Source organism: Neisseriaceae bacterium CLB008, from assembly GCA_041228285.1.
Classification (GTDB): domain Bacteria; phylum Pseudomonadota; class Gammaproteobacteria; order Burkholderiales; family Neisseriaceae; genus JAGNPU01.
This window is the reverse complement of sequence record CP166133.1, coordinates 57,672-288,357: the sequence shown is the minus strand read 5'-3', so window position 1 is coordinate 288,357 and position 230,686 is coordinate 57,672. Positions and strand designations below refer to the sequence as shown.

Genomic DNA, 230,686 nt, shown 5'->3' with positions numbered 1-230,686 from the left:
GAAGTGGCGCATTGCGCTCTGCCTGGCCACGTACACATCCCGATGAACGTCATCCCCCTACGCCACAATGAATTGCCTGATGATGCACCCATCGTGGTGTATTGCCACCACGGCATGCGCAGCCTGCAAGTAGCCATGTTCTTGAAGCACACAGGCTTTGAAGCCGACGTCTACAACCTCACTGGCGGTATTGATGCTTGGTCGCGCAGCATCGACCCCAGCGTGCCGACCTATTGAGATGAACCACGCCCAACTGGCCGCCCAGCTGCCGCTATGGCAGGCAGCCCTCAGCCACATTGACGCCAGCTGGTTGCCCTGCCTCAGCACCCCGATTGTCTTGGCCGCGCTGCAAGACTGTCACGCGCGCTATCAAGCCGAGGTGGCGGCGCAAAAAACCCTCTATCCGCCGGTAGACCAGCTATTTGCGGCCTTAGCCATGCCCGTCGCTCAGGTCAGCTGCGTGATCGTGGGGCAAGACCCCTACCACGGGCCGAATCAAGCCAACGGCTTAGCCTTTTCTGTGGCCTTAGGCGAACGGGTGCCACCATCTCTGCGCAATATGTATAAAGAGCTGGCCCAATCAACATCGTTCACCGCTCCCTCCCACGGCGACTTAAGCGCTTGGGTGGCGCAAGGCGTGCTCCTGTTGAACACGGCCTTTAGCGTCGAGGCTCACCAAGCCGCTAGCCATAAGGCTTGGCCTTGGGCCACCGTCAGCGATGCCTTGCTGGGCTTCGTCAACGCACACACCCAGCACACGGCCTTTTTACTGTGGGGCAAGCACGCTGCCGCCAAGGCCAGCCTCATCGACGCCAAACGTCATTTAATCCTCTCATCTGCCCATCCGTCGCCGCTGTCGGCCAGCCGCGGCTTTCTCGGTAATCGGCACTTCGTGCTGGCAAACGACTATCTCAGCCAGCATGGCCGCCCCGCGATTCAATGGCAGCTGCCGCCGGCAACCACACCGCAAACCGACCTATTCGGCTAGGACAACCCCATCAAAAAAGCGAGCCTCTAAGCTCGCTTTTTTGATGGTTACGCTGATTACTGGCTGGGTAAATCAAACGACGACGCACCCTCTACCTCATGCCAGCGCGTGGTGACGTTTTTGGTGCGGGTATAAAAACGAATGCCGTCTTGGCCATACACCGCTAAATCCCCAAACAAAGAGTTCTTCCAGCCACCAAAGCTGTGAAACGCCATCGGCATCGGCACGGGGACGTTCACCCCGACCATGCCCACCTCGACCTTGGCCACAAACTCACGGGCCACGCGGCCAGACTGAGTGAAGATGCTGCCGCCGTTAGCGTAGGCGCACTGATTGATTAAATCCAAAGCCGCCTCTAAATGTGGCACCCGCACCACGCACAGAATGGGCCCAAACAGCTCTTGCTGATAAATACGCATATTCGGGGTCACGCCATCAAATAGACAGGGCCCTAAAAAATAGCCGCCTTCATGCCCTTCTACCCGGCAGCCACGTCCATCGATCAATAGCTCGGCGCCCTCGGCCACACCCATGTCGACACAGGCTTTGAGCCGATCCAAATGCGCTTGGCTGATCAAAGGGCCGTAATGCACGCCAGCCTCATGCTTAACGCCGGTGCGCACGCTGGCCACTTTGGCTTCTAACCTAGCCATGAGTTCTGGCGCCGCGTCACCCACCACCACCGCCACTGCCGCCGACATACAGCGCTCGCCGGCGGCACCAAAGGCTGCGCCAACCAAGGCATCAATCGCTTGATCCAAAGGCGCGTCTGGCATCACCACAATGTGATTTTTGGCGCTGCCCAAGGCCTGTACCCGCTTATGATGCTTGGCCGCTGCCTCATACACTTTTTCGGCTACCTGGGTGGAACCAACAAAGCTCACGGCCGCCACGTCAGGATGGGCAATCAAAGCATCAACCGCCACCTGATCACCCTGTAACACGTTGAAGACGCCCTCAGGCAGACCGGCCTGCTGGAATAAATCCGCCAACAGCAGCGCTGCCGAAGGCGTCTGTTCGGATGGCTTCAAGACAAACGTATTGCCACACACGATGGCCAAGGGCGCCATCCACAGCGGAATCATGGCCGGAAAGTTAAACGGCGTGATGCCCACCACCACGCCCACTGGGCTACGAAAATTGTAGCTGTCGACTTCATGGCTAACCTCATGGGCGTAATCGCCGCTGAGTAAATACGGCGCCCCACAGGCAAAGGCCACCACTTCGATGCCGCGATCGACCTCACCTAAGGCATCTGACAACAGCTTGCCTTGCTCAGCCGCCACAGCGCCCGCTAACTCCTGCCGATTGCCCTCCAAGAGCTCCTTATACTTAAACAACACCCGCGCTCGGTGCGCCGGCGTGGTTTTGGCCCAGTGGCTCAGCGCCGACTTAGCGGCCTGAACCGCCAGCTGCACTTCATCGCTGTTGGCCAAGCCAACCTCTTTTTCAGCCACACCTGTGGCAGGATTAAACACCTCAGCCACTCGGCCCGAGCCTGAAGCCAGACGGCGGTGGTTAATGTAATGAGGCACTGACTGAAACACCTCTTGCACCACCGCGGCCTCTTGGCCTTTTTTGTGCTGCCACTGATGCCACAACTTGCTTAATAAGCCCATTGCCTATCCTTTATGCCTTTCGCTCCAGAGTGAGCCATGCCTAATGCCTTTAGTATACCCGCCAACGCAGCAGCATCAAATGCTCTGCGGCACATGTTTGGCCAAAATAGCGGCAAACTGCGCCCCTACTTCTGGGTGTTTCAAACCATAGGCCACCGTTGCTTCTAAATAGCCAAGCTTGCTGCCGCAGTCATAACGTACGCCGTCAAAAGCATGCGCTAAAACGGGCTCATAGGCCAGCATGGCGGCAATCGCATCGGTCAGCTGTATTTCGCCGCCGGCGCCTTTAGGGGTGTTTTGCAGTAATTCAAAAATACGCGGCGTCAAAATATAGCGCCCCACCACGGCCAAATTAGAAGGCGCCACATCGGGATGCGGTTTTTCCACAATACTGCTGATGCGCTGATAGCCGCCCTCGGCCACTACTTCCACAATGCCGTAGGCGCCCGTGTCTTCTTTGGCCACGGTTTCCACGCCCAACACATTAGCGCCGCCGCTGGCCTCATGCACCGCCAGCATTTGGCTTAGGGCGCCCTGAGGCGCGTCGATTAAATCATCGGCCAGAATCACCGCAAAAGCTTCGTGACGCACCGCGGGCTTGGCGCACAAAACAGCATGACCCAAACCCAAAGCTTCAGTTTGGCGGGTGTAGAGGCAGCTCACGTTTTTGGGCAAGATGTCCTGCACATGGGCCAGCAGCTTGTCTTTATTACGGTAGGCCAGCTCGGTTTCTAATTCGTAAGCCTTGTCAAAATGGTCTTCGATGCTGCGCTTATTGCGCCCGGTGACGAACACGATTTCGGTACAGCCCGCGGCCACCGCTTCTTCAACCGCATACTGAATTAAAGGTTTATCCACAATCGGCAGCATCTCTTTGGGGCTGGCTTTAGTGGCGGGTAAAAAACGGGTGCCCATGCCCGCTACGGGGAACACGGCTTTTTTAATCGGCTTCATGATGTACTTTCCTGATTCAATAAGGCCAATAGCTGACCCTCATCTAAAACGGTCACGCCCAAGGCCTGCGCTTTCTCCAGCTTACTACCGGCGGCTTCGCCCGCCACCACATAGTCGGTTTTTTTAGACACGCTGCCCGCCACCTTACCGCCGGCTGCCTCCACCATGTCTTTGGCTTCATCACGCTTAAGCGTCGGTAAGGTACCGGTCAAGACCACGGTCTTGCCCAAAAGAATTTGCGCCGGCGCGGCCGTTTCGGAGACGGGCTCGGCGGCCACCGCCTGTCTGAGTGCGGCTTTAAAATCAGCGATTTGCTGCAACAACAAGCCATGCTCTGGCTGTTGGCGCCAAGCCTGCCAATGATTGGGCAAGGCATTGTCGGTGGCCAGCGCCGCCCAACTACCCGCCAATGCCAGCAGTTCCTTGGCCCGTACCGGCGTCAGCTTAATGCCGGGTAAACGACTCAACAACGCCTCATCCGCCCACAGTGCTTCAATAGCCAGATTAGGCGCCTGCTCGATCGGCGCCACGCCAGCCGCCAATAAATCATCAAGCTGCTGTTGATGAGCCTCTTGAGCGAAATAGTCGGCAATGGCCTGAGCCACGATGGCGCCCACGTCAGGCAGGCAGGCCAAAATCGGCGCAGGCGCTCGGCGCACTAAATCCAAACGACCGAGATATTGGGCCAGCGTCTTGGCCGTGCTTTCGCCCACGTGGCGTATCCCTAAGGCAAACACAAAACGGGCCAACAGCGGCTGCTTACTGGCATGAATGCCTTGTAAAATATTCTCGGCCCACAAAGTTGGCTCGCCTTTCATCGGCGCGCTGATGGCCAGCTCAATCGATTCGCCCGCCTCGGCCGCATCCGCCATGCGCTTCATTTTTTGTAGCGTGGCTAAATCCAAACGATAAATGTCGGCAAAGGTTTTAACCAAGCCAAACGCAACCAGATTTTCAATGTGCTTTTGGCCAAGGCCATCAATGTCCATCATGCGGCGTGAGGCAAAGTGAATCATGGCTTGCGCGCGCTGCGCCTCACAGTCTAAGCCGCCGCTACAGCGGGCAATCGCTTCGCCTTCCTCACGCACGATGGGGCTTTGGCACACAGGGCAGGCCGTGGGCATTTCAAACGGCGCATACACTGGCACAGCCTTCACCTCAGTTTCCGGCTCTGAAAATAAATCCAGCGGTTCGGTCGACACGTTAACCGTCTGCATCGGGCGTTTATCCAACAGCACCCGCACCACTTCAGGAATCACGTCACCGGCGCGGCGAATGTACACCGTGTCGCCCACGCGCACGTCTTTTCGGCGAATTTCGTCTTCATTGTGTAAGGTGGCATTGGTCACCGTCACCCCACCCACGTATACCGGCGCCAGACGCGCTACCGGCGTAATCGCACCGGTTCGGCCCACTTGAACGGTGATGTCGTTCACCGTGGTCAGCGCCTCCTCGGCCGGAAATTTATGCGCAATCGCAAACCGTGGCGCGCGCGACACAAACCCTAAGGCCTGCTGCTGGGCCAAATCGTTGACCTTATACACCATGCCGTCAATTTCAAACGGCAAGTCGGGACGCTTAGCACTCATGCCTTCATAAAACGCCAATAGATCGCTCAGCTGCTCAAATACACCCCACGTCTCAGCGGGCGGCGTAGGAATACCCAGCGTGGCTAAATAGGCCAGTTCGTCGGCGTGGGTGGCTAAGCGCAGCTCATCGTCTAGCTGAGCGATGCCGTAGGCAAAAAAGCTCAGCGGCCGCTTAGCGGCAATCTTGGAGCTGAGCTGGCGCAAGCTGCCGGCTGCGGCGTTTCTTGGATTGACAAAGGCCTTCTCGCCTTTGGCTTCTTGCTGGGCGTTCATGCGTTCAAAATCAGCCTTAAACATCAGCACTTCGCCACGCACTTCAAGTACGCTCGGCACCACCACGCCGGGGCGGTTAATGTTTAAAGGAATGCTTTTAATGGTGCGCACATTGGCGCTCACGTCTTCACCGGTGACGCCATCACCGCGCGTCGCGGCCTGAACCAGTACACCGTCTCGATAGGTTAGGCTGATCGCCAGGCCATCAAACTTAGGCTCAGCCACATAGGCATAGGCGCTGGGCAGCAGGCCTTTAATGCGTTCATCAAAAGCGATTAGCTCAGCATGTCGCTGCCTGGGGTCGGCCTCATCCCAATCAGAAAAGGCATTGTTTAACGACAGCATCGGCACGATGTGCTGGATCTGGGCAAAAGCCTTCAGCGTGGTGCCGCCCACACGCTGGGTCGGCGAGTCGGGCTGAATGAGTGCTGGATGATCGGCCTCTAAGGCCACCAATTCCCGATACAGGCGATCGTATTCGCTGTCGGGCACGCTGGGCGCGTCTTGATCGTAATACTCACGACCGTACTGTTGCAATAAAGCCTTAAGCTCAGCGTATTTTTGCGCCACTGTGTGCATGTGGGTCTCTCTTTTTTCCAATAAAAAAGGCATCATTTACGCGAAATGATGCCTCAGCTGCTTGCGGTAAAGTTAAGCGAATAGGCGCTCAGCCAATTCGTCGCCTGGCTCGATGCCGGCAGACACCATGTCCCCCTGTAGCTGGGCCACGTGTTGGCGAATTTGCTTGAGCGAGCTAGTCGATAACTCTTTTAACTGATCGTCCACCAAATCAAGGCGTAAGGCGCTGGCCAATTTCACGGTTAAATCCATGAATTGGGCAAACGATTTTTCGCCCGTTGGCACGTGGGTCACATCATACAGCATACTGAAGCCACGGTACGTTTGATTGGCCAACAAAGGCCCGGTAAACGGCGTATTGTCTAAGGTCACCAGGGTGAATAAATCTTCGGTGGCGCTGCCGTGATAGTGGAAGGCACCATCGTGCTCCAGCTCAAAGCCCAGGCGCTCGACTTCGGTGCGTAGCTCCATGCCCGACACGTTGCCGCGGGCCAACAAGTGAATCGCAATGGTTTGGTCCACGCGGGCGCACAGCTCGTCCAAAGGCCGCGCTTTTTGCATAAACTCATCCACATCGGTCAGCAATAGGCCGCCGTTCATTTCTTCAGCAAAGGCATTGGCGTTTTGCGCAAACTGATCTAAATCTTCAACCGGTGCAAGGCCTGCGCGGCTGATGGCCTGAAGGCCCAGCACAAAGCCTTGGTACTGCACGCCAGGAATCGGCTCGGCACGCTGGTAGCGACCGTCCATGGTGCAGCCAATGATGCGAAAGCGATGACGGTTGCTCAAGCGCGGCGCCACGGTCAGTTCGCGTGGTTCGGCCAAAGACACATAAGCCGTGTAATCACAGCGACGGTCAAACCAAGGCAAATCCAGCTTGGCCATGTCTTTTAAGCGCAGCAACAGTTTGCGGTTCACCACTTCGGGGGCCGTTTGCGGCGCAGGCGTCACTTCAACTTCTTCAAAAATCACCTGCTGCATCGGCGCAACAGGCTCTTGCACCAATAAGGGGGCGCTGTCGTCTTCGGCTTCGTATTCGGTTTCTAAGGCCATATTCGCCGCAGCTTCATTGGCTGCGCGTTCGGCCAATGAAGCTGCAAAGTCATCATCCGTTTCGCGCGCCATATTGGCCGGCTCAGGCACTACGTCGAAGAGGCCTGAAGTAGTCGGCTCTGGCGCGACCTCTTTTTGCTCTGGCGTCACCACTTGAGGCGTTGATTGAGGGTTGACCAAGCTTGGGGCCAGCATGCCTTCTTGGCCGTCCCGAACCTGATTTTTTTGGGTTTGCAGCAACACATCGTCCTGCGAACCGCCAAAGCGTTTACGCATTTGCTCTCGGAATTTTCGTTCCTGATAAATGTTGTAGCCGAATACCGCCGCCACAATCGCCACACAAATCACCACCAGCGCTAAGGTCAATTCGTTCATCATTCAATCATCACTTTATATTCAAGTTGTCACATGTTGCCATCATTTTAGATGATTATATCTAAGTCGGCCATCAGCGTATATTGATTCCTCTTTATAGCTGATCGGCCTGTCCCCTAATAATCGGCAACCCTGCTTGTTGAAGCTTAAACCAATCAAAGAAATGGCCTGGATCTGTCTTGCGATCAGGGGCAATGTCTTCATGCCCGGTGATCGCTTCAATCTGATAATGCTGGCACAGCGCCGCTAACAGCGGCACCAATGCCTGATACTGAGCTTCAGTGAAAGGCTCAAAATCACAGCCTTCTAACTCAATCCCAATTGAAAACCCGTTACAGCGTTCGCGCCCTTGAAACGAGGACACGCCAGCATGGTAGGCCTGGTCTTGAAACGACACCAGCTGAGTCACCGCCCCGCTGCGCTCAATCAATAAATGACTGGACACCCGCAGCGCCTGTATCACCGTATAAAATGGATGGACGCTGGGGTCAAGCGCATTTTGAAACAGCTGCTGCGGCCCTTGCTGTTGGTACTCGAAAGGCGGCAACGAAATATTGTGCAGCACGATTAAGTCGATCGCGTCTACCCGGCCCTCATGGTTTGGAGAGGGTAGATGAATGGCCTGATGCAGCCAACCATCGTCATCAATGGTCCAAGCATGTGAAGAAAGACTGTTCATACGCACAAAAGGTTCCTAAATCAACGCCCACGCGGTGTTGCCGTAGCTGGCACACCCATGAGCATTTACATTAACACAAAATACACCAAGTCAATAAAGCGTCAAAGAAAAATACACAAAAAGCTGCCTTAAAAGGCAGCTTTTTCCATGAATCCGTTGCTTATGCAGCCGACTTGGGTTTTTTCAAAGCGCTCCACACATAGTGAACATAGCCAGACAGGCTATACAATACAAAGAAGCTGAACAACACCAGGGCAGGCTCTAACACCAGCAGCAATAAAATCACGATCGAGATCAACAGCGTGAAAAATGGCATTTTACGGCGCACGTGCAGCTCTTTAAAGCTCCAAAATTTCACCGGCACCACCATCGACAAGCCAGCAAAGGCCGTCAACACCACCGCAATCCAACCTACATAAGGCATGGTTTCGTATTCATGGCTAATCCACACCAGACCGCACACCAAGGCCGCTGCTGTCGGGCTAGGGATGCCGACAAACCAGCGTTTGTCGGTTTTACCGACCATGGTATTAAATAAAGCCAACCGCATGGCGGCGCAGGCGCAGTAAATAAACGCCACGGCCCAGCCTAAGCGACCAAAAGCCTGCAGCTGCCACTCATAGGCAATCAACGCCGGCGCCACGCCAAAGCTCACCATGTCGGCCAAACTGTCAAATTCAGCGCCAAAATCACTTTGGCTATGCGTCATGCGCGCCACACGGCCATCCATGCCGTCTAGAATCATGGAAATAAAGACCGCGATGGCTGCCAGCTCAAAACGACCGTTCATGGCCTGAACAATGCCATAAAAACCTGAGAACAATGCGGCCAAGGTAAATGAGTTAGGCAAAAGATAAATGCCCGATTTAATGAAACTTTTTTGAGACGATGGGGTGTCGTCTTTTTTTGGCTCTGTCATGCTGCCAAATCCCTTTCTGTTTGATTGGGTTATGCGCCACACCTACGCAACTGAAGCCTCATTTGCCTGATGATTTCAGGCAAAGCAGTCCAATGCGGGGGTTAAGGCCAGTGTCGACGCCTGGGCCAGAGTGCTGATCACCATGATGCCACGGCAGTGATGAGCCAATGCGCCCACTTAAAGTCTTCGATTATAGCCCGAACCAAATCATTTGCGGCGGTTTTTTCCATGTAAAGCCTGCAAATCAGAATGACCTAGCCGTACAGCGCCCACCTAATAGCAATTATTTTTTAATAAAGCAAGCGGTGGCATCTTTACTTTTTTGGTTGATGGGGTTACAACTGAAGGTTCATCTTTTGAGTGTATGAGCTTTTATTTATTTGGCTTTATATTATTTAGTTTATCTAGAGTTAAGAGGAGTAATACTGTGAAAGTAGGATTTGTTGGTTGGCGTGGAATGGTGGGTTCGGTGTTGATGCAGCGCATGCAACAGGAGTTAGATTTTAACCACATTACAGAGCCAGTCTTTTTTACGACCTCTAATGTTGGCGGCCAAGCCCCAAACATCGGTAAAGACGTGCCGCCATTAAAGGATGCGAACGACATTCAGGCATTGGCACAAATGGACATCATCGTCACCTGCCAAGGCGGCGATTACACCACCAGCGTATTCCAACCCCTGCGCGACAGCGGCTGGAACGGCTACTGGATTGATGCTGCGTCTAGCCTACGCATGGCAGACGATGCCTTAATCATTTTAGACCCTGTGAACCGCGACGTCATCGACCAAGGCTTGGCCAATGGTGTGAAAAACTTTGTCGGCGGCAACTGCACCGTGTCGTTGATGCTGATGGCCTTAGGCGGCCTGTTCCAAAACAATTTGGTGGAGTGGGCCAGCTCAATGACTTATCAAGCAGCTTCAGGCGCCGGCGCCAAGAATATGCGCGAACTGATTCAGGGCATGGGCGCCATCGAAGCCGAAGTGGCCACCGAATTAGCCGACCCAGCCAGCGCCATTTTGGACATCGACCGCAAAGTGTCTGATTTCTTGCGCAGCGACCGCTTCCCTGACGCCAACTTCGGCGTGCCTTTAGCCGGTAGCCTAATCCCTTGGATTGACGCCGACCTAGGCAATGGCCAATCAAAAGAAGAATGGAAAGGCGATGTCGAGACCAATAAGATCTTAGGCACCGATCGCAAAACCGTGATTGACGGCTTGTGTGTACGCGTTGGCGCCATGCGCTGCCACAGCCAAGCGATCACGCTGAAGCTGAAAAAAGATCTGCCTTTGGCCGAAATCGAAGCCCTATTGGCCGGTGCCAATGACTGGGTTAAAGTGATTCCAAACACCAAAGAAGCGTCTATGGCAGAACTGTCTCCAACCGCCGTAACCGGCACCCTATCGGTACCGGTTGGCCGCATCCGCAAATTGGCCATGGGCGGCGAATACATCAGCGCCTTCACCGTGGGCGACCAATTGCTATGGGGCGCCGCCGAGCCGCTACGTCGTATGTTGCGCATTATTTTGGCTAAATAAGCGCCCCACGCAGAATGACGATACCAAACGCCACCTTTAACTAAGGTGGCGTTTTTTGTGCCTGGCTTAGGGTGATATTGGCTCTGGCTGCCATGGCTCATACCTCACGTAAGGTGGGTAAAGCGTAGCCTACCCACCACTCCTAACGTGCTCAGGTGCCCATATTTAAAACCCGCGTGGGTCACGACCCACCCTACGCTTAAGGGCCTACACTGTAGACGTAAAAAAGGTTTGTTGATTCACTGACATCAATTTCATCTCACCACCTCAGCCACTCAGTGAAGTACCCGTCCCCTTTTAGTCGCCGAGACGGGTTCTATTGGCCCAGATGAAGCGGGCAAGACGCTTGTGGTGGCCGACCACGCTTTTATAGGAGGGCGCCACTTTTGCACGCGCTGGGCCAATAGGTTCCGCCGAGGGAACCCCCTTCAGAGAAGGGGGCGAATAAGCAGGGGTGGCCTTTTCTTTGCATACTTTCTTTTGGCCACCCAAAAGAAAGTATGTCGCCTACAGGCGAAAGGCAACCTTTAATCAATAGCGAAATAACCGAAGCATTGTGAAACAAACGATTTCCAACGGTGGGCACGCTACGCTTTGCACCACCCTACACTAACTGCGAGGGCACCCCCACCCTCGCCATTGACCGCCCCATACCATTAATCCCCACTTACCGCTTTATTCAGGCTAAAATACGGACAGCATCCGCCGGCGAAGTAACCATGCCGGCCTCAGCCGTTTGATTGTTCCCGTATAAACCGAGGTATCCGTGTTAGAAAAATTTAAAATCTCACTCCAGTATTTCATTCCCCAACAGGGTCTCACCCGCTTTGCTGGCTGGGTTGCCAACCAAGAGCGTGGCGCCATTACGCGCTGGATCATCAACACCTTTATCAAGGTTTATAAAGTCGACATGAGCGAAGCCGTCCACGAAAACGTGGCCGACTACGCCCACTTTAACGCGTTTTTCACCCGCGCCTTAAAGCCAGACGCTCGCCCCATCGCCGCTGGCGATCACGTTCTGGTTCAGCCTGCCGACGGCACCGTGAGCCAGCTAGGCGCCATCGACGCGGGCCGCATCATGCAGGCCAAAGGCCATGATTACACCTTAGAAGCGCTGGTGGCGGCCGACAAAGACATGACGGCACAGTTCCAAAGCGGCCAGTTCATCACTACTTATTTGTCTCCTAAGGACTATCATCGCGTGCACATGCCCTGTGATGGCGTGTTAAAGGAAATGATTTACGTGCCGGGCGACCTCTTTTCGGTGAACCCCTTAACCGCGCAAAACGTGCCGAATTTATTCGCCCGCAACGAGCGCGTGATCTGCTTATTTGACACGCCGTTTGGCCCCATGGTGCAAATTTTGGTGGGCGCCACCATCGTGGGCAGCATCGAAACCGTGTGGGCAGGCGTCATCAATCCGCCGCGCATAGGCGTCTTGCAGCGTTGGACCTACCCTAGCGAAGGACCAGAAGCCGTGCATTTGGCCAAAGGCGAAGAAATGGGCCGCTTCCAATTAGGTTCTACGGTAATTAATTTATTTACCGCAGGCAGCGTCATCCTCAGCCCAACGCTGTTCCCACAAGGCCTAACCCGCATGGGCGAAGTTTTGGCCACCGCCGAACGCCACTAAACACAGACCGTGGCGCAATCTGTCGCCACGGCGCAACATTGTCTTTGTATTTGGCGCTTATAAATCCTATAATTGCCCCATACACCTCAAACAAGAAGGAAACTGTGTGCATTCTTTAGCGCAAACACAAGCCATTTTAGATGAAGCAGAACTGCTTTTTGATGAACCCACCTGTGAAGCAGCCTTAGCCAAAATGGCTCAAGACATCACCGCCACCTTGGGCGACAAATACCCCTTGGTGCTACCCGTTATGGGCGGCGCCGTGGTGTTTACTGGCCAATTATTACCCAAGCTAACGTTCCCGCTAGACTTTGACTACGTGCACGTGTCTCGCTACGGTGACAAGCTCTCCGGCGGCAACTTTAACTGGACCCGCTTTCCCAAAGAAGGCTTCGAAGGCCGCCATGTTTTAATCTTAGACGACATTTTGGATGAAGGTCACACCATGGTGGCCATCAAGGAAAAAGTCTTGTCTATGGGCGCCCTATCCTGCCACTGTGCCGTTTTTGCCAACAAGCTGTTGCCGCAAACCAAACCCATGCAGGCCGACTTTGTGGGCCTAGACGTACCCAATCGCTACGTATTTGGCTACGGCATGGACGTCAGCGGTTCATGGCGTAACCTCCCCGCCATTTACGCCCTAAAAGAGCCTCAAGCCTAACCATGCTTGACAGTTTTCGCGATAAGGTAAATGCTTACACTCAGGCATTTACCTTTTTTGTTCTTTGTCACCCTATAAAGCTTTTTAAAAGACCCTTATTATGATTGGCTTGCTCATTGTCACCCACGAATCGTTGGGTTCGGCATTTAACCACTTGGCCACGCATTTTTTTCCTGCGCTGCCGGGCAACGTGCGTATTTTAAACGTTGAAAAAAACGACGAACCCGAAGTGGTTCACGCGAAGATCTCCAAGCTCTTAGGCGAGCTGAATTTTGGCTATGGCGTGTTGATTTTGACCGACATTTTTGGGGCCACGCCCTGCAATGTCGCCAATAAATTCATCCTCAACCAAGACACGGCCATGCTCACGGGACTGAACGCGCCCATGATCGTGAAAGCGATTCAATATGCATCTTTAAGTACAAACTTAGCTGCACTCTTACAAGACGTTAAAAAAGCCGCCATTGCCGGCATCATCGACATCACCCACAAAGACACTTGGTAACCCACAATGATCAGTCAAGAATTTGAAATCATCAATAAACTGGGGCTACACGCCCGCGCTTCCAGCAAGTTTACCCAATTGGCCAGCGGCTTTAAAAGCGAGATTTGGGTGAGTCGCCAGGACCGCCGCGTCAACGGTAAAAGCATCATGGGCCTCATGATGTTGGCCGCCGCCAAAGGCTGCTTCATCACCATCGACGCCGATGGCCAAGATGAAACCGAAGCCATTGCTGCTCTTGGGCAGCTGATCAACAACCGATTCGACGAAAGCGAATAAACATGAGCCTCGTTTTACATGGTGTTCCCATCGGCCACGGCATCGCCATTGGCCGCGCCCACTTAGTGCGTCAAAGCATGGAAGACGTGATTTATTCGCCCATAGAGGCGCATCAAATCGACGCCGAAATCCAACGCTTTGAGCTCGCCATTAAAGCGACTCGCAAGCAAATGGAACAGTTGCGCAACAACATTCCAGAAAACGCCCCCACCGAATTGGGCGCCTTTATTTCCTTGCACCTCATGCTGCTGACCGACATCACCATTGCCCATGAACCTACCGACATCATCAAAAGCCGCATGGTCAACGCCGAATGGGCGCTAAAGCAACAGGTCGACATTCTCAGCCAACAGTTTGACGCCATCGACGACACCTACTTGCGTGAACGCAAGCAGGACATGCTGCAAGTGGTGGAACGGGTGTTTAAAAATCTGGCGGGTCAAAGCACCGATTTGGGCATTTCCGACGATCTATTCGACGACACCATTTTAGTGGCCCATGATCTGTCTCCCGCCGACACCATCTTTTTCAAAGACCAGCGCATCGCCGCCTTCGTCACCGACATGGGCGGGCCCACTAGCCACACCGCCATTTTGGGACGCAACCTAGAGCTGCCCTCGGTTTTGGCCCTACACAACAGCCGCGAACTGATCCATGAAGACGATTGGGTCATCGTCGACGGCATCGACGGCGTGGTCATTGTCCAGCCGGAAGAACAGATTCTGGTGGAATACCGCCGCCGCGCGCGCGAACACAAGGCCCAGCGTAAAGAATTAGACAAAATCAAACGCGCCAGCGCCACCACTCAAGACGGCACCCGCGTCAAACTACTGACCAATATTGAATCCGCCGACGACATTAAAAATGTGACCAAGTCGACCGCCGACGGCGTCGGCCTGTTTCGAACCGAGTTTTTATACCTCAACCGCGACACTTTGCCGACCGAGGAAGAGCAGTACGAAACCTATAGCCACATCGTTAAAAAACTCAAGGGCAAGCCCGTCACCATGCGCACCATCGATCTGGGCGTCGATAAAAACCCGCGCTGGTTCGGCCAAAGCGACGCTCTTAATCCAGCCTTAGGCGTGACCGGCATTCGCCTGTGTTTGGCAGAGCCCTTAATGTTTAAAACCCAGCTACGGGCGCTCCTACGCGCCAGCGCCCACGGTGATGTACAGATCATGCTGCCGATGATTTCTTCGGTAACCGAAGTCAATCAGGCGCTGGCCCACATCAACACCGTGAAGCAACAGCTGCGCGAAGAAGGCATAGACTTTAACGAAGCGCTGCCCATCGGCGCCATGATTGAAATTCCGTCGGCGGCCTTAACCGTGTCCAGCATTTTGAAAAAAATCGACTTTATTTCCATTGGCACCAACGACTTGATTCAATACACTTTGGCCGTTGACCGCGGCGATGAGGCCGTGAGCTATTTGTATCAGCCGGCCCACCCGGCCGTGCTGCGCCTATTGAGCCACGTCATTCGCACCGCCAACCGCATGAATAAACCGGTTTCGGTGTGCGGCGAGATGGCCGGCGACGCCAAGCTCACCCGCCTCTTACTGGGCATGGGCCTACGCCGCTTCTCCATGCACCCCACCCATGTGTTGCCGATTAAGCAAATCATTCGCGACGCCGAGCTGGACGTGATTGAGCCCAGCGTATTGCGCATCATGCGTAATGAAGATCCTGATCGAGTCGACGAGCTGTTGAAAAAGCTGAATGAATTAAGCATGACCAAAGACGCCAATGCCGACAAATAACCCCGCCAGCCCACAAGGACGCCCTATGCCATCAGCCACCTTACATTATATTTTCGATCCCTTTTGTGGCTGGTGCTACGCCGTCGCCCCTTTGATCGAAGCCGCAGCGAGCCTGCCCGAGCTGACCGTGACGCTACACGGCGGCGGCATGCTGGCCGGCGCCAATCGGCGCCAAATTGATGCTGGCTGGCGCGACTACGTCATGCCACACGATGAACGCATTGCACAAATGTCGGGCCAGCCGTTTGGCAGCGCCTATTTTGACGGCCTATTGCGCGACATCGGCGCCGAAATGGATTCGGCTCAGCCCATTGCGGCCATTTTAGCGGCCACAGCGCTCAACGGCCAAGGTCTGGCCATGCTGCACCAACTGCAAAGCGCCCACTACGTGGCAGGCCAACGCATCAGCGAGACGCCCGTATTAATCCAGCTGGCCACTGCATTAGGCCACGATGCAAACGCCTTCACCCAAGCGCTACACGATCAGCAAGGCGCCGCTACCGAAGCCCACATAGCAGCCAGCCGCAGCCTGTTAGGCCAGCTTGGTGGTCAAGGCTTTCCCACGGTGGCGCTGGCCCACGCCGACGGCCGCTGGCAGGTACTGCCGGTGAGCCAATACCTAGGTCAGGCTGACGCTTGGCGCAACTGGCTCAGCGCGCAGCTGGCCTAAGCATCTCAAGCGGCTCGCTAACGCGGGCCGCGTCCTTTAAATTCAGACATTGAGCCGTAAATTTTAAACACTTTCTCGGCCAAAACGTCCCACCACGCCAAGGGTAAGAGCCCCTTAATCACCTTGCTTAAGCCCACCGTCCACGGCAGCAACAGCTGCGGACGCCCCAGCTTCATGGCCTGCCATATCTGCGCCACCACGGCCTCAGGCTGCAGCATGGGCGTCAGCAACAAGGGCTTGGCGCCCGCGAACATCCCGGTGTCAATATAGGTGGGACACACCGTGGTCACCTTCACGTGGTCATGCCCCGCCTGCACCAGCTCTAAACGCAAAGAATCACTCCAGCCAAACAGCGCCCATTTCGAGGCCGCATACACGCTCATATTGGGATTGGACACCAAGGCCGCCGCCGAGGCGATGTTCACAATTCGGCACGGGCGCTGGCCGGCCAACATGGCGGGTAATAAAGCCCGCGTCAGCTGCATCGGCGCTAAGGCGTTTACCGCCATGGTGCGCTGAATGTCCTCTATTGGGCGATGGCCCCAAAAGTAATCGCCACAGACGACGCCGGCATTATTGATCACAATATTCGGCAGACCAAAACCCGTTTCCAGCTGCGCCACGGCCGCGGTAATGGCGTCCAAATCCGCCAGATCCACCACTTGAGTCACCAGCTGTATCCGCTCATCTGTCGCCATCTCTTGCTGTAGCTGGGCCAAGCCGGCCGCATCAATGTCCCAGGCCACCAGGTGGCGGCAGCCTTCTTTTTTAGCCCGCTCCAGCAACAAGCGCCCCATGCCCTGGGCCGCACCCGTCACCAAAATCACTGACTCGCTTAGACACACCCCTTTTCGCCTCATCGTCACTCCTTTTGTTTAAATGTCAAAAGCATGGCTTTATATTGACCTAAGCCAGCGCAATCGTCAAAAAAAAGACGCAGCGTTATGTACGCTGCGTCTTTTAAACCCTAATTTTAGGCTTATTTACCCAAATGCTTCGCCACTTCATCGGCCTGTAGCGAAATGCTTTGCAAGCCACCGCCTGATAGATACCAAAGCTTAGGCGTCAACACCACCACTTTTTGGTTTTTCACGGCTTTGACTTTTTTCATGTCTTTGTCGGCGAACAGCTTCATGTCCAAAGGCGCTTGACCAATGGCGCTGCTACGGTCAATCACGTAGATCACGTCTGGGTTTACCTTGTTCAAATAGGCTGCGTCCACCACCACGCGCTCATCACCAACGTTTGCATCAGCTTTTTTCACGTGCAGTGCATCATGAATAAAGGCTGCGTAACCGCTGTTTGACACCATCAGCTTGCCGCCGTTGTGCAACATCACGGTGGCTTTCACAGGAGAAGCGTCGGCTTGAGCCTGAATGCCTTTAATCTTGGTTTCCAAAGCCGCCCATTTTTGTTCGGCTTCGGCTTTTTTACCCACTAACTCACCCAACATCAAGGCGTTGTCTTTGGCTGACGCAAGGTATTTCTTGCTGTCAGTCGCGTAGCGAATAGTCGGGGCAATTTTCACCAACTCATCGTGGGCGGCATTTTGGCGGCCGGCCATGATGATCACGTCTGGTTTGGCGGCTTTAATCACGGCCAAATCGGGGGTTTTCATGCCGCCGGTGTTTTGGTAGGCATCCGTGGCGTATACGCTCATGTATTCTGGGCCATTTTCTTTAGGCAAGGCCACCACGCGATTCGCGGCACCGAGTTCGGCTAAGGTATCTAAAGCACCAAAATCCATGGCCACGATGCGCTTGGCGTCTTTAACCGGTAATTCTTGCGCCCCTACGGCCGCCACGGACAAACCCAATACGCAACCTAGGGCGTAAACTGACTTTCTCATATTAACCTCCTTAAATAAACGATAATGATTATCGTTTATTAGTTTTGATCTGTCTAGCCTTTTGGCGACATTTCCGCCCAAATGCCGAATAAACACCGAACAAACGCCCGCGCATTAAAAAACCCGATGCCAAAGCATCGGGTGGATCACCTCAACGATGGGCTTAAGCCAATAGTTGATGCATTTCTTGTACCGAAATCACCGCCGCCATCGGATTGGCATCAAACGCACGGGTGGTGGCAAAAGCGCCGTTCAAGGTGGTGTCGTAGTGAACGCGATAGCGCAAAGCGCTGCGACGAATCAATTTAGAATCTTCAATCGCCTGACGGCCTTCAGTGGTGTTCACCACATAGGTGTACTCGCCATTTTTGATCCGGTCTTGAATGTGCGGGCGACCTTCATGTACCTTATTCACCAATCGTGGGTTAATCCCCGCTTCGCCCAGCACAATCGCGGTGCCGTGGGTGGCGTCTAGGTCAAAGCCTTTGGCAATCAGCTGCTTGGCCAATTCAACCACGCGTTTTTTATCGCTTTCGCGCACCGACAATAAGGCGCGGCCGCTTTGCTGAACGTAGGTTTGAGCACCTAGCTGCGCCTTGGCAAACGCTTCTGGGAAGGTGTTGCCCACGCCCATCACTTCACCGGTCGAGCGCATTTCAGGCCCTAAGATCGGATCCACGCCTGGGAATTTATTAAACGGCAACACCACTTCTTTCACCGAGTAATAAGGCGGAATCACTTCTTGCGTCACGCCTTGCTCAGCCAGGCTTTGGCCAGCCATCACGCGGGCGGCTACTTTGGCCAAAGGCACGCCAGTAGCCTTAGACACAAACGGCACGGTACGGGCTGCACGAGGATTCACCTCGATCAAATACACCTCGTTGGCTTTCACCGCAAACTGCACGTTCATCAAACCACGCACGTTCAGCTCAAACGCCAGCTGACGCACTTGCTCACGCATCACGTCTTGGATCTCGGCGCTCAAGGTATAGGCAGGCAAGGAGCAAGCCGAGTCGCCAGAATGCACGCCCGCCTGTTCAATGTGCTCCATGATGCCGCCGATCAACACCTGTTCACCGTCACAGATGGCGTCTACGTCGACTTCAATTGCGTCGTCTAGGAAATGATCCAGCAACACCGGCGCATCGTTAGACACGCTGTAGGCCGTTTGGAAATAACGACGTAAGTCTTGCTCATCGTACACAATTTCCATCGCGCGGCCGCCCAAAACGTAAGAAGGACGAACCACCAAGGGGTAGCCAATGTTTTTGCCTTCGGCTACGGCTTGCTCAATCGCGGTCACGGTTGCGTTCGCTGGCTGTTTCAAGCCTAGGCGCTGCACCGCTTTTTGGAAGCGTTCGCGGTCTTCAGAGCGGTCGATCGCGTCAGGTGAGGTGCCGATTACAGGCACGCCAGCGGCTTCTAGCGCACGCGCTAGTTTCAGCGGCGTTTGGCCGCCGTATTGCACGATCACGCCCTTAGGCTGCTCGATGCGCACGATTTCCAACACGTCTTCTAGGGTAACGGGCTCAAAGTAGAGGCGATCAGACGTGTCATAGTCGGTCGATACCGTTTCTGGATTACAGTTGACCATGATGGTTTCGTAACCGTCTTCGCGCAGCGCCAAAGAGGCGTGCACACAGCAGTAGTCAAACTCAATGCCTTGACCAATGCGGTTTGGGCCACCGCCCAATACCATGATTTTGGGGCGATCTTGATTCGGACGTGATTCACACTCTTCTTCATAGGTTGAGTATAAATAGGCCGTATCGGTCGAGAACTCGGCCGCACAGGTGTCGACGCGTTTGTATACGGGGAACAGCTCATGCTGATGGCGCAGCTTACGCACTTCGGCTTCAGACACGCCAATCAAGGTCGCCAAACGTGAATCGGCAAAGCCTTTACGTTTCAGCTGACGCAAGAAGTCACGATTCAAACCAGCAAAACCGCCTTGAGCCACTTTTTGCTCGAGCTGAATCAATTCTTCGATCTGCACCAAGAACCAGTAGTCAATAAAGGTCAGCTGATGAATCTCGGCCACGCTCATGCCGGCACGCAAGGCATCGCCAACGTACCAAATGCGCTCTGCACCCGCTTCAGTGAGTTCACGGCGGATTTTGGTTACGGCGTCTTTATCGGCCAAATTCACCTTAGGATCAAAGCCGCTGGCGCCGACTTCTAGGCCGCGCAAGGCTTTTTGCATCGATTCTTGGAAGGTGCGGCCAATGGCCATCACTTCACCGACTGACTTCATTTGGGTGGTCAAACGGTCGTTGGCACCGTCAAATTTTTCAAAGTTAAAGCGCGGGATTTTGGTCACAACGTAGTCGATGCTCGGCTCAAACGACGCAGGCGTCAAACCGCCGGTGATGTCGTTGGTCAGTTCGTCTAGGGTGTAACCCACGGCCAGCTTGGCCGCAATTTTGGCGATCGGGAAGCCCGTGGCTTTAGACGCTAAGGCAGACGAACGCGACACGCGTGGATTCATCTCAATCACGATCAGACGGCCGTTTTCGGGATTCACCGAGAACTGGACGTTAGAGCCGCCGGTTTCGACACCGATTTCACGCAGCACCGCCATCGAGGCGTCACGCATGATTTGGTATTCTTTATCGGTCAGGGTTTGCGCCGGCGCCACGGTGATGGAGTCGCCGGTGTGAATGCCCATGGGGTCAAAGTTTTCAATCGAGCACACGATGATGCAGTTGTCGTTGCGGTCGCGTACTACTTCCATCTCGTACTCTTTCCAACCAATCAATGATTCATCGATCAATAATTCTTTGGTTGGGGAAAGGTCTAAGCCGCGCACGCAGATTTCTTCAAACTCTTCTTTATTGTAGGCAATGCCGCCGCCGGTGCCGCCCATGGTGAATGAAGGGCGAATAATGCAGGGGAACCCCACTTCTTCGGCCACTGCAAAGGCTTCTTCCATATTATGTGCAATGCCTGAGCGGGCGGTGTCTAGGCCAATTTTTTTCATGGCCACGTCGAAGCGACGACGGTCTTCAGCTTTGTCGATGGCGTCGGCGGTGGCGCCGATCATTTTCACCCCAAATTCCGCCAACACGCCTTGACGCTCTAGCTCTAAGGCACAGTTCAAGGCCGTTTGACCACCCATGGTGGGCAGCACGGCATCTGGGCGTTCTTTTTCAATAATCTTGCGCACGACTTCCCAGTGAATCGGCTCGATGTAGGTGGCATCAGCCATTTCTGGGTCGGTCATGATCGTGGCTGGGTTTGAGTTCACCAACACCACGCGATAGCCTTCTTCACGTAAGGCTTTACAGGCTTGCGCGCCTGAGTAGTCAAATTCACAAGCTTGGCCGATTACAATCGGACCCGCACCCAAGATCAGGATGCTTTTTATTTCAGTATTTTTAGGCATGGTCGTTGTCCTGATGAGGTTAAGCGATTAAGCGCGGTAGGCTTTAATCAAATCAATAAAGTGGTCAAACAAAGGCGCGGCATCGTGTGGGCCTGAGCTGGCTTCAGGATGGCCCTGGAAGCTAAAAGCAGGCTTATCGGTGCGGTGAATGCCTTGTAAAGAACCGTCGAACAATGATTTATGGGTCACGCTCAAATTGGCCGGCAGGCTGGTTTCGTCTACCGCAAAGCCGTGGTTTTGCGCCGTAATCATCACTTTTTTCGTTGCCAATTCTTGCACCGGATGGTTGGCACCGTGGTGGCCAAACTTCATCTTGATGGTTTGGGCGCCAGAAGCCAAAGCCAACAGCTGGTGGCCCAAGCAAATGCCAAATACAGGGATGTCTGTTTCTAAAAAGGCCTTAATCGCCTCAATCGCGTAGTCGCAAGGTGCTGGATCGCCAGGGCCGTTCGACAAGAACACGCCGTCTGGGTTTAAGGCCAAGACCTCAGCCGCTGGCGTGGTCGCTGGTACTACGGTTAGGCGACAGCCGCGGTCCACCAGCATGCGCAAAATATTGCGCTTGGCACCAAAGTCGTAGGCCACCACATGGTAAGGCAGCTCAGCGGCGGTTTTTTGTACGTGATCGTTGGTGTCTAAAGCCCAGCTGCCTTCTGTCCATTCATAGGCCTTATCGGTGGTCACTTCTTTGGCTAAATCCAAGCCATTCAAGCCACCAAACGCTTGAGCCGCGGCGAGGGCACGGGCAGCATCGAGGCTTTCGCCGGCAATAATGCAGCCTTTTTGGGCACCTTTTTCGCGCAGGATACGGGTGAGCTTACGCGTGTCGATGTCGGCAATGGCCACCACGTTTTGGCGTTTTAAATAATCAGATAGGGATTCGGTGCTGCGAAAATTGCTAGAAATGAGGGGTAGATCACGAATAACCAAGCCTTGCGCTTGAATAATTGAAGATTCTTCATCAGAAGAATTGGTGCCGGTATTGCCAATATGAGGATAAGTGAGGGTGATGATTTGACGGGAATAGGAGGGATCAGTGAGGATTTCTTGATAGCCGGTCAGCGAGGTGTTAAAAACAACTTCTCCGACAACCATACCTACTTCACCTATGGATACGCCGACAAATTCGGTCCCGTCTTCCAGAACCAGTAGTGCTTGATTGCTCAAAATGTTCTCCGTTAGATTGATGTGTTTTAAATATGTTGCTCTTATAAACCAATCCACTCAAAACCAGCTGCTAAAACAGCAAATCTCGGGCAAATTTTTTCAATTCTAAAGATTTACTTTTTTACTGTCTACTATTTTTTTCACCCAAATCCCTAGTTTATGGCCAAATCCTTATTTTTTTAGAGAAAATAACCAATATTGACAGATTACCAACATAAAATGCCATTACTCCCTGTGTGGTTATATCCCCTAATCACAGCAGGCGCCCATAAAAAAGCGCCGACAAACCGTCGGCGCTGATTCGATCATGCAACATTTAATCCCAAATATCGTCTTGAAGACGAGCCTTAATGTCGGGATGATCGCCGGCTTTAAAGGTCGGTAATTGCCCTGCTTGACGCTGCTGGTTGTAATCCTTGGCCAGACGAATGGCTAAGGGGGACAAGCATAAAATCGCCACTAAGTTCGTCACCGCCATCAGCGTCATCGACACATTGGCCATCGACCACACCAGCGGCACCGATGCCACCGCACCAAAGAACACCATTGCCGCCACGCAGCAGCGAAAAAACAGCAGGCGGCTGTGTTTTTTCTTACGCAGAAACACCATGCAGCTTTCGGCATAGTAATAATTGGTCACAATGGTGGTGAAGGCAAAAAACAGGATGATGATGGCCAAAAGGTATTTAGCCCAGCCACCGAACTCGGTTTCCAAGGCCATTTGCACCAGACGAATGCCGGTGGCATCGCTGTCTAAAGGCACACCCGACAGCAAGACAATCGCCGCAGAAGCAGTACAAATAATCACCGTATCGACAAACACGCCAAACATTTGCACATAGCCTTGCGAGGCTGGATGTGGCGGATAGGGCGTGGCTGAAGCCGCCACATTGGGCGCCGAGCCCATACCGGCTTCATTCGAAAACAGACCCCGCTTGACGCCCTGCATGATGGCTGCGGCAAAGCCGCCCACGGCAAACTCTTGCAGGCCAAACGCACTGCGATAAATCAGCCCAAATACAGCCGGCAAACGCTCATAGTTGGCCACTACAATAATCAAGGCCGCCAGTAAATACACCCCGGCCATCAACGGCACCGCCGCTTCGGAAAAGCGCGCAATTTTACGCAAGCCACCAAAAATAATCAGCGCCGTCAGCACCATGATTACCAAGCCAGTCACCCACGTGGGCAGATGAAAGGCAGCGCCCAAAGATTCACCAATGGTGTTCGCCTGTACGGCGTTAAACACAAAGCCATAGGCCAAGATCAAGAATAAAGAAAACATCACCCCCATCCAGCGGGCGTTCAGGCCTTTTTCCATGTAATAGGCTGGGCCACCGCGGTATTGGCCTTCGCCATCCTTAACCTTAAACAGCTGGGCCAAAGTCGACTCCACAAAGGCTGTCGACATACCCAAAACGGCAATCACCCACATCCAAAACACCGCCCCAGGACCGCCCAGCGTCACCGCTACGGCGATGCCGGCAATATTACCGGTGCCCACGCGCGACGCCATCGAGGTACAAAACGCCTGATAGGAGGAAATGCCTGACTGATCTGCCTGACGGCTGCCTTTCAAAACGGTCACGGTGTGGCCAAAATGGCGAAACTGCATAAAGCCCAAGCGAAGGGTAAAAAAGACGCCCACAAACAGCAACAGCGCAATCAATACATAGCTTAATCGACCATCCAACCAATCTACCCCGACCTGCATCAGATCAAAAGACATTATGTCCCCTTTTGTGTGCCGCCTCGCTTACTGTGGCTCATTTATGGTTTTACTTAAGGCTTTCTGTCAAAAAAACCCACGGTAAATGAGGCTGAAATAAAGATAAGGCGGCACTATAGCATAAAATAATTGGCCCACACACGACAAATTCAGCCCCCAACTAAAATTTGTCGACAATTCTGATGGCGTTCTCAAACCCCATTTCCGCCCATCCCAGTCACACCCTATATTTAAATAATAATCACAACACTATTAAAAACATACGTCATATACCCGCCAGGAGTGTCTGATTTTTTACACAAAAAACCATTATGCCAATGTACTCGTTTCACCATCCATTCAATTATGCTATTTGTATTTAATGGTTATTCATTCTTAACTAGTTACGCCATCTGTATTTCATAGCCCGCCAAGAGGCTCCCCCCAAAACCACTGAGGAGAACCCATCCCATGAATGCTTTACGATCTCGCCCCAAAATGAGCACGCTTCTATTGTGCGCCAGCCTTTTGTCTTTACCCATGAGCGCCAGTGCCTTTAACCAAATCTACGTTTTTGGCGACAGCCTCAGCGATGGCGGCAATAACGGTCGCTATACGTTCGACGGTAGCCAAAACCCACTCTACAACGAAAGCATCGCTAAATATTACGGCTTAACGCTCACGCCTTCTGACGATGGCGGCCATAACTTCGCTGCCGGTGGCGCTGTGGCGGTCCCAGAAATCAACCCGACGGACAATACCCAAGATCAGGTGGCTCAATACCTTCAACAAAATAACGGCCAAGCCAACAACCAAGGGCTATACATTCACTGGATTGGCGGCAATGACTTAGCCGCAGGCGTCGTCACCGCCACGCTAGAAGGGGCAGAAGCAGCACAACAGCTGATTTTACAAAGCGCCCAAGCCGCCACGGGCCAGGTGAATGATTTAGTCCAAGCCGGTGCCAAAACGATTGTGGTGCCCACGGTACCGAACATCACCCTAACGCCAGCTTTTCTAGACACCATCGTCACCACCGTAGGTGGGTTTTTGAGCATTCCTGAACAGCAGGCCTTAGAAGAAGTGTATAAAGTATTAAATGCAGGCCCCATTCTCAATGAGGCAGAACGTCAAGAACGCATTCAGACCGCCATCGAAGCCGCGGCCGCACTGGGCGGTAGCTTCATTGGCGCCCTAGCCGAAGCCCTGATGAAGCAAGCCTATGGCGAGCTAGGCGAGGAGGGTTCACGCTTAACCGACCTCTTCAACACCACCCAAGATCAACTTTTGGCCCAAACCGGCGGCAACATCGTAAGGGTTGACGTCAACGCCCTATTTCAAGAAGTCATGGCCAACCCTGAGCAATATGGCCTCAACAATACCGGCGGTACGCCCTGCCCCCCTGGGCTCGCCGCGAATGAATGCCTATCGACCAGCCCTGGCTTTAATGATGATTTATCGTTCCTATTTGCCGATGGTTTTCACCCCAGCCCTGCCACCCACGCCATGCTCAGCGAATACATGATTTCGGTACTCGAAGCGCCGCTGACGGTCGCTTCACTCAGTAAAGCCATGAACGCCCCCATCGCGGGCGTGCGCCAAACCCTAGACAGCCGCAACCAGCAACTGCACCAGCGCCTAGAGGGCAGCCAAAAGCTGGGCGTGTTTGGCGGCTATTCTGGCCTCAGCGGTGACCAGCACCAGCCCAAGGGCTTAAAAGACGGCACCCAACGCTCAAACAATTTAACCTTAGGCATAGACTATGCCCTCACCCCCAATCTCACCCTAGGTGCCCTCATCTCAGCTCATCGCGATACTGAACGCCCCAGCGATGACTATCGCTATAAAAACCGCGGCAACGTGGTGGCTGCCTTTGCCCACGCGCGTTTTGCCGACTCTGGCTGGGCCAGCGCCGACGTACATCGCAGCCGCAGCAACTTTGAAAACATTGAACGGCGCGTTAACCTTGGCCCCGCCACTCGGCTTGAAACCGGCAGCACCAAAGGCCGAGAATGGGGCGTGCGGCTAAGTACTGGCTGGGACTTTGAAATCAACCCCTCGCTCAGCACCGGGCCCATGCTGCAATACATTTGGGACAAGAGCCGTGTCGATGGCTATGAAGAAGCCAATAGCCTCAGCACCTCTATGCGCTTTGGCGACCAGCGGCGCACCAGTAAAATCGGGGCCGTCGGCTGGCGCATAGACAGTCACTTAGGCGTAATCAATCCCTACGCCAATATTCGCTATCTGCGCCAAATGGGCGATCGTGAACACGCTGTGCGCGGTGCGCTGAAATCAACCCTCACCTCATTCTCGCGTGAAACCGAGGCTGATGCCCGCAGCTGGGCAGACCTCACCATTGGTGCCAATCTCAATCTCAATAAAAATCTACAGGTTTTTGGCGCCCTCTCTCGCACCAGCGGCTTAGATCAGGGCGAACAAACCCGTTACAACATTGGCCTCAGCGCCGCTTTCTAAACCCAAAAACGGCCCTGTCATCATCGACAGGGCCGTTTCTTGATTGATCCGCGCCAAGAGCGCAATCCGCTTACTGAGCCGCGTCGCCCAAATGCCACATAATCGGCAGTGCCAAGGGCGACCACAGCGGCACGTTCACTTGGGCCTGATTTAACTGCTGCCGTATCCATTCATTACAGGTAAACCAAGGCGTGTAGCGCCCATTGGCCTCATAGAACACATCCGTTGCGCCATAATGTACGTCTGGGATGACCTTAGGCTGGCCATCCAAGGCCTTAAAAAGAGGCACATCGGCCAGCACAGACTGCACCAGCTGGCGATATTGGGCCATGCTCAGCTGCAATACGCGCACCGACTCGCCCGCCGTTGGCTGCGGCAGATAGGTGACATTAAACGCCGCCTCATCAAAGGCCAAAGCCTGAGCGGCCAGCGGCAAGGTCAACTCGGACCAGCTCGGCACCTGAGTATAAAACGTCTTACTCCCCCAGCCGATCAAGACGTAGTCTTGCGCCTTAGCCAAATCCGGCCGACGGCTGTTGCCTGGATCAAACAGCGTGGTCCAATCATACACGTCGTTTCGGGCCGGCATTGCCAAGCTAATGTGCACGCCATTACTGAGTGCATACACGGTGACCGTGTCTTTTGATTCAGCCACTGGGTGGCGCGTGCCCAACCAGCCCAAGAGCACAATGGCCAGCAGCAGCAACACCACAAAACCCAGCAAAAGCCTCAATAATATTCGCCACATAAGCACCTCATGACTGGCGTTAAAAACGTCAGTATAACCGAAAGATTTGGGCCAGCCGCATAAAAAAACGAGCGCCTCTGCGCTCGTTTTTCATCACTCAACGGGTTTTATTTCAAAGCACGACGGCCAAAGCGCAGCAATACCAGCACAAAAGCAATCAAACCTAAGGTTTGTGACCAGCCTGCGAGGCTATCGGGCATGATGGCCAACGGTGCATCGCTGCCGCCAGACGTCACCGACACCACAATAATCATCGCCAACACCACGCCAATAATGCTCTCGCCCACGATCAAGCCCGCGGCAAACAGCGTTGCGCGTCCATCAGAGGCTTTCAACAAAGGCTCTGCCGGCACATTGTCCCGAGCGGCTTTGGCTTTAATGCGGCGCGCCACGAGCCAAGACAATACGGCACCGACGATCAGCGGCATATTCACCGAAGCCGGTAGGTAAATACCCATGCCCACGGCCAATACGGGGATGGTGAAACGACCACGGGTGGATTTTTTCAATACCGTGTCGATCACGATCAAGACCACGGCAATGATCATACCGGTCACAATATAAGACCATTCTAGATTATGGCTGAAAATACCGGTAGAAATTTGCGTCATCAGCGTGGCTTGAGGTGCCGCTAAGGCCTGCGACGCATCCATGCCTGGACGAGGCATGGCGCCGGTAAAGCCATAGGCGTGATACAAAAGTTCCAACACGGGTGAAATCACCAAGGCACCAACGATACAGCCAATAATCAAGGCCACTTGTTGGCGCCATGGCGTGGCCTGCAAGAGGAAGCCTGTTTTTAAATCTTGTAGGTTATCATTTGAAATGGTTGCAATGGCCAACACCACCGATGTGGTGAAAATCGCCAGTGCCGTCAGGAACTGAGTACCTTCCGGCGTGGCCAATAAGCCGCTGGATTCACCAATGAGCAGCAGCACAATGGAAATCAAAATAATCGAAATAATGCCAATACCTGAGATGGGGCTAGATGAAGAACCAATAAGGCCAGCCATATAGCCACAGGCAGAGGCCACCAAGAAGCCAATCAGCACCGACATTAAGGTGGTCACGATCACCAAAGTCCAGGCCAAGCCGGCTGAAATCGGCGCCGCCATCACAAAGCTGTAGAAGGTGGCCAATAAGATCACCACGATGGTGGCGGTAATCAACACCAACCATTTAGGCGACAGATCTTGCTCGGTACGGTCCACCAAGGCAGCGCCATCGCTGCCTTTTTTGATGGCGCGCATGGAAATCATCACGCCTTCAATAATCGGCTTAGCCAAAGTCATCAACGTCCACACAGCCGCTACGGCCATGGTGCCAGCACCAATAAAGCGCACCTTCGTGGCCCAAATGGTTTGCGCATAAGCGGCCAACGTAGTGCCTTCTGGCATAGGATACACAGTGGTCAGATACGGAACGGCCACACCCCAAGAGATGAGAATCCCCACCAGCATGGCCATACCGCCTACGATGCCGACTAAGTAGCCGGCACCCACCAACGCCACCGAAAAGCCCATCGGCACCTGGAAAATGGCTTTACCCGTGGTAAACCAATAGCTCGCGCTATCGGACAAAATACGAAAACCAGCGGTACACAGGCTCACGAACGCCGCAATCAAACCACCTTCGACGATGTCGCGCATGCCGCCTTCGCTTTTGCTTGGCGTGACTTTTTCAGCATCGGTTTTGTGATCGTTAATGTGGCCGGCCTTTAAAATCTCGGCGGCGGCAACCCCTTCTGGGTAAGGCAGGGTGGATTTAACCACCATCACCTGACGCAAAGGCACGGTAAACACCACGCCCAAAATACCACCGGCGGCGCAAATGATGGCGGTTTGCCAAAAGGGAAAGTCTTGCCAGTAGCCCAACATCAATAGGCCAGGCAACACGAAAATAATAGACGACAACGTCCCGGCGGCCGAAGCCTGGGTTTGCACCATATTGTTTTCAAGAATATTCGAATGCGCAAACATTCTTAAAACCGCAATGGAAATCACCGCAGCAGGAATAGAAGAGGCAAACGTCAAACCAACCTTTAAGCCTAAATAGACGTTTGAGGCGGTAAAAATAACGGTAATCAAGGCACCGAGAATCATCCCGCGTAGGGTTAATTCCTTCAGTTGATCAGCTGCGGGGTGGGCAGTTGATGGCTTCATAATGTTCTCCAACATACGTTTAAGCGAGCATTATTTCTCTTAAGACAATATTTTGTCAAAGAAATAAACAGTTTATTTGCAATAGCACAAAAGCTTATTTGCATTAAAGATGTAGAAACACAAAACCGCCTATTACTTTAGGCGGTTTTGTGTTGGGGTGCGATTTAGACTAATGGCTTTTTAAAAGCCATCATGTAGTTCACCGACAGATCGTCAACCAGCTTATAACGCTTGGTCAATGGGCTGTAGGTCAAACCACTTTGATCGACCAACGCCAAACCAACAGAACGGCACATGCGCACCATTTCTGACGGTTTGATGAATTTTTTATAATCGTGGGTGCCGCGCGGCATCAGGCCTAAAACGTATTCCGCCCCAATCACGGCCTGAACGTAGGCCTTAGCGTTACGGTTCAGCGTCGACAAGAACACCCAGCCACCAGGCTTCACTAAATCGGTGCACGCACGGATCACGCTAGCAGGGTCGGGCACGTGTTCAATCATTTCCATACAGGTCACCACGTCAAAAGCGGCCGGTTTGGCACGCGCCAAATCTTCCACGCTGATGCACTGATAATCGATTGTTAAGCCACCTTCTAAGGCGTGTAGCTGAGCGATTTGTAACGATTTCTTAGCCATGTCGGCACCGGTCACGGTCGCACCTGCCTTGGCCATGGCCTCAGACAAAATGCCGCCGCCGCAGCCCACGTCTAACACGCTCTGCCCCGCTAATGCAGCGTGCTGGCTGATGAAGCCCAAGCGTAAGGGATTAATCTCATGCAGCGGCTTAAAGTCACCGTTTAAATCCCACCAGTTGTGCGCCAGCTGGCTGAATTTATCGATCTCACCTGGATCAATGTTTTGTTTTACTGCTGATTCTTGACTCATATGGGTCTCCAAGACACTCTTTTAGGGTGGCATCCATGCCCCCTACGTGAAGTGGTCACGATGATGGTCGTATTTTGCCATAATTAGACCACTGCGTCAGTAAACAAAGCCGTAAACTCTGGCTTATCATGCTCCGCCTCAACCGCCCACTTTTGACGCCCAAGGATGGGTCAAAACCCAGGCGGGCTTCCAGTTACAGCTAGGCCTAGCTTTACCCACCCGAGCGGATGGCGATAAACCAAGGCCTTAGCGGCTAAACACCGAGGGCGGCGCTGCCTCAAAACGGTCTAAAGGCGGTACCCACAGTTCAGCCGAACCACCCTCTGGCACCGGTTTTCGGGCGGCTCGTTTAGGCTGCTGTTTTTGGTACAGCACAAACCATTCATTATTTTCGCGGGGTCGATGCCCCAGCCACACAGGCGCCCAGCCGGCAGGATCTGCCTGGCCCATAACCAGCTGCGGCTCACGCTTAGCCGTATTGAGCCAATAGCCACAATCATTGAGTTGATATTCAAAGGTATTAATCGGCAGATCACTGTACTCACGCCAGGCCGTCAGCAAAACCAGCTGGCGCGACTGCGCCTGAATACACACCTCACCGGCCTCAATGGCCGCCACCGTCTGGGCATCCAGACTATTGACCATTTGGTCGACCACGGGGCGGTAGCTTTTGATTTTATCCAGCCACGGCAAAAACAGGCTCAACATCAACAGCCACACTAAGGTCATGCCCGCCGCCCAATTGGTCACGGCTTGACGGCCGCGTAAATGGCGACGCGTCACCGCCCACAGCCACACCGGCGTCATCATCAGGCCAAACACAATGGCAAAAGCATACAGCTTAGGCACGTAATAAGGGCTAAAGTACAAAGCTCGTTCGGCCAGCTTAGCCGGCCAACCGAAGTTCATGGCTAAGAAGCCTAGCCAGATAAAGATGGCCAAGGCACCAAACGTCATGGCGCCGAACCAGTTCAAGAAGGCCGCTGGACCACGGCGTAAATTGTCTAATTGAGCGCCGCCCAAGACCGCCAGCGGCAGCAACAGCGGCAAAGCATTTTCGGTGACTTGATGATTACCCAAGCTCAGGATAAACAAGATGGTCAAAAACCAAAAGCCGCAAAACTTAAGCATAAAGGCCGACACGTATTGGCGCCGATAAATCGTCCACAAGGCCAAAGGCCAGGCCGGAAAGGCAGACCAGCTCATCACCGTCAAATAATAACCAAGATTGCTGAAGAACTGCTTAAAGCTTAAATGGTTCAGCTGTCCCAGAGCATATTGCTGCCACCAAAAAGCAAAGGCATCAGGATTGGTTTTGGCCAAGGCATTAGGCCACAGAAAGCCTAAAGGCAGCGCCACCAGCACCGCAAAAGACAGCGTAATGGCGTAGGCCTTAACCCGCCAGCGGGCGTAAAACAGCAAAAAGAACGCCACCATCAGCATTAAGAACACGCTGAGTAAATTAGACGATAAGAACACGATGACCCAGGACAAGCCCAGCAAGAAGCCTGACAACGCAGGACGGGTTTGCACTGTACTGAAGGCATAAAAACCCATGGCGTAGCCCATAAAGGTGGCCGCCATACTGTCCATCGAGTGGCCGGTCATCATCATGCCGGCGCAGCCGATCAATATCAGCACCACGCTGCGGCCATGGCGCCGACCCAGGAGTGCCCTACCCGCCATGCCCGCAAAGGTCAGCGCCAGCACCATAAAAAAGGGCGTGGCCAAGCGTGTGGCGTCATAGCTATGTAACAACCACGGCGAGAACAGCCGTTGAAACAATGCCCCCACCCATAAGTATAAAGGCGGCGTTTCTAAATACCAAAACCCATGGACATTGGGCGCAACCACCGAGCCATTGGCCAGCATGTCTTTTATCGCCTCGTAGATGTAAGGCTCGTGCGGCTTCCACAGGTCATGGGAAAAAATACCCGGCCAAAGCCAAACAAAACACAGCAACAGCAGTACCCAAGGCTTTTCCGTAGGCCTTGCCTGATCTGCGTCCAGAGGAGATTTATAAGTAAACATACGCCAATAAGTGTGCCGTTAATGCCTCAGTGTACCAAAATACACCCCTATTTAGGCAAAAACAGCAATAAAAAAAGACAGCCTAAGCTGTCTTTTCTGTGTTCTGGGCTGATTAGCGTTTGAACATATTGCCAAATTTTTGTTGGAATTTATCAACGCGACCGGCACTGTCAACGATTTTTTGTTTGCCAGTGTAGAATGGGTGACATTCTGAACAAACCTCAATGCTAAAGGTTTCTTTAGCCATGGTTGATTTGGTTTCAAAAGCGTTACCGCAAGAGCAAGTCACTTGCACTGCGTGGTATTCTGGGTGAACATCTTGTTTCATGTGATTTCCTTAGATAAGCGGACACAGGGAATTTGCCTGTGCTTCAAAAAATTTCAAGTGGAACATTATCTAACGCCTACGGTGCAAAAGCAAGCATTAAGCATCATTTATCAATCAAGCGCGACGCCATGTGGTGCCTGCACCACCATCTTCCAAGACCACGCCTTGTTCAGCCAATTCATCGCGGATGCGGTCAGACTCAGCCCAATCCTTATTCGCGCGCGCGTCTTTACGCTGCTGAATCATCGCCTCAATGGCCTCGGCGCTTAAACCATTGCCTTGGGCACCAATTTCTTGATGCAGATAGGCTTCTGGCTCACGCTCCAGTAGGCCAAGCAGGCCGCCCAATGCTTTCAAACAGCCAGCTAGGGCAGCGTCTTTGGTTTTATTTACTTCATTAGCCAATTCAAACAGCACCGCTACGGCTTCCACCGTATTGAAGTCGTCGTTCATGGCGGCAAAAAAGCGTTGGCTGTAGTCATTGCTGTCGGCTTTGACGTCAAATGCCGCGGCAGGCACCTGATTCAGAGCCGTATACAAACGTTTTAGTGAGCTACGGGCGTCGGCCAAATGCACGTCGGAATAGTTCAGTGGGCTACGATAGTGGGCGCGTAAAACAAAAAAGCGCACCACTTCTGGATCAAACTTTTCCAACACTTCACGAATGGTAAAGAAATTGCCTAACGATTTAGACATCTTCTCATTGTCCACACGAATAAAGCCGTTGTGCATCCAGTAGTTCACAAAACCATGATTGTGGTCGTGGTCGTTGCACTGATGAGCGCCGCAGCTTTGCGCGATTTCGTTCTCATGATGAGGGAACTGTAGGTCAGCGCCACCGCCGTGAATGTCAAAATGAGCGCCCAATAACTGCTCACTCATGGCGGAACACTCGATGTGCCAACCGGGGCGACCTTCGCCCCAAGGGCTAGTCCAGCTCGGCTCGCCAGGCTTGACGGCCTTCCACAGCACAAAATCCAAAGGATCTTTTTTAAAGCCATCGACTTCCACACGCTCACCGGCGCGCAGATCGTCTAGGCTTTTGCCAGACAAACGGCCATAGTCGGCAAACGTGCGCACAGCATAATACACGTCGCCATTGTCAGCCGCATAGGCTTTGCCATTGGCAATCAGGCGTTCAATCAGCGCAATCATGTCGTCGACGTGATCGGTCGCGCGCGGCTCATGGTCAGGACGCAACACGCCTAGGGCGGCTGAATCCTCATCCATGGCATCAATAAAACGCTGGGTGAGGCTTTGAATGGTTTCGCCGTTTTCTAGCGCACGCTGAATGATTTTGTCGTCAATATCGGTGATGTTGCGCACATAGGTTAAGGGGTAGCCCAATACACGCAACCAGCGAGTCACCATGTCAAACACCACCATCACGCGGGCATGGCCCAAATGACAATAATCATAAACCGTCATGCCACACACATACATGCGTACATTCTGCTCATCGATGGGTTTAAACACTTCTTTCTTGCGACTCAAGGTATTGTATATATGTAACATGTGCACGCTTTCCCACCTCACGGTGGCATAATTAATCGACCTTTAAGCTGAGTAAAGCTTAGGCTTCTTCAGGTTTTAAAACGCTTAAATCAGTTTGATTATGGCTGATCGGGTCGGCATCCACAGCGGCGGCCGCTGCGGCCAAGGCCTTTTTCTCAGCCAAATAGCGATGAATCGCAAACACCAATTCGCCCGTACCTTCATGACTTAAGGCACTGATGTTGAACACGCGCGGCGTGGTCAAGTCGAACTCAAAGCGATCGTCTGGCTGCGGGTGATCCCAACCGATGGCGTCCAAGAAGGCTTGAATGCGCTCTTCGCGCTCGTCCTCTGGAATCATGTCGAATTTATTCAACACCAACCAACGCGGCTTGTCATACAGCTCTTCATCGTATTTACGCAACTCGTCCACCAAAGCCAAGGCTTCGTCCGCAGGGCTCACGCCTTCATCAAATGGGGCTAAGTCCACCACATGCAAGAGTAAACCTGTACGTGACAGATGGCGCAAGAAGCGGTGGCCTAGGCCTGCGCCTTCGGCGGCGCCTTCAATCAAACCGGGAATATCGGCCATTACGAAACTATTGTTTTCATCCATACGCACCACGCCCAGATTAGGGTGTAAGGTGGTAAACGGATAGTCGGCGACTTTAGGACGGGCAGCCGACACGGCACGAATCAGCGTTGATTTACCCGCATTAGGCATGCCCAAGAGGCCCACGTCGGCCAAAATTTTCAATTCCAGCTGCAACACGCGCATTTCACCCTCTTCACCAGGGGTGCACTGACGCGGCGCGCGGTTCACCGATGACTTAAAGTGGATGTTGCCCAAGCCACCCTTACCGCCCTTAGCCAACACCACGCGTTGGTCATGATGAGTCAAGTCGGCAATGACTTCTTCGGTGTCCACGTCCACGATTAAGGTGCCCACCGGCATCCGTAGCTCAATGTCGTCGGCGCCTTTACCATAACGGTCGGCACCATGACCTTTTTCGCCATGTTTGGCCTGGTAGCGTTTCACGAAACGGTACTCAACCAAGGTGTTCACGTTTTCGTCGGCAATGGCGATGACGCTGCCGCCCTTACCACCGTCGCCACCGTCAGGGCCGCCGCGCGGGACGAATTTTTCACGTCGGAAGCTAGAGGCGCCGTTACCGCCCTTACCTGCGACTACTTCAATTTTTGCTTCATCAATAAATTTCATGTTCTTTACCTTGTTGATGCGTAGCTTCTCAGGCGATGAAACGCATGCGACGCCCCATCGCCTGAAAAGCCAAACAACCTAAACTACTTAATCATACTTAAAAATCACAGACGCATAAATAAAAATAGCCCCATCTGATTAGATAGGGCTATTCTTCTGAAACCGAATTACTCGTCTGCGCCGGTGTAAGGCTTAACGTTTACAGTTTTGCGGTTGAAACGACTTTTGGTCGTGAATTCAACGTAACCGTCAACTTTTGCAAACAAAGTGTGGTCTTTGCCCATGCCTACGTTGGTACCAGCATGGAAACGAGTACCACGTTGGCGCACAATGATTGAACCTGCTGGAATCAATTCACTGCCGTAAACTTTAACGCCTAAGCGTTTAGCTTCTGAGTCGCGGCCGTTTCTAGAGCTACCGCCTGCTTTTTTAGTTGCCATTTATCTTAACTCCTGTTACTTAGAAATCGCATCGATGCGAATTTCAGTATAATTCTGACGATGACCCTGGTGTTTTTGTGAGTGCTTACGACGACGCATTTTGAAAATGCGTACTTTTTCGCCGCGACCGTGGGCAACAACCGTTGCTTGCACAGAAGCACCAGCCACCATTGGGCTACCTACTGCTAGATCTTCACCGTCAGCAATCATCAATACTTCTTCAAGTACGATTTGGCTGTCGAGTTCTGCAGGTATCTGTTCTACTTTTAATTTTTGGCCAACGGTAACTTTATATTGTTTACCGCCAGTTTTTATGACCGCGTACATACTCAACTCCGAACAATTAAATTGATGTCTTGCTTTTAAACAAGCCATCTTCACGAAAGAACCCAAGATAATAGCGAAAGTCGATATAAGTGTCAATTTTTATTGCGTTTGGCTGTCGTATTTACGCCCATAAAACTATTACAAAGAAAGCGAACACAAAAAAATGCATTCTGCTATAATTTCAAGCTGTTTAACCCTGTGCGAAATGAATTAGACTCCCTATGTTACAGAATTTGCCTTATTTCAAAGAGCATTTAGACTCTGACCTTTCTAAAGTGAACGTGGTGATTAACCAAGCCGTCCAGTCTGAGGTTGCCTTGATTTCACAAATCGGCCACTACATCATCAGCGCAGGGGGCAAGCGTCTTCGCCCGATCATCACCATCTTGGCCGGTAAAATCCTCGGCTACGATCAAGCACCGCTTTATTCTTTAGCCGCGATGGTGGAATTCATTCACACCTCCACACTGCTACACGATGACGTGGTCGATGAAAGTGATTTACGCCGTGGCCGCGCCACAGCCAATAATCTGTTTGGCAACGCCGCCTCGGTACTCGTAGGTGACTTTTTATACACCCGCGCCTTCCAGCTGATGGTCAACACCCACGACATGCGTATTTTAGAAGTCATGGCCAGTGCCACCAACATCATCGCCGAAGGCGAAGTGATGCAGCTGATGAACATAGGCAACACCGACATCACCGAAGCCGAATACCTTCAAGTGATTCAATACAAAACCGCCAAGCTGTTTGAAGCCGCTGCCCAGGTCGGTGCGCTGTTGGCCAAGGCTAACCCTGAACAAGAGCTGGCCTTGAAAAACTACGGCATGCATTTAGGCACCGCCTTCCAAATCATCGACGACATTTTAGACTACTCAGGCGACGCCGAGCAGATCGGTAAAAACGTGGGTGACGACTTAGCCGAAGGCAAGCCAACCCTACCGCTGATCTACATCATGCAGCAAGGCAATGAAGCCGCAGCAGCCGACGTGCGCTACGCTCTAGAACACGCTGATCGCGATTACTTTGATAAGATTCACGCCCACGTCATGGCTTCTGGTGCCCTCGCCTACGCCAAGACCGAAGCCGAAAAAGCCTGCGCCCAAGCCGTCGCTAGCCTAGCTGGCCTACCTGACAACGACGTCAAACAGGCCATGATCCAGCTAGCTGAATCATCGGCCGCCCGCCTGTCTTAAAGAACCCCTACTCGCCGTAGTTCAATGGATAGAACGTATGCCTCCTAAGCGTAAAATGTGGGTTCGATTCCCCCCGGCGAGGCCAAACACCCACCCCATCCTCAGTGATGGGGTTATTTTTTAACCATTATCATCCACGCGACCATGAACCTCATCAACCGCCTTTCTTTTGCCTGCTTACTGGCCATCAGCCTCAGCCTCACCGCCTGCGCCCAGCCGCCACAAGTCATCTCTGGCGCCCTGATCAACGCCTCACAAAGCACCATTTCCTACCCGGCTGCCGCACGCGTTGCCAAACATGAGGGCGACGTTCATCTACTCTTAGACGTCGACGCCCAAGGCCGGATCACCCAGACCAGCATCGCCCAAAGCAGCGGCGATCGCGACCTAGATCGGGCCGCCCTCAAGGCTGCCAAGCGCTGGCGCTTTACCCCTGCTAAACGCGGCAATCAGGCCATCCCACACCAATACCTACAAATCATCTCGTTTCGGCTCTAGTCTTTAGCAGCAAACGTCGAGGGCAGCTGCCCCAGCACCCGTTTAAACATGGTGGTGAAGGCGGCGCTGCTGCCATAGCCTAAATCCAAGGCCACCGTGGTCACGGCAACACCTTCGCTTAAACGCGCCAAAGCCACCACCACACAAACACGCTCGCGCCAATGCGCAAACGATAGGCCAACCTGTTCTTGAAACATGCGCCCTAAAGTGCGCACGCTGACACAAAGCTCGGCCGCTGCGTCTTCAGGACGACTCCTCAAGCTAGGCGCTTTCATAAATGCCTGACACCAGCGCAGTAAAGGGCCATCAAGCGGCGGCAGGGGCACATGAAACGGCAGCGTCGCCATCTGCGCCAACTCCAATAATAAAAGCTGCATCAGCACGCCATCGCGCCCCTCGCGCTCATACCGCAGCGGCACGTCCACGGCCGCCACCAGCAGCTGCCGCAACAGCGGCGACACCGCCAACACTCGACAGGTTTGAAACGCTTCAGCGGCGACGGCCGCCGGCTCAATATACAGGCTACGGGTACTGACGCCGCTCATGCGCACTTCATGCGCCACGCCCGCCGGCAGCCAGACCGCCCGCTGCGGCGGCACCACCCATTGCCCCATCGGCGTCCTTACCTGCATCACGCCGGTCACCCCATACAGCAATTGGGCACGGCGATGGTGGTGCATGGGCAAGACATGCTGAGGTGGATAGTCGGTGCCGATGGCCACCACCTCACGGTCAGTCTGATCATGGTCGGCAATCAAGGCGTTGCGCATGTGGGCTACTCCCTTAGGTTTAGATGTAGGTCGTGGCGGATTCTCAATGATTCTTGTCTGAATCCATAAAGCACGCCTCATCTTAACCGCCTACACTCTTTTTTTAAAGATCATTTGGAAATAGAGAATTAAGATGTTTGAACTTGCTTTGATTCTAGCCGTAGGCTTTGGCGCAGGCATCACCACCATTTTATTTGGCTTTGGCGGCGGCTTTGTGGTGGTACCGTTTGTGTATTACCTCTTAAGTCAACAGCCACAGCTGGGGCATGAAGCCATGCACGTGGCCGTGGCCACCTCAACGGCGGTGATGATTCTAACCGCCAGCTACGCCAGCTACAGCAATTGGCGCAGCGGCAACATATTAAAAGAAACCATCACCCCCTTGATTTACTTCATCGCCATCGGTGCCGCGCTGGGCGCCGCCTTTTCGGTGGCTTTGGCCGACCAGACGGTGCGGCTCTTATTCATCATCTATATGGTGATCACCATCGCCGACTGCCTGTTTCGCCGTGGTTTTTTACAGCAGCCTGACGCCAAAGCGATGCGGCCCACCACGCTGTTTCTCGGTGGCCCTGTTATCGGCATCGTGGCCACAGCCTTAGGCGTGGGCGGCAGCGTGATGACGGTGCCCTTATTACGCCGCCACGGCTACGCCATGAAGCACTGCGTCAGCGCGGCCAACCCGCTGTCGATTCCCGTGGCCTTGATTGGTGCCGGTGCCTACGCCTTCCTTGGCCAGGGCAAGATTGATGCGCCGTTTTACCTTGGCTACATTAATGTACACATTTTAGGCCTGCTGTTTGTCGCCGGCCTGGTCGGCATCGTCTTCGCCAAAACCTGTCTACCCAAAATCAACGATGCCCTCCACGCCAAAATTTATGTCGCGCTGCTCTTCCTAGTCTTGATCGCCATTTGCCTCTAGCGGCGCATGCGCCAACCTGACCCAAAAAAACGATTAGCGGCATTATTGCCCAAAACAACGCCAAAAAAGAAGGAATGGCCGCGACAAACGCTTTTTCTGAGCAATACCTACGCTTAACCACGACGCTTGCACACATCTCTTCTCGCCTAGATACCCTCTAGGCGATTTTTTTTAGCCATAATCATGCGTTTCGCCCCAAGGCCCCGCACCCAAACTTGACCAAACCCAATCGCCCTCCTTAAGATGCTTTTTTGTCGTCGCTACAGCTAGCGACCCCACTCGTTTTTTGAAATGGAACCCCGTGTCTGTCGCTCACCCTTCCCCCAATTCGGCCGCTAGCGATGCGTTACGCTTAGCCACTGAACAAGAACAACGCGCCAAACGCGCCGCCCTGAGTAGCTTTGTGGGTGCCGTTGTCGACTGGTATGATTTTTTACTTTACGGCATCGTCGCCGCCCTAGTGTTTAATCAGCAATTCTTTCCCAGCATCAGCCCCAGCATGGGCACGCTGGCGGCCTTTGCCACCTTTGGCGTGGGCTTTTTATTTCGCCCCTTAGGCGGCATTGTGTTTGGCCACTTTGGCGATCGACTAGGCCGGAAAAAAATGCTGGTGCTCACCGTGGTCTTAATGGGCGGCGCAACGGTCTTGATTGGCTTACTGCCTAACTTTGCCCAAATCGGCTGGCTGGCACCTATTTTATTGGTGCTGCTGCGCGCCATCCAAGGCTTTGCCGTAGGCGGCGAATGGGGCGGTGCAGCCCTGTTGGCGGTCGAGAATGCGCCGGCGGGCAAGAAGGCCTTTTACAGCAGCGGCGTGCAAATCGGCTATGGCGTCGGCCTCATGCTGGCCACCGGCAGTGTGTCCCTCATCATCATGACTCTAGGCGACGAAGCCTTCCAAGCCTGGGCTTGGCGCATTCCATTTATTGCCAGCGTGGTACTTTTGGCCGTTGCCCTGTGGATTCGTCGTGGCCAAGATGAGTCGATAGAGTTCATTCAAAAAGTAGTCAACAACGCGCAGCGGCCGAAGAAGCTGCCCATATTCGAAGCCGTCAGCCGCCACCCTAAGGCGTTTTTCTACATCATTGCGCTGCGCTTGGCCGAGCTACTCACCATGTATTTAGTCACCGCCTTTGCCTTATACTATGCCACCAAGCAATATGGCCTCTCTAGCCAGCTGTTTCTCAATATTGGCTTGATGGTCGGGGCGATTAGCTGCCTAACCATTCCCCTCTTCGCCCGCATTGCCGACTCATTTGGCTATCGTCGTATGTGTGCGTTGGGCGGCCTCATCGGCGCGCTGGCGGCCTTCCCGTTTTTCTGGGCCTTAGAATCAGGCGTCACGCTGTGGATTGTGGTGTGCGCCATCCTCTTGGCCAACCTCGCCCACGACATGGTGGTCAGCGTGCACCAACCTGTTTTTACTGAGCTATTCGGCACAGAATATCGCTACAGCGGTGCCGGCGTGGGCTATCAAGTCGCCAGCATCGTGGGCGGCGGCTTCACGCCATTTATCGCCACCGCCTTGGTGAACATGAATCAGGGTGCTTGGCATTGGGTGGCCGTCTACCTCAGCATAGGCTGCTTGCTGACGGCGCTGGTGGCGGGCTTGGTGAAAATCAAATAAGCCCAACCTGACGCACTTTACCTAAACCTTGCCTGCCTGGCTTAGCCAGGGGCAAGGTTTTTTTATGGTGCTAAGCCAAGCCGAGGCAACCGTTTGTGCACCACCACAAAGCTGTTAACCGGCCTAGATCACCCGCGCTTATGCCTCAACACGCCTCCTAAACCATGTGGGTTTTCGCCACCCAATGCGCCTCGCTCAACCACATTAAAGCCGATTTTTTCTATTTCCGTAAAAAACACTGGACAAGCCCCCTCTAAATTTACTAACATAGTAACAAATAATTACTAAGATATTAGCTATTAAGCTAAACAATCACGACTTGACAACGTGTCTACTCAAATAGAGAGCCAAAGGAGAAGTAATGAACGCAAAAAACGCCTCGGCGTCGGCCAGCGAACGCAAAGTCGCGCTCGCCACCATCATCGGCACCACGGTTGAATGGTACGACTTTTTCATTTACGCCAGCGCAGCTGGGCTGGTATTCAAACAATTATTTTTTGCCCCTGCGGGCAATGAGCTGGCCACCTTAATCGCCTTTGCTTCCGTGGGCGTCAGCTTCTTGTTTCGCCCCTTAGGTGCGTTTTTGGCCGGTCACTTTGGTGACCGCATTGGCCGTCGCGCCATGCTGGTGGTGACCCTCATTCTGATGGGTGCCTCCACGTCGTTAATCGGCCTACTGCCCACCTACGAATCCATTGGCATCATGGCGCCGATTCTGCTGGTGTTCTTGCGCATTTTGCAAGGCATTTCCGCTGGCGGTGAATGGGGTGGCGCGGTGTTGATGGCGGTGGAACATGCGCCCGAAGGCAAGCGCGGCCGCTTTGGTGCCTTCCCACAAATTGGCGTGCCCTTAGGCCTATTGTTGGCTTCTGCCGTTTTGGCCTTGATGAGCGGCGTGATCTCTCCTGGTGAGCAGTTTGTCGAGTGGGGCTGGCGCGTGCCGTTCTTACTTAGCATTGGCCTGTTATTCTTAGGCCACTGGATTCGCCGTTCGGTAGATGAAAGCCCGGTGTTCGAAGAAATTAAAGAACGCAAGGCCAGCTCACGCACCCCCATCATCGACTTATTTAAAAACCACGCCCTCTTGGTTTTGTTGGCGGCCCTAGTGTTTGCCGGCAACAGCGCCCTAGGCTATATGACCACCGGCGGCTTTATTCAAAACTACACCACCGACCCAGCCGGCCCGCTACAAATGGACCGCACCCCGATTTTACTGGTGGTGACGGTGGCCTCTGCCGTGTGGCTATTGTTCACCTGGCTGTCGGGCTGCTGGTCCGATAAAATTGGCCGCCGTAATATGTACATCATTGGTTGGGGCGTACAGCTCATCGGTGTGTTTGCCCTATTCCCGCTGGTGAACATGGGCACGTGGCAAAGCGTGTTGGCGGCTCTGTGCATTTTGTCGGTCGGCATTGGTTTGACCTATGGGGCGCAATCAGCCTTCTATTCAGAGCTCTTCCCAGCCTCCATCCGCTTCTCTGGCGTGTCGATTTCTTATGCACTGGGCGCCATTTTAGGCGGAGCCTTTTCGCCCATGATTGCGGCGGCGTTGATTGGCCGCACCGGCAGCACCGAATCAGTGGTGTATTATTTGGCCACCATGACGCTGGTAGGCTTGATCTCCACCTTATTGCTCAAGGACCGCAGCAACATTCCTCTGGGCCCACAACACGAGGCTGAACAATCGGTATCGCCGATTTATGGCCGCGACAAAGCCTAATGAAGACCGGATGATCATGGCCAGCACCTTATCGATTTAAGGTGCTGGCTTTTTTTGAATGCACCAAGCGCAGGCAAAGCCCTTTGCCTCGCGCCGCCAAACAGGCTAAGCTTTCAAGATCTCCGCGACGCCCATCCCTGCGAAAGACTCGGCATGAAGCAAAAACACATCCCCAACTTAAATCTGGTGCAAACCTACGACAAATTTTACAAAGACGCCCAGATTCATTATGAGTCCTTGGACAATTTGGCGTCTTTTTTTGGCCGCGCCATGCACGTCCATCGCCACGATCGCTACTATCAATTGCACTACATCCACAGCGGCAAGGTACATTTAATGTTGGGCGAAGCAGAATACAATGAACAGGCGCCCCTGCTGTTCCTCACGCCACCGCCCACGCCACACGGCTTTGTGACCGAGCCACAGGCCACCGGGCAGGTGCTCACCGTTCATCAAAGCGTGGTGCAGGCACTGATGTACAGCCTAGACAAAAGCGGCCCCAACATCGACGCCCAGCCTTTTTGCTTGACCTTACGTGATCTGCCAGAGGCGGCCAAACGACATGAAGCCCAGCTGATCAAGGCCTTTAACGGCCTAGATCAAGAAGTACAAAACCACGACGCCCTCGGCCAAAGCGCCGCCATCAACCATTGGGCGCAGCTGGTCTTGGTTAACCTGTTTCGGCTGATTGCTGGTTCTACTCAGATGCGGCCCTCTCATCACAGCCAATCGGCTATTTTTCGCCGTTTTTTAGAGTTAATCGAAGAATATTATAAAGAGCATCTGGCCATCACCGATTACGCTCAGCTGCTGAACGTCACCGATGGCCGCCTAAACCACATCTGCCGCACCATCGCCAATGCCTCTTCCAAACAGCTCATTTTTGAACGTTTGGTGCAAGAGGCTAAATATTTACTCTCCTACACCAGCCTGTCGATCAAAGAAATTGCCTTTGATTTAGGCTTTCAAGACCCAGCCTACTTCACCCGTTTCTTCCTTAAATACACGGCCCAAACGCCTAAAGCTTATCGCAGTCATCGCGTTTAAACCACAAAAAATGAATTTAAATTCATTTTTTTAATCTTATTCATATTGACGCGGCAAATCAGCCAAATCTAAAAATAAAAGCATAAATCGCCCTCACGACCAACCATTTCGCTCAATCATTGCCAACAAACTGCCATTCACGCCCATTCCCACCCTCAGAAAAATCATGCCTTTCGCTTAGAGACATCTATAAGTCCATCATTTTTATTGACTTAGCCCACCCCCTGTCCGACTATAAATGCACGAGGAGCAACACTTCAACGGCCCAGCGTCGTTGCTAAAAACACAATAAAAAAATCATTTGTCTACACACGAGGAGCAGGCCCCAGAAGCACATTCCCCCGATCCATCCCTTGCCGACTTCACCGACTGGGATCACCCAGCCGATGCCGATGAGTCGTGATTGAACACGACCACCCTATCGTTCCGAACCGATCAGAAGGACTAATCACCATGAGCACACTTGCCATTATTGTCTCGTTACTGCTGTTGATGTTTTTTGCCTATCGAGGCATCACCGTTCTCATTCTGGCCCCGATAATGGCCAGCGTAGCCGTATTATTGAGCGGCAGCGCCTTTGACATCATGCCCACCTATACCCAAACCTTCATGCAAGAGCTGGGGGGCTACATCATCAAATTCTTCCCCCTCTTCATGCTGGGCGCCCTATTTGGCAAGCTGGTGGCCGACTCAGGCTCGGCCCACACCATTGCCCACAGCATCATGCGTAAGCTAGGGACCAAACACGTGATTTTAACCGTGGTCTTAGCCTGTGCGCTGTTGACCTACGGTGGCGTGTCCTTATTCGTGGTGGCCTTCGCGGTTTACCCCATCAGCGCCGTACTGTTTCGCGAAACCAATACGCCTAAACGCTACATTCCAGCAGCCATTGCCCTAGGCTCGTTCACTTTTACCATGACGGCGCTGCCAGGCGCGCCCTCCATTCCAAACGCCATTCCCACACCGTATTTGGGCACCACTACCTTTGCCGCACCGGGCTTAGGCATCATTGCTGCCTTAGTGATGCTGGTGTTGGGCGTGTGGTTTTTGCGTAGCCGCGCCAATAAAGCCATGCTGGCTGGTGAAGGCTATGGCCAACACGGCAATGAACACCTACCCAGCGATGATTTGCCCCGCCCTAAGCTGTGGGTTGCGCTCTTGCCCATCATCTTGGTTATTGGCCTAAACGCTTTATTTTCTTATGTGATTTTTCCGTATGTTGATTTAAGCTTTTTAAATCAAGAACGCTTTGGCAACATTGCCCCCGCCAGCGTCATTGGCATGTGGTCGGTGCTGTTGGCCTTAATCATCGCCATTGTGGTGGCGATCATCCTCAACTGGGGCCACTGGCAAAACCTTAAAAACACCATCAATAAAGGCAGCGTGGGCGCCCTTTTGCCCATCTTCAACACCGCCTCAGAAGTCGCCTACGGTGCGGTGATTGCCTCTTTAGCAGGCTTCGCCATCATCCGTGACTTAATTTTGAACATCTCACCCGAAAACCCATTAATTTCAGTGGTGATCAGCATGAACGTTTTGGCCGGCATTACCGGCTCATCCTCTGGTGGCCTGAGCATTGCCTACCGTACTTTGGGCGCAGATTATCTAGAGATGATCAACGCCGCTGGCATCAGCCCTGAGCTGCTGCACCGTATTTCCGCCATTGCCGCCGGTGGTTTAGACACCTTGCCGCATTCTGGTGCCGTGATTACGCTGTTGGCCATTTGTGGCCTCACCCACCGCCAGTCCTACCCCCAGATTTTCATGATGACCACCGTTGTCCCCATGACCGCCCTTTTGGTGGTTCTGGTATTGGGCACCCTATTTGGCAGTTTCTAGGAGGTTTACGCCATGCATCAGCACCATCCCCAACCCCATCGGCCCATCAGCCGCTGGGCTGACCTACCCGATTATTTCAACATCGCCGAAGCCTGCTGTGATCGCTGGGCTAATGAGCCAGAACGCATTGCCATCATTCAAAAAAATGCCGATGGTTCGGTGCGTGAATACCGCTTCCAAGAGCTACAGCAACAGGCTAACCAGCTGGCCAACAGCCTACGCCAACAAGGCATTCGCGCTGGTGACCGCGTGGGCATCATGCTGCCGCAACGCTTTGAAACCGCCGTGGCACACATCGCCATTTACAAACTTGGCGCCATTGCGGTGCCCTTATTTAAACTCTTTGGCGTCGATGCCATTCAGCACCGCGCCAGCAACAGCGGCATGAGCGTGCTGATCACCGACCCAGAGGGCTTAAGCAAGATTGAGCCGATCTGGCCGCAGCTGCCAGCCTTAGGCCTGTGCTATGTAGTGGGCCACGAGCAAGACGCTGGGCGCGTTTTGGCTTATGAGGCGGCACTGGCACAGCAAAGTACGGCGTTCGCTAACCACCCCACCCGCGCCGAAGATCCAGCCTTAATCATTTACACCTCAGGCACCACGGGCCATCCCAAAGGCGCCCTGCACGCCCAGCGCATTTTACTCGGCCATTTGCCGGGCGTACGCGCTTCCCACGACGGCTTTCCCCAGCCGGGCGACCTGATGTGGACGCCAGCCGACTGGGCCTGGATTGGCGGCCTATTAGACGTTTTGCTGCCGTCTTTGTATCACGGCGTACCGGTGGTGGCTTATCGAGCCGAGAAATTTGCCGCAGAAGACATCTTTCAACTCATGCAAGACTTAGGCATCCGCAACGTGTTTTTCCCCCCCACCGCGCTGAAAATGCTGCGCACGGTGGCCCATCCTGAAACGCGCTGGCGCCTACAGCTGCGTTCCGTCGCCAGCGGCGGCGAATCCTTGGGCACCGAGCTACTTGCTTGGGGCGATCAGGCCTTAGGCCTACGCATGAATGAATTTTATGGCCAAACCGAATGTAATTTAGTCGTATCGTCTTGGGCCAGCCAAGGCGTGTATCGTGAAGGTGCCATCGGCAAAGCCGTGCAAGGCTTTGAGTTGGCCGTACTGGATGATGCGGGCCATGAGCTTGGGCCCAACGAGCCTGGCCATTTAGCCGTAGCCTGCCCCAACATCAGCCAAATGCTGCACTACTGGGACAACCCTCAGGCCACGCAAGACAAATACAGCGGCCGCTGGCTCATCACGGGCGATACGGCCAAAATTGACGAAGATGGCTATGTGTACTTTGTTGGCCGAGAAGATGACGTCATCACCAGCGCCGGCTACCGTATTGGGCCAACGCCGATTGAAGATTGTCTATTGAAACACGCCGCCGTCAATATGGTGGCCGTCATCGGTAAAAAAGACGCACTGCGCACCGAGGTGGTTAAGGCCTTTGTGGTGTTAAATAAGGGCTTTCAAGGCGATGAGGCCATGGTGAGCGACTTGCAAAACCATGTACGCACCCAGCTGGCCAACCATGAGTATCCGCGAGAAATTGAATTCATTGACGCCCTACCCATGACCACCACCGGCAAAATCATCCGCGGCGCCTTACGCGCCCGAGACAACCAAACCAATAAGGAAACAGCATGAACTTTATCGGCAAAGCCTTTGACGAATTGAATCAGGGCGACACTTTTGGGCAGCGGCTCACCATCACCGCGGCGCACATCAGCCAAGCTTGCGGCATGTTTGGCGACTTCAACCCCCTACACAGCGACGCTGAATTTTGCGCCAATAGCCGCTTTGGCGAGCCGATTTTACATGGCCCGATGACCAGCGCCTTTATGTCGGCCTCCATCGGCATGTATTTTTACGGCACCGCCATCGCCTATCTAGAGCACAACTGCCAGTTTGTGGCGCCGGTGTTTGCTGGCGACACCTTAAGCGCCAACTGGACCATCAGCGAATGCTTGGCCAAACCAAAAGTACAGGGCGGTATTGCCGTCCTGGTTGGCGAATGCCACAACCATAAGGGCGAACTAGTGGCCACGGCCACGGGCAAAATCATGTTGCGTAACCGCGGCTAGCGCCCCTGCTTAGCTCACGCCGTCGGCCTCTGGCCGGCGCGTGAGCCGCATGGCACCAAAACACAGCACGCTCGCCACCGCAATCATGCCCACCATGGGCTGAGGATCCACGGCCACAAACTGGCTGACCATCAAGCTAAATAAAGCGCCTAGGCCAAACTGAGTGGCCACGGCTAGGCCAGCAGCTGCCCCCGCCTGCTGTGGAAACAAGCCCATCAGCTGGGCAATGCAGTTGGCGCTGAGGGTGCCCGTCATGGCCACCAATAGCCATAATCCCACCACGATGCCCCATAGTCCGCCCCAGCCACTGTAGCCCATCAGTCCTAAGGCCAGCCCCGCAAGTAACACCATGCTGGCGCCAAACTGAATCATTTTCTGAGCGCCCACTCGTCCGACCACGGCCGCGTTCACAAACGTCATCGCCATGATGCCAAAAATATTCAGGCCAAACAGCAAAGCATATTGCTGCGGCGTCATCCCAAAATAGTCGATGTACACAAACGGTGACGCCGTGATGTAGACAAACATGGCGGCAAACGACATGCCCATACACACAATATAACTGAGGCCGCGCCGATCGGTCGCGATGTGGTAATAGGCCATGAACACCTGCTTAAGCGAGGTCAGCCGCCGTTCAGGCGCCAAGGTTTCCGGGACTTTAAACCACACCAGTAGCCAGCACAGCAGTGCGTAGGCGAATAAAAAGCCAAAAATGGCGCGCCAGCCCAACCACAGCACCAATAAGCTGCCCAGCACCGGCGCCGCAATCGTCGCCACCATGGTGATGATGTGCATCAGCGACAGAATTTTAGCCGCCTCACTCATGGGATAGACGTCGCGCACAACCGCGCGGGCTAACACCGAAGCGCTGGCGCCGCCTAAGGCCTGCAACAGCCGCCAGCCCAACAGCTGATCGGCGCTAAAAGCCCACATACAGCCCGCCGTCGCGGCCAAATACGCGGCGATGCCGCCCAACAGCAGCTGCCGCCGCCCGAAACGGTCGGACAACGGCCCGTACAGCAGCATGCCCACACTAAAACCAATCAAAAAAACGGTGATGGTGCGCTTAATGTGCTCTGCCGCTGCCCCTAAATCCTGAGCGATGTCGGGTAAGCTGGGTAAATACATGTCGATGGATAAAGGGCCAAACGCCACCAGGCTGGCCAAAATAATGATGAGCCCAGAGCGGGCTCGAAGAGAATGAGTCATGCAACACACCTTGTCGGCACAAAAAAAGGGCCATTCACGGATGAATAACCCTGGTCTAACCCTAAACCTTAACCAATCATGTCTTTTAACATGGTTTTGAATAAGGCCACCTGTTCTGGCTGATAACGCGCAAACACCTGATCTTGATGCTCTTCTGCGATGGCATACAGCTGCCCCGCTTGCTCGTGGCCCAGATCGGTCAGCTGTAAGGATTCGCTATCTTCTTGAATCAAGCCCTTACGCTTCAGAATCTCCACCGCCTGCTCGATTTCGCGCATCGGCATCGCCACTTCTTTCAGCATGCCCACCTTGCAGTTGGCGTGGCCGCCATCCAACACCAGCAGCATCCGCGCCTCGCTGGTGCGTAAGCCTGACGCTAACTGCTTAGGATAGTAATCGTTTTGGTAGGCGCGCACGGCCTGAGTCAACAAGTAATGCATATTGTGAAACAGCTTGCCCGACGTGGTTTGATCGGCTGGCTGCGCGTCACGCTTACGCTGTAGGCTGGGGTGCGGTAAAACGGCCGAGTAGGCGCCTTGATGGTACAGTAACGGCGCGCGGCCAAAGTCGCTAAAGGCCACCACTTTACCGATGAGGATCACATGGTCGCCGGCATCGATTTGCTGATACAGCTCACACTCAAAGTGGGCGGCGCAATCGTCTAGCAACAAACAGCCACCCGCCCCTTCTTGATGGCTGATGTCGGCAAACTTATCGTCCTTAGGTCGGGCAAAATTATTCGACAAGGCGATTTGATCCCCCGCCAAGATATTCACCGCAAAATGGCTGGCGCGGTCAAACACGGCCTGGCTGCTAGAGCGTTTGTCGATACACCACAGCACCAAGGCTGGCTCTAGCGATACTGAATTAAAACTGTTGGCGGTTACGCCCACTTTATTGCCGTCGCTGTCTTGGGCCGTCACCACCGTCACACCGGTGGCGAAATTACCCAAGGCGCGACGAAATGATTTACTGTCAAACGTCGTCATCCTGCTCTCCTCTATCCTACGCTTGGCCTATCGTTGGCCTATATTGGCTGATTTTTTAGAATGGATTTAAACCATACTTGGATCGGGCTCTAGACCCATCAGCTCTCGGCCCAAAATTTGGGCACACACATCGTAATCGGTATAGGCATGCGCACCGGTGATGTGCACGTCGCGGAAGAGACGCTGAATCTCATTGCCTTCCATCCACACGCTGGCACCCGAGGCGCTAAACAAGCGATCAACGGCTTCCACGCACATTTTTACCGCATAAGCCTGATTGGTACGCCAATGGGCCAAAGTTGCGCGGCTAGGATATTCTTTACGTTCGGCGTGTTCTTTATGGTCGAGCAAGGTTTTTTCCAAATAAGCACGCGCCGCCCCTACTTGATGGGTTGATTCGGCTAAACGCATCAAAGCCGGCGTGGCCGTACCCACGTTCACGCCGGTATAGGCGCGCACACGGTTTTTGGTTTTCTCTTGAAACGCCACCAGCATGCGCTCAGCAACGCCTAAGGCGATGGCGGCAAAACCGCTGGCAAAGTAAGGACGATAAGGGGTGTAGAACACCTTACTGTCTGGGTATAGGCCAAAGCCTGCCGACTTACCTTCCATCATGTCTTTGGCGGCCTGAATACGGTGTTCTGGCACGAAAACGTCTTTGATGCTCAATTGCTTAGAGCCACTACCCTTCATCGCCATGGCATACCAGTTGTCGACGATTTCGTAGTCTGAGCGTGGTAAAACGGCAAACGAATACACTTTTTCGCCTGCGGCGTTAAAGCGGTTACAGCCCACAATGGCCCAGTCGGCGTGGTCGCAGCCGCTGCTCCAACCCATTTCGCCGCTGATGCGGATGCCGCCTTCAACTTCTTCAATTTGGCTAAACGGTGCGATCGAGCTGCTGGCGGTGGCGTCGGGATTCTCGCCCCAAATTTCGTCCTGCAATTGCTTGGAGAACATGGCCAATTGATGGTTGTGGGTACACAGTAGGCTAAACGCCCAAGCGGTGCCGCCACACGCGCCGGCTAAGGCACTGATGCAGTCAGAAAATTCAGGTAGGGAAATTTCGTAGCCGCCATAAGGCTTAGGCAAGAAGGCCTTGTGTAAACCAATGCCTTTTAAAAGGGCAATGTTTTCATCCGGCACGCGGCGCAGCTGTTCGGTTTTGTCTGCGTTAGCGGCAATTTGCGGCAAGATCTCTTGCAATCGTTCTAATAGAAAGTTTGTATTTTTCATGTTTCTTCGCCTTGTTGATTATTTTTTATAAGGGCGACCGATGCCGTGCGTATCGGCCTCTAAATCTCTGTTCCTAAACATTCGCTAGGAGATGTAGATCAGTATGACCAGCTTCGGCGTTTTGATAAATGTAACTTTCCCGACTAACATTGTACTTTTCATTGAATTTGTTAATTTATTAGTAATTTCTGTCATCGCCGAACACAGCGCCCAAATAATCACGCGACAGACACAAAAACAGCCTTAGCGATGACGAACTCGCTAAGGCTGTTGTTCACACCGTCCAACTACAGGCCGGCCAGCAGCACGTATTTGATTTCTAGGTAATCGTCCATGCCATATTTCGAGCCTTCGCGGCCCAGGCCCGACTGTTTCACCCCACCAAACGGCGCCGCCTCATTCGACAGCACACCGCTATTCACCGCCACCATACCGTATTCCAAAGCTTCAGAGACGCGCACCACGGTGCCCATGTCGCGGGTATAGAAATATGAGGCCAGCCCAAACTCAGTGTCGTTGGCATAGCCAATGACTTCGTCTTCGGTGTCAAATTTAAACACCGGCGCTAAAGGCCCGAAGGTTTCTTCCTTGGCCACCTTCATGTCCTGCGTCACGTTCTTGACGATGGTGGGCTGGAAGAACAGCTGCCCCAGCGCATCCACTTGGCCGCCGCTCACCAGCTCAGCACCCTTACTCACGGCATCATCGATGTGTTCTTGCACTTTTGCCACCGCATTGGCGTCAATGACGGGACCAAAAACCACGCCCGCATCCAGGCCGTTGCCCATTTTCAATTCGGCCACGGCCGCCGCCAGCTTGGTCACAAAGGCATCATAAATGCCGGACTGAACGTAGAGGCGGTTCGCGCACACGCAGGTTTGGCCAGCGTTGCGAAACTTACAGTTAATCGCGCCCACCACGGCCTCATCCACATCAGCATCATTAAACACAATAAACGGCGCATTACCGCCTAGCTCCATCGACACTTTCTTGACCGTATCGGCGCATTGGGCAATCAGCTTGCGGCCTACTTCGGTCGAGCCGGTAAAGCTGAATTTTTTCACCCTATCGTCTTTGGTCAACACTTGGCCAATCTGGGTGGCGCTACCGGTCAACACGTTAAACACGCCGGCCGGAATGCCCGCTCGGTGGGCCAATTCAGCAATCGCCAAGGCCGACAGCGGCGTTTGAGAGGCTGGACGCACCACGATGCTACAACCTGCGGCCAGCGCTGGCGCCGCTTTACGGGTAATCATGGCATTGGGGAAATTCCACGGCGTGATGGCGGCGCACACGCCGATGGCTTCTTTAGTCACCAAGATGCGTTTATCGGCGCTCGGCCCCGGAATGATGTCGCCGTAAATACGCTTGGCTTCTTCGGCATACCATTCGATATACGATGCCCCGTAGGCAATCTCGCCCTTGGCCTCAGCCAATGGCTTACCTTGCTCCAAGGTCAAAATCCGGGCTAGGTCATCCTGATGCTGCATCATTAAATCAAACCAGCGGCGCAGCGCTTGGCTACGCGCCTTAGCCGGCATTTTGGCCCAGGTTTTTTGCGCCAGATGCGCAGCCGCCACGGCGGCTTCGGCTTCGGCCTGACCCAAATTGGGCACTTGGGCAATCACCTCACCCGTTGCCGGGTTAATGACGTCAATTTGGTCGGCTGCACCGCCCACCCATTCACCATTGATGTAGGCCTGAGTTTGCCACAGGCCTTGGTCGCTTAATCCATTCATGCTGTTCATCCTCAATACACCGAGGGCGCTGCTGGCTCAGCCGCGGCGCCATCTGCTTTAAACTGCCCCAATAACTGACGACAAGACTTGGCCAATAGCGTGGTGTCCACGCCCACGGCCACAAAATTAAAGCCCATTTCAATAAAGGCTTTGGCCTGTTTTTCGTCGGCATACAAAATACCAGCGGCCTTACCCGCAGCGCGAATCGTCGCCACGGCGGCCTTAATCGCCGCCTGTACTTCAGGATGCATTGGGTTACCGCGATGGCCCATGGCCGCACACAGATCGGCAGGGCCAATAAAGACCCCGTCCACGCCATCGACCGCCACAATCTCAGCTAAATGATTCAGCCCAGCCACGTTTTCCACCTGCACCAAAAGGCACATTTGGTCGTTGGCCTGATTCAAATAGTCGTCGACGCTGTTCCATAATGAGGCGCGCGCCAAAGCACTGCCCACGCCGCGAATGCCTTCAGGCGGGTAACGCATGGCGTCGACGAGACCGCGCGCCTGTTCGGCGCTTTCGACCATCGGCACCAATAGGGTTTGCACGCCCACGTCTAATAGCTGCTTGATCAACACCGCATCGCCCACGGGCGGGCGCACCACCGGCAACGACTGGCCCTGCGCCTGATAGGGCGCAATCGCCTGTAGCTGCTGCAACACAGTGGTGACGTTATTCGGTGCGTGCTCGGCGTCGATGAGCAGCCAGTCAAAGCCCACGGTCGCGATCAGCTCAGCGCTGTAGCTGTTGGCAAGGCCTAGCCACATACCGATCTGAGCCGCATCACCGCGCAGCGCTTGCTTGAATTGATTGGGCATGATTTTTGCCATGATTCTGTCCTTATCGGTTAGCCAAAGTAGCAGGCGATGGCGCCTAGATCACCATAGTCTACGTGGAAGGTATCGCCTTGGCGCGCCGCCACTGGGCGCGTAAACGAACCGCCTAAAATCACTTGGCCAGGCTGTAGGGTCACGCCATGAGGGTGTAGCTTATTGGCTAGCCACGCCACGCCTTTGGCGGGATGGTTCAATACCGCCGCCGACACGCCCGACTCTTCAATCACGCCATTGCGGTACAGCACGGCGCTGACCTTACGCAAGTCCAAATCAGTAGGGCGAATGGGTCGACCACCCATCACCACACCGGCATTGGCGGCGTTGTCGGAAATGGTGTCGAATACTTTGCGGGTGATTTTGGTTTCTGGGTCAACGTTGTGCAAGCGCGCATCAATGATTTCTAAAGCAGGCACTACCCATTCGGTGGCGTCTAAAACGTCAAAGATGGTGCAGTTCGGGCCGCTCAAAGGCTTGCCTAAAATAAACGCCAGCTCCACTTCAACGCGCGGCACGATGAATCGCTCAAAGGGAATCTCAGTGCCCTCGTCAAAGAACATATCGTCTAGCAAGGCACCATAGTCTGGTTCAGTGATGTTAGACGACACTTGCATGGCGCGCGAGGTCAGGCCAATCTTATGGCCAACCAGCTTACGCCCTTCTGCTATTTTTAAAGCCACCCAGGCTTTTTGAATCGCGTAAGCGTCGTCGATGGTGATGTCTGGCTGAGTCAGTGAAAACTGTTTCAGTTGGGTACGGGTTTGTTCGGCGTGGTTTAGCTGTTGTGCTAACGCTTGAATCGTATCGGGTGCAAGCATGCTGGCTTCTTTCTCTTGTTCTTAAGTGGGCGCATCAATCGGCACAGGGCCAGGTTGCTTTCATCATCACGCGGCCTTAGCCGCCGTTGGCCTTTAAAAAGGCGTGAATATTGTTTTTTTTGTAGGTTAAAACTGGATGAACTTCTTGCATTTCAAACGAAATCGCCAATAGGCGCTTTGCCTGTAACGGCGCAAAATAGGCTTCAATCAGGGCAAACAGCTCATCGCACACGGCCTTACGGGTCTCTAAATCACGCCCGCTACCCACCTTTAAGGTGATGTGGATAAAGGCATAGTCATGCTGATTGTCGGCAATGCGATAATCGTCCATACGGATGGCGCGGCTGCGAATCCCGCCTAAGGGGAACACGCCGCTGTTGCCTAAGCATTCATGTACTTGGGCAAAAAATTCATCAAATACAATGTCGGCGGCCAGATTGGCCGAATATTCAACGGTAAAATGGGGCATCACGGCTCCTAAACCGCTGGGCCAGCCACGCCAGCCCAGCAGAATCATCAGTCGTTAAAGGGGAAATAAAGCGTTGATTTGACCGGTGCCCGAGCTGGCAAAAAGGTCGGTGAGGATTTCGACCTTACCGCGGTATTGATCCCAACCCACTAGGCCCAACAGCATGGCCGTATCGTGCATCATCCCTTCGCCAAAACAGTGCACGGCGTAATCCGGCAACATGGCACAAAATTCTGGCCACAGACCTTCTTTCCACATGTCCACCACGCGTAAGTCAACCTGACGGTCAAACTCACGGGTGTAGCTGTTCATGCCGGTTGACGCAATGCGGTCCCAAATGAAGCGGTGCGACAGCGAACCACTGGCCAGTACGGCTACTTTGCCGTCGTATTCTTGAATGGCTTCCAGCACGGCTTCACCCAGCTTGCGGCTGTCTTCTAACTCGTGTGAGGTACAAAAAGCCGAAATCGAAATCACTTTAAAGTGTTGGTCTTCGTTCATGTAGCGCATCGGTACTAGGGTGCCGTACTCCATTGCTAAGCTGTCAATTTCGTGTGACATGGCGCGGACGTCTTTGGCGCGCGCTTTTTCAGCGATTAAGTGGCCCAACTCTGGGTTACCCTGATATTGATAAGTCATGTCTTTAATAAAGTGTGGCAGCTCATTACTGGTGTACACGCCTTCAAAGCGGTCATTACAGTTAATGTGGTAGCCGCTGTTCACCAGCCAGTGGGTGTCAAACACGATGATGGTGTCCACGCCCAGTTCGCGGCAGCGACGGCTGATTTCTTTATGGCCATCAATGGCCGACTGACGACAGCCGTGGTGCTCACCCGGTAATTCAGACAAGTACATAGACGGTACGTGCGTGATTTTTGCTGCTAGTGCAAGTTGCCCCATAATCTTTCTCCTAATCCTTATTATTGTGAGGCTGACGCGGCTGCGTCAGCCTGCCTGAGCTCGCGCCTACACGCCCCAACGTGGGATATGGTGCTCGCCCATAGAAATGCACACGTTTTTCACTTCGGTGAACACTTCAAAGCTGTACTCGCCGCCTTCACGGCCGGTACCAGACTGCTTCACGCCGCCAAACGGCTGGCGTAGGTCGCGCACGTTTTGTGAATTCACAAACACCATGCCGGCCTGTATTTGCGACGACACGCGGTGGGCACGAGTCAAGTCAGACGTCCACACATAAGACGCTAAACCGTATTCCACATCGTTGGCCAAGCGTACCGCCTCGGCTTCGTCTTTAAATTTAATCAAACACACCACGGGGCCAAAGATTTCTTCTTGGGCAATGCGCATGCTGTTATCCACATCGGCAAACACCGTCGGCTGAATGAAGTTGCCTTGGCTCAGGTGAGCCGGTAAGCCTGCTGGACGCTCTAGGCCACCAGCCAATAGGCGTGCGCCCTCTTCCATGCCAATTTTGATGTAGCCGGTCACCTTGTCGTAATGCTGACGGGTGATCATGGCGCCCACCTGGGTGTTGAAGTCTTGCGGATCGCCCACGATGATGCGCTTGGCACGGGCGGCAAACTCTTCCACAAACTGGTCGTAAATGCTTTCTTGAATGAAGATGCGTGAACCCGCGGTACAGCGCTCGCCGTTCAAAGAGAAGATGGTAAACAACGAAGCGTCTAAGGCGCGCTGCCAATCCGCGTCATCAAACACCAACACCGGTGACTTACCGCCTAATTCCATCGAGTATTTTTTAATCCCTGCGTTAGACATGATTTGTCGACCGGTGGCCGTACCGCCGGTAAACGACACCGCGCCCACGTCGGGGTGGCGCACCAAAGCATCGCCCGCATTGCGGCCATAGCCTTGCACCACGTTAAATACGCCCTCAGGCACGCCGGCCTCTAAGGCCAAGCGACCCAGCTCATTAGCGGTCAAAGGCGACAGCTCCGACATTTTCAACACCGCAGTATTACCCAAGGCCAAGCACGGCGCCGTTTTCCAAGTAGCGGTCATGAACGGCACGTTCCAAGGCGACACCAGACCACACACGCCAACAGGCTGATGCATGGTGTAGTTCAACATTTGGTCGTCTACCGGATAGGTGTGGCCATTCATGCGGGTACACACTTCGGCAAAGAAGTTAAAGTTATGTGAGGCGCGTGGAATCAACACGTTGCGGGTTTGATGAATCGGCAGGCCGGTGTCCAGCGTTTCTAACTGGGCGATTTTTTCCACGTTTTGGTCAATCAAATCGCCAAACTGGCGCATGATTTTGGCCCGCTCTTTGGCCGGGGTTTTCGACCATTTAGGAAACGCTGCCTTGGCCGCAGCCACGGCCATGTCGATTTCTTTTTGACCGCCGCTGGCCACTTCGCCAATTTTTTCCATGGTCGCAGGGTTGATGTTGTCGAAGGTTTCTTCGCTGGCGACTTCTTTACCGTTAATCCAATGTTTGATCATTTTATTCATTCCTTTGTCTGATTCGGCGGCCATTACTTGGCTGCGAAAAATTCGTCTTCGGTCAACATATAGTTGGTCAATGAACCCACTTGCTCAATCTCGATGATGACGGTATCGCCCGCCTTCACATCAGAAGTGCCTTTAGGACAGCCGGTGGCAATCATGTCGCCTGGCTGCAAGGTCATAAAGCTAGACAGATACTCAATTAAAAACGGCACGTCAAAAATCATGTCTTTGGTATTGCCCTCTTGACGCAGCTCACCGTTCACCCAGGTTTTCAAGCTCAGATTCATCGGATCGGCCACATCGGCTAAATCAATAATATACGGCCCAACCGGCGTCATCGCATCGCGGTTTTTCACGCGTAAATTAGGGCGATAGTAGTTTTCCAAATAATCACGGATGGCGTAGTCATTACACAAGGTGAAGCCTTCAACATAGTCCCACGCATCAGCGGCTTTGACGTTTTTAGCGGTTTTACCAATCACGGCGGCCAGCTCACACTCGTAGTGCATGTAGTCGATGTTGTTAGGGCGCCAGCTGTGGCCGCGATGGCCGACATAAGTACCCTTAGATTTAATGAACACCAGCGGCTCAGTCGGTGGCGCAAACGCTAGTTCACTGGCGTGATCGGCATAGTTAAGGCCTAAGGCAAACATGGTGCCTGTAGCGGGCGGCAGCCAGGTCACATCGGTTTCGGCCACAACGGTCCCGTCCGGCAAATTCACAGACAGGTCGTCGTTAACGGTCACGGCATAGGTTTGATTTTGGTATTGAATCTTGGCTTTTTTCATGATGAGCTCTCCTCTATTCGGCTTCGGCCACGACGGTATCGGTCAACTGACCCACTTCGGCAATGCTGACGGTGACTTCATCGCCCACGGCCAGATCAAAACGCCCAGCAGGCGTACCGGTCAACAACACATCACCTGCGTGTAAAGTCATAAACTCGGTGATCTCGGCAATCAAGGTCGGCAGATCACGCACCCAGTCGGCGGTATTGCCCTGTTGCTTCACGGTGCCGTTAACGGCCACGCTTAAGGCCAATTGATTGACGTCGCTCAAGGCACTTAGGGGCACAATATTAGGATTAAAGCTCATGAAGCCATCGCGGCATTTAGCCTTGATGGCCGGACGGTAAAAGCTGTCTTCAGGCAGGCTGTACTCGTTGGCCACCACCACGCCAGCAATGTAGCTCAGAGCATCGGCTGCGGCCACGCGGCTGGCGTCTTTTTGCAACACCACGCCCAAGCACACGCCGGCCTGAAGACGCTCACCAGCTGGAAAGGGTACTTTGCCGCTAAGGTTGTAGGTATTCGGGGTTTTGATGAACAGCACGGGCTTAGTGGGCAAGGCCTTATAAGGGGCCTCAACAAAAGCAGCAGCATGTTCGGCCATGACGCTCTGGTGGTTTAGCGCCACCCCAAACACAGTGGCCTGAGCCAAATCTAATGTAGACATTACGTTCTCCGTTGATATGTTCTGAGCAAGCAAACAGCGCGCTCGCTTTACACTAATATATTAGTTAATCCAATATTACTAACATATGAGTATTTTTGTCAAACCCATTTAAAAAAAAAGCCATCCGCTCTGGGATGGCTGGGCACAACTCAAGACGCACTGCCGCGCCTACTCCTCCAAATGCTTGAGGACGTTGTCTAGCTGAGCCATCAGCTCTTTCATTTCTTGCTCGCCCACTTTCTTAGCCAAAAGGTCGTAGGCCGCGCGGTTCTCTCTTAAGATGTCTTCCACCATGTCTGCCACGCCTGTGGCCAAAGTCACCATGACACGGCGCTTATCGAAGTCTGAGGGCACCTTAACCACCAGATTTAATTCTTCCATCCGCTTTAAAATACCGGCCATGCTGGGGCTTAAAATACAACACTGCTGGCACAGCTCACGAGGCTCTAGCTGTTTTTCTTCATACAGGGCACGCAAAATGCGCCACTGCTGTTCGGTCAGCTGACGCTTACTCAAGGCAGGGCGAAAATACACCATCATGGCCTCTCGGGCACGCAGCAGCAATAAGGGAATATTACGATTTTTAGGTTTCATGAAGAATGAACGGCTCTATGCATAAGGCGACGCCGAAAGGCGCCACAGATTAATAACTATTAAAAAACAAATAACAATTTGCTTTAAACACGACTATATTTACTAATATATTACTAGGTATACACGCAATCGGCACCTTTTTTTCGAGCCGACCACCAAAAAACCAACAGTGCATCTCAACAGCTCGTCCTTAATCCTGATCTGCGCCGAAAAAATGCCGTCACGACAATTGTGCGCCGTTTTATTTATTGCTATGCTGATCCACCGCCTTTGGCTTTAACACCTAACCTCAACGAAAGACTCTCATGCTGGCCCTTTTAAGCACCGTAGCGCTCATCCACTTCATCGCCCTCATGACCCCAGGCCCTGATTTCTTTTTTGTGTCTCAAGTCGCCGCCAGCCGCTCTCGCCGCGACGGCATGAAGGCCGTTCTCGGCATTTGCCTCGGCGTCGTGATCTGGTCAGGCGTGGCCTTATTGGGCCTACACCTCATTTTGCAAAAAATGGCTTGGCTGCATCAAGGCATCATGATTGCTGGTGGTCTGTATCTGAGCTATTTGGGTTATCAGCTGCTTAAATCAGCCAAAAATCACAGCATCGCTAACCTGCCCACTCAGCTACCGCTAAGCCACAGCAAACACCTTTTCATGAAGGGCTTGCTGACCAATTTAGCCAACCCCAAAGCCATTATTTATTTTGGCAGCGTGTTTTCGCTTTTTGTCGGCGACGACATGTCGGCTACAGCCCGCTGGAGCGTGTTTGCCTTAGTAGCCGTTGAAACCTTGATTTGGTTCAGCATGGTGGCGGCCATTTTCTCCCTACCGGCGTTTCGCAAAGGCTATCAACGCGCGGCCAAATGGATTGATGGCGTGGCCGGCACTTTATTTGTGGCCTTTGGCCTCCACCTGATTTTTTCTAAGTAGGCAAACGCTCTCGCGTACTGCTCTAAAAACAGCCCTTGGCCAAAACCAAGGGCTGTTTTGCAAGAACTGTTTTGATGGATCGGTTAAATGAGCGCACCGTAAGATGATGCTCCATCCTAAGCAGCGTCACCTAAGCGCGTGACTGCCCGCTGCCTACAATGCACACACCTCACCGTCTGCAGGAATCAACAGCTGGTCAGAAAACCCCTTCTCTAATGCAAACGCGCGCAAGGCTGATCGGCTAAGCATGGCGTGATTAACGGCCTCCATATGACTCCCGATCAAGATGGCCTCAGGCGCTGCCTGATGAACCTGCCAGACATCGTTTTGATCCATAATGATGCGCCCTAAGCCACTGACTTGTGCGTCCCCACAATTCAGAATCACCACCTTAGGCCGATGCTGACTAAGGCTATTGGCCACGTCAGGATGCCAAATGGTGTCGCCAGCCAAATACAGCGTTGGTTCAGCCGGGTGCTGAAAGACCACGCCGCACACCTCACCTAAAATGTCACCAATGGCGCCTAGCGCCGCATCATCACCGTGCTGGCCCGAGGTTTGATGCAAGGCCACCCCTTGAAACACCGCTCCTCGCAATAAGCGTATATTGCTAAACCCTTGCTGGCGCAACAGCCGTTTATCGGCCTCATGTTGCACATACACCGGCAAGGCTTTGGGTATGCTCGCTTGGGCGACCTCATCCCAATGGTCGGGATGAGTATGCGTGAGAATCACCGCATCCACCGCCAACAAGGCGCTCAACGGCACCGGTAACGGCACGGTTGGGTAAGGCAGATGGCTGTTCACCGTTCCTGCTAACCCAGGGTAACGCGCCTGCTCTGCCAACATAGGATCGATCAAAAAACGGCTGCCGCCATATTCAAGCAACAGCGTGGCATTACGTATTTGCTGAATGTTCATAATAGTGTCCCCTTTAATAAATGTCTCACCCCATTAAGGACCGATTGGTCCAAAATAATTAAATGATCAGATAGGCCCAACCTACCCTGGCTGCTCAATCCAAATGCGCCAACAACATGGTCAAGGTGGCATTGAGCTTCGGTGCAGAACAACCCGCTCTGACCATCACCTGCAACCCAGGAAAAGCTAATAACAACAGCTGGCTTAATTCTTCAGCACTTTTGTGTTGATTCACAGAACCCTCCGCCTGCCCACGCTGAATCGCCACCAGAAGGGCTTGTTCAATGCGCTCAAAGTCTAGCTGAACCCGCTGCCGAATATCGGCATCATGCGGGGCCATTTCAACGGCCTCATTAATGCTCATGCAACCATCTATATAGTCCAGCGCCCCCGCATCGGCAATAATCAAACGGAAAAAATCCGCAATCGCCTCTCGGGCCGAACCTTGAGCCAAAAGGCGCTGCATCTGCACCGCCCGAATGGCTCGATACGCATCGAAGGCGGCTAAGAAAAGCTGTTTCTTGTTGCCAAACGCAGCATAAAGGCTGCTTTTACTTAAACCTGTCGCCGCCAATAGATCAACCATCGTAGTGGCTTCATATCCTTTGCGCCAAAACACGGCCATCGCCTGATGTAACACTGCCGAGCGATCAAACATCTGTGGTCTTGCCATCCTTGCCCTACCCTTACCCATCATGCTCAAACAATCAGTATAAACATTACGGACCGATCGGTCCATATTTATTCATCCCCATAAAGGCCAACCGAACCACAATACCATCACCCATCTCCTCGCCCCCAGCCCTTAAGGCTTGGAAAGCCTGCAGTTTCACGTTAGACTGATCCATTCTCTGAATCAATCACAACCAAATACACCATGAACACTGAATACAAAATTGGCATCATCGGCGCCACAGGCTACACCGGAGTGGAATTATTGCGTTTATTGGCTGGCCATCCTCAGGCCAAGGTTACCTGCGTAACCAGTCGACAAGAGGCCGGCAAACAGGTTGCCGAGCTTTTCCCCAGCCTGCGTGGTGTGTATGACTTGGCCTTTAGCGCCCCCGACGAAGCGCCTTTAGATGAATGCGACGTGGTGTTTTTCGCCACCCCCAACGGCGTGGCCATGAATGAGGCCCCGGCACTATTGGCCAAAGGCATTAAGGTCATCGACCTGTCTGCTGACTATCGCCTACAAGACATCCCTACTTGGGAGCAGTGGTATGGCCTCAAACACGCGAGCCCAGACTGGGTAAAAAAAGCCGTGTATGGCTTAAGCGAGCTGAACCACGAAGCCATTAGCCAAGCTCAGCTGATTGCCAACCCCGGCTGCTACCCCACCGCCGTTACTTTAGGCCTATTGCCGCTATTGCAAAGCAGCGCCATTGATCTGGCCCAGCCGTTGATTGCCGACTGTAAGTCTGGGGTATCAGGCTCAGGGCGCAAAGCCGCCATTGGCTCTTTATTGTGTGAAGCCGGCGATAACTTTAAAGCCTATGCCGTAGGCGGTCACCGCCATCTGCCCGAAATCAAGCAAACCATTACCAACATCACCTATCAACAGGCTAATTTGGTATTTGTGCCCCACCTGACCCCTCTGATTCGCGGCATGCACGCCACCCTATACGTGACCCTACACAACCCAGATCTAGACGTACAGGCCCTGTATGAGCAGCATTACGCCAACCAGGCCTTTGTCGACGTTCTGCCCAGCGGCAGCTGTCCAGAAACCCGTTCGGTGCGCGGCGCCAACCTGTGCCGCATCAGCATTCAAAAAGCACCAGAAAGCAACACTTATATTATCCTGTCGGTAATCGACAATCTAATGAAGGGCGCCGCGGGCCAAGCCGTCCAAAACATGAATTTAATGTTAGGGTTATCACCCAAAACCGGTTTAGAAATCATGCCTCTATTGCCTTAATAGTCGCTTTTCAGCGCAAAAGAGACTACAATCATTAAAACTAATGAAGGAGCACACACATGACTGATACCGCGACCGTTGACAGCCCTATCGTATTTACCGAGAGCTGCTGCACCAAAGTACAAGACCTGATTGCTGAAGAAAACAACCCCGACCTAAAATTACGCGTATTCGTAAACGGTGGCGGTTGCTCTGGCTTCCAATACGGCTTTACCTTTGACGAAATCGTCAACGACGATGACTTTGAAATTGAAAAAGATGGCCTCACCTTCTTGGTTGATCCCATGAGCTACCAATATTTGGTGGGCGCTGAGATCGACTACACCGAAGGCCTACACGGCTCACAGTTTGTGATCCGTAACCCTAACGCCACCACAACCTGTGGCTGTGGGTCTTCTTTCTCGGTTTAATCGCACCATCGATGACCCCAAAAGGCTGCCCAAGGGCAGCCTTTACTGTATCCTTAACGGCATCCCATAAGAATAAACCGCACGAACCTTATAATATGTGCGAAAATTAATCGCTTGATTCTGAAGATGGTCACACTATGCTAGAAACAGACAACCTCATTGGTGGTGCGCCCGAACGCTTGGTCGCCATGCAAAGCATTTCCAAGCAAGAAGAAGCTTTGGAACGCGCCTTACGCCCTAAAATGCTGGATGAATACATCGGCCAGACAAAAGCGCGTGAGCAACTGGAGATCTTCATTCAGGCCGCCAAAAAACGCGGCGAAGCCCTAGACCACACCCTCTTGTTTGGGCCACCTGGCCTAGGCAAAACCACGCTTGCCCACATCATTGCGCGTGAGCTAGGGGTTAATCTACGTCAAACCTCTGGCCCTGTACTGGAGCGAGCCGGCGATTTGGCGGCGCTATTGACCAATCTTGACCCCCACGACGTCTTATTCATCGACGAAATCCACCGGCTCAGCCCTGTGGTTGAAGAAATCTTATACCCAGCCTTAGAAGACTATCAGCTAGATATTATGATTGGCGAAGGCCCTGCGGCCCGATCGGTGAAAATTGATTTACCTCCTTTTACATTAGTCGGTGCAACTACCCGTGCCGGCATGTTGACTAACCCCCTACGCGATCGCTTTGGCATCGTGTCGCGGCTAGAGTTTTACAATGCCGATGAGTTAGCCACCATCGTGAGCCGTTCAGCCCAATTACTGGAACTGGACCTCGCCGAAGCCGGCGCTTGGGAAATTGCCACCCGCAGCCGCGGCACGCCACGCATTGCCAATCGCCTGCTGCGCCGCGTACGCGACTATGCTGAGGTCAAGCACGATGGCGCCATTGATGCCAAGGTCGCCGATGCCGCCTTACAAATGCTCGACGTAGACCCCGTAGGGCTAGACGTCATGGACCGTAAATTTCTAGAAGCGGTGCTGTTTAAGTTTGGCGGTGGCCCGGTGGGCCTAGACAACGTCGCCGCAGCCATTGGCGAGTCGACCGACACCATTGAAGACGTGATTGAACCCTTCTTGATTCAACAAGGGTTTTTACAGCGCACGCCACGCGGCCGTATGGCGACGCCTAAGTCGCAATTACATTTTGGCTTAAGCAGCGAAACCGACTAGGGAACGAATTAACCTCATCCCGGTGCCGGTTCATGCGGAATAAGTCAGAATAGATTGCACGAACAACATGATGCCTATAATATTTAAGTGTTAATTTAAAATACCAACGATCCTCAGCAACACTCTGACCCAAAAGGATCAGTCGGGATCAGCATGACCAAAGGAACCCATTATGAATCGTGTCCTACTCGTTGATGACGATACTGTCTTAACCGAATTATTAAGCGAATACTTAACCGCTGAAGGCCTAAGCGTGGACGCCGTCCATGACGGCGAAGCCGGCGTCAAAGAAGCCGCCTCTGGCCTCTACGACGTGATCGTTTTGGATTCGATGATGCCCAAGCTCACCGGCTTAGATGCCTTAAAAATCATTCGTCAAAACAGCAAAATTCCCATCATCATGTTGACGGCCAAAGGCGACGACATTGATCGCATCATTGGCCTAGAAATGGGCGCTGATGACTACGTACCGAAACCCTGCACACCGCGCGAACTATTGGCCCGCATCAACGCCATTTTACGCCGCTCCAGCAATCAGGACGCCAGCCAAGACAACAATGCGGTTTTGACTGTCAGCAACATCACCCTGTCGCCAGAAACCAGACAGGTCAAGCTTGGCGACATGCCGCTAGACCTAACCAGCACCGAATTTAACCTCTTGGAAGTGCTGCTGCGTCGCGCAGGTCAGGTAGTGAGCAAAGACATGCTGTCGCAAGAAGGCCTAGACCGCAAGCTGGCCAAATTCGACCGCAGCATTGACGTGCACATTTCCAGCATTCGGCAAAAAATTGGTGACCCTACGTTAATTCAAACCATCCGCGGCCTTGGTTACTTATTCACCAAAAACTAAACCACGCCCATGAATCGCCTCTTTTACAAGATCTTCGCCATATTCTGTATGGTCATCATGTTGGCCGCGCTGGTACTGGGCGGGGTGTTTTGGTTTTTCCAAGCATCCTTGCAAGAGAGCCATCGCGACCAACAAAGAAACCAAAGTGCGGCGTTTTTACGCAGCAGCCTGACGGTGTTTCATCAGCGTGGTGAAGAAGGCTTAAAAGAGCTGCTGCTGGATTGGCAAAACGGCCGCATCGCCCCTAATTTATTCATCATTCAGGGCGACAGCGACCGCGATATTCTGGATCGCCCCATCGACATGGCTCAGGTCATGGATGCGGTCGCCGTGGCTCGGAGCAATCCCGAAGCCAAAGAGGCACGCCTCAGCTACGACAACTTGGGCGAAGAGTATTTATTTTTCATCCGCGACTGGAACAAAGCGGTGTTAAAAGACACGCTGCAGCAAGCATCCTTAATTCCCGGCCTGCCGCCCTCACCTAATCGCTACGAAGCCATTATTTTATTGAGCCTCATTTCAGCAGGCCTACTCTTGGCTTTTACTTTGGCCCACTACATCGCCATGCCCATTCGTACCCTGCACGATGGCTTTGACCAATTGGCCAAAGGCAATTTAAAAATTCGCCTCACTGAAAAAATGCGCGGCCGCAACGACGAGCTAACCGACCTTGCCTCTGACTTTGACCACATGGCCAATCGTCTTCAGGTACTGGTCACGTCGCAGCAAAACCTATTGCACCACGTTTCACACGAAATGCGCTCCCCTTTGGCGCGCCTACAGGCGCTTTTAGGCTTAGCCCAACAGCAGCCAGAAAAATATGAAAAACACCTGGCCCGCATCGAGGCAGAGTTGACGCGCATGGACATCCTCATCGCCGAACTCTTAACCCTGTCGCGCCTTGAAACCGGCAGCACCAAAATTACCTTAGAGCCCATCGAATTCAATGAGTTTTTAGACCAGCTCATCATCGATTGCCACAGCATCACCGTCCACCACAAAAAAACCATTCATTGGCATAAGCATCCTGAACCCATTTACATCCACGCCAATGAAGACATGCTGTACCGAGCATTTGACAACGTCATTCGCAATGCCTGTACCTATGCGCCAGAAGACTCCATCATCGACATTCAGCTACAGGTAACGGCTAAATGGCTCCTGGTCAACATCATGGATCAGGGCGATGGCATTCCACCCGAGCAACTGTCGAAAATTTTCGACGCTTTTTATCGCGCCACCAGCACCCAGCACATCAAGGGAACCGGCCTAGGACTGTCGATCACCAAGCAGATCATCGAACAGCATGGCGGCAGCGTCACTGCCGAAAACCTCAAGCCGAAAGGCTTTACCATGCACGTGGTGCTGCCGCTGATTGCCGCAGCCGAGACGCTAGAAAATCCCTAGCCTCGCCCCATCAAAAAAGCCCCCGAATCATCGGGGGCTTTTTTTAATCAATCATTAGTCTTCTTCAAACAAGCGCTCAACTTCGGCGATGTAGCCTTGCATGGCCTCATCAGCGCTCATGCCTTTGATTTTGGTCCAAGCTTCGTGCTTGCGCTTGCCAACCAAATCAAACATGCCTGGCGCTTCGCCGCTCACGTCGCCTTCAGTGGCTTGTTTGTAGAACGAGTACAGCTTCAACAAACTATTGTTATCAGGACGCTCCGCTAGACTTTTCACATCGGCTTGGGCTTGTTCGAATTTTTTAATCAGTTCACTCATATTGGCTCCTTTGGTGTGCACGGGGCACAATGGTGATCGCAACGGCGATCAGACGCCCTGATTCTGCATGACTTTGTCACCGAATGTCTACTCTAAAACCATTCATCCATGCCAGAGCCAATACGCGATCGTCGCCCAATCATGGTTGACGACCACGCGGTCAAGCTGATTATTTCTGATTGGTTTTAATGGCCTCTAATAGCTGCTCATACGGCGCATAGCCGGCCTGACTTTTGCCATTAGGGAACACCACGGTTGGGGTGCCGTTAAAGCCAAGCTTGGCGCCCAGCTCCATGGTTTGGGCCACAGGGTTGGCACAGCTGGCCGCAGCAGGAATTTTTTTACTCTGACGCATCCAGCTGGTCCAGGTTGCGGTTTTGTCTTCGCTACACCAAATTTGTTCAGACAATGACTGTGCGTCTGGGTGTAGGCTGAGAATGGGCATTAAAAACGTATAAATAGTCACGTCGTCCATTTTGGCAAACTCATGCTCCAGCTTCACGCAATAAGGGCATAAGGGGTCGGAGAATACCGCCACCTGTAGCGTGCCCTTACCGCGCACCTCTTTAATCGCTTGATCAAAAGGTAGGGCGCCAAAATCAATCTTATTCAAAGCTTGCTGACGTTCACTGGTGAGGTTTTTCTGTTCTTTAATGTCGACCAAGTCACCACTTAATAAATAATCAGCGTTTTTATCGACGTACACGATTTGATTACCGCTCACCACCACTTCATACAGCCCAGCCATAGGGGTCGCCGCCGTAGACAGCACTTCTAGACCTTGCTCACCGTATACTTTTTCAATATTGGCCTTAATTTTTTTGGCCGTGGCGGCATCCAGTTCGCCGGCCGGCTGTTGTGCACAGGCCAAAAGCGGCAGTGCGGCAACGATCATGGCCATTTTGGTGGTGAATTTCTTCATAAAGCATCCTTGTTCTAAAGAGGGTTGTACGCACGCGGCGCATCATGTTGCGTACCTTATCGGTATTCGCCCAAAAGTGCAAACACCTTGTGTCGTCATCATAAATATTAACTTATGACTCCCCTTACACTTAAAAGTTTAGCTTGCATCTACCCCCCAATGTCGCCACAATCAAAGCATCATAAATCTTTATTGTCATTGTCTTATGTACAACCCTCGTTATCCCAGCACCTCATCCTTCCTCCCCGTTCAAGGCCTAAAACTGCATCTTCGCCACTGGTCGCGCCCAAATAAGCCTAAGCTATTACTGCTGCATGGCTGGATGGATGCCTCCGCCAGTTTTCAGTTTTTAGTCGACCACCTACCGCCCGAATGGGACATTTACGCCTTAGACTGGCGCGGTTTTGGCCTGAGTGAACATCAGGCGTTTGGCTATTACGACCGCAGCCACATGTTGATCGACCTACACTTAGTGCGCCAACACCTCTGCCCTAACGATGAGCCCATCCACATCGTCGGCCACAGCCTGGGCGGCATGTTGGCCTCAATGTATGTCGGCGCGCTGCCCGAAACCTGCCGCAGCCTCACCATTGCAGAAGGCTTTGGCGTGCCCAACGGCGACCTCAACAAAGCCCATATACGGCTACGCCACTACATAGAAGAGCACGCCACCCTACAGCCCTACCCTGCGCCCACCACCTTGGCAGACTTAGCCCGCAAGCAGCAACAGCGCAACCCTTTACTCGGCGACGCCGAGGCTTTATTCGTGGCCGATGCTCTGGCCCACACCAACGCTGACGGCCAGCTAGTCTATCGCGCCGACAAAAAGCACAAGCACACCACGCCCATGCCTTACCACTATGCCCACGCCCAGGCTTTGTGGCAGCAAATCAGCTGCCCCACTTTATTACTGTACGGCGACACGGTACCGCACAATCATTACCTCAACGCCATTAAAGACAGCTTAGCCGAGCGCCTGGCCAGCTACCCCAACGCCCACAGCCTACAACTTGCCGGGGCTGGCCACATGCTACAATGGGAGGCGCCACAGGCCTTTGCCGATGCCTTGGCGACTTTTTTGCGCCAACATGAGGCCGCCTAGCCGTCATCGCCCTTGGCGTCAGGGTGGTTTCATGCCAAAATCAACCCTATCTACTCATTAAAAGCCTTCTGACACCATGACGCCTATTCTTGCCTTTGACATTGAGACCATTCCCGACGTTGCAGGGCTACGCACCCTCTACGATTTTGATGCGCACATCAGCGACGCTGACGTGGTCGAATTTGCCTACCAAAAAAGACGGGCACAGAACGGCTCTGAGTTTATGCAACACCATCTGCATCAGGTGGTCGCGATTTCCTGCTGCATGCGTTGGGGGCAAGACAAGCTACACGTCAACACCATCGGCGACGAGCACGACAGCGAAGAAACCATGATCGCCAAATTTTTTGAACTGATCGAACGCTATACACCACAGCTGGTGAGCTGGAACGGTGGCGGCTTTGACCTGCCAGTTTTACACTACCGCGCCATGATTCACGGCATTCCCGCTTCACGCTATTGGGACACCGGCGACGGCGACTTTGGCGACAGCCGTGATTTTAAATGGAATAACTACATCAGCCGCTACCACAGCCGCCACTGCGACTTAATGGATCTTTTGGCCCTGTATCAGCCGCGCGCCAATGTGCCCCTCGACGACATGGCCAAGCTGTGCGGCTTTCCCGGCAAGCTCGGCATGGATGGCAGCATGGTGTGGAGCGCCTATCAAAACAATCAGCTGGCCGACATCCGCGACTATTGTGAAACCGACGCAGCCAACACTTATTTGATGTATTTACGCTTTCAACTGATCCGCGGCCACCTTGATGCCGACGAATACCAGCTTGAAATCAATCGCTTAAAAGAATACCTCAGCCCCCAAACCAGCCAACACTGGCAAGAATTCTGCGCGGCCTGGGCTTAATATGATTCAGTCGCTTACTCTGATCGGCGTCGGTTTAATCGGCGGCTCCTTCGCCCTAGACTTAAAGCGCAAAGGCTTGGTTCAGCACGTTTACGGCGTGGACATCGACCCGGCCAACCTCGAACGCGCCATTGAGCGCCGCGTCATTGATGAAGGCTTTACCGAAATCAACGCCACCGTGGCCAACGCCGACGTGGTGGTACTGGCTACGCCGGTACGCGCCATTCATAAAGTCATTCAAGAGCTGGCGCCCTTGTTAGGCCCGAACACCATTGTGACCGACGTAGGCAGCACCAAACGCACGATTATTCAGGCCTACGAAACCTATCTGCCCACCCATCTGCCGCTGTGCGTGGCCGCCCACCCGATTGCAGGCTCCGACCGTAACGGTGCCTTGGCAGCACAGTTCGGCCTGTTTCAGCACAAAAAAGTAGTGCTGTGCGCGCATCCACAGCAAAACCCCAGCGCCTACGGCACCCTGAAACACCTGTGGCAATCTGTCGGCGCCGTGGTGCATGAGTTAGATGCCCACACCCATGACCAAATTTTTGCCGCCGTCAGCCACCTGCCCCACTTATTGGCCTACGCCTTTGTGAATCAAATCGCCACGGCGGATCAGGCCGATGCCTACTTTGACTTTGCGGCGTCGGGTTTTCGTGACTTTACCCGCATTGCCTCTAGCCAGCCCGACATTTGGGCCGACATCACCATGGCCAATCAAGACATTTTGCTGTCTTTGATCGAAGCCCAGCAGCAGCAGCTGGCCCAACTGCACCAGCTCATCGCCAAAAAAGACGGCCCAGCCTTAAAGCGTTACTACGCTCAGGCCAAAAAGGCGCGAGATGACTGGCAAGACCATCAACCCTCTTAGCAACCGAGAAAGACCCTACGTTTTATGAATATTGCCACTTGGAATGTCAACTCTTTGAATGTCCGCCTGCCCCACGTACTCGACTGGCTGGCCAACAACCCAACCGACGTTTTGGCCTTGCAAGAATTGAAATTGGATCAGGATAAATTTCCCGAGCAGGCGTTTATCGACGCCGGCTATCAAGCCACTTGGTTTGGTCAAAAAACCTATAACGGCGTGGCCTTCATCAGTAAAACACCTGCCCAAGACGTGATCTGCGGCATGCCCGAATTTGAAGACCCACAGCGCCGCGTCATCGCCGCCACCTTTGGCGACGTGCGCGTGATCAACGTCTACTGCGTCAACGGCGAAGCCGTCGGCAGCGAGAAATTCGCCTATAAAGAAGCCTGGTTTAAAGCCCTACACGGCTTTGTCGCCGCCCAAATGGCCATCCACCCCAAAGTGGTGCTCCTAGGCGACTTCAACATCGCCCCGGCCGATCTTGACGTCTACGACCCGGAAAAATGGCAAGATAAAATTCTGTGTTCAAAAGAAGAGCGCGCTTGGCTACAGGCACTGCTGGATTTAGGCCTAGACGACAGCCTACGCACCTTCAACCCCACCGAACCATGCTTTACCTGGTGGGACTACCGCATGAATATGTTCCGCCGCAAGCTGGGCCTACGCATCGACCACATTTTAATCAGCGCCCCATTGCAAACCCAGGTAGGCAAAGTCTGGGTCGACATTGAGCCGCGCGCTTGGGAGCGCCCCAGCGACCACGCACCGGTCAGCATTGAGCTGACCTTATAAACTAAACCACCCTTGATTCAGCCCTGCACCACTACGCAGGGCTTTTTTAATCTCTGGCGCGCAACAAAAAAGCCGTCCACTCTGTCGAGGGACGGCTTTTTCATGTCTATGGGCTTAGCGACCGACTTCAGCCAAAGCCCGCTGCAAGAGGGCCGCGTCGTTGGCCTTCAATAAATTGGCGTCGGACAGCATACGGCGCCACGTGCGCGCACCGGGCAAGCCCTGCATCAGCCCTAGGTAATGTCGCACCATATGGCGCATGGTGGTGCCGCGGCCGCTGGCCAGCTGAGCTTCGGCATAGGCCTGTAAGCAGCCGACCAAGGCCACCCGATCAATCGGCTCGTGCGCGTCGTCATAAAATAGGCTGTCCCATTCGGCCATCACATAGGGATTATGATAGGCTTCACGCCCCACCATCACGCCGTCGACGTGCTGTAAGTGTTCGGCAATGGCGGCATTGGTGGTGACGCCGCCGTTTAAAATAATTTCTAAATCAGGAAAGTCCTGCTTAAGCTGATACACATACTCGTATTTAAGCGGCGGAATCTCGCGGTTTTCCTTCGGCGATAGGCCTTCTAACCAAGCGTTACGAGCATGCACAATAAAGGTTTGGCAGTCGGTTTGGTGGGCTAAGGCACCGACAAAATCGCGCACCACCTGATAGTCGCTTTGCTTGTCGACGCCGATGCGGTGTTTGACGGTGACGTCGATGGTTACGGCATCCTGCATCGCTTTAAGGCCATCGGCCACCAGATCCACTTCATTCATCAAGCAAGCGCCAAACGCCCCTTTTTGCACCCGAGGGCTAGGGCAGCCGCAGTTCAGATTCACTTCGTTATAGCCGTAATCTTGAGCCATTTTGGCGCAGATGGCTAAATCGGCGGGATCGCTGCCGCCGAGCTGTAAAGCCAACGGCTGTTCACCTTCATTAAAACTCAAAAAACGGGCGGCACTGCCGTGAATTAAGGCACCTGTGGTCACCATCTCAGAGTACAGCCACGCGTGGTGGGTGATCTGTCTGGCCATATAGCGATAGTGGCGATCGGTCCAATCCAACATGGGCGCCACCGATAGGCGGCGGCTAGGCAATGCTTGTACGGTCATAAGTCAGTCTAACAATCGATTCAATGAGGCCTCTAGTTTACCCTGACTCGCTTCAGCCTGCACAGTCTAAACAAAAATGCTGAAGTTTAATCATTATGATAATTTGGTATTTAATCTATTTACAAAATTTAACAAATATATTGTGAACCATTTAATCAATCGCGTGACTAATTACTATATTGCTTCATCTCCAGAGCAATATATTGTAAGAAGTGAGTAAACGTTTCCCCGCAATGTGTTGGCCGCCAGAATGCAAGTTCTGGCGGATTTTTTTTGATTTATTTATAAGCAAATAAACTGTATTTAACTAAACGTCTGATTATAGACACAAAGTCCAAAAAATAAAGCTGGCTTTCCCCCTTCCCCCCCCTATTTAAACTGCTATAATCCCCTTTTTGCCTAATAAGTTAATGGTTCCAATCATCATGCAAGAACACTATCAACCTTCCGCTATTGAGCCCATCGCCCAACAAAAATGGGATGATGCCAAAGTATTTAACGCTGCCGACGACGACAGCCGCCCTAAATACTACTGTTTGTCTATGTTCCCTTACCCTTCTGGTAAGTTACACATGGGCCACGTTCGTAACTACACCATTGGTGACGTACTGAGCCGCCACAAGTTATTAAAAGGCTTTAACGTCATGCAACCTATGGGTTGGGACGCCTTTGGCTTGCCGGCAGAAAACGCCGCCATGATCAACAAAGTCGCACCGGCTAAATGGACGTATCAAAATATTGAGTACATGAAGGTACAGTTAAAAAAACTGGGCCTCGCCTTTGATTGGGACCGCGAATTTGCGACCTGTGATCCAGAATACTACCGTTGGGAACAATGGCTGTTCACGCGTCTATTCGAAAAAGGCATCATCTACAAGAAAAATGGCGTGGTGAACTGGGACCCTGTTGACCAAACCGTTTTGGCTAACGAACAGGTCATCGATGGCCGCGGCTGGCGCAGTGGTGCTTTGGTTGAAAAACGCGAAATTCCGATGTACTACTTCAAAATCACCGACTACGCTGATGAGCTATTGACCAGCCTCGATGATTTGCCACACTGGCCTGAACAGGTCAAAACCATGCAGCGCAACTGGATTGGTAAATCGCGCGGCATGCAGGTGAAATTTGCCTTGGCTGAAGACAGCCTGGCCGACCTAGCCGCCGACGATGCCAAAGCCCTGAGCGTATACACCACGCGTCCAGATACCTTGATGGGCGCCACTTACTTAGCAGTGGCCGCCGAACACCCATTGGCCACCGCCGCCGCGCTGAACAATCCTGAATTGACGGCCTTCATTGCCGCCTGCAAATCAGGCAGCGTAGCCGAAGCCGACATGGCCACCATGGAGAAAAAAGGCCTGCCAACGGGTCGTTACGCGATTCATCCATTCACCGGTGAGCGCCTACCTGTTTGGGTGGCCAACTACGTGCTGTGGGGCTATGGCGATGGTGCCGTCATGGCCGTGCCTGCTCACGACGAGCGCGACTTTGAATTTGCCAGCAAATACGACCTACCGATTCACTTGGTGATCCAGCCTGAATCAGGCGACACCTTGGTTGAGCCTTTGTCTGAACCCTTTACCGAACACGGTATCTTGGTGAATTCGGGTGAATTCAGCGGTTTGGATTTCCAAGCAGCATTTGACGCTATGGCGTCTCGCCTAGAAGCCTTGAGCCAAGGCGAGCCACGCACCCAATACCGCCTACGCGACTGGGGCATCAGCCGTCAACGCTACTGGGGCTGCCCCATTCCCATCATTCACTGTGCCTGCTGTGGCGACGTCACCGTGCCTGAAGAGCAATTGCCGGTGATTTTGCCAGAAGACGTGATTCCTGACGGTGCGGGCTCTCCTTTGGCGCGCATGCCTGAATTTTATGCAACCAAATGCCCTAAGTGCGGTGGCGACGCCCGTCGTGAAACCGACACCATGGACACGTTTGTGGAATCTAGCTGGTATTTTGCCCGCTTTGCCTCACCGAAATTTGACCAAGGCTTGGTAGACGAAAAAGCGGCTGACGTCTGGATGGATGGCGGCGTAGACCAATATATTGGCGGCATTGAACACGCCATCTTGCACCTATTGTACGCGCGCTTCTTTAATAAATTGATGCGCGACGAAGGCCTGTTGAAAAACGACGAACCGTTTGAGCGCCTACTGACCCAAGGCATGGTATTGTGCGACACCTACTACCGTGAAGGCGCCAACGGCGGCATCGAATACATCGCGCCGCAAGACGTGGTCTTCGCTCGTGACGACAAAGGCCAAGTAACCGGCGCAACCCATCGCGTTGACGGTGGTGACGTGGTGATTGGCGGCATTGAAAAAATGTCTAAGTCAAAAAACAACGGCGTCGATCCGCAAGACTTGATCGAAGCCTACGGCGCCGACACGGCACGCTTGTTCATGATGTTTGCCTCACCGCCAGAACAGTCTTTGGAATGGTCTGACGCCGGCGTTGAAGGCGCTAACCGCTTCTTACGTCGCCTCTGGCGCACCGCTTACGAGCATCAGCAACGAGGCGTGGTGAACGCTTATGCTGGTTCTGAAAACGCCGACCTCAGTGCCGACCTTAAAGACCTACGCTTGAAGCTACACAGCGCCATCAAGAAAATTGATGACGATTACGGCCGTCGTCAGCAGTTCAACACCGCCATTGCGGCCGTGATGTCCTTGCTGAACACCTACGATAAAGCCGACACCAGCACCGAACTGGGCCAACGCGTGGCGCAAGAAGTGCTGGAGACCGTGATGATTCTGCTGTGGCCCATCGTACCGCACATTTGTGAAGCGCTTTGGGAAACCCTAGGCCGCGACACTCAGCTGTGGGACGCTGCATGGCCCGCCGTTGATGAAGCTGCCCTGGTGCAAACCGAGCTGACCTTGATGGTTCAAGTTAACGGTAAGCTGCGTGGCCAAATTTCAGTGGCCGCCGATGCGCCGAAAGACAGCATCGAAGCCGCAGCCCTAGCCGACGAAGGCGCCCAGAAATTCATGGACGGCAAAGCCCCCAAGAAAATCATCGTGGTGCCTGGCCGCTTGGTGAACATTGTGGTGTAATTGCCGTAAAATAACACCCATCAGGCCATCCTAAACGGATGGCCTTTTTTTTACGGTATAATCTTTAACTTATTCTTTGATAAATGGCCGCTATGCACACTCTGCCCTCTTTTACTTGGCAACAGCCCGATCACACCGCCCTTTGGTTCAGCGCCAGCTGCAGCCCGCCGCCGCAACAGCTGCACCTGGTCGACGACACCCTCAGCGCCGACCAAGCCTTCGCTTGGGCCACTCAGGGCCACGCCATGCTGTGGATGGGCGATTTCCATAACGCCAAACAGCTGCTCAGCGCCTTAAACAAACGCCTGAATAAGCGCAAAAAAAGCGCCAAAGTACCGGCCAGTGCAGCCGAAGCCTTTCACAAACACCGTTTAAACCAATCCCAACGCGCCCAGCTCCTCAACAGCGTGCTGGTCAAGCTTAGCCCTCAAGGCGTGCTGGCGCTGCGCCGCGCGCCCGAGGTTAAAGACGCCTGCGAGGCCGCCTTTGGCCTCTATGAGCAAGACTGCATTTTACCGCTGCAAACCCTATTGGGCATGATCGGCGCCCATCAATGGCAGCAAAAAGGCGTGCCCATCCAAGCCCTAGGAGGCGCATTGATTCACGTGCCTTATGGCGTTTACTCACCGCTACGGGGTGAATACCTAGACCTCCTCTTACAGGCACCGCTGCCCACACCTTGCGCCCTTGCCCTAGACATTGGTACCGGCTCTGGCGTGATTGCGGCGCTATTGGCCCAGCGCGGCGTGGCCAAAACCATCGGCACCGACCTGAACCCTAAGGCCATCGCTGCCGCCCAAGCCAATCTGGCACGCCTAGGCCTCACCGATCAAGTCGACATCATCGAAACCGATCTATTCCCTACGGGCGTGAAGGCCGACCTCATCGTCTGCAACCCGCCGTGGCTGCCGGCCAAGCCCACTTCCTTGATTGAATCAGCCCTCTACGACCCTAAACACCAAATGCTGCAGGCGTTTCTCACACAGGCGCCACAACACCTCAACGAGACAGGTGAAGTCTGGCTCATCATGTCTGATTTAGCCGAGCATCTCGGCCTACGCCAGCCTGATGCCTTAGCTCAATGGTTTGCCCAGGCGGGCTTAAGCCTGATTGAGCAACACCACACTCGGGCCCAACACGCCAAAGCCAACGACGTTGACGATCCGCTATTCAACGCCCGTAGCCAAGAACACACTTTCTTATACCGTCTGCAACTGGCGCGCTAAGACACCCCCTCACTCAAGGCGCCGCCTACTCGGCGCCTTTTTTACACCAAATGCTTATGGCGCATAACGCCTAAAAAAACAGCCATTCCAGTCATACATCCCACGATATCAATCAATCTTAATTTTAATGGTAAAAGCTAAGGCTATGCTGCGGCACAGTATTGCGTCCAAAACCACAACCCGATAACATAGTCTATTCGGCCACATCTGGCCGATCACGTACAGAACGAGCCTTTACACAGGCCAGCGTCGTTAAATCATTATTTCCAAAAGAAATATCAGGAGACTCATGTGAATCAAAAGAACACCGACTCGTCGTTATCGGCGAGTGAAATCGAGGCCATCGACCGCAATTTCTTAGGCCATCCTAAGCCGTTACGGTCGCTTTTTTTTACCGAAATGTGGGAGCGTTTTTCCTATTACGGCATTCGCCCACTGCTGATTTTGTTTATGGCGGCCACCCTCTACGATGGCGGCTTGGGCTTTAGCAAAGAAGTGTCGTCACAAATTGTGGGGATTTTCGGCGGCGCGATTTACCTATCCGCCGTACCGGGTGGTTGGCTGGCCGACAACTGGCTAGGCCAAAAAAAGGCCGTGTGGTACGGCTCCGTCATCGTGGCCCTAGGCCACTTAGCCATTGCCCTGGCCTATTTCTTTAACGCCGCCGCCTTTTTTGTCGGCCTGGCCTTAATCGTGGTCGGCTCTGGCCTCTTTAAAACCTGTATTTCAGTTTTAGTAGGCGGCCTGTATCAAGAGGGCGATGGCCGTCGCGACGGCGGCTTCTCCATCTTCTACATGGGCATCAACCTTGGCTCGCTGCTGGCGCCTTTCGCCACCGGCTTATTGACTCAAAAATACGGCTGGCACCTAGGCTTTGGCATCGGCGGCATCGGCATGTTGATCGCCTTAATCATCTTCCGCTTCAGCGCCATCGGTAATCTACGTGAATTTGCCGACGCCAAGAACATCAAGGCCGACTGGGAAGCCCCCGTTCGCCCGCGTAAAAACGTCGGCCGCTGGGTCTTCGGCATTTGCATTGCAGCCATCGTCCTCATCGTCCTCATGGTGCAAGGCGTGATTGTGCTCAACCCGGGCGCCATCGCCACCTCCATGACCTACATTATTTGTAGCTTTGTGGGCATGTATTTTATTTACCTATTTGCCTTCTGTGGCCTGAACAAGCTGGAACGCGCCAAATTAATCGTGTGTTTGATCTTATTGATTGCCGCCGCCTTCTTCTGGTCAGCCTTCGAGCAGCAGCCCACCTCGTTTAATCTGTTTGCCCTAGACTACACCGATCGCCACGTCTTTGGCTGGGAAATCCCTACGGTTTGGTTCCAATCGGCCAACCCCTTATTCATCTTATTGTTTGCGCCGTTCTTTGGCTTTTTGTGGCCTTATTTGGCCAAACGCAATATTGAGCCAAGCAGCCTGTTTAAGTTTGCCATGGGCCTTTTATTTGCCTGTGCGGGCTTTGGCATCATGGTGTTTGCCGCCAAATCCGTGCTCAGCGGCAACGGCAGTCTGGTGTCGCCCCTATGGCTGATCGTCAGCTACTTATTCTTGACCTTGGGCGAGCTGTGCCTGAGCCCAGTTGGTCTTAGCACCATGACCAAATTAGCCCCCACCATGATGCGTGGCCAGATCATGGGCCTGTGGTATACCGCATCAGCCCTAGGTAACTTATTCGCCGGCCTAGTCGGTGGCAACGTGTCGGCAGAACGTCTAGACTCGCTGCCCACCCTCTTTGCCCAATGCGCATTGGCCTTATTCATTGGCGCCATTGTGCTGATCATCCTGATCAAACCCGTCCAAGCGATGCTGGCTAACCAAGCCAAGCACGCTGCTTAATGATTGGAGCGAAACATGCAACAAAATATGGACACCATTCCTGAACGTTTGGCCGCCTTACGTGCCGCCATGGCAAAAAACCACCTCGATGCTTGGCTCGCGCCCTCGGCCGACCCACATTTATCAGAATACCTCCCGGCCTATTGGCAAAGCCGCCAATGGCTATCGGGTTTCAGCGGCTCTGTGGGCACCCTGGTCGTGACCGCTACCGACGCTGGCCTCTGGGCCGACAGCCGCTACTGGGCGCAGGCCGAAGAACAGCTGGCCGGCAGCGGCATTCGCCTACAAAAACTGGGCGCGCCTAATCAGCCCGACCACGTCACTTGGTTGGCTACCGAACTGGCACCAGGCGCCCGCATCGGCGTTGATGGCCACGTGCTCGCACGCACAGAAGCCCAGCGCCTACAGCAAGCCTGTGCCGCCAAAAACATCAGCCTGCATCCAGAGCATGACTTATTAAACGACGTGTGGCCGAACCGCCCCAGCCTGCCCACGGAACCGATTTATCCACACGCGGCTCAATTTGTGTCCCAAACCAGCCGCGATAAATTGGCGTGGCTACGCAGCCAAATCAGCGCTGCCCACGCCTCAGGCCATTTGGTTTCGTCGCTAGACGACATCGCCTGGCTCACCAATTTGCGCGGCAGCGATGTGTCCTACAACCCTGTGTTCTTGGCCCATCTTTGGGTTGAAGCCAGCGAGGCCACCTTATTCGTTGCCCCCGGCAAGCTCAATGCCGACGCCGAACAGGCTTTAAATGAAGCCGGCATCAGCGTGGCTGACTACGCCGAGGTCGGCACTTATCTAGCCAGCCGCGACCCAGCCAGCGCCGTGTTGATCGACCCCAGCAAAGTGGCCATCAATACGCTGCAAAGCCTACCGAGTACGGCAACGCTGATTGAGGCGATCAATCCCAGCACCTATGCCAAATCCAAAAAAAGCGCCGCTGACATTGGCCACATTCGCACCGCCATGGCCGAAGACGGCGCGGCCTTGTGCCACTTTTTTGCTTGGCTAGAAGCCGCCTTAGACGCGGGCGACACCGTTACCGAATGCGACATCGACGAGGCTTTAATCAAAGCCCGTTCGGCGCGCCCACTCTATGTTTCGCCCAGCTTTGCCACCATCGCGGGCTTTAACGCTCACGGTGCCCTACCTCATTACCGCGCCACGCCCGAAAGCGATGTCGCCATCAAAGGCGATGGCCTGCTCTTGATCGACTCTGGCGGCCAATACCAAAACGGCACCACCGACATCACCCGCATGGTGCCGATCGGTACACCCAGCGCCGCCCAAATGCGCGACTGTGCACTGGTGCTGAAGGCCCACATCGCCTTAGCCCAAGCCGCCTTCCCTGAAGGCATCATGTCGCCGCTACTGGACGCCATTGCCCGTGCGCCGCTGTGGGCGGCTCAACGCGACTATGGCCACGGTACAGGCCACGGCGTTGGCTATTTCGTCAACGTCCATGAAGGCCCGCAAGTCTTGTCTTACCATGCGCCTTGCCATCCTAAAACGGCCATGCGCGCCGGCATGATCACCTCGATCGAGCCTGGTTTGTATCGCCCAGAACGCTGGGGCATTCGGATTGAGAACTTGGTCGCCAACGTGGTGGTGGCCCAGCCTGAAGAAACCGAATTCGGTGACTACCTCGAATTTGAAACCCTGACGCTGTGCCCCATCGACGTGCGCTGCATTGATTTAAGCCTCCTAACCAGCAGCGAACGCGCATGGCTCAACGACTACCACGCTCAGGCACGCGGCACCCTACAGCCCATGCTTGAAGGTGCGGCCTTGGCCTGGTTGCTCAAGCGCACCGAAGCCATTTAAGCCTTAGGCTAAACGTTCAAAAGCCCTGCACCGTCCACGGTACAGGGCTTTTTTTCGGCAGCTGGTCTGCGGCTGACTAAGCCAGCTTCAACGCCAGCTCGGCCAAACGCTGACCTTGAACGAACGCAATGGTCAACTCATGAGCGCTGAGCTGGGCGGTATTGGCGGCACCAGAAACGTGGGAAGCACCATAAGGGCCACCGCCGGTGGTGGTTTCGGCGAGGGCCGTTTCGCTAAAGGGCACGCCCATCAACACCATGCCGTGATGCAACAAGGGCACCATCATGGTCAGCAAGGTGCTCTCTTGGCCACCGTGCTGGGTATTGGTCGAGGTGAACACGCAAGCGGGCTTGCCCACCAGTGCGCCGCTTAACCAAAGGCCACTGGTGCCGTCTAAGAAATACTTCATGGAGGCGGCCATATTGCCAAATCGGGTAGGGCTACCCAAAGCTAAGCCGGCGCAAGTTTGTACGTCTTCTAAGGTCACATAGGGCGCACCGCTGTCAGGGATGTCAGACGCCACGGCTTCACACACGGTGGACACTTTGGGTACGGTGCGCAACACTGCTTCGCAACCCGCCACACTTTCAACCCCTTTGGCGATTTGGCGCGCCAGATTCTGCGTGCTACCATGTTGACTGTAAAACAAAATTAAAATTTTCATTGAGCCCTTCTTTCAGCATGTCATGTATGAATCATATGTTCGATGGCTGTTTTCAGTTAAAATAAGCAAACACTATGGGACCGCCTATGCAACTAAAAATCAAGCACCTGTCTATTTGGCAGGCAAAGCCAGTGGCTTTTTTCTTCTTTTTATTACGCCGTATTGGCGACGCACAGCTTAATCAGGTCGCAGCAAGCTTAACATTTACCACCTTGCTGGCGCTAGTGCCGTTTATCACCATCACTTTTATTGTGATCTCGGCGTTTCCAGTGTTTTCAGACATTTCCAGCCAGTTCCAAAACATGATTACCTCTACGCTGATGCCCTCCAGCAGCGAAGTGATCAGTACCTATATGAACGACTTCATCGGCAAGGCCGGCAACCTCACCGCCATCGGCATCGTGGCGCTGGGCATTTCTGCGGTGTTATTGATCAATACCGTTGAGCGTACCTTTAATCAAATCTGGCAGGCCAAGCAAGAGCGCCCCTTAGTCTGGCGCGTGCTGATTTATTGGACCATTCTGACCCTAGGCCCCTTGTTAATCGGCGGTGGCCTCAGCGTGTGGTCGTGGCTGTTCCGCTTCACCAACTTTCCACTACTCTATCCTAGCCTCGCCGCCGTCATCCGCATTTCTGGCTCGATTTTCTTGGCCACCTTGATTTTATGGGCCATCTTCCGCTTTGTGCCCTACCGCTACGTACCCAGCCGCCATGCGCTGATTGGTGCCCTTTTTACTGCCGTTGCTTTGGAGATCACCCGCCGCGGCTTTGGCTTTTACGTGGCCAACTTCAACAGCTACCAGATCATCTACGGCGCCTTTGCCGCTATTCCGGTCTTTTTGCTGTGGATTTTGTGTTTGTGGTATGTGCTGCTGTCAGGCGCAGTACTCACCGCGTCTTTATCGTATTGGCGCGGTGAAACCTTCCGACGCCGCGGTCGGCGTCGCGGTCGCTTCGATGACATCATTAAGGTGTTAATCCACCTGTACGACGCACAGCAAACCGGCACCGCCCTCAAAACCCAAGATTTTCGCGATGAGGTCGCCATGGGCTACGACGAATTGGGTGATTTATTGGTTCGTCTGGGCAAAATGGGCATCATTCAAGACGGTGCCGACGGCTGGGTACTCAAGATTGCCCCCGAGCACATTATTTTGGCCGACATTTTCGAATCGTTTGTCTACTGCATCAGCGACGACGATCACGACCTTTGGCTGCAAAGCCTGCACGACTTAATGGCGCCTGGGCTCAACACCTTGAAGCTATCGCTGGCTGAATTTGTGCAGCAAACCCAGGCCAAGCTGGCTTAAACCCAACGGCCACAAAAAAACCCTGCGCCAAGCGCAGGGTTTTTTACGTGACCATCAAACTAATTATAGTTTGCTGGCTTCAGCAGCTAGGTAAGAAGCCACGCCTTCAGCGTTAGGTTTCATGCCTTTGTCGCCTTTGTTCCAGCCGGCTGGGCAAACTTCACCGTGCTCTTCAGTAAACTGAAGGGCGTCAACCATGCGCAACATTTCGTCAACGTTACGGCCCAAAGGACCATTGTTAACTACTTGGTGCTGTACCACACCGTCTTTGTCGATCAAGAACGAACCGCGGAACGCAATCGCGTCGTCGCTTTGTACGTCGTAGGCTTTAACCAATTCTTGGTGTAAGTCGGCAACCATAGAGAAGCCAACAGGGCCAATGCCGCCGTCATTCACGGCAGTGTTGCGCCAAGCAGCGTGAGTGAAGTGGCTGTCGATAGACACAGAAATCACTTCAACATTGCGTTTTTTGAACTCTTCCAAACGGTGATCAAAAGCGATGATCTCAGAAGGGCACACAAAGGTGAAGTCTAGTGGGTAGAAGAACACCACGGCATATTTGCCAGAGGTTTCTTTTTTGAAGTTAAAATCACCAACAACGGCACCGTCGCCTTTTACAGCGTTAAATGTTTTGTCAGAATCGTGAAAGAAAGGGGCGTGTTTACCAACTAATACGGCCATTATAAACCTCCTAAAATAGAATATTAAAAGACTCTTCGTCGAGTCTTTCTGGCGAATCAAACTCAAGAAACTATTTATATGTCAAAGCAGCCGCAGTGTCCAATTAAATCTAAAGATTGCGGCCATAAGATTAAACAATACCCTAAGGCTGAGGCGGTGAGCCGGCTTCGTCTTCGACCTCATTTTCAGCCGCCTCTTGCGCACGCGCCTGAGCCGACTCAGCATGCCGCCGGGCACGACGACGCAGGCGCAACCACAGCCGATAGCGCAGCTTAACGTCATGCCAAATCGGCCGAATGCCCAATATCATCAACACAAACGCCACCGGCAAGGTGAACTGAAACCCAAGGCCATGAAAGCCATAGGCCCCCACGACGCCACCCAAGAAAAAGCTCAGCAGCAGGCCACTGAACAATAAAATCTTGGATCGATCCGGGTTGATATTAAGCTCTTTGGCCCGCGGATCACGCTGACGATACAGCGCTTTAGACAGCTCAATGCCGATGTCGGTGGCAAAACCTGTCATGTGGGTGCTGCGCAGCACGCCGTTAGACAAAACCGTCATCACCGTATTGTGCATGCCCATGATGAAACACAAAATCATGATGGTCGGCGGAGTAAAAAACGACACGCTAAACCGCGACAGCGCCGCCCCCAACAGGCCAAACACCAGCAAGTAACAGGCCTCAATCCAGATGGGCAGGCCATAGCTGGCGCGAAAGCGGTTGCGCTTACCCCAAATGATCAACCAGTTGGCGTGCATGGCGCCGCCGATGAAGCACAGCAAAAAGATAAAGGAGCTGAGCGCCAGGCGCATTTCACCGATGACCAGCATGTCGGCCATGCGCGCGATTTCGCCCGACATATGTGAGGTGTAACGCGCCACCGCAAAAAAACCGCCAGAGTTAATCGCGCCGGCTAAAAAAGCCATCACATAGCCCAACATTCGAAAGCCCCGAAAAGATGCGCTAGCGGTTTGGGCATAAGGCAGCCGGCTATGCCACATGGTCGGGTCATAGCTATAGGGTCGAAAATTCTTAATCCGAGCTCGGCGTTTGCGTTCTTTGCGGTTCACGTTACGGGTTCATCCTCACCACAGCGGTTAATTTAAAATCTTGCCCACCAGCTCCGTCACATCTTTAGACAAGGTTGGCACCGCCATGATGGCGTTTAATTGTTCACGCATCAAGCGTTGGCGATCCGCCGTCAGCTTATTCATCACGTTAAAGGCCTGGACCAAACGCGCCGCCACCTGTGGGTTAAAGGCATCAACTTCCATGACTTTTTGTGCCACAAAAGCGTAGCCCGAACCGTCAGCCGCGTGAAAATGCTTCATATTACGGGCAAAGCTGCCCAAGAGCGCACGTGCCTTATTCGGGTTTTCCAAGCTAAACTGTGGATGACTTAAAGCCGCCTCAACATGGCTCAGCGTGCCTTCGCCCAAAGAGCTGCCGATCAAGCTGAAGTATTTATCCATCACCAGAGCATCATCCTTAAAGCGCGCCACGAATTGATCCAAAAGCTTAAAACGCTCTGGGTATTCACTGTCGTTCACCGCCCGCAATAGACCCATTTGGTGGGTCATGTTTTTCACCAAACGTTCAGCGTGGCCAGCGAAATACTTCACCGCTTCTTCATTAGCGGCCACCATCATGCTGCGGCAAACGTCTAATAAGCGGCGGGCGCTGGCCAGCTCTGGATGGTAGGCGTAAGGATTGGGCTGGTCACTATTGGCCTCGATGGCCTTCACCCAGCCACGTAGCTCGGTAAACTCCTGCACACAGGCTTGGGCTATGGCTTTTTGCAAGGCTTGCTTCGCGCTCACCAAGGCCACAGGATCAACGTCGACATAGGCCTCAAGCAGCTCATTCTCATTCGGCAAGGTCAACAGCAAGGCCTTATAAGCACAGTCCAAATCGGTTTGGGCTAAGATAATCTTGATATTGGCAATCAATTCGGCGTGTGCCGGCAAGACTGCCCCCGAGCGCAGCGCGGCATAATGGGCGCCAATCGCTTGGCGATAGCTGGTTTGCGCTGCCTCCCAGCGAGCGAACGTGTCGCTGTCGTGGGCCATCAATAAAGCCAGATCGGCCGCACTGTAGTCATAGCTTAACTGTACCGGCGCACTAAACCCGCGTAAAAGCGACGGCACCGGCAACTCAGCCACATCGTGTAGCACAAAGCTTTGTTCTGCCTCGGTCAACACCAGCACGGCCTCTGCCACTGCCGTCGCCTCATCCCCAATATTAAAGCTCAGAGCTTGGCCATCTTGGCCCAAAAGGCCCATGCGCACAGGAATCATCATCGGTTGTTTATCGGTTTGGCCAGGCGTATCGGGGATGTTTTGCTGCATGCGCAAGGTTACGCGCTTTTGTGCGGCATCGTAGTCCATCTGAACCGATACTCGAGGCGTGCCGGCTTGCGCATACCACAGCGCAAACTGACTAAAGTCGCGGCCGTTGGCGTCGGCCATAGCAGCTAAAAAGTCATCGCAGGTGACGGCTTCACCATCGTGGCGTTCAAAATACAGCTTCATGCCTTTTTGAAAGCCTTCCTCACCCAGCAAAGTATGCAGCATGCGCACCACTTCACCGCCTTTTTCGTACACCGTCATGGTGTAGAAGTTGTTCATTTCTACATACGACTCAGGCCGAATCGGATGCGCGGTTGGGCCCGCGTCTTCAGGAAACTGAAGGGCACGCAACACATTGACGTTTTCGATGCGGCGCACGGCACGGCTGGCGCGGTCAGCGGCAAACTCTTGCTCACGGAACACCGTCAAGCCTTCTTTAAGCGACAGCTGGAACCAGTCGCGACAGGTGACGCGGTTACCGGTGTAATTATGGAAATACTCATGCCCAATCACGCTTTCGATGCCGTCGAAATCACTGTCGGTCGCGGTTTCGGGCGTGGCCAAGACGTATTTGGTGTTAAAAACGTTGAGGCCTTTGTTTTCCATGGCGCCCATATTGAAGTCGCCCACGGCAACCACCATGTAAATGTCTAAATCGTATTCCAGGCCGAAGCGGGTTTCGTCCCAACGCATGGCGTTCTTCAACGACTCGATCGCAAACGCGGTTTTACTGGCGTCGGCGCTGTCGGTGTAAAATTCAATGGCTACTTTTTTGCCCGACTTAGTGATGAATTCATCGGCGGTTAGGGTGAGATTACCCGCCACCAGAGCAAATAAATAGCTAGGCTTACGGTAAGGGTCGCGCCATTTTACCCAATGGCGTTTTTTATCCGCCAGACCTGAGCCAATCTTATTACCGTTGGACAGCAGCACCGGATATTTTTGCTTGTCTGCCACAATGGTGGTGGTGAATTTACTCATCACGTCAGGGCGGTCAAAATAATAGGTGATCTTACGAAAGCCTTCAGGCTCACACTGGGTGTAGAGATTATGATTAGACTGATACAGGCCCATCAAGCTTTTATTGGTCTGCGGCAAGACCTTGGTCACCACTTCCAGCACAAACGTGTCGGCAGGGACGTTTAATAGGGTCAGCGTCTCGCCCGACACCTCGTAGTCGGCAGCGCCTTGTACGGCGCCATCCACGCACAGCATCACCAAGTCAGCCGTTCCATGCAAGACGCAGCGTGTGGCAGCAGGCGTCACGCAGGGCGTTAAAACCATGCGGTTGCGCACTTCGGTGTGGTCGTCATGCACGTCAAAATGTAAATCAATTTGGTTTACGACAAACTCTGGTGCTTGATAATCTTTTAAATACTGTACTTGGGTGGTTGTGCTCATGGCCCATCCTTTACTTGGTGTCGGTTTATTGGTCTTAACTGATGGCTGATGCTTCTAGCGGCAACCCTTAATCAGGGAAGGTTAAATCGGTAATCACTTCCACATCAGCATGATGCCAAAGCTTGGTGATCGGCCATTCAGGATTCACATCGCCCTGCAGCAAATGCGTCATGGCGGCGCGTTTACGCTCGCCAAAGGCCACCAAAATGATCTTTTTGGCCGATAAAATAGACTGAATGCCCATGGTCAGCGCGCGCGTGGGCACGGCCACATCTGGAGCAAAAAAACGTTGGTTTACGGCCAAGGTCGAAGCCGTTAATTCGGCCACGTGGGTCAGCGACTCAAACGGCGTGCCTGGCTCATTAAAGGCAATATGGCCGTTTTCGCCCACGCCCAATAGCTGTAAGTCTAAGCCTGCGTCTTGCAACAAGGCTTCATAGCGCGTGCATTCAGCCTCTAGATCAGCCGCCATGCCGTTGGGCAAATGATTGCTTTTGAAACCCACGGCATCAAATAGCTCGGTGCGCATAAAGTGGGCGTAACTATGAACATCATCCGCCGCCAAGCCTACGTATTCATCCAGATTAAAGCTGGTCACGCCTGAGAAATCGCCGCCACTGGCCCTTAGGCGTTCGTAAATGGGCAACATCGTCCCGCCGGTGGCCAAACCAATGGTGCGTAAGGTCTGATTGCGTAAGCCTTGTTGAATTGTATTAACGACGTCTACTGCGCCCGCCGCCGGTGTGGCCACGGTTTTGATTTTGATGTTACTGCCCACTGATCACCTGTTTTCTTTTGCTCAGGCCGCCTTGCGGCCCATTACCTAGTTAACTCACGCCCGTTCACGCAGCCATTGGCCACAGTCTTGGGCGACCATTTGTAAATAGGCGGTGTTTTTCGCCGCCGCCAGCGCCGTCACCGTCGTCTGCTGCAGCACGCCGGCGCGGAAGAAATGCATATTGACCTCATCGCCCACGCGTAAATTGGCCCATTGACGGGCAAAGTCGGTGGCTTGAAAGCCGTTGATGGCAATGATTCTATCATGTACCGACAGTCCTGCGCTTTGCGCTGAGCCGCCATCGTACACCTGTGTCAGGGTAATGCCCTCATTATTTTGCACATATTTAGCCCCGAAAACGATTGCCGCCTGCGCCACCGGCAGCTGCGCCACATAGCCGCCGCGCTCCTGTTCCGCCGTGGCGTGCCAGGTCAACGACACCGAATGTTGGGCCAGTAGTTCAGATAGGGGCAAATCATCGGTACCGTAGAGCGCACGCGCAAAATAGTCAGATAAATCCAATCCTGTAACCTTCATCGCCATTTTTTGCCAATCGGCCTCGCTGATGCCGCGGCCATTGGCCTCATAGTCCGCATAGAGGGCGCGCATGACGTCATCTAAGGCATATTGATTTTGGCTACGCAGTCGAATCAACAAATCCAGGCCCAGAGCCATCAAGGCGCCCTTTTGATAATAGCTGACAATGGCGTTGGGGCTGTTTTCATTTTGCTTATAATATTTATGCCAAGCGCTCAAGCTAGACTCAGCTAAGGTCTGTTTGGTTCGGCCCGAGCCGCGCTCAACTCGAGTCAGGTTTTTCGCCACCAAGTCTAAATAAGCCGTCTCAGTGATCACTCCTGAGCGCAGTAAAAATAGGTCGTCGTAATATGATGTAATGCCCTCAAACGCCCACAATTGCTCGGTATACACCTCTTGGGTTAAGTCGTAGGGATCAAACGCGGCAGGCTTAATCGACTTAACATTCCAGGCATGAAAATATTCATGACTAAATAGGCCTAAGAGCAGCACATAATCATCGCTTAGCCCCTTCTGAGCGCGGCTAGGCAAACACAGTCTATCGGCCAGCAGCGCGGTTGAATCGGTGTGCTCTAGGCCGCCATAAATGTCTTGGCCCACGTGTAATAAAAACACATAGCGTTCAAACGGCGTGCGGCCCTTAAAAAAGCGAATCTGGCTGGCGCAAATTTTGGCCACATCATTCACCAAACGCGCCAAATCACCCTGATGTGCACCGCTCAGAACAATCTCATGGGCGATGCCTTCGGCCTCAAACGGCAGCCGCGTCAGCACGCCCATCTCCACCGGACAGTCGATCAGATGGGCATAGTCACGCGCCGAAAAGACATGTTCTTTACCCTCAAGCGCCGGCAGTGCCGTGGCCACCTGCCAGCCTTGCTCACGCAGGTTCTCCGGCAGGCTGATGCTGAGTCGACAGGGCTGAGCTTCTTGCCCTACCCAGCTTAAGAACAACGCCGCACCGTCAAAAAAGCCCCGCTGCTGATCTAAAAATGCGCCGCGCACCGACACGTCAAAGGCATACACTTGATACGTCACGGTGACCGCCTCAGCCTTAGGCGCCTTTAAACGCCAAGTATGCTTGTCGATCGATGTCAGCGGCAGCGGCGCACCGCCCTGCTCAGCCACCATCGTCACGATGTGTCGTGAGAAATCTCGGATCATATAGCTGCCCGGCACCCAGGCCGGCATACGCAACGTCAACTCACCCGCCGCAGCCAGCGGCACCACCATGGACACCTCGTAAAGATGAGCCTCGGTACTCAAAAAACGCACGCCATAATCAACCATCACACCCTCCGTTCGCAGCACAAGTCTGCCTTTTCCTGTTAAAACCTTCATTTATCTAATGTTTACCGACCTCAACTTTAGTGCGATTGACATTCATCAACGCAACAAAGTGACTATTTTACTACCCTAGGCCAAACGGGTCGGTCGACGATACAACGCTTGGCCCGCCATTAATCTGTTAGAATACTGGGAAAAACTAGTCTGACTAGCTAATTTGATTTAAAATGACTGACAAGTTGTGCGTGGACAAACCGTCACAACGCACCACATATTTCCAGAAGTATATACCATAGCTGGTTTGTGCCCGCTATGGTGAAGCCTTTGGAACGATTTACTTACTACTACCATTTGTTAAACTCGGAGATCCACACATGGAAACGCAAACCACTTATAACTACAAAGTCGTAAGGCAATTTGCCATTATGACCGTAGTTTGGGGCATTGTCGGCATGTTGGTTGGGGTAATCATTGCAGCGCAGCTATTTTGGCCTGCTCTTGACCTCTCTAACGTCGGCCCATGGTTCCACTTTGGTCGTTTACGCCCATTGCATACCAACGCTGTAATTTTCGCCTTTGGCGGTTGTGGCCTGTTCGCCACTTCTTATTACGTCGTGCAACGTACGTGTAACGTGCGCCTAATCAGCGACAAACTAGCCGCATTTACCTTCTGGGGTTGGCAAGCAGTCATCGTGGCTGCCGTCATTACCCTACCTATGGGCTACACCCAAGGTAAAGAGTATGCAGAATTAGAATGGCCAATCGACATTTTAATTGCTGTGGTTTGGGTGGTTTACGCCATCGTGTTCTTTGGCACCATCGCCAAACGTAAAATCAAGCACATCTACGTAGCCAACTGGTTCTACGGTGCCTACATTTTAGCGGTTGCCTTGCTGCACATCGTGAACAACTTGGGTCTTCCTGCAGGTGGCATGAAGTCTTACCACGTTTACTCTGGCGCCGTTGATGCCATGGTTCAGTGGTGGTACGGCCATAACGCCGTGGGCTTCTTCTTGACCGCAGCCTTCTTGGGTATGATGTACTACTTCGTACCTAAACAAGCTGGTCGTCCAGTTTACTCTTACCGTTTGTCAGTGGTTCACTTCTGGGCCCTGATCTTTACCTATATGTGGGCTGGTCCTCACCACCTACACTACACCGCCTTACCTGACTGGACTCAGTCTATCGGCATGGTCTTCTCTTTGATCCTATTCGCACCAAGCTGGGGCGGTATGATTAACGGCATCATGACCTTGTCTGGCGCTTGGCATAAGCTACGTACCGATCCGGTGTTAAAATTCTTGGTGGTGTCATTGTCTTTCTACGGTATGTCTACCTTCGAAGGCCCAATGATGTCGATCAAAACCGTCAACGCCTTGAGCCACTACACCGACTGGACCATTGGTCACGTTCACTCTGGTGCCTTAGGCTGGGTTGGCTTCATCACCATCGGTTCGATCTACTACTTGCTACCACGTCTATTTGGCCGCGACAGCATGCACAGCACCAAATTGATTGAAGCGCACTTCTGGATCGCCACCATCGGGATTGTTTTATACATCTCTTCTATGTGGATTTCTGGCGTGATGCAAGGCCTAATGTGGCGCTCGCTAAACATCGATGGCACGCTTGCCTACTCGTTTGTAGAGTCAGTTAAAGCCAGCATGCCGTTCTACGTGATTCGCTTTGTGGGTGGCCTAATGTACCTAATCGGTATGATTATCATGGCATACAACACTTACCGTACCGTTATTGGCGGCAAACCTTACGATGCGAAAATCCCTGCCGTATCACAAACTCAACATTAATAGGTAGGCGACAAAATGAAGCTACAAAAACTCGCGGAAGAAAACGTTGTTGTTTTGATTATCTTTACGTTTTTGGTGATCAGCATTGGCTTGTTCATTGAAGTGATCCCACAAATGTTCTCCAAAACCGCAACTGAACCTGCTCCAGGCGTAAAGCCTTACACGGCGATTCAGGTCGCTGGTCGTGACATCTATGTGCGTGAAGGTTGCTACAACTGTCACTCACAAATGATTCGTCCGTTTAGAGCCGAAACCGAACGTTACGGCCACTACTCTGTTGGCGGTGAGTCTGTATACGATCACCCATTCCAATGGGGTTCTAAACGTACTGGTCCTGACCTAGCCCGTGTAGGCGGCCGTTACTCTGACGAATGGCACCGCATTCACTTGCTTAACCCTCGTGACGTGGTTCCTGAATCAAATATGCCTGCATTCCCATGGTTGGCTAAAGCGGCGGTTGACGGCGACGACGTGACCAGCCACATGAAAACATTGCGCACTTTGGGTACCCCTTACACCGACGAAGAAATCGCTCAAGCGAAGGCTGACGTGGAAGGCTACTCTGAACTAGATGCGTTGATCGCTTACTTGCAAGGCCTTGGCCTCGCATTGAAAAACGTAAGGTAACCTTTATGGCTGACGTAAACACTGGACGCATTCTGTACACATTGATGTGCTTGGGTATTTTCCTCATCGTGTTATTTGTGGTGTATGGCCGCAAATCCAAGAAGCGCTACGACCAAGTAAGCCAAGCGTTGATTGACGATGATGATCTACCCCATGAAGACGGCCTTAAGAACACGTCTACCACTACTGATCGCAATGATGGAGTAAAATAATAATGAATGCAGATTTCACAAACGACTTTTGGCATTACTACGTAATCGTCATTGTTGTACTGAGCTTTATCGGCTTGATCTGGCTTTTGTTCTCACAGAACAAAGTGACGGTCAAAAAAGGCGAAGAAGTCAAAACAACTGGGCATGAATGGGACGGGATTGCAGAATACAACAACCCCCTACCCCGCTGGTGGTTCTGGCTCTTCATCATCACCATGATTTTCGGCGCCGTATACTTGGTGCTTTATCCTGGTATGGGTAACTACAAAGGCACTTTAAACTGGACCAGTACCAACCAGTTAGAGGCTGAAGTAGCCGCCGCTGAAAAAGAGTTCCAACCTTTATACGACAAGTTTGCCAAAATGAGCGTAGCCGAAGTAGCCGCCGACCCTCAAGCACGTACCATTGGTCAAAACTTGTTCAACACTTACTGTATCCAATGTCACGGCTCTGACGCCAAAGGTCAACGTGGGTTCCCGAACCTAACCGACCACGACTGGCTATGGGGTGGCGAACCTGACCAAATCAAGGAAACCATCGCCAACGGCCGTTTGGGCGTGATGGCACCTTGGGGCGCTGTATTGGGTGAAGAAAAAGTTAAAGACGCTGCTCACTACGTGATGTCTCTATCTGGCAAAGCCCACGACGAAAACCGCGCCAAACGTGGTCAAGTCGTGTTCACTAGCCCACCAGCTAGCTGCACCACCTGTCACGGCACCGACGGTAAAGGCATTCAAGGCCTAGGCCCGAACCTAACCGACGACATCTGGCTATGGGGCGGTACCGAGAAGAGCATCATCGAAACCATTACCAATGGTCGCACCAGCCAAATGCCGGCTTGGAGCAACTTCTTGGACGAAAGCAAACTGCACATTATGACTGCCTATGTATGGGGTTTCTCAAACAACCCTAAAACTGAAGCAGCCGCTAAATAAGGCGCATACGCTGACCCAAACTGCCCTCGTTTCAGAGGGCAGTTTTTTTATGGGCGCTTAATGTGTCTTTTCAGCCCCTCCTCCCACCAAAAAACAACAATCTCCTCCAAGCCTCAAGACAAAATCTGCGCCAACCGGGGCCAAATCTGACATTGGCAACAATATCGCAAAAGCGCCCTTTTTTTTGGCCACTCACACTCAATCTGCGCGGTAAAAGATAGAAAAAAGGGCTGACGCCCTCACTACACCATAAAGCCATTATGGTCTTCGCCTATTTTGACGACAATTCATCCGTTTTAGTCATTCCTGTTGGAACTAAAACGGTTTAAAGCACCACAACAGATGCAGTTAGGCGTAAACTTTGTTAAAATTGTAGTGTTAGTTACACCCAAAAACATCATATAACAAAAAACATCCGGTAATTATTTCGGTTTTTACTGGAACTAGGAAAGTAAACCACAAGGATTCGACATGTCAAAACAGCAACAACCTGACGAACAGGTTATTGAGCTTTATCAGTCGGCAAAACGGATACACCCCAAACGGGCCAAAGGGCGCTTCGCCAATTGGCGCATTATTGCCATCATCGTCACCCAAATATTCTTCTACGTGGTGCCTTGGCTAAACTGGAATGGCCGCCAAGCCATGCTTTGGCACATTGCCGAGCGTAAGTTTTACATCTTCGGCATCGTTTTGTGGCCGCAAGACTTCATCTTCTTGGCCGGCCTGCTTATGATCTGTGCCTTCGGCCTCTTCTGGTGGACCACCATCGCTGGCCGACTCTGGTGTGGTTATGCTTGCCCTCAAACCGTCTACACCGAAATCATGACCTGGATTGACCACTTCTTTGAAGGCGACCGCAACAAGCGCCTCAAGCTAGACAAAGAACCTTGGGGCTTCCACAAAATTCGCATTAAAGCACCTAAATACCTGGTGATTTTCCTGGTGTGTTTCTGGACCGGCTTTACCTTCCTTGGCTGGTTCACCCCGATTCGTGAAGCGCTGAGCGACCTCATCAGCTTCAACTTGGTCGGCGGCGAATGGTTTACCCTTGCTTTTTATGGCTTCATGACCTATTTATTTGGCCACATGATGCGCGAGCAAGTGTGTAAATACATGTGTCCATACGCCCGTTTCCAAAGCGCCATGTTTGACCGCGACACTTTAGTGATTTCCTACGACGAAGCCCGCGGCGAACCGCGCGGTAAGAAAAAACAGGCCGAAGGCGCAGCTTCCCCTAAAGGCGATTGCATCGACTGTACTTTATGCGTTCAGGTTTGTCCGGTTGGCATTGACATCCGAGAAGGCTTACAATACGAATGTATTGGTTGCGCGGCCTGTATTGATGCCTGTGATGAAGTCATGGACAAAATTGAATTGCCACGCGGCCTGATTCGCTACACCACCGAAGCCGCACTAGAAAAAGAATACCCAGAGTCACAGATTGTGAAACGCCTATGGCGTCCGCGCGTGTCTGGCTATGGCGCCATTCTATTCGGGATCATGATTGCTTTAGTTGTGGGCCTATTCATGCGCCCAACGGTGCGCGTTGACATCATCAAAGACCGTGGCGTCATGGTGCGTGAAAACAAACAAGGCTGGTTGGAAAACGCCTATATGCTGCACATCATCAACACTAAGGACACTCCTCAGTATCTGGTGGCAGAAGTAGAAGGCTTCCCCGACATCGCCATTACAGGCCTGCCTGAACCCTTGCTGCTGCCTGCGGGTCAAACCATCGAGAAATCGGTACAAGTGGCCACCATTCCTGAATATGCAGGTAAAGGTAGCCACCCGATCAAGTTCCATTTCCGGGTATATGGTGCCGCAGACGCAACGCCAGACAGCAAGCCTTTAGAAACCTTAACTGAGAAGTCTAACTTCATCGGAGAGTAAACCCCATGAAAACCACCTTGTTACCCATGAGCTCGAAACCTTGGTACAAAGAACCTTGGCCTTACTACTTAGCCATAGGACCCGTCATTGTTCTGATCGCAGGCTTTATCACCTATTACATTGCCGCCACCACGGCCGACTCATTGGTTACCGATGACTATTACAAAGAAGGCAAAAACATCAACCTTCAATTGGAACGTGATCAATTGGCCTTAGCCAACAAGGTGGACGCCACCGTGATGTTTAGCCCAGACGGCACCACGGCACGCATCTTCATGAACGGCACGTTTGACTCAACCGACGAGTTATCCTTACATTTGATGCACCCTACTTTGCAAGAATACGATCAGGTGATTAAACTGACGCCTAACGCCGTCAATAAAAATCTATACGAAGCTGAACTAAAAGCGTTACCAGCCTCTAAAACGTGGTATGTTCGTATTGATGACGCCGATTCTGAATGGCGCATCCAAGGCAAATGGCTCACCTCTCAAGGGTCAACGGTTGAGCTCTCACCCTTGCTTGCTAAAGTACAAGAAAACACAAAACAGCAACCTTAAGCTTTTTTACGCCAGTTAAAGCAGTGATCCCTATTTTATATTGCGCTGAAATCCGTATAATAGGGGTCACTTTTGTTATTTGACGATTTGCGCAGCGCCAAATAACCACCATGGCGAATTAACTACAACGGAGTTCCAAACCAAATGGATGAATTAATCAAAGAAGCCGCTCTCAACTTCCATGAGTTCCCAAATCCAGGCAAGATCCAAGTGGCCCCAACCAAGCCATTGGCTACTCAATATGATTTATCGCTAGCCTACTCTCCAGGCGTGGCCGCACCCTGCTTGGCCATTCAAGAAGACCCGCTAAACTCTTACAAATACACTGCTCGTGGCAACTTAGTGGCGGTGATTTCTAACGGCACCGCTGTTTTAGGCCTAGGCAACATCGGCGCCTTAGCCAGTAAGCCAGTGATGGAAGGCAAAGGCGTATTGTTCAAAAAATTCGCCGGCATTGACGTATTTGACATCGAAATCAACGAAACCGACCCAGATAAACTGGTCGACATCATTGCTTCTTTAGAGCCTACTTTTGGCGGCATCAACTTGGAAGACTTCAAGGCCCCTGAGTGTTTCTATATTGAGAAGAAACTGCGCGAACGTGCCAATATTCCGGTATTCCACGACGACCAACACGGCACCGCCATTATTGCCGCTGCCGCCGTTATGAACGGCCTGCGCGTGGTCGACAAGAAAATCGACCAAGTTAAATTAGTGTGTTCAGGCGCTGGCGCTGCCGCCATCGCTTGTCTAGACCTATTGGTTGCCTTGGGCATGAACCGCGCCAACATCACCGTATGCGACTCTAAAGGCGTGATTTACGAAAACCGTGACGACCGCATGGACGAAAGCAAAAAACGCTACGCCATCGCCGACAACGGCAAACGTAACCTAGCCGACAGCGTAGTTGATTGTGACATTTTCCTAGGCTTATCTGGCGCCAACCTATTGAAGCCAGAAATGCTGTTGACCATGGCCGCCAACCCATTGGTGTTTGCCCTAGCCAACCCAGAGCCAGAAATTTGGCCACCATTGGCACTAGAAACCCGCCCTGACGTGATCATCGGCACTGGCCGCTCTGACTTCCCGAACCAGGTCAACAACGTATTGTGCTTCCCCTTCATCTTCCGTGGTGCCCTAGACGTTGGCGCCACCACCATTAACGAAGAAATGAAGCTGGCCTGCGTGAAAGCCATTGCCGACCTAGCCTTGGCGGAACAAAACGACGAAGTAGCAGACGCCTACGGCAACGAAACGGCTGAATTCGGTCCTAAATACCTGATTCCAAAACCATTCGACCCACGCCTAATCGTGCAAATCGCACCGGCCGTGGCACAAGCCGCTATGGATTCAGGCGTGGCCACTCGCCCGATTGAAGACATGGACGCCTACGTTGAGCGCCTATCACAATTCGTGTACAAATCTAAATTGTTCATGAAACCGGTGATGTCACAAGCCAAAAAAGACCTAAAACGCATCGTGATGTGTGAGGGTGAAGACGAACGCGTGCTGCACGCCACCCAACAAATCGTGTTGCAAGGCATTGCTTATCCTGTTTTGATTGGTCGCCCAAGCGTCATCGAAAAACGCATCCAAAAATTAGGCCTACGCCTAACCGCCGGCGTGGATTTCGAACTGGTGAACAACCAAGACGATCCTCGCTACCGCGACTATTGGGAAGATTACTACGAAATCAGCAAGCGCAACGGCGTCTCTCCTGAGATGGCCCGTCGTAAGTTGATCGGCAATACCTCGTTGATCGGCGCCATCATGGTTCGTCGCGGCGACGCCGACGGCATGATCTGCGGCACGTTTGGCACCTACCAACAGCACTTCAGCATCGTTGAAGAAGTATTGGGCTACGACAACCCTGAAAAAACAGCGGCTGCCATGAATGCCTTGATCTTGCCTAGCGGCAACATCTTCATCGCCGACACCTACGTGAACGAACAGCCAACCGCACAACAGTTGGCCTCGATCACTCGCATGGCCTCAGAAACCATGAATCGCTTTGGCGTGACGCCGAAGGTGGCTTTGTTGTCGAACTCAAACTTCGGCTCTATCCAAAACGACACCTCTCGTCGCATGCAAGATGCTTTAGGCCTGATCCAAGCGGCTCAGCCTGAATTGGAAATCGACGGTGAAATGCAAGGTGATGCTGCCTTGATCGAAACCTTCCGCACTCAAGTATTGCCCGATACCACGCTTAAAGGCGCCGCCAACCTATTGGTGATGCCTAACGTAGAAGCCGCCAACATCAGCTACAACCTGTTGCGTGTTTCTGCCGCTGACGGCGTGACCATCGGCCCAATCTTGATGGGGATGAACAAACCGGTTCACATCTTGACGCCTATTTCTTCTGTTCGTCGCATCATCAACATGGTGGCCTTGGCCGCTGTGGAAGCACAACGTGAAGTAGACGCTAAGTAATCACGATTCGCGTAAAAGCCCACCTTTTGGTGGGCTTTTTTTGTGGGTGATTAAACCATGGTTTATCATATCGTTCGCTATTCTTTTTTTACGACTAAAACGTAACCCCTTAAGCGTAGGGTGGGTCGTGACCCACGCGGGTTTTCAATGTGGGCAGAAGGACACGTTAAGAACGGTGGGCACGCTGCGCTTTGCACCACCCTACACAATAGCGCCCCAAGCCACCACGCTAAAGTTGGCAACCGCCCACAAAGCACGTTATGATGATCTTTATTTAAAATACCAAGGAAAACCATGTCTTGCCCCCTGTGCCAGCCAGAAAATGAGCAGGTTCTGCTTCAAAATGACGACGTGCGCATCATTGCCGTCACCGACGACGCTCACGCCCCTGGCTTTTGCCGCGTCATCTGGCAAGCCCACCAAAAAGAAATGACCGACCTCACCCCTGCCGAACGACACACGCTCATGCACTGGGTTTGGGCCACCGAGCAAGCCATGCGGACCATTTTAAATCCCGATAAAATTAACCTCGCCAGCTTTGGCAATATGGTGCCTCATTTACACTGGCACGTCATCGCCCGCTTTGCCGACGATGCCTGCTTCCCCGACGCCATCTGGGCGCCTGCCAAACGCAGCAACGCCGTTCACTTACCCAGCGACTGGCCAAACCAAATGCGCCTGGCCCTGTCTGAGCTTGATCAGCCCCATTAACCCTACAGAAAGCAGCCTTGCCCATGATGACTTTTAACTCCCCACGCCGTCAGTTTTTAAAAGTGTCGTCTGCCATCGCCGGCGCCGGCATCTTACAAGCCTGTACCAGCCCCCAGCAGCCAAGCGTTAAGCCCACGTCGCCGGGCAAGCACCCACGGCCTCGACCTAATGTGGCCGGCGCCTCTATGCGCCTGATTGCCCCCTCAGGCTTCATGACCACCGAAGCGCAATCGCAGCGCGCCCTGACCCTATTGACTCAGGCAGGCTTTAACCTAAGCAATCAAAGCAGCCTGTATCGCCGCTACCAACGCTTTGCGGGTACAGATGCCCAACGCATTGCTGACCTGCAAGACATTGCCTCTGGCCGCGTAAAAGCGCCTGACTGCCTCATGGCGGCGCGTGGCGGCTATGGTGCCATTCGCCTCCTGCCCCACATCGACTTTGCCAAACTGGCCGATAAGCTGCGCGAACAAGATACCTTATTCATTGGCTACAGCGACGTGACCGCCCTACAGGTGGCCTTATTTGCCAAAGGCCAGTACATGAGCTTCGCCGGCCCCATGGCCTACAGCGATTTCGGCTCCAGCAACCTCAGCATACCAGCGATGGAAGGCTTCATCACCGGCACCACCGAAGCCAGCTTCACCATTGACGTACCGCGCATTCAGGCCCAAAGCGTACGCACAGAAGGCATTCTTTGGGGCGGCAACCTCAGCGTTTTGGCCTCTCTTGCCGGCACCGAATACATGCCCAATGTACCGGGCGGCATTTTATTTTTAGAAGACACCAGCGAACAGCCTTACCGTATTGAGCGCATGCTGCAAACCTTACACCTGTCGGGTGCCTTAAAGAACCAAAGCGCCATTATTTTAGGCGATTTCAATATGGGTAAAATCGTCGACACCTACGACAGCAGCTACACCCTCAGCACCGTCGCCGAATACATCAGCAAGCTCACCAAAACGCCTGTACTCACCGGTTTCCCCTTTGGCCACGTGCGCAATAAAGCCACCTTCCCCTTAGGCGCCCGCGTTCAAGTTCGCGACTTTGGTAGCGGCTACCAAGTGGTATTCAATGACAAAAACATGCCCAGACTAGACGCTAAGGCTTTGAATTTAGCCGCACTCTTACCCCCTCCACCGGAGGTCAATGTCTTGGAGATGTTTGGTGGTGAAAATGGCTTAATGTCAGAGGATGGGCTATAATTTAAGTCCTGCCTTGCTTCGCCGGGTATTTTTTAGTCATTGTATGAGTATCGCCCAACCATTTTTAAATAATCTCAAGAAACACCCTTCGTTACCTTTTATTACCCTCATTTTAAGTATTTGCGTGGTCAGCCTGAACACCGGGCTGACCATTCCCTATACGACGTTTAAGCTCAAATATCTGGGCGCCACTGACTTCATCATTGGTCTCATGGCCGCTACGCCTGCTCTTGGCATTGTCATCATGGCCTTTTTTGCCAACGCCATCGCCAAACGCTTCAGCATTAAATCCTTATTCGTGGCCAGCACCGCTTTGTTAACCCTAAGCATTCTGCCCTTGGCCTACGTTGATCACTTCACCCTCATTTTCCTACTGCGCCTCACCGCCGGCATTGCCAGCAGCCTATTGATTATTTTGGGAGAAACCTGCGTCAACGACCTCGCCGGCGACCACGATCGCGGACGAATTGTGGCCATTTACACCACATTTTTTACCATCTGCCAAATTCTCGGCCCCTTTATCTTATCCATGCTCGGCGCTCAAGGTGGCGCCGCTCTATGGCTGTTATTTGCGTTTCACCTCATTGGCCTCGCCATCACCATGTGGGCGCCGCTGGATTTTGCCTTTCATGAGAAGCAAAAGCACAGCAAGTCTTTGTTTTATTTTGTGCGCACCGTGCCCGTGATCATCCTGGCCATTTTCTTATTCGCCTTCTTTGACGCTGCGGTGCTGTCCATCATGCCGCTGTACAGCATCGAGCATGGCTATAGCGAACGGCTGGCGGTGCTGATTGTCAGCATGATCTTCATCGGTGATGCCTGCTTCCAGATTCCCTTTGGCTGGCTCAGCGACGCCTATGGCCGCGTGCGCATCCACGTATTGTGCGCCGTCGGCACCCTGCTCTTAACGATCATGATTCCGTTTTTAATGCCTTATCCTATTTTCCTCTGGCCCACCCTCTTCCTTTGGGGCGGCTTTGCTGGCTCGATTTACACGCTGGGCTTGGTGCGCGTAGGCGATTATTTCACTGGCCCCAACCTCGTGGCCGCCAACGCCTGTCTCGGCCTCGTATGGGGCCTTGGCGGCCTCGTAGCGCCGATGATGAGCATGGGCTTAATGCATTATCTCGGCAGCAATGGTTTAATCATCGGCATTGCGCTGATGACGGTGCTGTTCCTGCTGTCGTTTGGCAAGAAGGTCAAACTCGAGGCCTAAATGCCATAACGCAAACAGCCGCAGCCTATCAATGGCTGCGGCTGTTTCTTTAAAGCCCTAGCGTTTATGCTGAACCCTGACGCCGCAGTAAGGGCACGAAGGCCAAGGTCAATACCGCCAAGACTGCCGCCACTGGCGCCACCATGGTCAAACCATAAGTCTGAATCACCCAGCCGCCCAACAGGGCACCCAGCCCCGTACCGGCATTCGCCGCCGCCACATTGAGCGTCCCCGCCAAGGCTTGAGCGCCGCGTGCGGCCTGCATCACGCGCACCTGACACACGGGAAACAGCGCCGTATAGGCAATGCCCCATAAAGCCAGCCCCACCACCAGACCCAAACCCTGTTCCATCCACCACGAGGTCAACAACATGGCCAAACCCAATAGCAGGCTAAAGCCAGCCGTTGCTGCCAAAGGCTGCCGACTCACCCAACGACCACCTAAGCCATTGCCGATCAAACCCACTGCCCCAAAGCCCATCAACCACCAGCCCACTTGATTCGCTGGCACTTCAGCCAAGCGTTCTAAAATATCGGCCAAATAGGTATAGGCCGTAAACATGGCGGTGAACACCCAAACCGACGTCAACACCTGCCAGCCAAACTCAGCCTGCCATAGCTGAGCGATCTGCCCACGCAGCGACTGCCGCAGCGGCATGTTTACCCGTGGCATCCAGCCGTATAAAGCCATTGCCATCAGGAACGACAAGCCTGACAACAGCCAAAAGGCGCTGCGCCAGCCCCAGGCGCTGGCCCACAGCGTACCGAGAGGAATCCCCAGCAAAAGCGCCGCCGAAATACCCAAATACACCCGCGCCACCGCTCGCCCCGATTGCTCAGGGCCCACCATTTGTGCCGCAGTTTCGCTAGCGGTGCCCCAGAACACGGGTAATAGCAGCGCCGGCACAAACCGCGCCAACGCCAGTACCCAGAGCTCATTGGCCACTGCTGCCAAGGCATTGGCGCCGGCGAACACCAGCAAAATAAACACAAACAGGCGGCGGCGCTCAATATGTGCCAAGAGCGCCGTCAGCACTGGCCCAAACAGCATCACCGTAAAGGCAAACAGCGTCACCAGCCAGCCCATGACGTCAATAGACACTTTAAAGTCCCGTGCCAAAGCCGGCAATAACCCCACGATTAAATACTCTGTAGTCACGATCACAAACGCCGCCACCGCCAAGACGGCGATGGCCAAACCCGATTTTTTAACCTGAACCATCTCTATTCCCTCGATCACCTTCATCAAGGGCATCAGCTTATTCTAGATATATAGAGTTGTCTTAGATCATTATTCCCACTATTATGGAAATTATTTCCACAATAAGGCACATCATGCCGTCAACAGAACGTCTCAAAGGCATCAGTGCCTTTGTCACCAGCGCCGACTCAGGCAGTTTCACCGCCGCGGCAGAGCGACTACACCTCACCAATTCCGCCGTCAGTAAACAAGTAGCCCGCTTAGAAGCCCGTTTAGACACCCGCTTATTTGAGCGCACCACGCGCAGCCTGAGCCTCACCGATGCCGGCGCGGCTTTTTACGCTACCTGCATTCAGGTTTTGGCCGACTTAGACGAGGCCGAAGCCACCCTACAGGCTCAGCAAAGAGCGCCCATCGGCAAACTACACCTCAACCTACCGGCCAGCTTTGGCCACCGTAAAGTCTTACCTGTCTTGCTGCCCTATTTAGCCGACCACCCACGCCTACAGCCTCACATCTCATTCACCGATCGCTTCATCGATTTAATTGAAGAAGGCATCGACATTGCCATACGCCTTGGCCTACCCAACGCTGAACCGTCTGAGCGTTTAGGCCAACGCTATTTAGGCACGGAAGAATTGATTTTTTGTGCCGCCCCCACCTATTTGGCCCAATACGGCGTGCCCCTGTGCCCAGCAGGCTTAAGCCAACACCGAGCCATTCTCTACGGCAAGGCAGACGGTAGCACGCAAGCCTGGCGACTGCCCCAGCCCACGCCCAAAATGACCCACACCCTCATCATCGGCAGCGGTGATGGTCTGGTGCAAGCCACCGTTGCCGGCATGGGCATCGCCCAGCTGGCCAGCTGGCTGATTGAGGACGAGCTGGCCTCAGGCAGCCTCGTGCCGCTCCTGCCCCAGCTCAATACACCCGGCCTACCCATACACCTGCTGTGGCCTCGTAAACGGCAGCTACTGCCCAAAGTCACCGCTGTTTTAGATCTGCTAACCACAGCGCTACTCGTCCAGCCCGATCAGCGCCCATAACAAAGCCCCCTACCGCCAGTAGGGGGCTTTGTCGCCAAAGGCTTAAGCCGCTTTCAAAGAGCGAATGTAGCGCAAGCAGGCAATAAAGAACACAAAGCTTAGGCCCGTCGCCAACGCCGCACACAGCCGACTTAAAGGATCGGCATCAAAGAGGCGCATCACGCCTTCGGCAAAATAAAACAGGATCAGCATCGAGCTGTATTGATAGGTGTATTTTTTGCCGAATAAAATGCCTGCTAGGGGCAAGCATAAAGGCAAGGCTTTTAAGGCCAATAACGAGCCGCCAGGGCGTGCGGGCGCCAGCCACATCTCCCAAGCCAGGCTCACCACAATCAAGCCAATCAAAGTCGCACTGGCGACCCAGCGTGCGTTACGGTTGCCCATCATGGTGATTCATCCTGGTTGGTTTTATCTTTTAAAGCGGGCTTTTCCTGTACTGCCTCGGCTTCATTCTGAGCCGCCGTCTCAACCACGGCCACCTCAGTGCTGATTGGCTTCACTTTCACAAAGCGGCACATAAACAGGCCAAACTCATACAGTAAGCACAGCGGTACGGCCAATAAGGTTTGCGACAAAACGTCTGGCGGCGTCACCACTGCGGCTACCACAAACGAGCCCACGATCACGTAAGGACGAGCTGATTTAAGCTGAGCCAGACTGACGATGCCTGCGCGGTTCAGTACTAACACCACAATCGGCACCTCAAAAGTCAGGCCGAAGGCAAGAAACATGCCTAAAATAAACGACAAATACTTATCGATGTCGGTGGCCATACTCACGCCAGCTGGGGTAACCGACGCCATGAACTGAAAAATCACCGGGAACACAAAAAAGTAGGCAAAGGCCATGCCGATTAAAAACAGCAGGATGGTCGAGGCCACTAAAGGAAAAATCAACCGCTTTTCATGTTGATACAAAGCGGGGGCAATAAACGCCCACAGCTGATAAGCCGTATTCGGTAGGGACAGCAAAAACGCCACCATCATGGTGACTTTAATCGGCACAAAGAATGGCGCAATGACGTCGGTGGCAATCATGCTGCCACCGGCAGGCAGGGCATCAACCAAAGGTTGGGCCACAAAGGCGTAGATTTCTTGGGCAAAGGCAACCAGCGCCAAAAAACAAACCAATAGGCCAATGATGATGCGCACAAAACGGCTACGCAACTCCACCAAGTGGCCTAAGATAGACTGTACTTCTTCATTCATGGTGGGTATCTATGTGTGAAGGATGAACACGAGCCCCACGCGCACGCAGCTTAGGCGGCGTTAAACGACGAGGCACCAAACGTTTCTTTTTTTGTAGGCTTTGCAGATGTAAAGATCGGCCAAGGCGAGCTTGACCAGCCGAATCAGTCTGGCCACCGAATAAAAAATCATCCGGATGACTCGGCGTGGGCAGGTTTTCCCAAGCGCGATACGGCTGCTTAGACGTGGCTGTGGCGGTATCACTGCCGCCGTTCGATGTCGTCTGGCCGCTAGGCACATCCTGATTCAGCGAACTTTCCAAATCGGTCACGCTTTGCCGCACGCTGCTGGTCACGTCGCTGACGTTGTTTTGCAACGTCTTAGCCGCCTCCTGCAAGCTGTCGCGCACCTGAGCTAACTCAGTGTCTTTAATTTGCTGACTCACGTCGGCCTTCACGCCATTCACAAAGCGCTGTAAGCGGCCCAGCATGACCCCTGCGGTTTTTGCCACGACGGGCAGGCGCTCTGGCCCTAAGACCACCAGCGCCACCACAGCGATTAAAGCGAGCTCACCAAAACTAAAACCAAACATAGGGGCTCAATTAATCTTTTTTATCAGACGGGGCATCGTCGGTTTTTTTCTCGGTTTTTTGCTCTTCGCTAGACGCTTGGTTTAGGCCTTCTTTAAAATCATGCACCGCACCGCCAAGGTCTTTACCCACGTTGCGCAGTTTTTTGGTGCCAAACACCAAAACCACCACGATTAACACAATGACCCAATGCCAAATAGAGAACGAACCCATAAAAAATCCTTTAAATAATGGTTCTGATCCAATCAGAACCCACAACATCATTCGGACCAAGCGACGCCATTGCCGCTCATGCCCTACCACCATCTATTTTACAAAAAATAGCGCGGTTCATAAACACATTCCCGCGTAATCAGCCGAAATACCTGTAAAAAAAATTAAACGCTCCGGACAAGCCTAGGCTTTTGGCCGCGAAGCCTTTTCCACCAAGCCTGAAGTATGCTCACGTCGAGCCAGTTCGGCCATGACGTCTTCAGAACTAAGGCCATGATAAGCCAACAGTACCGAAGTGTGAAACCATAAATCCGCTACTTCTTTGACTAGATACAAGCGCTCTTGCGTATTTTGGGTTAAATCCTTAGACGCCATGATCACTTCAGCCGCTTCTTCAGCGACTTTCTTCAAAATCGCGTCTTCACCTTTGTGAAACAACGACGCCACGTAAGAGGTGTCTGGAGCTGCTGCTTTACGCGCCTGCATGACCAAATCCAGTTCGGCCAACATATTTTTACTGCTCATGATTCATCTTTACCTTTAGTAGCAGCGCCATAAATGGCCTCTGCCGACTTTAATACAGGATCCACCGTTCGCCAGTCGCCGTCACGCCAAACCTGATAAAAACAGCTGGCGCGACCAGTGTGGCAGGCGATCCCACCGTGTTGGGTGATGTGCATCACCACCGCATCGCCGTCGCAGTCTAAACGAAGTTCATGAACTTTTTGTGTATGTCCCGAAGATTCGCCCTTGCGCCACAGCTTTTGGCGCGAACGGCTAAAGTAATGCGCGTCTCCCGTTTCAACGGTTAGCCGTAAGGCTTCGGCGTTCATCCACGCCACCATCAGCACTTTTTGGCTGATGCCGTCTTGAGCAATGGCGCACACCAAGCCCTGCTCATTAAATTTAACCGCATTCAACCAGCTTGGCTGTTCCGTCTTCATATCCATCCTTATAACCGTACCGGCACGCCAGCGGCCGCCATTTGCTGTTTGGCTTCAAGAATGCTGACTTCACCAAAGTGGAAAATGCTGGCCGCCAACACCGCATCGGCATGGCCAAGGGTAATGCCCTCAACCAAGTGCTGCACATTGCCCACGCCACCAGACGCAATCACCGGAATATTGACCGCATCGCTGACCGCGCGGGTGAGCGGCAGGTTAAAGCCCGCCTTAGTGCCGTCTCTGTCCATGCTGGTGAGTAAAATTTCACCGGCGCCACGCGCCTGCATTTCCTTAGCCCAAGACACTACCTCTAGCTCAGTTTGATTGCGCCCGCCGTGGGTAAACACCGCCCACTCCGAGTTGTCGGCGTTGATCGCCTTAGCGTCAATGGCCACCACAATGGCTTGGCTGCCAAAGAAGCTGCTGGCTTCATTGATTAAATCGGGGTTGGTCACCGCACTGGTGTTGATGCTCACCTTATCGGCGCCGGCGTTCAGTAAACGACGCACGTCGGCTACGCTGCGTACGCCGCCGCCCACCGTCAATGGAATAAACACCTGACTGGCCACTTCTTCAATCACGTGCAAAATGGTGTCGCGCTCATCGCTACTGGCGGTGATGTCTAAGAAGGTCAGCTCATCAGCCCCTTCGTCGTTGTAGCGCTTGGCCACCTCTACGGGATTGCCGGCGTCACGCAGGGACACAAAGTTAACGCCCTTGACCACGCGGCCATTACTCACATCCAAACACGGGATGATTCTTTTGGTTAATGCCATGATTGTCTCTATTTTCCTTGTTCTGCTGCGTCTTCATCCAGCAGCACATTGCTGTTTAGCTCCACCACCACATGCTTGGGCGGCAGCAGCACGCTCAACAAACCCACCACGGCGCAATAGGCCGCAAATAAGAACCACAGTGTCCAAGCGTTCAGCACCACGGCCAAAATTTCATTTTCCGTCATCGGCAGCGTCCACACCAGCGACGCCACGGCAGCCACGGCGGCCACCGTTAACGGCAGCAGCACCAAGGCCATCACCCAACGTCGATGGCGGCTCACGTACACCGCCCACACCGGCAGCAGCAGGTTGAGCAGCGTCATAAAGCCTTGTGAAAAAGAGGCAAAGCCCTGCCGAATCGAGGCCTCAAAGCCTTGCTGAAAGCCTAAAGGCTGGGCCAGTTCGGCCGCGTTTAAGACTAGACCACGGCCTTGCCAGGCGCACACGGCCAGCCAATACACTAGGCCAATGAGGAAGGTGATTTTTTTAAGATGCTTCATTCATCCGCCAGACGATCGGCCAAATCCTGAGCCTCGGCTAAATTAATCGTGCCCTCATAAATCGCTCGGCCCGTGATCACGCCTTCGACGCCATGCTCTTCAATCGCGCACAGCTCACGCACATCGTCTAGATTGGTCAAGCCGCCAGAAGCAATCACCGGCACGCTCACGCCTTGCGCCAGCTTCACCGTGGCGTCGATGTTCACGCCCGACATCATGCCATCGCGACCAATATCGGTGTAGATGATGCTGTCGACGCCGTAGTCAGCGAATCGCTTGCCGACTTCGATCACGTTGTGCTTAGTCACTTTAGCCCAGCCATCGGTGGCCACTAGGCCATCTTTGGCGTCCAAGCCGACAATAATTTGGCCTGGGAAGGCATCGCAGGCATCGTGCAGGAACTGCGGATTTTTAATCGCCGCCGTGCCAATGATCACGTACTTAATGCCCATGTCTAAATATTTCTCGATGGTGTCCAGATCACGAATGCCGCCGCCGATTTGCACCGGCAGATCCATACCCACTTTTTCCACAATGGCGCGAATGATGGCGTGGTTTTTAGGCTGACCAGCAAACGCGCCATCTAAATCCACCAGATGCAAGCGGCGGGCGCCTTGTGCCACCCAGTGCTCAGCCATCTCAACTGGGCTGTCAGAAAACACCGTTGCTTCTTCCATCAAACCTTGACGCAAACGGACACATTTACCTTCTTTTAAATCAATTGCAGGAATCAGTAACATAATATAAACGCTGTATAAAAGGTTAGTCACGATGGTCGGCGTTTAAGCCTGACCATCCCAGTTTAAAAAGTTCGCCATCATCCGCAATCCGGCCTCATGGCTTTTTTCAGTGTGAAACTGTGTGGCAAACACATTGTCTCGACCCACAATAGAAGCAAATGAATCGGGATAATCAGTGGTCGCCAACACCATGCCCGCATCGGTTGGCGCAAAATAATAGCTGTGAACAAAGTAAAAATAAGCGTCGTTGGCAATGCCGGCAAACAGTGGATGTGCCTGAGCTTGCTGCACATTATTCCAGCCCATGTGCGGCACTTTTAAATGACCACCCTGAGCGTCGACTAAGCCATCGGCAAAGCGTTTGACTTCGCCCCCACACCAGCCTAAGCCCGGCGTATTGCCTTCTTCGCTGACGTCAAACAAGAGCTGGGCCCCGACGCAAATGCCAAAAAATGGCTTGCTTGCCAAGGACTCTTTAACGGCTTCGCCTAGGCCATGTTCGTTCAGCGCCTTCATACAGTTCGGCATGGCGCCTTGGCCAGGAAACACCACTTTATCGGCGGCCATAACCGCCTCAGGATCGCTGGTTAAATACACATCGGCCTGAGTGTGCGCCTGGCTGTCGGCCATTTGCACCGACTTAAGCACCGAGTGCAAATTGCCCATGCCGTAATCAATGATGGCCACCTTCATGCGGTTAAGGTTCCCTTAGTCGAAGGCATCACACCGGCCATGCGCTCATCGGGCTCAATCGCCATACGCAAAGCACGTCCAAAGGCTTTAAACGTGGTTTCGGCCTGATGGTGGGCGTTTAGGCCGCGTAAATTATCAATGTGCAGCGTCATCATGGCGTGGTTGATCAAGCCGTGAAAAAACTCGCTGAATAAATCCACGTCAAACGTGCCAATGGTGGCGCGCGTAAACGGTAGGTTATAGGTTAAGCCTGGGCGACCAGACAGATCCAACACCACGCGGGTTAAAGCTTCATCTAAGGGTACGTAGGCATGGCCGTAGCGGCGGATGCCCATTTTATCGCCCACGGCTTGCTTAAGGGCTTGGCCGATGGTGATGCCGATGTCTTCCACCGTGTGGTGGGCATCGATGTGCAAGTCACCCACGGCCTTCACGTCTAGGTCGACCAGGCCATGACGGCAAATTTGGTCCAGCATGTGGTCTAAAAAAGGCACGCCGGTCTCAAAGCGACCAACGCCGGTACCATCTAGGTTTAAAGTCACGGTAATCTGTGTCTCACTCGTATTTCGACTAATAGTAGCAACGCGCATAGTATTTATGTTCTTCCGTATAGTTGTTCAATGACTGCTAAAACCGCCTGATTATCTTCCGGTCGGCCGATGGTCAAACGCACGCACTGCGCCAATAAGGGGTGGGCATGGTGCAGGTGTTTCACCAAAATTTTGTTTTGTTTTAAGGTTTCGAACAATAGGCTCGAATCGGGTACGCGAATGGTGATGAAGTTGGCTTCTGAAGGAAAGTCTTCAATTTGCTCATAGGCCTTCAACGCCGTACGCACACGCTCACGCTCCGCCTTCAGGCGCTCCGTATTTTCTAAAATAAACGGTTGATATTGTAGCGCAAATTTGGCCGCCACAATGCTGAGCTGGTTCATATTATAGGGTGGCACCACTTTAGCCAACTCATTCATCAATACCGGCGCGCCGGCCGCATAGCCTAAGCGCAGACCAGCGAAGCCAATCTTGCTGAGGGTACGCATCACAATGAGGTTATCATATTGGCCGGCCAAATCCATAAAGGTATCGGAAGAGAAGGCGCTGTAGGCCTCATCCACCACCACCACGCCTTTAGCCGCTTTAATAATGGCCACCACGTCTTCACGCTCAAAACGACCACCGGTGGGGTTATTCGGATAGGCAATAAAAATCAAGGCAGGCTGTTCGGCCTCAATGGCGGCCAAGGTGGCTGCTAGGTCTAGGCTAAAGTCTTCATTTAAAGAAACCCCCACATAGCGCATACGATGCAGCTTGGCGCTTAAGGCATACATCACGAATGATGGCTCTAGCGCCATTAAGGTGGCACCTTCTTTAGATAAAGCTTTGGTGACGATGTCGATCAGCTCATCCGAGCCATTGCCTAAAATCACGCCCGCATCAGGCGGAATCTCAAAAGCCGCGCGTAAATCATCTACCAAACCACCGCCATTAGGCTCAGGATACAGATTAATCGGTGCTTGGCTCAGCTGCTTACCCAATTCTTCTTGCATTTCGTCCACATAGGCATAAGGGCTTTCCATGGCGTCCAGCTTAATAAAATCATCGTCGACGGTGGCCACTTGATAGGCCTGCATCGCTCTGATTTCCGGTCTGACGTAGTCTAATATACTCATCTTGTTTCTCCTTTGGGTTGTGATGGCGGCTCGTGTTTGCTTGACGTCAACGGCGGCCGCTGAATGAACCTTCTGTCTTAACCATTCTATACTTTTTTCATGTTTCGGACAGCCCTAATGCACGGGCGCAAAAAAAAGCTGCCTAAGCAAGAGCTTAAGCAGCTTTCGGTTTGAGCATAAAACTTACTCTAGGCCGGCTGCTTGACGCAGCGTATGAGCCTTATCGGTTTTTTCCCAAGTAAATTCTGGTTCTTCACGGCCAAAGTGGCCGTAGGCAGCCGATTTACTGTAAATTGGGCGCAACAAGTCTAGCATTTGCACAATGCCTTTCGGGCGCAGGTCAAAATGCTCTTTCACCAAGGCCACGATCTGGTCATTCGGGATCACGCCCGTGCCAAAGGTGTCGATGGAAATCGACGTCGGCTCCGCCACGCCAATGGCGTAAGACACCTGAATTTGACACTGACGCGCCAAACCTGCGGCCACAATATTCTTGGCCACGTAACGAGTCGCATAAGCGGCTGAACGGTCTACTTTGGTTGGATCTTTGCCTGAGAATGCACCACCGCCGTGAGGCGCAGCGCCACCGTAGGTGTCTACAATAATCTTACGGCCGGTTAGGCCACAGTCGCCCATAGGGCCGCCGATCACAAAGCGACCGGTTGGATTAATGTGGTATTTGGTTTCTGGACGCAGCATTTCTGGCGGTAATACCGGTTTGATGATCTGCTCCAACACCGCTTCGTAAATTTCTTCATGGCTGATGCTTGGGTCGTGCTGGGTAGACAACACCACGGTGTCAATCCACTTAGGTTGACCGGTTTCGCTATCGTAAGCACAGGTAATTTGCGCTTTTGCATCTGGACGCAGCCAAGGCAAACGGCCATCTTTACGCAATTCACTTTGGCGCTGCATCAAACGGTGAGCATAGTAAATCGGGAACGGCATTAACGTGGGGGTTTCGTCACAGGCGTAACCAAACATCAGGCCTTGATCGCCGGCACCTTGATCTAAATTTAAGCCTTCACCTTCATTCACGCCTTGCGCAATGTCGCTGGACTGTTCATCATAAGCGGCCAGTACAGAACAGCCGTGGTAGTCAAAACCCAACTCTGAGCGATCGTAACCAATGCGGCGAATGGTTTCGCGCGCTACTTTAATGTAATCTACACGAGCGCTTGTGCTCACTTCACCGGCCAAAATGACCAAACCCGTATTAACTAAGGTTTCTGCTGCCACACGTCCACGAGGATCTTGTGCCAAAATCGCATCCAGAATCGCATCGGAAATCTGATCCGCTACTTTGTCAGGATGGCCTTCAGAGACAGACTCTGAAGTAAATAAATATTCACTCATGAATTTTCCTAAAAATGGGCAAACACCAAAGGGTTTGTTAAAATAGACCCAGTTAAAACAGAAGACATAATATGCAATCTTTAATACAGACGTTTTTTTGGCTCATAGCACGTATCCCCTTACCTGTATTACACGTCATGGGGCGGGGGTTCGGCTATCTGATGTATTTAGGCAGCGCCGGCATGCGCATACGCATTAAAGAAAATCTGCACACTAGTCGAGCGGTTGAAGACTACCAAAATAGTGGCCCAAAAGTCAAATTAGTGTGCCAAGAAATTGCCAAATCTGCACTCGAATTGCCAATAGCATGGACGCGATCTTCTGAGGATATTGCAGCCCTCTTTACGTCTGTAGATGGTTGGGCCCATGTGGAAGAAGCGATACAACAAGAACAAGGCCTGTTGTTCATTACCCCACACATTGGCAGCTATGATTTAGCCGGCCGCTACATCAGCCATCAGCTGCCTTTTCCCCTAACCGCCATGTACCGCCCGCCTAAACTGTCGTGGCTCGAGCCCGTCATGAACGCCGGCCGCGTGCGCGACAAGGGCAAAACGGCTCCAGCCAACGCCCAAGGCGTGCGTCAAGTCTTGCGCGCCTTACGCGACAAAGAAGCCACCATCATCCTGCCCGATCAAGTACCCAATGGCGGCGACGGCGTATGGGTGCCGTTTTTTGGCAAGCCCGCCTACACCATGACGCTGGCCGCACGCTTGGCCGAAATGAAAAACGTGCGCACCTTTTTCTTTGTCGGCGAACGCCTGCCCAAGGGTAAAGGGTTCAAATTACACATCCGCCCCTTGAATACGCCGCTCACACAGGATAAAGTACAAGATACTGTCATCATCAACCAAGCCGTAGAGGCCTTAATCCTCGAGTTTCCAACACAATATTTATTCAGTTATAACAGATATAAAGTGCCTGCCGGCGCGGAAAGACCTCCAGCACCATGATGAAACTCGCCTTTGCCTTCTTATATATGGTTCGCCTGTTGCCCTATAGCATGATACGCCGCCTGGCCAACCTATTGGGCGCCGTGCTGTATCGCCTCATCGGCAATCGCCGCCACATCGGCCAGACCAACTTAGCCCTGTGTTTTCCAGAGAAGACCCAGGCCGAGCGCGACCGCATTCTGAAACAGAACTTTCAGCACATGACCAGCATGATTCTCGAGTATGGCATTTGCTGGTATTCGTCGGCCGAGCGCATCGACAAACTGGTGACTTATAAGAACAAACACTATTTAGACGAAGCCTTGGCAAAGGGCCATAAGGTGATTTTACTGTATCCCCATTTTTGCGCGTTTGAAATGGGCGTTTTTAAACTCAACCAAACCCAGCCTCTTTTGAGCATCTATTCCAAGCAAAAAAACCCCATCATGGACAAGCAGATGTACGACAGCCGCCAACGCTATCACAACGCCCACATCGTCCCTCGCACCGCCGGCCTCTTGGCCATGATCAAAACCATTAAGGCCACCGACGCGCCTTTTCTGTATTTACCTGATCAAGACTTTGGCCCCAAAGACTCTATTTTTGTTGATTTCATGGGCGTCAACACCGCCACTACGCCAGGCTTAAGCCGCATCGCTAAATTAACCAACGCCAAAGTAATCCCCATGATCACCAATCGGCGCAACGATGGCTTTGAGCTGGAATTTTTTCCTGAGTGGGCTGACTTTCCCTCAGAAGACGCCGAAGCCGACACCTTGCGCATGAACCAATTCATAGGCGAACAGGCCCGCCGTCTGCCCGAACAATATTTCTGGCTGCACAAACGCTTCAAAACGCGCCCAGAGGGCGAGAAAAGCTTCTACTAGGCTCACCCATTACCCGCATCCAGAAATACGAACGTATAGCCATCCAAATGCCTTTATGGCAGCATCACAGCAGTTGGCCTAAACCTAAAGACTGAATCTTTGCATGAGATTCAGTCTTTTTTGTCTGACGCCGCAGGAAAGTGCCAATAAACCATGGTTTATAGTGTCGGTCCTCAATGCGCCTTAATGGCAATCATGTTTTACCGTTAGGCGTAGGGTGGTGCTAAGCGCAGCGTGCCCACCGTTTTGAATTATTTGTTTCATAATGCTTCGGTTATTTCGCTATTGATTAATCGTTTTGTTTCGCCCCTTGGGCGACGTCATTTCTTTTGGATGTCCAAAAGAAACGAAGCAAAGAAAAAACACCCCACTTTATCCGCCCGCTTTGCGGGTGCCCTCGTTGGCCCGCACATTGCCGGCGGCAAGAAGCCATGCTTGCCTCAAAAGCCCCGGCCCTGCACGAACCGCCTCAGCGGCTAAAAGGGGACGGTACTTCACCTAGGGGAGACGTGGGGAGTTGTCACACAAGGTAGTGAAAGGTAACCTTCAATTAATAGGAATATGATTAAGGCATTTTTGTGGATTTAATACCTAGCCTTAATAAACCATAGTTTATTGGCCATTTGTAAGGTAGGCAAAGCGCAGCGTGCCCACGTGCCAAAACCTAAAACTGCGTGGGTCGCGACCCACCCTACCCAACACCACAGCGACATCCACAAAAAAACCGCAGGCGCTTAAGCAGCGGCTGCGGTTTTGACATCGTTCATGCCTTTAGGCCAATTTACGACTGGCCCAAAAATAGCGGATCACAAAGCCAGGAAACGCAAACACCAAGAACAGGCACATAGTGGTCACAAAAAACTCCCACTGCTGTTCGTGGACCGACATCGACCCTTGCTTTTCCAATACATAGGCCATGCCGCCTACCAGTACATACCATACCGCCAGCTCTAATAAATGGTAAAACGCATGCTTTTTTTTCAAAGGCAGCACAAAAAAGAGCTTGTCGCTGGCAAACGGTAGGTTGGCCGCAATAAAGGCCACCAACAATAAAATGTACATACTGGCTGTCATGATTTTTCCATAAAAAAACGGCAACCCAAGTTGCCGTTCGATTGAGTGTTTCAGTGATTATAGCAAGAATTGAAAAGCTTGCGTACTCCACTGAACCAAAGCATCAGGCATGATGCCCAAAGCCAATAGCGCCAAGGCGTTGATGCTCAAGAATAGCTTCACTTCCCACGTCATGTTAACAGCGGCAACGGTTTGGCTAGGCTGATCGAAGTACATCACTTTCACCACGCGTAGGTAGTAGAAAGCACCGATCAACGACATGATCACCGCAAACACAGAAACCCATAAGTAGCCTTGAGCCAACAAGGCTTGGATGATGGCAAACTTAGCGTAGAAGCCCAACAACGGAGGAATACCAGCCATAGAGAACATGGTCAGCAGCATCAAGAACGCCATCCATGGATGCGTTTGGTTCAAGCCGGCTAGATCGGTTAGCTTTTCACACTCGTGTTCTTTGGTCGACAAGATCATCAAGATACCGAAGGCGGCAACCGACATCACCACGTAGGTCAAGGTGTAGATCATGGCCGCTTGGTAGCCCAATAGGTCGCCCATAAAGCCCAGCACCACAAAACCCATGTGAGAAATGGTTGAGTAAGCCAACATCCGCTTCACGTTGGTCTGCATGATGGCAGATAGGTTACCCACCAACAATGAGGCAATCGCCAACAGATTCAACATCGGCACCCACTGCTCGGCCAATGGGCTTAGGCCCATCACCAAGATGCGGAACATGAAAATCACCGAAGCAATCTTAGGGGCCGCGCCCAAAAACGCGCCCATAATGGTCGGTGCACCTTCATAAACGTCAGGTACCCACATGTGGAACGGTACGGTGCCCAATTTAAAGGCCAAACCCACCACCACAAACACCAAGCCAAACTGAGTCAGGGTGGCGTTTGCCGTCCCGTCGCTCAAGCCTGCTACCATATCGGTCAAGTATAACGAACCGGTACCGCCGTACACCAAAGACATACCGTACAGCAACAAGCCTGAAGACAAAGCGCCCAATACGAAGTATTTAAATGCGGCTTCACTGGCTTGCGGATGGTCGCGGCGCAGCGCGATCATGGCGTACAGAGCCAAAGACATCAACTCAAGACCAATGTACAACACCAAGAAATGGTTGCTGCTGACCATAATGGCCATCCCCAACAGGGAGAACAGCGACAAGGTGTAAAACTCGCCTTGATACATGTCACGGCTTTGTAGGTAAGGACGGCTGTAAATAAACAGGAAGAAGGTTGCAATATACATCGCAAACTTGGCCACCTGAGACAGGCTGTCCGACACGAACATATCGCTAAACGTCATGGCAGGCACTACTTCACCGGCTTTAAATTGCAGGCCCGCCACCACTACCAACGTCACCAAGCTCAAGCCATAAGCCACCCACTTGGCTTTATGGCTAAACAACACGTCTACTAATAAGACAACACACAATGCCACCAGAAGCACAATTTCAGGCATTGCGGGGATAAGATTTAAATCGGCCCAGTTCATTCACACTTCCTTAAATTTTGCTTTGCGCCACATGGGCAATTAAATCATTCGCAGCCTGATGAATCACAGCCACAAATGGTTCTGGATACAGACCCATACCTAATACAGCGATCGCAAGCACGGCTAAAATCAAAAATTCGCGTTTTGATACGTCTTGTAGTTTCTCTACTTCAGGGTTGCTTACCGCACCGAACAGCACCCGTTTGTACATCCACAAGGTGTATGCCGCACCGAAAATCAACGTAGTCGCAGCCAAAGCACCAATCCAGAAGTTGGTTTTGATGGCGCCCATGATCACCATGAATTCGCCCACGAAGCCAGAAGTACCTGGCAAGCCTGAGTTGGCCATCGCAAACAACATCATGAAGGCCGCAAAAATCGGCATCTTATTGGCCACACCACCGTAGTCGGCGATGTTACGCGTGTGCATACGGTCATACATCACACCGATGCCCATAAACATGGCAGCAGACACAAAACCATGCGACACCATTTGTACAATGGCACCTTTCACGGCAATCTCATTCAAATCCATGCCGATGAACAGGAACATACCCAAGGTCACAAAACCCATGTGGCTAATGGAAGAGTAAGCCACCAATTTTTTCATGTCGGTTTGTACTAGGGCGACGAGGCCAATGTACACCACCGCGATCAACGACAGCACGATCATGGCAGGCGCAAAGTAGCGCGCCGCATCGGGCACAATCGGCAACACGAAACGTAAGAAGCCGTAAGCACCAATTTTCAAGGTAATCGCCGCCAATACCATCGAACCACCGGTAGGCGCTTCCACGTGGGCGTCTGGCAACCAAGTGTGCACAGGCCACATCGGCACTTTAACCGCAAATGATAAGAAGAAGGCGATGAAGATCAAGATCTGCGTGGTCATGCCAATTTTTTGGATGTTTTGAAAATCCAAAATGGCGAAGCTGCCGCCGGCTAGGCCTGATAGGTAAATCAAGGCCACCAACATGAGCAATGAGCCCATCAAGGTGTACAAGAAGAACTTCATGGCTGCGTACACGCGACGCGGACCGCCCCACACACCGATGATCAAATACATCGGAATCAACATGCCTTCAAAGAACACGTAGAACAGGATGGCGTCTAAGGCACTGAAAGCACCGTTGATCAAACCTGACATGATCAAGAACGAGGCCAAATATTGGGCCACGCGCTTTTCGATGACTTTCAAACCCGCCAACACAACCATCAGGGTGGTGAAACTGTTCAAAATCACGAACAGCACGGAAATACCGTCTACGCCCAAATGGTAGTTTAAGTTCAAGCTTTCAATCCATGGATGGAATTCCACGAACTGCATGCCGCCGCTGAGTCGGTCAAAGTAGATGAACAACGGCAGCGTGACTAAAAAGCTGATGCCAGCGCCCACCACGGCCAAGGTTTTGGCCAGTGGGGCTCTTTTATCCGATCCCGTTGCCAGTATCAAAATACCGGCAAGGATGGGGATCCAAATTGCTAAACTGAGTAAATTCTCGTACATGGTTTATGCCTAAACTAATGATGATGAAACAAAGCAAACGCTTAACGACTGATTAAGGGTAAAAACCACATAGTAACCAGCACCAACACCCCAACAATCATGACTGTAGCGTAGGTATAGATAAAGCCCGTTTGGATTTTGCGTACCACACTGGCAATGACACCGACCATTTTGGCCGCGCCGTTGACAAAAAAGTTATCAATGATCCAGGTATCCCCTACTTTCCAGAAGAAGGTACCTAATGCTCGAGAACCTTTGGCAAACACCGCATAGTAAATCTCGTCTAAGAAGTATTTTTTCTCTAACAAGATGGTAATCGGTTTAAATGCACTGGCGATTTTACCCGGTACGGCTGGGGTCACCATATAGAACACATAGGCCACAACCACGCCCAATAGCGACAACATAATGGGTAAGGTGGTCAAGGCATGGGTCACCATATTCCAAGCGCCGTGGAATTCACCGGCCAAGGTCGTCATGGCTGGATGCTTCGCTGCATCAACGGTGATCACACCATCAAAGAACGAGCCGTACAGCATCGGTTCGATGGCAAAGTAGCCCACCAATACCGAAGGAATCGCCAACAGCACCAAAGGCAGGGTCACAACCCAAGGGCTTTCTTTAGGATTGTCGTTCGGGCCAAGGCCGTGGTGTTCGCCATGATCGTCGTGGCCGTGGTCGTCGTGAGACGCTTCGCGCCAGCGATTTTTACCATGGAACACCAAAAAGTATAGGCGGAACGAGTAAAACGCAGTCACAAACACGCTGGCAATCACGGCAAAGTAAGCAAAGCCGGCGCCTGGCAAGTTAGAAGCATGTACCGCTTCAATAATCGAATCTTTAGAGAAGAAGCCTGAGAACAACGGCGTGCCGATCAATGACAGCGAGCCCAACAGCAAGGTAATCCAGGTAATCGGCATGTATTTACGCAGGCCGCCCATCTTACGCATGTCTTGTTCGTGATGCATACCGATGATCACCGAACCCGCAGCCAAGAACAACAAGGCTTTAAAGAAGGCGTGGGTCATCACGTGGAACATGGCGATTGAGTAAGCCGAAGCGCCCAAAGCCACGGTCATATAGCCTAACTGAGACAGGGTTGAGTAGGCCACAACGCGTTTGATGTCGTTTTGGATCATACCCAAGAAGCCCATGAACAAGGCCGTAATCGCGCCAATGATCATGATGACGTTCAACGCCACATCGCTCATTTCGTACAGCGGCGACATGCGTGACACCATAAAGATACCCGCAGTCACCATGGTGGCGGCGTGAATCAGAGCAGAAATCGGAGTAGGACCTTCCATTGAGTCTGGTAGCCACACGTGTAGTGGGAACTGCGCTGATTTACCCATGGCACCCACAAACAGAAGCAAGCAAGTCACGGTTACCACTGACCATTCAGTACCAGGAATCAAAGAAATAGTGGCGTTCATCACTTCAGGTGCGTGAGCGAACACATCTTTATACTGTAAGCTGCCGCCGAAATAAATCAGCACCATGCCAATACCTAATAGGAAACCAAAGTCACCCACGCGGTTCACCAAGAAGGCTTTTAAGTTGGCGTAAATCGCAGTCGGTTTTTTGAAGTAAAAACCAATCAGCAAGTAAGACACCACACCCACAGCTTCCCAACCGAAGAAGAGTTGGATGAAGTTATTGCTCATCACCAACACCAACATTGAGAAGGTAAACAGTGAAATGTAGCTGAAGAAGCGTTGATAGCCTGGGTCACCGTTCATGTAGCCAATGGTGTAAATATGCACCATCAGCGACACGCTGGTCACCACGACCAACATCATCGCGGTTAAGCTGTCCATCATGAAGCCGATCGAAAGATCGACGCCACCAACGGTCAACCAAGTGTACAGGTTTTCGTCGAATGGCTGTGACTGTCCGGTCACGTAGCCATATAGAACATAGGCCGACAGTACGGCCGAAACCGCAACCCCAAGGATGGTAATAACATGAGCGCCTGTGCGACCAATTAACCATCCAAACAACCCTGCTATTAAAGACCCCACGAGAGGTGCGAGTGCAATTAGCAGATATAAGCTCATTTTGTCCATGCGTTTTTTGCTTTATGTCTGGTTAAACTTTAGCCTTTTAGGCTGCCCAAGTCTTCTACACTGATCGAACTATGCGTGCGGAACAACAGCACCATAATTGCCAAACCGATGGCTGATTCTGCTGCCGCCACGGTCAAGATGAAGAAAACAAAAATTTGTCCTGCGGTGTCGTTCAAGTATTGCGAGAACGTAATAAAGTTAAAATTCACCGCCAACAACATCAGCTCAATCGCCATCAATAGCACAATGACGTTCTTGCGATTCATAAAGATGCCCAACACGCTGATGGCAAACAGCAGCGCGCCTAACACCAAAAAGTGTGTAATCGTAATCATTTGTTCTCACTCCCTGCATTCGCCTCAACGTCATCCACAACTGGTGCAGCGGGACGCTCAGCGGCCACTTTCACCATACGTAAACGATCTTGACTGCGGACTTTCACCTGAGCCGACACGTTAATATTGTTGGTTGTTTCACGTTTACGATGGGCCAATGCAATCGCGGCCACAATCGCCAACAGCAACAACACCGCCGCTAATTCAAACGGCAACAAATACTGAGTGTAGATCAATAGGCCAAGTTCGCGTACGTTGTTGGCATCTGCCGCCACGTCAGGCAAGGCGCCAAAAGAAGCAAGGTTTAGCTTAGGGTCGATCAGAATCAACACAATTTGGACCGCCATCAAAGCACCAACAATCAGTGCAACCGGTAGGTGGCGCCAAAAACCCTGACGAATGGTTTCCAGATCGATGTCGATCATCATCACCACAAACAGGAACAGCACCATTACCGCACCAACATAGACCAGGACCAACAGCAAGGCCAAGAATTCAGCCTGCATCAACATCCACAAACAAGCGCTGGTAAAAAACGCCAGCACTAAAAACAAGGCAGCGTGTACCGGGTTTTTGGACACCACCACGTTAACCGCAGCGGTGAGCAAAATGGCCGAAAACACATAAAATAAAACCAATTGAAAAGTCATGACCACCCCTTAACGATATTTGGCATCAGCTGCTTTGTTTTTGGCAATTTCGGCTTCATACTTATCGCCAATCGCCAACAGCATCGGTTTGGTGTAATACAAGTCACCACGTTTTTCACCGTGATACTCAAGAATGTGTGTTTCCACAATGGCATCTACTGGACAAGCTTCTTCACAAAAGCCGCAGAAAATACACTTGGTTAAGTCAATATCGTATTGAGTGGTACGACGGGTGCCGTCGCTGCGCTGCTCAGAAGCGATTGAAATCGCCATCGCAGGACACACGGCCTCACAAAGTTTACAAGCAATACAGCGCTCTTCCCCATTGGGATAACGACGCTGGGCGTGTAGTCCGCGAAAGCGCACTGACTGAGGGGTTTTCTCTTCCGGAAATTGAATCGTGATCTTGCGGGCGAAGAAGTTCTTCAGCGTCACGCCCATGCCGACCAGCAATTCCGTTAAGAAAAAGGTTTTAAACAGATTTCGCATTTTCATTCACTCTCAATCGCTTACCAAATTGTCCAAGGCGTTACCATCCACGCAGCCACAACGGCCACCCAAATCAAGGTAATGGGAATAAAGATTTTCCAACCCAAACGCATGATCTGATCGTAACGGAATCGAGGGAACGTCGCACGCAACCAGAAGAAGCTGTACAACACCATAGACATTTTCAAGAACATCCACAAAATACTAGATTGGCCGATGAAGCCCCAGCTCGCTGGGAACGGAGACAGCCAGCCGCCCAAGAACAGCAAAGCCACCAAAGCACCAATCAAAATCATGTTGATGTACTCGGCCAAGAAGAACGCCGCAAAGGCCATACCTGAATACTCAACGTGGAAACCAGCCACAATCTCAGATTCACCCTCGGCCACGTCAAACGGTGCACGGTTGGTCTCGGCCACGCCAGAAATCAAGAACACCACAAACAAGGGGAATAAAGGCAACCAGTTCCAAGAGAACACCGAACCGCCGGCAATGCCGCTGGCCTGTGAGTTCACAATGTCAATGAAGTTCAGGCTGCCCGATACCATCACCACGCCCACCAAAGCAAAGCCCATGGCGATTTCGTAGGAAATCATTTGGGCCGATGAACGCATCGCGCCTAAAAACGCATACTTAGAGTTAGAGGCCCAGCCTGCAATGATCACGGCGTAAATACCCATCGACGTCAACGACAGAATGTACAGCACGCCCGCATTGGTATTGGTCAACACTAATTCTTCATTAAAAGGAATCACCGCCCAGGCCGCAAAAGACGGCATGATGGCCAGCACCGGCGCAATCAAGAATAAAGCCTTGTTGGCGCTGCTGGGGTGAATAATTTCTTTCATCAACAGTTTTAAAACGTCGGCGAAGGGCTGAATCAAGCCCCAAGGACCCACGCGGTTTGGACCCGTACGCAGTTGCATATAGCCAATGACCTTACGTTCAAAGAAGGTCAAGTACGCCACGGTTAAGATCAATGGAATCAAAATCAGCACGATTTTCAACAGAATTGAAATCGTCAGCCCTAGTTCCATGCCCAATAAGTTTTGTAACCAAGCTTGCATGATTATCCTCGTTTCAACTCAATGGCACCAACCAACGCACCCAAAGCCTGCGTGGTTTGATGGTGGGCCAAACACACAACGGCTTCTGGCAAGGCATCGTCAGCAGCCAATGTCACCATAACGGCACCACTGCCCTTCTGCTCAGCCAGAACGCTGTCCCCTGCAGCAAAGCCCAGTTGGCTTAAGGTGTTCGAATGAACGTAAGCCAACGGTGCAGCCGCTTGTGCGGTTTGCTGCAAGGCTGGCGCACGGCGCACAATGGCGTCGGTGGCGTAAGCCGCAACATAACCCACACGGGTCAATTCAGTAGGAGCGCGCTGGGCATCAGCCGCCACGCGCACACCTGCAATGTGGTTATTCAAAGCAGTCTCAAGATTCAGGCCAGATAAAGCAGCGGCGTGAATTTGATCCACTGATTCATAGTCAAAACCAGGCAGATTCAACACGTTGCCCATCACGCGCAAAACTTTCCACATCGGCCGTGCTTCGCCCAAAGGACGCACCACACCGTGGAAGCTTTGTACTTTACCTTCCATGTTCACGAACGAACCAGCGGTTTCGGTAAACGGCGTCACCGGCAACAGCACGTCGGCGTATTCCAGCATCGCCGCATCTTTATAAGCGCTCAGCGCGATCACGGTTTGGGCTTGACCCAAAGCGTTCACCAGCGCCGCACCGTTGGCCACGTCCATATTGGCTTCAACGTTCACCAACACCACGGCTTTATTAGGCTTAGCAATCATCTCTTGGGTATTCAAACCACCCTGAGCTGGCTTAACACCCATTAGGCTAGCGCCCACAGTGTTGGCAGCCTGAGGCAGAATGCTCAATACAGAGCCAGTGGCTTCGGCCAAGGCTTGAGCAGCGGCATAAATGTCGGCGTAACGTGGATGGTTTTGAGCGATGGCGCCTAATACGATGGTGCTGTGCTCTGCGTCTTTGAGGCTAGTGGCAACGGCGTCGCTGCCGCTGGCCATGGCTTCAAGAGTGCTGACCCAGTCGTTTGGATGAATCGCGTCTTGACGCACTAAATCCATGTGTAGGGTTTCTTTGCTGCTGGCCAATACGCTCACCTTGGCGCCTTTTTTGGCGGCTTGGCGAATGCGGGCGGTCAATAAGGGTTGTTCAGCGCGAAGCTGCGCACCCACCACCAAGAACGCATTGCTGGCGGCAAAGGCTTCAATGCTTTGACCCAACCATTGGGTGCTGTCGTTGACGGCATCTAGGCGGAAATCTTGTTGCAGTAGGCGGCTGTCTAGGTTTTTCACCCCAAACGCTGCGGCCAATTGCTTGGTCAAGAAATGCTCTTCCACGGTGTTCATTGGGTTGGCCAAGATGCCAATGCTGTCTTTGCCAAAATCGTTGCCAACGCCGTTTAGGCCTTTGGCCACGTATTCCAAAGCGGTTTCCCACTCAACGTCAAACCATTCACCGCCGTGTTTGATCATCGGGCGCTGTAAGCGCTCAGCGTGGCTCAAACCTTCGTAGGCAAAACGATCGCGGTCTGACAGCCAGCATTCGTTAATCGCTTCGTTTTCCATCGGGATCACGCGGCGCACGCCGTGGTCTTTCACCTGCACCACTAGGTTAGAACCCAGGGCATCATGGGCCGAAATCGATTTACGGCGCGACAGCTCCCAAGAGCGGGCATCGTAGCGGAACGGTTTGCTGGTCAGGGCGCCCACTGGGCACAGATCGATCACGTTACCCGACAGCTCTGTTTCTACCGCTTGACCAACAAACGACATAATTTCAGAGTGTTCACCACGGTTCACCATGCCGATTTCCTGCATGCCGGCGATTTCTTCGGTGAAGCGAACGCAGCGGGTGCAGTGAATGCAGCGCGACATTTCTTGCGCCGACACCAACGGGCCCATGTCTTTACCGACAACGGCGCGTTTTTCTTCTTGATAGCGGCTGCTGCTGTTGCCGTAGCCTACGGCCAAGTCTTGCAGCTGACATTCGCCGCCTTGGTCACAGATTGGGCAATCCAATGGATGGTTGATCAGCAAGAACTCCATCACACCTTGCTGGGCTTTTTTAGCCAAAGGCGAATGGGTCATGACTTTCATGCCATCGGTTACAGGCGTGGCGCACGCAGGCAATGGTTTAGGGGCTTTTTCCACCTCAACCAAGCACATACGACAGTTCGCCGCTATAGATAATTTTTTGTGGTAGCAAAAGTGAGGAATATAAGTACCTGCCTTATTGGCGGCCTCAATCACTGTGCTCCCTTGCTCTACCGTGAGCTCTTTTCCATCAATTTCGATTTGCAACATGACTTAAGCTATCCTAATCGTTACGCTTAGTGCGTGTTAAAACCATTTGTGATCAACCAAACATTTTTTATGTTCGATGTGATGCTCAAATTCATTTAAGAAATGTTTGGTAAAACTACGCACCGGGAAGACGGCAGCATCAGCCAAGGCACAAATGGTGCGCCCTGCCATGTTGTCGCCTACAGAAGCCAATAGTTCTAAGTCTTCTGGACGGCCCAAACCATTCTCAATACGGTGGACTACTTTGTACAACCAACCTGTGCCTTCACGACAAGGGGTACATTGACCACATGATTCTTCAAAGTAGAAGTAAGACAAACGCTCCAGTGCTTTCACCATGCACACATCTTCGTCCATCACAATCACCGCACCCGAACCCAACATAGAGCCAGCCTTGCTGATTGAATCGTAATCCATATTGGTGTTCATCATGATGTCGGCAGGCAACACCGGCGCAGATGACCCACCAGGAATCACGGCTTTCAATTTTTTACCGCCACGCATGCCGCCGGCCATTTCCAAAAGGGTGGCAAAAGGCGTACCCAAAGGCACTTCATAGTTGCCTGGACGCTCTACGTGACCCGAGATTGAAAATAGCTTGGTGCCGCCGCTATTGGGGATCCCTTGCTCGGCAAACTTGGCCGCGCCGTCGGTAATGATGAACGGCACAGAAGCAAAGGTTTCAGTATTGTTAATGGTGGTGGGCTTACCGTACAGGCCGTAAGAGGCTGGGAACGGTGGTTTAAAGCGCGGTTGGCCTTTTTTACCTTCCAGCGACTCTAGCAAAGCGGTTTCTTCACCACAAATATAGGCGCCGTAGCCGTGATGGCCGTATAGCTCGAAGCTAAAGTCGGTGCCCAAAATATTTTGGCCCAAATAACCGGCGGCTTTGGCTTCAGCCAGCGCTTCTTCAAAACGCTCATACTCGGCAAAAATTTCGCCGTGAATGTAGTTGTAACCAGAAGCCGCACCCATCGCAAAACCGGCAATGATCATGCCTTCAATCACCGCATGGGGATTGAAACGCATGATGTCGCGGTCTTTAAACGTACCGGGCTCACCTTCGTCGGTGTTACACACCACGTATTTATTGCCGGGGAAAGAACGGGGCATAAAGCTCCATTTTAAACCGGTCGGGAAGCCCGCACCGCCACGGCCGCGCAGGCCCGATGCTTTTACTTCGGCAATGACGTCGTCTTGCGTCATGTTTTCGGTCAGAATTTTTTTCAGTGCTTGATAACCGCCACGAGCCTCATAGGCTTTAAGGGTCCAGCAGTCTGCATCGGCAGTATCTAACTGATTAAAAATCACACCTGATTCATAAATAGCCATCAGTCTAACTCCGCTAATTTCTGCTCAATCGCCTCTGGGGTCATGAAGCTGCACATTTTGTGATTATTCACCAGCATCACTGGCGCATCACCACAAGCACCCATGCACTCACCCTCAACCAGGGTAAACTTGCCGTCGGCGGTGGTTTGGCCAAACTCAAGACCTAATTTTTGTTTTAGGTATTCAGCGGCGTTCACCCCACCACGCAAAGCGCAAGGCAGGTTGGTACAAACGGTTAGTTTGTATTTACCCACAGGCTTTAAATCGTACATATTATAGAACGTGGCCACTTCTAAGGCCGCCACAGGAGCGATGCGCACATAGTTGGCCACAAACTCGATCAACTCTGCGCTGAGATGACGGTGTTCGTCTTGCGCAATGCGCAGCGCCGACATAATGGCAGAGCGGCGTTGATCTTCTGGATATTTTGCCAATTCGGCATCAATTTTTTGTAATGACACGGTAGATAACATTATCGGTCAATCTCCCCAAATACGATGTCTTGGGTACCAATGATGGTCACCACGTCCGACAACATATGGCCTTTGGCCATTTCATCCATACCACTCAAATGAGCGTACCCTGGTGCGCGAATCTTCACGCGGTAAGGCTTATTGGCACCATCTGAAATCATGTAAATACCAAACTCACCTTTAGGGTGTTCCGTACCCACATACACTTCACCTTCAGACACATGCATGCCTTCAGTAAAGAATTTAAAGTGGTGGATCAATTCTTCCATATTGGCCTTCATCGCTTCGCGCGATGGTGGGGCCACCTTGTGGTCATCCACGATGACTGGACCTTCGTTGACTTTCAACCAGGCCACGCACTGTTCGATGATGCGTACCGATTCACGCATTTCAGCCACGCGCACCAAGTAACGGTCGTAACAGTCGCCGGTCGCGCCTACAGGCACGTCAAAATCCAAATCGGCATACACGTCGTAAGGCTGCGATTTACGCAAATCCCAAGCCACGCCAGAACCACGCAACATCGGGCCGGTAAAGCCCATTTGGTAGGCGCGCGCTTCGCTCACCACACCGATGTCGACGGTACGCTGTTTCCAAATCCGGTTATCGGTCAACAAGGTTTCGTATTCATCGATACTGGTTGGGAATTTCTTCGCAAAACCTTCAATAAAATCAAGCATGGTGCCTTTACGGTCTTCGTTCCAAGCTTCTAAGGTTTTGGCGTTACGGAATTTATTGGCCTTGTACTGAGGCACGGTGTCCGGTAGGTCGCGATACACGCCACCAGGACGGAAATAAGCCGCGTGCAGGCGAGCGCCCGAAACGGCTTCGTACATGTCCATAATGGTTTCACGCTCACGGAAGGCGTATAGGAACACAGTCATGGCGCCTACGTCCAAGGCGTGGGCACCGATCCACAATAAGTGGTTCAAGATACGGGTCAATTCGGCGAACATCACGCGGATGTACTGGGCGCGAATCGGCACTTGAATGTCGAGTAGCTTTTCAATGGCCAAGCAGTAAGCGTGCTCGTTGTTCATCGTGGACACATAGTCCAGACGATCCATATACGGCAAGCCTTGAAGATAGGTTTTTTGCTCGATCAGCTTTTCAGTACCACGGTGCAATAGGCCGATGTGGGGGTCAACGCGAATAATCGTTTCGCCTTCCATCTCCACAATCATCCGCAACACGCCGTGAGCGGCCGGATGCTGAGGACCGAAGTTAATGGTGTAGTTTCTTAGATTAGCCACCGTACTGCTCCTCTCTGACGATCCGAGGCGTGATTTCACGAGGCTCAATCGTAACCGGTTGATAAATGACGCGACCTTCTTTTTCGTCGTAACGCATTTCCACATAGCCTGAGACTGGGAAATCCTTACGGAAGGGATGGCCCACAAAGCCATAGTCGGTCAACAAGCGGCGCAGGTCTGGATGGTTATTAAACATCACGCCATACAGGTCGAACGCTTCGCGCTCAAACCAGTTCACGCCGTTATACAGAGGCACAACGGAATCCACGACAGGGAAATCATCGTCTTCGGCAAACACCTTCACGCGTACGCGCTGGTTGTTTTTAACCGACAATAGGTGGGACACCACGGCAAACCGTTTACCCGCCCACGGCTGGTTTTTATAGGTGCTGTAGTCTACGCCACATAAATCGACAAGGATTTCAAAGTGAAAGGCTTCATCGTCACGCAATTGCTGCATCACGTTGAAATAGGCCGAAGCAGGACACTCAAGGGTCACTTCGTCTTTGAATACTATAATGTTACAGCCAACCGCAGAAAAAGCACTTTCCAAGGCCGCCTGTAGTTTTTCAGCTTTTACCGACATGAGAAACTCCTACCGTGCGATGGTTGCGGTGCGTTTAATCTTATTCTGCAGTTGAATCAAGCCATAAATCAGGGCTTCAGCCGTGGGTGGGCAACCTGGTACGTAAACGTCCACAGGCACCACGCGATCACAGCCGCGCACCACAGAGTAAGAGTAATGATAATAACCACCGCCGTTGGCGCATGAGCCCATAGACAGAACCCAACGAGGCTCGGCCATTTGGTCATACACTTTACGCAGCGCAGGGGCCATCTTATTACACAAAGTCCCCGCAACAATCATCAAATCGGATTGGCGAGGACTTGGTCTAAAAATAATACCGAAGCGGTCAAGGTCGTAACGAGCCGCACCAGCGTGCATCATTTCAACCGCACAACAAGCCAAACCAAAAGTCACCGGCCACAAAGAGCCCGTGCGCGTGTAGTTCAAAACTTTATCCGCCGAAGTGGTGATAAAGCCTTGCTTGAAAACGCCTTCTATTCCCATTCTAAAGCGCCTTTTTTCCATTCATACACAAAACCCACCACTAAAATGGCCAAGAAGACCATCATAGAACCGAAACCAAACATGCCTAATTCTTTGTACACAACGGCCCACGGAAACATAAACGCAATTTCCAGGTCAAAAAGAATGAAGAGAATGGCGACGAGATAGTAGCGGACGTCAAATTTCATGCGTGCGTTTTCAAATGCTTCAAAACCACACTCATAAGGAGAGTTTTTTTCAGTACCAGGCCGACTGGGCGCTAACACACTGCCCAAAATGACAAAAACGCTGCCTGCCACCAAACCGATAATGATAAAAATCAATACGGGAAAATAGTTAACTAACATGACTCAGACAATTCCTCAAAAGCGAAAAATTTGTGTACATTGTACAGAACATCCCATGACTTTGAAAGGGCGCAAAAGCAACTTTGTTCAACTACCTACGCTGCTTTGCACCATATTCGCACGCCATTTCACAACCTACAGACAACAACAAAACCCATAAAAAAAACGCAGGCATCACGCCTGCGTTTTCTACTTCCGTTGGTGCCGACAGTGAGACTTGAACTCACACGACCTATGGCCACCACCCCCTCAAGATGGCGTGTCTACCAATTCCACCATGTCGGCATCTTTAGAACTTTATTCCGGGATCACAGCATCCTTATCCGCTGGGGCCGGAACCACCTGTTCCACCGCCGCAGGCTGCGTCACAGAGTTGAAATCTAATTTCTCAGCGCCTTGAGTAGAGAAGTAACCCAAAGCCAAGCAGCTTGCAAAAAAGATGAACGCAGAAATAGCCGTACTGCGACTCAAAAAGTTTGAAGAGCCCGCAGAACCGAATACCCCTTGTGCACTACCTGAACCGAAGGCAGCACCCGCATCCGCACCCTTACCATGCTGTGCCAATACAAGCACAATCAGAGCGATTGCAGAAAAGATATTAACGATCCAAACAACTAGTTTTAATATGTCCATAATTTTAAGATTCTTGTGCCACTTTCAAGATATGTGCAAAGCTTTCATATGAAAGAGAGGCGCCGCCCACAAGCGCACCGCCAACCTTGCCAACGCAGAAGATGTCGCGCGCATTATCCGCATTTACACTTCCACCATAAAGGATGCGAATCTTAACAGCCTTTTCTAGTTTCGACAAGATTTGTGCATAAATAAATTCATGCATATCTGCAATTTGCGCCAAGCTCGCCACTTGGCCCGTACCGATGGCCCACACAGGCTCATAGGCAACCACCAACTCATCGCCCAACAAATCCACCGGCAAATGATTCAACACATTAAGTTGATCTGCCACCACGGCATTTTGCCGTTCGGCCAAACGATCTTCCAGCGGCTCACCCACACATAATACGGGCGTCACGCCCGCCTGCAGCGCATTTTCAAACTTAGTGCGCAGCACCGCATTGTCTTCTTTAAAGTACTGACGGCGCTCAGAGTGGCCAATCAGCACAAAATCTGCGCCCACGTCTTTAAGCATGGCCGCAGACACTTCACCGGTAAAGGCGCCGTCTTCTGCATACTGACTCACGTCTTGGGCACCCGCCAAAAAAGCAGACTGAGCCAAGGCCGTCGCGGCGCTGGCAACGTACGGCATCGGCGCGGCAATACCGGCCACCACCTTGTCGGTTAGGGGCAAGCTGGCGAACTGAGCCAGCAGCGCAGCATTACGCTCAACGCGGCCATTCATTTTCCAATTGCCAAGTATCCATTTTTTTTGCGACATGGGCAGCCTTCACTCACTTTCGATAATAGGCGGCATTGTAACCACATTCCCTGATTTACGCAAAACCCCTATCCCTCACCACAATTGAAACATTAAATACCGTTAAAAATCAATAGTTTAATAAAAATGAAACATATTGTGACGGTTTGTCACACTTTTGAAATATTGTTTTCTTAGACTGTGCACATCGAAATAACTTTTCTCACTAAGGAGTGATCTTCCATGCAAGTCCTAACCCGTACCACTCTAGGCTTAAGCCTAGCTCTTTTATCTGGTAGCTTGTTGGCCGCCAACATCACTGGCGCAGGCGCTTCTTTTCCACAGCCGGTTTACGCTCAATGGGCGCAGGCTTATAAAAAAGAAACCGGCAACCAAGTAAACTATCAGTCTATTGGTTCTAGTGGTGGTGTGAAACAAATTAAATCTAAAACCGTAGACTTCGGCGCCTCTGATGCCCCGTTGACTTCGGCCGAACTCAAAGAAGCAGGCTTGGTACAGTTCCCCACCGTGATTGGTGGCGTGGTGCCCATCGTCAACATCGACGGCATTAAACCTGGTCAGCTAAAACTCACTGGCGACGTCTTGGCCAATATCTACTTGGGCAAAATCACCCAGTGGAACGACCCTGCGTTGGTTAAATTAAACCCAGGCCTAAAACTGCCTGCCACCAAAATCACCACCGTATTTCGCTCTGACGGCTCAGGCACCACCTTTAACTTCACTAACTATCTAAGCAAAGTGTCTGCCGACTGGCAAAAAACCGTGGGCGCCGCCAACTCGGTTAAATGGCCCACCGCCACCTCTGGCGCTGCAGGTAAAGGCAACGAAGGCGTGGCCGTATACGTACGCCGCGTGAAAAACTCAATTGGCTACGTTGAATACGCCTACGCCAAGCAAAACAAAATGTCACACACCGCCTTGAAAAACAAAGCCGGCAACTTTGTACAGCCTTCAGAAGCTACCTTTAAAGCTGCCGCCAACACCGACTGGAAAAAAGCCGCCGACTTCCACTTGATTTTAACCGATCAAGCCGGTGCCCAAGCTTGGCCCATCGCCTCTGCCACCTTCATTTTGATGCAAAAAAATGCAGTGAATGCAGAACAGTCTAAAGAAGCGTTGAAGTTCTTTGACTGGGCTTACAAAAAAGGCAACGCTGCCGCCAGCCAATTGGACTACGTGGCCATGCCAGACAGCACCAAAGCCTTGATTCGCCAAAGCTGGAAAAACATCACCGCCAATGGCAAAGCCGTTTACTAAGCCATAGCATCAGAAGCCCAAGCACACGGTTAAAAGTGGGCTTGGGTTTTGCCACACCCAGACTAACTCAGAAAAAGAGACCTTATGTCGACGATTCAAAAACGCATGGCCACCCAACGCAAAGTCGATTGGCTATTCGTCAACACCACTAAGTTTTTTGCCTTTTTGGTATTGGCTTCGCTAGCGGGCATCCTGATTTCCCTCACCATTGGCGCCTGGCCCAGCCTGGCACACTTTGGCTTAGACTTCTTCACCAGCAGCAACTGGGACCCCGTTGCCGGCGAATACGGTGCCCTGGCGCCGATTTACGGCACCATCGTGACCTCCGTCATCGCGCTCTTGATTGCCGTACCGGTCAGCTTTGGCATCGCCATTTTCTTGACCGAATTAAGCCCGATCTGGCTACGCCGCCCTCTGGGCATCGCCATCGAACTCTTGGCCGGCATCCCCTCCATTATTTATGGCATGTGGGGCCTCTTCGTGTTTGCGCCCTTCTTTGCCGAATACATCCAGCCGTGGTTCATCGACAACCTCGGCGACGTGCCCGTTATTGGCACCTTATTTAACGGCATCCCCATGGGCATCGGCCTATTTGCCGCCAGCTTGATTTTGGCCATCATGATCATCCCCTTCATCGCCTCGGTCATGCGCGACGTGTTTGAAGTGACCCCTACCCTGTTAAAAGAATCGGCCTATGGCCTCGGCGCCAACACCTGGGAAGTGGTGCGCCACGTGGTACTGCCCTACACCAAAACCGGCGTGGTTGGCGGCATCATCCTTGGCTTGGGCCGCGCACTGGGTGAAACCATGGCGGTGACCTTCATGATTGGCAATACCTTCAACATCAGCCCCAGCCTGTTTGATTCAGGCGTATCAATTACGTCCGCTCTGGCCAATGAGTTTGCCGAAGCCGTGGATACCTTACACCTGTCTTCGCTTTTAGCCTTAGGCCTAATTTTATTCTTCATCACCTTTGTGGTGCTGTCGGCCTCTAAACTGATGCTATTGCGTCTAAAACGCAACGAAGGCCGCAGCCATTAATCTGGCCCACGAGGAACTAAATATTATGAATCAATCTTTGTATCGCCGCCGTCGCTTCGTCAATGGCTTTAACCTAACCGCCTCTATGCTGACCATGGTCTTTGGCCTGTTTTGGCTGGGCTGGATTTTATGGACGCTGTTCTCTTTTGGCACCGAAGCACTATCGGTGACCTTATTTACCGAAAGCACGCCCCCACCGGGCACTGAAGGCGGCTTGGCCAACGCCATCGTCGGCAGCTTGATGATTACCTTCTTCAGCCTATTAATCGGTACGCCTATCGGCATCCTGGCCGGCATTTATCTGGCCGAATTTGGCGACCGCGGCTGGTTGGCACCGGCCACCCGCTTCATGAACGATATTTTACTGTCGGCACCCTCCATCGTGATCGGCCTCTTCATTTACGAATTAATCGTGGTCACCCAAGGACACTTCTCTGGCTGGGCTGGCGCCTTAGCGCTGTCGCTACTGGTGATCCCTGTGGTCGTGCGCACCACTGAGAACATGCTGCGCCTGGTGCCTAATTCGCTGCGCGAAGCCGCCGCCGCCCTAGGCGCACCTAAATGGAAGCTGGTTGGCATGGTGACCCTACGTGCCGCCAAAGCCGGCGTCCTAACCGGTATTTTATTGGCCTTCGCCCGCATCACCGGCGAAACCGCACCACTCTTGTTTACCGCCTTGAACAATCAGTTCATGAGCACCGACATGAACGCGCCCTTGGCCAACCTACCCAACGTGATTTTACAGTTCGCCATGAGCCCTTACGATGACTGGCACGCCCTGGCTTGGAGCGGCGCCCTAATCATTACCTTAGCCGTGCTCACCGCCAACATTTTGGCGCGCATCTTGAGCCGCAAATCCAAACACGCATAATTTTATTAAGAGCCTACTGATATGAACACCACTGCACAAACAGCGAAAATCAACATCAATCATTTAAATTTTTACTACGGTGATTTTCACGCCTTAAAAGACATTAACCTCAGCATAGCACCGAATCAGGTGACGGCCTTTATTGGCCCGTCTGGCTGCGGCAAATCAACGCTATTGCGCACCTTCAACCGTATGTACGACCTGTACCCTGGCATGAAGGCCGAGGGCGAAATCATGCTCGATGGCCAAAACATCCTCGACCCCAGCATCGACATCAATCTCTTGCGTGCCAAGGTCGGCATGGTGTTTCAAAAACCCACGCCGTTCCCAATGTCGATTTACGACAACGTGGCATTTGGGGTCAAGCTGTACGAAAAACTCAGCCGCGCGGAGCTGGATGACCGTATTGAATGGGCGCTGAATAAAGCCGCCCTGTGGACAGAAGTGAAAGACAAACTGAAGCAGTCTGGCCATTCACTGTCCGGCGGCCAGCAACAGCGCCTGTGTATTGCGCGCGCCGTCGCCACCAAGCCAGAAGTATTGCTCTTAGACGAGCCGACCAGCGCGCTAGACCCGATCTCAACCGCCCACATTGAAGATTTGATTACCGAATTGAAGCAGGACTACACCATTGCCATGGTGACCCACAATATGCAGCAAGCCGCGCGAGTATCTGACACCACGGCCTATATGTACTTGGGTGATTTAGTGGAAGTGGGCGACACCAATCAAATTTTCACCACACCCGCCAAAAAAGCCACAGAAGATTACATTACTGGGAAATTTGGCTGATTCGTGGCACAATGCCCCCACATTTTTATGCCAATAAGCGTGCATGCCTGCCCTAGCAGGCATTTCGCTTTTGGGTAAAAGTCAACAGACACACACCGTAGTAGATGAATATAAAAACAAATGACGCATTATTGACCTAGACGGCAATAATTCAAGACAAAGCGCTTGACGCATTTGCTAGTAAAGCTAACAATTCACCTACCATTCTCAACTTAATTTATGTTTGCTAAATCATGTTTGAACTCTTCTCTGGCTTAACTGCCGGTCTCGTTATTCTTTTATTATTGTCGCTCCTATTGGTATTGGCCTTTGAATTCATCAATGGCTTTCACGATACCGCGAACGCTGTAGCGACCGTTATTTACACTCAATCGATGAAGCCTACCCATGCGGTTTTGGCCTCTGCGGTTTTTAACTTTGTCGGGGTATTGGCTGGTGGTTTGGCCGTTGCCTATTCTATCGTGCATTTGTTACCGGTTGATGTCTTAGCTTCAGATGACTCGGGACGAATGCTGGCGATGATTTTCGCCCTCTTGATCGGCGCCATCATTTGGAACTTGGCCACCTGGTATTTCGGCCTACCCGCTTCTAGCTCACACACCTTAATCGGCGCCATCATCGGCGTGGGCGTGGCCAATGCCATGCTGGCAGGCCAAGACTTAACCCAAGGCATTAACTGGGGTAAAGCTTACGACGTGGGCCTATCACTGCTGCTCTCCCCGATTGCTGGCTTCTTCTTAGCCTTCTTTATGCTGCATGCGTTTCGCTTTATTTTCCCCGAAACCAATATCCATAAATCGCCTTACCAACGTCAAGACGTAGAAGGCCGTAAACACCCTGCTTTCTGGACTCGCTTCATGCTGATCCTGTCGGCCTGTGGCGTGAGCTTTGCGCACGGTTCAAACGACGGCCAAAAAGGCGTGGGCTTAGTGATGTTGGCGCTGATTTGTATTGTGCCGGGTAAATTCTTATTGAACTTAGACACCACCCAATACCAAATCGAACGCACGGTTGATGCCGCAGGCTACCTCAGCAAATTTGCCGATGATCGCAGCACCGACATCAACACCTTCTTCCCTGCCATGCCGGCACCAGAAACCCAGCAAGGCATTCACTGTCAGGCCACCGACACGCAAATGCACGCCGCCGAGTTAACCACCCTATTCAAGGGTAAGGCCAGCATGCGTGAATTGAGCACCGAACAGCGTAGCCAAGCCCGTAGCCACCTATTGTGCTTAGACGATGCGGCCAAACAGTTTGCTTCGTTGCCCGACGTGAACCATCAAGACAAACAATATCTGTCTGCCCTACGTAAAGACTTGGCGCTGTCGACTGAATACGCTCCGCTGTGGGTGATCATTGCCGTGGCCTCAGCCCTAGGCCTGGGCACCATGATTGGCTGGAAACGCGTGGCCAAAACCGTGGGTGAAGGCATTGGTAAAAAACACATGACCTACGCTCAAGGCGTATGTGCCCAGCTGACCGCCGCCATCGGCATCGGCATGGCCAACGTATTGGGCCTACCGGTTTCCACCACTCAGATTCTCTCCAGCGGCGTTGCCGGTACTGTGGTGGCGTCTAAAGCAGGCTTACAGATGAAAACCATCCGTAATATTTTGCTGGCTTGGGTGTTCACCTTCCCTGCTGCGATGGCTCTGGCCGGTGGCTTATTCTTCTTGATCGTCCAGTTCATCTAAGCTGTCACCGCTTATCACGCCAACCCGCCCATTGGGCGGGTTTTTTGTGGCCGCAAGCCACACAAAAGCCATTTAAAGCACCCTAACGAACTGTTTTAGACTCAACCACCCCTACCCCTGATCGTCGTCTAAAAATGTCTCTGATGGCGACTACAGCGCCTCAGGCGCCCACAAAAAAGCCCTCTGTCGTTCACAGAGGGCTTGCTTATTCAGGACCGCCGTCAGCAACACTTACCGCTGCCGCTGTTGTGTCGTCGTTCGGCACAATAGCGCACAAACTGCTGCTCCGTCATCACTGGGGCCTGAGGATTGTGGCGGCGCCGCTGAGCGACGTAACGCTCATAGTTCGGCACCCCCACCATTAGCCGTCCGGTATCCGAAGCCAGGCGCCACCAGCGCCCGAGCTTGGCCTTAAGCTTGATCCACATTCTGAACCTCATCGCGGTACACCGCAGGCACTTCACTGGCGGTTGCCCAGCCAATTTTACGGGCCTTCAAGGCGACCTTAATGCCGTATACCAATACAATGAACACCACCGCCAAGAACAGCACGGTCAAGCCTGAGTTCACATAGTCGTTAAACACGATTTGGGCCATTTGCTCCATGTCTTTAGCTGGCGCCAAAACCGTCCCCGCATCGATAGCAGCTTGGTATTTACCGGCGTGAGCCAAGAAGCCGACCGCTGGGTTGCTGTCGAACAGTTTTAAGAACCCGGCATAGGTGGTCACTACAATCAAGAACAAGGTCGGCACTAAGGTCACCCACACATAGCGTTCGCGCTTGAGCTTGACCAAAACCACGGTGGCCAGAATCAGAGCCGCACCTGCCAGCATTTGGTTACCGATACCGAAGAGCGGCCATAAGGAGTTAATCCCGCCCAGTGGGTCAGTGACGCCAATGTATAAGAAATAGCCCCATAGGCCCACGGCGAGGCCTGTCCCGATTAGGTTGGCCGGTAATGACTCGGTGTTGGCAAACGGTTTGATGAAAATGCCGCCCAAGTCTTGAATCATAAAGCGACACACGCGGGTACCGGCATCTACGGCGGTCAAAATAAACAAGGCTTCAAACAAAATGGCAAAGTGATACCAAAACGCCATCATTTCCTTACCACCCAAAGCCTGATGCATGATGTGGGCCATCCCCACCGCCAGCGTGGGCGCACCGCCTGCCCGCGACAGAATGGTGGTTTCGCCCACGTCGGCCGCCATTTGGGTCAGCTCATTTGGGGTGATCGCAAAGCCCATCTGCGTCACCGCCGCCGCCGCATCCACGGCATTGGTGCCAATCAAAGCCGCTGGGCTGTTCATGGCGAAGTAGATACCAGGGTCCAAGACGCTGGCCGCCACCAAAGCCATAATTGCCACAAAGCTTTCCATCAACATGCCACCATAACCAATCATGCGCACATGGGTTTCATTTTCAATCATCTTCGGCGTGGTGCCCGAAGAGATTAAAGCGTGAAAGCCTGATACTGCGCCACAAGCGATGGTGATGAACAAGAAGGGGAATAGATTGCCCGAGAACACAGGGCCAGTACCGTCTACAAACTTAGTTAAGGCCGGCATTTCCAGATTCGGCGCCACGAACAAAATACCCAAGGCCAAGGCCACGATGGTGCCGATTTTCAAGAAGGTCGACAGATAGTCGCGCGGCGTCAACAACAGCCACACTGGCAACACCGCCGCCACAAAGCCATAGCCGACCAACATCATGGTCAACTGCACGCCATCAAAGGTAAAGTAATGCCCCCACGAGCTGGTCGCCACTTGGCCGCCGTAGTAAATCGCCGCCAACAGCAACACCACGCCCACAATCGAGATCTCACCGATTTTACCCGGGCGAATAAAGCGCGTGTACACGCCCATAAAGAGGGCAATCGGAATGGTCATGGCCACGGTAAAGGTACCCCAAGGGCTGCCGATTAAGGCCTTCACCACAATCAGCGACAGCACCGCCATGATGATCACCATGATCATCAAAATGCCGATCGACGCAATAATGCCCGGCACGGTGCCTAGCTCTTGCTTGATGATTTCGCCCAAAGAGCGGCCATCGCGACGCATCGAGATAAACAACACCATCATGTCTTGTACGGCACCGGCAAACACCACGCCAAAAATAATCCACAAAGTGCCCGGCAAATAACCCATTTGGGCCGCTAACACAGGCCCAACCAACGGCCCGGCGCCCGCAATAGCAGCAAAGTGATGGCCAAACAGCACGCCCTTATGGGTGGGTACATAGTCTAAACCATCATTGTGCCGCTCTGCCGGCGTCATTCGCCGCTCGTCCAGCTGCATTACGCTGTTGGCAATAAACAAACTATAAAAACGGTAGGCAATGCAATACACCGCCACCGCGGCCACCACAATCCACACTGCGTTAATGGGCTCATTGCGGCTGACGGCAAGGGTCATAAACGCCGACACCCCCGCCAACACCACCAGCCCCCACAGCAGCCAATCCCTTAGTCGCTTCATTGAGATGCTCCTTGCTTACATGGTTAAGTTTAAAAAATGCCTGATTAATACTTCTTTTACTTTATAGAGGTTCGCCTAGGCCATTGTCAATCGAAACGGCATAAAGTTAAGTTGTTTAAAAACAATGACCCACATAATGTCTACATTTAAAATCAAACACCTAAAAAAATCGCACCCATGTCGGAAACATGCGTGCGATTAACTTAAGTCAATAATCACTGTGGCCACATGGCCACTGCCGTGCATTACGAGCCGATGATGCCGCCATCGAGCTTTTGAATCACCACCGTAGCCGAGCGAGGGCGGCCACCGCTCGCGCCTTCTGGCCAACTGGAAATGCCTTTAGGGTTAAGGTGATCCGACGGGCCATCTGCTGGCTCACCCGGGTGCTGAATATTGATGAACAAGGTCCGGTTATCGGGCGTAAAGGCAATGCCCGTCACTTCTGCACCGTTCGGCCCAGTTAAAAAGCGCTTAAACTCTCCGGTTTCTGGCACCACCGCCAACATTTGGTTATTGCCCATGCCGGCATAGTCTTTGAGGTTTAAGGTTGAGGAAGACACGTCGGTTTGCACCCACAATACGCCGCGGTGATCGAAGCTTAGACCATCAGGGCTGCCAAAGGCATCGCCTAAATGATTGCCCTTATGCTCGGCTTTTTGCGCAAACGGACTGCCGCCTAAGGCCAAAATATCCCATTTAAAGCTCAGCTGCGCCACGTTGGCTTGGTCTTCCTGCCAATGAATGATGTGGCCAAACAGGTTATTCACCCGTGGATTGGCCGCATCGGCGCCAGGTTTGCCTTCTTTACCGCGGTCGTTATTATTGGTCAGGGTGCAGTACACGCTACCAGGGCGATTTGGGTCCACCGCAATCCACTCGGGGCGATCCATTTTAGTGGCGCCCACTAGGTCGGCGGCGCGGCGCGTATTAATCAACACCTCGCCCTGATCATTAAAGCCGTTGGCGCTGGTCAATGGGCCTTGGCCGAACACTAAAGGCAGCCAGCTACCTGAACCATCTTCGTTAAACTTGGCCACGTATAAAGTCCCCTCTTCCAACAGGCGCATATTGGCGGCGCGGTTGCTGGGTTGGTACACCTTGGCGCTGACAAACTTATAAATGTACTCAAACTTCTGATCGTCGCCCATATACACCACCACGCGCCCATCTGGTGCCACCGCCATGGTGGCGCCTTCATGCTTGATGCGGCCTAAAGCAGTGTGTTTCACCGGCGTGGACTTAGGATTAAACGGATCAATCTCGACCACCCAGCCAAAACGATTCGGCTCGTTTGGGTTTTTCAATACGTCAAAGCGCTCATCCACTTCCGACCAGCGGTAGCCACTGTCTTTAGTGGCGATGCCATAGCGTTTTTCCAAGGGCGTCATGTCACCGCTGGCCTTCACAAAAATATCTGACCAGTTTTCTTCACAGGTTAAGTACGTCCCCCACGGGGTTTGGCCATTGGCGCAGTTTTGCATGGTGCCCAACACCTTCTCACCGCGCTTGTCTGCCGCAGTACGCATTAAAGGGTGGCCTTTGGCCGGGCCGCTTAAATTCATGGGCGTGGCGGGGGTAATGCGGCGCGCGTAGCGCGAATTCGGCACGATGCGCCACTGGCCATTGCCTTTTTGCACTTCCACCACCGACACCCCCATGGCGTTCTGTGATTTACGCGCCTTATTCAAATCCCAACGAGCCTCGCCGTCTGGATACAACAGGCCCAAATCGACGTATTCATGATTCATGGCCAACAAGCCATGCTCGGCGCTGTCGCCGCCTAGAGGCAAGGAAAAGTAAGACATGCCGTCATGATTCATGCCAGCCTGAGCAGCCTGCTCTAGCGTGGTATTGCTGCCGTCTGGCTTAAACGCCGGCATATAGCCTGGCAAACCAACAGGATCGCCCCAGCGATAAAACGCTTGAGCGCGATAACCTTCGGGCACCACCACCGTGTCTTCGGCCGAGAATGGCACCGGTTTAAAGCCAAGGCTGGGTACGCCATGGCCGCCTACCGCACTTTGACCACCTAGCTGTTGCGCCAATACCTGAGGCACATAAGCACTCAGGCCTAAGGCACCGCTGGCCTGTAGCATATGGCGACGCGACAAACGGGTTTGCCAAACGGTGGAAAAGACCGAGTTAGTCGTGTCGTTGCTGACTTGGTCTGCCGACACGTGTTTTAACGATGAATTTTTAATGCGTGACATGCCCACTACTCCCAAAAGATAAAGCCGAATAATGGGCATAGCCTAAACGCTAATTGTGACAAAACCATCTCAATTTGATGACGGTTTTGTGACACTCTTCAGCGGCATAAAAATAGCCGCCCATTAAGGGCGGCCATTCATAAAATAATCACGTGCGTTTACAGCTGTGATTCAAGCGGCAACCAGCTGATGATGGTCGCCGTCCAACGCTGCCACCAGCGTGATTCCGGCTCTTTGTCCCACTCTTTTGGCTCTTGGCCATCGCTGTCGTCCTGCCAGCGCAGCTTACCTTCAGGGGCGCTCACGGCATAGCTGGCATTGGGGCTGGTGAGCTTGGCGAACTCCTGCTCCAGCAGCTTCACCATGGTCGGCTCGGTAAAGATCACCCCCATTTCGGTATTCCAAATCGCCGAACGGGGATCAAAGTTAAACGAACCGACAAAACCCACCTGATGATCGACCACGAAAGCTTTCGTGTGTAGGCTGGCGCCGCTAGACCCGAATAGATTTTTGCGCGGCCGATCGGCAAACGGCTTCAGCTCAAACAGCTTCACGCCTTGAGCCAGCAGCGGCAATCGATACGGTGCATAGCCCCCGTGTACGGCCAACACGTCGGTGGCGGCTAGGGAATTGGTCAAGACGCTGACGGCGACGCCACGGGTGCTGAGCTGTTCAAACATATTCACGCCCGCCTGGCTGGGTACAAAATACGGCGAAATGATTTTTAAATCTTCACGTGCACGCCCCCACTCGGCTAAGAGCGTACCCAAAAGCCAGCGCTCGCGGTCTTCGCCTTTGGCCTTACCAACGGGGTCAGAGACCACGCGTACGTGCTCTGTCCAATACACCGGCGTTTGGCCTTGAAACAAAGTGTGTACGCTTTTTGCTTGGCGCAGTTCTTGTATATAGGGCAAGGCTTCCAATCCTTGCGCCTGCTTGGCCACTTCGGTACGCAGCTTAAGTAAGGCATTTTCCGGCGCCGTCACCAAAGCCGACAGCGGAATCACTGCATCGCTGTTCCAATACTCATCAAAGATGGCTGAAGCTTCGGCAACGGCTTTGCCACCGACTAAGATGTCCATGTCGAAAAAATTAATGTGGGGAGAGGCGTCAAAATATTCGTCGCCAATATTGCGTCCACCCACGATGGCCACTTGATTGTCGGCAATCCATGCCTTATTGTGCATGCGTCGATTGGCGCTCAAGACCCTCAAGGCCAGCTCCATGCCACGCTTAAAGCCAGTGTCACGCGCACGCGTAGGGTTAAAGATGCGGATGCTGATATTGGGATGGCGAGTTAAGGCGCTGAGCATGCTGCTGCGGTTATGGGTGGTGATGTCGTCCAACAGTAAGCGCACCCGAACGCCGCGATCGGCCGCGGCCAATAGTTCTTGGCCCAACAGTTTACCGGTGAGGTCGTCGTGCCAAATATAATACTGTAAATCCAGGCTTCGGCCCGCCTCACGGGCACTTAAGGCGCGCACCGCGAACGCATCGAGATTGTCTTGCAGCATCACCAGACCACTTTGGCCTGGATGGGCCGCGATCAAGGGCTGTAGTGCCTTGTCCAGGGTGGTCAGCGCCTGCTCATCCATAGATAAAACGTGGCTGGGCTCGCCCTTAACCTGCTTGGCGAACACCCCATACCCGTAAACAGACAGCAACGAGGCCAGAATAAAGACGATGATAAACAGAATAACGTAGCTCAATTTTTTCTTCATTGTTCCTAACGTTCAGGCCTTAAAAAGGCCAGAATAGACATGAGGTAAGGAGAGGCGGCCCACACCGACATTGAGGGCTGGGCGGCGCCAGAATCAGACTGCCTCTAGAGTAGTCTATTGTCCTGTAAAAAACAAATAGCGCAACGCAGCCATAGAAAAAGCCACTCAGTAATCTGAGTGGCTTTTTCTATGTTCTGGTGGGTCGTGATGGATTCGAACCATCGACCAACGGATTAAAAGTCCGCTGCTCTACCAGCTGAGCTAACGACCCTTGCTCATCAAGAGAAAGCGAATTCTATAGGTCTCGATTCGACTTGTCAACAAAAAGATACACTTTTTTTTACATCTTTTTTGAATCAAAAAAAAATTTACTTATTTTTAAATCAAACTCTAAAAATATAGCTGGCCTGACTGAGCGCAAAATACGCCATCGGCCTATTTAACTCCAGCAAAACCAGACGGTTATTCCCTCAGCATCTACGCCTCAGGCGGCTCGGGCTGGGCTATTTTACTCTGGGCACGCCACATAAATAGACGTCGTTTATTTTTTTCGTAGGACCTTTAAAGTCAAGCTTTGAGCAAAAGTCAGAAAAACCTATCTTAACAGGCATCTAAATTCGCTAAATTTGCCTATTTAGCATAAGATAGGGGGGTCCAAGTGGCGGTTAATGTGGCTTTTGTGTAGAAAAAGTTTATAATTCTTCTATGCCCTAATTCACACATTATCCAATGTCCATTGGGCAGTTCGTTAATTCAACTAAAGGAATGTGCATCATGAAAAAAATCTTGGCTACCGCATTGTTCGCATTGGCATTAACTGCTTGTTCACAAGCTGACAAAACTGCAGAAGAAGCTGCTCCTGAAGCTGTAGAAGCAACTGAAGTTGCACCTGAAGCAACTGAAACTGGCGCTGAAGCTACTCAAGCAACTGAAGAAGCTGTAGAAGCAACTGAAGCTGCCGTTGACGCAAATGCAGAAGCTGCTAAAACTGAAGCGCAAAACACCGTTGATGCTGCTAAAGAAGCCGCCAGCAATGCCGTTGATTCTGTTAAAGATGCCGCTGACTCTGCTAAAGAGTCAATCGACGCGACTGCTGACAAAGCAAAAGACGCTCTTTCTAAGTAATTAGCGTACGCGCCCAATAAAATACCCTCTCACGAGGGTATTTTTATGTCTGCCGTTTACGCCTCACTCAAGGCTTTGGCCGCACACACCGCCGATGCCCAGGCCCATTGAAAATTATAGCCTCCGAGCCACCCGGTCACGTCCACCACTTCCCCAATAAAATATAGGCCTGGCTGGCGCTTACTGGCCATGGTTTTTGGTGACAGTTCGCGTACCGACACACCGCCGCGCGTCACTTCTGCCTTTTTATGGCCATCGTTGCCGCTAGGCAACAGCGTCCATGCGTTGAGGCTCTGGCCCAAGGCCTGCAAGACCTGATTGGGCACATCGGCCCACTTATGCTTGCCGTAGGCCACATAGTCGGGGCTGGCCAGCCAGTGCTGGATCAGGCGCTTAGGCAGCTGTGGAGCCAATTGCGTCACAGCGGTGTCTAGCTGAATTTTCTGGCCGTGCTTGTGCGCGCACAAGGCCTCGGCCATGGCCACGCCAGGGCATAAGTCAATGGCGATCGGCTGTCCTTTATGCCAATAGCTGGAAATTTGCAAAATGGCCGGGCCGCTGAGGCCTTTGTGTCGAAACAGCAAATCCTCGGCAAACGTGATTCTTTGCTTTCCCTCTTGGGTACTGATTTCTACCGGCAGGGACACGCCCGCTAAATCATGTAAGCCTTGCGCCTCCCAACCCTCAAAACGCAGCGGTACCAAAGCGGCTTCGGGCGTCACCACGGTGTGGCCAAACTGCTTGGCCAACTCATAGCCCAAGCCCGTGGCACCGATGGCTGGTACGGCCAGACCGCCGGTGGCCACCACCACAAAGCGGCTATGCCACAGGCCTTTACTGGTGCTGACGGCAAAACGCATCGCCCCGCCCTCTGGCAGCGCCGTGACGCTGTCGATGCTGCATTCAGTTTGCCACATCACCCCACCTTGAGCGCACTCAGCCTGTAGCACGGCCACGACCTGCTGAGCAGATTCATCGCAAAACCATTGGCCTTTATGCTTTTCATGGGTGGCCACACCATGCTGAGCCAACAGCGCCTGAAACGCCGCGGCAGGATATTGAGCCAAGGCGTGGCGCACAAATCGTGGCTGCTCGGACACAAAATAGGCTGAGCCATCGTGGCCATCGAGGTGATCGTTGGTAAAATTACAGCGGCCACCGCCTGAGATGCGGATTTTTTCGCCAATTTTTTTGGCGTGGTCCAGCAGCAGCACCGACAGACCTTTTTGCCCCGCCTGAGCCGCACACATCATCCCCGCCGCACCAGCGCCCAACACCACCACATCAACTTGATTCACCGCAACCGACCTCATCCACGCTCAAAACGCTCATTATAAACATGATTCAAGAAAACCCATAAAAAAACGGATCGAGTAGGCCTCGATCCGCTTCGTACTTGAGAAACCCCTTAACGATAGGTCAGCTTAGCCTTGGCGCTCACGCGCGTGCCTGCCGTACCGGCCACGATGGCCTCAATATCGGCCAAAGAGCCAATCACCGCATCGTTACCGCTGTTTTCCACAAACTCACAGGCGGCCAACACTTTCGGGCCCATAGAGCCGGCGGCAAAATCCATGCCTTTCAATTCAGCAGGGCTGACGGTGGCAATGGCTTTCTCGGTAGGCTTACCCCAATCCAAGAATACGCCGCTCACGTCGGTCGCAATCAAGAATAGGTCGGCCTTCACTTCACTGGCCAAGAGCGATGAGCAGAGGTCTTTGTCGATCACCGCTTCCACGCCCTGCAACAAGCCTTTAGGATCGCGGTAGGTTGGAATCCCACCGCCGCCGGCGCAAATCACCACACAGCCTTGCTCTACCAGCCATTTAATCGGCTTGATGTTGACGATGGCTTTCGGCCGCGGGCTGGCCACGACTTGGCGATACTTGTCGCCATCGGGGGCAATGTGCCAACCGCGTTCTGCCGCCAATTTTTCGGCCACGGCCTGTTCGTAAACCGGCCCAATCGGCTTGGTCGGATTCAAGAAGGCAGGATCTTCACGATCAACCTCAACCTGGGTCAATAGCGTCGAAAACAGCACGTCTTTGCTGACCAGGTTGCCTAATTCTTGCTCGATCATGTAGCCAATCATCCCCTGCGACTCCGCCCCTAAAACGTCTAGCGGATAGCTGGGCACTTCTTTATAGGCCGCATTCTGTAAAGCCAATAAACCCACCTGTGGGCCATTACCGTGGGCCACCACCACTTGGTTGCCGGCCATTACGCTGGCAATTTGCTTGGCGGCAATGCGGATATTTTGGCGCTGATTGTCTGCGGTTAGCGGCTCGCCTCGGCGCAACATGGCGTTGCCGCCCAATGCAATCACGATTCTCATTTAGCATCCTTTCGCGGTTAAAAAAAGCATATTGTCGCCAATATGCTTTTGATCACGAGGTTAAGTTAAACTGGCGTACATCACCGCTTTAATGGTGTGCATCCGGTTTTCAGCTTGTTCAAAAGCCAAGTTAGCAGGAGACTCAAACACGTCTTCAGTCACTTCAATCCCGTTTTTCAATTTAGGATATTTAGCGGCCACTTCTTTACCCACTTTGGTTTCGCTGTTGTGGAAGGCAGGCAGACAGTGCATGAATTTAACGCGTGGATTGTTGGCCGCGGCCATCAACTTGGCGTTCACTTGGTAAGGCAACAATTCTTTAATGCGCTCGCCCCAAGCTTCAACGGGTTCACCCATAGACACCCACACGTCGGTGTGGATAAAGTCCACGCCATCCACGGCTTTTTTCGGATCTTCCGTAATGGTGATGCGCGCACCTGATTCTTTGGCAAAGCCTTCACACATTTTGATCAATTCTTTTGACGGCCAGCGCGATTTAGGCGCGCCAATGCGCACGTCCATGCCCAGTTTGGCGCCAATTAACAATAAAGAGTTACCCATATTGTTACAAGCATCGCCTACATAAGCGTATTTGATTTTGTGTAAGGGCTGGTCGCTGTGCTCAATCATGGTCAATACGTCGGCCAACATTTGGGTGGGGTGGAACTCATCGGTCAAACCGTTGAATACAGGCACACCAGCGTATTCGGCCAGCTCATTGACGATGGACTGTGAAAAACCACGGTATTCAATCGCATCGTACATACGGCCCAATACGCGGGCGGTGTCTTTCATGCTTTCTTTGTGGCCAATTTGTGATGAATTAGGATCAATATAGGTCACGTTCGCGCCTTGATCATAAGCGGCAACTTCGAAGGCACAACGGGTACGGGTAGACGTTTTTTCAAAGATCAAGGCAATGTTTTTGCCTTTTAACTTTTGCTGTTCGGTGCCGGCATACTTGGCACGTTTCAAATCGCGAGACAGGTCCAATAAATAGTTAATCTCACGCTCGGTGTGGTTTACCAAGCTCAATAAATGCCTATTTTTCATATTAAAAGCCATAATTCTCTCCCGTTTTCAGCAACCGCCAAGAGGGCCTTCCCCCTTGGCGTATGCCAACAATGTTAATTAGTAGTCAACAGCATCACGAACAATTGGGCAGGTCATGCAGTGACCACCGCCACGGCCGCGACCTAATTCACTGGCACTGATGGTAATCACTTCCACACCGGCTTTGCGTAGCAAAGTGTTGGTATAGGTGTTACGGTCATAAGACACAATCACGCCAGGCTCAAGAGCCACAACGTTATTGCCATCATCCCACTGTTCGCGTTCGGCTGCAAAGCTATTCCCGCCGGTTTCCACCACGCGTAGGCGTTTCAAATTCAAGGCCTCGGCCACGACTTCAACAAAGTGTTTGTTTTCTTTCACCATTGAGAAACCATGTGCATTGTCTTCAGGGCGTAGCGTAAACGCAGTGATTTGATCGACTACTTCAGGGAAGAGGGTCACCAAGTCACGGTCACAGAAGGTGAACACGGTGTCTAAGTGCATGGCGGCACGAGATTTAGGCATACCGGCAATGATCACTTTTTGCGCAGCGCCCTTGGCGAAGAGCGATTTAGCCACTTGGCCGATGGCTTGGAAAGTGGTCCTTTCGCCCATGCCGATCAACACCACGCCATTACCTACAGGCATCACGTCGCCGCCTTCAAGACGGGCATTGCCGTGGTCTACGTCTGGATCGCCGTACCATACTTCAAATTCAGCACTGGTAAACTCAGGATGGAATTTGTAAATGGCGGTGGTCAATAAGGTTTCTTGACGACGTGCAGGCCAGTACATCGGGTTCAGCGTCACGCCACCGTAAATCCAGCAGGTAGTGTCACGGGTAAACTGCGTATTGGGCAGCGGCGGGAACACAAAGTCTGGATAGCCTAGGGCGGCTTTAAACTGGCCCACGTCGGTTTCAGACAGGCCATCGCCCATTTCTTCTAACACCACGCCACCGATCAAGAATTCGGCTAATTCGCGGCTGCCTTGAGCTTCCAACCAGCCACGTACGTCGGCTACCATGCTTGGGCCAACGGAGTTCGCGGTCACTTTGCGATCCAAAATCCATTTTTTGGCTTCTGGGATGGCTAAGGTCTCATCCAGCAAACGGTGCATGTCCAGCACATCAATGTCGCGTTCACGCATTTTAGTCACGAAGTCGAAATGGTCACGCTTGGCCTGATTCACCCAAATCACGTCATCAAACAATAATTCATCACAGTTATTCGGGGTCAATCTTTGGTGCGCCAAACCTGGGGCACACACCATTACTTTCCTTAATTTACCGACTTCAGAATAAACACCATATTTCTTTTCCATGATAAACACTCCTAGTTAGTTCCTACATTAAGTATTCAATTAAATCGTTAAACTGCCTTGGATCAACTGTACTGCAGCGATGATGGCGCTCAGCAATACAGCGGCAAAAATGACTTTTTCAATCGTTGTAAACACAGGCTTATTGGCTTCTCGCTTAGCTTTAATAAAGAGCAATGCGCCCGGTGCATACAGTAAGGTAGACAACAAGATGTATTTCAAACCACCTGCGTACAGCAACCAAATGGCGTAGATCACTGCGATCACCGCGATCACCACGTCTTTATTCCATGAGGCTTTCTCGGTTTCGTAGGTTTCTTTTTTCACACACAACAGCAAAGCATAAGCAGCAGACCACAGGTAGGGCACCAACACCATTGAGGTGGCCAGTTTAATCAACGATAGATAGGTACTGCCAGAGAACAAGGTGATGATTAAGAACACCTGTACTGCGGCATTACTCAACCATAGCCCGTTGGCAGGCACGTCGTTTTTATTCACTTTACCCAAGAAGGCTGGCATGGTTTTGTCGCTGGCGGCGGTGTAGAGAATCTCGGCGCACAGAAGCACCCAAGACAGTAGCGCACCCAAAAGTGACACACACACGCCCACACTGATCAAGATACCGCCCCAAGGGCCTACGGCATGCTCTAACACGGCGCCCAAAGAAGGCGACTGCAAGCCAGCCAATTGCGCTTGGCTCATGATGCCTAAAGACAAGACGTTGACTAACACTAAGAGCGACAACACCCCTAAGAAGCCCAAGACGGTGGCTTTACCTACGTCAGAACGTTTACGGGCGCGGCCAGAGAAAATACTGGCGCCTTCAATCCCAATAAACACCCATGCGGTCACCATCATCATGTTTTTAACCTGCGTCATGACGCTGCCCAGCTCAGGATTGCCTACGGCCCAGATGTCGGCGGTGAAAATTTCTAGTTTGAACGCCAGGAACCCGGCGATGATGAAAATGACCAGCGGTGCCAATTTGGCCACGGTCACGATGCTGTTAATAAAAGTGGCTTCCTTAACGCCTCGTAAGATCATGAAGTGCATGACCCACAAAAGCACGGAAGCCCCAATAATGGCCGCTAAACCGACCGTCCTGACCCCGGTTTCGGGATCGACCTGCAATAAGCTTGGGAAGAAATAACCCAAAGTAGTAAACAACAGCACCATATAGCTGACGTTACCCAGCCATGCGCTCATCCAATAACCCCAGGCTGATGAGAAACCCATGTAATCGCCAAAACCTTGTTTGGCATAAATATACACACCGCCATCTAAATCGGGCTTACGGTTGGCCAAGGTTTGGAACACAAACGCCAAGGTCAACATCCCGACACCCGTAATGGCCCAACCAATTAAGGTTGCCCCAACGCCAGCACTCTCGCTGACGTTTTGTGGAAGGTCGAAAATACCGCCCCCCACCATGGAACCGACCACCAAGGCGGCCAGTGCACCCAGTCCTAATTTTGTCGCTTTATCACTCATGATGCCGCTCCTTCTTAGCTAAGTTTCAGTATTTTCCATACATCCAAAATAATACTTAACACATCTCCTGACAAGTATAAGCACGCGCTTATTTGCGCCAAATCAACAGATAATCTCATTAAAAAGCTAGGTAAAAGGCACTATATTCCAAAAAATAAAATACTATTGGAACATTACCCCCAATAGATTGCCTCTATTCTGGCTCAGCGCCCGCTATGAGCGGGCTACTAATCAAATATTTAAAATAAGTAGTTTATATACATATAACATACTAGTATGAGAATAAATACTCTGGTACCTAAAAAAAAGCGCCTTAAAACGCTGAATGGCCGCTGCATCCACTCACTAAGGCAAAATAAAGACCTGATTAATCATCACCAGCGCCGCCGCTTAAGGCGCAATGCTTGCTATAACATGTTCTTTAATCTCAATGACATAAACAAGGTAGCCGTATGAAAAACGCAACACTTTCTCATTTAAGCCAGAGGCCTAAATAAAAAAAAGCGTAAAAAAATGATTTCACTCATTTTTTTACGCCAAAGTTCCCAACACACATCAAACCTATATCGAAAAACCGCCTAGCTTTGTCTGTAGATAAGCGTCTATGCCTTCCTGACCACCCTCTCGACCCAAACCGCTCTCGTTCATCCCGCCAAAAGGCGCGGCCGCGGCCGTCGGATTAATGTCATTGATGCCGATGATCCCAAAATTTAAATCTTCAAAAGCGTGTAAGGCCGTCTCCAGCCTATGAGTGTAGATATAGGCCGCCAGACCATATTCGGTGTCGTTGGCCATCTCAATCACGTCGTCTTCATCATCAAATGCAATGATCGCCGCCACAGGGCCAAAGGTTTCTTCTCGGTAGATCAGCATGTCTGGAGTGACGTTGGTCAGCACGGTGGGCGCATAATAATGCCCTTGGGCCAGCGCGCCTTCTGTCAACGCTTCTCCGCCTAAAAGCACGGTGGCGCCCTTGGCTTGGGCATCAGCCACCTGGGCCGCTACTTTGGCTACAGCTGCGGCGCTGACCAAAGGCCCAATGCTGACGCCGTCCTCTAGACCATTGCCCGCCTTCAGCTGGCGCACGCGCTGAATCAAAGTGGCCACAAAGGCATCCAGCAAGCTGCGGTGCACAAACACGCGGTTAGGGCTGATGCAGGCTTGGCCAGTATTTAAAAACTTCACCAAGGCCAAGCCTTTAGCAGCATGTACAGGATCGGCATCGGCGCACACAATAAACGGCGCGTGGCCACCTAATTCCATCGACACGCTTTTGACCTGCTCTGCCGCCTTAGCCGCAATGGCCTTACCCACTTCAGTCGAACCAGTGAAGGTGACTTTCTTCACCTTAGGATGGCTCAGCAGAACCTCACCAACCAATGCTGGCTGACTACTGTTGACCACGTTGACCACGCCAGTGGGCAGACCCGCTTCGATCAAAATCTCCACCACGGCACGCGCGCACAGCGGGGTTTCTTCAGCCGGCTTTAACACCACGGTACAGCCTGCCGCCAAAGCCGGCGCCAGCTTACGGGTGATCATAGAAATGGGGTAGTTCCACGGCGTAATCGCCACCACCACGCCCACAGCCTGCTTAAGGGTCATAAAACGCTGATCCGCGTGCGCAGAAGGAATCACTGCGCCATACACGCGCTTGGCCTCTTCCGCAAACCACAGCAAGAAGTCGGCCGCATACTGCACTTCATTACGCGCCGCCTTCAGCGGTTTGCCCTGCTCGGCCGTCATCAGCTGAGCCAAGGCTTCTTTTTTAGCCAACATCAGCTCATAGGCGCGGTACAGTACTTGAGCGCGCGCATAGGCCGTTTGCTTAGACCAGCTTTTAAACGCCGTCTGGGCGGCCGCAATGGCAGCAGTCGCGTCGTCAACGCTGGCGTCAGCCACCGTATCCAATAGCGCCCCGGTCGCTGGGTTATACACATTAAAGGTGGCGCCGCTGCTGGCGGCGCGCCATTCGTGATCAATCAACAACATACACGTTTCTCCTGATTTTTTAATTTTTGGCGGGTACATTGGGCAAACGTTTGAATCGCCTGCGCACAGGCCAAAGGCGCCTCTAGAATGGCGTGGTGGCCCACGCCAAACAGAATGTGATTCTCCGTGGGGCAATAAGCATGACTTAAAGCCACCGCGGCATTTTCAGGCAAGAGCCGATCTTCTGCACCAGAAATGGCCAGTACAGGCACCTTCAGCGACGCTAAATCTTGCTTGCCGCTGCGGTGCTCAGCACAGACCTGTAGATCGGCTGCCCACACCTCTGGCGCCGTCGCCTGCCACGCCGCCCGTTCCTGTGCCAACAGCGCGGTACACGCACTCTTGGCATAGGCTGCGTCAAACACCCTATCAGGACAACCCCGCGCCGACAAGCTTTGCCACACATCCTCGGCTACGGGTAGTTCATAAAAACTCGACGCCAGCACCACACCTTTAATCTGCGGTTCACGCGCCGCCAATGCCAAAGCCACTAGCCCGCCCATGGCGTGGCCGACCACAATGGTATTGGCCTTGATTTTGTCTTGTAGCCAGACGGCCATTTCTTCAATGCTGTGGCACAGCCCTTCGGCGCTGTCGCCGTGCCCGGGCAAGTCGATAAAGTCGGCGTCACAGCCTTTAAAATAGGGCGCAACCGCACGCCACTTGTCTTTGCTGCCGCCAGCACCATGGATGAATAATAAATTCATGTCTGTTCTCCTACCCGCTTGTATGGGCGTCTATTACTGGCCTAAGGCTGCCTGTTTGAGGCTTTGGGCCAGTACAAATTTTTGTAATTTACCACTGGTGGTCTTCGGTAAGTCGTCCACAAAATAATAATGTCGAGGCCGTTTGTATTTGGCCAAGCGTTCGCCTTCTAATAAAAAAGCATCCAGCTTCAGCGCATCTAACTGTGCCTCTGGCTTCACCACCACAAAGGCTGCCACGGTCTGGCCCCATACCTCATCTGGCTGAGCCACCACGGCCACGTCCAACACGCCAGCGTGCGTCAGTAAGCAATCTTCCACTTCGCGCGGATAAATGTTTTCGGCGCCTGAATTAATCATGTAGTCCATGCGGTCGCTGATCCACACATAGCCATCGGCGTCGCAGCGCCCCACATCGCCCGTGTGGTACCAGCCATAGGCCAAGGCCTTTTCGGTGGCCTCTGGACGATTGTGGTAGCCGGCCATCATGCACGGGCCGCGCACCACAATCTCGCCCACTTCATCTACGCCGCACTCATCGTCGGGATGAGAGGGGCTGCCGTCTTCCTGAATCCGCACCACTTTGATTTCATGCGTCAGCGTGGCCTTACCGGCTGAACCTGCATGGCTCAGCTGCTCATCCGCATACAGCACGCTCATCACTGGGCCCATTTCGGTGGTGCCAAACATCTGCACCAGCTCGGCGTTGGTCTGCTCGCTAAAGCGTTTAATCAACACCGGTGCCATAGACGCCCCGCCGTAGCCCAATAAACGTAAAGACGATAGGTCAAAGCGGGCAAACTGCGGATGGTTCAATAAGTAATTCACCATCGTCGGCGCCGCAAACACATGGGTCACGCCCGCGGTTTCAATCGTGCGCAACACCTCTTCAGCATCGAACTGGCGCAAGATGATGTTGGTGGCGCCCACATGTACCCGAGGCAAAAATGAGGTGTGAAGTTCCGCAATATGGTTTAAAGGCGCCACAGAAAGACCAACGTCATTCTTGTTTAAGCCCATGCACTGCATCATGATGAAGTTGTGGTGTACCTTGCTGTGGTGATTGTGCACCACGCCTTTGGGGCGACCCGTCGTGCCGCTGGTATACAGCATGATGTAGGGGTCGGCGTCCGCCACGACCACCGCGGGCGCGTGAACAGCGTCATTGGCCAGCAGATCATAAAACGACAGCGTACCGGCCAAGCCTTGTTCGTCAATGTCGATGTAGTGAGCCACGCCCGCGCCAGCCGCGCGCACCGCATCCACCACCGGCGTCGTGTCGCGCTCAAACAGCAAGACCTGAGTGTCTGCATCGCTCAAAATATAGCCCAGCTCATTGGCCGTGAGGCGATAATTAATCGGGTTGTACACCGCGCCAATCTTCGCCGCCGCGAACAACGCCACCGTGAATTCGCTGGAGTTGTATAAAAAAGCCGAAATCACGTCGCCTTTTTTAACGCCCAAGGCCAACAATGAATGCGCCAAGCGATTCACCTGTTCGTTCCACTCGCGAAACGTCCAACGATGGCCTTTGGCCTCATACACCAAGCCTAGCTTATTGGGGAAATTATGGGCTGCCCAATCCAGCACTGATCCTACTGTCGCCATGTCTTTTTACCTTTGCGGGTTTTGCCTTCATTGCTGAACGCACCCGTTGTTATGTTGTGGTCTATCGACCTTATGTGTTGGGGTTCTTAATCGTGGCAGGCGGTTCGTGCGGCGTCTGGGCGGGCATAAAAAAGGCCCGCTTCTAGACAGAAGAGGGCTGAGGTGGTGCGATGCCTCTCCTTATCTTTCAGGCCTTGTGGGCCTGTTGGATTTAGCACAGTACTTTGTTGGGCAAAGTCTGCTGCCGAGGCTTCAAAGGGCCATTCCCTCCACCTCTCTTGATAAGAAGCTCGGCCATTCAGACCGAGTTGGCTTTACTTTAATACACGTAAAGACATCTGTCAATCTAGACGTCTATATTGATTAAAAGGTGTGGTTTATGTGTGGTGATCAGGCGCCGAATGACGGTGAGCGTGACGGCTGTGAGCATGGTGGGTAGGCTGCGCTTTACCCACCCTACGCGGCAGTTCAAGCCATATAGCGTAGGATGGGTCGTGACCCACGCGAGATCGTGAACGATACGGCCGAGTCAAAACGGTGACAGGCAACGCTTTACCTACTCACCGCCCTGCTCCACTCTATGGCTGGGCCAATAGACGGCGATTAAAATCTTCGACTTGGCCTGTTTGCAGCCGTAAAAGCATGGTCTTGGTCCAGCTCGACGACAGCCCAGATGCACCCAATAAACGACGGCAGCGGCCCTCGTCAAACGGCTGACCAAAGGCAATGTCGATCGCCTCGGCTACCGACACGGCACTGGTGCGGGCAAACAGCGCTAAGCTGGCGGCGCTGTCGACGCTGCCGGCCGACACCACGCGATACAGCCAGCCGCAGCGACCGCTGGCCTGCATCTGTACCGATAAATCCGCCACGCCAAAATGTTGATTCAGCTTATAACAAGGCGAGCGCGGCTGCGTCACCTGAATCAGAGTTGATCCCCACTGAAACACATCGCCAATAAAGACCGTGTCTTCCATGAAGCCTTCGCTAGACAGGTTCTCCCCAAAGGCCGAGGCCACAAAGCGCTCAGCACGCTCGGGTAAGGCTTGGCGCCAATAGGCGTAATGTTCCCGCGGATAATGACAGAGCGCGCGATCGGGGCCGCCATGAAAGCGCTTTTCGGCCTGTTCGTCTTCGGCTAGACCTAAAGCGGTTAAGGTCAGCACGCCGCTGGCGCGCTGTTTGACGATGGCGCTGGGGTCGATGCCCTGATCAGCGTAGTCTTTGATCTTGCCCTGATACACCTGTGGATAACACAACATAGACCATCCTTTTTAATCTGTACCCCAAACTTATTGTGGATAACCGCCACGGTAGCGAATGCGCTGCATCACCTTACCGTCAGCATCTAGCCGCTTAGCAAAGCCTTCGGCCTTACCCTGCTCATAGGGAATGGTGCTTTGCAGTTGACCATTGGGCGAATAGCCCTTCGACAGCCCGTGCGCCAAGCCTGCCTGTAGCGGCGTGTGCGTGCGCAGCTGGCCATCGGTGTAATAAATGTCTAGATACTCATCAAACCGCCCCTGCTTCACCACGGTTTTCAAGCGCGGCTGGCCGTTGTCAAAATAGGCGACATAAGGACCGTCCGGCGTACCTGCTGGCGCGGTGACGATGGTTTGAATGATGACGGGATGGCCACTTTTCGCCGCCATCGCCTGATCCATACGGTCGCGATCATAGGCTGGCGTCAAGCCCATTCTATGCACGGTTTCGACATAGGTCTGCGACAGCTGCGCACAGCCGCCTAGCCCCACTACGCCCAGCAACAACCACGCTGTTTTAATGGCAATATTCATGTTTTGCCCTCCCTGTAGTCAGCCCTATTAGAGCACACCCCTTGATTCAAAAACAGCCCCCAGAAAGGATTCAGGGGGCTGCGATCAATGGCTATAATCTTTCATTTAAAATACGGCTCGGCGGCGTACGCAAAACGGTGCGCAGCACCGGATAGCCCGTCAACCATGCAAAGCCAACGCCGATCAGCGTGCCCCACAGCGGCAGCCACAGATTCACCCGCCACGGCAGCTCGAACAGCCACACCGATACGCCGGTGCCTAGGGCCATCGCCAACAGGCCGCCAACCAGGCCCGCAAAAGCACCCAAGAGCGCCAGCTCCACAATCAAGCCTTGGCGCAGTAATCGATTGCTGGCGCCTAAAGCGCGCATCAGCGCCACGTCAAACAGGCGCTCGTCTTTAGCATTGAGTAAGCTGGTCCAAATCACCATCGCAGTGGCCAATAGGCACAGCAAGAACATGCCGTTAATCGTCGCCGATAGCCGCGCCACGATGCTCTTCACCTCGGCCAAAATCATGCTGATGTCCACAAAGCTGATGTGGGGCATGCTTTTGCTGATGCGCAACAAGGTCCCGCGCAGCTCGTCAGGCACGTAAAAGCTGCTGATGTAGCCAGCAGGCGCCTCTTGGCCCCAAAGTTTAGGGCCAATGACAAAAAAGTTCACCTGAAAGCTGTCCCAGTTCAGGCTACGGGTGCTGGTGATCGGCGCCTCGTAGACGTTACCCGCCACATCAAAGCGCAGCGTATCCCCCAGCTTGAGCTGGAACTGTTTCATTAAGCCCTCTTCCATCGAAAAAGCAGGCTCGCTGCTGTCGGCGGCCCAAAACTGGCCCGACTTAACCGCATTGTGTGCCGGCAGTTCAGACAGCCAAGATAAATTGAACTCGCGATCCAACAGCCGGCGCGTGTCCTCATCGGCGCGTAAGGCCTCATTCGGCGCCTCACCATTGATCGCCACCAATCGCGCTCGGGTTGACGGATACAGCATGGGCACCTTCAAACCGCCAGCGCTGAGCGCCTGCTCAAACTGATCTTGCTCACCTTCCTGTACGCCCAAGACAAAATAATTGGGCGCGTTCGCCGGTACGCTTTGCGCCCAGGCCGCCAATAAATCATCTTTCACCCAAGTGAGGGTCAATAAGGCCAAGATGCTCACGCTCAGCGCCATCATCTGCACCAAGGTCACCTTGGGCCGCCGCGCGAGGCTGGCCAATCCTTGGCGCCAGGCTACCTGACCAAACGTGGGCAGCTTTTTCACCAGCGCAATCAAGCCCAAAGCACAGCCGCCCATCACCGCCGCCACCGCGGCCAAACCGAGCATGAACTGTAGTGACAGCGTCCAATCGCCCATTTGCAGACTGCTACCTAACACCAAGACAGCAATCAGCGCCGCGGCGCTGGCCACCTGGCTCTTGGGTAGGGGCAAATCATCACGCAACACCCGCTGCGCCGAAATGTGTTTCAATGACCAAATATGCGGCAAAATCAATACCCACACCAGCAGCACGCCCACCAGTGGAATCACCCACCATAGCCACCACGGCGCAGCGGCCACGTCACTCAAGTTCAATAACTGCTGCATCTGCGTCAACAATGCCAGATGCAGACCATAGCCCAGCGCCGTCCCGATCACAGACCCGACCAAGCCTAGGCAGGCAAAGCCAAACCAAAACAGGCGGTTGATTTGGCGGCTACTGGCGCCCAAAGCGCGAAAAATCGCCACTTGATGGGTGTGCTGCGCCAAAAAGCGACGGCTGGCCAAGCTCAGGGCCACCACGGCCAGCACCACGCTCAGGCTGGTCGCCAAGCCCAAGAAATTGCCCGAACGGCCAAGCGCCTGCTGAATCTGCGGCCCCGACGATTCGATGTCGTCCATACTGGCCGTCTCTGGCAAAATGGGGGTCAGGGTTTGCTGTAAGCGTTTAATCACCGCCGGTTCGGCGCTGACGAACAGCCGATAGGTGAGGCGGCTGCCCGGCTGCACCAGCCCGGTTTGGGGCAAATCACCAGCATTCATCAAGGCATTAGGTAAAACGCTTAATAGGTTAAAGCCCGAGCCGGCCTCCTCTAGCAACACCGCCCCTACCCGCAGCGTGGCGTCACCCACCACCAGCGTCTCGCCTTCTGCCACGCTCAGCTGCTGCATGAGCCGCTCGGATAGCCAGACCTCACCAGGTGCAGGGCTGTGGCTCACCTTACGCACCGCTTCGCCTTGGCGAATGCGGTGTTCGCCCTTCAGGGGAAAAGCCTCAGGTACCGCATGAATGCTGGCCATGGCAAAGGTGTCTTCCGTAGCCAGCATCGACTGCATTTGGCTGCTGGCCAACACGTTCGGCGTGGCCGCCGCTATCGCCGCCGTCACTTCAGTCGGCAGCGGCTGATTGTTGCGCACCACCAAATCCGCGCCCATCAGCTTACTGGCTTCAGCATGCAGCGTGGCCTCTAAACGCGTCGAAAAAAAGGCCACGCAGCTTGCGGCCGTGACGGCCAAAATCACCGCCACCAACATCACATTAAATGCACCAGAGCGCCATTGGCGTTGGCAAAAACGCCATTCAAACATGGCTGCCCTCCACCACAATCTGATCGCTGTCGGCGGCCAATAAACCTTGCTCGCTCAGCACCAAGGTGCGGTCGCAACGCTCGGCCAAGCGCATGTCGTGGGTCACCAACACCAGCACCGTGCCCTCTTCTTGATTCAGTTCAAACAATAAGTCCATCACCGCCACGGCGGTTTTAGGGTCGAGGCTGCCGGTGGGCTCATCCGCAAACAAAACCTTAGGCTGATTCACAAAGGCGCGCGCAATCGCCACCCGCTGCTGCTCGCCGCCCGACAAATATTTAGGATAATGATGGAGGCGATGGCCTAGGCCTACTCGGGTCAAAATGGCTTTGGCCCGTTCGGCGGCCCCTTTGCCCTTGGCCAGCTCCAGCGGCAGCATCACGTTTTCCAGCGCCGTCAGCGTGGGCATGAGCTGAAAGTTTTGAAACACAAAGCCCACATTATCGAGGCGAACTTTTGCCCGTTGATCCTCATCTAAGCGGTTTAACTCGTGTCCCAATAATGTTACGCTACCTGAAGTGGCGGTTTCCAAACCGGAAATCATCGACAACAGGGTAGACTTACCCGACCCAGACGCCCCCACGATGGCCACCGTCTCTTGCGCCGATACGGCAAAAGACACCTCACGAAAAATGGTGAGCGGCTGACTGAGGTGGTGGACAACTTGAGTCAGCTGAGTCACCGACAACAAAGGATTTAACGCCATAATGACCTTCCTATTACGCATATTAACTGTGGGTTTGTGCCTGGCCCTGCCCGTAAGCACGGTTTCTGCCGCCACCGTATTGGTGATGGGCGACAGCCTGTCGGCAGGCTACGGCATCAAAAAAGAAGCGGGCTGGGTAGCCCTGCTGGCGCAGCAGCTACAGCCCCAGCATAAAATCATCAACGCCAGCATTTCTGGCAACACCACCAAAGACGGCCAAACACGCTTAGCGGCCGCACTGAAACAGCACCAGCCCGATGTGGTGATCATTGCCTTAGGCGGCAATGACGCCCTACGCGGCCTGCCCTTAACGCAAATGCAGACTAATCTGAGCCAAATGGTCAAACAAAGCAAGGCCGCCAAGGCCAAAGTGCTGCTGGTGGGCATGGACATGCCCCCTAACTTTGGCAATGCCTATCGCAAACAGTTCAATGGCGTTTATCAAACCGTAGCCAAAGACACCCAAACGCCGCTGCTGCCGCTATTAGTGGCTGGCTTTGAAACCGACATGAAGGCGTTTCAGGCCGACGGCATTCACCCCAATGCCAGCAAGCAACAAGTGATGATGAACAATGTGTTAAAGCCACTGCGCCCGTTACTGCGCTAAAGCTTTAACGCATTTGGCATCATAGCACACACTCAACCGAAAAAACGGCTAAGACCTTGACGTCATAGCCGTTTTTTATCATCCTCATTTCACCTCAAAGCGCGTTTAGCCAAAAAAAAGGGCGCCGTTAAACACGGCGCCCAGCAATGAGGCAGAGCCTCTATCCACTACCTATTTCTAGGCAATCTCGGGCCCAACAATCTGCCCTTGATTCAGTGTGAGTACGGTGTCGGCCAAGCGCGCGACCTCGTCTCGATTGTGACTCACCAGCAGCACCGTCAGATGATGCTGGCGTTGATACGTTTTTAACCATGCCTGAATGTCTTCGCGTAGCGCCTCATCCTGGGCGCTTAAAGCCTCATCCAAGATCAACACATCAGGCTCAAACGCCAGCGCTCGCGCCAAGGCCACGCGCTGCTTTTGGCCGCCAGAAAGCGCCGCTGAGCGCTTTTTCAACAGCGCCTCCAGCTTAAGTACGCCCACCAGTTCAGTCAGCACGGCGCTGTCTTTGGGCGCGGCAAACGTCATGTTTTGCCAGACGTTCAAATGAGGAAACAGGGCGTAATCCTGTCCCACCATGCCGCAGCGGCGCTTTTGCGGCGGTACAAACGTCGCCCCACCATCGTCCCATAACTGCCCCGCTACGGTTAGATGGCCGCTATCCAACCGCTCAAAGCCTGCGATCAGGCGCAACAGCGTGGTTTTACCTGAGCCAGACGGGCCGACGATGCCGTGGGTTAAGCCGGATGCTAAATCAGTGGTCACCTCAAGGGTAAATTCGGGACGCTGTTTGCGTAAGGCCAGCTCAATCATGGCAACACCTTTAAACTCTGACGACGCAGTAAGTGAATCAATAACACCACGCTGAACGACACGGCACACAGCACGCCGGCGTAAACGTGGGCATCGGCATAATTCAGTAACTCAACCTGATCGTAAATCGCAATCGAGGCCACGCGGGTTTTACCCGGAATATTACCGCCTATCATCATCACCAGACCAAATTCGCCAATGGTATGAGCAAAGGCCATCAAACCACCGGTCAACAGCGCCGGGCGCACCCCCATCAACTCAATGCGAAAAAACGTGTACAGCTTGCTCTTACCAAAGCCGTAAGACACTTCTTTTAAGCCGCTGGGAAACTGACTGAGCGCCGCATACAGCGGGTTAACCATAAACGGCATGCTGGAAATAATCGAACCGACGACCAGACCAGGAAAAGAGAACACCAAGGTAATGTCGAAGTAGGTGGCCAAAAACGCCCCAATGCCGTGTTGAGGGCTCAACAGCAGCAGCAGATAAAAGCCCAATACCGACGGCGGTAAAAACAGCGGCAACGTCACCAAGGTTTCCACCAAGAATTTACCGCGGCTTTTACTGTGGGCCAGCCAGCCCGCAATGGGCACGCCGATGATCAACAAAAAGCACGCTGTGGTGAAGGCCAGCTTAAAGGTCAGCCACAGCGGTGCCCAATCAAATTCACTCATTTATTTTTTCACGTTTGGTTTGCCGTAGCCGTATTTTTTCATGATGTTTTGTGCTTCGGCCGTGGTCAAGAAGTCATAAAACCCCTTACCTTCAGGCTTCAACAACACCACGCTTTGGGCGATCGGGTCATACAAATTAGCTGGAATTTCCACCCATTTACCGCGGTTTTTCATGCCGTCGGCCAACACCACTGATTTAGCCGTAAAGCCGGCATCCACCACGCCCGATTCAATGTATTGACTGGTTTGGCCAATATTGGTGCCCTGTACGATTTGGTTTTTACCTTCAGCGCCTAAGCCTTTAAGCACTTGATTCGCGGCGCGACCATAAGGGGCCGTATCTGGGTTGGCAATGGCCAATTTATGGCCGCCTTTAGCCAAAGCCGCACGCCAGTTATTGACGTCAAACTTTTGCGTGCTCCACAGCACCAGCTGGCCATGAGCGTATTCTTTGGGGGCCTCTAACACCAATTTATCCTTAGCCAACACATCGGGAAAATGGGTATCGGCCGACATGAAGACAGCGTAAGGGGCGCCGTTGCGGATTTGGGTGGTGAATTTACCCGAAGCATTAAAGCTGCCCTTAACCACTTGACCGGTTTTTTTAGTGTACTGTTGGGCCAGTTCGCCAAACACGTATTGAGCATTGCTCGCCACCGCCACAGTAATATCGGCCGCCGCATAAACAGGCAAAGCCATCGCAAATAAAGCGCCTAAAAGCCATTTTTTCATGATTGTAATACCTTTTAAAAGTGGACCATCGTTATGTTTCACTACTGGCGCCTAGGCTAAAGGGTGACGCGAGCTTTGTCTATTCCCCTTTTGGCCTAGTTTGCAGCTGAAATCAGCAAAAGCGCGCGCAAACATGGCAAAATCATGCGAATTCTGCTTAAATAAGGCCATTCTTATTATTTAAAGCACGATCATGGAAGACCACGCGCTGCTACGCTATAGCCGCCATATATTACTCGACGAAATCGGCATCGAAGGCCAAACCCAGTTACAGGCCGCCACCGTGCTGGTGGTCGGCTGTGGTGGTTTAGGCACTTGCGCCATTCCCTTCCTAGCCGGTGCCGGCGTGGGCCACTTAATTTTAGCCGACTTCGACGACGTCGACGACAGCAATTTACAGCGGCAGATTGCCTTCAGCGAAAGCGATGTGGGCACGCCCAAAGTCGAGGCCATGGCCAGACGCGTCAAGGCACTCAATGCCACCACTCGCCTGACCTTACTCAACCAGCGCCTAGACTATGACGCCCTGTGTCACCACATGCAAACAGCAGACGTCGTCTTAGACTGCTGCGACAACTTCAGCACCCGTAAGGCGCTCAACCAAGCCTCGGTCAAAACCCGCACGCCCTTGGTATCCGGCGCCGTGGTGCGCTTTGAAGGTCAGCTCAGCGTCTACGATCCGCGCCAAGACAACAGCCCTTGCTATGCCTGTCTGTTTGACGGCGAAGACGCCAGCGACGGTGCCTGCGCCCTCTTTGGCGTGCTGTCGCCGCTGGTCGGCATCGTGGGCAGCATGCAGGCCGCTGAAGCCTTGAAGCTCATCATGAATATTGGCCAAAGCCCCGTCGGCAAACTGATGCTCTACGACGCCTTGGCCGGTAGCTGGCAAACCCTAGACTTTGCCCCCAATCCCGATTGCCGAGTATGTGCCCCTAAAGCCTAAGGCTGGGCCATTTTAGAAAGACTATTCACATGCCTCCCTTTTTACCGACCCTAGTGCGCCATAGCCTAGTCGCCCTAAGCTGCGCCGTTCTAGCCGCCTGCGGTTCGATACGCTACGAACCGATTAAAACGCTTTCCGAAGCCAATTTTGATGAAGGCTATCGCCTCTACGATTCTATTTTACGCCGCGACGAACTGGCGTTTAATAACCGCACCTCGAATCAGCTATTCATGATCATGACCTTCTCTGGCGGCGGCACCCGAGCAGCGGCACTGGGCTACGGCGTCCTGGAAGAGATGGCACAAAATCAAATCCAACTAGGGGACAAACAAACCACCTTATTTAATGAAGTGGATTTGGTATTCGGCATTTCTGGCGGCGCCATTTTGGCCGCCTACTATGGCCTACACGGGCCCGACACCCTAGGCCACTTTGAAAAAAACTTTTTACGCCAAAACCTCCAGGGCATTTTAAAACGCCAGCTGTTTGCCATCCCCAATCTGTCGCGCCTGTCGTCACCTGAATTTGGCCGCGGCGACCTGTTAGCCGAACAGCTAGATCAGGCCTTATTTAAAGGCAAAACCTATCAAGCCATGATCAGCGAGCGCAAAGGCCCGTTTGCCGTCATCAGCGCCACCGATATGTCCAGCGGCAATCGCCTCGACTTCACCCAAGAAGCCTTTGATTTAATGTGTCTGGATCTGGCCGACATGCCCATCGCGCGCGCCGTCGCCGCCTCAAGCTCCGTACCCTTAGTATTCGCCCCGCTCACCCTCAACAACAACGGGGGCAACTGTAGCTACAAAAACATCCCCGATGTACTGCAACAGCTAGAACAGGCCGTCGAGCAAAAAACCACGCTGTTTCGCGCCCAAACCCGGCGAGAAATGATCCGCGATCTGCGCCAGTACGCCAACAGCGAAAAGCGCCCCTACATCCACTTAGTCGATGGCGGCCTCACCGACAACCTTGGCCTACGCTCTTTATTGGACATGACCAATCTATTTAGCCGTGATTATTTATACGATGTGCTCGATCACGGCACGGCGCAAAAAATCGTCATCATCAACGTCAACGCCCAAAATGAACTTAGCCAACAGGTCGACCAAACCGCCAACATCCCTACCATGGGTCAGGTTTTAAGCGCCTTAGTGAGCATTCCCATCGACAAGTACTCGCAAGAATCAGAGCGCCAGTTCCGCGTTTTGGTAGACACCTTTAAAGAAGAGCAACGGCGCCAGTCTCAGCTTAAAGGGACGGCGCCAGTGGAAATCTACTACATCAGCCTGGGCCTGAAAGACTTACCGAATGAGTATTTACGCCAGCAGGCTTTAAATATCCCGACCAGCCTGTATCTACCCAACGAAGCCATCAACCAGCTCAAGAGCGCCGGCGCCACCTTATTGAATCAATCTGAAGAGTATCAGCGCCTGATGCATGATTTAGGCACGCGACCCAAACGCATTGAGCTGCCCTTGGCCGCACAAATCATGACCAAAGAAGCCGAGGCCGCCGCCCAAGCGGTAGAAGGCACTAAAGCGCCTCAGCCCGAACCCAATGCACCAGCCCCAAACATGCCGGCAGCGGCGATGACACAAGAGCTGTCGGTCAGCGAATGGCTACAGCAAGCAGGCGCCGATGGCGTAAAAAGCCAGATCAGCCCACCCTAGACATGCGCTTTTTTCCTTATCGAAACCAAGCGAACAGCCACAAAAAAGCCCACGTTAAAACGTGGGCTTTTTTTAACAATTGGCTGAAGACAGCGTATTGCTTAGTGTTCGCGGTAGCCAGCAATTAAATAAATGTAGGCGCTCAATAATTTTTTCAACATAGTCAGCCCTTTCAAGGATAACGGTCTAAGTAATTTATGAACCCATTATGGCACTACCCGAACAAAAACGCAAATAATTTGTGATATATATTTTCAAATAGATTCAAAAACGAACATTCAACCGAAAATATCAGCCAAAAGAGTTCGGTTAGACGTCAAATGAACGTCAAATCGAACTTAAGCATCTGGATACGTCCCGCACTATAGAGGGATAACCTGCCATCCAGCGGCCTTTAGCACGCCCTAGCCTGATCCGAATGCGCATGTGGTCAATCAACCACTCGGCTTAGGCTCGCTTAGCCACCCATAAAAAAAGCGAGCCTCAGGGCTCGCTTAAATAATTTATTGCAGGTCTAGTGGTTACTGCTTGGCGCGCTTATTAAAGCCCATGGCGTAATACATCACCACTAAGAAGGCCACCCAAACAAAACCCAATACCAGGCTAATCCACTGTGGTGAGAACGCAATCATCACCACCACCGTCAATAAGAACGCAATCGCTAGGTAAGAACCCAGTGGGTATAAAGGTACTTTATACTTTAATACTTTAATCTCTTGCGGATTCAATTGACGGCGAAAGCGCAGTTGCGAGATCAGAATCGTCAACCAAGTCCATACCGCACAGAAGGTCGATGCCGAGGTCAAGAGCAAGAACGTGTCTTCAGCCGCTTGATAGCTAGCCAATACGCTGGCGCCCAAAATCAAGACAGAAGCCAAAATCGCCACGCCAGGAATGCCTTTACGGTTTAAACCGTCAAACATCGGTAAAGCCTGCTTTTGCTGGGCCAAGCTAAACAACATACGGCCCGTACTGAAAATACCGCTGTTGCAAGAAGACAAGGCTGCGGTCAACACCACAAAGTTAATCACGCCCGCAGCGGCAGGAATGCCCATGCGTTCAAAAATCATCACAAACGGGCTCTTATCAGAGGTGATTTGGTCCCAAGGGTAAATCGACATAATCATGGTCAAAGAGATGATGTAGAAAATCAAAATGCGCCAGAAGACTGAATCAACGGCACGCGCCAATGATTTCTCTGGGTTTTTGGCTTCACCAGCGGTCAGGCCAATCATTTCCACGCCCACATAGGCAAACATCACAATTTGTAAAGAACGCAGCACGCCTTCCCAACCATTAGGCATGAAGCCGCCATGCGACCACATATTGCTAAAGCCTAGCGCCACACCATCATTACCAATACCAAACAGAATGATGCCCAAGCTCATGATGATCATCAACACAATGGCGCTGATCTTAATCAACGCAAACCAAAATTCAAACTCACCAAAGGCGCGCACGGCAATAAAGTTGATCGATGCCATGATGGCCAAAGCCGCCATGCCCCATACCCAAGGCTGTACGTCGGGATACCAATAGCCCATGTACACGCCCACGGCCACAATTTCGGTCATGCAGGTAATCAACCACAATAGCCAATAGTTCCAGCCCGTGATGTAGCCCGGCAAGGGGCCTAGATAGTCGGTCGCGTAGCGGCTAAAAGAGCCGGCAACCGGATTGTGAATGGCCATTTCGCCCAAGGCGCGCATCATAAAGAAGATCACTGCGCCGCCTAAACCATAGGCAATAATGACGGCTGGACCAGCCATATTGATGGCAGTCGCAGAGCCTAAAAATAAACCCACGCCAATGGCCGCACCCAGCGCCATCAGGTTAATGTGACGTTCTTCCAAGACGCGATTTAACTGCTGTTCGCCGTTTTTCTGTGTACTCATGCTTTACTTCTCCGATCAAATCCGTTTTGATTCAGGCGTTTATTATTATCATCATGGCGTGCTTGTGTCTCAGCCATCGGTGTTTGTGCCCATTTGTCCTGCAAGGGCGGAAATTTAGCATAGATATTGTTGGATTAGCAAATAACATTCCGTTTAAGAATGAACACAGAAACCACCACACCAAACAAAAAACCTTTAAAAAAACATACTTAACACGATTAACATAGACAAAAACCTTACCCCACCTTGCTTATCCCTACATTCAAAGTGGATTAAAATCGCTTAAATTCAGCTAAAAATAAAAAAATGGCGCCGTAGCGCCATCTCTTTATAAGCCAACATTAAGAAAATAAATCACATTAACAAGGCTTTAAGCGCCTCTGTATCGTCTACCAGCAGCACGCCCGCCTCCAATAGCTCAGCACGCGCCGCCGCCGTGGTTTCAGGCGCGATGCCGCGCGTGGCCTCTAGATTCACAATCACTCGCCAAGCGCCGTATTTAGCCAGCTGCAACGCCGTGGTTTTGACGCAATAATCCTCAGCCAGGCCGCCCAGAATAATGGTTTTAGCCTCCTTAATCTTCAACCATTCGATTAAGCCTGTGCTCAAACGCTCGGCAAAATCATGAAAACAAGCACCATAAGGGTGCATATCAGGCTCAATGCCTTTATACACTACGAAATCGTAGTCAATCACCGCCGGCAAGCCAGGCAATACCTCAAAGCCTTTCGTACCGGGCACCGCATGCGCCACCCAAGTTAAGTCGGCATTGGGCAAATCCAAAGGCTGGAGGCTGTCTTTAGGGTCATCCACCACCCACAGCGCCTTAGGGCTATGCGCGTCCTTGGTCAAAACGCGATATTGCGCCAGCGCGGCTTGCGCATTTAAGGCCGCAACAATATCGGCGCCGCCGGCCACCGGCAGCTCATTAGGGCATAAAGGGGTAAAGGTTTGTTGGGCGTCTACGTCAATGGCCACTGTGCTCATGGTTGTCTCCTCTTGTAGCATTTTATAAAAACACAAACAACTCGCTCAAAATTTTACTATTTCATTAGAAGCATATCTTTTTGAATTATTAATTAAAATGCTATTTTTGGAAGTCAGATCACCTCTTACCTCATCCCAAAGTAAATCTAATAAAATTTTATCTACTATTTCATTTTCCCCATTATATTTATTTGCATATAAACCAATAGGAACAACATCCTCTCCGCATAATTTTTTATACTTTTCAATTTCTACGCTTATAGTTTCCTTAGCCGTGTGTAATAATGGTTCCAGTAATCCTCGTACTTTTTTATGAATCGCACCTAAAGCCTCAAAATACAGTCTAAACATTAATTTTAAATCAATCCGTTCTGGCAATTCAATTAAAATACTTTGCTTAAATTTTGCATTTTGATTTAAAGTAACTTTAGTAACAAAAGGATTAATAGTATATAAACATTTTTCATGTAACCGATCCCAGCCACTCCCTGTACTTATACCTAAAGATAAACCATAATGTTGTACATGATTTCTGAAATGGTACATAAATCTATACCCAATGTTTTGATCATATTGTTCAGTTAACAATTGTTTAATCTCAACCTGCATTCCAACATTTCCCAACAATCTAGGCAATTGATCAATATAAGTTTTTACTGAAGATAATAAATTTGAAATCTTAAGTGTAATACGAGCAATTAAGTCATGAAAATCTCCATAACTTCCCTCTCGTCTATACATCCTTTCAATTGCAATAAGCATCAACTCTTTCTCCAGCTCAATAATATTTGAAATAACAATATCATAAGACTGTTCTATAGAAAGTCCGTCGGATAGCGTTTCGTTTAATTTTCTTAGATTATTGAAAAAACTCTCTGAAATCTCATATTTTGGTACTCGACCCATAACATCCTGTTCAATAAAAAACATAACTCCTCACTTGCACCTGAATTATTTTTTCTTAGGGCGAAACGCCTGACACACTTCTGGATCAGTCTCGATGTAGGCACCGCCGACCAGCTCCACCCCGTAAGGCACGGAACTGAACAGGCCATGCACCACTATATTGCCCGTGCTGTCGCGTACGCCTTCTAAGGTTTCGGCAATGGCCTTGGGTCGACCGGGCAGGTTCACGATCAGGCTTTTGCCACGCACGCCCGCAGTTTGGCGCGACAAAATCGCCGTGGGTACATAATAGAGGCTGATTTGGCGCATTTGCTCGCCAAAACCGGGCAGCTCCTTATCCAATACCGCCAGCGTGGCTTCAGGCGTCACGTCTCGCGGCGCTGGGCCAGTGCCGCCGGTGGTAAAAATCAGGTCGCAGCCATCGTCATCAGCCAAACGCTTCAGCGTCGCCTCAATGGTGGCTTGATCGTCGGCAATCAGGTGGGGGACATACTCAATCGGGTTGACCACGGCTTTGTCTAACCAAGCCTTAAGGCTAGGAATGCCTTCATCCTGATACACGCCCTGGCTGGCGCGGTCGCTGGTAGACACCAGGCCTATTTTTACCGTTTGCATGCTTAATCCTTTTATCCGTCTCATCTTCAAGGTTCCAGTATAACGTTGTTTGGGCAAAAGCTTAACCCTCTGTATTCGGTGCCAAAAGCCGCCGCAAAACATTTCCTGCTATAATCCCCCTTTATGTTTAACGTATTGTTCCGCGCATGTCTGAGCCTAATTTCTCCCAAGTCTTAACCAAAGACCGCCATTTTTTACAACTGGCTTTTAAACAGCCTAAACGACACGGCGGCCTTGAAACGGTTGAAAAAAAATACGCCCAGTCGCATGCTGCCTACCTGTCGCGCCTAGAACGACTGCCGCAACCCGTCTTTGACGATGCACTGCCGGTCAACCAAAAACTCGATGACTTAAAAAAACTCATCAACGATCATCAAGTGGTGATCATCTGTGGCGAAACCGGCTCGGGCAAGACCACCCAGATTCCTAAAATTTGTCTGGCCTTAGGCCGCGGCGTCAAAGGCCTCATCGGCCACACCCAGCCGCGCCGCCTCGCTGCCCGTTCGGTGGCCACACGCATCGCCGAAGAGCTGGACACGCCCATTGGCGAAGCCGTCGGCTTTAAGGTGCGTTTTACCGACCACAGCAAGCCCAGCAGCTACATCAAACTGATGACCGACGGGATTTTGCTGGCCGAAACCCAAACCGATCGTTTTTTAAACCAATACGACACCCTCATTATCGACGAGGCGCACGAGCGCAGCCTCAACATTGATTTTCTGCTCGGCTTTTTAAAGCAGCTCTTGCCTAAGCGCCCCGACCTTAAAGTCATCATCACCAGCGCCACCATCGACGCCGATCGTTTCAGCAAACACTTTAACCACGCGCCGGTGATGGAAGTCTCTGGCCGCACCTTCCCGGTCGAAGTACGCTATCGCCCATTAGAAGCCTTAAAAGAGGCCAGCAAGGCCGCCGATCTAGACCCGGCCGACCTAGACTACAACGACGCCATCGTGGACGCCGTCGACGAGCTCAGCCGCCTTGGCGCCGGCGACATTCTGGTGTTTTTACCGGGAGAGCGCGAAATTCGCGACGCCACCGACGCCTTACGCAAAAGCCACATCAAGCATTACGACATTTTGCCGCTGTTTGCGCGCCTGTCGAACGCCGACCAACAGCGCATTTTTCATCCCAACGGCAGCCGCCGCATTGTTTTGGCCACCAACGTCGCTGAAACCTCGCTCACCGTCCCCGGCATCAACTATGTGATCGACACGGGCCTAGCGCGGGTGAAGCGCTATTCGGTACGCGCCAAGGTCGAGCAGCTGCACGTTGAAAAAATCGCCCAATCGGCCGCCAATCAGCGCTCAGGCCGCTGCGGCCGGGTGGCCGCAGGCGTGTGTATTCGCCTCTATGCCGAAGACGATTTCAAGCAGCGCCCAGCGTTTACCGACCCTGAAATCCTACGCTCCAACCTAGCGGCGGTGATTCTGCGCATGGCGGCTTTACGCCTAGGCGACGTGGCTCAATTCCCTTTTCTAGAAGCCCCTGCCAGTCGCTACGTGGCTGACGGTTACCAGGTATTACACGAGCTTGGCGCCATTAAGGCCGATCAAAGCCTGACCGAAATTGGCACCCAGCTGGCGCGTCTGCCCATTGACCCTAAGATTGGCCGCATGCTGCTGGCCGCCCACAAACACACCTGCCTACAAGAAGCCCTCATCATCGTGGCCGCGCTGTCGATTCAAGACCCGCGCGAACGCCCGTTTGAAGCACGCGAAGCCGCCCACCAGGCGCAGCTGCGCTTTGCCGATAAAGAGTCTGACTTCTTGTCTTATGTGCATCTGTGGCAGTTTTACGATGAAGCCTTGCAAAATAAGAGCAGCAACCGCCAGCTGGCGCAGCTGTGTAAGCAGCATTTTTTGTCGCCACTACGCATGCGTGAATGGCGCGAGCTGTATAAACAGCTCAAAGACATTTGCCACGAGCTGGGCTTTAAGCCTAATGCCACGCCGGCCACGCCCGAACAGATTCATCGGGCGCTGTTAACCGGCCTGATTGGCAACGTCGGCATGAAGGCCCCCGAAGGCAACGACTATATGGGCGTGCGCGGCATTCATTTTCACCTCTTCCCTGCCTCCAACCTATTTAAGGCCAAGCCTAAATGGGTGTTTGCCGCCGAACTCACCGACACCAGCCGTCTGTACGCGCGCGACGTCGGCAAGCTCAATCCCGAATGGATCGAGGCCGAAGTGCCCCATTTGGTGAAATACCATTATTTTGACCCGCATTGGGAAAAGGCCCGCGGCGAAGTGGTGGCCAGCGAACGCGTGACTCTCTACAGCCTCACCGTCAATCCTCGCCGCCCCGTTCAATACGGCCCCATCGACCCTGAAACCGCGCACGAGCTGTTCATTCGCGGCGCCCTCGTCGCACAAGAATGGGACACCAAAGCGCCCTTTTTCACCCATAATCGAAAATTAATTAAAGACGTTTTGGCCTTAGAACATAAATCGCGCCGCCAAGACGTTCTGGTCGACGATGAAGTGCTGTATGCGTTTTATGCGGCCAAAATTCCGGCCGACATCTGCAACATCCGCAGCTTTGAAAAATGGCGCCAAGCCACTGAGGCAGAAAACCCCAAACATTTATACCTCAGCCGCGACGACTTAATGCAGCACGCGGCAGAACACGTGACCGAGGCTCAGTTCCCTGAGTGGTGGCACAACGAGGACGGCAAATTCAAGCTCAGCTACCGTTTTGAGCCCAATCACGTCCTCGATGGCGTCACCCTACACGTACCGCTGACGGTGCTGAATCGCTTGAATCCTGCGCGTTTGGAATGGCTGGTGCCGGGCATGATCCGCGAGAAGCTCACGCTGCTGATCAAGGCCTTGCCCAAACAGCACCGACGCACCTGCGTGCCCGTGCCCGACTTTATTACTGGCTTTTTATCGCGTAACCCCAATACCGATGAGCCCCTTTTACCGCAGCTGGCCCACCACATCCTGCGCCATACCGGTGGCGCCGTCATCGTCGACATCGACGCTTGGCAGCAAATGGCCTTACCCGCCCACTGCCAGGTTAACATTCGCGTTCTCGACGACGGCAAGCGCGAGCTGGCCATGGGCCGTGATCTGCGCCAGCTCCAACAGCAACTCGGCAAGGCCGCCGAGCTGACCTTCCGCGACAACACCCAAGAGTTTGAACGAGAAGACATTCAGGATTGGGATTTGGGCACGCTGCCTGAAAGCATTCAGTTTGCCCGCGGCAAGCAGCAGCTCACCGGCTTTTTAGGCTTAAAGCTAGAAGAAGGCCGCATTGCGTTACGCCTATTCGACACCGCCGACAGCGCTGAAGCAGCGCATCGCTTAGGCGTGATTGCGCTGATGCAAAAACAGCTGCGCGACCACATGAAGGATTTAAACAAAGGCATTCAAGGCTTTACCCAGGTGGCCATGCAGCTCAAACATTTGGGCAACGCCGATCGCCTCTTGGCCGACATCAATCACGCCATTTGCGATCGCGCCTTCATCGGCGAAGACACACTGCCGCGCACGGAAAAAGACTTTAAAGAGCAGATTAAGCGCGCCCGTAGCCGCCTGCCCGCGGTGAAGCAAGGCATGAGCCAAATGCTCGGCCAAATTGCCGAAGGCTATGGCGACGTGCAGCGCAAGCTGGGCAAACACCCGCTGAGCCGCACCCTCAGTGAACAGCTACAGCGTTTGATCTACCCAGGCTTCGTCAGCGCCACGCCGTGGTCACAGCTGCCGCATCTGCCACGCTACCTCAAAGCCATGCTGCTACGCATGGATAAATACATGGGCAATGCCGCCCGTGACGGCCAGCGCGAACAGGAAATCATGGCGCTGTGGCAAACCTGGCACGATCGGGTGCAGCTGTTAAAACAGCAAAATCTAGACGTCTCGCCAGATCTGCTGGCCTTTCAGTGGCAGCTAGAAGAGCTACGGGTGTCGCTGTTTGCGCAAGAATTAAAAACGCCCTATCCCGTGTCGGTGAAGCGTTTGCAAAAGCAGTGGGATGCCTTAACCAAGCAGTTTTAGCGCCCAGCGTGGGCACAGGCCAAACCAAAGCCGATTGGCATGTACTAACGCATTACAGTTTAAATACCAATTAACTTTATTTTAATGGCAAACACATGACTTTTTTAAAGCGCTACACCTTGTCACTATGCACGCTAACACTATGCCTACTGTTGGGCGCCTGCCAAACCATGGCCGACCAGGCCATGCAATCCTTTGAACAAGGCGACTACGTCCGCAGCGTGGCCGAATACGCCGCCTACGCTACCGACCGCGGCGACCAAATGAGTGACAAAAAACGGCAGGAATTTCAACGTATCGTGCACCAGAGCGTGAGCCATTACGAAGCCAAGCTAGATCAGGCTGCCGCCCAAGACCACAGCACCAGAATCAACCAGCTGCTGGCCCTTAAAAACATGCGCCTCAGCCTCTATGCCCCCATTCATCGGCAATTAGTCCCCGAGGTCATCCAGCGCCTTGACCTAGACGGCCTCACTCAATCTGTGGCCGACCAATATTATCAGCTTGGCCGCAGCATCAGCGGCACACAGCGTGAGGACTATCGCCGTCGTGCCGAAGCCTACCAAAACGCGCTGGCCCAGGTGAATCCTTATAAAGACAGCCAGACTTTGTTTACCAGCAATGACAAGACCTATAAAGGTCTGCTCGCGGAAGAGCTCTATCAGGCAGGCCTCAACCTGGCCAAGCATCAAGATTACCGCGGCGCAGCCGCCAGCCTCGGCCAAATTGAGGCCATCTACGCCCCCTATGGGCATTACAAAAACACCGCAGCCCTGTTCAAGCAATACGAATCCATTTGGCGCACGGCTGAATACAAGGTTTTGCTGCAACAGGCTGAGCGTGCCGCTGGGCACATCCACAACAAGCGCAGCGCCCGTGACGCCGCCGCCTTATATCAACGCGCGGCCAATACCTTAAGCAACTATGGCGACGGGCAAATGGCGCGGCAAAAGGCCAAACAGTATCAACAACAGGGCCTGATTCAGGTCTTCGTCGACGATGACGGCAAGCCCCTCATGCACACCAGCTCCACCAGCAGCGCCTCAGCCGCTCTAGATTCAAGCACGCTGACGCCTTTTTTACGGGTCACTAAAGACCGTAAGGCCGCCGACATTGTCGTCAACATTCGACTGAAGGAAACCTATGAGCGCGACGGCGACGACACCGACAGAGTGAGCCAAACAAAGCAAATTCGGGACGGCAACAAAACCACCACCCATCCTAATGGTGCGGTCACCACCGAGCCCAACTACGTCACCAAACGCTTTACCCAAGTCACCACCCGTGCCGAAAACCGCTACATCACCACAGTAACCCTGTCGTTTAGCGGCCTGTACCAAAGCAAGGTCAGCCATGATTTCAGCGCTAGCTCAGAGAAAAAAGTGGTTAGCTACGAGGGCGACGTGCCTAGCGGCAAAGCCTATGATAAAAAACAGGTCAGCAGCATGAAAAGCAAGGAAGAGTTGGCCAAGGAGAGTCGCAAAAAAGCCGCTCAAGACCTCCGCAGCCGCCTGCTCAACATCGCCAGCAAGTTTGACACCCTGTAGGCCATCGCCCACAACCATGGTCATGCTGCGGCATGACCAACAAAAACCACAGCATCTGTCATAAACCTGTGAATTCACTCAAAAACACTTGTTTTTTAACCAAAAAATGACTACCATGCGCCACATTCTTGCACCAATCACGGGAGCCACCGCATGGGCCTAAACGCCGCCGCCTCACCCCACCCCCACACCGACGCCACGACAGTGGTGCGTGGTACCGCGTTTCACACCCCGGTTTTAGGGCACATCGACGTCCTCAGCGACCATTTATTCTGCGTCAATGCCCACGGCACCCTCATCGCCGTTGTGGCGCCAGACCATCCAGATTACGCCGCCATCCAGCAGCAGGCCGAAACACAGGGCCGCTACACCGAGCTCACCTCAGGCCAATACCTTTTACCTGGCTTCATCGATCTACACGTGCACGCGCCGCAGTGGCCACAGTCGGGCAAGGCCTTACACGTGCCCTTGCTGAACTGGCTCAACGACTACACCTTCCCCTTAGAAGCGCGCTACCAAAACCTCGATTTTGCCGACCAGGTGTATCATCAAGTGGTACGCACCCTCTTGGCCAACGGCACCACGACTTCGGTTTACTTCGCCACCGTGCATAAAGAAGCCTCTTTGCGCCTCGCCGAGATTTGTCTGGCGCTAGGCCAACGCGCCCTCGTGGGCAAAGTGGTCATGGACAATGACAGCTGCCCCAATTTTTACAAAGACGCCGACGCCACCAGCGCCGTAGCCGACACTGAGTGGCTGATTCAGGCCATTCAAGCGCTGGCCCACAACCCCGACCTGGTCTTGCCCATCGTCACCCCGCGCTTCATCCCCACCTGTAGCGATGAGGTTCTGTATGCCTTAGGCCAGCTGGCCCAAAAGCATCAGCTGCATGTACAAACCCATTGTTCAGAAAGCGACTGGGCCCACCAGCACGTATGGGACAGAATGGGCAAAAGCGACGCTCAATCCTTGGCCGACTTTGGCCTCTTGACGCGGCGCACTCTGCTGGCCCACGCCAACTTCTTAAGCCCTAGCGACACCGCCTTGATTCAAGCGCACGGCAGCGCCCTCGCCCATTGCCCTGTCTCCAACGCCTATTTTGCCAACAGCGTCTTACCCGTGGCCGAACACCTCCGCTTAGGCACCCATCTGGGCCTAGCCACCGACATTTCAGGCGGCTACAGCCCCAGCATGTTCGACGCCATGCGCCAAAGCATGATGTCGGCACGAATGTTGGAAGACGGCGTCAATCCGGATCTAACCGCCACCGAACGCGGCCGCGTCGACAGCCGCATCGATTTCAGGCATGCCTTCTGGCTGGCCACCACCGGCGGCGGCCAAGCCCTAGACTTACCCATCGGCCACTTCAGCATAGGCCAGCAGTGGGATGCGCAGCTCATCGACGTCAACGGCCCCGATTCCAACATCTGCCTGTATCCCGAGCTGGACACCGACGCCGACATCTTGCAAAAAATCATTCACAGTGCCCAGCGCAGCAACGTACACACCGTGTGGGTGAATGGCCGCGTCGTGCATCAACCGTCTTCACAACCAGAAAGAGCCTGACCTTATGTCTGCACCAGAACTGCCTTCTGAACACACCTTAGTGGTCCAGCCTGAAGAACAACTGCCGATGGGCAAAAGCCTGATCCTCGGCCTGCAACACGTTTTGGCCATGGACGTTTATGTGGTGCCCTTCATCATTGCCACCATTGTGTCGCTGTCGGTCACCGATTCGGCGGTGCTGATTCAAGCCACCTTTTTTGCCGCTGGTCTTGCCACCATCATTCAGTCGCAGTGGTGGATGAAGCTGCCCATTGCACAAGGCCCCTCTTATGTGCCCATTGGCGCTGTAGCGGGCATTGCCTTAAGCGCTGGCGGCGGCCTCAGTGGCATGTCGGCCGTTTACGGTGCGCTGATTCCCGGCGCCGTCATCATCATCGTGCTGGGCTTCACCCCTATTTTTAGAAAAATCATCAACCATTTGGTCCCACCCATCGTCGGTGGCACCATCATCTTGGTGGTCGGCATCGCCCTGATGCCGGTGGGCCTAAAAGCCAATATTTTCAGCGTCTATCCTGGCGGCAGCAGCCTGCACCAAAACGTGGCGCTGGCCGCCACCTCTGCCAGCCTGTTGATTCTGTTTGTGACCTTAGGCCTCAAGCTAGGCCAGCGTGGCATCTGGCTGCGCCTGTGCTCGGTCTTGCTGGCCTTGATCGGCGGCTGTCTACTGGCCTCCCACTGGGGCCTCTTTAACACCGACGCCATTGCCGCCGCCTCATGGTTCTCGCTGCCCCACCTGGCCTTCGTGAGCTTCACGCCCACTTTTTCAGGCTCGGCCATCGTGACCATGCTGATCATCTACGCCGTACTCTTGGCCGAAACCACTGGCACTTGGTTTGCCGTCAGCGCCGTCATTGACCGCCCTTTACAAGACAAGCAAATCGACCGCGGCGTAGTGGGCGAAGGGTTAGGCTGCTTGGTCAGCGCTCTGGTGGGCAGCACGCCCGTCACTGGCTACTCCACCAACGCAGGCATCATCGCCATCACCGGCATCGCCAGCCGTTTCGCCTTTTTATCCGCCGGCCTGTGGATGATGGTCTTTGGCCTCTCTGGTAAGCTGGCCGTGGCCATTGCCTCCATCCCTTCGCCCGTCATTGGCGGCGTGTTCATCGTGGTCTGCGCCATCATTGCCTTAAGCGGCTTCCGAGTCATTCGCCACATCGAGCTGAACGAGCGCAATATGTTTGTGATTGGCGTGCCCATTATCACCGCCTTGTTTATTGACTTAGCGCCACCGGAGCTGTTGCAGTCGCTGCCGCAAACGCTGCAATATCTATTGAGCTCATCCATTGCCGCAGGTGCCATTGTCGCCATTGTGCTGCACCAAATCCTGCCGAAAACCCTCAAACAAGTGTATTAAGCGTTCCTTATTCATCCAGCTGCCGTTTCTCGGCAGCTTTTTTTCTGAACGCCGTCAAGGCCTAACATGAACCCCGCATAAAAAAAACGAACATTTCTGTACTTTGATCGTCTATTATTAAACCTTAGGTTAAATACTTTAAATTTTGCAGCCGATGGCGCTGCCGAGGTAACCCCTTATGAGCGACCAAAACGCCCCTGCTTCATCTCGTTTAACCACCTTCGTGGCCCCTAAACCCAAGCCTTGGTTAATCAACGCCCTCACTTGGGTTAATCGCTACGTGATGCTCAAAGGCACGCCGGTGCTGCGCAACTGGCCCCTAATCAAGCATCTGCCGTTTATTCGGGGCCTGTGCGACATTCGCTACATCGATTTTCCTGCCGCCGACGCTCAACGCTTTGCCTACAGCACCCGACCCGATCACGCCTGCGTGATCACCCCAAACCATCCCGAATTTTTTACCGACTGGATGCTGGATAAGGAGTTGGCCGCCCGCTTCGCCCCCTATATGGCCAGCTGGGCCACCCACGACATCGTCAACGGCATGGGCCCAGGCATGCAAAAATTCTGGCTGGCCAACCACATCATTGCCCAAATTCCCAACCACACTGAGGCCGCCCTCGATTATTCTGTCCAGGCCCTTTTAAACGGTACGCCCGTCTTACTGCATCCAGAAGGCAACGTCTTGTGGCACAGCGACCAGGTCCAGCCTTGCTTTGCTGGCGCCGCTAAAATGGCGCTACAGGCGGTTCAGGAACATCCCGACCGCCCGGTTTTGATTGCCCCCATCGTGTGGAAACTGGTGTTCATTCGCAATGAAACCCGCGCCCTTGAACGTGAGGTTAGCCTCATCGAACGCCGCCTCGGCCTAGCCAGCAGCCAAGGACAGCTATTAAGCGACCGCGTACGCAGCCTATATGAAGGCGTTTTACAGCAGCGCAGCCGCTTATTTGGCTGCTCCGTCGCACCTATAGGCACCTACTTTGCCCAGCAGGCCGATTATCTGAATCAGCTGGTGGCGCCTTTGTGGGCACAGTTCTGCCCAGACGAACCCACGCCCACCGATCCCGCCGCCGCAGAACAGAATGCCAAGCACTTATTACAGTCCATGCGTCGGCAAACCAAGGCGGGGCTGAAGCTCGACCGCGATGCCTATAAGCGCCAGCAGGAAATCAGCCGCACCTTACGCACGGCCGCCCTCGTTTACGCCGAACCCACCTGGCAGCTCGAACACATCGCCGAAAACCTCAAGCGCCTGCGCTGCGACCTACTCAAAACCCACTGGCGCGACAAAATCCATCAATTTTTACCGCGCCCTGTCGGTGGCCGCATCGCCTACATCCGCGTCCCAGAAGCCTTTGACGTACGCCAAGCGCTGGCCAGTCAGCCTGACCTGAGCGCTGAAGACATCATGGCCACGATTCGTCAGCGCCTACAAACCGCGCTAGATGAGCTAAACCAGCAAATCAAGCCGCGCCGACCACGGCCAAGCTTTGTGAACCCCTTTACTCTTGCCGATAAGCCTCACGATTAACCAGCCATAAAAAAAGCGCCCGAAGGCGCTTTTTAAGCAGAAAACTGAACCCGATACCAAGGCAGGCCCACCCCATATTGGCTGCCCACCAGATAGCCTTCCTCGATAAAATAGGTTAATTCATTAGGGTCATCACTAGCCGACTGAGCCCAGGCGTGGGCGCCGACAACGGCCGCATGCTCAAACCCTTGGAAACGATAAATAGCGCGTTCGAAATGGCCATGTACAGGGGGAAAGGCCAACAGGAAATCCACCTCGGTGTACAGGCTACGCTCCGGCGGCGGCAAGGTGATCACGGTCACGCGCTGACCTAGCTCTGGCTCTGGCTCTGGCTCTGGCTCTGGCTCTGGCTCTGGCTCTGGCTCTGGCTCTGGCTCTGGCTCTGGCTCTGGCTCTGGCTCTGGCTCTGGCTCTGGCTCTGGCTCTGGCTCTGGCTCTGGCTCTGGCTCTGGCTCTGGCTCTGGCTCTGGCTCTGGCTCTGGCTCTGGCTCTGGCTCTGGGGCCACCGTAGGCCTCGCCTCGGTTGCCCCTAAGCCCCACTCTGCCTCATTCTCCTCAGCCACATCCAAAGGCGCTCGCTCCGCTGAAAACGCACCCTGTAAATGCGTTGCCCCGACCACCACATATTCACCCGACAGACTGTTTCCATCTTCGGCCAGCGTCCCGCTGACGGTTAAGGTGGCGGCATCAGCATCAGCAGCATCACGTAAAAATACCCCAGTACCGGCAAACCGCAGGCCGCGTAGCTCGGCTTCAAACTCAAAACCTATCCACTGCGTCGTTTGCGCCGCCGCTGGCAATAGATAATAGCTAAACAGTCGTTGGGTGAGCACGTCTAACTCAACCATCAAGCAAGGCGATGTATGGTCTTGCCCCTTAATCTGGCCCAAATACAAGCGCCGCTGCGGCACCCGCGCAGGAGAAGCAGGCACGATCGCCGGCATCACCGGGCGCAGCGGTGGCAGGCTTGGCTGCGATGGCTGCGCCACACGCCACAGCGGCGGTAGGCCGGTGACCGTCCAAGGCTTGGCCACGCGGGCGATGCTGCTGCTGGGTAACCGAGTATTTACGGGTAAATCCGTGGGTGGCGGTGCCACAGCAGGGTCAGGAATAGCCGCCACGGGCGCTGCAATGGCGGTGACGTGCCCAGGCATGCCTTCTGGACCAGCCTCTCTAGACAAAACGGTGCCCTGCCAACGTCGTTGGGCAACCGACGGCAGCGGTCGCGGCAGCTTTGCATGAGGCGTTGCCAACACAGCCATTGGCAGCGATGTAGCTTCGGGGACAGACGCCGACGGCCCCCATGAGGGAGCGGCATCAACAGTGGGCTCGATTAGCGTAGGCGGCGGCCACGACGGCGGCCGCTGTGGTTTGGACACACCACAGGCGGCTAAGATCAAGCTGCTGATCAATATCGTTCGGGTCTGGTACAGGCCTATCATGAGTGCTTATCAATGCCATGGATTTATTTAAAATTGAATGGCATCATACCACAACGATCAAAAAAATCGGCAATTAAAACCAACTAAGCCTTTGTTTATCATGAATATAATAGTATAAAAAAAGCCGCCCAGTGGGCGGCTTTTTATTTGGCGTTGATTTATTTCAACGGCGTTACTTCCATACCAAACATCGCGCGAGCGGTGTTCAACATTTGGCAGCTAAAGCCCCACTCGTTATCGTACCAAGCCAATACTTTAACCATATTGCCGTTTGACACCTTGGTTAAGGTGCTGTCGAAGGTACTGCCTTCAGTGGTGTGGTTAAAGTCGGTCGACACCAACGGTAGGGTATTGTAGCCCAATACGTTTTTCATGCTGCCTTCAGACGCTTGCTTCACAATTTCGTTGACTTCTTCAACGGTGGTGTCGCGTGCAGCTTCAAAGGTCAAGTCAACCAAAGACACGTTGATGGTCGGTACGCGCACAGAAAAACCGTCTAGCTTACCTTGTAACTCAGGCAACACCAAACCCACGGCTTTAGCCGCACCGGTTTTGGTCGGAATCATGTTTTCTACGGCGCTGCGGGCGCGGCGTAAGTCTTTGTGACGTACGTCGGTCAACACTTGGTCGTTGGTGAAGGCGTGAATGGTGGTCATCAAGCCTTTAACCATGCCTAAGCCGTCGTTCAGTGCTTTGGCCACAGGCGCCAAGCAGTTGGTGGTGCAAGACGCGTTCGACACGACGGTCATTTCTGGGGTCAATACGCTGTGGTTCACGCCGTACACAATAGTAGCGTCCACATCGGCACCGCCAGGAGCAGAAATCAACACTTTTTTCGCGCCAGCTTCAAAGTGGGCCTGGCATTTTTCTTTAGTGGTAAACGCGCCTGTGCATTCCAACACCAAGTCCACGCCTAATTCGCCCCAAGGCAATTCAGCTGGATTACGGGTGGCGAAAAACGGGATTTTCTTACCGTTGATGATCAAGTTGCTGTCGTCGTGGCTGATGTCTGCATTGAAACGACCGTGAACGGTGTCAAATTTAGTCAGGTGGGCATTGGTGGCCAAATCGCCAGAGGCGTTTACGGCCACAACGTCAAACTGATTGGTTAAGTCATATTCGTAGATCGCGCGCAAAACTTGGCGGCCGATACGGCCATAGCCATTAATGGCAACTTTGATGGTCATGGTTGTTTCCTTAAGGATTTAAGCCAAAAGCCAGCTGATCAATCAGACGACTTCGGCTGCAATAATAATAACGGCGCCGCCTAAACGGCAGCAATAAATAAGGCCACGATGCACACCAGCCCAACCATCCACATAGCCGACCGGCAGCTGGGCCAGTCGCGAACGTAGCAGACAATAAAGGCAAGGCGGCTGAACACAAACAGCGCGGCCCATAAATCAATCGTGGTTTGTGCCGCACCCCCACTCACATGAGCGATGATGACGGCGGCAGCAAAAAAAGGATTCACCTCATAGGCATTGGCTTGCGCTGCCTGAGCCCGCGCGGCGCGGCCTTGAAGCTGGCTGAGAAAAGCGCGTGGATCATGGTTGTGCTGAGGCTTAAAGCCACCGCTGGTCTTGGCATAGGCTGCGCTCAACAGCGGCAACAGCATCGCCGCCAAAACACACCAATAAGCGAAAGTCATACGCCCACCTTTCGGATGATTCCTGCTTCACTGCTTAAAAAAAGCTGCCCAGACATCGTCATCTAGGCAGCTAACTTGGTTTACAGTACCGATTTAACGGCCGCCACCACGTTTTCAGTGGTGAAACCAAAGGTCTTGAACAACTCGTTGGCAGGCGCCGATTCACCAAAGTGATCGATGCCCACAACGGCGCCTTCTAGGCCCACGTATTTGCGCCAGAAGTCGCTGACGCCCGCCTCAACCGCCACGCGTGGCAAGCCTTTTGGCAAGACGCTGGCTTGATAAGCCTTGTCCTGTTGATCAAATACCGTAGTCGCAGGCATAGACACCACGCGCACGGCCACGCCTTCGGCGGCCAATGCTTTTTGTGCGTCCAAGGCCAAGGCCACTTCAGAGCCGGTGGCCAACAGCACTGCTTGGGCGTTGTCGGCATCGCTCAACACATAGCCACCTTTGGCAATATTGGCCAACTGCGCTTCGCTACGCGCCACAAACGGCAAGCCTTGACGGCTGAAGATCAAGCAAGAAGGATGATCTTGCGCCTTAACCGCTTCCACCCAAGACACCAATGACTCAGCCGTGTCACAAGGACGCCAAACGGCCATATTCGGGATCATGCGCAAGGTGGCAATTTGCTCAACCGGTTGATGGGTAGGGCCATCTTCACCCAGGCCAATCGAATCATGAGTGTACACAAAGACTGAGTTAATCTTCATCAGCGCGGCCATGCGTAAAGCGTTACGGGCGTATTCACTGAACATCAAGAACGTCGCACCAAAAGGCTTCACGCCGCCGTGTAAGGTCATGCCGTTCATGATGGCGCTCATGCCGAACTCACGCACGCCGTAATGAATGTAGTTGCCGCCGGCGTCTTTGGTCAAAGCCTTAGACTGTGACCAGTTGGTCAGATTAGACGGCGTTAAGTCGGCAGAGCCGCCCACTAATTCAGGCAACACTTGAGCCAGGGTTTCAATCGCGTTTTGGCTGGCCTGACGGGTGGCCAATTTTTCAGCTTTGGCGTTGATGTCGGCTAAGGCCGCAGCCACATGGGCTTCAAAGTTGGCGGGCAGATCGCCGGCCATACGACGGCTAAATTCAGCCGCTAATTCAGGGTATTTGGCGGCATAGGCGTCAAAATCGGCCTGCCATGCCTGTTCCAAGACGGCGCCGGCAGCTTTTGCATCCCAAGCCGCATACACGTCGGCAGGCACTTCAAACGGCGCATGGGCCCAGCCTAGCTGCGCGCGCGCAGCGGCGATTTCGTCGTCACCCAAGGGGCTACCGTGGGTTTTAGCCGTGCCTTCTTTATTCGGAGAGCCTTTACCAATGGTGGTTTTGCAGCAAATAATGCTGGGCTGAGCGGTATTGGCTTTGGCTGCCTCAATGGCACTGGCCACGGCGTCGACATCGTGACCGTCTACGTTGGCCACCACGTGCCAACCGTAGCTAGCGAAGCGCTCAGGAATGTTTTCGCTAAACCAGCCGTCAACGTTGCCATCAATGGAGATATTATTGTCGTCGTACAGCACAACCAATTTGCCTAGGCCCAAAGTTCCTGCCAGAGAGGCCACTTCGTGCGAAATGCCTTCCATCAAGCAGCCATCACCCACAAAGGTATAGGTGTGGTGGTCAACAATATTGAAGCCGTCACGGTTAAACTCTTTGGCCAGAATGTGCTCAGCGATGGCCATGCCGACTGCGTTGGCAATGCCTTGGCCTAGGGGGCCCGTCGTGGTTTCGACGCCATCGGTGTAGCCATATTCAGGGTGGCCTGGGGTTTTGCTTTTAAATTGGCGGAAGGCCTTTAAGTCGTCGATGCTGACGTTGTAGCCGGTCAGATGTAATAGGCTGTACATCAACATAGAGGCGTGACCGTTGGATAACACAAAGCGGTCGCGGTTCACAAACTTAGGGTTGTTTGGGTTGTGGCGCAAAAAGCGCGTCCACAACGCCTGTGCCATTTCGGCCATGCCCATCGGCGCACCGGGGTGGCCTGAATTGGCCTTTTGTACTGCGTCCATGGATAAAAAACGAATGGCGTTTGCCAGTTGAGAAGCCATAATTTGCCTTACAGATTATTCAAGATGAGTGAGTGCGTGCGTGACGCAAATAAATTCTGCCTGAATTATGCCTTTTTATACCCCTTTCTTCAAGGTATGAACCACGATCTTCGGCATAATCCCCTTAAATTATCCGATGTCCCCCACACATTGTGGCGCTCTCCTATCTTAATACACACAATTCAGAAGCAAATCAGGATTTTACCCAAAAAACATAGCCCTGATGAATGCTGGCCTAGACCCTCGCTAAGCGCTCAAAACTCAGGATTATTTTTTTTACCGTCCACAAGAGAGACAAAAGCGTAACGGCTTGATACACTGAGGTTGGCTAAGACCAAAATCTATCTTGAATAGACCAATAATGTAGTCACATACGTGTGGCTGCGCATAAAAAGAGCGTGTCGTTTTCACAGCATGAGTCACTAAAGCAACGTCACGTTAATCAACCGGTACCTTCGTACCTAACTGGAGGAAGACCCCATGCAACAAAAATACATCCTTGATGAACAGGCCGTCGACGCCATTTTGACCACAGCCAAACAAGTGGCCAAGCAAAAGCAGTGGGCCGTCACCATTTGCGTGACCGACGACGGTGGGCATCTATTGGGATTATTGCGTTTGGATGGGGCAGCGCCCATGTCGGCGTTGATTGCGCAAGAAAAGGCCAAAACAGCGGCCCTATCGCGTAAGGAAACCCTAGTGTACGAAACCATGATTAACCAAGGCCGCTCGGCCTTTTTGTCGGCGCCCCTACACGGCCTTCTTGAAGGTGGCTTGCCCATCATTAAAGATGGGCACTGTATCGGCGCCGTTGGCGTATCAGGCCTGGCTTCCGATTTGGACGCCGAGCTTGCCCGTCTGGCCATTGCCAGCATTTTTTGATGACCCATACCTGCTTTGTTAACTTTAACAAACGACAAAGGAAAGAAGAGAGATGACCATGACCGATCGCACCACCCTAAACGGTTTACACGTTGACCAACGTTTGGCAAGCTTCATCAATACCGAAATATTGCCCCAACACAGCATCAGCGCCGATGATTTTTGGCCAGGTTTCAGCGCCTTAGTCGCCAAGTTTAGCCCTAAAAATAAGGCTTTATTGGCCAAGCGTGAACAGCTACAGGCGCAGCTAGATGAATGGCATCAAGCCCATCCAGGCCCCATCACCGACATGGCCGCCTACACCCAGTTTTTAACCGACATCGGCTATTTAGTGGCTCCTCCCGCCAACGTCAGCGTGACCACGGCCAATGTGGATACCGAAATCACCCGCCAAGCGGGCCCACAGCTGGTGGTACCGGTGATGAATGCCCGCTACGCCCTAAACGCCGTCAACGCCCGTTGGGGTAGCCTCTACGATGCTCTCTACGGCACCGACGTAATCCCTGAAACCGAAGACACTGCCAAAACCAAGGGCTATAACCCGAACCGCGGCGCCGCCGTGATTGCGTTTGCGCGTGACTTTCTGGATCAGGCGATCCCCCTTAAAGACGGCAGCCACGCCAACACTCAAGCCTACATCGTCAACCAAGGCGGCCTGGAAGCCATCCTCACCGACGGCCAAATCGTACCGCTGACGCACCCTGAGCGCTTCATCGGCTTTACCGGCAAGGAAACCTCGCCTACGTCGCTGCTGTTCAAGCACAACAATCTACACTTCGACATCTTGATCGATAAAACCAGCCCCATCGGGTCACAAGACGCTGCCGGCATCAAAGACATCATCATGGAAGCCGCCGTCACCACCATCATGGACTGTGAAGACTCCATCGCCGCCGTCGATGCGGCCGACAAAGTGTGCGTTTACCAAAACTGGCTCGGCCTCATGCGCGGTGATCTAGCCGAAGAGGTGTCGAAAAACGGCCAAACCTTCACCCGCACCATGAACCCCGACCGCACCTACACCACCGTGCGCGGCAAAACCATCACCCTACACGGGCGCTCATTGATGTTCATCCGCAACGTCGGCCACTTAATGACCACGCCAGCCGTATTAGACGCCGATGGCCAAGAAATCCCTGAAGGCATCCTTGATGCCGTGATGACGGGCCTGATTGCGCCTTTCGACCTCAACCGTCAAAGCGGCGGCAACTCGCGCACCAAATCGGTCTACATCGTGAAGCCTAAAATGCACGGTCCAGAAGAAGTCGCCTTTGCCAACGCGCTATTTGCCGACGTCGAAACCTTAACCGGCCTCGCACCGCTGACCCTTAAAATGGGCATCATGGACGAAGAACGCCGCACCAGCGTCAACCTCAAAGCCTGTATCGCCGAAGCTCAAGACCGCGTGGTGTTCATCAACACCGGCTTCTTAGACCGCACCGGCGACGAAATGCACACCGCCATGCACGCCGGCGCCATGATCCGTAAAGGTGACATGAAGGCCAGCGCCTGGATTCAAGCCTATGAGCGCAACAACGTTCAGGTCGGCCTAGAGTGCGGCCTACCGGGCCACGCCCAAATTGGCAAAGGCATGTGGGCCATGCCTGATTTAATGGCAGAGATGCTGGTACAGAAAATCGCCCACCCGAAATCAGGCGCCACCACCGCTTGGGTGCCTTCACCTACGGCCGCGACCCTACACGCTCTGCACTACCATCAGGTGAACGTACCTGAAGTACAGCAGCAGCTAGCCAAAGAGAAGGTCGACCTATTGTCTGATCTGCTGACCATTCCCGTGGCCACCGACACCAGCTGGTCTGAGGACGAAAAACAGCAGGAGTTAGACAATAACGTGCAAGGCATCTTGGGCTATGTCGTACGCTGGATTGACCAAGGCGTTGGCTGCTCTAAGGTACCCGACATCCACAACGTCGGCCTAATGGAAGACCGCGCCACCTTACGCATCTCCAGCCAGCACATCGCCAACTGGCTACTGCACGGCATCGTCACCGAAGCGCAAGTACGCGAAACCCTAGAGCGTATGGCCGCAGTGGTTGACGGCCAAAACGCCGACGACGCGCTGTACGAGCCTATGGCCGGCCACTTCGACACCTCGGCTGCGTTTAAAGCCGCCTCTGATTTGATTTTCAAAGGCACCACCCAGCCAAGTGGCTACACCGAACCGCTGCTGCACCACTGGCGTCAGGTGAAAAAAGCCGAAGCTTAAGGCTGGCTGATCCACCCAATCCAACCCCGCTCATTGCAGCGGGGTTTTTGTATGGCTAAACCAGCAACCATGTCATCCAACACCAATCGCGTGAGCACCCACCCTACGCCGAACGCACCGCATAAGGTGGGCAAAGCCCAGCCTAGCCACCATCCATCACCCCAACAAAAAACGGACCGCCTATGCGATCCGCTTTTATTCAGGTCATGCGTGCCTTACAGCAGGCCAATCCACTGCCAATACGTCGCACTGAACAGCAACACCAACAAATAACCGGCAATGGTCAAGGGTATGCCCGACTTCAAGAAGTCTTTGACGGTAAAGGCTCCAGTACCGTAGGCCAACATATTTTGCGGTGCGCTCACTGGCAATAAGAAGCCAAAGCTGATCACAAACTGCTGAATCAACACAAAGCCTGGCTCATTCACCGGCGCATTCAAGGTCGACACCAAGGCAATCACGATGGGGATCAAAGCCGAAGCCAAGCTGGTCGCGCTGGCAAAGCCTAAGTGGATCAAAATATTAAACGCGGCCAAAATGGCGATCACGCTCAACAGCGGCATATCGGCTAGGCCCATGGCGCCAAACACTTTACCCGAGAACCATGATGCACCTTGAGTTTGTAGCAGTACGGTACCGAGCGACACCCCTACGGCGAACACGATCAGCGTGCCCCAAGGAATTTTCTTCTCCACGCTGGCCCAGTCAAAGACGCCAATCTTAGGCGTCAACAGCATCGCCACCACCACCAAGGTAATGGTTGAGTTATCAAATGAGTGCAATACTTTCTCAGTCGACCAAAAGAATAACAACGCAGCAGAATAGGCCAATAAGCGCTTTTCAGGGCCGGTCATCGGGCCTAAATCACGCAGCTGTTGCCGCACCAAGTCTTGGCCGCCGGTGATTTCTTTGGTTTCTGGCTTGATGACGTTAATCATCACAAAATACAGCACCACCGACATAATCACCGCCCAAGGGCCAGCGTATAGCAACCATTGTCCCCAAGAGATTTGATAGCCAAATGCTTTGTCCATAAAGTCGACGGCCACCATATTTTGGGCCGCGGCGGTTTTAATCCCCACGTTCCAAATCGACACGGCCTGCACCGCGGTGATCACCAAGAGCGCCGACAAGCGGCTGTTAGCGGCCAAGCCAAACGCCGCCACCATGCCCAGCAAAATCGGCACAACAGAGCCGGCTCGCGCCGTGGCGCTGGGCACAAACAACGCCAGCACAATGCTCACCAAGATCGCGCCGATGACAATATTATTGGTTTTCACCCCCACGCGAGACAAAATCAATAAAGCTAGGCGCTTATGGAAATTAGTGGCCTGCATGGCCGCCGCCAAGAACAGGGCCGCCCCCACTAAGGCCACGGCAGGTGAGCTAAATCCGCTCAAGGCCAAACGTAAAGCGGCCGTGGTGCCAATCGCTGCATCGCCGCCGGCCGGTGGCGCTAGCCCCAACAGTACGGCAATCAAGCCAATAATCATAAAAGCACTGACGGTATAGGTGACGGCTTCCGTCACCCACAGCACGATGGCAAATGCCAAAATAGCCAAAGCCCGCTGACCAGCCACGGGTAAATCGGCCGGTGTCGGTAAAGCCAAAATGCCTATTAATAAGGCAAATGCAAGAATCAACCACAATCCGTTTAAATTACGTTTTTGCCGTTGCGCGGGCGCGTTCATATGTGAGCCTTTCGTGTGTGTCGGTGGATTTATACCTATACATCAATACAGTATAAACCATTTGGAATAATTTGTGACGTCATCTTACCCGCGATTGTCGACAGCCGCCTTGATCTGGCTTAAACCCATAAAAAAACAGCCAGACAATTGTCTGGCTGTAGTCGTTTATGAGGCCGCTAACGGCGCATCATCAGGCTTAGGCGGCGAATCAGGCTGCACTTCTGATTCTGGCTCGGCCTGTGGCTTAGCCGCCAATACTTTAATCATGCGTTCAGCCAACTCTTCTGGCGAGTAAATAATGTCGCTGGCGCCGTAGCGGCTGAGGTATTCAAACTCACCCTCAGTATCCGCCCGCACGATGATCTGAATGTCTGGATTCACTTCTTTGGCACGGGTGATGATTTGCCCAGCCTCAATAGGCTCGCGCATGGTGATGATGATGGTTTGGGCGCGCGCCACGTTGACGATGTCCATCATCTCATCCGCTAAAGCGTGACCAAACGCCACCGGAATGCCTTGAGCCTTCAGCTCTTCCACCACTTCTAGGCGGCTTTCCTGCACCACAAACGTGCGCTGCTGCGCCTGTAGCTCATCCACAACCAAGCGGCCCACTCGGCCATAGCCTACCAGCACCACGTGATCTTCCATCACCGGCACCTCAATCACTTCACCATATTCATCCACCACTTGGCTGACTTCTTCCACGCCATCCTCAACCACCGCCACTACTTTTACTAGCTCGGGCGCAACCACCGTCGCAGCTTCTACCACATCGGTCTCAGCTTCAACCACAGGCTCTTCCGCCGTTTTGGCCACAAATTTATGCTTATAGCGCTCAAGCAGCATGAACCACACGGGGTTTAATAAAATCGAGAAAATCGCGCCGCCCACAACCAGGTTACTGCCCAACTTCGGCAATAGGCCCATCACCATGCCCATGCTGGCCACGATAAAGGCAAACTCACCGATCTGGGCCAGGCTGGCAGAAATGGTTAAGGCCGTCAGGGTTGGATAGCCAAACAGGCGCACAATGCCGTAGGCGGCAATGGATTTACCCACCACAATAATCAACACCGTCGCCAGCAGTAACAGCGGCTCTTGGACCAAAATAGAAGGGTCGAGCAGCATGCCCACCGACACGAAGAACAGCACCGAAAAGGCATCGCGTAGCGGCAATGATTCTTCCGCAGCGCGGTGACTCAGCTCAGACTCACTCAAAATCATACCGGCGAAGAAAGCGCCCAGAGCAAACGACACGCCAAACACATAGGTGGCGCCCATGGCACAGCCCAAGGCTATAGCCAACACCGCCAAACGGAACAGCTCTTTTGAGCCGGTGTCGGCGGTTTTTTCTAAAATATAAGGAATGATGCGGCGGCCCAAGACCAGCATCACCGCCACAAACGCCACCACCTTACCAATGGTGATCAAGAATACTAAGGCAATGTCGGCGCCGCTGGTGCTGCCGCCGTCACCGCTGAGCACGCCGCCCAAGGCCGGGATCAACACCAAGGTCAATACCATGGCGATGTCTTCGACAATCAACCAACCCACCGCAATGCGGCCGCGCTTGGTCTCCAAAATCCGCCGTTCTTGCAAGGCCGTGAGCAACACCACCGTACTGGCCGTAGACAAGGCCAAGCCAAAAATCAAGCCTGCGCCCATGTCCCAGCCCATCAACCAAGCCAGCCCCATCCCCAACACCGTGGCCACCGAAATCTGCACCACCGCGCCCGGAATGGCAATGTTTTTTACCGCCAACAGGTCTTTTAAAGAAAAATGCAGGCCCACGCCAAACATCAATAAGATCACCCCAAGCTCGGCCAACTCTTGCGCCAGGCTGCCGTTTGCGACAAAGCCTGGCGTAAAAGGGCCGACCACGATACCGGCGACCAAATAACCCACCAACGGTGGCATTCTGAAGCGCTGTGCAATGGTGCCAAAAATAAAGGCAAAGACAAGGCCACCGACAATGGTGGCGATTAATGGGGTGGCGTGCGGCATAAGCGTGTGTGTCTCCCTGAAAGGCCGTTCCAAAACAGAACAGCAAAAAACAATTTAATATTCGTTATGTATAGCTTTTTTCTATCAGAATAAAAGTAACATAATCTGCCGCTCAAGTCTCATGTTTTTACATATTTTTTTATATATTTTTGTAAAAAATAATGTCGTTAGGCTAGATATGACTCAACTGGGCATTTAAATGCCAAACAGGTATTCTATCCGATTAAAATGCATAAAAAAAGCCACATCTCTGTGGCTTAGTCTATTTTCACTAAAAAAAGTTTACTTGATCACACCGGATGCATCAATAATGAATACAGCATTTGACCAGAGACCGTCAGCAGCAGCAGTGAAAAGATAATCTTCAAGAGTTTAGGCGAGATGCTGTGGGCCACTTTCACCCCAAGCGGCGCAAACACCACGGTGGTCATCGCCACCGCAATCACGCCAGGGAAATACACAAAGCCCACCATGCCGGGCAGGTCCACCTCACCTTGGCCCGACAGCATATAGCCAACGGCGCCAAAAAAGGCAATCGGCCAACCCAACAGAGAACTGGTGCCAATGGCCTGTCGAATCGGCACCTTACACCAAGTCATAAACGGAATGGTCATGGTGCTGCCACCAATGCCAATCCAGCTCGACACCACGCCGATGATGCCGCCCACCACGCCAGAACCCAACCAGCCCGGCAACTCACGGCTGCCACCGGTTTTACGGCCCATAAAGGTTTTAACCCCTACGAAGAAGACAAACACCACGAAGAACCACTGTAGCTGCCGCCCCGGAATATAGGCCGCTGCCTGTGCGCCCAGCAGCGTGCCCACCACGATGGCGGGACCGAGTTTTTTAAAAATATCCCAACGTACCGAGCGCTGCTTTTGCTGCGCCACCACGCTAGAGAAGCTGGTACAGACCATGATCGCCAGCGACGAAGCCACGGCCACGTGCTGCAAGTAAGGGCCGCCTAAGCCGTGGCTGTTCATCCACCAAACAAATACCGGCACAATGATGAGCCCACCACCAACGCCTAATAGGCCAGCCATAAAACCAGCCACGCAGCCCACCAATATCAGCGGGGCAAAAAGTGCTAAATCCATAATGTCTTTCTCTTAAACCAAACAAAACCGATGCGGCGCGAACGCATCGCACCAGCATCGGTTGTTGATTGGGGTCAGCGTGAATTAAAATTCACTGTTCACCACATCCGCCTCAACCAACTGTAGCGCTTGCTGGCGATGCTGTTCGGCCAAATGGGCCTTGTCGGTGGTTTCAAACAGCTGAGCTAGGCTTAGGTGTACATCGACGCTTGGCGCCAGCGACAGGCTGGCTTCTAAATAGCTTTGCGCCTTGCCCCAAAGCTGGTGCTTTAACGCCAGCTGGCCTAAACACAACAGCAACTTCGGATCTTTCGGCTGCGCTTTCAGCCAGCTTTCGGCCAGCTCCATGGCCTTACGCTGCTTGGCCTCGTCTAGATAATGCACGCTGTCAGCAAACGCCGGCAGTAAGGCCGAATCATGATTTTCAGGATAATATCGCTCTACCCACGCCACCACCGAGGCAAACAGCCCCAGCTGCTGATATTTTTGCGCCACGGCCAAACACATCACACCCTGCTTGTCCGCTTCTGGCATTTTTTTCAAGGCACTCTTCATGCTGGCCGCATCCACACACTGAACCAGCATCAAACGGTAGGCCATCATATTGTATTGCTCCGTCTCGGCCTCAGTTAAGGCGCCAACTTTACGCAGCTGAGCAGCCACATGCAGCATGCCCTCAGGGTCTTTTTGTGCAGCGGCCAAACGCAAGGTGAGCTTCATGGTGCGCACTAGGTTGGGGCTGATCGACTGGGCATTAGACAAGGCTTCTTTTGCCGCCTGATAGTCATGCTGCTCCAAAGCCATTTCCGCCAGCAATAGATGGCGCGGCAGCTGCATTTTCTTCGGCAGCTTGGCGACTTCTTCTAAATACGCTTGGCTTTTGGCCACATCGTGTAGCTGCGCCACGCTGTGCGTTGCCACCATCAATGCCAAGGCGTGATTGTCTTTAGCGTGTTCATTTTTCATGACCTTGCTGGCCTGCTCTTCGGCCTTCTGAAAGCGGCCTTCAAAATAGGCCATACCGGCCTGGCTCAAGGCCTGACTGCCATTTTTCATCTGCCGACGAACACGCATGTCACGAAAGCGCGTGGGTAGATTCAACACCCCAAATACCAAACGGATCAACACATACAACAGCACCACAAACACTAGGTTGGCGATGATGAACGTATTCAGATTAATCCGACGCACTTCTTGGTTCACCACAAACAGCACTTCACCAGGATAGTGGGTGACAAACAGCGACACCCCAACGGCGATGCCAAACAAGATCAAAATCCACATTAGCCATTTCATGATGCAATGCCCTCCCCTTGACCTTCCGCTTTAGCCGGTGCCGCTGGTGCGGGCTCAACGTCTTTAGTCGGTGTTTCTGGCTGGGGCTTAGCCGCTTGCTCTTTAGCATCCGCCTCGTTCAAGGCCTTCACTTCGGCCTCAGTGGGTTCAATAATGAGCTGCGTATTTTGATGCCCTTTAATCGCCTCAAGGCTGCCCGACAGAGAGTCAATCGACACGTTCTCAAACGGCATGGCGCGTAACTCGTCTAGTTCTTTTAACCACGCTTGGGTGGTGACGGCATTCACGTCAAAATATTGCTTGATGCTGGCCGACACGTTTTCTAAGTCGTAGCGATACACTTCCACCTGGCGCTGCAACAAGGCCAAGCGTGCATCCAATAAGCGTAGGCGAATGTTTTCTTTGACAAAATAAGCCTGTTCAGGCGACATCAAAATCGCGTCGCTGGATTCCAGCTTACGCACCGCCACCAGCTCACTTAAATTGGTTTTCACGGTTTGCCAAATATTTTGCCACCACGACGCATCCGCCTTCACCGCTGCCACATTGCTAGGCGCCTGTGGCTTGGCCAAGGTATCCAACAGCATGGGCAAGCCCGACACCCCGGTTTGTAGACGATCGAGCTTGAGCGATACGCCGGTGACGTCAAGATAAGGTGAGGCTTTTAGCTTGCTTAAATCCTCGCTCACGGCTTTTTTCAGCTGCACCAGCTCAGGACGATCAAACGCTGCTAGGCGTCGTTCAATGCCTTCCAAAATATTGATGGCCACCGGCACATTGCCCGATAGGCTCAGTTGCTGCGCCGCCATATTAAGGGCGTAATTCACTTCTTCTAATAGCCAGCCCAAACGCGATTTGGTCAATTCGCCGTAGCGGCGATCTAAGGTATCTAAACGATTTTGACCATCGCTTAATTGTTGGTTCATCTCGCGCAGGGTTTGCGCCAGCTCACTTTGCTTTTGCAGGCTGTTTTGCAATAGGTTTTGATTATTTGAATCTTCTAAACCCGCTTGATTGATTTTGTACTGCCAGGCCGTGTCCATATTTTTCAAGGTATTTTGCCCTTGAACAAATAAGAAGCCGCTGGCGCCTAAGGCCAACAGCGACAGCACCAGGGCACCAAACGCCATACCTTTGCCTGAGCTTTTGGCAGGCACTTCGACAATGGTCGGGGCCGCAGGGCTAGAAGGCGTCGGGGTGGGGTTGGATGGGGCATTTTTTTTCATAGGGGATTCCGGTTGGGTTGATTCGGGCGCCGCAGCCGCCTCAGAGGCTTTTGTCTCAGGCTGATCTGCCGCAGCGGTGGCCGTTTCAGCCTTAACGGCTGCTACAGCTTCGGCGTCGTTCGCCTCGCTCTGCGCCACATCGTTGGCCGTAACGGCAACATCGTGTTCGGTTTCTGAATGAACCTGATCAGGTTTGTCTTTAGATGGCTCCATTGCGCTACGCCCTTTCATGTACTTGTATGGCCGACACCATATTGTCATCACCCAAAGCACAGGTCACAACACGATCGGCACCAAGCGTTTGTAATGTTTGGCTTATTCTTTCATGTGGGGTCAAGTATAACAAGTTTTTAAATCTCTGTTGCAGGGAATCGGGGATCTGCGCCCATAGGCCACGCCCAATTTCACTCGAGGTCACGCACACCGCCACCAGTTCGGCCTCCCCCTGCTGCACCATTAATGTAGACCAATCAATAACTTGAGGCTGACGCCGATACACCTCGGCAAACGTCACGACATGGCCCGAGGCCGTTAAAGCATTGGCCAACCACGGCCGCCCACCGTCGCCGCGCACGATTAAAATACGGGCCGATGGTTGTCTTTGCCCCATGGCCGCCCACAGCGGCAAAGCCAAAACGGCTTCGGAGTCATGTCCTTCTTCTGGCGCCCACACCGATGTGAGACCAAGCCCACGCAATGCCGATGCCGTGGCCTGGCCTACGGCCACCCACTGGGGCCGATACGCGGTTAAATCCACCGCGGCGGCCACCGCGTCTACGGCGCTGGGGCTAACAAAAAACACCACATCGGCCGCAGCCAATTGCTGCGGCAAGGCCTGCAAGGCCACAGCATCAGCCTCAATCTCGATTGGGCTAGCCCAAAGCGGCAAAAAACCCGCCTCGGTCAGAAGACGCAGCAACTGCGTCGCCTGTTTCCGTGGGCGGGTCACCAAAACAGCCTTGGCTGGGCCGGTCATTATTGGGCTTTCAAAACCGCATCAATAATGGCCATGGCGCCGTCTTCAGCCAATTTTTTGGCTACGGCACGACCCAAGGCATCGGCGTAGGCCGCTGGTGCTTCTGCCATTTGCTGCAACACCACCGAACCATCGGGATAAGCAACTAGGCCGCGCAGGGTCAAAATGCCATCTTCTTCGGTCGCGTGCGCTGCTAAGGGCACCTGGCAGCTGCCGCCTAAAGCACGCGCTAAAGCACGTTCAGCCAAAACGCAGGCGCTGGTGCGCGCATCGTTTAAGGGCGCCAGCAATGCCATCATGTCGTCACGATCGGCTTTAATCTCGATACCCAAAGCGCCTTGACCGGCCGCAGGCAAGCTTTCGCCAATATTCAACGTCGCGCGAATGCGCTCGCCCAGGCCCAAGCGCTTCAGGCCCGACGTCGCCAAAATAATGGCGTCGTATTGACCTTCATCCAGCTTACGCAGACGGGTTTGCACGTTGCCGCGCAGCGGTATCACCGTTAGCTTAGGATGGTTGGCGCGAATCTGTGCTTCACGGCGCAGGCTAGACGTGCCGACCACGGCACCATCTGGCAAGGCGCTGAGGCTGTCGTATTGATTCGACACAAAGGCGTCGGTTGGGTCTTCCCGTTCGGTAATGGCGGCCAAGGCAAAACCTTCTGGCAACTGCATCGGCACGTCTTTGATTGAGTGCACCGCTAGGTCGGCACGGCCATCGGCTAAGGCTTGCTCTAGCTCTTTCACAAACAGCCCCTTACCACCGATCTTAGACAAGGTACGGTCTAGAATTTGGTCGCCTTGCGTGGTCATGCCCAAGATGCTGACGCTGGCTTCAGGATACAACGCTTCTAAGCGGGCTTTAATGTGTTCCGCTTGCCACATGGCCAATACGCTCTCGCGACTGGCAATCACTATTGGGTTCATATGCGCCATCATGCTAAAAAAAAGTTATTTTAACATGATGCGGCCAGCACACCTAAATTAGGGTCAAATGTCCGCCACCTAAACGTAATATTGAGTTAAACCCAAGCCACAGAACCTTGGTCACATGACAAGGCCGACTCAGTCCATTACAATAAAGCCGATACTAACTGGTTATTTTCATTACGCTAACCATCAACTCACCCCATCACACAGGAATATCTGCTTATTTATGATTGATACTACTGCTGAAAACACTGCTCAATTTACCGCCTGGTTTCGTGACACCCTTTTTGACATGGGGTTTACCATCACCGGCGTCAACGCCATTTTTTTAATGTCGGCTTTTTTATTTGCCCTATTGATTTTATTCATCAGCGTCAAGCTCAGCAATAAAGCTCTGGCCATTTTCATGGCCCGCATCAACGTCAAGCACCCGCACCAAACCTCGTTTGCCCAAGCCTTATTAAAATGCCGCACGCCGGTTTACGTGTCCGCCTTCATCCCCGTTGTGCTGCTGACCATCCTGACACCCTTTATCTGGCTAGAATTCCCCAACTGGTCGGCCACTATTTTATACGTACTGGACATCATTTCCATTATCTTGGTGGTTCAAATCATCCGCTCCTTAGTGTATGCCCTATCGAAACACTTAAAGGCCAAAGACAACTACCGCGACAAGCCGCTAGACAGCTACGCCCAAGTGGTGTCGATCGTGCTCTACTTCATCACCGTGGCCGCTCTTTACGTCAAATTTACCGACAAATCGCTGGTAGGCTTTTTCGGCACCCTAGGTGCGGCTTCGGCCATCTTGATGTTAATGTTTAAAGACACCATTATGGGCATCGTCGCCAGCGTTCAAGTGTCGATGAACGATATGGTACGCGTAGGCGATTGGATCACCATGAACAGCTACGGTGCCGACGGCGACGTTTTAGAAATCAATTTGACCACGGTAAAGGTGTCAAACTTCGACAAAACCGTCACCACCATCCCGACCTATGCCTTGATTTCCAACTCGTTTCAAAACTGGCGCGCCATGTTCGATGCCCAGTGCCGCCGAATCAAGCGTTCCGTCATCATCCGCCCCTCGTCGGTGAAGTATTTAACCCCCGAAGAAGTCGACGCGATGAAGAAGATCCAAATGATCGAACCCTACATCACCCAGCGTCAGGCCGACATCGAGAAATACAATAGCGGTAACGGCATCGATAAAGAGCTGATGATTAACGGCCGCAACCTGACCAATCTAGGCCTGTTCCGTAAATACATTGACACCTATTTAAATCAACACTCAGCCCTGCATAAGGACATGAGCCTGATGGTGCGCCAGCTCCAGCCAACGGAATTCGGCCTGCCCTTAGAAATCTACGCCTTCTCCAAAGACCCTCGCTGGGCCAACTTTGAGTACATTCAGGCCGACATCTTTGATCATGTGATTGCCGCAGCGCCTTATTTTGATCTGGTGCTGTATGAATTAGGCCAATCGCCCATGACCGGCGAACAACGCCTAACTCATTAAGCGCCTTCGTCACACCCACACATCGCCCCATTGCGGGCGATGTTTTTTGTCGCCCAGCAGCACCCTAAACATCGCTGCAACGCTACGCCGCGTGGGTCGCGACCCACCCTACCAAATACCACGCAACCCGCGTAGGGTGGGTAAAGCGCAGCCTACCCACCATTTCAACCCACAAGACATGCCTAAAAACAAAACCGCGTGGGTCGCGACCCACCCTACACCCAGCAACCAAAAAAATGGCCCTAGGCGTCTCTCGCCTAGGGCCATTCATTGCCATATAACTTAAGCGCAATAAGCGCGCGTAATCACGCCCTTGTCGTCAACGCTAAAGTTCAAACGGTTGGCGCGAAAATCCATGGTCGCGGCCGTGTTCGGGCGTAAAATACGCACCGGCCCTGCAAAATCAACCGTTTCCAAAACTGAGGCATTCTTGCCAATGAACTGCTGCGCCGCGGCTAGGCCGCACGTGTCTTGCTGCGCTGTTTCACCTTCGGCCACTTGTTTGGGATGGCTGGATTGACAGGCGCTCAAGGCCGCAACGGCGGCCACAGCGGCGATGCCTAATAGTGCTTTTTTCATGAGGGACTCCTGGTTAGGTGGTGCGTCAAATCGGCATAAAAAAACCGGCCTACACACTCAGATCAATGAATGGGTAAACCGGTTCCTAGCCTTCACTTAGTCGGCTTGGCGACGTAGGAAGGCAGGGGTGTTGTAGTCATCGGCTAAAGTGGTGTTTGAGAAGTCTGCGGCCGTCATTTGACGGTTAGAACGACCCGAACGAACCACGCTAGACACGTCTGGCATGCCGTCGTCGGTACCCGTGGCTTTCACCATGGTCAACTGTGGCTGCTGGCCTTGCTCTTGTAGGCCGGTGGCAATGATGGTCACGCGAATGCTGTCTTCGTCCATCTCTTCATCTTCCGCCGTACCGTATTTACGTTCGGCTTCAGGATGGGCGTACTCACTCACCACAGACATGATTTCACGGTATTCCGACATACGTAAGCAACCAGGCGCGGTGGTGATGTTCACCAATACGCCTTTGGCGCCGTCTAAGGTCACGTCGTCCAATAGCGGGCTGGCAATGGCTTCTTCGGTGGCCAAACGAGCTTTGTCCACACCGCTGGCCTGAGCCGAACCCATCATGGCCAAACCCATCATGCTCATCACGTTACGCACGTCAGCAAAGTCTAAGTTGATGATGCCTGGACACGTCACCACTTCAGAAATACCCGCAACGGCATTGCGCAACACATCGTCAGCAGCTCTAAAGGCTTCGCGTACGGTCACGTCTTCACCTAAGGCAGCCATCAATTTATCGTTAGGGATGATGATGAGCGAATCAACGTGCTCTTTCAATTTGGTGATGCCCGCTTCGGCTAAATTAACGCGCTTGCCTTCGTATTCAAACGGCTTAGTCACCACAGCAACGGTCAATACCCCAAGCTCTTTAGCGATTTCAGCCACCACAGGCACCGCGCCCGTACCGGTACCGCCACCCATGCCGGCAGTGATGAACAGCATGTCGGCGCCACGGATGGCGTCGGCAATGACTTCACGGTCTTCTAATGCGGCATTACGACCCACTTCGGGATTGGCGCCAGCGCCTAAACCGCGGGTTAAGTTTGTGCCTAGTTGTACTCGTTTAGGTGCATGGTTACGTTGTAAAGATTGCGCATCAGTATTTGCACTGATGAACTCAATGCCGTGTACTGCGCCCTTAATCATGTTGTTAATGGCGTTACAACCCCCGCCACCCACACCAATGACTTTAATGACGGCAGGACTAGCTGCGGACTCGACTACATCATAAACCAGTTGCATACGGACTCCTTTGCCAAACTGTTGCGATTATCATATAACGCGCTCTATTATGCTGAAATTATACAATGATTACTTGAGTTTAGCGATTAAATTATGTTGAATATTAATAATGTTTTAATAATGTGGTTTTATTAGAAATTATTCTTAAAGAAAGCCTTCAGCTTGCTCACGAATGATTCCCCTTTTTCTTCATTGTCCACCGTCATCATGACATTCTGGTCGCGCGCCGCATACAATAGGCCAATGGCCGTGGCGTAGCGGGGGCTGCGGGCTCGTTCAGACACACCAGCCATGTCTTTAGGCACGCCCACTCGAGCCGGCAAGTTAAACACTTCTTCAGCAATGTCGACGATGCCGGGCAGTAAGGAAGCACCACCGGTCAACACCACGCCTGAAGACAATTCCGTTTCAGGAAAACCAGAGCGACGCAGTTCGTTGCGTACCAACTCTAAAATCTCTTCTACACGTGGACCAATCACTTCGGCCAAAGTTCGTCTAGAAATCTGGCGTGGACCGCGATCGCCCACGCTGGGCACCTCAATCATTTCATCTAAGCCATCCATGGTCGGCAAGGCCACACCGTGATGGGTTTTGATGTATTCGGCGGCATTTTGCGGCGTGCGCAAAGCCTGAGCCAAGTCTTTGGTGATCAAATCACCGGCAATCGGAATCACCGCCGTGTGGCGAATCGCGCCATTGGTGTACACCGCAATGTCGGTGGTACCGTGACCAATGTCGATCACGCACACGCCCAAATCTTTTTCATCTTCGGTCAATACCGCTTGGCCACTGGCCAAGGGCTGCAAAATCATGTCGTCGATTTGCAGGCCGCAGCGCTGCACGCATTTTTGAATGTTCTGCATGGCAGTCAAAGCGCCGGTGATGATGTGCACGCGAGTGTCTAAACGCACGCCGCTCATGCCGATCGGTTCTTTCACGCCTTCTTGGTTGTCCACCATGTATTCTTGAATCACGGTGTGCAAAATTTGGTGGTCGGGCGGAATATTGACCGCTTTCGCCGTTTCAATGGCGCGCTCAATGTCTTGCTGCGTCACTTCACCGTCTTTGATTTTCACCACGCCCTGTGAGTTCATGCTGCGAATGTGGTTACCCGCGATGCCTGTGGTCACCTCATTAATCTTGCAATCACCCATCAACTCGGCTTCATTAATGGCTTGCTGTATGGATTGGACGGTGGTCTCAATATTGGTGACCATGCCGTTTTTCAAGCCACGAGAAGGCGCTTCGCCCAAACCCACAATGTGGATTTCGCCGCCCTCTTGTACTTCACCAATTAAGGCCACTACTTTAGATGTCCCAATGTCTAGGGCACTGATCATTTGTTTAGAATCTTTCACGTTCCATCCTACGTTAATTAGTTAATCCTAAGGTGCTGAGGGTTCAGCCGGTTTTTTTGTCGCATTCAAAGCAAAGCCATTGCGGTAGCGCAAATCCACGTAGTGGATGTTTTGATCGGCCATCGTTTCCATCAGTTTGGGCCATCCACGCACAAAGCGCTGAGCCCGAGCCACTGCATCATAACGCCCCAGCTTTAAGGTCAAATCATTTTCCAAGGTCACCGACCAAGCAGCGCGCTCGGTTAAATGCAGGGTTTTGATCTTCAACTGCAAAGGCTCAAATACGTCCGACAGCGCCGCATACTGGGCAATCATGCTTTGTTCTGAGCCCGCAGGCCCCATGAACACCGGCAGTGCCTCTGTCACATTTGCCTTAAAGCGCCGGCCCTTGGTATCCAATAGCCCCATGTCTTGCCATTTAGCCACCGGTTTACGCTCAACCCAGTCGATGACGATGGTGTCAGGCCAAACCCGACGCACATCGGCCGACTCAATCCAAGTAGAACGTTCGAATGTCTCTTTGATGTGGTTTAAGTCTACCTTAAAAATATTCCCGGTCACACTTTGTTTCACCATGGCATCCAATTGTGCCTTTGTCATCCTGTTTAGGTTACCATTTATTTCAATATGTTTCACTGGAAACCATGCAGAATTGACCACCGTCATCACCAAAGCCCCGATTAGGCATAAGATGATGAGGGTGTAGAGCCACAAAATGACGCGCCTTAAGGCACCAGCGTTATCCCACAGTCGCATGGCTTAAAATTTCAAGACATAAATCTTCAAAGCTTAAGCCCACTTCTTTTGCCGCCTTAGGCACCAAAGAGTGGCTGGTCATACCCGGTGCAGTATTGATTTCCAATAGGTACAGCTTACCGTCGGTGCCTTTTAAAAAGTCTACTCGACCCCAACCGCGGCCGTTGATAATTTTAAAGCCTTGCAAGGCCAAGGCGCGAATCCGCGCTTCATCTTCAACCGACAGGTCAGACGGGCACAGATATTCTGTGTCGTCACGGAAGTATTTGGCCTCGTAATCATAAAACTCCGTAGCAGGTGTAATCTTGATCGACGGCAAAGCGGTCTCACCCAAAATGCCGCAGGTGTACTCACCGCCACCGATGAATTCTTCCGCCAGAATAATGTCTTTCAGGGCTTTAAGCTCTTGATAGGCCTTGGCCAACTCGCCTGGCTGCTTGATCTTGGTCACGCCGACGCTGCTGCCTTCGCAGGCAGGCTTCACAAACAGCGGTAGGCCTAGGCTTTGCTCTACGTCGGCAAAGTCTGTGTGGTCGTCCAACACGCGGAATTTAGGAATCGGCAGGCCAGCGGCTTGCCAAATCAATTTGGTGCGAAACTTGTCCATGGTGATCGCAGACGCCATCACGCCACAACCGGTATACGGCATGTGCATCGCTTCTAGCGCGCCTTGCACCACACCGTCTTCGCCAAATTTGCCGTGCAAGATGATGAACACGCGCTCAAAGCCTTCTGCTTTCAGTAAGGCTAGGTCTTTTTCTGCGGGGTCAAAAGCATGGGCATCCACGCCCTTAGCCTTAAGCGCCGCCAATACGGCGGTGCCGCTCATTAAAGACACTTCTCGTTCGCTGGTGCTGCCACCGTACATTACCGCTACTTTACCAAATGCAGGCATGTTTATTCCTTCGTCTGTGGCCAACTGGCCGTCATTGATTATTTTTTGGGCCTAGGGCCATTACTTGATTATGGCTTACTTAAGGCCACAAGTTTCTCGGGTACGGCACTGATGTTGCCGGCGCCCATGGTCACCACCACGTCGCCTGGCTCTAGCACCGACAGCAAGGTTTCAGGCAGCTGGCCTACTTCGCTCACAAAAATCGGCTCAATCTTGCCCATCACGCGCACGGCGCGAGCCAAGGCACGGCTATCGGCAGCCACAATCGGCGCCTCACCAGCGGCATACACCTCGGTCAACACCAAAGCATCCACTGTATTCAATACTTGGATAAAGTCTTCGAATAAATCGCGCGTACGGCTGTAGCGGTGTGGCTGGAAGGCCAAGACCAAGCGACGATCAGGGAAGGCACCGCGTAAAGCGCTGATGGTCGCAGCCATTTCCACCGGGTGGTGGCCGTAGTCATCGACCACGCTGGCTTGGCCGCCTTCAGGCAGATCAATTTCGCCATAGCGTTGGAAGCGACGGCCCACGCCGGCAAAATTCAACAGGCCTTGCTGAATCGCGTCGACTGAAGCACCGCACTCCAAGGCCACGCCGATGGTTGCCAAAGCGTTTAACACGTTATGGCGACCGGGTAAATTAAGCGCCACGGTAAAGGGCGCCAAACCTAATTTGGGCACGTGCACGGTAAAGTGCATTTGCTCGCCAACGGCGTGAATGTCGTCGGCGTAAATATCGGCTTCATCGGTGAGGCCGTAAGTGGTATACGCTTTGCGAATCCGCGGCAAAATCGTGCGCACGTGCTCGCTGTCGATGCAGATAAAGGCACGGCCATAAAACGGCAATCGGTGTAGAAAGTCCAAGAACGCCTGATGCAGCTTGTCGATGCTGTGCTCATAGGTATCCATATGATCGGCATCGATGTTTGTCACCACCGCCATAATCGGCGTTAAGTGTAAGAAAGACGCGTCAGACTCATCGGCCTCGGCCACCATGTAGTCACCGTGGCCCAGCTTGGCGTTACTGCCTGCAGCGGTCAGCTTGCCGCCGATCACAAAAGTTGGGTCCAAATTGGCCGCCGCCAAAACTGAAGCCGTGAGGCTAGTGGTCGTGGTTTTGCCATGGGTGCCGGCAATCGCAATGCCGTGCTTAAAGCGCATCAACTCGGCCAGCATCATGGCGCGCGGAATCACCGGGATTTGGCGAGCCAAGGCTTCAACGATTTCTGGGTTATCGCCCTTAATCGCGGTTGAGGCCACCACCACATCCACATCGTGTACGTGGGCCGCGTCATGGCCCACAAACACCTTAACCCCCATTTTCCCTAAGCGGGCAGAAGCCGTACTGGCAGATAAATCAGAGCCAGACACTTGATAACCGAGGTTATGCAAGACTTCGGCAATGCCGTTCATGCCTGAACCGCCAATGCCCACGAAATGAATTTTTTTAACCTTATGTTTCATAATCACCTTTATATCCAAGCCCACCGCCGTCAAAGCAACCGCCTGTGCGCTTGTGCATGCTATTTAATCTGTGCCCTTAAGGCCTATTGGGTCACGCTGGCGAGGGCCGCCGCGGCCACCTTGTCGGCCGCATCGGCTAACGCTAAAGCGCGGGCGTTCTTGGCCTTGGCCAAACACGCTTCACGGCTAAGCCCCTGTAGGTAATCGGCCAGCCATTTAGCGCTAAATTCGGTTTGTTGCTGGCAGATCGCTGCGCGGCCTGCCACTAAATATTGGGCGTTCTGAGTCTGATGATCGTCCACCGCGTGCGGGAACGGCACCAAAATACTGCCCACGCCGGCCGCAGCCAGCTCCGCCACGGTCAAAGCCCCCGCGCGGCACAAAACCATATCCGCTTGGGCATAGGCGCCCACCATGTCGTCAATAAATTCTGAGCTCTGTACGTCTAAGCCTAGGGTTTGATAATGAGCCTGTACCGCAGCTGCCTTATCTTTACCGGTTTGATGCTGCACGATGGGGCGATCCGCTTCAGGCAACAGCGCCAAGGCTTCGGGCAGCGTGTCGTTAAACACTTTGGCACCGAGGCTGCCGCCCACGACCAATAGCTTTAGCCTACCTGATCGACCCTCAAACCGTGCTGCGGGTTCAGCCAAGGCGGCAATTTCTTCCCGCACAGGATTACCCACTAGGCCGTCGGCTTGATCAAACACGCCAGGAAACGCGTACAAAACGCGATCGGCAAACTTAGCCAATAGTTTATTAGACAAGCCCGCAATGGCGTTTTGCTCATGCACCAATACCGGCTTACCTAAGGTTTTAGCCGCCACGCCGCCAGGGAACGACACAAAGCCACCAAAGCCAATAACGGCATCCACGCCGTGCTTTTTGATGATTTGTCGCGTCATCGAGATGGCTTTCAACACCATCAATGGCATGGCCAATTTGCGCTTCAAGCCATTGCCGCGTAGGCCCTGCATCGGAATCACTTCCAAGGCGATGTCGGGATTCACCTGCGGCACCAAGCGGGTTTCCATCTTGCCCTCAGAGCCAAGCCAAACAATTTTATGCCCCTGCTTTTGCAAGGCCTTAGCCACGGCTAAGGCCGGGAAAATATGGCCACCGGTGCCGCCTGCCATCATCATAAACGTTTTTGTGGTCATACTTTATAGCCTCGCATCAGTCGTCTGCATTCCCAATCAATTCGCAGCAGTAAGGCCATACACACCAGCATCACAATCACCGCCGAACCACCGTAAGAAATCAGCGGCAGGGTCAAGCCCTTAGTCGGCAACAGGCCGATGTTCACGCCAATATTAAAGAAACTTTGAATCCCCAACCACACGCCAATACCTTTGGCCACAAAGCCGGAGAAGTACTGCTCTAAATCGCGCGCGCGTTTGCCGATGCTGAACGCCCGCAGCACAATCCATACGTAGGTGCCCATCAAGGCCAATACGCCCATAAAGCCGAACTCTTCCGCAATCACCGCCAAGATAAAGTCGGTGTGCGCTTCGGGCAGGTAAAACAATTTATCCATACTCGCGCCGAGACCAACGCCAAACCATTCGCCGCGCCCAAATGCAATCAAGGCCTGCGACAGCTGGTAGCCTGCGCCATAAGGGTCGGCCCAAGGGTCTAGAAAAGACACCACCCGCGCCATCCGATACGGCTCAAATAAAATCAGCAGCACAATCATGCTGGCGCCGATGGCCACCACCGCCAAAAACCACATAAACGGCAGGCCGCCTAAGAATAAGAGCGCCACCGACACCACGGCCACGATCACAAACGAGCCCATATCGGGCTCAAGCAGCAATAAGAACAGGCCTAGGCCAACCGGAATGCCGGCAAACCATACTTTTTTAAAGTTGGTGAGAATGTCGACCCGCCGCGTCATGAAGCTGGACAGATACAAAATCACCGCCAGTTTAAACGGCTCCGACGGCTGAATATTAAACGGTCCGACGTGAATCCAGCGTTTGGCGCCATTAATCTCGCGCCCCACCCCCAACACCAGCACCAGCAGCAAGAAGCTGAAGGCCAAGATATAGGGCATAAACTTGGCCCAGGTGCGCATCGGTATTTTAAACGCCATAAAGCCACAGCTGCCGCCAATGGTGACAAACATAATCTGGCGCACAAAATAGTGCCACTGCGTACCCGTTTCACCACCGTCTTTGGCGGCATAGGCGATCGACGCCGAATACACCATGATGAGGCTAAAGCCTACCATTAAAGCGATGACCCACAACAAAGATTGGTCAAGGGTTTGACCATTGTTGAGGAGTTTACGGTCTAATAAACCGCCGGCTAATCGCTTCATAGTGCGTGAAAGGCCTCAATAAAAACTTGGGCACGATGGCCATAGTTGTCAAACATATCCCAGCTAGCACAGGCTGGGCTCAATAACACAATGTCGCCTGCCTGGGCTAAGGCAAAAGCCTTTTGCGTGGCTTCTGGCAAGGTGTCGCAATGAATCAGCGGCACGCTTAAGTGGGCACAAGCCGCCGCAATCAGCGGCGCATCGCGGCCAATCAATAAAACGGCCTTGGCCTTTTGCGCCACCACGTCGGCTAGCACCGAAAAGTCCTGCCCCTTGCCATCACCGCCCGCAATCAACAACACTGGCGCCACAAAGCCCGCTAAAGCCGCGCAAGTTGCGCCCACGTTGGTGCCTTTAGAGTCATCAATGAACACCACGCCATTCTTTTCACCTACCTTCTCAACTCGGTGAGCCAGGCCGCGAAAATCAGGCAAGGCCTGCAATAGTTGGGCCTGGTCTAAACCAATGGCCTCGCACAAGGCCAGCGCCACCAAAACGTTGGCAGCGTTGTGCAAGCCTTGCAGCGGCAGCTGTAGGGCGCTGACCAAGGCTTGATCCTCATGCATCAGCGGTAGGCTAGGCTGGCTAACGTCAATCCAATAATCACTTGGACCCTGTAAAGAAAACCACTTAGTCGGCTCACCTTTAGCCGCCATGGCACGGCAAAGCGCGTCATCGGCATTCAACACCTGGCACTTGGCGCCCAGCAAAATTCTGGCCTTGCTGTGGGCATAGTCTAATAAGTTGTCGTAGCGATCCAAATGATCTTCAGAAATATTCAGCACGCACACGGCGTCGGCGTTCAAACGCGTCACTGTGTCTAGCTGAAAGCTCGACAGTTCCACCACCCACACCGCCACTGGTTCGTCCACTTGAGCACGCCATGCGTCTAACACCGGCAGACCAATATTGCCCGCTACTGCCGTAGCCACGCCCAAGCGTTCACATAAAAAACCCGTCAGCGCCGTCACCGTGCTCTTACCGTTAGAACCCGTAATGGCGATGACTTTGGCGTCGGTTTTTTGCACCAGCGCCGACCAAATCGCCACGTCGCCTACTACCAAGCCCCCTTGGGCCTGAAAGGCCACAATCTCAGGGCTGCGCGAGGCCACCCCCGGGCTCAGCGCCAAACAATCAAAATCATGAGCCGCCAATACGGCGCTTAATTCACCCGTAAACCAGGCGTCCGTACCGTAGGCCTCAGTTAAGGCCTGCACGCGCTCGTCGCTCAATTGCGCATCAAACCCCGCAACAGTCGCACCAGCTTCTTTTAAATAGGTCAGCAAGGATCGGCCTGTCTGGCCTAAACCCAACACCAACACCCGTTGATTCTGAAAGTTCATGTCGCTCTTCTATCGAATTTTTAAGGTAGCCAAACCAATCAACACCAAAATCATGGTGATGATCCAGAACCGAACCACCACTTGGGTTTCTTTCCAACCGGCTTCTTCAAAGTGATGGTGCAACGGCGCCATCAAGAAAATACGCTTGCGGCGCATCTTATATGAGCCCACCTGCAGCATCACCGATACGGCTTCCACCACAAATAAACCGCCCATGATGAACAGCACAATTTCTTGGCGCACGATCACCGCCACCGTGCCTAAGGCTGCGCCCAAGGCCAAAGCCCCAACGTCGCCCATAAACACCTGTGCCGGATAGGCATTCCACCACAAGAAGCCCAGACAAGCGCCACAAATGGCGGCGCAAAAAATCACCACTTCGTTGGCGCCGGGAATGTGCGGCAGCTGTAGGTAATGCGCAAATTCAGAGTGGCCGCTGGCGTAGGCAAAAATCGCCAGGCCAGCCGACACCAACACCACCGGCAAGGCCGCTAGGCCGTCTAGGCCGTCGGTTAGGTTCACCGCATTAGAGGTGCCCACGATCACCAAATAGGTCAGCACTAAAAAGCCTACGGCGCCCATGGGGTACACGATGCTTTTAAAGAACGGCACGATGAATTCGGTTGATGCAGGCAGATTAGCAGAATAGAACAAATACAGGCCAGCGCCCAAAGCGATGCTGGATTGCCACACTAATTTAAAACGAGCCGACACGCCGTTCGGGTCTTTATAAACCACTTTACGCCAGTCATCGTAAAAGCCCAGAGCGCCTACGCCTAAAGTCACCAACAGCAGCAACCAAATGTAGCCATTGGTTAAATTAGCCCACAGCAAAGTGCTGACGGCAATGGCGGTTAAAATCAGGGAGCCGCCCATGGTCGGCGTGCCCACTTTCACCAAGTGGGTTTGCGGGCCATCTTGACGAATGGCTTGGCCTACTTTTAACTGAGTAAGCTTTCTAATGGTCCAAGGGCCTAAAAATAGGCTGAAAATCAAGGCAGTAAGGGCAGCAGCCACCGCTCTAAACGTGGTATAGCTCACCACCCCAACACCGCTGACCCAACCATCAAAAAACTGGGCAATCCAAATTAACATGACGTTCCTTAACGTTACTGGTTATCCACAAGGGCTTTCACCACTCGTTCCATCTTCATAAATCGTGACCCCTTCACCAACACCGTGGCATCGGCAGGAGTCGTCTGTTGCACGGCCTCGATCAAGGCGGCCACATCGTCAAAGTGCTCAGCACCTAGACCAAAGGCATTCACGGCGGCTTGGCTCAAAGGGCCTAAAGCGTATAGGCGCTCAATGCCCACTTCTTTGGCAAACAGGCCCACTTCAACGTGTAATGCTTCGGCGCCGTCACCCAACTCACCCATGTCGCCCATCACAAACACACGAGGTGCCTCAAACTGAGCCAAAACCTGCAACGCCGCCTTCATAGAATCAGGATTGGCATTGTAAGTGTCATCAAGTACGCAGGCGCCGCTGGGGGCAGATTTTACTTGTAATCGGCCAGAAATGTTACTGAATTGTGTCAATCCTTGTGCAATATTTTGCAAGGACCAGCCTAAGGCCAAGCCGAGGCTGGCAGCCGCCACCGCATTGTAGACATTGTGGGCACCAGCCGTAGGCAACTCAATCACGTAACGCCCTTCGGCACACACCAATTCAAAGCGGCTAGACAGTGGGGAAAGCGCCACATTGTCGGCATGCACATCGCCTTGATTGAGCCCAAAGGTCTGGGTCCGCATGCCCTTAGTGGCCTCAATAAAGGTGGCCACATTGGCGTCTTCACACGGAATCAGCGCCAAACCATCGGCCTTAAGGCCGGCATAAATTTCACTCTTGGCGCGCGCAATGTCGCCCACGCCATCGAAGCCACAGCCCACGTGGGCACGCAGCGCATTGTTCACCAAAGCCACATCAGGGCGCGCCAAATGGGTTAAGTAGGTTAACTCGCCAAAATGGTTCATGCCCATTTCGATCACTGCAACCTTATGTGCCGCCGTCAGCTGCAACAGCGTCAACGGCAGGCCGATGTCGTTGTTGAGATTGCCTTGCGTGGCCAAGACCGCTGCTGAACCCAATTCGGCGCGTGCTATGCTGGCCACCATTTCTTTAACCGTGGTTTTACCGCTAGAGCCAGTAATGCCGATGATTTTAATATCCAAACGATCGCGCCAAGCTTTAGCTAATTGGCCCAAGGCAGCCAAAGGGTCAGGCACGCGAATCAGGCGTGGATCGGTCGATTGAAAGTCTTCGCGCACAATCGCCAAGCTGGCGCCTTTATTTAAGGCATCCAAAACAAAATCATGGGCGTCAAAGCGCTCGCCTTTAAGCGCCACGAACACATCGCCCTCGCCCACGGTTTGGCTATTGGTCGACACCTGGCGTACCTTTTGGTTGGCCTGGTCTAACGGGGTCGCAAACGTTTGGTAAACAAAGTTCAGGTCTAGAATCATGATGTTTATTTTTGCTCCAGTGCGTTTAAAGCCACTTCAAAGTCGGAAAAATGATGTTTCTGCCCGCCTACGTCTTGATAGGTCTCATGGCCCTTACCCGCGATCAGCACAATGTCGTTGGGCCGAGCTAAAGTGATGGTTTGCTCAATGGCACGGGCGCGATCCACTTCAACCAAGGCAGGATGAGGAACAGCCGGCAAAATATCGTCAATAATGCTTTGTGGGTCTTCCAAGCGAGGATTATCACTGGTCACCACCGCACGGTCGGCAAACTGCTGGGCAACGGCGCCCATTAACGGACGCTTGCCCTTATCGCGATTGCCGCCACAGCCAAACACACACCACAGCTCACTGTCGTGCGCCTTCACTTCATGCAGCGTGGTCAAAGCCTTTTCTAAGGCATCTGGCGTGTGGGCATAGTCCACCACGACCAAAGGCTTATTCGGCAGTTTGACGCAGTCCATGCGCCCGGTGGCTGGCTTAATCTTAGCCAACACCGCCAGCACCTGAGCCAAGTCATGTCCCTGGGCGCATAAAACGCCCACGCAAGCGGCTAAGTTCTGTGCATTAAACCGACCCAATAAAGCCGTGTTTAGTTCGCCATTTCCCCAAGGGGTTTCAAAACCAATGCGCATGCCATCCAAAGATGGCTCAAAAGAGGCAATCTTAACAATGGCTTCGTCTAAAAAGCCGTAGGTCACGACTTCGGCTTTATTTTGAGCCTCTTGCCCCAACGTCGCTGCTAATTGGGCACCATAATCATCATCCACATTGATCACGGCGTGCTGTAAACCCTGCCAATAAAATAAGCGGCTTTTCATGGCGCCATAGCTGGCCATGTCGCCGTGGTAGTCCAAATGGTCGCGGGTCAGATTGGTGAATACGGCCGTCTTAAACGCCACCCCATTAACACGTCCCTGCGCCAAACCGTGGCTAGACACTTCCATAGCCAAGGCCTGAGCCCCTGCCGCCACAACGTCGCGAATCACCGCCTGAATCGACACTGGGTCGGGCGTGGTGTGGGTGGCTTCGACCAGCTCGCCCCAAAAACCATTGCCCACCGTTCCCATCACGGCACAGCGTTGGCCCAGCAAATCCAAGGCCTGCGCCAGCCATTGGCTGATTGAGGTTTTCCCATTGGTGCCGGTAATGCCGATGCAGTTTAGTTTTTGTGAAGGATTGTCCATCAAATAAGCGGCCACCCGACCAGCCTGTTCGGCCAGCTGGGAAACCGCTAGATTAGGTACTTGCCAGGCGTCTTGCCAGACAAAGCCATCGGCATCATCCCAAAGCACAAAAGCCGCACCCTGTTTTAAGGCTGCGGCAATATAATCTCGTCCGTCAACGCTGCCCCCTGGGCAGGCCAAAAATAGGTCGCCAGGGGTCACCTTGCGGCTGTCCATCACAGGGCGAGCATTGTTTAGCTTATAGGGCGACAACACCGTTAAATCTAATGATTTTAAGGGGGTAAGTTGGCTAATCATGTGTGCTCTTTATTAGTTAGTGTTTGTTACAAAGACTCCTTGGTCGTCGCTTTGGTTGGCGCCACCCCTAGAATTCTTAAGCTGTTACTTAAAATTTCCTTGAAGGGAGGGCCTGCCACCACACCGCCGTAGTAGCCATTATCGGACGGCTCGTCGATCAGCACCGCCACAATGACTCTAGGATTTTGAGCGGGTGCAAAACCAATAAACATCCCCGTGTGCTTGGTGGCAGAATAGCGACCATCCACCAGCTTACGGGCCGTGCCTGATTTAGCCGCCACGTCAAATCCATCAATCGAACCACGCGTACCGGTACCGCCTTTTTCCGTAACCGAAATCATCATCTCACGAATCGCTGCAGCGGTTTCGGGCTTGATGACTTGCGTGCCTGCGGGGGCTTTATCCTGTTTAATGAAGGTCGCTGGCAACAGCTTACCGTCGTTGGTAAAGATGGTATAGGCCTGAGCCAACTGCAATAAGTTCACCTGAATGCCGTAGCCAAACGACATGGTGGCTTGCTCAAACGGCCGCCAGCCTTGCCAATGGCGCACCATACCAGGGCTTTCGCCGGGGAAGGTAGAGCCCGTCTTGCTGCCAAAGCCTACCGATTTATAAAACTGATACATCTGCTCAGGGGTGAACATCGCCGACATTTTGCTCGAGCCCACGTTAGACGATTTTTGCAGCACGCCCCGTACGGTCAAGCTTGGGTAATCGTGGGTGTCGCGCACGCGGTTCGGCCCAATATTGTAAGGCAGGGTATTCATCAAGGTATTGGGCGTCACTTTGCCCTCATCCAAGGCAAAGGCCACCGGGAACGGCTTCATGGTTGAACCTGGTTCAATCATGTCGGTCACGGCACGGTTACGACGCATGTCGGCATTCGACAGCCCAGGCTGGCTTGGGTCAAATGTCGGTGCATTCACCAAGGCCAACACTTCGCCCGTTTGCGCATCCAGTACCACGGCGCTGCCGGACTTCGCCTTATGTTTGTCGACCGCTTTATTCAGCTCATCATAGGCCAAAAGCTGGATTTGTTGATCCAAAGACAACACCATGTCCTGACCGTTAACCGGCTGCTTATTATTTGGCGAATCGATGTTGTCCACGATGTTGCCGCGGTTGTCGCGCAGCACCATACGGGCGCCATCAGTACCGGTCAGCAGCTTGTCGCGCGCCAGCTCTAAGCCTTCTTGGCCGTGGCCATCGATGCCGGCAAAGCCAATGACGTGGGCAAACAGATCACCCGTAGGGTAAAAACGCTTGGATTCAGGTTGAAATGCAATACCTTTAATCCCCAACGCTTTAATTTGATCGGCCGCTTCCATAGACATCTGGCGTTTTAAATACACGAAGCCACGGTCTTTACGGCCCAGCTTTTCTGACAGTTCAGCCACCGACAGGCCCAATAAACTAGCCAGCTGGCTCATTTCGGCGCTGGTTGGCTCGGGCATGCTCGAAGGCGTGGCAAAAATTGATTTGGTGGGGGCACTCAAGGCAATGGGGCGACCGCTGCGGTCGTAGATGGCCCCACGTACCGCCATCATAGGAATGGTGCGCACAAAGCGCTGATTGCCTTGCTTTAATAGAAAGTCTTGCTTAGACGTTTGTAAGTACACGCCGCGCCCAATGAGGGCGGTAAAGCCGACAGCCAGCAAAAACAAAACGAGCAGCATCCGCCCATTGCCAGAAGAGGGCTTCTTGGCTGGAGTGGCGGTCACCATCTGCGGCTTGTATTCGTTTTTAATCAACATGATTGGCTACTCTTGTCTTAGGTCAATCTCTTTAACATCTTGAATGGGCGGCACATGCAGCCCTTGTTGCTGCGCCAGCACCTGCACATTGGCGTGGCTGGCCAGCTTCGCTTGCTCTAACTGCATGCTGGCAAACTGCTCGTCTAATAGCTGGGCGGTTTTTTGGGCCCGCTCAATCTCACTGGTATAGCTGCGCGACTTATCCTGCACCGTCACCACCGCCACGCCCGAAGCAATCACCAACACAAACAAAAACACGTTCAGCTTATTCATCAAACGTACCCTGAGTTCGTTCTGCCACCCGCAGTACGGCAGAGCGTGAGCGCGGATTACCGGCCACTTCAGCCTTACTTGGCTTTTGCGCCTTACCGATTAAGGTTAGGGGCGGCTGCGGCAAATCAGCCTCTTTCACCATCGCCCATTTAGGCAAGGGCGCATGGGTGGCGTGTTTTTTCATAAACTGCTTCACCATGCGGTCTTCCAACGAGTGGAAGCTAATCACCGCCAAGCGACCGTTTACGGCTAAGTGCTGTACGGCCTGAGGCAGCATCGCCGCCACCTCGTCTAATTCGCGGTTAATAAAAATTCTTATCGCTTGAAACGTGCGCGTCGCTGGATCTTGTTTGTAGTCACGAGTGTGGACGACTTGTGCCACCAGCTTGGCAAGCTCACCCGTTGTTGTGATGGGGCTCTCTTCACGCCGCGCAACAATGGCTGCTGCAACCTGGCGATTAAACCGCTCTTCACCATATGTTTTCACTACCTCTCTAATGTCTTCTTCTGGCGCCTCAGCCAACCACTGAGCGGCTGTGATGCCTCGGGTCGTGTCCATGCGCATGTCTAAAGGCGCATCAAAGCGAAAGCTAAAGCCACGGCTGCCATCGTCAATCTGCGGCGAGGAAATGCCTAAATCAAACAGCGCGCCGTCAATGTACTCAATGCCTAGGTCCGCTAACGCCGTCGACAAAGTGGCAAACCCCTGATGCACCACCAGTACGCGCGGATCTTCCGCCGCCAACGCCTCTGCCACCGCAATCGCCTGAGGGTCTTTATCAAACACCACCAAACGACCTTTAGGGCCTAAACTCTTTAAAATGAGGCGACTGTGCCCTCCCCTACCGAAGGTGCCATCAATATAGGTGCCTTCCGGCTGGATGTTTAAGCCAGCGACTGCCTCATGCAGCAATACGGTTACGTGTTGGAATTGACTCACAACGAAAAATCTCCCAAATTCTGAGCCAACTCTTCACGACTAACTGACAATGCTGCTGTGGTTTGCTCGTCCCAACGACTCACGTCCCACAGCTCAAATCGATTACCCATTCCGACTAAAGCCACTTCTTTTGTTAAGGACACCCGCTCTCGTAAGCGATTTGGTAATAGAATACGTCCGGCGCTGTCCATGTCTTGGTTTTCGGCGTGACCCAAAACCAAGCGTTGATAAGCCTTTAAAACCGGATTACCGGTAGGCAACTTCAACAGCTTGGCCTCTACCTCACGCCAATTGTCTTCTGGATAGATCAACAGGTGATCATCCGCCTCTAACGTCACCACCAGACTTTGTGAGTACAAGCGCAACAAGACTTCCCGGTGCTTGGCAGGAATCGCCAAACGACCTTTGCCGTCTAGATTGAGTACGCTCACACCACCAAACATGGTCATCCTTTATGTGGTCAAGTCAAAAGGCTGGGTGGATCTGAGTGAATTATGGCTATTTTACCCCACAATCCCCCACTTTTCCCCACTTACCTGCACTATATTAAATAAATCAAGTAGCGTCAACCTAATAGGCATAAAATTCACTTACCACACAATCACTTAAATAGATTTACGCTCAGCAACTACCTGTTTTGGGTTTCGTTTCTTCAACCCAAAACTTAAAAAATCACAATATATTGTGACAAGCAATAAAAAAACCCCTTTATTTAGGGGTTACTTTCAAATTAACGGGTTTAAGCGAAATAAACGTCCCACATCAGCAACAAATGGTCAGAAAATAAGTGGGCGGCTATAATAGGCCATCAAAAACGACGCAGTGAAGACAACTCAGCATGGACCAGCACGCCCAACTCCCCGTTCCCAGCCCTGAAGCGGCCGCCGCCAGCCAAGCATTAGTGGCCTATATTAAAGAGCGCCTCGCCCAACAGGAGGGCTGGCTGTCTTTCGCTCAATACATGGATTTAGCGCTGTACGCCCCCCAATACGGCTATTACACGGGCGGCAGCGCCAAAATAGGCGCCGCCGGCGATTTCATCACCGCACCGACGCTGTCACCGCTCTTTGGCCAAGCCGTGGCGCAAGAGCTGGCTCTGCTGCTGCCCCAAACCGCTGGCCACATTTATGAGTTCGGCGCTGGCACGGGCGATTTGGCCGTCAGCATCCTCACCCAGCTGGCCAAAGACCAAATTGACGTTGTTGCCTATTATATTATTGAAGTATCACCCGAGCTGGCCCAGCGCCAGCAGCAGCTGATTCAAGCCCAATGCCCTGAGATGGCTGCCAAAGTACAGCATTTAAGCGCTTTACCCGAGACCTTCGACGGCGTCCTCATCGGCAACGAAGTGCTCGACGCCATGGCCTGTGAGCTGATTCAATGGCAGGCCGACGCCATCGTGCAGCAAGGCGTAGTCTGGCACGAAGACGGCTTTAAAATGGCCAGCCGACCCATCCCCGCAGACAGCCCTTTATTCGCCGCCGCCAGCGCCATCAACCCACCGCTGCCCGCCCGCCCTTATACCAGCGAACTCCATCTGGCCCAACAGGCTTTTATCCACACCCTCGGCCAGCGGCTACAGCGCGGCGGCATCATCATGATCGACTATGGCTTCGATGAGGCCCAGTACTACCATCCAGAGCGCAGCATGGGCACCTTAATCGGCCACTATCGCCACCACACCATTCACGACCCATTCTTTAACCCTGGCCTGACCGACCTCACCTGCCACGTCAACTTCACCGCCATGGCTCAAGCCGGCGTCGACGTCGGACTGGACCTGATCGGCTACACCACTCAGGCGAACTGGCTCATAAACTTAGGCATCACCAATCTACTCCAACAGGTCGGCCCAACCGACAGTCTGGCCTATATTCAAGCCACTGCCGCCTGCCAAAAATTACTCGCCACCCATGAAATGGGCGAATTATTTAAAGTCATCGCTTTTGGTAAGAACATAGATTTCAATTGGTTAGGATTCACCCACGGCGATTACTGCCATAAACTGTAAAAAGGGTGTTGACAGCTATTTTAAAGCCCTGTATATTTCGCATCCTACTTAAGGCGAATTAGCTCAGTTGGTTAGAGCGATGGAATCATAATCCACAGGTCCGGGGTTCGAGTCCCTGATTCGCCACCAAATTTAGAAAAACCCACTTTCTGCTGAAAGTGGGTTTTTTGTTGGCCTCATCATCCGCACAAAAAAACCGTCGGCACTGCCAACGGTTTTTAAATCACTTTAAACAACCTTCCTACCACACATGCTTCACACCTAGCTGCAAGCCGGTTTGGCGCAGGCGTTCATTCAAGCGCCCGAAACCTTGATCGCGGCGACCGAGGTGATCATAGGGCTCATCCCTACTACCCCAAAGGACAGCGCCTGCGCCAGTACTGAATACATCATTTTCTGCTAAACATTTGTTTTATTCAGAACCAGCCCTTATGCATACCATTCATTCATGCTGCCTAGCGATGAACGGCAACGACTATGTAAAAATCAGCACAATTTCATACGATTTTAACTTATCACATTATAATAAATGACTCTGCATCCACATCAACTGATGTGCCTCTTCTCTGACACCAAGCCACCCTAGTTGACCCACACCCTGACCCCAAAGCGATACCCGCCCGACCTTGAGTAGAATTCTAGGCGCTTTATCGTTCAGTAACCGTTTGTTAGATTAGCACAACAGGTATGTGAACCATCCATACTAGACCGCCCTCTTCTTTCCTTGATGAGCATGCCCACTGACCACGCTTCTTTATTAAGATTAAGCAGATTTAACGATATACCACACACAAAACCGCCCACTTTCTTACAAAAGCGGGCCGTTCATTTTCTCAAAAAATACTCAATACCGCTGAAGCGGCCTATTCATGCGAGACAGCAAACACATCAAACCTGAGGCAGGCAGATATCTATATCAGCCATCATCATTTAATCCAGCTTCGGACCAAATCATTTATATTCTTGATTATTCAGTAATCGGGCATGACACAATAATGCCCTCACATTAATTCAGATTTCCACACAATCGTCCCCACAATGACAAACTCACCATTTTTTAAAACTAGGGGCGGAATCAAACCATTAAGATCTGCTGACACAAACGTCGTTTCTCTTGCATGAAAAGCAGTAATCAGCTTAATTAAGAGCTGGCCCTTCACACACAAACAGACAAAATCCCCATTAATTGGCTGCTGGTTATCCGTATCAATCAACACTAAACTACCACGCTTAAATTGCTTTTCCATTGATGAATCAGAAATAAAATAACCTATTAGTCGATCAGTTTGGAGGCCTCTGACAAAACTTTCAAATGGAAACCAAATTTTACTCATAACGTTCTTATTCACGTAACATCGCTCACCAGACGAATAGAGCGCATTTTCATTTTCAAGTATCGATAGCATCATGCTACTACTGCTTGCTTCATCATAGGCAGCGCGGGCCGTGAACTGAGATGCGCTGTTTTGTCCCTCATTTTGCGCATCAAAAAAATGAGCTAATGGCACACCAATGCCCAATGCGATTCTATTTAACGTCTCTGGCCTTGGTACTACACGACCATTTTCATATCGTGACAATAAGGTCGTGGCGATGCCTGTCTTATGAGCTAAATCACGTTGCGACAAACCTGCATTCGTCCTCGCCATCTTCAAGAAATACGATAAATTCATTTTTTAACCTTATAAAACCAAGAGGCTGAACCCAGCCTCTTGGTCTAATTTAAATTAACTCAATAGATCTTTTGTTCAAGCTAAGGCATTTTCGTCACCCCTTTGACATCAATCGTCACTCGACGGTCCGCTTGCAAACAAGATTTCAGCGCTGCATCTCCTTTCGCATCAAAGCAGCCTGACGTCTTAGGAAGACTTTTACCTGCGCTATGAATGCTGATAGGTACTTCAACCCCATTTTGCTGCAACACTTGGCGCACTGTACTGGCCCTTGCCAAACCCAATCGTTGATTGTATGCCTCGCTACCCAATCGATCAGTATGGCCCGTTAACGCAATACTGCTAATCGACACATAGTTTTGGTTCAGTTTATTAGCCAAATCAGCCAAAATAGCTTGACCCTGAGGCAGTAACTCATCAGCCTGGGCCCCATCAAACCGAAAAAGAGCATCAGCTGATAATTCGATCATGGTACTTTGCGGCTGCCCCACAGGCTCATCCAATAAAGCAGCACAGGCTGGTTCACGCCAGAAAAAACTTTGTGCTAATTTATCTTGATCAAACAATACTTTGTACTGACAGGTAGCCACTTCACCGTTAGGCAGTGAGAAATGGAATAGGTAATCCCACTCCACCACGCCAATCAGGCCTTCATTAAAATGTGGGCGACCCAAAAGATTGTACAACTGATCTTTGGTCATGCCTGGGCGCACCAGCTTCAATGCGTTCACCACTGGGAAACTACCGGTTTTAAAACTCACACTTTCGGCGTCCGGCCAAACCACCTCATCGGTAGTGCCGTTCGATTTAACGTGACTCACGCTGGTACAGGCGCTCAACAACATCGCAGCAACCGTGGTCAAACCCAGCAGGGTTTTATTCATTTTCTTCATGTTTATTCCTTTGATCATTTCTGTCTGAGTAATGGGTTTACCACTGGTAGCCAACGCCGGCTGAAGCACCGTACTGACTACGTGCGTTACCAGACATATTGGCTTTAACTACCCAATTACCGTTATCAGAAATGGTGGACACACCAATTGCATAACCAGTTTCGCCGCGCCAAGTACTACCAGCAATCGCCATCATGCTCTTACCTGGTAGGTAGGCCTGTGGTAAACCTGCTGCGGCCATGGCTGCGGCCACGCCGGCACGACTATCTTTATCAATCTTATTGATCTTCTGGTCCATACGGCCCATATTATTGTGAATGTCCCCAATCTGGTTATTCACTTCAATAAACTGATTGTCGATTTTCGTCACAGCGCCTTTCAACTGGCTCACGTTCACAGCATCGTTGTCTTTCACGCCAGCTGCCACGTTACCTACGGTGACTTCAGTGCCTTTTTCACCCAACGTCACCTTAGACTTGTCTACTTTACCGTCTGCGGTTTTGTCGTAATGAACGGCGCTGTTGTCAATGGCTTTCATGGCATCGTTGATGGTGGTTTGCTTACCACCAGCCATGTCAAACTCAACGCTGTGCTTGATCTCGCCATCACGAGTTTGCGTCACCTTGGTTTGGCCACCGATGATGTTTTTGGTGTTTTCAGCAATGGCAACGGCAACATCATAAACCTGGCCACCGGTGATTACGTCCTTACTATTAGGCGCGATACTGCCCTTACCGGAGGTGCCCACGGTCACGGTATTGTTACTGCCATCTACCGTTACGCTGATGTTGTCTTTACCTTCCATGGTCACCGTATTACCGCCTGGTTTACCTGGTTGGCTGCCCCCATTACCTGAGCCCGTGCCGCCAGTACCATTACCGTCAGTTCCTGGTGACACTTCAATTTCACCCGTGCCGCCATTAGGAGCCTTGCCATCGACATACCATTTAATCTTACCGATTTCTTCATTCAGCTGATCAACGTTGACAGCATCGCTACCCGCAACACCCTTAGCGATGTTGTGAATCACATTGTTGCCAAAATCAATACGATTACCGCCACTGATGCTTATGCCACCGCCCAAGATATTGAGGCCACCCGCGACATCGACCTTATTAAAGGCCACGTTATCAGCGGTTGAGAACGTCAAATCATTACCGTTACGGGTAATTTCAATATTGTTCCCATCAATAAACTGTACCGTGTCGCCAGGTGCCACTTTAGAAGCTGCGTCACCATTGGCTTGTAGCTGCCAGCCTTTATTGGCGATCTCGGTGACGTTACCCAATTGGTCCATATTGACGGCGTCTTTACCATCTTTACCATCAGCTACGCCGGTAATGCGGCCATCATTATTAATGGTGATGTCGCCAAACTTAGGCGCATCGGCCATTTGGATGTTGATGGAGCCATCGGCATTGGCCACTGTTTTAAGGTTGCCGCCGCTGAACGTACCCTCAGTCGTCGCTTCGCCTTTAATGGTGGTCACTTCACCCAATTGACGGTTAAACTCACCTGTGTTACCAGCAAAGTTCAGGCCTTTATTCAGCTCTTCACCCACATCTAGATCTTTACCTGGCTGACCGCTCTCACCTGGTTTACCATCTTTAATGATGATTTTATCTGAGGTGATTTCTTTGGTTACGATGGTTTCAATACCGATTAGATCTTTAGCTAAATCAAAGCTTAGGTTATGGCCGTTTTTGCTCACCACGATGTTGCCATCGGCGTTAGCGAAATCAACGGTTTCACCTGGCTTCACATTGCTGCCGCCACCACCTTGAGCAGTCACATTCCAGCCTTTGTTAGCGATTTCAGTCACTTTACCCAACTGGTCCATATTGACGGCGTCTTTACCATCTTTACCATCAGCTACGCCGGTAATGCGGCCATCGTTATTGATGGTGATGTCGCCAAACTTAGGTGCATCGGCCATTTGGATGTTGATGGAGCCATCGGCATTGGCCACTGTTTTAAGGTTGCCGCCGCTGAACGTACCCTCAGTCGTTGCACCACCTTTAATGGTGGTTACTTCACCTAGCTGACGGTTGAACTCACCCGTGTTGCCAGCAAAGTTCAGGCCTTTGTTCAGCTCTTCACCCACATCTAGATCTTTACCTGGCTGACCGTTTTCACCTGGTTTACCATCTTTAATGATGATTTTGTCTGAAGTGATTTCTTTGGTCACGATGGTTTCAATACCGGTCAGGTCTTTAGCCAAATCAAAGCTTAAGTTATGGCCGTTTTTGCTCACCACGATGTTGTTATCAGCGTTAGCAAAGTCAACGGTTTCACCTGGCTGCACATTGCTGCTATTGCCACTTTGAGCAGTGACGTTCCAACCTTTATTGGCCACTTCTTTGACTTCGGTAAGCTGGCTCACGTTGACGGCGTCTTTACCGTCCACACCATCTTTGACGCCGGTAATGCGGCCATCGTTATTGATGGTGATGTCACCAAACTTAGGTGCGTCAGCCATTTGGATGTTGATAGAGCCATCGGCATTGGCCACTGTTTTAAGGTTGCCACCGCTGAACGTCCCCTCAGTCGTTGCACCACCTTTAATGGTGGTTACTTCACCCAATTGACGGTTAAACTCACCTGTATTGCCAGCAAAGTTCAGGCCTTTGTTCAGCTCTTCACCCACATCTAGATCTTTACCTGGCTGACCGTTCTCACCTGGTTTACCATCTTTAATGATGATTTTGTCTGAAGTGATTTCTTTGGTTACGATGGTCTCAATACCGGTTAAGTCTTTAGCCAAATCAAAGCTTAAGTTATGGCCGTTTTTACTCACCACGATGTTGTTATCAGCGTTAGCAAAGTCAACGGTTTCACCTGGCTTCACATTGCTGCTATTGCCGCTTTGAGCAGTCACATTCCAGCCTTTGTTAGCGATTTCAGTCACTTTACCCAACTGGTCCATATTGACGGCATCTTTACCATCTTTACCATCAGCTACGCCGGTAATGCGGCCATCATTATTGATGGTGATGTCGCCAAACTTAGGTGCATCGGCCATTTGGATGTTGATCGAACCGTCTGGCTTGGCCACTGTTTTAAGGTTGCCGCCGCTGAACGTCCCCTCAGTCGTTGCACCACCTTTAATGGTGGTTACTTCACCTAGCTGACGGTTGAACTCACCCGTGTTGCCAGCAAAGTTCAGGCCTTTGTTCAGCTCTTCACCCACATCTAGATCTTTACCTGGCTGACCGTTTTCACCTGGTTTACCATCTTTAATGATGATTTTGTCTGAAGTGATTTCTTTGGTCACGATGGTTTCAATACCGGTCAGGTCTTTAGCCAAGTCAAAACTTAGATTATGACCGTTTTTGCTCACCACGATGTTGTTATCAGCGTTAGCAAAGTCAACGGTTTCACCTGGCTGCACATTGCTGCTATTGCCGCTTTGAGCAGTGACGTTCCAACCTTTATTGGCCACTTCTTTGACTTCGGTAAGCTGGCTCACGTTGACGGCGTCTTTACCGTCTACACCATCTTTGACGCCGGTAATGCGGCCATCGTTATTGATGGTGATGTCGCCAAACTTAGGTGCGTCAGCCATTTGGATGTTGATAGAGCCATCGGCATTGGCCACTGTTTTAAGGTTGCTGCCGCTGAACGTCCCTTCAGTCGTTGCACCACCTTTAATGGTGGTTACTTCACCCAACTGGCGGTTAAACTCACCCGTGTTGCCAGCAAAGTTCAGGCCTTTATTCAGCTCTTCACCCACATCCAGATCTTTACCTGGCTGACCGTTCTCACCTGGTTTGCCATCTTTAATGATGATTTTGTCTGAAGTGATTTCTTTGGTCACGATGGTTTCAATACCGGTCAGGTCTTTAGCCAAGTCAAAGCTTAGGTTATGGCCGTTTTTACTCACCACGATGTTGTTATCAGCGTTAGCAAAGTCAACGGTTTCACCTGGCTGCACATTGCTGCTATTGCCGCTTTGAGCTGTGACGTTCCAACCTTTATTGGCCACTTCTTTTACTTCGGTAAGCTGGCTCACGTTGACGGCGTCTTTACCGTCTACACCATCTTTGACGCCGGTAATGCGGCCATCGTTATTGATGGTGATGTCGCCAAACTTAGGTGCGTCAGCCATTTGGATGTTGATAGAGCCATCGGCATTGGCCACTGTTTTAAGGTTGCCGCCGCTGAACGTACCTTCAGTCGTTGCTTCACCTTTAATGGTGGTCACTTCACCCAATTGGCGGTTGAATTCACCCGTGTTGCCAGCAAAGTTCAGGCCTTTATTCAGCTCTTCACCCACATCCAGATCTTTACCTGGCTGACCGTTCTCACCTGGTTTACCATCTTTAATGATGATTTTATTAGAGGTGATTTCCTTCGTTTCAATGGTCTCGATGCCAGTCAAATTAGCCGCTAAATCAAAGCTTAAGTTATGACCGTTTTTGCTCACCACGATGTTGTTATCAGCGTTAGCAAAGTCAACGGTTTCACCTGGCTGCACATTGCTGCTATTGCCGCTTTGAGCAGTCACGTTCCAACCTTTATTGGCCACTTCTTTTACTTCGGTAAGCTGGCTCACGTTGACGGCGTCTTTACCGTCTACGCCATCTTTCACACCGGTAATGCGGCCATCGTTATTGATGGTGATGTCGCCAAACTTAGGTGCATCGGCCATTTGGATGTTGATCGAACCGTCTGGCTTGGCCACTGTTTTAAGGTTGCCACCGCTGAACGTACCTTCAGTCGTTGCTTCACCTTTAATGGTGGTCACTTCACCCAATTGACGGTTGAACTCACCCGTGTTGCCAGCAAAGTTTAGGCCTTTGTTCAGCTCTTCACCCACGTCTAGATCTTTGCCTGGCTGACCGTTCTCACCTGGTTTGCCATCTTTAATGATGATTTTATTAGAGGTGATTTCCTTAGTTTCAATGGTCTCGATGCCAGTCAAATTAGCCGCTAAATCAAAGCTTAAGTTATGACCGTTTTTGCTCACCACGATGTTGTTATCAGCGTTGGCAAAGTCAACGGTTTCACCTGGCTGCACATTGCTACTATTGCCGCTTTGAGCAGTGACGTTCCAACCTTTATTGGCCACTTCTTTTACTTCGGTAAGCTGGCTCACGTTGACGGCGTCTTTACCGTCTACGCCATCTTTGACGCCGGTAATGCGGCCATCGTTGTTGATGGTGATGTCACCAAACTTAGGTGCGTCAGCCATTTGGATGTTGATAGAGCCATCGGCATTGGCCACTGTTTTAAGGTTGCCGCCGCTGAACGTACCTTCAGTCGTTGCTTCACCTTTAATGGTGGTCACTTCACCCAATTGACGGTTAAACTCACCCGTGTTACCGGCAAAGTTCAGACCTTTGTTCAGCTCTTCACCCACATCCAGATCTTTACCTGGCTGACCATTCTCACCTGGTTTACCATCTTTAATGATGATTTTGTCTGAAGTGATTTCTTTGGTTACGATGGTCTCAATACCGGTTAAGTCTTTAGCCAAGTCAAAGCTTAGGTTATGACCGTTTTTGCTCACCACGATGTTGTTATCAGCGTTGGCAAAGTCAACGGTTTCACCTGGCTGCACATTGCTGCTATTGCCGCTTTGAGCAGTCACGTTCCAACCTTTATTGGCCACTTCTTTTACTTCGGTAAGCTGGCTCACGTTGACGGCGTCTTTACCGTCTACGCCATCTTTGACGCCGGTAATGCGGCCATCGTTGTTGATGGTGATGTCACCAAACTTAGGTGCGTCAGCCATTTGGATGTTGATAGAGCCATCGGCATTGGCCACTGTTTTAAGGTTGCCGCCGCTGAACGTACCTTCAGTCGTTGCTTCACCTTTAATGGTGGTCACCTCACCTAACTGACGGTTGAACTCACCCGTGTTACCAGCAAAGTTCAGGCCTTTGTTCAGCTCTTCACCCACGTCTAGATCTTTGCCTGGCTGACCGTTCTCACCTGGTTTACCATCTTTAATGATGATTTTGTCTGAAGTGATTTCTTTGGTTACGATGGTCTCAATACCGGTTAAGTCTTTAGCCAAATCAAAGCTTAAGTTATGGCCGTTTTTACTCACCACGATGTTGTTATCAGCGTTAGCAAAGTCAACGGTTTCACCTGGCTTCACATTGCTGCTATTGCCGCTTTGAGCAGTCACGTTCCAACCTTTATTGGCCACTTCTTTTACTTCGGTAAGCTGGCTCACGTTGACGGCGTCTTTACCGTCTACGCCATCTTTGACGCCGGTAATGCGGCCATCGTTGTTGATGGTGATGTCACCAAACTTAGGTGCGTCAGCCATTTGGATGTTGATAGAGCCATCGGCATTGGCCACTGTTTTAAGGTTGCCGCCGCTGAACGTACCTTCAGTCGTTGCTTCACCTTTAATGGTGGTCACCTCACCTAACTGACGGTTGAACTCACCCGTGTTACCAGCAAAGTTCAGGCCTTTGTTCAGCTCTTCACCCACGTCTAGATCTTTGCCTGGCTGACCGTTCTCACCTGGTTTACCATCTTTAATGATGATTTTGTCTGAAGTGATTTCTTTGGTTACGATGGTCTCAATACCGGTTAAGTCTTTAGCCAAATCAAAGCTTAAGTTATGGCCGTTTTTACTCACCACGATGTTGTTATCAGCGTTAGCAAAGTCAACGGTTTCACCTGGCTTCACATTGCTGCTATTGCCGCTTTGAGCTGTGACGTTCCAACCTTTATTGGCCACTTCTTTTACTTCGGCAAGCTGGCTCACGTTGACGGCGTCTTTACCGTCTACGCCATCTTTCACACCGGTAATGCGGCCATCGTTGTTGATGGTGATGTCACCAAACTTAGGTGCATCGGCCATTTGGATGTTGATCGAACCATCTGGCTTAGCCACTGTTTTAAGGTTGCCGCCGCTGAAGGTGCCCTCAGTAGTTGCTTCACCTTTAATGGCTAATTCGGTTCCTAAATCACGATGAACCACACCACCGTTATTTGCACTAAAATTCAACCCTTTTGCAGTTAAATGATTAGTAACTTGATTGATATTATTGGTTAATTGTTTCACGTTAACGGCATCACCATCGGCAACACCTTCAACTAAATTAATGATTTTAGTATTATTAAGGTTAATACCTTTTTTATTAACGACTGGCCCACCATTATTAATCGTTATTTCATCAGCAGTGATTTTTTTATCTAAATTTAATTGGATATTATTATTGGTTTTACTGACGACAATATTGCCATCGGTATTAGAAAAGTCGACCGTCCCGCCAGGCGCTACATTCGTGGAGCCAGTACCTTGGGTGGTCACATTCCAGCCTTTAGAGGCAATATTATGAACCGCCTTCAACTGACTAACGTTGACCGCATCCGTATCCTTGGCACCAGCAGAAACATGTTGAATACGGCGTTCATTTCCTGTAGAACCGACCGACACAATAGACTTTGGCGCCGCTGTATTGGTTAAATAACCTTGCTCATTAGACACTGAGGTTGCCGAATTCTGGCCTAAGGCAATACTGCCTACCTCATTAACTTTGGCACCCCGTCCCAAAGCCACACCACCCTCGGTTAAAGCGGTAGCCCCTTGACCAATAGCAACGGCTTCTGCTGCACCTGCATTCGACCCCGTCCCGATAGCCACAGCTTTAGCACCACTCGACTTAGAAAATGCGCCAATAGCCAATGCGTCACGTTGTGTAGCATTAGCCCCGCCACCAAAAGCAATCGAATCCTCTCCTTTGGCTAAAGTTTGAGAATTGACTTGATAACCTGCTCCGCGAGACACCCCATCACCTGGGGCATTTTTCGAATCAGCAGCACCAATCGCGATAGCACGATACCCTTCAGCCGTTGCTGAATGGCCCATCGCAATACTGCTTTCACTTTTAGCATAGGCAACATTACCAATGGCTGTCGAAAAATCATTTTCTGCAACTGACTGACGTCCTAATGCAAAAGACGTATTACCCTTCGCTTGCGCCAAAGAACCCAAAGCAATCGCGGAATTATTTAGCGATTCAGCACCAAGACCTATCGCAATTCCCACATTTGTAGCCTGGGCATTGTCACCAAAAGCAATTGAGGCATTAAGCGCTTTCGCACGATAGCCAATCGCGGTACTAGCCGCATTGACCATTAAATATTCTTGTCCTACTTGTGGATTGCCCGGGTTATGCCGATTAACCAATTGAATATTTGTTGCATTATTGCTGTTTGCATTATTATTGGCTTCGGCTTCACACCCGATGGCGATCGCATGATTACCAATAGCCTGAGCCTGATTTTGCTTACCATTACAGGCAGAGATGGCCGTACCATTACTCCCCCCAGTCGCTTGTCCACCACCCACACCCTGCTGTGCATAAGCCGAGCCCGCCAAACCAGTCAGAGCGGAAAGCGTAATAAGCGCTGTTTTATTGGCGACAGAAGATTTACTTTTGGTTTTACTCTTTGACAGTTCAGAAGCCACCACCCACGATTTTAAAACCTGACTCCAAATAATTTTAAATACCTTATTCATAATGCCCCACCTTCACCAAAGATGAGTGATTCCGTACAGATTTTTTCAATTTACTCACAATCCAAACCTCATAAATTCATCATTAATAAAGACATCATAGTATGATATTTGGCTTGATTAATTTACGGAAAAATAATGAAAAAACGTAATTTAAATAAAGATTTAATTATTCCTTATTTTCCATATAAATATTTTTATTCATATTTACATGGCGTAAACAGAGCGTCTATATTTACAAAGACTTACCCAAACTTACTAAATCTTAACAAAAATGTTGGGTGCCCAATAATTGATCACATTTAAACTAAAATATTAAAAATAAGCATTTAAGCTAACAAATAAAAACAAGCGGGTGAGGACGTAAGCATGAAGAATGTATTGATGAAACATAATGAAAAAAAAAGACCAGAAATTCTACTTCACACAACAAATGGAAAACATGACAGCATAGCAATTACAGATGGTATTCGAATCGAACGCACCATAATCAATAAGGCCGGAGAATATCAACAACCGATGCTTAGGCAAAAACTCTATGATGATCATAATATTTATTTTCATTTCATTATCGATGCCGATATTCATGTATTCAATACCGAAGGCCAGCGCATCGGCCACTTAATTACGGATAAGGTCTACCAGGTTGTTGGGACCAATAGCAAACTCACGGAGGAAAACCAAAAAACGCGTGAAAAAAAACTAACGTTTGTCATCGCCATGCGCCTATTAGACAAATGGCAGCAGGACTATGAAATTCCAGAATGGCTAGATTACAAACAATCCGGCAAGGACTTTATTCGGCAGATCTCCTTAGGACGTTACCATAAAAGAATTATGTTATTAGTCCAACAATTACTCTTCATGGACATTAAAACCCTTTCTGACACACTGTCCTTCAAAAGTAGCGCCCTATCCATTTGTTCCAGCATCTTTCAGCTGTACAGCATCTCTAAGAATAATAACTTTATCGACGACGTATTATGTATTTTACATAAAGATCCGCTCACAAAATGGCATTTACCGACACTAGCCAAACAGGTTGGCACTAATGAATGCTATTTAAAACAAGAATTCAAAACAAAAACCGGCATTTCTATTGGTCGCTATATTAAAAATCTGAGAATGCAAGAAGCACTAGAATTAATCATTAATCATCAACTCTCAACTAAAGAGGCCGCATATAAAATTGGCTACGCTGATGTTGGTTATTTTTCTCGTATTTTTAAACAACAATACGGTTATACGCCCAGCGATCTTGTTTTAAAATAATCGGCAAGCCCTAGAATTCGCCGCCACTCACCCCCTTAAGTTTAGGGCCAGAACCATCTGCGCCCTAAGCTCAACCACACTGTTCTATGCATTTCTTATGGGTATCTCCAACCATTAACAGGCAGATGAGCCTAAAGCGCTAGAAGCTTATCGCTAAACTGTTCCCCCTCCTCACCATGAATGAATCAAACTTACTAAGCTGCGAGTGATACCTCTTGCGCATACTGTCTTCAAATAACAACCTATACACATCTACAGAGTAACGACAACGTAAACCCCACAAAAAACAGTCTCTACACTTTTTCTTGAGCACAATTCAAAATTCAGG

At 52.5% G+C, this 230,686-nt stretch carries 193 protein-coding genes, 4 tRNA genes, 1 pseudogene and 1 riboswitch (1 of these 199 running past the window's edge); of the genes and pseudogenes, 68 read left to right on the top strand and 130 right to left on the bottom strand.

Translation table 11 applies throughout. The annotated features are described in order from the left end of the window. Both AB8Q18_01255 and ung read left to right on the top strand, forming a co-directional pair. Positions 1–237: the 3' portion of a rhodanese-like domain-containing protein gene (locus AB8Q18_01255; protein XDZ51709.1), read on the top strand. It extends 93 nt beyond the left edge of the window; the window shows 237 of its 330 coding nt (coding positions 94–330); the start codon falls outside the window, past its left edge; it ends in the stop codon at positions 235–237. A 1-nt stretch (position 238) separates the two neighbouring features. Next, positions 239–988: a uracil-DNA glycosylase gene (gene ung, locus AB8Q18_01250; protein ID XDZ51708.1), complete on the top strand. Its 750-nt coding sequence runs from the start codon at positions 239–241 to the stop codon at positions 986–988. Positions 989–1,044: 56 nt separating this feature from the next. Here ung and AB8Q18_01245 read toward each other — a convergent pair whose 3' ends face one another. The 6 genes from AB8Q18_01245 to pssA form a co-directional block, all read right to left on the bottom strand. Then, positions 1,045–2,607, bottom strand: coding sequence for a CoA-acylating methylmalonate-semialdehyde dehydrogenase (locus AB8Q18_01245; protein ID XDZ51707.1), 1,563 nt, complete (start codon positions 2,605–2,607; stop codon positions 1,045–1,047). A gap of 75 nt (positions 2,608–2,682) precedes the next feature. Beyond that, positions 2,683–3,561: a UTP--glucose-1-phosphate uridylyltransferase GalU gene (gene galU, locus AB8Q18_01240; protein XDZ51706.1), complete on the bottom strand. Its 879-nt coding sequence runs from the start codon at positions 3,559–3,561 to the stop codon at positions 2,683–2,685. Then, positions 3,558–6,002 carry an NAD-dependent DNA ligase LigA gene (gene ligA / locus AB8Q18_01235; GenBank protein XDZ51705.1) on the bottom strand — a complete coding sequence of 815 codons (2,445 nt, stop codon included), beginning with the start codon at positions 6,000–6,002 and terminating at the stop codon, positions 3,558–3,560. The genes galU and ligA overlap by 4 nt, the downstream gene beginning before the upstream one ends. A 72-nt stretch (positions 6,003–6,074) precedes the next feature. Next, positions 6,075–7,433, bottom strand: a complete 1,359-nt coding sequence (locus tag AB8Q18_01230; GenBank protein XDZ51704.1) for a cell division protein ZipA C-terminal FtsZ-binding domain-containing protein — start codon at positions 7,431–7,433, stop codon at positions 6,075–6,077. Positions 7,434–7,524: 91 nt separating this feature from the next. Continuing rightward, positions 7,525–8,109, bottom strand: coding sequence for a 1,6-anhydro-N-acetylmuramyl-L-alanine amidase AmpD (gene ampD / locus AB8Q18_01225; GenBank protein XDZ51703.1), 585 nt, complete (start codon positions 8,107–8,109; stop codon positions 7,525–7,527). 160 nt (positions 8,110–8,269) lie between these two features. Beyond that, positions 8,270–9,028 (bottom strand): CDP-diacylglycerol--serine O-phosphatidyltransferase, encoded by a 759-nt coding sequence (gene pssA, locus AB8Q18_01220; GenBank protein XDZ51702.1) that lies wholly within the window; start codon positions 9,026–9,028, stop codon positions 8,270–8,272. Positions 9,029–9,455: 427 nt separating this feature from the next. On the opposite strand from pssA, the gene asd (AB8Q18_01215) reads away from it, so the two are divergent. From asd (AB8Q18_01215) to AB8Q18_01185, 7 genes are all read left to right on the top strand, one after another. Further along, on the top strand, positions 9,456–10,565 hold the full coding sequence (asd, locus tag AB8Q18_01215; GenBank protein XDZ51701.1) for an aspartate-semialdehyde dehydrogenase: 1,110 nt from the start codon (positions 9,456–9,458) through the stop codon (positions 10,563–10,565). 766 nt (positions 10,566–11,331) lie between these two features. After that, on the top strand, positions 11,332–12,198 hold the full coding sequence (gene asd, locus AB8Q18_01210) for an archaetidylserine decarboxylase (GenBank protein XDZ51700.1): 867 nt from the start codon (positions 11,332–11,334) through the stop codon (positions 12,196–12,198). Positions 12,199–12,304: 106 nt separating this feature from the next. Then, a complete protein-coding gene (locus tag AB8Q18_01205; protein XDZ51699.1) occupies positions 12,305–12,859 on the top strand; it encodes a hypoxanthine-guanine phosphoribosyltransferase in 555 nt (184 codons plus the stop codon). 100 nt (positions 12,860–12,959) lie between these two features. After that, complete coding sequence (locus AB8Q18_01200; protein XDZ51698.1) at positions 12,960–13,364, top strand: PTS sugar transporter subunit IIA; 405 nt, start codon at positions 12,960–12,962, stop codon at positions 13,362–13,364. A 6-nt stretch (positions 13,365–13,370) separates the two neighbouring features. Continuing rightward, positions 13,371–13,640, top strand: coding sequence for an HPr family phosphocarrier protein (locus AB8Q18_01195; protein ID XDZ51697.1), 270 nt, complete (start codon positions 13,371–13,373; stop codon positions 13,638–13,640). A 2-nt stretch (positions 13,641–13,642) separates the two neighbouring features. Further along, complete coding sequence (gene ptsP / locus AB8Q18_01190; GenBank protein XDZ51696.1) at positions 13,643–15,403, top strand: phosphoenolpyruvate--protein phosphotransferase; 1,761 nt, start codon at positions 13,643–13,645, stop codon at positions 15,401–15,403. Positions 15,404–15,428: 25 nt separating this feature from the next. Then, a complete protein-coding gene (locus AB8Q18_01185) occupies positions 15,429–16,073 on the top strand; it encodes a DsbA family protein (protein ID XDZ51695.1) in 645 nt (214 codons plus the stop codon). Positions 16,074–16,090: 17 nt separating this feature from the next. Here AB8Q18_01185 and AB8Q18_01180 read toward each other — a convergent pair whose 3' ends face one another. The 5 genes from AB8Q18_01180 to AB8Q18_01160 form a co-directional block, all read right to left on the bottom strand. Further along, positions 16,091–16,933, bottom strand: coding sequence for an SDR family NAD(P)-dependent oxidoreductase (locus tag AB8Q18_01180; GenBank protein XDZ51694.1), 843 nt, complete (start codon positions 16,931–16,933; stop codon positions 16,091–16,093). A gap of 119 nt (positions 16,934–17,052) precedes the next feature. Continuing rightward, on the bottom strand, positions 17,053–17,922 hold the full coding sequence (locus AB8Q18_01175; GenBank protein XDZ51693.1) for an ABC transporter substrate-binding protein: 870 nt from the start codon (positions 17,920–17,922) through the stop codon (positions 17,053–17,055). 163 nt (positions 17,923–18,085) lie between these two features. After that, positions 18,086–21,307, bottom strand: a complete 3,222-nt coding sequence (carB, locus tag AB8Q18_01170) for a carbamoyl-phosphate synthase large subunit (protein ID XDZ51692.1) — start codon at positions 21,305–21,307, stop codon at positions 18,086–18,088. Positions 21,308–21,334: 27 nt separating this feature from the next. Continuing rightward, a complete protein-coding gene (gene carA, locus AB8Q18_01165; GenBank protein XDZ51691.1) occupies positions 21,335–22,474 on the bottom strand; it encodes a glutamine-hydrolyzing carbamoyl-phosphate synthase small subunit in 1,140 nt (379 codons plus the stop codon). A gap of 316 nt (positions 22,475–22,790) precedes the next feature. Next, positions 22,791–24,203, bottom strand: coding sequence for an alanine/glycine:cation symporter family protein (locus AB8Q18_01160; GenBank protein XDZ51690.1), 1,413 nt, complete (start codon positions 24,201–24,203; stop codon positions 22,791–22,793). Between the two features lie 450 nt (positions 24,204–24,653). On the opposite strand from AB8Q18_01160, the gene AB8Q18_01155 reads away from it, so the two are divergent. Continuing rightward, a complete protein-coding gene (locus AB8Q18_01155; protein ID XDZ51689.1) occupies positions 24,654–26,660 on the top strand; it encodes an autotransporter outer membrane beta-barrel domain-containing protein in 2,007 nt (668 codons plus the stop codon). Between the two features lie 70 nt (positions 26,661–26,730). On the opposite strand, the gene AB8Q18_01150 is transcribed toward AB8Q18_01155, so the two are convergent. The 9 genes from AB8Q18_01150 to rplU all read right to left on the bottom strand — a co-directional run bounded on the left by AB8Q18_01150 (position 26,731) and on the right by rplU (position 36,299). After that, positions 26,731–27,408: a TIGR02117 family protein gene (locus AB8Q18_01150; GenBank protein ID XDZ51688.1), complete on the bottom strand. Its 678-nt coding sequence runs from the start codon at positions 27,406–27,408 to the stop codon at positions 26,731–26,733. A 107-nt stretch (positions 27,409–27,515) separates the two neighbouring features. Further along, positions 27,516–29,570: an OPT family oligopeptide transporter gene (locus AB8Q18_01145; protein ID XDZ51687.1), complete on the bottom strand. Its 2,055-nt coding sequence runs from the start codon at positions 29,568–29,570 to the stop codon at positions 27,516–27,518. 164 nt (positions 29,571–29,734) lie between these two features. Further along, positions 29,735–30,457, bottom strand: coding sequence for a bifunctional 2-polyprenyl-6-hydroxyphenol methylase/3-demethylubiquinol 3-O-methyltransferase UbiG (gene ubiG, locus AB8Q18_01140; protein XDZ51686.1), 723 nt, complete (start codon positions 30,455–30,457; stop codon positions 29,735–29,737). A 246-nt stretch (positions 30,458–30,703) separates the two neighbouring features. Continuing rightward, positions 30,704–32,488: an ArnT family glycosyltransferase gene (locus AB8Q18_01135; GenBank protein ID XDZ51685.1), complete on the bottom strand. Its 1,785-nt coding sequence runs from the start codon at positions 32,486–32,488 to the stop codon at positions 30,704–30,706. Between the two features lie 112 nt (positions 32,489–32,600). Further along, positions 32,601–32,816, bottom strand: coding sequence for a 50S ribosomal protein L31 (gene rpmE, locus AB8Q18_01130; protein XDZ51684.1), 216 nt, complete (start codon positions 32,814–32,816; stop codon positions 32,601–32,603). Positions 32,817–32,930: 114 nt separating this feature from the next. Continuing rightward, positions 32,931–34,331: a cysteine--tRNA ligase gene (gene cysS / locus AB8Q18_01125; protein ID XDZ51683.1), complete on the bottom strand. Its 1,401-nt coding sequence runs from the start codon at positions 34,329–34,331 to the stop codon at positions 32,931–32,933. A 58-nt stretch (positions 34,332–34,389) separates the two neighbouring features. Beyond that, positions 34,390–35,532 carry a GTPase ObgE gene (gene obgE, locus AB8Q18_01120; protein XDZ51682.1) on the bottom strand — a complete coding sequence of 381 codons (1,143 nt, stop codon included), beginning with the start codon at positions 35,530–35,532 and terminating at the stop codon, positions 34,390–34,392. A 167-nt stretch (positions 35,533–35,699) separates the two neighbouring features. Further along, complete coding sequence (gene rpmA, locus AB8Q18_01115) at positions 35,700–35,972, bottom strand: 50S ribosomal protein L27 (GenBank protein ID XDZ51681.1); 273 nt, start codon at positions 35,970–35,972, stop codon at positions 35,700–35,702. A 15-nt stretch (positions 35,973–35,987) separates the two neighbouring features. Further along, positions 35,988–36,299: a 50S ribosomal protein L21 gene (gene rplU / locus AB8Q18_01110; protein ID XDZ51680.1), complete on the bottom strand. Its 312-nt coding sequence runs from the start codon at positions 36,297–36,299 to the stop codon at positions 35,988–35,990. A 221-nt stretch (positions 36,300–36,520) separates the two neighbouring features. On the opposite strand from rplU, the gene AB8Q18_01105 reads away from it, so the two are divergent. The 3 genes from AB8Q18_01105 (at position 36,521) to AB8Q18_01095 (ending at position 37,993) form a co-directional block, all read left to right on the top strand. Further along, a complete protein-coding gene (locus tag AB8Q18_01105; protein ID XDZ51679.1) occupies positions 36,521–37,495 on the top strand; it encodes a polyprenyl synthetase family protein in 975 nt (324 codons plus the stop codon). A 10-nt stretch (positions 37,496–37,505) separates the two neighbouring features. Further along, positions 37,506–37,580 (top strand) — tRNA-Arg (locus AB8Q18_01100). Between the two features lie 59 nt (positions 37,581–37,639). Next, positions 37,640–37,993, top strand: a complete 354-nt coding sequence (locus AB8Q18_01095; GenBank protein ID XDZ51678.1) for an energy transducer TonB — start codon at positions 37,640–37,642, stop codon at positions 37,991–37,993. Here the strand turns inward: AB8Q18_01095 and AB8Q18_01090 are convergent. After that, on the bottom strand, positions 37,990–38,763 hold the full coding sequence (locus AB8Q18_01090) for a helix-turn-helix transcriptional regulator (GenBank protein ID XDZ51677.1): 774 nt from the start codon (positions 38,761–38,763) through the stop codon (positions 37,990–37,992). The genes AB8Q18_01095 and AB8Q18_01090 overlap by 4 nt on opposite strands. A 133-nt stretch (positions 38,764–38,896) precedes the next feature. Between AB8Q18_01090 and AB8Q18_01085 the strand changes: the two genes are divergently transcribed. From AB8Q18_01085 to AB8Q18_01055, 7 genes are all read left to right on the top strand, one after another. Next, complete coding sequence (locus AB8Q18_01085) at positions 38,897–39,685, top strand: sulfite exporter TauE/SafE family protein (GenBank protein XDZ51676.1); 789 nt, start codon at positions 38,897–38,899, stop codon at positions 39,683–39,685. Positions 39,686–39,986: 301 nt separating this feature from the next. Further along, a complete protein-coding gene (gene shiA, locus AB8Q18_01080) occupies positions 39,987–41,312 on the top strand; it encodes a shikimate transporter (GenBank protein XDZ51675.1) in 1,326 nt (441 codons plus the stop codon). A 361-nt stretch (positions 41,313–41,673) separates the two neighbouring features. Then, positions 41,674–43,032, top strand: coding sequence for an MFS transporter (locus AB8Q18_01075; GenBank protein ID XDZ51674.1), 1,359 nt, complete (start codon positions 41,674–41,676; stop codon positions 43,030–43,032). Between the two features lie 153 nt (positions 43,033–43,185). Next, positions 43,186–44,079, top strand: a complete 894-nt coding sequence (gene hpaA / locus AB8Q18_01070; GenBank protein XDZ51673.1) for a 4-hydroxyphenylacetate catabolism regulatory protein HpaA — start codon at positions 43,186–43,188, stop codon at positions 44,077–44,079. A 453-nt stretch (positions 44,080–44,532) separates the two neighbouring features. Continuing rightward, positions 44,533–45,918: a GntP family permease gene (locus AB8Q18_01065; GenBank protein XDZ51672.1), complete on the top strand. Its 1,386-nt coding sequence runs from the start codon at positions 44,533–44,535 to the stop codon at positions 45,916–45,918. Between the two features lie 12 nt (positions 45,919–45,930). Next, entirely contained in the window at positions 45,931–47,571 is a 1,641-nt protein-coding gene (locus tag AB8Q18_01060; GenBank protein ID XDZ51671.1) for an AMP-binding protein, read from the top strand. Further along, entirely contained in the window at positions 47,568–48,008 is a 441-nt protein-coding gene (locus tag AB8Q18_01055; protein ID XDZ51670.1) for a MaoC family dehydratase, read from the top strand. The genes AB8Q18_01060 and AB8Q18_01055 overlap by 4 nt, the downstream gene beginning before the upstream one ends. Before the next feature lie 9 nt (positions 48,009–48,017). On the opposite strand, the gene AB8Q18_01050 is transcribed toward AB8Q18_01055, so the two are convergent. The 12 genes from AB8Q18_01050 to hpaR all read right to left on the bottom strand — a co-directional run bounded on the left by AB8Q18_01050 (position 48,018) and on the right by hpaR (position 59,786). Continuing rightward, the gene (locus AB8Q18_01050; protein XDZ51669.1) at positions 48,018–49,217 is read right to left on the bottom strand and encodes a Bcr/CflA family multidrug efflux MFS transporter; all 1,200 of its coding nucleotides are present in this window, start codon (positions 49,215–49,217) and stop codon (positions 48,018–48,020) included. A 68-nt stretch (positions 49,218–49,285) separates the two neighbouring features. Next, positions 49,286–50,206 carry a p-hydroxyphenylacetate 3-hydroxylase reductase component gene (locus AB8Q18_01045; GenBank protein XDZ51668.1) on the bottom strand — a complete coding sequence of 307 codons (921 nt, stop codon included), beginning with the start codon at positions 50,204–50,206 and terminating at the stop codon, positions 49,286–49,288. A 66-nt stretch (positions 50,207–50,272) separates the two neighbouring features. Beyond that, the gene (locus AB8Q18_01040) at positions 50,273–51,442 is read right to left on the bottom strand and encodes a p-hydroxyphenylacetate 3-hydroxylase oxygenase component (protein XDZ51667.1); all 1,170 of its coding nucleotides are present in this window, start codon (positions 51,440–51,442) and stop codon (positions 50,273–50,275) included. A 287-nt stretch (positions 51,443–51,729) separates the two neighbouring features. Further along, on the bottom strand, positions 51,730–53,181 hold the full coding sequence (locus AB8Q18_01035) for an NAD-dependent succinate-semialdehyde dehydrogenase (protein XDZ51666.1): 1,452 nt from the start codon (positions 53,179–53,181) through the stop codon (positions 51,730–51,732). An 11-nt stretch (positions 53,182–53,192) separates the two neighbouring features. Next, positions 53,193–54,014, bottom strand: coding sequence for a 4-hydroxy-2-oxoheptanedioate aldolase (gene hpaI / locus AB8Q18_01030; GenBank protein XDZ51665.1), 822 nt, complete (start codon positions 54,012–54,014; stop codon positions 53,193–53,195). Positions 54,015–54,031: 17 nt separating this feature from the next. Further along, positions 54,032–54,835 carry a 2-oxo-hept-4-ene-1,7-dioate hydratase gene (hpaH, locus tag AB8Q18_01025; GenBank protein XDZ51664.1) on the bottom strand — a complete coding sequence of 268 codons (804 nt, stop codon included), beginning with the start codon at positions 54,833–54,835 and terminating at the stop codon, positions 54,032–54,034. Positions 54,836–54,911: 76 nt separating this feature from the next. Beyond that, positions 54,912–55,304 (bottom strand): 5-carboxymethyl-2-hydroxymuconate Delta-isomerase, encoded by a 393-nt coding sequence (locus tag AB8Q18_01020; protein ID XDZ51663.1) that lies wholly within the window; start codon positions 55,302–55,304, stop codon positions 54,912–54,914. 54 nt (positions 55,305–55,358) lie between these two features. After that, positions 55,359–56,204 (bottom strand): 3,4-dihydroxyphenylacetate 2,3-dioxygenase, encoded by an 846-nt coding sequence (hpaD, locus tag AB8Q18_01015; GenBank protein XDZ51662.1) that lies wholly within the window; start codon positions 56,202–56,204, stop codon positions 55,359–55,361. 66 nt (positions 56,205–56,270) lie between these two features. Then, on the bottom strand, positions 56,271–57,731 hold the full coding sequence (gene hpaE / locus AB8Q18_01010; protein ID XDZ51661.1) for a 5-carboxymethyl-2-hydroxymuconate semialdehyde dehydrogenase: 1,461 nt from the start codon (positions 57,729–57,731) through the stop codon (positions 56,271–56,273). Between the two features lie 32 nt (positions 57,732–57,763). Continuing rightward, positions 57,764–58,525: a fumarylacetoacetate hydrolase family protein gene (locus AB8Q18_01005; GenBank protein XDZ51660.1), complete on the bottom strand. Its 762-nt coding sequence runs from the start codon at positions 58,523–58,525 to the stop codon at positions 57,764–57,766. A gap of 13 nt (positions 58,526–58,538) precedes the next feature. Next, a complete protein-coding gene (locus AB8Q18_01000; protein XDZ51659.1) occupies positions 58,539–59,192 on the bottom strand; it encodes a fumarylacetoacetate hydrolase family protein in 654 nt (217 codons plus the stop codon). A gap of 168 nt (positions 59,193–59,360) precedes the next feature. After that, positions 59,361–59,786 (bottom strand): homoprotocatechuate degradation operon regulator HpaR, encoded by a 426-nt coding sequence (hpaR, locus tag AB8Q18_00995; GenBank protein XDZ51658.1) that lies wholly within the window; start codon positions 59,784–59,786, stop codon positions 59,361–59,363. 305 nt (positions 59,787–60,091) lie between these two features. On the opposite strand from hpaR, the gene rhtC reads away from it, so the two are divergent. Beyond that, complete coding sequence (rhtC, locus tag AB8Q18_00990) at positions 60,092–60,709, top strand: threonine export protein RhtC (protein XDZ51657.1); 618 nt, start codon at positions 60,092–60,094, stop codon at positions 60,707–60,709. Positions 60,710–60,862: 153 nt separating this feature from the next. Here rhtC and AB8Q18_00985 read toward each other — a convergent pair whose 3' ends face one another. Together AB8Q18_00985 and AB8Q18_00980 are read right to left on the bottom strand one after the other, a co-directional pair. Further along, the gene (locus AB8Q18_00985) at positions 60,863–61,630 is read right to left on the bottom strand and encodes an MBL fold metallo-hydrolase (GenBank protein XDZ51656.1); all 768 of its coding nucleotides are present in this window, start codon (positions 61,628–61,630) and stop codon (positions 60,863–60,865) included. A 94-nt stretch (positions 61,631–61,724) separates the two neighbouring features. Continuing rightward, entirely contained in the window at positions 61,725–62,288 is a 564-nt protein-coding gene (locus AB8Q18_00980; GenBank protein XDZ51655.1) for a TetR/AcrR family transcriptional regulator, read from the bottom strand. 219 nt (positions 62,289–62,507) lie between these two features. Here AB8Q18_00980 and argC point away from each other — a divergent pair, with 219 nt between their 5' ends. The 5 genes from argC to AB8Q18_00955 all read left to right on the top strand — a co-directional run bounded on the left by argC (position 62,508) and on the right by AB8Q18_00955 (position 67,390). After that, positions 62,508–63,551 (top strand): N-acetyl-gamma-glutamyl-phosphate reductase, encoded by a 1,044-nt coding sequence (argC, locus tag AB8Q18_00975; GenBank protein XDZ51654.1) that lies wholly within the window; start codon positions 62,508–62,510, stop codon positions 63,549–63,551. A gap of 59 nt (positions 63,552–63,610) precedes the next feature. Beyond that, positions 63,611–63,961, top strand: coding sequence for an iron-sulfur cluster insertion protein ErpA (erpA, locus tag AB8Q18_00970; GenBank protein XDZ51653.1), 351 nt, complete (start codon positions 63,611–63,613; stop codon positions 63,959–63,961). Between the two features lie 137 nt (positions 63,962–64,098). Next, positions 64,099–65,133, top strand: a complete 1,035-nt coding sequence (ruvB, locus tag AB8Q18_00965; protein XDZ51652.1) for a Holliday junction branch migration DNA helicase RuvB — start codon at positions 64,099–64,101, stop codon at positions 65,131–65,133. Between the two features lie 172 nt (positions 65,134–65,305). After that, positions 65,306–65,983 (top strand): response regulator, encoded by a 678-nt coding sequence (locus AB8Q18_00960; GenBank protein ID XDZ51651.1) that lies wholly within the window; start codon positions 65,306–65,308, stop codon positions 65,981–65,983. 9 nt (positions 65,984–65,992) lie between these two features. Next, positions 65,993–67,390 (top strand): ATP-binding protein, encoded by a 1,398-nt coding sequence (locus tag AB8Q18_00955; protein ID XDZ51650.1) that lies wholly within the window; start codon positions 65,993–65,995, stop codon positions 67,388–67,390. A gap of 54 nt (positions 67,391–67,444) precedes the next feature. Here AB8Q18_00955 and AB8Q18_00950 read toward each other — a convergent pair whose 3' ends face one another. Next, a complete protein-coding gene (locus tag AB8Q18_00950) occupies positions 67,445–67,708 on the bottom strand; it encodes an acyl-CoA-binding protein (protein ID XDZ51649.1) in 264 nt (87 codons plus the stop codon). A gap of 169 nt (positions 67,709–67,877) precedes the next feature. Further along, positions 67,878–68,630 (bottom strand): DsbC family protein, encoded by a 753-nt coding sequence (locus tag AB8Q18_00945; GenBank protein ID XDZ51648.1) that lies wholly within the window; start codon positions 68,628–68,630, stop codon positions 67,878–67,880. A gap of 205 nt (positions 68,631–68,835) precedes the next feature. On the opposite strand from AB8Q18_00945, the gene AB8Q18_00940 reads away from it, so the two are divergent. The 4 genes from AB8Q18_00940 (at position 68,836) to xth (ending at position 72,260) form a co-directional block, all read left to right on the top strand. Next, positions 68,836–69,732 (top strand): alpha/beta fold hydrolase, encoded by an 897-nt coding sequence (locus AB8Q18_00940; protein XDZ51647.1) that lies wholly within the window; start codon positions 68,836–68,838, stop codon positions 69,730–69,732. Between the two features lie 76 nt (positions 69,733–69,808). After that, complete coding sequence (locus AB8Q18_00935; GenBank protein XDZ51646.1) at positions 69,809–70,597, top strand: 3'-5' exonuclease; 789 nt, start codon at positions 69,809–69,811, stop codon at positions 70,595–70,597. 1 nt (position 70,598) lies between these two features. Beyond that, a complete protein-coding gene (locus AB8Q18_00930) occupies positions 70,599–71,468 on the top strand; it encodes a prephenate dehydrogenase (protein XDZ51645.1) in 870 nt (289 codons plus the stop codon). Positions 71,469–71,492: 24 nt separating this feature from the next. After that, positions 71,493–72,260 (top strand): exodeoxyribonuclease III, encoded by a 768-nt coding sequence (gene xth / locus AB8Q18_00925; protein ID XDZ51644.1) that lies wholly within the window; start codon positions 71,493–71,495, stop codon positions 72,258–72,260. Between the two features lie 114 nt (positions 72,261–72,374). Here the strand turns inward: xth and dusA are convergent, their stop codons facing one another. Next, positions 72,375–73,364 (bottom strand): tRNA dihydrouridine(20/20a) synthase DusA, encoded by a 990-nt coding sequence (gene dusA / locus AB8Q18_00920; protein ID XDZ51643.1) that lies wholly within the window; start codon positions 73,362–73,364, stop codon positions 72,375–72,377. Between the two features lie 425 nt (positions 73,365–73,789). Here dusA and leuS point away from each other — a divergent pair, with 425 nt between their 5' ends. The 4 genes from leuS (at position 73,790) to AB8Q18_00900 (ending at position 81,330) form a co-directional block, all read left to right on the top strand. Beyond that, on the top strand, positions 73,790–76,423 hold the full coding sequence (gene leuS, locus AB8Q18_00915) for a leucine--tRNA ligase (protein ID XDZ51642.1): 2,634 nt from the start codon (positions 73,790–73,792) through the stop codon (positions 76,421–76,423). Between the two features lie 92 nt (positions 76,424–76,515). After that, positions 76,516–77,649, top strand: coding sequence for a methyltransferase (locus AB8Q18_00910; GenBank protein ID XDZ51641.1), 1,134 nt, complete (start codon positions 76,516–76,518; stop codon positions 77,647–77,649). Positions 77,650–77,940: 291 nt separating this feature from the next. Then, positions 77,941–79,500 carry a peptide MFS transporter gene (locus tag AB8Q18_00905; GenBank protein ID XDZ51640.1) on the top strand — a complete coding sequence of 520 codons (1,560 nt, stop codon included), beginning with the start codon at positions 77,941–77,943 and terminating at the stop codon, positions 79,498–79,500. Between the two features lie 27 nt (positions 79,501–79,527). Then, positions 79,528–81,330: a M24 family metallopeptidase gene (locus AB8Q18_00900; protein ID XDZ52881.1), complete on the top strand. Its 1,803-nt coding sequence runs from the start codon at positions 79,528–79,530 to the stop codon at positions 81,328–81,330. Between the two features lie 76 nt (positions 81,331–81,406). Here AB8Q18_00900 and wrbA read toward each other — a convergent pair whose 3' ends face one another. Further along, positions 81,407–81,994 carry an NAD(P)H:quinone oxidoreductase gene (gene wrbA / locus AB8Q18_00895; GenBank protein ID XDZ51639.1) on the bottom strand — a complete coding sequence of 196 codons (588 nt, stop codon included), beginning with the start codon at positions 81,992–81,994 and terminating at the stop codon, positions 81,407–81,409. Positions 81,995–82,080: 86 nt separating this feature from the next. On the opposite strand from wrbA, the gene AB8Q18_00890 reads away from it, so the two are divergent. Beyond that, a complete protein-coding gene (locus AB8Q18_00890) occupies positions 82,081–83,304 on the top strand; it encodes a YihY family inner membrane protein (GenBank protein ID XDZ51638.1) in 1,224 nt (407 codons plus the stop codon). A 63-nt stretch (positions 83,305–83,367) separates the two neighbouring features. Here AB8Q18_00890 and AB8Q18_00885 read toward each other — a convergent pair whose 3' ends face one another. The 5 genes from AB8Q18_00885 to AB8Q18_00865 form a co-directional block, all read right to left on the bottom strand. Continuing rightward, positions 83,368–83,985, bottom strand: coding sequence for a peroxiredoxin (locus AB8Q18_00885; protein XDZ51637.1), 618 nt, complete (start codon positions 83,983–83,985; stop codon positions 83,368–83,370). Positions 83,986–84,127: 142 nt separating this feature from the next. Next, positions 84,128–84,991 (bottom strand): YoaK family protein, encoded by an 864-nt coding sequence (locus AB8Q18_00880; protein XDZ51636.1) that lies wholly within the window; start codon positions 84,989–84,991, stop codon positions 84,128–84,130. 96 nt (positions 84,992–85,087) lie between these two features. Then, a complete protein-coding gene (gene pepN, locus AB8Q18_00875; GenBank protein XDZ51635.1) occupies positions 85,088–87,739 on the bottom strand; it encodes an aminopeptidase N in 2,652 nt (883 codons plus the stop codon). A gap of 67 nt (positions 87,740–87,806) precedes the next feature. Continuing rightward, on the bottom strand, positions 87,807–88,517 hold the full coding sequence (locus AB8Q18_00870; protein XDZ51634.1) for a glucosamine-6-phosphate deaminase: 711 nt from the start codon (positions 88,515–88,517) through the stop codon (positions 87,807–87,809). Positions 88,518–88,571: 54 nt separating this feature from the next. Beyond that, positions 88,572–90,365 (bottom strand): M61 family metallopeptidase, encoded by a 1,794-nt coding sequence (locus AB8Q18_00865; protein XDZ51633.1) that lies wholly within the window; start codon positions 90,363–90,365, stop codon positions 88,572–88,574. Positions 90,366–90,715: 350 nt separating this feature from the next. Between AB8Q18_00865 and ccoN the strand changes: the two genes are divergently transcribed. From ccoN to AB8Q18_00815, 10 genes and pseudogenes are all read left to right on the top strand, one after another. Continuing rightward, positions 90,716–92,149 carry a cytochrome-c oxidase, cbb3-type subunit I gene (gene ccoN, locus AB8Q18_00860; protein XDZ51632.1) on the top strand — a complete coding sequence of 478 codons (1,434 nt, stop codon included), beginning with the start codon at positions 90,716–90,718 and terminating at the stop codon, positions 92,147–92,149. 15 nt (positions 92,150–92,164) lie between these two features. Next, positions 92,165–92,776 carry a cytochrome-c oxidase, cbb3-type subunit II gene (gene ccoO, locus AB8Q18_00855; GenBank protein ID XDZ51631.1) on the top strand — a complete coding sequence of 204 codons (612 nt, stop codon included), beginning with the start codon at positions 92,165–92,167 and terminating at the stop codon, positions 92,774–92,776. A 5-nt stretch (positions 92,777–92,781) separates the two neighbouring features. Continuing rightward, a complete protein-coding gene (locus tag AB8Q18_00850) occupies positions 92,782–92,988 on the top strand; it encodes a cbb3-type cytochrome oxidase subunit 3 (GenBank protein XDZ51630.1) in 207 nt (68 codons plus the stop codon). A 2-nt stretch (positions 92,989–92,990) separates the two neighbouring features. Beyond that, positions 92,991–93,893 (top strand): annotated as a pseudogene (ccoP, locus tag AB8Q18_00845) (cytochrome-c oxidase, cbb3-type subunit III). A 501-nt stretch (positions 93,894–94,394) separates the two neighbouring features. Continuing rightward, positions 94,395–95,819 (top strand): cytochrome c oxidase accessory protein CcoG, encoded by a 1,425-nt coding sequence (gene ccoG / locus AB8Q18_00840; protein ID XDZ51629.1) that lies wholly within the window; start codon positions 94,395–94,397, stop codon positions 95,817–95,819. 5 nt (positions 95,820–95,824) lie between these two features. Continuing rightward, positions 95,825–96,379 carry a FixH family protein gene (locus AB8Q18_00835; GenBank protein XDZ51628.1) on the top strand — a complete coding sequence of 185 codons (555 nt, stop codon included), beginning with the start codon at positions 95,825–95,827 and terminating at the stop codon, positions 96,377–96,379. A gap of 144 nt (positions 96,380–96,523) precedes the next feature. Next, the gene (locus AB8Q18_00830) at positions 96,524–98,809 is read left to right on the top strand and encodes an NADP-dependent malic enzyme (protein XDZ51627.1); all 2,286 of its coding nucleotides are present in this window, start codon (positions 96,524–96,526) and stop codon (positions 98,807–98,809) included. 294 nt (positions 98,810–99,103) lie between these two features. Beyond that, the gene (locus AB8Q18_00825) at positions 99,104–99,520 is read left to right on the top strand and encodes an HIT family protein (GenBank protein ID XDZ51626.1); all 417 of its coding nucleotides are present in this window, start codon (positions 99,104–99,106) and stop codon (positions 99,518–99,520) included. A 26-nt stretch (positions 99,521–99,546) separates the two neighbouring features. Continuing rightward, entirely contained in the window at positions 99,547–100,725 is a 1,179-nt protein-coding gene (locus AB8Q18_00820; protein ID XDZ52880.1) for an LD-carboxypeptidase, read from the top strand. Between the two features lie 43 nt (positions 100,726–100,768). Continuing rightward, positions 100,769–101,941 carry an MFS transporter gene (locus AB8Q18_00815; protein XDZ51625.1) on the top strand — a complete coding sequence of 391 codons (1,173 nt, stop codon included), beginning with the start codon at positions 100,769–100,771 and terminating at the stop codon, positions 101,939–101,941. Between the two features lie 64 nt (positions 101,942–102,005). Here AB8Q18_00815 and AB8Q18_00810 read toward each other — a convergent pair whose 3' ends face one another. Then, positions 102,006–103,163, bottom strand: coding sequence for an MFS transporter (locus AB8Q18_00810; GenBank protein XDZ51624.1), 1,158 nt, complete (start codon positions 103,161–103,163; stop codon positions 102,006–102,008). 113 nt (positions 103,164–103,276) lie between these two features. On the opposite strand from AB8Q18_00810, the gene AB8Q18_00805 reads away from it, so the two are divergent. Next, positions 103,277–104,188 carry a LysR family transcriptional regulator gene (locus AB8Q18_00805; GenBank protein ID XDZ51623.1) on the top strand — a complete coding sequence of 304 codons (912 nt, stop codon included), beginning with the start codon at positions 103,277–103,279 and terminating at the stop codon, positions 104,186–104,188. 42 nt (positions 104,189–104,230) lie between these two features. On the opposite strand, the gene AB8Q18_00800 is transcribed toward AB8Q18_00805, so the two are convergent. From AB8Q18_00800 to metK, 13 genes are all read right to left on the bottom strand, one after another. Next, the gene (locus AB8Q18_00800) at positions 104,231–104,572 is read right to left on the bottom strand and encodes a DUF2069 domain-containing protein (protein XDZ52879.1); all 342 of its coding nucleotides are present in this window, start codon (positions 104,570–104,572) and stop codon (positions 104,231–104,233) included. Then, positions 104,572–105,396 (bottom strand): twin-arginine translocase subunit TatC, encoded by an 825-nt coding sequence (tatC, locus tag AB8Q18_00795; GenBank protein XDZ51622.1) that lies wholly within the window; start codon positions 105,394–105,396, stop codon positions 104,572–104,574. The genes AB8Q18_00800 and tatC overlap by 1 nt, the downstream gene beginning before the upstream one ends. Then, entirely contained in the window at positions 105,389–105,967 is a 579-nt protein-coding gene (gene tatB, locus AB8Q18_00790) for a Sec-independent protein translocase protein TatB (protein ID XDZ51621.1), read from the bottom strand. Before tatB ends, tatC begins: the two co-directional genes overlap by 8 nt. Positions 105,968–105,977: 10 nt before the next feature. Further along, positions 105,978–106,178, bottom strand: coding sequence for a Sec-independent protein translocase subunit TatA (tatA, locus tag AB8Q18_00785; protein ID XDZ51620.1), 201 nt, complete (start codon positions 106,176–106,178; stop codon positions 105,978–105,980). Positions 106,179–106,361: 183 nt separating this feature from the next. Further along, positions 106,362–106,703, bottom strand: coding sequence for a phosphoribosyl-ATP diphosphatase (locus AB8Q18_00780; protein XDZ51619.1), 342 nt, complete (start codon positions 106,701–106,703; stop codon positions 106,362–106,364). After that, positions 106,700–107,122: a phosphoribosyl-AMP cyclohydrolase gene (hisI, locus tag AB8Q18_00775; protein ID XDZ51618.1), complete on the bottom strand. Its 423-nt coding sequence runs from the start codon at positions 107,120–107,122 to the stop codon at positions 106,700–106,702. The genes AB8Q18_00780 and hisI overlap by 4 nt, the downstream gene beginning before the upstream one ends. 8 nt (positions 107,123–107,130) lie before the next feature. Continuing rightward, complete coding sequence (hisF, locus tag AB8Q18_00770) at positions 107,131–107,898, bottom strand: imidazole glycerol phosphate synthase subunit HisF (protein ID XDZ51617.1); 768 nt, start codon at positions 107,896–107,898, stop codon at positions 107,131–107,133. An 8-nt stretch (positions 107,899–107,906) separates the two neighbouring features. After that, positions 107,907–108,398, bottom strand: a complete 492-nt coding sequence (locus AB8Q18_00765; GenBank protein ID XDZ51616.1) for a hypothetical protein — start codon at positions 108,396–108,398, stop codon at positions 107,907–107,909. Further along, positions 108,395–109,138: a 1-(5-phosphoribosyl)-5-[(5-phosphoribosylamino)methylideneamino]imidazole-4-carboxamide isomerase gene (gene hisA, locus AB8Q18_00760; GenBank protein ID XDZ51615.1), complete on the bottom strand. Its 744-nt coding sequence runs from the start codon at positions 109,136–109,138 to the stop codon at positions 108,395–108,397. The genes AB8Q18_00765 and hisA overlap by 4 nt, the downstream gene beginning before the upstream one ends. Positions 109,139–109,180: 42 nt before the next feature. Continuing rightward, on the bottom strand, positions 109,181–109,831 hold the full coding sequence (gene hisH / locus AB8Q18_00755; protein ID XDZ51614.1) for an imidazole glycerol phosphate synthase subunit HisH: 651 nt from the start codon (positions 109,829–109,831) through the stop codon (positions 109,181–109,183). After that, on the bottom strand, positions 109,828–110,421 hold the full coding sequence (hisB, locus tag AB8Q18_00750) for an imidazoleglycerol-phosphate dehydratase HisB (protein XDZ51613.1): 594 nt from the start codon (positions 110,419–110,421) through the stop codon (positions 109,828–109,830). The genes hisH and hisB overlap by 4 nt, the downstream gene beginning before the upstream one ends. Before the next feature lie 5 nt (positions 110,422–110,426). Continuing rightward, entirely contained in the window at positions 110,427–111,500 is a 1,074-nt protein-coding gene (gene hisC / locus AB8Q18_00745; protein ID XDZ51612.1) for a histidinol-phosphate transaminase, read from the bottom strand. Between the two features lie 183 nt (positions 111,501–111,683). Next, a complete protein-coding gene (metK, locus tag AB8Q18_00740; protein XDZ51611.1) occupies positions 111,684–112,856 on the bottom strand; it encodes a methionine adenosyltransferase in 1,173 nt (390 codons plus the stop codon). Between the two features lie 71 nt (positions 112,857–112,927). Between metK and AB8Q18_00735 the strand changes: the two genes are divergently transcribed. Beyond that, a complete protein-coding gene (locus tag AB8Q18_00735; GenBank protein ID XDZ51610.1) occupies positions 112,928–113,809 on the top strand; it encodes a lysophospholipid acyltransferase family protein in 882 nt (293 codons plus the stop codon). After that, a complete protein-coding gene (locus AB8Q18_00730; GenBank protein XDZ52878.1) occupies positions 113,809–114,675 on the top strand; it encodes a lipid A biosynthesis lauroyl acyltransferase in 867 nt (288 codons plus the stop codon). The genes AB8Q18_00735 and AB8Q18_00730 overlap by 1 nt, the downstream gene beginning before the upstream one ends. Positions 114,676–115,446: 771 nt before the next feature. On the opposite strand, the gene AB8Q18_00725 is transcribed toward AB8Q18_00730, so the two are convergent. From AB8Q18_00725 to tpiA, 18 genes are all read right to left on the bottom strand, one after another. Continuing rightward, positions 115,447–115,749, bottom strand: a complete 303-nt coding sequence (locus AB8Q18_00725; GenBank protein ID XDZ51609.1) for a DUF2818 family protein — start codon at positions 115,747–115,749, stop codon at positions 115,447–115,449. 57 nt (positions 115,750–115,806) lie between these two features. Then, positions 115,807–117,252, bottom strand: a complete 1,446-nt coding sequence (gene nuoN, locus AB8Q18_00720) for an NADH-quinone oxidoreductase subunit NuoN (protein XDZ51608.1) — start codon at positions 117,250–117,252, stop codon at positions 115,807–115,809. Between the two features lie 10 nt (positions 117,253–117,262). Beyond that, positions 117,263–118,759, bottom strand: a complete 1,497-nt coding sequence (locus AB8Q18_00715) for an NADH-quinone oxidoreductase subunit M (protein XDZ51607.1) — start codon at positions 118,757–118,759, stop codon at positions 117,263–117,265. A gap of 41 nt (positions 118,760–118,800) precedes the next feature. Beyond that, a complete protein-coding gene (gene nuoL / locus AB8Q18_00710; protein ID XDZ51606.1) occupies positions 118,801–120,828 on the bottom strand; it encodes an NADH-quinone oxidoreductase subunit L in 2,028 nt (675 codons plus the stop codon). A gap of 29 nt (positions 120,829–120,857) precedes the next feature. After that, the gene (gene nuoK / locus AB8Q18_00705) at positions 120,858–121,163 is read right to left on the bottom strand and encodes an NADH-quinone oxidoreductase subunit NuoK (protein ID XDZ51605.1); all 306 of its coding nucleotides are present in this window, start codon (positions 121,161–121,163) and stop codon (positions 120,858–120,860) included. After that, entirely contained in the window at positions 121,160–121,813 is a 654-nt protein-coding gene (locus AB8Q18_00700) for an NADH-quinone oxidoreductase subunit J (protein ID XDZ51604.1), read from the bottom strand. Before AB8Q18_00700 ends, nuoK begins: the two co-directional genes overlap by 4 nt. Before the next feature lie 9 nt (positions 121,814–121,822). Next, positions 121,823–122,302: an NADH-quinone oxidoreductase subunit NuoI gene (nuoI, locus tag AB8Q18_00695; protein XDZ52877.1), complete on the bottom strand. Its 480-nt coding sequence runs from the start codon at positions 122,300–122,302 to the stop codon at positions 121,823–121,825. A 20-nt stretch (positions 122,303–122,322) separates the two neighbouring features. Next, complete coding sequence (gene nuoH / locus AB8Q18_00690; GenBank protein ID XDZ51603.1) at positions 122,323–123,369, bottom strand: NADH-quinone oxidoreductase subunit NuoH; 1,047 nt, start codon at positions 123,367–123,369, stop codon at positions 122,323–122,325. A 2-nt stretch (positions 123,370–123,371) separates the two neighbouring features. Continuing rightward, positions 123,372–125,648, bottom strand: a complete 2,277-nt coding sequence (gene nuoG / locus AB8Q18_00685; protein XDZ51602.1) for an NADH-quinone oxidoreductase subunit NuoG — start codon at positions 125,646–125,648, stop codon at positions 123,372–123,374. Between the two features lie 36 nt (positions 125,649–125,684). Further along, on the bottom strand, positions 125,685–126,980 hold the full coding sequence (gene nuoF, locus AB8Q18_00680; GenBank protein XDZ51601.1) for an NADH-quinone oxidoreductase subunit NuoF: 1,296 nt from the start codon (positions 126,978–126,980) through the stop codon (positions 125,685–125,687). Continuing rightward, a complete protein-coding gene (gene nuoE / locus AB8Q18_00675) occupies positions 126,980–127,453 on the bottom strand; it encodes an NADH-quinone oxidoreductase subunit NuoE (protein XDZ51600.1) in 474 nt (157 codons plus the stop codon). The genes nuoF and nuoE overlap by 1 nt, the downstream gene beginning before the upstream one ends. Continuing rightward, positions 127,453–128,706, bottom strand: a complete 1,254-nt coding sequence (locus AB8Q18_00670) for an NADH-quinone oxidoreductase subunit D (protein ID XDZ51599.1) — start codon at positions 128,704–128,706, stop codon at positions 127,453–127,455. Before AB8Q18_00670 ends, nuoE begins: the two co-directional genes overlap by 1 nt. Next, entirely contained in the window at positions 128,699–129,292 is a 594-nt protein-coding gene (locus tag AB8Q18_00665; GenBank protein XDZ51598.1) for an NADH-quinone oxidoreductase subunit C, read from the bottom strand. Before AB8Q18_00665 ends, AB8Q18_00670 begins: the two co-directional genes overlap by 8 nt. 9 nt (positions 129,293–129,301) lie before the next feature. Then, positions 129,302–129,778 carry an NADH-quinone oxidoreductase subunit B family protein gene (locus AB8Q18_00660; GenBank protein ID XDZ51597.1) on the bottom strand — a complete coding sequence of 159 codons (477 nt, stop codon included), beginning with the start codon at positions 129,776–129,778 and terminating at the stop codon, positions 129,302–129,304. Then, positions 129,769–130,125 (bottom strand): NADH-quinone oxidoreductase subunit A, encoded by a 357-nt coding sequence (locus AB8Q18_00655; protein XDZ51596.1) that lies wholly within the window; start codon positions 130,123–130,125, stop codon positions 129,769–129,771. Before AB8Q18_00655 ends, AB8Q18_00660 begins: the two co-directional genes overlap by 10 nt. A 199-nt stretch (positions 130,126–130,324) precedes the next feature. Beyond that, positions 130,325–130,410: transfer RNA gene (locus AB8Q18_00650), tRNA-Leu, on the bottom strand. A gap of 12 nt (positions 130,411–130,422) precedes the next feature. After that, positions 130,423–130,758 (bottom strand): preprotein translocase subunit SecG, encoded by a 336-nt coding sequence (gene secG / locus AB8Q18_00645; GenBank protein XDZ51595.1) that lies wholly within the window; start codon positions 130,756–130,758, stop codon positions 130,423–130,425. A gap of 4 nt (positions 130,759–130,762) precedes the next feature. Further along, positions 130,763–131,521: a triose-phosphate isomerase gene (tpiA, locus tag AB8Q18_00640; protein ID XDZ51594.1), complete on the bottom strand. Its 759-nt coding sequence runs from the start codon at positions 131,519–131,521 to the stop codon at positions 130,763–130,765. A 222-nt stretch (positions 131,522–131,743) separates the two neighbouring features. On the opposite strand from tpiA, the gene pstS reads away from it, so the two are divergent. The 5 genes from pstS to AB8Q18_00615 all read left to right on the top strand — a co-directional run bounded on the left by pstS (position 131,744) and on the right by AB8Q18_00615 (position 137,179). Further along, positions 131,744–132,778, top strand: coding sequence for a phosphate ABC transporter substrate-binding protein PstS (gene pstS / locus AB8Q18_00635; protein XDZ51593.1), 1,035 nt, complete (start codon positions 131,744–131,746; stop codon positions 132,776–132,778). Positions 132,779–132,862: 84 nt separating this feature from the next. Next, entirely contained in the window at positions 132,863–133,819 is a 957-nt protein-coding gene (pstC, locus tag AB8Q18_00630; GenBank protein ID XDZ51592.1) for a phosphate ABC transporter permease subunit PstC, read from the top strand. A 25-nt stretch (positions 133,820–133,844) separates the two neighbouring features. After that, positions 133,845–134,690 carry a phosphate ABC transporter permease PstA gene (gene pstA / locus AB8Q18_00625; protein ID XDZ51591.1) on the top strand — a complete coding sequence of 282 codons (846 nt, stop codon included), beginning with the start codon at positions 133,845–133,847 and terminating at the stop codon, positions 134,688–134,690. Positions 134,691–134,711: 21 nt separating this feature from the next. Next, positions 134,712–135,482, top strand: coding sequence for a phosphate ABC transporter ATP-binding protein PstB (gene pstB / locus AB8Q18_00620; GenBank protein ID XDZ51590.1), 771 nt, complete (start codon positions 134,712–134,714; stop codon positions 135,480–135,482). Between the two features lie 233 nt (positions 135,483–135,715). Next, positions 135,716–137,179 (top strand): inorganic phosphate transporter, encoded by a 1,464-nt coding sequence (locus AB8Q18_00615; GenBank protein XDZ51589.1) that lies wholly within the window; start codon positions 135,716–135,718, stop codon positions 137,177–137,179. A 221-nt stretch (positions 137,180–137,400) separates the two neighbouring features. Here the strand turns inward: AB8Q18_00615 and AB8Q18_00610 are convergent, their stop codons facing one another. The 5 genes from AB8Q18_00610 to AB8Q18_00590 all read right to left on the bottom strand — a co-directional run bounded on the left by AB8Q18_00610 (position 137,401) and on the right by AB8Q18_00590 (position 143,868). Continuing rightward, complete coding sequence (locus AB8Q18_00610; protein ID XDZ51588.1) at positions 137,401–137,607, bottom strand: YbdD/YjiX family protein; 207 nt, start codon at positions 137,605–137,607, stop codon at positions 137,401–137,403. Further along, a complete protein-coding gene (locus tag AB8Q18_00605) occupies positions 137,591–139,663 on the bottom strand; it encodes a carbon starvation CstA family protein (GenBank protein ID XDZ51587.1) in 2,073 nt (690 codons plus the stop codon). The genes AB8Q18_00610 and AB8Q18_00605 overlap by 17 nt, the downstream gene beginning before the upstream one ends. Before the next feature lie 245 nt (positions 139,664–139,908). Then, positions 139,909–141,876: a PhoX family phosphatase gene (locus AB8Q18_00600; protein ID XDZ51586.1), complete on the bottom strand. Its 1,968-nt coding sequence runs from the start codon at positions 141,874–141,876 to the stop codon at positions 139,909–139,911. A 158-nt stretch (positions 141,877–142,034) separates the two neighbouring features. Further along, positions 142,035–143,597 (bottom strand): phospholipase D family protein, encoded by a 1,563-nt coding sequence (locus AB8Q18_00595; protein XDZ51585.1) that lies wholly within the window; start codon positions 143,595–143,597, stop codon positions 142,035–142,037. A gap of 195 nt (positions 143,598–143,792) precedes the next feature. Next, a tRNA-Lys gene (locus AB8Q18_00590) sits at positions 143,793–143,868 on the bottom strand. A gap of 503 nt (positions 143,869–144,371) precedes the next feature. Between AB8Q18_00590 and AB8Q18_00585 the strand changes: the two genes are divergently transcribed. Further along, positions 144,372–144,722 (top strand): lipoprotein, encoded by a 351-nt coding sequence (locus AB8Q18_00585; GenBank protein ID XDZ51584.1) that lies wholly within the window; start codon positions 144,372–144,374, stop codon positions 144,720–144,722. Between the two features lie 56 nt (positions 144,723–144,778). On the opposite strand, the gene AB8Q18_00580 is transcribed toward AB8Q18_00585, so the two are convergent. From AB8Q18_00580 to AB8Q18_00525, 12 genes are all read right to left on the bottom strand, one after another. After that, positions 144,779–146,020, bottom strand: coding sequence for an NAD(P)/FAD-dependent oxidoreductase (locus tag AB8Q18_00580; GenBank protein ID XDZ51583.1), 1,242 nt, complete (start codon positions 146,018–146,020; stop codon positions 144,779–144,781). A gap of 110 nt (positions 146,021–146,130) precedes the next feature. Beyond that, the gene (gene arcC, locus AB8Q18_00575) at positions 146,131–147,057 is read right to left on the bottom strand and encodes a carbamate kinase (protein ID XDZ51582.1); all 927 of its coding nucleotides are present in this window, start codon (positions 147,055–147,057) and stop codon (positions 146,131–146,133) included. Positions 147,058–147,117: 60 nt separating this feature from the next. After that, a complete protein-coding gene (locus AB8Q18_00570; GenBank protein XDZ51581.1) occupies positions 147,118–148,122 on the bottom strand; it encodes an ornithine carbamoyltransferase in 1,005 nt (334 codons plus the stop codon). Between the two features lie 66 nt (positions 148,123–148,188). Next, positions 148,189–149,433: an arginine deiminase gene (gene arcA / locus AB8Q18_00565; GenBank protein ID XDZ51580.1), complete on the bottom strand. Its 1,245-nt coding sequence runs from the start codon at positions 149,431–149,433 to the stop codon at positions 148,189–148,191. 39 nt (positions 149,434–149,472) lie between these two features. Further along, positions 149,473–150,924, bottom strand: a complete 1,452-nt coding sequence (gene arcD / locus AB8Q18_00560) for an arginine-ornithine antiporter (GenBank protein ID XDZ51579.1) — start codon at positions 150,922–150,924, stop codon at positions 149,473–149,475. A gap of 561 nt (positions 150,925–151,485) precedes the next feature. Further along, entirely contained in the window at positions 151,486–152,916 is a 1,431-nt protein-coding gene (locus tag AB8Q18_00555; protein XDZ51578.1) for an NAD-dependent succinate-semialdehyde dehydrogenase, read from the bottom strand. Then, positions 152,907–153,623, bottom strand: coding sequence for an alpha/beta fold hydrolase (locus AB8Q18_00550; protein XDZ51577.1), 717 nt, complete (start codon positions 153,621–153,623; stop codon positions 152,907–152,909). Before AB8Q18_00550 ends, AB8Q18_00555 begins: the two co-directional genes overlap by 10 nt. 33 nt (positions 153,624–153,656) lie before the next feature. Beyond that, positions 153,657–155,228 carry a long-chain-fatty-acid--CoA ligase gene (locus AB8Q18_00545; protein ID XDZ51576.1) on the bottom strand — a complete coding sequence of 524 codons (1,572 nt, stop codon included), beginning with the start codon at positions 155,226–155,228 and terminating at the stop codon, positions 153,657–153,659. A 177-nt stretch (positions 155,229–155,405) separates the two neighbouring features. Next, positions 155,406–155,516, bottom strand: a riboswitch (SAM riboswitch). 290 nt (positions 155,517–155,806) lie between these two features. Next, on the bottom strand, positions 155,807–156,490 hold the full coding sequence (gene yiiM, locus AB8Q18_00540) for a 6-hydroxyaminopurine reductase (protein XDZ51575.1): 684 nt from the start codon (positions 156,488–156,490) through the stop codon (positions 155,807–155,809). 30 nt (positions 156,491–156,520) lie between these two features. After that, a complete protein-coding gene (locus AB8Q18_00535) occupies positions 156,521–157,024 on the bottom strand; it encodes a toxin-antitoxin system YwqK family antitoxin (GenBank protein ID XDZ51574.1) in 504 nt (167 codons plus the stop codon). A 91-nt stretch (positions 157,025–157,115) separates the two neighbouring features. Further along, a complete protein-coding gene (locus AB8Q18_00530) occupies positions 157,116–159,587 on the bottom strand; it encodes an ABC transporter permease (GenBank protein XDZ51573.1) in 2,472 nt (823 codons plus the stop codon). Then, entirely contained in the window at positions 159,580–160,293 is a 714-nt protein-coding gene (locus tag AB8Q18_00525) for an ABC transporter ATP-binding protein (protein ID XDZ51572.1), read from the bottom strand. The genes AB8Q18_00530 and AB8Q18_00525 overlap by 8 nt, the downstream gene beginning before the upstream one ends. 1 nt (position 160,294) lies before the next feature. On the opposite strand from AB8Q18_00525, the gene AB8Q18_00520 reads away from it, so the two are divergent. Then, positions 160,295–160,900: an arylesterase gene (locus tag AB8Q18_00520; GenBank protein ID XDZ51571.1), complete on the top strand. Its 606-nt coding sequence runs from the start codon at positions 160,295–160,297 to the stop codon at positions 160,898–160,900. A 177-nt stretch (positions 160,901–161,077) separates the two neighbouring features. On the opposite strand, the gene AB8Q18_00515 is transcribed toward AB8Q18_00520, so the two are convergent. From AB8Q18_00515 to modA, 3 genes are read right to left on the bottom strand one after another with little or no spacing between them, the layout of a single operon-like run. Further along, positions 161,078–161,713, bottom strand: coding sequence for an ATP-binding cassette domain-containing protein (locus AB8Q18_00515; protein XDZ51570.1), 636 nt, complete (start codon positions 161,711–161,713; stop codon positions 161,078–161,080). Further along, positions 161,710–162,387, bottom strand: a complete 678-nt coding sequence (gene modB, locus AB8Q18_00510; GenBank protein ID XDZ51569.1) for a molybdate ABC transporter permease subunit — start codon at positions 162,385–162,387, stop codon at positions 161,710–161,712. The genes AB8Q18_00515 and modB overlap by 4 nt, the downstream gene beginning before the upstream one ends. Further along, positions 162,388–163,119 (bottom strand): molybdate ABC transporter substrate-binding protein, encoded by a 732-nt coding sequence (modA, locus tag AB8Q18_00505; GenBank protein XDZ51568.1) that lies wholly within the window; start codon positions 163,117–163,119, stop codon positions 162,388–162,390. A gap of 193 nt (positions 163,120–163,312) precedes the next feature. Between modA and AB8Q18_00500 the strand changes: the two genes are divergently transcribed. After that, positions 163,313–164,062: a ThiF family adenylyltransferase gene (locus AB8Q18_00500; protein ID XDZ51567.1), complete on the top strand. Its 750-nt coding sequence runs from the start codon at positions 163,313–163,315 to the stop codon at positions 164,060–164,062. Positions 164,063–164,091: 29 nt separating this feature from the next. Next, positions 164,092–165,732 (top strand): patatin-like phospholipase family protein, encoded by a 1,641-nt coding sequence (locus AB8Q18_00495; GenBank protein ID XDZ51566.1) that lies wholly within the window; start codon positions 164,092–164,094, stop codon positions 165,730–165,732. A 521-nt stretch (positions 165,733–166,253) separates the two neighbouring features. Here AB8Q18_00495 and AB8Q18_00490 read toward each other — a convergent pair. The 4 genes from AB8Q18_00490 to mog all read right to left on the bottom strand — a co-directional run bounded on the left by AB8Q18_00490 (position 166,254) and on the right by mog (position 170,135). Further along, positions 166,254–167,627 carry an amino acid permease gene (locus AB8Q18_00490; GenBank protein XDZ51565.1) on the bottom strand — a complete coding sequence of 458 codons (1,374 nt, stop codon included), beginning with the start codon at positions 167,625–167,627 and terminating at the stop codon, positions 166,254–166,256. A 354-nt stretch (positions 167,628–167,981) separates the two neighbouring features. Beyond that, the gene (locus AB8Q18_00485; protein XDZ51564.1) at positions 167,982–168,614 is read right to left on the bottom strand and encodes an isochorismatase family protein; all 633 of its coding nucleotides are present in this window, start codon (positions 168,612–168,614) and stop codon (positions 167,982–167,984) included. Between the two features lie 45 nt (positions 168,615–168,659). Beyond that, positions 168,660–169,544: a hypothetical protein gene (locus tag AB8Q18_00480; GenBank protein XDZ51563.1), complete on the bottom strand. Its 885-nt coding sequence runs from the start codon at positions 169,542–169,544 to the stop codon at positions 168,660–168,662. Positions 169,545–169,565: 21 nt separating this feature from the next. After that, positions 169,566–170,135, bottom strand: a complete 570-nt coding sequence (gene mog, locus AB8Q18_00475) for a molybdopterin adenylyltransferase (protein ID XDZ51562.1) — start codon at positions 170,133–170,135, stop codon at positions 169,566–169,568. A 146-nt stretch (positions 170,136–170,281) separates the two neighbouring features. Between mog and hrpA the strand changes: the two genes are divergently transcribed. The 5 genes from hrpA (at position 170,282) to AB8Q18_00450 (ending at position 180,143) form a co-directional block, all read left to right on the top strand. Continuing rightward, positions 170,282–174,139: an ATP-dependent RNA helicase HrpA gene (hrpA, locus tag AB8Q18_00470; protein ID XDZ51561.1), complete on the top strand. Its 3,858-nt coding sequence runs from the start codon at positions 170,282–170,284 to the stop codon at positions 174,137–174,139. Positions 174,140–174,234: 95 nt separating this feature from the next. After that, positions 174,235–175,686 (top strand): hypothetical protein, encoded by a 1,452-nt coding sequence (locus AB8Q18_00465; protein XDZ51560.1) that lies wholly within the window; start codon positions 174,235–174,237, stop codon positions 175,684–175,686. A 153-nt stretch (positions 175,687–175,839) separates the two neighbouring features. Beyond that, the gene (guaD, locus tag AB8Q18_00460) at positions 175,840–177,252 is read left to right on the top strand and encodes a guanine deaminase (GenBank protein ID XDZ51559.1); all 1,413 of its coding nucleotides are present in this window, start codon (positions 175,840–175,842) and stop codon (positions 177,250–177,252) included. 4 nt (positions 177,253–177,256) lie between these two features. Continuing rightward, the gene (locus AB8Q18_00455) at positions 177,257–178,609 is read left to right on the top strand and encodes a uracil-xanthine permease family protein (GenBank protein XDZ51558.1); all 1,353 of its coding nucleotides are present in this window, start codon (positions 177,257–177,259) and stop codon (positions 178,607–178,609) included. Between the two features lie 178 nt (positions 178,610–178,787). After that, complete coding sequence (locus AB8Q18_00450; protein XDZ51557.1) at positions 178,788–180,143, top strand: 1-acyl-sn-glycerol-3-phosphate acyltransferase; 1,356 nt, start codon at positions 178,788–178,790, stop codon at positions 180,141–180,143. 32 nt (positions 180,144–180,175) lie between these two features. On the opposite strand, the gene AB8Q18_00445 is transcribed toward AB8Q18_00450, so the two are convergent. The 4 genes from AB8Q18_00445 to tkt form a co-directional block, all read right to left on the bottom strand. Further along, a complete protein-coding gene (locus AB8Q18_00445) occupies positions 180,176–181,585 on the bottom strand; it encodes a hypothetical protein (GenBank protein XDZ51556.1) in 1,410 nt (469 codons plus the stop codon). 158 nt (positions 181,586–181,743) lie between these two features. After that, entirely contained in the window at positions 181,744–182,772 is a 1,029-nt protein-coding gene (gene gap / locus AB8Q18_00440; protein ID XDZ51555.1) for a type I glyceraldehyde-3-phosphate dehydrogenase, read from the bottom strand. Positions 182,773–182,852: 80 nt separating this feature from the next. Continuing rightward, on the bottom strand, positions 182,853–183,236 hold the full coding sequence (locus AB8Q18_00435) for an MAPEG family protein (GenBank protein XDZ51554.1): 384 nt from the start codon (positions 183,234–183,236) through the stop codon (positions 182,853–182,855). 80 nt (positions 183,237–183,316) lie between these two features. After that, a complete protein-coding gene (gene tkt, locus AB8Q18_00430) occupies positions 183,317–185,296 on the bottom strand; it encodes a transketolase (GenBank protein ID XDZ51553.1) in 1,980 nt (659 codons plus the stop codon). Positions 185,297–185,776: 480 nt separating this feature from the next. Between tkt and AB8Q18_00425 the strand changes: the two genes are divergently transcribed. Then, on the top strand, positions 185,777–186,178 hold the full coding sequence (locus AB8Q18_00425) for a heme-binding protein (GenBank protein XDZ51552.1): 402 nt from the start codon (positions 185,777–185,779) through the stop codon (positions 186,176–186,178). Between the two features lie 58 nt (positions 186,179–186,236). Beyond that, complete coding sequence (locus tag AB8Q18_00420) at positions 186,237–188,405, top strand: malate synthase G (protein ID XDZ52952.1); 2,169 nt, start codon at positions 186,237–186,239, stop codon at positions 188,403–188,405. 215 nt (positions 188,406–188,620) lie between these two features. Here AB8Q18_00420 and AB8Q18_00415 read toward each other — a convergent pair whose 3' ends face one another. From AB8Q18_00415 to hemC, 7 genes are all read right to left on the bottom strand, one after another. Beyond that, entirely contained in the window at positions 188,621–190,096 is a 1,476-nt protein-coding gene (locus AB8Q18_00415) for a DASS family sodium-coupled anion symporter (protein ID XDZ51551.1), read from the bottom strand. A gap of 165 nt (positions 190,097–190,261) precedes the next feature. After that, entirely contained in the window at positions 190,262–192,100 is a 1,839-nt protein-coding gene (locus AB8Q18_00410; protein XDZ51550.1) for a monovalent cation:proton antiporter-2 (CPA2) family protein, read from the bottom strand. A gap of 290 nt (positions 192,101–192,390) precedes the next feature. Then, positions 192,391–193,200: a sulfite exporter TauE/SafE family protein gene (locus AB8Q18_00405; GenBank protein ID XDZ51549.1), complete on the bottom strand. Its 810-nt coding sequence runs from the start codon at positions 193,198–193,200 to the stop codon at positions 192,391–192,393. A gap of 84 nt (positions 193,201–193,284) precedes the next feature. Next, positions 193,285–194,496: a heme biosynthesis HemY N-terminal domain-containing protein gene (locus AB8Q18_00400; GenBank protein ID XDZ51548.1), complete on the bottom strand. Its 1,212-nt coding sequence runs from the start codon at positions 194,494–194,496 to the stop codon at positions 193,285–193,287. Next, on the bottom strand, positions 194,493–195,935 hold the full coding sequence (locus AB8Q18_00395) for a uroporphyrinogen-III C-methyltransferase (GenBank protein ID XDZ51547.1): 1,443 nt from the start codon (positions 195,933–195,935) through the stop codon (positions 194,493–194,495). The genes AB8Q18_00400 and AB8Q18_00395 overlap by 4 nt, the downstream gene beginning before the upstream one ends. A 4-nt stretch (positions 195,936–195,939) precedes the next feature. Further along, positions 195,940–196,698, bottom strand: coding sequence for a uroporphyrinogen-III synthase (locus AB8Q18_00390; protein XDZ51546.1), 759 nt, complete (start codon positions 196,696–196,698; stop codon positions 195,940–195,942). Next, positions 196,698–197,624: a hydroxymethylbilane synthase gene (gene hemC, locus AB8Q18_00385; GenBank protein XDZ51545.1), complete on the bottom strand. Its 927-nt coding sequence runs from the start codon at positions 197,622–197,624 to the stop codon at positions 196,698–196,700. Before hemC ends, AB8Q18_00390 begins: the two co-directional genes overlap by 1 nt. A 229-nt stretch (positions 197,625–197,853) precedes the next feature. Between hemC and AB8Q18_00380 the strand changes: the two genes are divergently transcribed. Continuing rightward, positions 197,854–199,143, top strand: coding sequence for a mechanosensitive ion channel family protein (locus tag AB8Q18_00380; GenBank protein XDZ51544.1), 1,290 nt, complete (start codon positions 197,854–197,856; stop codon positions 199,141–199,143). A gap of 282 nt (positions 199,144–199,425) precedes the next feature. Here the strand turns inward: AB8Q18_00380 and AB8Q18_00375 are convergent, their stop codons facing one another. The 16 genes from AB8Q18_00375 to mraZ form a co-directional block, all read right to left on the bottom strand. Beyond that, positions 199,426–199,722 (bottom strand): I78 family peptidase inhibitor, encoded by a 297-nt coding sequence (locus AB8Q18_00375; protein XDZ51543.1) that lies wholly within the window; start codon positions 199,720–199,722, stop codon positions 199,426–199,428. Between the two features lie 96 nt (positions 199,723–199,818). Beyond that, positions 199,819–200,967 carry a cell division protein FtsZ gene (gene ftsZ / locus AB8Q18_00370; GenBank protein ID XDZ51542.1) on the bottom strand — a complete coding sequence of 383 codons (1,149 nt, stop codon included), beginning with the start codon at positions 200,965–200,967 and terminating at the stop codon, positions 199,819–199,821. A 131-nt stretch (positions 200,968–201,098) separates the two neighbouring features. Next, positions 201,099–202,307 (bottom strand): cell division protein FtsA, encoded by a 1,209-nt coding sequence (gene ftsA / locus AB8Q18_00365; protein XDZ52951.1) that lies wholly within the window; start codon positions 202,305–202,307, stop codon positions 201,099–201,101. A 45-nt stretch (positions 202,308–202,352) separates the two neighbouring features. Further along, positions 202,353–202,925, bottom strand: coding sequence for a cell division protein FtsQ/DivIB (locus tag AB8Q18_00360; GenBank protein XDZ51541.1), 573 nt, complete (start codon positions 202,923–202,925; stop codon positions 202,353–202,355). 139 nt (positions 202,926–203,064) lie between these two features. Continuing rightward, on the bottom strand, positions 203,065–203,976 hold the full coding sequence (locus AB8Q18_00355) for a D-alanine--D-alanine ligase (GenBank protein XDZ51540.1): 912 nt from the start codon (positions 203,974–203,976) through the stop codon (positions 203,065–203,067). 68 nt (positions 203,977–204,044) lie between these two features. Next, positions 204,045–205,442, bottom strand: a complete 1,398-nt coding sequence (gene murC / locus AB8Q18_00350) for a UDP-N-acetylmuramate--L-alanine ligase (protein ID XDZ51539.1) — start codon at positions 205,440–205,442, stop codon at positions 204,045–204,047. An 83-nt stretch (positions 205,443–205,525) separates the two neighbouring features. Next, positions 205,526–206,602 carry an undecaprenyldiphospho-muramoylpentapeptide beta-N-acetylglucosaminyltransferase gene (murG, locus tag AB8Q18_00345; protein XDZ51538.1) on the bottom strand — a complete coding sequence of 359 codons (1,077 nt, stop codon included), beginning with the start codon at positions 206,600–206,602 and terminating at the stop codon, positions 205,526–205,528. Continuing rightward, positions 206,599–207,765, bottom strand: coding sequence for a putative lipid II flippase FtsW (gene ftsW, locus AB8Q18_00340; GenBank protein ID XDZ51537.1), 1,167 nt, complete (start codon positions 207,763–207,765; stop codon positions 206,599–206,601). The genes murG and ftsW overlap by 4 nt, the downstream gene beginning before the upstream one ends. Continuing rightward, the gene (murD, locus tag AB8Q18_00335) at positions 207,762–209,108 is read right to left on the bottom strand and encodes a UDP-N-acetylmuramoyl-L-alanine--D-glutamate ligase (protein ID XDZ51536.1); all 1,347 of its coding nucleotides are present in this window, start codon (positions 209,106–209,108) and stop codon (positions 207,762–207,764) included. The genes ftsW and murD overlap by 4 nt, the downstream gene beginning before the upstream one ends. Positions 209,109–209,117: 9 nt before the next feature. Beyond that, positions 209,118–210,203, bottom strand: coding sequence for a phospho-N-acetylmuramoyl-pentapeptide-transferase (mraY, locus tag AB8Q18_00330; GenBank protein XDZ51535.1), 1,086 nt, complete (start codon positions 210,201–210,203; stop codon positions 209,118–209,120). A 14-nt stretch (positions 210,204–210,217) separates the two neighbouring features. After that, positions 210,218–211,576, bottom strand: coding sequence for a UDP-N-acetylmuramoyl-tripeptide--D-alanyl-D-alanine ligase (gene murF, locus AB8Q18_00325; protein ID XDZ52950.1), 1,359 nt, complete (start codon positions 211,574–211,576; stop codon positions 210,218–210,220). A 2-nt stretch (positions 211,577–211,578) separates the two neighbouring features. Then, positions 211,579–213,057 carry a UDP-N-acetylmuramoyl-L-alanyl-D-glutamate--2,6-diaminopimelate ligase gene (locus tag AB8Q18_00320; GenBank protein ID XDZ51534.1) on the bottom strand — a complete coding sequence of 493 codons (1,479 nt, stop codon included), beginning with the start codon at positions 213,055–213,057 and terminating at the stop codon, positions 211,579–211,581. 26 nt (positions 213,058–213,083) lie between these two features. Then, positions 213,084–214,811 carry a peptidoglycan D,D-transpeptidase FtsI family protein gene (locus AB8Q18_00315; protein ID XDZ51533.1) on the bottom strand — a complete coding sequence of 576 codons (1,728 nt, stop codon included), beginning with the start codon at positions 214,809–214,811 and terminating at the stop codon, positions 213,084–213,086. Positions 214,812–214,817: 6 nt separating this feature from the next. Next, positions 214,818–215,084, bottom strand: coding sequence for a cell division protein FtsL (gene ftsL, locus AB8Q18_00310; protein ID XDZ51532.1), 267 nt, complete (start codon positions 215,082–215,084; stop codon positions 214,818–214,820). After that, positions 215,077–216,024, bottom strand: a complete 948-nt coding sequence (gene rsmH / locus AB8Q18_00305; protein XDZ51531.1) for a 16S rRNA (cytosine(1402)-N(4))-methyltransferase RsmH — start codon at positions 216,022–216,024, stop codon at positions 215,077–215,079. Before rsmH ends, ftsL begins: the two co-directional genes overlap by 8 nt. After that, positions 216,021–216,467 carry a division/cell wall cluster transcriptional repressor MraZ gene (mraZ, locus tag AB8Q18_00300; protein XDZ51530.1) on the bottom strand — a complete coding sequence of 149 codons (447 nt, stop codon included), beginning with the start codon at positions 216,465–216,467 and terminating at the stop codon, positions 216,021–216,023. Before mraZ ends, rsmH begins: the two co-directional genes overlap by 4 nt. Before the next feature lie 395 nt (positions 216,468–216,862). Between mraZ and AB8Q18_00295 the strand changes: the two genes are divergently transcribed. Further along, the gene (locus AB8Q18_00295; protein XDZ51529.1) at positions 216,863–218,035 is read left to right on the top strand and encodes a class I SAM-dependent methyltransferase; all 1,173 of its coding nucleotides are present in this window, start codon (positions 216,863–216,865) and stop codon (positions 218,033–218,035) included. Positions 218,036–218,087: 52 nt separating this feature from the next. After that, positions 218,088–218,164: transfer RNA gene (locus tag AB8Q18_00290), tRNA-Met, on the top strand. 872 nt (positions 218,165–219,036) lie between these two features. Here the strand turns inward: AB8Q18_00290 and AB8Q18_00285 are convergent. The 3 genes from AB8Q18_00285 to AB8Q18_00275 all read right to left on the bottom strand — a co-directional run bounded on the left by AB8Q18_00285 (position 219,037) and on the right by AB8Q18_00275 (position 229,089). Beyond that, positions 219,037–219,708, bottom strand: a complete 672-nt coding sequence (locus AB8Q18_00285) for an XRE family transcriptional regulator (protein ID XDZ51528.1) — start codon at positions 219,706–219,708, stop codon at positions 219,037–219,039. Between the two features lie 80 nt (positions 219,709–219,788). After that, positions 219,789–220,601, bottom strand: coding sequence for an outer membrane protein assembly factor BamE (gene bamE, locus AB8Q18_00280; GenBank protein XDZ51527.1), 813 nt, complete (start codon positions 220,599–220,601; stop codon positions 219,789–219,791). A 37-nt stretch (positions 220,602–220,638) separates the two neighbouring features. Next, on the bottom strand, positions 220,639–229,089 hold the full coding sequence (locus AB8Q18_00275; protein XDZ51526.1) for a YadA-like family protein: 8,451 nt from the start codon (positions 229,087–229,089) through the stop codon (positions 220,639–220,641). 366 nt (positions 229,090–229,455) lie between these two features. Between AB8Q18_00275 and AB8Q18_00270 the strand changes: the two genes are divergently transcribed. Continuing rightward, on the top strand, positions 229,456–230,358 hold the full coding sequence (locus AB8Q18_00270; protein XDZ51525.1) for a helix-turn-helix transcriptional regulator: 903 nt from the start codon (positions 229,456–229,458) through the stop codon (positions 230,356–230,358). Positions 230,359–230,686 lie beyond the last annotated feature (328 nt).

Excerpts from the sequence above, each read along its gene's own strand:
- ung (XDZ51708.1), top strand. The coding sequence starts at position 239 with ATGAACCACGCCCAACTGGCCGCCCAGCTGCCGCTATGGCAGGCAGCC.
- AB8Q18_01245 (XDZ51707.1), bottom strand. The coding sequence starts at position 2,607 with ATGGGCTTATTAAGCAAGTTGTGGCATCAGTGGCAGCACAAAAAAGGC.
- galU (XDZ51706.1), bottom strand. The coding sequence starts at position 3,561 with ATGAAGCCGATTAAAAAAGCCGTGTTCCCCGTAGCGGGCATGGGCACC.
- ligA (XDZ51705.1), bottom strand. The coding sequence starts at position 6,002 with ATGCACACAGTGGCGCAAAAATACGCTGAGCTTAAGGCTTTATTGCAA.
- AB8Q18_01230 (XDZ51704.1), bottom strand. The coding sequence starts at position 7,433 with ATGATGAACGAATTGACCTTAGCGCTGGTGGTGATTTGTGTGGCGATT.
- ampD (XDZ51703.1), bottom strand. The coding sequence starts at position 8,109 with ATGAACAGTCTTTCTTCACATGCTTGGACCATTGATGACGATGGTTGG.
- pssA (XDZ51702.1), bottom strand. The coding sequence starts at position 9,028 with ATGACAGAGCCAAAAAAAGACGACACCCCATCGTCTCAAAAAAGTTTC.
- AB8Q18_01200 (XDZ51698.1), top strand. The coding sequence starts at position 12,960 with ATGATTGGCTTGCTCATTGTCACCCACGAATCGTTGGGTTCGGCATTT.
- AB8Q18_01195 (XDZ51697.1), top strand. The coding sequence starts at position 13,371 with ATGATCAGTCAAGAATTTGAAATCATCAATAAACTGGGGCTACACGCC.
- ptsP (XDZ51696.1), top strand. The coding sequence starts at position 13,643 with ATGAGCCTCGTTTTACATGGTGTTCCCATCGGCCACGGCATCGCCATT.
- AB8Q18_01185 (XDZ51695.1), top strand. The coding sequence starts at position 15,429 with ATGCCATCAGCCACCTTACATTATATTTTCGATCCCTTTTGTGGCTGG.
- AB8Q18_01180 (XDZ51694.1), bottom strand. The coding sequence starts at position 16,933 with ATGAGGCGAAAAGGGGTGTGTCTAAGCGAGTCAGTGATTTTGGTGACG.
- AB8Q18_01175 (XDZ51693.1), bottom strand. The coding sequence starts at position 17,922 with ATGAGAAAGTCAGTTTACGCCCTAGGTTGCGTATTGGGTTTGTCCGTG.
- carB (XDZ51692.1), bottom strand. The coding sequence starts at position 21,307 with ATGCCTAAAAATACTGAAATAAAAAGCATCCTGATCTTGGGTGCGGGT.
- AB8Q18_01160 (XDZ51690.1), bottom strand. The coding sequence starts at position 24,203 with ATGTCTTTTGATCTGATGCAGGTCGGGGTAGATTGGTTGGATGGTCGA.
- AB8Q18_01155 (XDZ51689.1), top strand. The coding sequence starts at position 24,654 with ATGAATGCTTTACGATCTCGCCCCAAAATGAGCACGCTTCTATTGTGC.
- AB8Q18_01150 (XDZ51688.1), bottom strand. The coding sequence starts at position 27,408 with ATGTGGCGAATATTATTGAGGCTTTTGCTGGGTTTTGTGGTGTTGCTG.
- AB8Q18_01145 (XDZ51687.1), bottom strand. The coding sequence starts at position 29,570 with ATGAAGCCATCAACTGCCCACCCCGCAGCTGATCAACTGAAGGAATTA.
- ubiG (XDZ51686.1), bottom strand. The coding sequence starts at position 30,457 with ATGAGTCAAGAATCAGCAGTAAAACAAAACATTGATCCAGGTGAGATC.
- AB8Q18_01135 (XDZ51685.1), bottom strand. The coding sequence starts at position 32,488 with ATGTTTACTTATAAATCTCCTCTGGACGCAGATCAGGCAAGGCCTACG.
- rpmE (XDZ51684.1), bottom strand. The coding sequence starts at position 32,816 with ATGAAACAAGATGTTCACCCAGAATACCACGCAGTGCAAGTGACTTGC.
- cysS (XDZ51683.1), bottom strand. The coding sequence starts at position 34,331 with ATGTTACATATATACAATACCTTGAGTCGCAAGAAAGAAGTGTTTAAA.
- obgE (XDZ51682.1), bottom strand. The coding sequence starts at position 35,532 with ATGAAATTTATTGATGAAGCAAAAATTGAAGTAGTCGCAGGTAAGGGC.
- rpmA (XDZ51681.1), bottom strand. The coding sequence starts at position 35,972 with ATGGCAACTAAAAAAGCAGGCGGTAGCTCTAGAAACGGCCGCGACTCA.
- rplU (XDZ51680.1), bottom strand. The coding sequence starts at position 36,299 with ATGTACGCGGTCATAAAAACTGGCGGTAAACAATATAAAGTTACCGTT.
- AB8Q18_01105 (XDZ51679.1), top strand. The coding sequence starts at position 36,521 with ATGTTACAGAATTTGCCTTATTTCAAAGAGCATTTAGACTCTGACCTT.
- AB8Q18_01095 (XDZ51678.1), top strand. The coding sequence starts at position 37,640 with ATGAACCTCATCAACCGCCTTTCTTTTGCCTGCTTACTGGCCATCAGC.
- AB8Q18_01090 (XDZ51677.1), bottom strand. The coding sequence starts at position 38,763 with ATGCGCAACGCCTTGATTGCCGACCATGATCAGACTGACCGTGAGGTG.
- AB8Q18_01085 (XDZ51676.1), top strand. The coding sequence starts at position 38,897 with ATGTTTGAACTTGCTTTGATTCTAGCCGTAGGCTTTGGCGCAGGCATC.
- AB8Q18_01075 (XDZ51674.1), top strand. The coding sequence starts at position 41,674 with ATGAACGCAAAAAACGCCTCGGCGTCGGCCAGCGAACGCAAAGTCGCG.
- hpaA (XDZ51673.1), top strand. The coding sequence starts at position 43,186 with ATGAAGCAAAAACACATCCCCAACTTAAATCTGGTGCAAACCTACGAC.
- AB8Q18_01065 (XDZ51672.1), top strand. The coding sequence starts at position 44,533 with ATGAGCACACTTGCCATTATTGTCTCGTTACTGCTGTTGATGTTTTTT.
- AB8Q18_01060 (XDZ51671.1), top strand. The coding sequence starts at position 45,931 with ATGCATCAGCACCATCCCCAACCCCATCGGCCCATCAGCCGCTGGGCT.
- AB8Q18_01055 (XDZ51670.1), top strand. The coding sequence starts at position 47,568 with ATGAACTTTATCGGCAAAGCCTTTGACGAATTGAATCAGGGCGACACT.
- AB8Q18_01050 (XDZ51669.1), bottom strand. The coding sequence starts at position 49,217 with ATGACTCATTCTCTTCGAGCCCGCTCTGGGCTCATCATTATTTTGGCC.
- AB8Q18_01045 (XDZ51668.1), bottom strand. The coding sequence starts at position 50,206 with ATGACGACGTTTGACAGTAAATCATTTCGTCGCGCCTTGGGTAATTTC.
- AB8Q18_01040 (XDZ51667.1), bottom strand. The coding sequence starts at position 51,442 with ATGAAAAATACAAACTTTCTATTAGAACGATTGCAAGAGATCTTGCCG.
- AB8Q18_01035 (XDZ51666.1), bottom strand. The coding sequence starts at position 53,181 with ATGAATGGATTAAGCGACCAAGGCCTGTGGCAAACTCAGGCCTACATC.
- hpaI (XDZ51665.1), bottom strand. The coding sequence starts at position 54,014 with ATGGCAAAAATCATGCCCAATCAATTCAAGCAAGCGCTGCGCGGTGAT.
- hpaH (XDZ51664.1), bottom strand. The coding sequence starts at position 54,835 with ATGCTTGCACCCGATACGATTCAAGCGTTAGCACAACAGCTAAACCAC.
- AB8Q18_01020 (XDZ51663.1), bottom strand. The coding sequence starts at position 55,304 with ATGCCCCATTTTACCGTTGAATATTCGGCCAATCTGGCCGCCGACATT.
- hpaD (XDZ51662.1), bottom strand. The coding sequence starts at position 56,204 with ATGGGGCAACTTGCACTAGCAGCAAAAATCACGCACGTACCGTCTATG.
- hpaE (XDZ51661.1), bottom strand. The coding sequence starts at position 57,731 with ATGATCAAACATTGGATTAACGGTAAAGAAGTCGCCAGCGAAGAAACC.
- AB8Q18_01005 (XDZ51660.1), bottom strand. The coding sequence starts at position 58,525 with ATGAAAAAAGCCAAGATTCAATACCAAAATCAAACCTATGCCGTGACC.
- AB8Q18_01000 (XDZ51659.1), bottom strand. The coding sequence starts at position 59,192 with ATGTCTACATTAGATTTGGCTCAGGCCACTGTGTTTGGGGTGGCGCTA.
- hpaR (XDZ51658.1), bottom strand. The coding sequence starts at position 59,786 with ATGAAACCTAAAAATCGTAATATTCCCTTATTGCTGCTGCGTGCCCGA.
- rhtC (XDZ51657.1), top strand. The coding sequence starts at position 60,092 with ATGCTGGCCCTTTTAAGCACCGTAGCGCTCATCCACTTCATCGCCCTC.
- AB8Q18_00985 (XDZ51656.1), bottom strand. The coding sequence starts at position 61,630 with ATGAACATTCAGCAAATACGTAATGCCACGCTGTTGCTTGAATATGGC.
- AB8Q18_00980 (XDZ51655.1), bottom strand. The coding sequence starts at position 62,288 with ATGTTTGATCGCTCGGCAGTGTTACATCAGGCGATGGCCGTGTTTTGG.
- argC (XDZ51654.1), top strand. The coding sequence starts at position 62,508 with ATGAACACTGAATACAAAATTGGCATCATCGGCGCCACAGGCTACACC.
- erpA (XDZ51653.1), top strand. The coding sequence starts at position 63,611 with ATGACTGATACCGCGACCGTTGACAGCCCTATCGTATTTACCGAGAGC.
- ruvB (XDZ51652.1), top strand. The coding sequence starts at position 64,099 with ATGCTAGAAACAGACAACCTCATTGGTGGTGCGCCCGAACGCTTGGTC.
- AB8Q18_00960 (XDZ51651.1), top strand. The coding sequence starts at position 65,306 with ATGAATCGTGTCCTACTCGTTGATGACGATACTGTCTTAACCGAATTA.
- AB8Q18_00955 (XDZ51650.1), top strand. The coding sequence starts at position 65,993 with ATGAATCGCCTCTTTTACAAGATCTTCGCCATATTCTGTATGGTCATC.
- AB8Q18_00950 (XDZ51649.1), bottom strand. The coding sequence starts at position 67,708 with ATGAGTGAACTGATTAAAAAATTCGAACAAGCCCAAGCCGATGTGAAA.
- AB8Q18_00945 (XDZ51648.1), bottom strand. The coding sequence starts at position 68,630 with ATGAAGAAATTCACCACCAAAATGGCCATGATCGTTGCCGCACTGCCG.
- AB8Q18_00940 (XDZ51647.1), top strand. The coding sequence starts at position 68,836 with ATGTACAACCCTCGTTATCCCAGCACCTCATCCTTCCTCCCCGTTCAA.
- AB8Q18_00935 (XDZ51646.1), top strand. The coding sequence starts at position 69,809 with ATGACGCCTATTCTTGCCTTTGACATTGAGACCATTCCCGACGTTGCA.
- AB8Q18_00930 (XDZ51645.1), top strand. The coding sequence starts at position 70,599 with ATGATTCAGTCGCTTACTCTGATCGGCGTCGGTTTAATCGGCGGCTCC.
- xth (XDZ51644.1), top strand. The coding sequence starts at position 71,493 with ATGAATATTGCCACTTGGAATGTCAACTCTTTGAATGTCCGCCTGCCC.
- dusA (XDZ51643.1), bottom strand. The coding sequence starts at position 73,364 with ATGACCGTACAAGCATTGCCTAGCCGCCGCCTATCGGTGGCGCCCATG.
- leuS (XDZ51642.1), top strand. The coding sequence starts at position 73,790 with ATGCAAGAACACTATCAACCTTCCGCTATTGAGCCCATCGCCCAACAA.
- AB8Q18_00910 (XDZ51641.1), top strand. The coding sequence starts at position 76,516 with ATGCACACTCTGCCCTCTTTTACTTGGCAACAGCCCGATCACACCGCC.
- AB8Q18_00900 (XDZ52881.1), top strand. The coding sequence starts at position 79,528 with ATGGACACCATTCCTGAACGTTTGGCCGCCTTACGTGCCGCCATGGCA.
- wrbA (XDZ51639.1), bottom strand. The coding sequence starts at position 81,994 with ATGAAAATTTTAATTTTGTTTTACAGTCAACATGGTAGCACGCAGAAT.
- AB8Q18_00890 (XDZ51638.1), top strand. The coding sequence starts at position 82,081 with ATGCAACTAAAAATCAAGCACCTGTCTATTTGGCAGGCAAAGCCAGTG.
- AB8Q18_00885 (XDZ51637.1), bottom strand. The coding sequence starts at position 83,985 with ATGGCCGTATTAGTTGGTAAACACGCCCCTTTCTTTCACGATTCTGAC.
- AB8Q18_00880 (XDZ51636.1), bottom strand. The coding sequence starts at position 84,991 with ATGTGGCATAGCCGGCTGCCTTATGCCCAAACCGCTAGCGCATCTTTT.
- pepN (XDZ51635.1), bottom strand. The coding sequence starts at position 87,739 with ATGAGCACAACCACCCAAGTACAGTATTTAAAAGATTATCAAGCACCA.
- ccoN (XDZ51632.1), top strand. The coding sequence starts at position 90,716 with ATGGAAACGCAAACCACTTATAACTACAAAGTCGTAAGGCAATTTGCC.
- ccoO (XDZ51631.1), top strand. The coding sequence starts at position 92,165 with ATGAAGCTACAAAAACTCGCGGAAGAAAACGTTGTTGTTTTGATTATC.
- AB8Q18_00850 (XDZ51630.1), top strand. The coding sequence starts at position 92,782 with ATGGCTGACGTAAACACTGGACGCATTCTGTACACATTGATGTGCTTG.
- ccoG (XDZ51629.1), top strand. The coding sequence starts at position 94,395 with ATGTCAAAACAGCAACAACCTGACGAACAGGTTATTGAGCTTTATCAG.
- AB8Q18_00835 (XDZ51628.1), top strand. The coding sequence starts at position 95,825 with ATGAAAACCACCTTGTTACCCATGAGCTCGAAACCTTGGTACAAAGAA.
- AB8Q18_00830 (XDZ51627.1), top strand. The coding sequence starts at position 96,524 with ATGGATGAATTAATCAAAGAAGCCGCTCTCAACTTCCATGAGTTCCCA.
- AB8Q18_00825 (XDZ51626.1), top strand. The coding sequence starts at position 99,104 with ATGTCTTGCCCCCTGTGCCAGCCAGAAAATGAGCAGGTTCTGCTTCAA.
- AB8Q18_00820 (XDZ52880.1), top strand. The coding sequence starts at position 99,547 with ATGACTTTTAACTCCCCACGCCGTCAGTTTTTAAAAGTGTCGTCTGCC.
- AB8Q18_00815 (XDZ51625.1), top strand. The coding sequence starts at position 100,769 with ATGAGTATCGCCCAACCATTTTTAAATAATCTCAAGAAACACCCTTCG.
- AB8Q18_00810 (XDZ51624.1), bottom strand. The coding sequence starts at position 103,163 with ATGGTTCAGGTTAAAAAATCGGGTTTGGCCATCGCCGTCTTGGCGGTG.
- AB8Q18_00805 (XDZ51623.1), top strand. The coding sequence starts at position 103,277 with ATGCCGTCAACAGAACGTCTCAAAGGCATCAGTGCCTTTGTCACCAGC.
- AB8Q18_00800 (XDZ52879.1), bottom strand. The coding sequence starts at position 104,572 with ATGGGCAACCGTAACGCACGCTGGGTCGCCAGTGCGACTTTGATTGGC.
- tatC (XDZ51622.1), bottom strand. The coding sequence starts at position 105,396 with ATGAATGAAGAAGTACAGTCTATCTTAGGCCACTTGGTGGAGTTGCGT.
- tatB (XDZ51621.1), bottom strand. The coding sequence starts at position 105,967 with ATGTTTGGTTTTAGTTTTGGTGAGCTCGCTTTAATCGCTGTGGTGGCG.
- tatA (XDZ51620.1), bottom strand. The coding sequence starts at position 106,178 with ATGGGTTCGTTCTCTATTTGGCATTGGGTCATTGTGTTAATCGTGGTG.
- AB8Q18_00780 (XDZ51619.1), bottom strand. The coding sequence starts at position 106,703 with ATGAGCAGTAAAAATATGTTGGCCGAACTGGATTTGGTCATGCAGGCG.
- hisI (XDZ51618.1), bottom strand. The coding sequence starts at position 107,122 with ATGAAGACGGAACAGCCAAGCTGGTTGAATGCGGTTAAATTTAATGAG.
- hisF (XDZ51617.1), bottom strand. The coding sequence starts at position 107,898 with ATGGCATTAACCAAAAGAATCATCCCGTGTTTGGATGTGAGTAATGGC.
- AB8Q18_00765 (XDZ51616.1), bottom strand. The coding sequence starts at position 108,398 with ATGAAGCATCTTAAAAAAATCACCTTCCTCATTGGCCTAGTGTATTGG.
- hisA (XDZ51615.1), bottom strand. The coding sequence starts at position 109,138 with ATGTTACTGATTCCTGCAATTGATTTAAAAGAAGGTAAATGTGTCCGT.
- hisH (XDZ51614.1), bottom strand. The coding sequence starts at position 109,831 with ATGAAGGTGGCCATCATTGATTACGGCATGGGCAATTTGCACTCGGTG.
- hisB (XDZ51613.1), bottom strand. The coding sequence starts at position 110,421 with ATGCGCGTTGCTACTATTAGTCGAAATACGAGTGAGACACAGATTACC.
- hisC (XDZ51612.1), bottom strand. The coding sequence starts at position 111,500 with ATGAGTATATTAGACTACGTCAGACCGGAAATCAGAGCGATGCAGGCC.
- metK (XDZ51611.1), bottom strand. The coding sequence starts at position 112,856 with ATGAGTGAATATTTATTTACTTCAGAGTCTGTCTCTGAAGGCCATCCT.
- AB8Q18_00735 (XDZ51610.1), top strand. The coding sequence starts at position 112,928 with ATGCAATCTTTAATACAGACGTTTTTTTGGCTCATAGCACGTATCCCC.
- AB8Q18_00730 (XDZ52878.1), top strand. The coding sequence starts at position 113,809 with ATGAAACTCGCCTTTGCCTTCTTATATATGGTTCGCCTGTTGCCCTAT.
- AB8Q18_00725 (XDZ51609.1), bottom strand. The coding sequence starts at position 115,749 with ATGACAGCCAGTATGTACATTTTATTGTTGGTGGCCTTTATTGCGGCC.
- nuoN (XDZ51608.1), bottom strand. The coding sequence starts at position 117,252 with ATGAACTGGGCCGATTTAAATCTTATCCCCGCAATGCCTGAAATTGTG.
- AB8Q18_00715 (XDZ51607.1), bottom strand. The coding sequence starts at position 118,759 with ATGTACGAGAATTTACTCAGTTTAGCAATTTGGATCCCCATCCTTGCC.
- nuoL (XDZ51606.1), bottom strand. The coding sequence starts at position 120,828 with ATGGACAAAATGAGCTTATATCTGCTAATTGCACTCGCACCTCTCGTG.
- nuoK (XDZ51605.1), bottom strand. The coding sequence starts at position 121,163 with ATGATTACGATTACACACTTTTTGGTGTTAGGCGCGCTGCTGTTTGCC.
- AB8Q18_00700 (XDZ51604.1), bottom strand. The coding sequence starts at position 121,813 with ATGACTTTTCAATTGGTTTTATTTTATGTGTTTTCGGCCATTTTGCTC.
- nuoI (XDZ52877.1), bottom strand. The coding sequence starts at position 122,302 with ATGCGAAATCTGTTTAAAACCTTTTTCTTAACGGAATTGCTGGTCGGC.
- nuoH (XDZ51603.1), bottom strand. The coding sequence starts at position 123,369 with ATGCAAGCTTGGTTACAAAACTTATTGGGCATGGAACTAGGGCTGACG.
- nuoG (XDZ51602.1), bottom strand. The coding sequence starts at position 125,648 with ATGTTGCAAATCGAAATTGATGGAAAAGAGCTCACGGTAGAGCAAGGG.
- nuoF (XDZ51601.1), bottom strand. The coding sequence starts at position 126,980 with ATGGCTATTTATGAATCAGGTGTGATTTTTAATCAGTTAGATACTGCC.
- nuoE (XDZ51600.1), bottom strand. The coding sequence starts at position 127,453 with ATGTTATCTACCGTGTCATTACAAAAAATTGATGCCGAATTGGCAAAA.
- AB8Q18_00665 (XDZ51598.1), bottom strand. The coding sequence starts at position 129,292 with ATGTCGGTAAAAGCTGAAAAACTACAGGCGGCCTTGGAAAGTGCTTTT.
- AB8Q18_00660 (XDZ51597.1), bottom strand. The coding sequence starts at position 129,778 with ATGGGAATAGAAGGCGTTTTCAAGCAAGGCTTTATCACCACTTCGGCG.
- AB8Q18_00655 (XDZ51596.1), bottom strand. The coding sequence starts at position 130,125 with ATGTTAGTTAACTATTTTCCCGTATTGATTTTTATCATTATCGGTTTG.
- secG (XDZ51595.1), bottom strand. The coding sequence starts at position 130,758 with ATGGACATATTAAAACTAGTTGTTTGGATCGTTAATATCTTTTCTGCA.
- tpiA (XDZ51594.1), bottom strand. The coding sequence starts at position 131,521 with ATGTCGCAAAAAAAATGGATACTTGGCAATTGGAAAATGAATGGCCGC.
- pstS (XDZ51593.1), top strand. The coding sequence starts at position 131,744 with ATGCAAGTCCTAACCCGTACCACTCTAGGCTTAAGCCTAGCTCTTTTA.
- pstC (XDZ51592.1), top strand. The coding sequence starts at position 132,863 with ATGTCGACGATTCAAAAACGCATGGCCACCCAACGCAAAGTCGATTGG.
- pstA (XDZ51591.1), top strand. The coding sequence starts at position 133,845 with ATGAATCAATCTTTGTATCGCCGCCGTCGCTTCGTCAATGGCTTTAAC.
- pstB (XDZ51590.1), top strand. The coding sequence starts at position 134,712 with ATGAACACCACTGCACAAACAGCGAAAATCAACATCAATCATTTAAAT.
- AB8Q18_00615 (XDZ51589.1), top strand. The coding sequence starts at position 135,716 with ATGTTTGAACTCTTCTCTGGCTTAACTGCCGGTCTCGTTATTCTTTTA.
- AB8Q18_00610 (XDZ51588.1), bottom strand. The coding sequence starts at position 137,607 with ATGTGGATCAAGCTTAAGGCCAAGCTCGGGCGCTGGTGGCGCCTGGCT.
- AB8Q18_00605 (XDZ51587.1), bottom strand. The coding sequence starts at position 139,663 with ATGAAGCGACTAAGGGATTGGCTGCTGTGGGGGCTGGTGGTGTTGGCG.
- AB8Q18_00600 (XDZ51586.1), bottom strand. The coding sequence starts at position 141,876 with ATGTCACGCATTAAAAATTCATCGTTAAAACACGTGTCGGCAGACCAA.
- AB8Q18_00595 (XDZ51585.1), bottom strand. The coding sequence starts at position 143,597 with ATGAAGAAAAAATTGAGCTACGTTATTCTGTTTATCATCGTCTTTATT.
- AB8Q18_00585 (XDZ51584.1), top strand. The coding sequence starts at position 144,372 with ATGAAAAAAATCTTGGCTACCGCATTGTTCGCATTGGCATTAACTGCT.
- arcC (XDZ51582.1), bottom strand. The coding sequence starts at position 147,057 with ATGAGAATCGTGATTGCATTGGGCGGCAACGCCATGTTGCGCCGAGGC.
- AB8Q18_00570 (XDZ51581.1), bottom strand. The coding sequence starts at position 148,122 with ATGGCTTTTAATATGAAAAATAGGCATTTATTGAGCTTGGTAAACCAC.
- arcA (XDZ51580.1), bottom strand. The coding sequence starts at position 149,433 with ATGGAAAAGAAATATGGTGTTTATTCTGAAGTCGGTAAATTAAGGAAA.
- arcD (XDZ51579.1), bottom strand. The coding sequence starts at position 150,924 with ATGAGTGATAAAGCGACAAAATTAGGACTGGGTGCACTGGCCGCCTTG.
- AB8Q18_00555 (XDZ51578.1), bottom strand. The coding sequence starts at position 152,916 with ATGTTGTTGATTGATCACGAATGGCGCGCCGCCAGCAGCGGCGCCACC.
- AB8Q18_00550 (XDZ51577.1), bottom strand. The coding sequence starts at position 153,623 with ATGAATTTATTATTCATCCATGGTGCTGGCGGCAGCAAAGACAAGTGG.
- AB8Q18_00545 (XDZ51576.1), bottom strand. The coding sequence starts at position 155,228 with ATGGCGACAGTAGGATCAGTGCTGGATTGGGCAGCCCATAATTTCCCC.
- yiiM (XDZ51575.1), bottom strand. The coding sequence starts at position 156,490 with ATGTTGTGTTATCCACAGGTGTATCAGGGCAAGATCAAAGACTACGCT.
- AB8Q18_00535 (XDZ51574.1), bottom strand. The coding sequence starts at position 157,024 with ATGAATATTGCCATTAAAACAGCGTGGTTGTTGCTGGGCGTAGTGGGG.
- AB8Q18_00530 (XDZ51573.1), bottom strand. The coding sequence starts at position 159,587 with ATGTTTGAATGGCGTTTTTGCCAACGCCAATGGCGCTCTGGTGCATTT.
- AB8Q18_00525 (XDZ51572.1), bottom strand. The coding sequence starts at position 160,293 with ATGGCGTTAAATCCTTTGTTGTCGGTGACTCAGCTGACTCAAGTTGTC.
- AB8Q18_00520 (XDZ51571.1), top strand. The coding sequence starts at position 160,295 with ATGACCTTCCTATTACGCATATTAACTGTGGGTTTGTGCCTGGCCCTG.
- AB8Q18_00515 (XDZ51570.1), bottom strand. The coding sequence starts at position 161,713 with ATGATTGAGCTGGCCTTACGCAAACAGCGTCCCGAATTTACCCTTGAG.
- modB (XDZ51569.1), bottom strand. The coding sequence starts at position 162,387 with ATGAGTGAATTTGATTGGGCACCGCTGTGGCTGACCTTTAAGCTGGCC.
- modA (XDZ51568.1), bottom strand. The coding sequence starts at position 163,119 with ATGAAAAAATGGCTTTTAGGCGCTTTATTTGCGATGGCTTTGCCTGTT.
- AB8Q18_00500 (XDZ51567.1), top strand. The coding sequence starts at position 163,313 with ATGGAAGACCACGCGCTGCTACGCTATAGCCGCCATATATTACTCGAC.
- AB8Q18_00495 (XDZ51566.1), top strand. The coding sequence starts at position 164,092 with ATGCCTCCCTTTTTACCGACCCTAGTGCGCCATAGCCTAGTCGCCCTA.
- AB8Q18_00490 (XDZ51565.1), bottom strand. The coding sequence starts at position 167,627 with ATGAGTACACAGAAAAACGGCGAACAGCAGTTAAATCGCGTCTTGGAA.
- AB8Q18_00485 (XDZ51564.1), bottom strand. The coding sequence starts at position 168,614 with ATGAGCACAGTGGCCATTGACGTAGACGCCCAACAAACCTTTACCCCT.
- AB8Q18_00480 (XDZ51563.1), bottom strand. The coding sequence starts at position 169,544 with ATGTTTTTTATTGAACAGGATGTTATGGGTCGAGTACCAAAATATGAG.
- mog (XDZ51562.1), bottom strand. The coding sequence starts at position 170,135 with ATGCAAACGGTAAAAATAGGCCTGGTGTCTACCAGCGACCGCGCCAGC.
- hrpA (XDZ51561.1), top strand. The coding sequence starts at position 170,282 with ATGTCTGAGCCTAATTTCTCCCAAGTCTTAACCAAAGACCGCCATTTT.
- AB8Q18_00465 (XDZ51560.1), top strand. The coding sequence starts at position 174,235 with ATGACTTTTTTAAAGCGCTACACCTTGTCACTATGCACGCTAACACTA.
- guaD (XDZ51559.1), top strand. The coding sequence starts at position 175,840 with ATGGGCCTAAACGCCGCCGCCTCACCCCACCCCCACACCGACGCCACG.
- AB8Q18_00455 (XDZ51558.1), top strand. The coding sequence starts at position 177,257 with ATGTCTGCACCAGAACTGCCTTCTGAACACACCTTAGTGGTCCAGCCT.
- AB8Q18_00450 (XDZ51557.1), top strand. The coding sequence starts at position 178,788 with ATGAGCGACCAAAACGCCCCTGCTTCATCTCGTTTAACCACCTTCGTG.
- AB8Q18_00445 (XDZ51556.1), bottom strand. The coding sequence starts at position 181,585 with ATGATAGGCCTGTACCAGACCCGAACGATATTGATCAGCAGCTTGATC.
- gap (XDZ51555.1), bottom strand. The coding sequence starts at position 182,772 with ATGACCATCAAAGTTGCCATTAATGGCTATGGCCGTATCGGCCGCCAA.
- AB8Q18_00435 (XDZ51554.1), bottom strand. The coding sequence starts at position 183,236 with ATGACTTTCGCTTATTGGTGTGTTTTGGCGGCGATGCTGTTGCCGCTG.
- tkt (XDZ51553.1), bottom strand. The coding sequence starts at position 185,296 with ATGGCTTCTCAACTGGCAAACGCCATTCGTTTTTTATCCATGGACGCA.
- AB8Q18_00425 (XDZ51552.1), top strand. The coding sequence starts at position 185,777 with ATGCAACAAAAATACATCCTTGATGAACAGGCCGTCGACGCCATTTTG.
- AB8Q18_00420 (XDZ52952.1), top strand. The coding sequence starts at position 186,237 with ATGACCGATCGCACCACCCTAAACGGTTTACACGTTGACCAACGTTTG.
- AB8Q18_00415 (XDZ51551.1), bottom strand. The coding sequence starts at position 190,096 with ATGAACGCGCCCGCGCAACGGCAAAAACGTAATTTAAACGGATTGTGG.
- AB8Q18_00410 (XDZ51550.1), bottom strand. The coding sequence starts at position 192,100 with ATGCCGCACGCCACCCCATTAATCGCCACCATTGTCGGTGGCCTTGTC.
- AB8Q18_00405 (XDZ51549.1), bottom strand. The coding sequence starts at position 193,200 with ATGGATTTAGCACTTTTTGCCCCGCTGATATTGGTGGGCTGCGTGGCT.
- AB8Q18_00400 (XDZ51548.1), bottom strand. The coding sequence starts at position 194,496 with ATGAAATGGCTAATGTGGATTTTGATCTTGTTTGGCATCGCCGTTGGG.
- AB8Q18_00395 (XDZ51547.1), bottom strand. The coding sequence starts at position 195,935 with ATGGAGCCATCTAAAGACAAACCTGATCAGGTTCATTCAGAAACCGAA.
- AB8Q18_00390 (XDZ51546.1), bottom strand. The coding sequence starts at position 196,698 with ATGACCGGCCCAGCCAAGGCTGTTTTGGTGACCCGCCCACGGAAACAG.
- hemC (XDZ51545.1), bottom strand. The coding sequence starts at position 197,624 with ATGAACCCAATAGTGATTGCCAGTCGCGAGAGCGTATTGGCCATGTGG.
- AB8Q18_00380 (XDZ51544.1), top strand. The coding sequence starts at position 197,854 with ATGATTGATACTACTGCTGAAAACACTGCTCAATTTACCGCCTGGTTT.
- AB8Q18_00375 (XDZ51543.1), bottom strand. The coding sequence starts at position 199,722 with ATGAAAAAAGCACTATTAGGCATCGCCGCTGTGGCCGCCGTTGCGGCC.
- ftsZ (XDZ51542.1), bottom strand. The coding sequence starts at position 200,967 with ATGCAACTGGTTTATGATGTAGTCGAGTCCGCAGCTAGTCCTGCCGTC.
- ftsA (XDZ52951.1), bottom strand. The coding sequence starts at position 202,307 with ATGATCAGTGCCCTAGACATTGGGACATCTAAAGTAGTGGCCTTAATT.
- AB8Q18_00360 (XDZ51541.1), bottom strand. The coding sequence starts at position 202,925 with ATGACAAAGGCACAATTGGATGCCATGGTGAAACAAAGTGTGACCGGG.
- AB8Q18_00355 (XDZ51540.1), bottom strand. The coding sequence starts at position 203,976 with ATGCCTGCATTTGGTAAAGTAGCGGTAATGTACGGTGGCAGCACCAGC.
- murC (XDZ51539.1), bottom strand. The coding sequence starts at position 205,442 with ATGAAACATAAGGTTAAAAAAATTCATTTCGTGGGCATTGGCGGTTCA.
- murG (XDZ51538.1), bottom strand. The coding sequence starts at position 206,602 with ATGACCACAAAAACGTTTATGATGATGGCAGGCGGCACCGGTGGCCAT.
- ftsW (XDZ51537.1), bottom strand. The coding sequence starts at position 207,765 with ATGAAGCGATTAGCCGGCGGTTTATTAGACCGTAAACTCCTCAACAAT.
- murD (XDZ51536.1), bottom strand. The coding sequence starts at position 209,108 with ATGAACTTTCAGAATCAACGGGTGTTGGTGTTGGGTTTAGGCCAGACA.
- mraY (XDZ51535.1), bottom strand. The coding sequence starts at position 210,203 with ATGTTAATTTGGATTGCCCAGTTTTTTGATGGTTGGGTCAGCGGTGTT.
- AB8Q18_00320 (XDZ51534.1), bottom strand. The coding sequence starts at position 213,057 with ATGATTAGCCAACTTACCCCCTTAAAATCATTAGATTTAACGGTGTTG.
- AB8Q18_00315 (XDZ51533.1), bottom strand. The coding sequence starts at position 214,811 with ATGTTGATTAAAAACGAATACAAGCCGCAGATGGTGACCGCCACTCCA.
- ftsL (XDZ51532.1), bottom strand. The coding sequence starts at position 215,084 with ATGAATAAGCTGAACGTGTTTTTGTTTGTGTTGGTGATTGCTTCGGGC.
- mraZ (XDZ51530.1), bottom strand. The coding sequence starts at position 216,467 with ATGTTTGGTGGTGTGAGCGTACTCAATCTAGACGGCAAAGGTCGTTTG.
- AB8Q18_00295 (XDZ51529.1), top strand. The coding sequence starts at position 216,863 with ATGGACCAGCACGCCCAACTCCCCGTTCCCAGCCCTGAAGCGGCCGCC.
- AB8Q18_00285 (XDZ51528.1), bottom strand. The coding sequence starts at position 219,708 with ATGAATTTATCGTATTTCTTGAAGATGGCGAGGACGAATGCAGGTTTG.
- bamE (XDZ51527.1), bottom strand. The coding sequence starts at position 220,601 with ATGAAGAAAATGAATAAAACCCTGCTGGGTTTGACCACGGTTGCTGCG.
- AB8Q18_00275 (XDZ51526.1), bottom strand. The coding sequence starts at position 229,089 with ATGAATAAGGTATTTAAAATTATTTGGAGTCAGGTTTTAAAATCGTGG.
- AB8Q18_00270 (XDZ51525.1), top strand. The coding sequence starts at position 229,456 with ATGAAGAATGTATTGATGAAACATAATGAAAAAAAAAGACCAGAAATT.